At 32.8% G+C, this 230,686-nt stretch carries 200 protein-coding genes and 2 tRNA genes (1 of these 202 only partly in view); 90 read left to right on the top strand and 112 right to left on the bottom strand.

Going from position 1 to position 230,686, the window contains the following annotated elements; all coding sequences use genetic code 11:
- Positions 1 to 250: 250 nt before the first annotated feature.
- From DK441_RS18935 to DK441_RS18950, 4 genes are read left to right on the top strand one after another with little or no spacing between them, the layout of a single operon-like run.
- Positions 251 to 2,578: an outer membrane beta-barrel family protein gene (locus DK441_RS18935; RefSeq protein WP_109852069.1), complete on the top strand. Its 2,328-nt coding sequence runs from the start codon at positions 251 to 253 to the stop codon at positions 2,576 to 2,578.
- A 29-nt stretch (positions 2,579 to 2,607) separates the two neighbouring features.
- Positions 2,608 to 3,306: a hypothetical protein gene (locus DK441_RS18940; RefSeq protein WP_160112179.1), complete on the top strand. Its 699-nt coding sequence runs from the start codon at positions 2,608 to 2,610 to the stop codon at positions 3,304 to 3,306.
- Positions 3,307 to 3,341: 35 nt separating this feature from the next.
- Positions 3,342 to 4,379 carry a sensor histidine kinase gene (locus DK441_RS18945; RefSeq protein WP_160112180.1) on the top strand — a complete coding sequence of 346 codons (1,038 nt, stop codon included), beginning with the start codon at positions 3,342 to 3,344 and terminating at the stop codon, positions 4,377 to 4,379.
- Entirely contained in the window at positions 4,376 to 5,059 is a 684-nt protein-coding gene (locus DK441_RS18950) for a LytTR family DNA-binding domain-containing protein (protein ID WP_109852072.1), read from the top strand. Before DK441_RS18945 ends, DK441_RS18950 begins: the two co-directional genes overlap by 4 nt.
- 9 nt (positions 5,060 to 5,068) lie before the next feature.
- Here the strand turns inward: DK441_RS18950 and DK441_RS18955 are convergent, their stop codons facing one another.
- The 9 genes from DK441_RS18955 to DK441_RS18995 all read right to left on the bottom strand — a co-directional run bounded on the left by DK441_RS18955 (position 5,069) and on the right by DK441_RS18995 (position 14,916).
- The gene (locus DK441_RS18955) at positions 5,069 to 5,644 is read right to left on the bottom strand and encodes a Crp/Fnr family transcriptional regulator (protein ID WP_109852073.1); all 576 of its coding nucleotides are present in this window, start codon (positions 5,642 to 5,644) and stop codon (positions 5,069 to 5,071) included.
- 37 nt (positions 5,645 to 5,681) lie between these two features.
- Positions 5,682 to 6,386, bottom strand: coding sequence for a DUF4386 domain-containing protein (locus DK441_RS18960; protein WP_025666325.1), 705 nt, complete (start codon positions 6,384 to 6,386; stop codon positions 5,682 to 5,684).
- Between the two features lie 392 nt (positions 6,387 to 6,778).
- Positions 6,779 to 7,468, bottom strand: a complete 690-nt coding sequence (locus DK441_RS18965; protein WP_109852074.1) for a hypothetical protein — start codon at positions 7,466 to 7,468, stop codon at positions 6,779 to 6,781.
- A gap of 1 nt (position 7,469) precedes the next feature.
- Positions 7,470 to 7,964 (bottom strand): RNA polymerase sigma factor, encoded by a 495-nt coding sequence (locus DK441_RS18970; protein ID WP_109852075.1) that lies wholly within the window; start codon positions 7,962 to 7,964, stop codon positions 7,470 to 7,472.
- A 256-nt stretch (positions 7,965 to 8,220) separates the two neighbouring features.
- Positions 8,221 to 9,561: a DUF3526 domain-containing protein gene (locus DK441_RS18975; RefSeq protein ID WP_109852076.1), complete on the bottom strand. Its 1,341-nt coding sequence runs from the start codon at positions 9,559 to 9,561 to the stop codon at positions 8,221 to 8,223.
- Positions 9,562 to 9,563: 2 nt separating this feature from the next.
- Positions 9,564 to 11,003, bottom strand: coding sequence for a DUF3526 domain-containing protein (locus DK441_RS18980; protein ID WP_109852077.1), 1,440 nt, complete (start codon positions 11,001 to 11,003; stop codon positions 9,564 to 9,566).
- Between the two features lie 4 nt (positions 11,004 to 11,007).
- Positions 11,008 to 13,509, bottom strand: a complete 2,502-nt coding sequence (locus DK441_RS18985) for a TonB-dependent receptor (protein WP_109852078.1) — start codon at positions 13,507 to 13,509, stop codon at positions 11,008 to 11,010.
- A gap of 10 nt (positions 13,510 to 13,519) precedes the next feature.
- Positions 13,520 to 14,215: an ABC transporter ATP-binding protein gene (locus DK441_RS18990; protein ID WP_109852079.1), complete on the bottom strand. Its 696-nt coding sequence runs from the start codon at positions 14,213 to 14,215 to the stop codon at positions 13,520 to 13,522.
- A gap of 395 nt (positions 14,216 to 14,610) precedes the next feature.
- The gene (locus tag DK441_RS18995) at positions 14,611 to 14,916 is read right to left on the bottom strand and encodes a hypothetical protein (RefSeq protein WP_109852080.1); all 306 of its coding nucleotides are present in this window, start codon (positions 14,914 to 14,916) and stop codon (positions 14,611 to 14,613) included.
- A 474-nt stretch (positions 14,917 to 15,390) separates the two neighbouring features.
- Between DK441_RS18995 and DK441_RS19000 the strand changes: the two genes are divergently transcribed.
- The 4 genes from DK441_RS19000 (at position 15,391) to DK441_RS19015 (ending at position 19,261) form a co-directional block, all read left to right on the top strand.
- Entirely contained in the window at positions 15,391 to 16,275 is an 885-nt protein-coding gene (locus DK441_RS19000) for an alpha/beta fold hydrolase (protein WP_074407966.1), read from the top strand.
- Between the two features lie 118 nt (positions 16,276 to 16,393).
- Positions 16,394 to 17,665 (top strand): nuclear transport factor 2 family protein, encoded by a 1,272-nt coding sequence (locus tag DK441_RS19005; protein ID WP_109852081.1) that lies wholly within the window; start codon positions 16,394 to 16,396, stop codon positions 17,663 to 17,665.
- A gap of 113 nt (positions 17,666 to 17,778) precedes the next feature.
- Positions 17,779 to 18,183 carry a MarR family winged helix-turn-helix transcriptional regulator gene (locus DK441_RS19010; protein WP_132065845.1) on the top strand — a complete coding sequence of 135 codons (405 nt, stop codon included), beginning with the start codon at positions 17,779 to 17,781 and terminating at the stop codon, positions 18,181 to 18,183.
- 43 nt (positions 18,184 to 18,226) lie between these two features.
- Positions 18,227 to 19,261: an NmrA family NAD(P)-binding protein gene (locus tag DK441_RS19015; protein WP_109852082.1), complete on the top strand. Its 1,035-nt coding sequence runs from the start codon at positions 18,227 to 18,229 to the stop codon at positions 19,259 to 19,261.
- Between the two features lie 91 nt (positions 19,262 to 19,352).
- Here DK441_RS19015 and DK441_RS27285 read toward each other — a convergent pair whose 3' ends face one another.
- Together DK441_RS27285 and DK441_RS19025 are read right to left on the bottom strand one after the other, a co-directional pair.
- Positions 19,353 to 19,616: a helix-turn-helix domain-containing protein gene (locus tag DK441_RS27285; RefSeq protein ID WP_109852083.1), complete on the bottom strand. Its 264-nt coding sequence runs from the start codon at positions 19,614 to 19,616 to the stop codon at positions 19,353 to 19,355.
- A gap of 9 nt (positions 19,617 to 19,625) precedes the next feature.
- Positions 19,626 to 20,531 (bottom strand): sterol desaturase family protein, encoded by a 906-nt coding sequence (locus DK441_RS19025; RefSeq protein WP_109852084.1) that lies wholly within the window; start codon positions 20,529 to 20,531, stop codon positions 19,626 to 19,628.
- A 489-nt stretch (positions 20,532 to 21,020) separates the two neighbouring features.
- Between DK441_RS19025 and DK441_RS19030 the strand changes: the two genes are divergently transcribed.
- The 3 genes from DK441_RS19030 (at position 21,021) to DK441_RS19040 (ending at position 25,249) form a co-directional block, all read left to right on the top strand.
- Positions 21,021 to 23,390 (top strand): outer membrane beta-barrel family protein, encoded by a 2,370-nt coding sequence (locus tag DK441_RS19030; protein WP_109852085.1) that lies wholly within the window; start codon positions 21,021 to 21,023, stop codon positions 23,388 to 23,390.
- Between the two features lie 90 nt (positions 23,391 to 23,480).
- A complete protein-coding gene (locus DK441_RS19035) occupies positions 23,481 to 24,509 on the top strand; it encodes a sensor histidine kinase (protein WP_109852086.1) in 1,029 nt (342 codons plus the stop codon).
- Entirely contained in the window at positions 24,506 to 25,249 is a 744-nt protein-coding gene (locus tag DK441_RS19040) for a LytTR family DNA-binding domain-containing protein (RefSeq protein ID WP_109852087.1), read from the top strand. The genes DK441_RS19035 and DK441_RS19040 overlap by 4 nt, the downstream gene beginning before the upstream one ends.
- A gap of 381 nt (positions 25,250 to 25,630) precedes the next feature.
- Here the strand turns inward: DK441_RS19040 and DK441_RS19045 are convergent.
- Both DK441_RS19045 and DK441_RS19050 read right to left on the bottom strand, forming a co-directional pair.
- A tRNA-Pro gene (locus DK441_RS19045) sits at positions 25,631 to 25,705 on the bottom strand.
- Between the two features lie 167 nt (positions 25,706 to 25,872).
- On the bottom strand, positions 25,873 to 26,229 hold the full coding sequence (locus DK441_RS19050; protein ID WP_074407941.1) for a hypothetical protein: 357 nt from the start codon (positions 26,227 to 26,229) through the stop codon (positions 25,873 to 25,875).
- Between the two features lie 415 nt (positions 26,230 to 26,644).
- Between DK441_RS19050 and DK441_RS19055 the strand changes: the two genes are divergently transcribed.
- The 5 genes from DK441_RS19055 to DK441_RS19070 all read left to right on the top strand — a co-directional run bounded on the left by DK441_RS19055 (position 26,645) and on the right by DK441_RS19070 (position 29,880).
- Positions 26,645 to 27,946 (top strand): cytochrome ubiquinol oxidase subunit I, encoded by a 1,302-nt coding sequence (locus DK441_RS19055; RefSeq protein WP_109853570.1) that lies wholly within the window; start codon positions 26,645 to 26,647, stop codon positions 27,944 to 27,946.
- Positions 27,947 to 27,948: 2 nt separating this feature from the next.
- Complete coding sequence (locus DK441_RS19060) at positions 27,949 to 28,971, top strand: cytochrome d ubiquinol oxidase subunit II (protein WP_109852088.1); 1,023 nt, start codon at positions 27,949 to 27,951, stop codon at positions 28,969 to 28,971.
- 255 nt (positions 28,972 to 29,226) lie between these two features.
- On the top strand, positions 29,227 to 29,373 hold the full coding sequence (locus DK441_RS26715) for a hypothetical protein (RefSeq protein ID WP_159025531.1): 147 nt from the start codon (positions 29,227 to 29,229) through the stop codon (positions 29,371 to 29,373).
- Positions 29,374 to 29,406: 33 nt separating this feature from the next.
- Positions 29,407 to 29,610, top strand: a complete 204-nt coding sequence (locus DK441_RS19065; protein ID WP_109852089.1) for a hypothetical protein — start codon at positions 29,407 to 29,409, stop codon at positions 29,608 to 29,610.
- Positions 29,611 to 29,805: 195 nt separating this feature from the next.
- Positions 29,806 to 29,880: transfer RNA gene (locus tag DK441_RS19070), tRNA-Pro, on the top strand.
- Positions 29,881 to 29,919: 39 nt separating this feature from the next.
- Here DK441_RS19070 and DK441_RS19075 read toward each other — a convergent pair.
- Positions 29,920 to 32,013, bottom strand: coding sequence for a thioredoxin domain-containing protein (locus tag DK441_RS19075; protein WP_109852090.1), 2,094 nt, complete (start codon positions 32,011 to 32,013; stop codon positions 29,920 to 29,922).
- 236 nt (positions 32,014 to 32,249) lie between these two features.
- Between DK441_RS19075 and DK441_RS19080 the strand changes: the two genes are divergently transcribed.
- From DK441_RS19080 to DK441_RS19210, 27 genes are all read left to right on the top strand, one after another.
- Positions 32,250 to 35,546 carry a VCBS repeat-containing protein gene (locus DK441_RS19080; RefSeq protein ID WP_109852091.1) on the top strand — a complete coding sequence of 1,099 codons (3,297 nt, stop codon included), beginning with the start codon at positions 32,250 to 32,252 and terminating at the stop codon, positions 35,544 to 35,546.
- 191 nt (positions 35,547 to 35,737) lie between these two features.
- Positions 35,738 to 36,301, top strand: a complete 564-nt coding sequence (locus DK441_RS19085; RefSeq protein WP_109852092.1) for a GNAT family acetyltransferase — start codon at positions 35,738 to 35,740, stop codon at positions 36,299 to 36,301.
- Positions 36,302 to 36,316: 15 nt separating this feature from the next.
- The gene (locus DK441_RS19090) at positions 36,317 to 36,898 is read left to right on the top strand and encodes a Crp/Fnr family transcriptional regulator (protein ID WP_109852093.1); all 582 of its coding nucleotides are present in this window, start codon (positions 36,317 to 36,319) and stop codon (positions 36,896 to 36,898) included.
- A 79-nt stretch (positions 36,899 to 36,977) separates the two neighbouring features.
- Positions 36,978 to 37,508, top strand: coding sequence for an NADPH-dependent FMN reductase (locus DK441_RS19095; protein ID WP_109852094.1), 531 nt, complete (start codon positions 36,978 to 36,980; stop codon positions 37,506 to 37,508).
- Positions 37,509 to 37,534: 26 nt separating this feature from the next.
- Entirely contained in the window at positions 37,535 to 37,948 is a 414-nt protein-coding gene (locus DK441_RS19100) for a nuclear transport factor 2 family protein (protein ID WP_109852095.1), read from the top strand.
- 5 nt (positions 37,949 to 37,953) lie between these two features.
- Positions 37,954 to 38,688, top strand: coding sequence for a GNAT family N-acetyltransferase (locus tag DK441_RS19105; protein ID WP_109852096.1), 735 nt, complete (start codon positions 37,954 to 37,956; stop codon positions 38,686 to 38,688).
- A gap of 207 nt (positions 38,689 to 38,895) precedes the next feature.
- The gene (locus tag DK441_RS19110; protein WP_109852097.1) at positions 38,896 to 39,144 is read left to right on the top strand and encodes a GlsB/YeaQ/YmgE family stress response membrane protein; all 249 of its coding nucleotides are present in this window, start codon (positions 38,896 to 38,898) and stop codon (positions 39,142 to 39,144) included.
- A gap of 318 nt (positions 39,145 to 39,462) precedes the next feature.
- Positions 39,463 to 40,908, top strand: a complete 1,446-nt coding sequence (locus DK441_RS19115) for an ankyrin repeat domain-containing protein (RefSeq protein WP_109852098.1) — start codon at positions 39,463 to 39,465, stop codon at positions 40,906 to 40,908.
- A gap of 259 nt (positions 40,909 to 41,167) precedes the next feature.
- Positions 41,168 to 42,142, top strand: a complete 975-nt coding sequence (locus DK441_RS19120; RefSeq protein ID WP_160112181.1) for a leucine-rich repeat domain-containing protein — start codon at positions 41,168 to 41,170, stop codon at positions 42,140 to 42,142.
- A gap of 113 nt (positions 42,143 to 42,255) precedes the next feature.
- Positions 42,256 to 42,657 carry a hypothetical protein gene (locus tag DK441_RS19125; RefSeq protein WP_109852100.1) on the top strand — a complete coding sequence of 134 codons (402 nt, stop codon included), beginning with the start codon at positions 42,256 to 42,258 and terminating at the stop codon, positions 42,655 to 42,657.
- Between the two features lie 123 nt (positions 42,658 to 42,780).
- A complete protein-coding gene (locus DK441_RS19130; protein WP_109853571.1) occupies positions 42,781 to 43,620 on the top strand; it encodes an AraC family transcriptional regulator in 840 nt (279 codons plus the stop codon).
- An 89-nt stretch (positions 43,621 to 43,709) separates the two neighbouring features.
- Positions 43,710 to 44,267 carry a YbhB/YbcL family Raf kinase inhibitor-like protein gene (locus DK441_RS19135; protein WP_109852101.1) on the top strand — a complete coding sequence of 186 codons (558 nt, stop codon included), beginning with the start codon at positions 43,710 to 43,712 and terminating at the stop codon, positions 44,265 to 44,267.
- A 159-nt stretch (positions 44,268 to 44,426) separates the two neighbouring features.
- Positions 44,427 to 44,777: a DUF1801 domain-containing protein gene (locus tag DK441_RS19140; RefSeq protein ID WP_109852102.1), complete on the top strand. Its 351-nt coding sequence runs from the start codon at positions 44,427 to 44,429 to the stop codon at positions 44,775 to 44,777.
- Positions 44,778 to 44,838: 61 nt separating this feature from the next.
- Complete coding sequence (locus DK441_RS19145; RefSeq protein ID WP_109852103.1) at positions 44,839 to 45,750, top strand: TolB family protein; 912 nt, start codon at positions 44,839 to 44,841, stop codon at positions 45,748 to 45,750.
- A gap of 24 nt (positions 45,751 to 45,774) precedes the next feature.
- The gene (locus DK441_RS19150) at positions 45,775 to 46,308 is read left to right on the top strand and encodes a Crp/Fnr family transcriptional regulator (RefSeq protein ID WP_109852104.1); all 534 of its coding nucleotides are present in this window, start codon (positions 45,775 to 45,777) and stop codon (positions 46,306 to 46,308) included.
- A gap of 57 nt (positions 46,309 to 46,365) precedes the next feature.
- Positions 46,366 to 46,779 (top strand): hypothetical protein, encoded by a 414-nt coding sequence (locus DK441_RS19155; protein ID WP_109852105.1) that lies wholly within the window; start codon positions 46,366 to 46,368, stop codon positions 46,777 to 46,779.
- Between the two features lie 146 nt (positions 46,780 to 46,925).
- Positions 46,926 to 47,384 (top strand): hypothetical protein, encoded by a 459-nt coding sequence (locus DK441_RS19160; RefSeq protein WP_109852106.1) that lies wholly within the window; start codon positions 46,926 to 46,928, stop codon positions 47,382 to 47,384.
- A gap of 233 nt (positions 47,385 to 47,617) precedes the next feature.
- Complete coding sequence (locus DK441_RS19165) at positions 47,618 to 49,045, top strand: serine hydrolase (RefSeq protein WP_109852107.1); 1,428 nt, start codon at positions 47,618 to 47,620, stop codon at positions 49,043 to 49,045.
- Between the two features lie 275 nt (positions 49,046 to 49,320).
- A complete protein-coding gene (locus DK441_RS19170) occupies positions 49,321 to 49,857 on the top strand; it encodes a Crp/Fnr family transcriptional regulator (protein WP_109852108.1) in 537 nt (178 codons plus the stop codon).
- A gap of 54 nt (positions 49,858 to 49,911) precedes the next feature.
- Positions 49,912 to 50,463, top strand: coding sequence for a DinB family protein (locus DK441_RS19175; RefSeq protein ID WP_109852109.1), 552 nt, complete (start codon positions 49,912 to 49,914; stop codon positions 50,461 to 50,463).
- A gap of 201 nt (positions 50,464 to 50,664) precedes the next feature.
- On the top strand, positions 50,665 to 50,988 hold the full coding sequence (locus tag DK441_RS19180) for a helix-turn-helix domain-containing protein (protein ID WP_109852110.1): 324 nt from the start codon (positions 50,665 to 50,667) through the stop codon (positions 50,986 to 50,988).
- Positions 50,989 to 51,315: 327 nt separating this feature from the next.
- Positions 51,316 to 51,876: a hypothetical protein gene (locus DK441_RS19185; RefSeq protein ID WP_109852111.1), complete on the top strand. Its 561-nt coding sequence runs from the start codon at positions 51,316 to 51,318 to the stop codon at positions 51,874 to 51,876.
- Between the two features lie 263 nt (positions 51,877 to 52,139).
- Positions 52,140 to 53,210 carry an AraC family transcriptional regulator gene (locus tag DK441_RS19190; protein ID WP_109852112.1) on the top strand — a complete coding sequence of 357 codons (1,071 nt, stop codon included), beginning with the start codon at positions 52,140 to 52,142 and terminating at the stop codon, positions 53,208 to 53,210.
- A 111-nt stretch (positions 53,211 to 53,321) separates the two neighbouring features.
- Entirely contained in the window at positions 53,322 to 54,866 is a 1,545-nt protein-coding gene (locus DK441_RS19195) for an amidohydrolase family protein (protein WP_109852113.1), read from the top strand.
- Between the two features lie 160 nt (positions 54,867 to 55,026).
- Entirely contained in the window at positions 55,027 to 55,848 is an 822-nt protein-coding gene (locus DK441_RS19200; RefSeq protein WP_108808562.1) for a helix-turn-helix domain-containing protein, read from the top strand.
- Positions 55,849 to 56,092: 244 nt separating this feature from the next.
- Positions 56,093 to 56,470, top strand: a complete 378-nt coding sequence (locus DK441_RS19205; protein WP_109853572.1) for a VOC family protein — start codon at positions 56,093 to 56,095, stop codon at positions 56,468 to 56,470.
- Positions 56,471 to 56,538: 68 nt separating this feature from the next.
- A complete protein-coding gene (locus DK441_RS19210; RefSeq protein ID WP_109852114.1) occupies positions 56,539 to 57,300 on the top strand; it encodes a type 1 glutamine amidotransferase domain-containing protein in 762 nt (253 codons plus the stop codon).
- 78 nt (positions 57,301 to 57,378) lie between these two features.
- On the opposite strand, the gene DK441_RS19215 is transcribed toward DK441_RS19210, so the two are convergent.
- A complete protein-coding gene (locus tag DK441_RS19215) occupies positions 57,379 to 58,002 on the bottom strand; it encodes a TetR/AcrR family transcriptional regulator (RefSeq protein ID WP_109852115.1) in 624 nt (207 codons plus the stop codon).
- A gap of 85 nt (positions 58,003 to 58,087) precedes the next feature.
- Between DK441_RS19215 and DK441_RS19220 the strand changes: the two genes are divergently transcribed.
- Entirely contained in the window at positions 58,088 to 59,221 is a 1,134-nt protein-coding gene (locus DK441_RS19220) for an FAD-dependent monooxygenase (protein WP_109852116.1), read from the top strand.
- Between the two features lie 2 nt (positions 59,222 to 59,223).
- Positions 59,224 to 59,643: a DUF3995 domain-containing protein gene (locus DK441_RS19225; protein WP_109853573.1), complete on the top strand. Its 420-nt coding sequence runs from the start codon at positions 59,224 to 59,226 to the stop codon at positions 59,641 to 59,643.
- 73 nt (positions 59,644 to 59,716) lie between these two features.
- On the opposite strand, the gene DK441_RS19230 is transcribed toward DK441_RS19225, so the two are convergent.
- From DK441_RS19230 to DK441_RS19255, 6 genes are all read right to left on the bottom strand, one after another.
- The gene (locus DK441_RS19230) at positions 59,717 to 61,558 is read right to left on the bottom strand and encodes an Ig-like domain-containing protein (RefSeq protein ID WP_109852117.1); all 1,842 of its coding nucleotides are present in this window, start codon (positions 61,556 to 61,558) and stop codon (positions 59,717 to 59,719) included.
- Between the two features lie 47 nt (positions 61,559 to 61,605).
- Positions 61,606 to 63,909 carry a family 20 glycosylhydrolase gene (locus DK441_RS19235; protein ID WP_109852118.1) on the bottom strand — a complete coding sequence of 768 codons (2,304 nt, stop codon included), beginning with the start codon at positions 63,907 to 63,909 and terminating at the stop codon, positions 61,606 to 61,608.
- Positions 63,909 to 64,781, bottom strand: a complete 873-nt coding sequence (locus DK441_RS19240; protein WP_109852119.1) for an N-acetylglucosamine kinase — start codon at positions 64,779 to 64,781, stop codon at positions 63,909 to 63,911. Before DK441_RS19240 ends, DK441_RS19235 begins: the two co-directional genes overlap by 1 nt.
- Positions 64,782 to 64,925: 144 nt before the next feature.
- Complete coding sequence (gene nagB / locus DK441_RS19245; protein ID WP_109852120.1) at positions 64,926 to 66,842, bottom strand: glucosamine-6-phosphate deaminase; 1,917 nt, start codon at positions 66,840 to 66,842, stop codon at positions 64,926 to 64,928.
- Positions 66,843 to 66,967: 125 nt separating this feature from the next.
- Positions 66,968 to 68,578 (bottom strand): RagB/SusD family nutrient uptake outer membrane protein, encoded by a 1,611-nt coding sequence (locus DK441_RS19250; RefSeq protein ID WP_109852121.1) that lies wholly within the window; start codon positions 68,576 to 68,578, stop codon positions 66,968 to 66,970.
- Positions 68,579 to 68,597: 19 nt separating this feature from the next.
- On the bottom strand, positions 68,598 to 71,603 hold the full coding sequence (locus DK441_RS19255) for a carboxypeptidase-like regulatory domain-containing protein (protein ID WP_109852122.1): 3,006 nt from the start codon (positions 71,601 to 71,603) through the stop codon (positions 68,598 to 68,600).
- A gap of 448 nt (positions 71,604 to 72,051) precedes the next feature.
- On the opposite strand from DK441_RS19255, the gene DK441_RS19260 reads away from it, so the two are divergent.
- The 6 genes from DK441_RS19260 (at position 72,052) to DK441_RS19285 (ending at position 82,113) form a co-directional block, all read left to right on the top strand.
- Positions 72,052 to 72,870, top strand: coding sequence for a sensor histidine kinase (locus DK441_RS19260; RefSeq protein WP_235015791.1), 819 nt, complete (start codon positions 72,052 to 72,054; stop codon positions 72,868 to 72,870).
- Positions 72,870 to 73,595, top strand: coding sequence for a LytTR family DNA-binding domain-containing protein (locus tag DK441_RS19265; RefSeq protein ID WP_025666393.1), 726 nt, complete (start codon positions 72,870 to 72,872; stop codon positions 73,593 to 73,595). Before DK441_RS19260 ends, DK441_RS19265 begins: the two co-directional genes overlap by 1 nt.
- A 9-nt stretch (positions 73,596 to 73,604) precedes the next feature.
- A complete protein-coding gene (locus tag DK441_RS19270; RefSeq protein WP_109852124.1) occupies positions 73,605 to 75,425 on the top strand; it encodes a sodium:solute symporter family protein in 1,821 nt (606 codons plus the stop codon).
- Positions 75,422 to 76,516 (top strand): acyltransferase family protein, encoded by a 1,095-nt coding sequence (locus DK441_RS19275; protein WP_109852125.1) that lies wholly within the window; start codon positions 75,422 to 75,424, stop codon positions 76,514 to 76,516. Before DK441_RS19270 ends, DK441_RS19275 begins: the two co-directional genes overlap by 4 nt.
- Positions 76,517 to 76,731: 215 nt before the next feature.
- Positions 76,732 to 79,410: a glycoside hydrolase family 19 protein gene (locus tag DK441_RS19280; protein WP_160112183.1), complete on the top strand. Its 2,679-nt coding sequence runs from the start codon at positions 76,732 to 76,734 to the stop codon at positions 79,408 to 79,410.
- A 90-nt stretch (positions 79,411 to 79,500) separates the two neighbouring features.
- Complete coding sequence (locus DK441_RS19285) at positions 79,501 to 82,113, top strand: glycosyl hydrolase family 18 protein (protein WP_109852127.1); 2,613 nt, start codon at positions 79,501 to 79,503, stop codon at positions 82,111 to 82,113.
- 352 nt (positions 82,114 to 82,465) lie between these two features.
- On the opposite strand, the gene DK441_RS19290 is transcribed toward DK441_RS19285, so the two are convergent.
- A complete protein-coding gene (locus DK441_RS19290; RefSeq protein WP_109852128.1) occupies positions 82,466 to 83,176 on the bottom strand; it encodes a LytTR family DNA-binding domain-containing protein in 711 nt (236 codons plus the stop codon).
- A gap of 339 nt (positions 83,177 to 83,515) precedes the next feature.
- Here DK441_RS19290 and DK441_RS19295 point away from each other — a divergent pair, with 339 nt between their 5' ends.
- Both DK441_RS19295 and DK441_RS26930 read left to right on the top strand, forming a co-directional pair.
- A complete protein-coding gene (locus DK441_RS19295) occupies positions 83,516 to 86,887 on the top strand; it encodes an Ig-like domain-containing protein (RefSeq protein WP_109852129.1) in 3,372 nt (1,123 codons plus the stop codon).
- A 218-nt stretch (positions 86,888 to 87,105) separates the two neighbouring features.
- On the top strand, positions 87,106 to 90,594 hold the full coding sequence (locus DK441_RS26930; protein ID WP_109852130.1) for an Ig-like domain-containing protein: 3,489 nt from the start codon (positions 87,106 to 87,108) through the stop codon (positions 90,592 to 90,594).
- A gap of 88 nt (positions 90,595 to 90,682) precedes the next feature.
- Here the strand turns inward: DK441_RS26930 and DK441_RS19305 are convergent, their stop codons facing one another.
- From DK441_RS19305 to DK441_RS19335, 7 genes are all read right to left on the bottom strand, one after another.
- Complete coding sequence (locus tag DK441_RS19305) at positions 90,683 to 91,129, bottom strand: hypothetical protein (RefSeq protein WP_109852131.1); 447 nt, start codon at positions 91,127 to 91,129, stop codon at positions 90,683 to 90,685.
- A gap of 435 nt (positions 91,130 to 91,564) precedes the next feature.
- Positions 91,565 to 92,518 carry a bifunctional helix-turn-helix transcriptional regulator/GNAT family N-acetyltransferase gene (locus DK441_RS19310; protein WP_109852132.1) on the bottom strand — a complete coding sequence of 318 codons (954 nt, stop codon included), beginning with the start codon at positions 92,516 to 92,518 and terminating at the stop codon, positions 91,565 to 91,567.
- A gap of 218 nt (positions 92,519 to 92,736) precedes the next feature.
- Positions 92,737 to 93,561, bottom strand: a complete 825-nt coding sequence (locus tag DK441_RS19315; protein ID WP_109852133.1) for an OmpA family protein — start codon at positions 93,559 to 93,561, stop codon at positions 92,737 to 92,739.
- 69 nt (positions 93,562 to 93,630) lie between these two features.
- The gene (locus tag DK441_RS19320) at positions 93,631 to 94,065 is read right to left on the bottom strand and encodes a hypothetical protein (RefSeq protein WP_109852134.1); all 435 of its coding nucleotides are present in this window, start codon (positions 94,063 to 94,065) and stop codon (positions 93,631 to 93,633) included.
- A gap of 193 nt (positions 94,066 to 94,258) precedes the next feature.
- Positions 94,259 to 95,500, bottom strand: coding sequence for a PepSY domain-containing protein (locus tag DK441_RS19325; RefSeq protein ID WP_109852135.1), 1,242 nt, complete (start codon positions 95,498 to 95,500; stop codon positions 94,259 to 94,261).
- 53 nt (positions 95,501 to 95,553) lie between these two features.
- A complete protein-coding gene (locus DK441_RS19330; protein ID WP_109852136.1) occupies positions 95,554 to 97,887 on the bottom strand; it encodes a TonB-dependent receptor domain-containing protein in 2,334 nt (777 codons plus the stop codon).
- A 335-nt stretch (positions 97,888 to 98,222) separates the two neighbouring features.
- On the bottom strand, positions 98,223 to 98,555 hold the full coding sequence (locus tag DK441_RS19335; RefSeq protein ID WP_109852137.1) for a hypothetical protein: 333 nt from the start codon (positions 98,553 to 98,555) through the stop codon (positions 98,223 to 98,225).
- A gap of 729 nt (positions 98,556 to 99,284) precedes the next feature.
- On the opposite strand from DK441_RS19335, the gene DK441_RS19340 reads away from it, so the two are divergent.
- A complete protein-coding gene (locus DK441_RS19340) occupies positions 99,285 to 104,357 on the top strand; it encodes a GEVED domain-containing protein (protein WP_109852138.1) in 5,073 nt (1,690 codons plus the stop codon).
- Between the two features lie 81 nt (positions 104,358 to 104,438).
- On the opposite strand, the gene DK441_RS19345 is transcribed toward DK441_RS19340, so the two are convergent.
- Together DK441_RS19345 and DK441_RS19350 are read right to left on the bottom strand one after the other, a co-directional pair.
- On the bottom strand, positions 104,439 to 104,891 hold the full coding sequence (locus DK441_RS19345; protein WP_109852139.1) for a GNAT family N-acetyltransferase: 453 nt from the start codon (positions 104,889 to 104,891) through the stop codon (positions 104,439 to 104,441).
- Positions 104,892 to 104,954: 63 nt separating this feature from the next.
- Positions 104,955 to 105,776: an MBL fold metallo-hydrolase gene (locus DK441_RS19350; protein ID WP_109852140.1), complete on the bottom strand. Its 822-nt coding sequence runs from the start codon at positions 105,774 to 105,776 to the stop codon at positions 104,955 to 104,957.
- A 124-nt stretch (positions 105,777 to 105,900) separates the two neighbouring features.
- Between DK441_RS19350 and DK441_RS19355 the strand changes: the two genes are divergently transcribed.
- Positions 105,901 to 106,263 (top strand): helix-turn-helix domain-containing protein, encoded by a 363-nt coding sequence (locus tag DK441_RS19355; protein ID WP_234423406.1) that lies wholly within the window; start codon positions 105,901 to 105,903, stop codon positions 106,261 to 106,263.
- Positions 106,264 to 106,353: 90 nt separating this feature from the next.
- On the opposite strand, the gene DK441_RS19360 is transcribed toward DK441_RS19355, so the two are convergent.
- The 3 genes from DK441_RS19360 to DK441_RS19370 are packed head-to-tail and all read right to left on the bottom strand — an operon-like array spanning position 106,354 to position 108,198.
- Positions 106,354 to 107,010, bottom strand: a complete 657-nt coding sequence (locus DK441_RS19360; RefSeq protein WP_109852141.1) for a class I SAM-dependent methyltransferase — start codon at positions 107,008 to 107,010, stop codon at positions 106,354 to 106,356.
- 35 nt (positions 107,011 to 107,045) lie between these two features.
- A complete protein-coding gene (locus tag DK441_RS19365) occupies positions 107,046 to 107,516 on the bottom strand; it encodes a PaaI family thioesterase (RefSeq protein ID WP_109852142.1) in 471 nt (156 codons plus the stop codon).
- A 55-nt stretch (positions 107,517 to 107,571) separates the two neighbouring features.
- On the bottom strand, positions 107,572 to 108,198 hold the full coding sequence (locus tag DK441_RS19370; protein WP_109852143.1) for a trimeric intracellular cation channel family protein: 627 nt from the start codon (positions 108,196 to 108,198) through the stop codon (positions 107,572 to 107,574).
- Positions 108,199 to 108,384: 186 nt separating this feature from the next.
- On the opposite strand from DK441_RS19370, the gene DK441_RS19375 reads away from it, so the two are divergent.
- From DK441_RS19375 to trxB, 12 genes are all read left to right on the top strand, one after another.
- On the top strand, positions 108,385 to 109,305 hold the full coding sequence (locus tag DK441_RS19375; RefSeq protein WP_109852144.1) for a T9SS type A sorting domain-containing protein: 921 nt from the start codon (positions 108,385 to 108,387) through the stop codon (positions 109,303 to 109,305).
- A gap of 31 nt (positions 109,306 to 109,336) precedes the next feature.
- Positions 109,337 to 110,605 carry a hypothetical protein gene (locus DK441_RS19380; RefSeq protein WP_109852145.1) on the top strand — a complete coding sequence of 423 codons (1,269 nt, stop codon included), beginning with the start codon at positions 109,337 to 109,339 and terminating at the stop codon, positions 110,603 to 110,605.
- A gap of 81 nt (positions 110,606 to 110,686) precedes the next feature.
- A complete protein-coding gene (locus DK441_RS19385; RefSeq protein ID WP_109852146.1) occupies positions 110,687 to 111,430 on the top strand; it encodes a LytTR family DNA-binding domain-containing protein in 744 nt (247 codons plus the stop codon).
- Positions 111,431 to 111,435: 5 nt separating this feature from the next.
- The gene (locus tag DK441_RS19390; protein ID WP_109852147.1) at positions 111,436 to 112,722 is read left to right on the top strand and encodes a sensor histidine kinase; all 1,287 of its coding nucleotides are present in this window, start codon (positions 111,436 to 111,438) and stop codon (positions 112,720 to 112,722) included.
- 36 nt (positions 112,723 to 112,758) lie between these two features.
- On the top strand, positions 112,759 to 114,006 hold the full coding sequence (locus tag DK441_RS19395; RefSeq protein WP_109852148.1) for a sensor histidine kinase: 1,248 nt from the start codon (positions 112,759 to 112,761) through the stop codon (positions 114,004 to 114,006).
- A gap of 423 nt (positions 114,007 to 114,429) precedes the next feature.
- A complete protein-coding gene (locus DK441_RS19400) occupies positions 114,430 to 115,287 on the top strand; it encodes a sensor histidine kinase (protein ID WP_160112184.1) in 858 nt (285 codons plus the stop codon).
- Positions 115,288 to 115,379: 92 nt separating this feature from the next.
- Positions 115,380 to 117,233, top strand: coding sequence for a histidine kinase (locus DK441_RS19405; protein WP_160112185.1), 1,854 nt, complete (start codon positions 115,380 to 115,382; stop codon positions 117,231 to 117,233).
- 554 nt (positions 117,234 to 117,787) lie between these two features.
- Complete coding sequence (locus DK441_RS19410) at positions 117,788 to 119,449, top strand: cadherin domain-containing protein (RefSeq protein WP_160112186.1); 1,662 nt, start codon at positions 117,788 to 117,790, stop codon at positions 119,447 to 119,449.
- 9 nt (positions 119,450 to 119,458) lie between these two features.
- The gene (locus DK441_RS19415; RefSeq protein ID WP_109852152.1) at positions 119,459 to 121,375 is read left to right on the top strand and encodes an NHL repeat-containing protein; all 1,917 of its coding nucleotides are present in this window, start codon (positions 119,459 to 119,461) and stop codon (positions 121,373 to 121,375) included.
- Between the two features lie 71 nt (positions 121,376 to 121,446).
- Complete coding sequence (locus DK441_RS19420; RefSeq protein WP_109852153.1) at positions 121,447 to 123,108, top strand: cadherin domain-containing protein; 1,662 nt, start codon at positions 121,447 to 121,449, stop codon at positions 123,106 to 123,108.
- A gap of 100 nt (positions 123,109 to 123,208) precedes the next feature.
- Positions 123,209 to 124,222, top strand: a complete 1,014-nt coding sequence (locus tag DK441_RS19425; RefSeq protein WP_109852154.1) for a hypothetical protein — start codon at positions 123,209 to 123,211, stop codon at positions 124,220 to 124,222.
- A gap of 330 nt (positions 124,223 to 124,552) precedes the next feature.
- Positions 124,553 to 125,521, top strand: a complete 969-nt coding sequence (gene trxB / locus DK441_RS19430; RefSeq protein ID WP_109852155.1) for a thioredoxin-disulfide reductase — start codon at positions 124,553 to 124,555, stop codon at positions 125,519 to 125,521.
- A gap of 52 nt (positions 125,522 to 125,573) precedes the next feature.
- Here trxB and DK441_RS19435 read toward each other — a convergent pair whose 3' ends face one another.
- From DK441_RS19435 to DK441_RS19465, 7 genes are all read right to left on the bottom strand, one after another.
- A complete protein-coding gene (locus tag DK441_RS19435; protein ID WP_109852156.1) occupies positions 125,574 to 126,431 on the bottom strand; it encodes a GIN domain-containing protein in 858 nt (285 codons plus the stop codon).
- A gap of 227 nt (positions 126,432 to 126,658) precedes the next feature.
- Complete coding sequence (locus DK441_RS19440) at positions 126,659 to 127,426, bottom strand: hypothetical protein (protein WP_109852157.1); 768 nt, start codon at positions 127,424 to 127,426, stop codon at positions 126,659 to 126,661.
- Between the two features lie 256 nt (positions 127,427 to 127,682).
- Positions 127,683 to 128,402 carry a head GIN domain-containing protein gene (locus DK441_RS19445; protein ID WP_074407850.1) on the bottom strand — a complete coding sequence of 240 codons (720 nt, stop codon included), beginning with the start codon at positions 128,400 to 128,402 and terminating at the stop codon, positions 127,683 to 127,685.
- Between the two features lie 63 nt (positions 128,403 to 128,465).
- A complete protein-coding gene (locus tag DK441_RS19450; protein ID WP_109852158.1) occupies positions 128,466 to 130,217 on the bottom strand; it encodes a PspC domain-containing protein in 1,752 nt (583 codons plus the stop codon).
- 1 nt (position 130,218) lies between these two features.
- Entirely contained in the window at positions 130,219 to 130,554 is a 336-nt protein-coding gene (locus DK441_RS19455) for a PadR family transcriptional regulator (RefSeq protein ID WP_025664659.1), read from the bottom strand.
- A 66-nt stretch (positions 130,555 to 130,620) separates the two neighbouring features.
- Complete coding sequence (locus tag DK441_RS19460; RefSeq protein WP_109852159.1) at positions 130,621 to 131,154, bottom strand: hypothetical protein; 534 nt, start codon at positions 131,152 to 131,154, stop codon at positions 130,621 to 130,623.
- Positions 131,155 to 131,158: 4 nt separating this feature from the next.
- Positions 131,159 to 131,611: a DUF4870 domain-containing protein gene (locus tag DK441_RS19465; protein ID WP_109852160.1), complete on the bottom strand. Its 453-nt coding sequence runs from the start codon at positions 131,609 to 131,611 to the stop codon at positions 131,159 to 131,161.
- 153 nt (positions 131,612 to 131,764) lie between these two features.
- Between DK441_RS19465 and DK441_RS19470 the strand changes: the two genes are divergently transcribed.
- The 3 genes from DK441_RS19470 to DK441_RS19480 all read left to right on the top strand — a co-directional run bounded on the left by DK441_RS19470 (position 131,765) and on the right by DK441_RS19480 (position 133,462).
- Entirely contained in the window at positions 131,765 to 132,226 is a 462-nt protein-coding gene (locus DK441_RS19470; RefSeq protein WP_109852161.1) for a DUF4442 domain-containing protein, read from the top strand.
- Positions 132,227 to 132,328: 102 nt separating this feature from the next.
- Positions 132,329 to 133,129, top strand: a complete 801-nt coding sequence (locus DK441_RS19475; protein ID WP_109852162.1) for a TIGR00266 family protein — start codon at positions 132,329 to 132,331, stop codon at positions 133,127 to 133,129.
- A 135-nt stretch (positions 133,130 to 133,264) separates the two neighbouring features.
- Positions 133,265 to 133,462 (top strand): hypothetical protein, encoded by a 198-nt coding sequence (locus DK441_RS19480; RefSeq protein ID WP_025664664.1) that lies wholly within the window; start codon positions 133,265 to 133,267, stop codon positions 133,460 to 133,462.
- 15 nt (positions 133,463 to 133,477) lie between these two features.
- On the opposite strand, the gene DK441_RS19485 is transcribed toward DK441_RS19480, so the two are convergent.
- From DK441_RS19485 to DK441_RS19535, 11 genes are all read right to left on the bottom strand, one after another.
- A complete protein-coding gene (locus DK441_RS19485; protein ID WP_109852163.1) occupies positions 133,478 to 134,428 on the bottom strand; it encodes a LysR family transcriptional regulator in 951 nt (316 codons plus the stop codon).
- Positions 134,429 to 134,608: 180 nt separating this feature from the next.
- The gene (locus DK441_RS19490) at positions 134,609 to 135,031 is read right to left on the bottom strand and encodes a DUF2141 domain-containing protein (protein WP_109852164.1); all 423 of its coding nucleotides are present in this window, start codon (positions 135,029 to 135,031) and stop codon (positions 134,609 to 134,611) included.
- A gap of 201 nt (positions 135,032 to 135,232) precedes the next feature.
- Positions 135,233 to 135,853, bottom strand: coding sequence for a hypothetical protein (locus DK441_RS19495; protein ID WP_235015792.1), 621 nt, complete (start codon positions 135,851 to 135,853; stop codon positions 135,233 to 135,235).
- A 33-nt stretch (positions 135,854 to 135,886) separates the two neighbouring features.
- Positions 135,887 to 136,585: a HupE/UreJ family protein gene (locus DK441_RS19500; RefSeq protein ID WP_235015793.1), complete on the bottom strand. Its 699-nt coding sequence runs from the start codon at positions 136,583 to 136,585 to the stop codon at positions 135,887 to 135,889.
- 5 nt (positions 136,586 to 136,590) lie between these two features.
- A complete protein-coding gene (locus tag DK441_RS19505) occupies positions 136,591 to 136,782 on the bottom strand; it encodes a hypothetical protein (protein WP_160112187.1) in 192 nt (63 codons plus the stop codon).
- A gap of 289 nt (positions 136,783 to 137,071) precedes the next feature.
- Positions 137,072 to 138,403 (bottom strand): DUF58 domain-containing protein, encoded by a 1,332-nt coding sequence (locus tag DK441_RS19510; RefSeq protein WP_109853575.1) that lies wholly within the window; start codon positions 138,401 to 138,403, stop codon positions 137,072 to 137,074.
- 5 nt (positions 138,404 to 138,408) lie between these two features.
- Positions 138,409 to 139,449, bottom strand: a complete 1,041-nt coding sequence (locus DK441_RS19515; protein WP_109852167.1) for a MoxR family ATPase — start codon at positions 139,447 to 139,449, stop codon at positions 138,409 to 138,411.
- 29 nt (positions 139,450 to 139,478) lie between these two features.
- Positions 139,479 to 140,690 carry a DUF4350 domain-containing protein gene (locus DK441_RS19520; protein ID WP_109852168.1) on the bottom strand — a complete coding sequence of 404 codons (1,212 nt, stop codon included), beginning with the start codon at positions 140,688 to 140,690 and terminating at the stop codon, positions 139,479 to 139,481.
- 4 nt (positions 140,691 to 140,694) lie between these two features.
- A complete protein-coding gene (locus tag DK441_RS19525) occupies positions 140,695 to 141,444 on the bottom strand; it encodes a DUF4129 domain-containing protein (RefSeq protein WP_109852169.1) in 750 nt (249 codons plus the stop codon).
- Position 141,445: 1 nt separating this feature from the next.
- Positions 141,446 to 142,318: a hypothetical protein gene (locus DK441_RS19530; protein ID WP_109852170.1), complete on the bottom strand. Its 873-nt coding sequence runs from the start codon at positions 142,316 to 142,318 to the stop codon at positions 141,446 to 141,448.
- A complete protein-coding gene (locus tag DK441_RS19535) occupies positions 142,311 to 143,273 on the bottom strand; it encodes a stage II sporulation protein M (RefSeq protein ID WP_109852171.1) in 963 nt (320 codons plus the stop codon). The genes DK441_RS19530 and DK441_RS19535 overlap by 8 nt, the downstream gene beginning before the upstream one ends.
- A 36-nt stretch (positions 143,274 to 143,309) precedes the next feature.
- Between DK441_RS19535 and DK441_RS19540 the strand changes: the two genes are divergently transcribed.
- Positions 143,310 to 144,026 (top strand): RDD family protein, encoded by a 717-nt coding sequence (locus DK441_RS19540; RefSeq protein ID WP_109852172.1) that lies wholly within the window; start codon positions 143,310 to 143,312, stop codon positions 144,024 to 144,026.
- A 752-nt stretch (positions 144,027 to 144,778) separates the two neighbouring features.
- Positions 144,779 to 144,940: a hypothetical protein gene (locus DK441_RS26745; RefSeq protein ID WP_158237238.1), complete on the top strand. Its 162-nt coding sequence runs from the start codon at positions 144,779 to 144,781 to the stop codon at positions 144,938 to 144,940.
- 160 nt (positions 144,941 to 145,100) lie between these two features.
- Here DK441_RS26745 and DK441_RS19550 read toward each other — a convergent pair whose 3' ends face one another.
- Positions 145,101 to 145,859 (bottom strand): peptidylprolyl isomerase, encoded by a 759-nt coding sequence (locus DK441_RS19550; RefSeq protein ID WP_109852173.1) that lies wholly within the window; start codon positions 145,857 to 145,859, stop codon positions 145,101 to 145,103.
- Between DK441_RS19550 and DK441_RS19555 the strand changes: the two genes are divergently transcribed.
- Together DK441_RS19555 and DK441_RS19560 are read left to right on the top strand one after the other, a co-directional pair.
- A complete protein-coding gene (locus DK441_RS19555) occupies positions 145,853 to 146,497 on the top strand; it encodes a CoA pyrophosphatase (RefSeq protein WP_109853576.1) in 645 nt (214 codons plus the stop codon). The two genes, DK441_RS19550 and DK441_RS19555, sit on opposite strands and share 7 nt — an antisense overlap.
- A gap of 42 nt (positions 146,498 to 146,539) precedes the next feature.
- Positions 146,540 to 147,343 (top strand): 1-acyl-sn-glycerol-3-phosphate acyltransferase, encoded by an 804-nt coding sequence (locus DK441_RS19560; protein ID WP_074407826.1) that lies wholly within the window; start codon positions 146,540 to 146,542, stop codon positions 147,341 to 147,343.
- Positions 147,344 to 147,441: 98 nt separating this feature from the next.
- Here the strand turns inward: DK441_RS19560 and DK441_RS19565 are convergent, their stop codons facing one another.
- From DK441_RS19565 to DK441_RS19630, 16 genes are all read right to left on the bottom strand, one after another.
- Positions 147,442 to 147,624, bottom strand: a complete 183-nt coding sequence (locus DK441_RS19565; protein ID WP_160112188.1) for a hypothetical protein — start codon at positions 147,622 to 147,624, stop codon at positions 147,442 to 147,444.
- Positions 147,625 to 147,750: 126 nt separating this feature from the next.
- Positions 147,751 to 147,951, bottom strand: coding sequence for a hypothetical protein (locus DK441_RS19570; RefSeq protein WP_074407824.1), 201 nt, complete (start codon positions 147,949 to 147,951; stop codon positions 147,751 to 147,753).
- A gap of 66 nt (positions 147,952 to 148,017) precedes the next feature.
- Positions 148,018 to 148,170, bottom strand: a complete 153-nt coding sequence (locus tag DK441_RS26750) for a hypothetical protein (protein ID WP_159099283.1) — start codon at positions 148,168 to 148,170, stop codon at positions 148,018 to 148,020.
- 204 nt (positions 148,171 to 148,374) lie between these two features.
- Positions 148,375 to 148,536 carry a hypothetical protein gene (locus DK441_RS26755; protein ID WP_160112189.1) on the bottom strand — a complete coding sequence of 54 codons (162 nt, stop codon included), beginning with the start codon at positions 148,534 to 148,536 and terminating at the stop codon, positions 148,375 to 148,377.
- Positions 148,537 to 148,675: 139 nt separating this feature from the next.
- Positions 148,676 to 150,298 (bottom strand): helix-turn-helix domain-containing protein, encoded by a 1,623-nt coding sequence (locus DK441_RS19575; RefSeq protein WP_109852175.1) that lies wholly within the window; start codon positions 150,296 to 150,298, stop codon positions 148,676 to 148,678.
- A gap of 307 nt (positions 150,299 to 150,605) precedes the next feature.
- The gene (locus DK441_RS19580) at positions 150,606 to 151,361 is read right to left on the bottom strand and encodes a LytTR family DNA-binding domain-containing protein (protein WP_109852176.1); all 756 of its coding nucleotides are present in this window, start codon (positions 151,359 to 151,361) and stop codon (positions 150,606 to 150,608) included.
- A gap of 91 nt (positions 151,362 to 151,452) precedes the next feature.
- Positions 151,453 to 151,761, bottom strand: coding sequence for a 2TM domain-containing protein (locus DK441_RS19585; protein ID WP_109852177.1), 309 nt, complete (start codon positions 151,759 to 151,761; stop codon positions 151,453 to 151,455).
- A gap of 43 nt (positions 151,762 to 151,804) precedes the next feature.
- Positions 151,805 to 152,098 (bottom strand): 2TM domain-containing protein, encoded by a 294-nt coding sequence (locus tag DK441_RS19590; RefSeq protein WP_109852178.1) that lies wholly within the window; start codon positions 152,096 to 152,098, stop codon positions 151,805 to 151,807.
- A gap of 21 nt (positions 152,099 to 152,119) precedes the next feature.
- Entirely contained in the window at positions 152,120 to 152,407 is a 288-nt protein-coding gene (locus DK441_RS19595) for a 2TM domain-containing protein (protein ID WP_109852179.1), read from the bottom strand.
- Between the two features lie 39 nt (positions 152,408 to 152,446).
- Positions 152,447 to 152,800, bottom strand: a complete 354-nt coding sequence (locus tag DK441_RS19600; protein ID WP_235015794.1) for a 2TM domain-containing protein — start codon at positions 152,798 to 152,800, stop codon at positions 152,447 to 152,449.
- Positions 152,793 to 154,145: a 2TM domain-containing protein gene (locus DK441_RS19605; protein WP_109852180.1), complete on the bottom strand. Its 1,353-nt coding sequence runs from the start codon at positions 154,143 to 154,145 to the stop codon at positions 152,793 to 152,795. Before DK441_RS19605 ends, DK441_RS19600 begins: the two co-directional genes overlap by 8 nt.
- Positions 154,146 to 154,195: 50 nt before the next feature.
- Positions 154,196 to 154,819: a hypothetical protein gene (locus DK441_RS19610; RefSeq protein ID WP_109852181.1), complete on the bottom strand. Its 624-nt coding sequence runs from the start codon at positions 154,817 to 154,819 to the stop codon at positions 154,196 to 154,198.
- Positions 154,820 to 154,924: 105 nt separating this feature from the next.
- Complete coding sequence (locus DK441_RS19615; protein ID WP_109852182.1) at positions 154,925 to 155,347, bottom strand: DUF2141 domain-containing protein; 423 nt, start codon at positions 155,345 to 155,347, stop codon at positions 154,925 to 154,927.
- A gap of 29 nt (positions 155,348 to 155,376) precedes the next feature.
- Positions 155,377 to 157,530, bottom strand: a complete 2,154-nt coding sequence (locus tag DK441_RS19620) for a TonB-dependent receptor (protein WP_109852183.1) — start codon at positions 157,528 to 157,530, stop codon at positions 155,377 to 155,379.
- Between the two features lie 212 nt (positions 157,531 to 157,742).
- Positions 157,743 to 160,520, bottom strand: a complete 2,778-nt coding sequence (locus DK441_RS19625) for a S8 family serine peptidase (RefSeq protein ID WP_109852184.1) — start codon at positions 160,518 to 160,520, stop codon at positions 157,743 to 157,745.
- A gap of 476 nt (positions 160,521 to 160,996) precedes the next feature.
- Entirely contained in the window at positions 160,997 to 162,292 is a 1,296-nt protein-coding gene (locus tag DK441_RS19630) for an NAD(P)/FAD-dependent oxidoreductase (RefSeq protein WP_109852185.1), read from the bottom strand.
- 145 nt (positions 162,293 to 162,437) lie between these two features.
- On the opposite strand from DK441_RS19630, the gene DK441_RS19635 reads away from it, so the two are divergent.
- Together DK441_RS19635 and DK441_RS19640 are read left to right on the top strand one after the other, a co-directional pair.
- A complete protein-coding gene (locus DK441_RS19635) occupies positions 162,438 to 162,932 on the top strand; it encodes an RNA polymerase sigma factor (protein ID WP_034241766.1) in 495 nt (164 codons plus the stop codon).
- A gap of 4 nt (positions 162,933 to 162,936) precedes the next feature.
- Positions 162,937 to 163,560, top strand: a complete 624-nt coding sequence (locus DK441_RS19640; protein ID WP_109852186.1) for a hypothetical protein — start codon at positions 162,937 to 162,939, stop codon at positions 163,558 to 163,560.
- On the opposite strand, the gene DK441_RS19645 is transcribed toward DK441_RS19640, so the two are convergent.
- A complete protein-coding gene (locus tag DK441_RS19645; RefSeq protein ID WP_109852187.1) occupies positions 163,561 to 164,745 on the bottom strand; it encodes an LETM1-related biofilm-associated protein in 1,185 nt (394 codons plus the stop codon).
- Between the two features lie 303 nt (positions 164,746 to 165,048).
- Between DK441_RS19645 and DK441_RS19650 the strand changes: the two genes are divergently transcribed.
- Genes DK441_RS19650 through DK441_RS19660 form a run of 3 tightly spaced genes read left to right on the top strand, consistent with a single transcriptional unit; the run spans position 165,049 to position 166,606 of the window.
- Entirely contained in the window at positions 165,049 to 165,753 is a 705-nt protein-coding gene (locus DK441_RS19650) for a 2OG-Fe(II) oxygenase (RefSeq protein ID WP_200822868.1), read from the top strand.
- 3 nt (positions 165,754 to 165,756) lie between these two features.
- A complete protein-coding gene (locus DK441_RS19655; protein ID WP_109852189.1) occupies positions 165,757 to 166,002 on the top strand; it encodes an Ada metal-binding domain-containing protein in 246 nt (81 codons plus the stop codon).
- Positions 165,989 to 166,606: an alpha-ketoglutarate-dependent dioxygenase AlkB gene (locus DK441_RS19660; protein WP_109853578.1), complete on the top strand. Its 618-nt coding sequence runs from the start codon at positions 165,989 to 165,991 to the stop codon at positions 166,604 to 166,606. Before DK441_RS19655 ends, DK441_RS19660 begins: the two co-directional genes overlap by 14 nt.
- A gap of 53 nt (positions 166,607 to 166,659) precedes the next feature.
- Here the strand turns inward: DK441_RS19660 and DK441_RS19665 are convergent, their stop codons facing one another.
- Both DK441_RS19665 and DK441_RS19670 read right to left on the bottom strand, forming a co-directional pair.
- Positions 166,660 to 167,259 (bottom strand): superoxide dismutase family protein, encoded by a 600-nt coding sequence (locus tag DK441_RS19665; RefSeq protein WP_108808596.1) that lies wholly within the window; start codon positions 167,257 to 167,259, stop codon positions 166,660 to 166,662.
- 102 nt (positions 167,260 to 167,361) lie between these two features.
- Positions 167,362 to 167,844: a YdeI/OmpD-associated family protein gene (locus DK441_RS19670; protein WP_109852190.1), complete on the bottom strand. Its 483-nt coding sequence runs from the start codon at positions 167,842 to 167,844 to the stop codon at positions 167,362 to 167,364.
- Between the two features lie 413 nt (positions 167,845 to 168,257).
- Here DK441_RS19670 and DK441_RS19675 point away from each other — a divergent pair, with 413 nt between their 5' ends.
- Positions 168,258 to 171,527, top strand: a complete 3,270-nt coding sequence (locus tag DK441_RS19675) for a M36 family metallopeptidase (protein WP_109852191.1) — start codon at positions 168,258 to 168,260, stop codon at positions 171,525 to 171,527.
- Positions 171,528 to 171,545: 18 nt separating this feature from the next.
- Here DK441_RS19675 and DK441_RS19680 read toward each other — a convergent pair whose 3' ends face one another.
- Complete coding sequence (locus DK441_RS19680; RefSeq protein ID WP_109852192.1) at positions 171,546 to 172,433, bottom strand: hypothetical protein; 888 nt, start codon at positions 172,431 to 172,433, stop codon at positions 171,546 to 171,548.
- Between the two features lie 165 nt (positions 172,434 to 172,598).
- Between DK441_RS19680 and DK441_RS19685 the strand changes: the two genes are divergently transcribed.
- Positions 172,599 to 174,983 carry an Ig-like domain-containing protein gene (locus DK441_RS19685; RefSeq protein ID WP_109852193.1) on the top strand — a complete coding sequence of 795 codons (2,385 nt, stop codon included), beginning with the start codon at positions 172,599 to 172,601 and terminating at the stop codon, positions 174,981 to 174,983.
- 187 nt (positions 174,984 to 175,170) lie between these two features.
- Positions 175,171 to 178,239 carry a fibronectin type III domain-containing protein gene (locus DK441_RS19690; RefSeq protein WP_109852194.1) on the top strand — a complete coding sequence of 1,023 codons (3,069 nt, stop codon included), beginning with the start codon at positions 175,171 to 175,173 and terminating at the stop codon, positions 178,237 to 178,239.
- Between the two features lie 82 nt (positions 178,240 to 178,321).
- Here the strand turns inward: DK441_RS19690 and DK441_RS19695 are convergent, their stop codons facing one another.
- From DK441_RS19695 to DK441_RS19705, 3 genes are all read right to left on the bottom strand, one after another.
- On the bottom strand, positions 178,322 to 179,533 hold the full coding sequence (locus DK441_RS19695; protein WP_109852195.1) for a bifunctional alpha/beta hydrolase/OsmC family protein: 1,212 nt from the start codon (positions 179,531 to 179,533) through the stop codon (positions 178,322 to 178,324).
- A 117-nt stretch (positions 179,534 to 179,650) separates the two neighbouring features.
- A complete protein-coding gene (locus DK441_RS27290) occupies positions 179,651 to 180,520 on the bottom strand; it encodes a VOC family protein (RefSeq protein ID WP_370444332.1) in 870 nt (289 codons plus the stop codon).
- 17 nt (positions 180,521 to 180,537) lie between these two features.
- Complete coding sequence (locus tag DK441_RS19705) at positions 180,538 to 181,086, bottom strand: type II toxin-antitoxin system RatA family toxin (RefSeq protein ID WP_025664708.1); 549 nt, start codon at positions 181,084 to 181,086, stop codon at positions 180,538 to 180,540.
- A gap of 154 nt (positions 181,087 to 181,240) precedes the next feature.
- Between DK441_RS19705 and DK441_RS19710 the strand changes: the two genes are divergently transcribed.
- A complete protein-coding gene (locus DK441_RS19710; RefSeq protein ID WP_109852196.1) occupies positions 181,241 to 182,344 on the top strand; it encodes a helix-turn-helix domain-containing protein in 1,104 nt (367 codons plus the stop codon).
- Positions 182,345 to 182,408: 64 nt separating this feature from the next.
- Here the strand turns inward: DK441_RS19710 and DK441_RS19715 are convergent, their stop codons facing one another.
- The 6 genes from DK441_RS19715 to DK441_RS19740 form a co-directional block, all read right to left on the bottom strand.
- Entirely contained in the window at positions 182,409 to 183,398 is a 990-nt protein-coding gene (locus DK441_RS19715; protein WP_109852197.1) for a Gfo/Idh/MocA family protein, read from the bottom strand.
- Positions 183,391 to 183,687: a SemiSWEET family transporter gene (locus DK441_RS19720; protein ID WP_106793342.1), complete on the bottom strand. Its 297-nt coding sequence runs from the start codon at positions 183,685 to 183,687 to the stop codon at positions 183,391 to 183,393. Before DK441_RS19720 ends, DK441_RS19715 begins: the two co-directional genes overlap by 8 nt.
- A 1-nt stretch (position 183,688) precedes the next feature.
- Positions 183,689 to 184,258, bottom strand: a complete 570-nt coding sequence (locus DK441_RS19725; protein WP_109852198.1) for a sugar O-acetyltransferase — start codon at positions 184,256 to 184,258, stop codon at positions 183,689 to 183,691.
- Positions 184,259 to 184,326: 68 nt separating this feature from the next.
- On the bottom strand, positions 184,327 to 184,902 hold the full coding sequence (locus tag DK441_RS19730; RefSeq protein WP_025664713.1) for a Crp/Fnr family transcriptional regulator: 576 nt from the start codon (positions 184,900 to 184,902) through the stop codon (positions 184,327 to 184,329).
- Positions 184,903 to 185,078: 176 nt separating this feature from the next.
- Positions 185,079 to 185,765 (bottom strand): LytTR family DNA-binding domain-containing protein, encoded by a 687-nt coding sequence (locus tag DK441_RS19735; protein WP_109852199.1) that lies wholly within the window; start codon positions 185,763 to 185,765, stop codon positions 185,079 to 185,081.
- Positions 185,762 to 186,838: a sensor histidine kinase gene (locus tag DK441_RS19740; RefSeq protein ID WP_160112190.1), complete on the bottom strand. Its 1,077-nt coding sequence runs from the start codon at positions 186,836 to 186,838 to the stop codon at positions 185,762 to 185,764. The genes DK441_RS19735 and DK441_RS19740 overlap by 4 nt, the downstream gene beginning before the upstream one ends.
- Positions 186,839 to 187,047: 209 nt before the next feature.
- Between DK441_RS19740 and DK441_RS19745 the strand changes: the two genes are divergently transcribed.
- Entirely contained in the window at positions 187,048 to 188,487 is a 1,440-nt protein-coding gene (locus tag DK441_RS19745) for a serine hydrolase (RefSeq protein ID WP_109852201.1), read from the top strand.
- A 204-nt stretch (positions 188,488 to 188,691) separates the two neighbouring features.
- On the opposite strand, the gene DK441_RS19750 is transcribed toward DK441_RS19745, so the two are convergent.
- The 19 genes from DK441_RS19750 to DK441_RS19840 form a co-directional block, all read right to left on the bottom strand.
- Positions 188,692 to 190,068 carry a S41 family peptidase gene (locus DK441_RS19750; RefSeq protein ID WP_109852202.1) on the bottom strand — a complete coding sequence of 459 codons (1,377 nt, stop codon included), beginning with the start codon at positions 190,066 to 190,068 and terminating at the stop codon, positions 188,692 to 188,694.
- Between the two features lie 134 nt (positions 190,069 to 190,202).
- Positions 190,203 to 191,222 (bottom strand): AraC family transcriptional regulator, encoded by a 1,020-nt coding sequence (locus DK441_RS19755; RefSeq protein ID WP_160112191.1) that lies wholly within the window; start codon positions 191,220 to 191,222, stop codon positions 190,203 to 190,205.
- A gap of 343 nt (positions 191,223 to 191,565) precedes the next feature.
- On the bottom strand, positions 191,566 to 192,303 hold the full coding sequence (locus tag DK441_RS19760) for a class I SAM-dependent methyltransferase (protein WP_109852204.1): 738 nt from the start codon (positions 192,301 to 192,303) through the stop codon (positions 191,566 to 191,568).
- 194 nt (positions 192,304 to 192,497) lie between these two features.
- Positions 192,498 to 193,415 carry a cell division protein ZipA C-terminal FtsZ-binding domain-containing protein gene (locus DK441_RS19765; protein ID WP_160112192.1) on the bottom strand — a complete coding sequence of 306 codons (918 nt, stop codon included), beginning with the start codon at positions 193,413 to 193,415 and terminating at the stop codon, positions 192,498 to 192,500.
- Between the two features lie 286 nt (positions 193,416 to 193,701).
- Positions 193,702 to 194,343 (bottom strand): hypothetical protein, encoded by a 642-nt coding sequence (locus tag DK441_RS19770; RefSeq protein WP_109852206.1) that lies wholly within the window; start codon positions 194,341 to 194,343, stop codon positions 193,702 to 193,704.
- 277 nt (positions 194,344 to 194,620) lie between these two features.
- Positions 194,621 to 195,088: a cell division protein ZipA C-terminal FtsZ-binding domain-containing protein gene (locus DK441_RS19775; protein ID WP_074407793.1), complete on the bottom strand. Its 468-nt coding sequence runs from the start codon at positions 195,086 to 195,088 to the stop codon at positions 194,621 to 194,623.
- Between the two features lie 190 nt (positions 195,089 to 195,278).
- Positions 195,279 to 195,761, bottom strand: a complete 483-nt coding sequence (locus DK441_RS19780; RefSeq protein WP_109852207.1) for a hypothetical protein — start codon at positions 195,759 to 195,761, stop codon at positions 195,279 to 195,281.
- A gap of 216 nt (positions 195,762 to 195,977) precedes the next feature.
- A complete protein-coding gene (locus DK441_RS19785; RefSeq protein WP_109852208.1) occupies positions 195,978 to 196,919 on the bottom strand; it encodes a hypothetical protein in 942 nt (313 codons plus the stop codon).
- 271 nt (positions 196,920 to 197,190) lie between these two features.
- Positions 197,191 to 198,375, bottom strand: coding sequence for an FAD-dependent monooxygenase (locus tag DK441_RS19790; RefSeq protein ID WP_109852209.1), 1,185 nt, complete (start codon positions 198,373 to 198,375; stop codon positions 197,191 to 197,193).
- A gap of 170 nt (positions 198,376 to 198,545) precedes the next feature.
- Positions 198,546 to 199,448, bottom strand: coding sequence for a class A beta-lactamase, subclass A2 (bla, locus tag DK441_RS19795; RefSeq protein ID WP_109852210.1), 903 nt, complete (start codon positions 199,446 to 199,448; stop codon positions 198,546 to 198,548).
- Positions 199,449 to 199,744: 296 nt separating this feature from the next.
- Entirely contained in the window at positions 199,745 to 200,644 is a 900-nt protein-coding gene (locus DK441_RS19800; RefSeq protein ID WP_200822869.1) for a hypothetical protein, read from the bottom strand.
- A 103-nt stretch (positions 200,645 to 200,747) separates the two neighbouring features.
- Complete coding sequence (locus tag DK441_RS19805; protein ID WP_200822870.1) at positions 200,748 to 201,470, bottom strand: PD40 domain-containing protein; 723 nt, start codon at positions 201,468 to 201,470, stop codon at positions 200,748 to 200,750.
- Between the two features lie 162 nt (positions 201,471 to 201,632).
- Positions 201,633 to 202,526 carry a hypothetical protein gene (locus DK441_RS19810; RefSeq protein WP_109852213.1) on the bottom strand — a complete coding sequence of 298 codons (894 nt, stop codon included), beginning with the start codon at positions 202,524 to 202,526 and terminating at the stop codon, positions 201,633 to 201,635.
- A gap of 349 nt (positions 202,527 to 202,875) precedes the next feature.
- A complete protein-coding gene (locus tag DK441_RS19815; protein WP_109852214.1) occupies positions 202,876 to 203,790 on the bottom strand; it encodes a kelch repeat-containing protein in 915 nt (304 codons plus the stop codon).
- A gap of 22 nt (positions 203,791 to 203,812) precedes the next feature.
- Positions 203,813 to 205,066 carry a serine hydrolase gene (locus tag DK441_RS19820; protein WP_200822871.1) on the bottom strand — a complete coding sequence of 418 codons (1,254 nt, stop codon included), beginning with the start codon at positions 205,064 to 205,066 and terminating at the stop codon, positions 203,813 to 203,815.
- Positions 205,063 to 206,895 (bottom strand): serine hydrolase, encoded by a 1,833-nt coding sequence (locus tag DK441_RS19825; RefSeq protein WP_109852215.1) that lies wholly within the window; start codon positions 206,893 to 206,895, stop codon positions 205,063 to 205,065. Before DK441_RS19825 ends, DK441_RS19820 begins: the two co-directional genes overlap by 4 nt.
- Positions 206,896 to 207,109: 214 nt before the next feature.
- Positions 207,110 to 208,945 carry a serine hydrolase domain-containing protein gene (locus DK441_RS19830; protein WP_109852216.1) on the bottom strand — a complete coding sequence of 612 codons (1,836 nt, stop codon included), beginning with the start codon at positions 208,943 to 208,945 and terminating at the stop codon, positions 207,110 to 207,112.
- 137 nt (positions 208,946 to 209,082) lie between these two features.
- A complete protein-coding gene (locus tag DK441_RS19835; RefSeq protein WP_109852217.1) occupies positions 209,083 to 210,942 on the bottom strand; it encodes a serine hydrolase domain-containing protein in 1,860 nt (619 codons plus the stop codon).
- A 110-nt stretch (positions 210,943 to 211,052) separates the two neighbouring features.
- Entirely contained in the window at positions 211,053 to 212,183 is a 1,131-nt protein-coding gene (locus DK441_RS19840; RefSeq protein WP_109852218.1) for an alpha/beta hydrolase-fold protein, read from the bottom strand.
- Between the two features lie 185 nt (positions 212,184 to 212,368).
- Between DK441_RS19840 and DK441_RS19845 the strand changes: the two genes are divergently transcribed.
- Both DK441_RS19845 and DK441_RS19850 read left to right on the top strand, forming a co-directional pair.
- A complete protein-coding gene (locus DK441_RS19845; RefSeq protein WP_109852219.1) occupies positions 212,369 to 213,367 on the top strand; it encodes a sensor histidine kinase in 999 nt (332 codons plus the stop codon).
- Between the two features lie 3 nt (positions 213,368 to 213,370).
- Positions 213,371 to 214,066: a LytTR family DNA-binding domain-containing protein gene (locus DK441_RS19850; RefSeq protein ID WP_109852220.1), complete on the top strand. Its 696-nt coding sequence runs from the start codon at positions 213,371 to 213,373 to the stop codon at positions 214,064 to 214,066.
- A 131-nt stretch (positions 214,067 to 214,197) separates the two neighbouring features.
- On the opposite strand, the gene DK441_RS19855 is transcribed toward DK441_RS19850, so the two are convergent.
- The 9 genes from DK441_RS19855 to DK441_RS19895 form a co-directional block, all read right to left on the bottom strand.
- On the bottom strand, positions 214,198 to 214,692 hold the full coding sequence (locus tag DK441_RS19855) for a hypothetical protein (protein ID WP_160112193.1): 495 nt from the start codon (positions 214,690 to 214,692) through the stop codon (positions 214,198 to 214,200).
- Between the two features lie 95 nt (positions 214,693 to 214,787).
- Positions 214,788 to 215,441 carry a molybdopterin adenylyltransferase gene (gene mog / locus DK441_RS19860; protein WP_200822872.1) on the bottom strand — a complete coding sequence of 218 codons (654 nt, stop codon included), beginning with the start codon at positions 215,439 to 215,441 and terminating at the stop codon, positions 214,788 to 214,790.
- The gene (locus tag DK441_RS19865; protein WP_109852222.1) at positions 215,401 to 216,348 is read right to left on the bottom strand and encodes a GTP-binding protein; all 948 of its coding nucleotides are present in this window, start codon (positions 216,346 to 216,348) and stop codon (positions 215,401 to 215,403) included. The genes mog and DK441_RS19865 overlap by 41 nt, the downstream gene beginning before the upstream one ends.
- Positions 216,349 to 216,658: 310 nt before the next feature.
- Positions 216,659 to 217,114, bottom strand: a complete 456-nt coding sequence (locus DK441_RS19870) for a hypothetical protein (protein WP_109852223.1) — start codon at positions 217,112 to 217,114, stop codon at positions 216,659 to 216,661.
- Between the two features lie 318 nt (positions 217,115 to 217,432).
- On the bottom strand, positions 217,433 to 218,134 hold the full coding sequence (locus DK441_RS19875; protein WP_109852224.1) for a hypothetical protein: 702 nt from the start codon (positions 218,132 to 218,134) through the stop codon (positions 217,433 to 217,435).
- A 16-nt stretch (positions 218,135 to 218,150) separates the two neighbouring features.
- A complete protein-coding gene (locus DK441_RS19880) occupies positions 218,151 to 218,723 on the bottom strand; it encodes a cysteine hydrolase family protein (RefSeq protein ID WP_109852225.1) in 573 nt (190 codons plus the stop codon).
- Entirely contained in the window at positions 218,723 to 219,412 is a 690-nt protein-coding gene (locus tag DK441_RS19885) for a DUF2490 domain-containing protein (protein ID WP_109852226.1), read from the bottom strand. Before DK441_RS19885 ends, DK441_RS19880 begins: the two co-directional genes overlap by 1 nt.
- Before the next feature lie 106 nt (positions 219,413 to 219,518).
- Complete coding sequence (locus DK441_RS19890; protein ID WP_109852227.1) at positions 219,519 to 220,229, bottom strand: LytTR family DNA-binding domain-containing protein; 711 nt, start codon at positions 220,227 to 220,229, stop codon at positions 219,519 to 219,521.
- On the bottom strand, positions 220,226 to 221,269 hold the full coding sequence (locus DK441_RS19895) for a sensor histidine kinase (RefSeq protein WP_109852228.1): 1,044 nt from the start codon (positions 221,267 to 221,269) through the stop codon (positions 220,226 to 220,228). Before DK441_RS19895 ends, DK441_RS19890 begins: the two co-directional genes overlap by 4 nt.
- Positions 221,270 to 221,471: 202 nt before the next feature.
- On the opposite strand from DK441_RS19895, the gene DK441_RS19900 reads away from it, so the two are divergent.
- The 4 genes from DK441_RS19900 (at position 221,472) to DK441_RS19915 (ending at position 227,136) form a co-directional block, all read left to right on the top strand.
- The gene (locus DK441_RS19900; protein ID WP_109852229.1) at positions 221,472 to 222,767 is read left to right on the top strand and encodes a hypothetical protein; all 1,296 of its coding nucleotides are present in this window, start codon (positions 221,472 to 221,474) and stop codon (positions 222,765 to 222,767) included.
- Positions 222,768 to 222,808: 41 nt separating this feature from the next.
- The gene (locus tag DK441_RS19905; protein WP_109852230.1) at positions 222,809 to 223,645 is read left to right on the top strand and encodes a DUF5694 domain-containing protein; all 837 of its coding nucleotides are present in this window, start codon (positions 222,809 to 222,811) and stop codon (positions 223,643 to 223,645) included.
- 207 nt (positions 223,646 to 223,852) lie between these two features.
- Entirely contained in the window at positions 223,853 to 225,946 is a 2,094-nt protein-coding gene (locus DK441_RS19910) for a M12 family metallo-peptidase (protein ID WP_109852231.1), read from the top strand.
- Between the two features lie 275 nt (positions 225,947 to 226,221).
- Positions 226,222 to 227,136: a lipopolysaccharide assembly protein LapB gene (locus DK441_RS19915; protein ID WP_109852232.1), complete on the top strand. Its 915-nt coding sequence runs from the start codon at positions 226,222 to 226,224 to the stop codon at positions 227,134 to 227,136.
- 103 nt (positions 227,137 to 227,239) lie between these two features.
- On the opposite strand, the gene DK441_RS19920 is transcribed toward DK441_RS19915, so the two are convergent.
- Entirely contained in the window at positions 227,240 to 229,189 is a 1,950-nt protein-coding gene (locus DK441_RS19920) for a S9 family peptidase (protein WP_109852233.1), read from the bottom strand.
- Between the two features lie 11 nt (positions 229,190 to 229,200).
- Positions 229,201 to 230,686, bottom strand: partial view of a hypothetical protein gene (locus DK441_RS19925; protein ID WP_109852234.1) — the 3' portion only. Its footprint extends 1,748 nt past the window's final position; 1,486 of the gene's 3,234 nt are visible here — the last part of the coding sequence; the start codon falls outside the window, past its right edge; its stop codon occupies positions 229,201 to 229,203.

Below are 230,686 nucleotides of genomic sequence, written 5' to 3' on the forward strand. Positions count from 1 at the left end.
GATGTATTATGGTATTAAAATATCCAAAACACAAATCTTTAGGGTATGAGTGAAGGTTTAAAAGAGTTCAAAAAAATATTTTTGAAACCTTAATTTAAGCAAAAAATAAAAGTAATAGTATGATTTATAAAGATTTCTTGTTTTTGTAAACTTGTTTTTAAGCAGTTAACAGATGAACTGAGAACTTTCACAGATTAAAATTTTCTAAAAAAGATAGACGTATCATTTTTGAGATATCAAAATCGAAAGAATGATACGAACCATAAGTTTTATGCTATTTTTTTTTATAGGATTCTCAATTATGAGTGGTCAGGAAATAAAAATGTTGAAAGGAACGGTAAAAGATCAAACAACCCAAGAGATTATTCCTTATGCTACAGTAGCAGTTTATAACAATAAAGGAGAATTAGTTGATGGTATTTCGACTAATGATGAGGGGCAATTTCTACTAGAGACAGACAAAATATTTACATATTTTGAAGTTAGTTTTATTGGTTACCAGACTGCCTTGGTGCAATTTTCTGAAGTTGGTGATCCAACCAATATTTCAATTAGACTGCAATCGATGGCAAGCACTCTAGACGAAATTGTTATCGAGGCTGATCGAACTACCACACAGCTTAAAATTGATAGAAAAATTATCGATATAGGAGCAGATATTCAACAATCTGGCACCACAGCTCTCGAAGCTTTTGATCAAATAACAGATATACAAACTGATTTAGGAACTGGTAATATTTCATTAAGAGGTAGTGATAACGTGAAATTGTTAATCAATGGAAAGCCTTCTTCCTTAGACGCAGTAGAGTTATTAGAGCAAATCCCATCATCTTCTATAAAAACTGTAGAAATTATTACTTCTCCATCAGCAAAATATCAGGCAGATGGATTATCAGGGGTTATTAATGTAATCTTGAAAAGAAATATAAATAGAGGATTTAACCTTAATCTTAATAGTGCACTAGGAACAAAACGATATAGTTATGGTATTGATGGAAACTATAATCTCTCATTTATGAACTTAAGATTTAACGCCTCGCAATCTGGAAGAGAAATGGATAGCAAACAAACCATTAATAGATCTTTTATAAATGGTGATACTCAAAGTATTTTTACTCCCCACGATTTTAATGGGAAAATAAAAAGAGGAATAATCGGATTAGATTTTTTTATAGATGAACATAATGAATTTTCTCTGGGGTTTGATTATACCGATGATTATCACAGTTTCTACAATAATTCTCAATATTTTGATGTGACTAATCGTGATGATTTTATATATACCCGTAACTCAGCACATTCGCATTTTACTTCTGTTTTTAATGCTAATTATCGTAGAAGATTTAATAAAGAAGGACATTTTTTAGAGATTGACTATAATCTTAATGATAATAAAAATGAGTATCCAGCTTCTGATTTTGAAGATGATGTTTTTTTGTTTGATCAAATAATAGAAGAAGATAATACAATCCATGCGATATCATTAGACTATGCATTACCTGTTTCAGAAAAAATTACAATAGAAATAGGAGCATCCTGGAATAAGAGTGATACAAAAAACCAACAATTTTTTAGATCAAATAATACAGTATCTACATTAGATATATTTGATTATAAAGAAGAGCTGTTAGGGATCTACGGACTTACAAAATTTAGGCTTCAAAAGTTGGATTGGCAAGTTGGGTTGCGGTATGAATATTTCTCGTCGAAATCTCAAAATACATTAAATTTGTCGACAACAAATCTACATTTTTCTAATCTTTTTCCATCAATACATGTAACCTATACCTTTAGTGAAGATAATACACTGGGGTTGGGGTATAGTAAACGAATTTCTAGACCTAATTTACATCATATTAACCCATTTCAGCTAGGAAATCCCTTTTTTAGATTTGATGGTAATCCAGGGTTAAAACCAGAATCGAGTGATAATATTGAACTTAACTACCAAAATAATAAGAGAAAATTAAATTGGTCTGTTGCTACATTTTATCGTTACAGAAAAGATGTTATTCTTTGGGTGAATACTATAGAAGATAATAATGTACAGGTGATCTCATTTCAAAATATTGGGATAAATCATTCCTTAGGTATCGAAACAACTTTAAAATACAGGTTTGCAAAGTATTGGAATACAGTGCTTACAGGAAATTATTATTACACAATGACAGATCAGAACAATCTAGTTACCTGGGATGAGTTATACTCGTCTAATCTACAATTAAAAAATACATTTAAAATCACTAAAAAGGTGAGTACAGATATAACATATCGACATACACCCAAGAGACAAAATGCTTTTAATTATATAGAACCAAGACATAGAGTTGATTGGGCGGTAAGAGCAAAATTTTTGAATAATAAATTAACGGCCAACTTAAGAGTAATAGATGTATTAGATAATAATTTGATGAAACGAAATACACGTACCCCCGAGTTTAGCCAACGTACCGTTTGGAAGTTTCAATCACAAACACTGGGATTTCTATTTAGTCTAAAATATACACTCTTTAAAAGCGAGGATAGAGCAAGAAATAGAAAAGAGCGAGAATATAGACATAATCATTCTAGCAATTAAAAAAAGTAAAACAAATAAAACTATACGTAATGCAGATACATTCTTTTTTGTCAACAGTGATATTGATTTTTATTTTAACAATAACAGCTTGTAAACCAAATGATTTTGTTGAAGAGAAAATCTCATCTCAAGAACTTTCCGAATGGAAAACAATAGGAAAAGGTAAAACCTCGATTAAGGATCATGAATTTGTTTTCGAAGAAATTGATAGCTCTGATGGTTTCTTTTTGGTAAGTCCTAAAAGTTACCAGGGGGATATGGTAATACAGTATAAAATAAAGGCGTTGTCAAAAGCATCGGTATTAATAGTGTTATTTTCTGCTTCTGATACCAAAGAAACTATACAGTTAACCTTACCCGAAAAGAATGCTACTGCCGAAGATATTTGGGAATGGCGAAGAAAAATGAATCATTATAATGTAACGTTTAATAATAAGTCTCACGGTTATACTCCATTCTTTTACAAAAATGTTTCTTCCTTAGAGCGCGATTTTCATCTTCGGAAACAAGAAAACATAATGAATCACAACCAATGGGTTAGTGTAGAAATTGGTATAAAGGAAAATAAAGTGTGGTTTTCTCTTAATGATAGTATTATTTTCGAACGTGCAGATTATAACCCACTTCTGGGAGGGCATATCCTTTTCAGAATAAGTGGTGCTTCTACTCAAGAAGAAACCATTCTAGCAAAGGCATCTATAAAGGATTTGATGATTTATCATCAATAAAAGTAATACCTTAGTAAGGTTTAACAAAAGAACGTGTGAATAATAACACTATGTATTCAAAACTAAAAAAAGCAGAACCTGTATTGCATCTGCTTTTTTGGGGAATGGTACTTTTTTTTCCATATATAAAGTATCTGGGAAGAGAAGGAGGATACCCTATGAGTTTTATGCATGAGTTGGTTGCATTGGTATTTAATATGATACCCACATATATTATGTATCTGTGGTTTTTTCCTTTAAAAAATAAGAAGAAGTATGTTTTTTGGGTATTGTTTGTTTTTAGTAGCAACGCTTTAATCCACTATTATGCAGATAATTTTTTTCACATGGGAGCAGATCATAAAGATCATCAAGATCATCGCTGGAAATATGTAGTTTCTAGCTTCGTGACATATTTCTCCTTTAGCTTAGCTTTTTTTGCGTTGTATTCTATTAAAAAATTATATGCTAAACAGCTTGAATTAGATACTACAAAACAAGAAAAACAACAAGCAGAACTCAGTGCATTAAAAGCGCAAATAAATCCACACTTCTTATTTAATACACTAAATAATATTTATGCAAATGCTTTAAAAAAAGATGAAAAAACTCCGGATCTGATTTTAAAGCTATCCAGCAGTTTTAGATATGTATTACATGAAGGCCAAAAAGAAAAAGTAACCTTATCTCATGAGATTACTCATGTGAAAGATTATATTAGTTTACAAGAGGAACGATTATCTACCAAAATACAAGCTGATTTTTTTGAAGATATTGATAATCCAAAAACAGAAATAGCTCCGTTACTCTTAATTCCTTTTGTAGAAAATGCATTTAAATATACCAGTATCTTAAAAGGTAAAAACCATCAGATACGAATTAGGGCAGTATTAAAAAGAGATCAATTCTCTTTTTACTGTGAAAACCCGTATAATGAAAATAAAAAACCAGAGATTGATGCAAATTGGCAAGAAAGTGGTATTGGGATAAAAAACACTCAAAGGAGATTACAATTATTATATCCAGACCGATATCAATTACAGATTAAGAAAGAAAATAATGTATTTAAAGTAATACTCACCATCTCATTATGATAAATTGTTTGATTATAGAAGACGAACACGGTGCGCAAGAAGTATTGCAAAACTACATTGATAGAACTCCATTTGTGAACTGTTTAGGAGTATATGAAAGTGGATTGGATATTAGGTTTGAAGAGTTAAAAAAGGTAGATTTTATGTTTTTAGATATTCAGCTGCCTGAGTTAAATGGATTATCATTCTTAAAAACACTTATCAACCCTCCAAAAGTAATTGTAACTACCGCTTATCCTGATTATGCGGTAGATGCTTTTGAAGAAGATGTATTGGATTACCTGGTAAAACCATTTTCTTATGAACGTTTTTTTAAAGCAATTACCCGGGCTAGAAATCAAATACAGATTACAAATAACGAAGCCGAAAAACAGCTTTTTTTATATGCAGATAAAACCATTTATAAAATTATGATTGGTGATATTTTATATTTAAAAGCCGAAGTAGATTATGTAAAAGTGGTTACTCAAGAAAAATCTATTTTACTATTAGATAGTTTACATAATTGGGAAAAAAAACTACATGACCATAATTTTGTAAGAACTCACCGTTCTTATATTGTAAATTTTGAGAAAATAGAAAAAGTATCGGGGAATTTGGTGTATATCGCAGATGAAAAAATCCCTATCGGAAAAACATATAAAGAAGCATTCTTAAAAAAGATGAAATACATAAAGTAATTGCGATACCTATTTTTTAGCAAAATCCTTCCTAATACGACTTAAAGTACTATCTGTTATTCCTAAATAGGATGCAATATGTTTTAAGGGAGCATTCATAATAATTTCTGAATTTGATTGTAAAAGAGCCTTATATCGTTGTTCTGCTGTTTGATTTATCATCGAGATGGTTCTTTTTTTTGAAGCAATAAATTCTTTAACCAGGATAGCCCTTCCAAAATCTCTAAATGCTGGTTTGTTATGAAAAAGAGTGTTTAATTGTTGGTATGAAAATCGATATCCTTGGCAATCGGTAATTGCCTGTATATTCACTTGCGAAGGCACTCTTTGAAAAAAAGAAGTAACCTCAAAAACAATAGAATTAGAGGTGTAAAAATCGGTAGTAACCTCGTTACCTTCGATATCATATAGATACGTTCGTAATAGTCCTTTTTCAAAAAAGTAGTAATCATTACTAATTTTACCTTCTTGCACAATAAAATCTCCTTTTTTTAATTCTTTATATTCAAAAGATCGGGCTATATCTATAGCCTCTGCTTCGGTAGCGGGAATGATGTGCTGTATAAATGCTACTAAACTGTTCATGTTATAAAATCATTTATGATTAAAATTAATACTTACTTTAGTTTAAATCGTGTAGATTAACTTTTCTATTCTTAACTCCTATTATAACTAGCCAAAACATAAGTCCCAATTCTGCTATACCTACAACTGTATTTACGATTGGGTTAATAATAGAACCATAGTTTGGGAAAATAAATATCGTAACAAATTGTATGAGGTAGCATACCGACGCAGCTACTAACAAGATACCCAGAATTCTGGGAATAACTTTTGATTTATATACTAATAGCCCAAGAGGGAGTAACCATAACCCAAAAAATATCTGAGCAATAAGATAACCAGTACCATGAGCATCTAGAGAAATCATCATAAGTGCATGCAATTGATCGGGTTTAAAAGCATTAAGATAATCGACATCCCTTAATAATTCTAAGACAGTTGCATGATTAATCATGTTTATGGCCATCATTGGTACACTAATTAATGCCAGTATTACCATAAGTGTTGCATACTCTTTATTAACATGTTTTAATAATTTGTACAGGGCCAAAGGCACCAGTAAAAACAGAGTAGAACCCACTACATCACATACAAAACCTATACTGTATAACGATTTAGAATTAATGATGTTATTGGCTGTGGCAGCTGCGTCTTCCCATACAATAAGTTTAGAACGAACATACAACTCTGTAAACGCCATAGGAAATGTTGAAATTATATATAATAATCCAGCAATTCTTGCATTTTTTTTCTCGATACTCATTTTCTATCTTTTAAGTTTATCACTATAGTTTTTTTTGTTTGGCTTCGAATTCAATGAAATTCCTATGCTAAGAAAGGTACTACTAGTATAGACGTATGATATTAATGAATAGTTGCCTTTCTCTATTGCAATCTGCATGAGGAAAGGGCAGAGAACCATTATTGCAAATATTAGAATCGATAGTTTGGTGATTTTCTTCAAGATTTCTGATCTAATAATAGGTTTATCGACATATATTTTTCAACTATTGATTTTGGATTAGTGACCAATTTCAAACTTATTTTGTTTTGAATTCATTCTTCTTGACAAAAGGCAAGAAATCATTCATCTATCTTATAGCATTTCACCTTAAAATCAGCAGATAAAGTTATAGCACTTTATAAATGTATTACTTATTGCTTTTCAAAATTCTTTATTTCAACTAAAAAAGATAATGTTCTATTCAAAGAAGAATTTGCAGATTCATCGGTAAGTAAAGAGTTTTTACCTAAACGAGTCCAAAAAGTAGAGCTTTGCGCTAGAGCACCATATTTACTTAAGATCCAAAAAGATAATGGAAACCATAGTATAGAAAACCCAACATGTATAATAATAACAATAGCTGCTTTTTTCCAGATTTCTGGAATCAAAACTAATGGATTCATAGAAAAAAAGACAATCATTAATAACCAGAAATAGATATTAGAGAGAATAAAGATAAACTGATTGTGTTTTAGTCTTTCTAACTTAAGATGTTCAATAATTTTTTGAAGTTTTACAATAGGTTCGGTATACTTAATTTTCGACATCAAATTTAATTGAGATACATTTTTATAGAATACAACCTTAGACAGTAGTATTAATAATGCTGCCGAAACAGAAATACCAATACTTTTGAAGTGTATTACCAAAACAATCCAGGCATAAATGATGACTAACAAATTAAAAATCATATATAACACACTTTGTGTTTTCATTCGTTTTACATTAGAATCAATTTTTTTATACTTAGATTCTTTAAATAATTGAATCACTAAATTTTCACCTTCAATTGACGTGTTATAATGATTACCCCATTCTTCTTGTATGTTATCTAAATTCATTTTAGTTGTTATTAAATTTTTCTTTTAATTGTTTTTTTATCCTTGATATTTTGGTAGCAACATTAGTAGTAGATATACCCAGGGTTGTACCTATTTCTTCATAACTATATTTTTCTAAATAAAGAAGAATTAGTGCTTTGTTTAACTCGCTTAACTGAGCAATAAAATGGTAGAGTTGTTCTATGTTTTCTGTGCTATCAGAACTTTCTTTATGCACTGTAGAAACCAAATTTTCATTAAACGTGTCATATTTATTTCTTTGGTAATTGGATTTACGATAAAATGAAATTGCTACATTTAAGGCTATTCGATACATCCAGGTTGATACTTTATAGGTATCATCATATTTTGGCCATGCTTTCCATAATTGTATGATTATTTCCTGAATAAGATCTTCTCTGTCATTGACATTCTTACAATATGAATTTGCAACCTTATAGAGAATGCCTTTATTGCTTCTTAAGATTTTAGTAAATGTTTCTTCATTCAAAAGCATATTAACTGTTGTTTACTCTATTATTCGTTTAGAATTATAAAAAATCACAGATGATCTATTTTTTATGCTAATTAATATGGTTATTAGATATTTATATACACTAAGGTAAGTATAAGGTATTGGCTATTTATCTAAGTTTTTAGAAAATATAAATAAATAAAGAGGTTCAATCACATTTGTGATTGAACCTCTTTGCCCCCGAAGAAAAACTGATTACTATTATAGAGTCTTTATATGTACAATTCCTCTATATATATTAGATCTTTCTCAAATTAAAAAAGCTGATTAATGAAATAATTATTGTGATTAATACTAACGGAAGTATAGAATTGGTCCAATTAACGGTATGTGCAATAGACGCATATTTTGGTTTAAATTCCTTCCAATTTTCATTTCTAACTGGATAATTTTCGAATATTTTGGGATAGAAATACAGCCTTAATTCTTCATGATACTTATCTAGATGATCTAAAAAGAGTAGATGATTATTTAAGTCGGATTGCGCAATTTGATTAAAGGTTAATTGAGTATGCATAGTAGGTATTGCCAAAGATATTACTTCACTTACTTTTTCTCTTAATTTTATTTTTTCCTTCATTGTTTTACTGGATTCTAGAGATTCATCATCACCCATTTGTTGCATTCCGTAATACCAGAGCCAACTAAATTTATCTTTAGGAACAGGGTATTTTTTATACTGCGGATAATGAGCAAAAAATTTGTCCATAGTAACCTCTTTTGCCATATCCCATTTTTTATGATATCCATCTCGTTGTTCTACCATAGTTTTTAATGTTTCTGGTACAGGATATGTATTAACGACAAAATTGTTTACCGAAGCAGGAAGTAATATGGTTAGTACGATCCATAAAGAAAGTAATGTCAATGCATTAAAACTCGAATTTTTTCGAAAAGAAATAATGATAAAACATAAAGAAGTCCAAAAAGCCAAATACAAAACACTCACAGTTATAAAAGCCAGAAGAGCTTCATTAATTGGTAGTTGTAAAATAAGAATAGCCAATAAAAAAAGTATAGCTAGTACTATATATAAAAAAAATACTCTTATAGATAGCTTTTTAAATAAAAAGCTGAGAGGAGAGGAGGTTTGAGTGGCTATTAATCGCCAGGTTTTTCCTTCTTTTTCCTCAGAATACAAATTGAATGTTAGCGTAATAAGCACCAACGGAAACAAGTAAATGATTACAAATCCAAGATCTAAATTACCTGATAGTAAAAGGGATGGATTCTCAAAATCGGTATCATATTTTTGCCCTTCAAGACCACGTATAGTTACTGCTAATATCGAGGGATTTACATCTCGTTGACCAATAGAAAGCCCCGTTAAGCTATTTGATTCCTTAACTAGAGAAAAACGTAAATAATAAAGTAACAGACCCAAGTCATCATTATGATATTTTACATTTCGTTTGATACTCTCTTCTTGAAACGATTCGGCTTCAATAATTGCTTTTTCTTGCTTTATGTTAAACTGTTTTCCAATAAAAACACTTATTATACCTACTCCCAGAAGAAGTACAAGAGAAATAGCCGCTATTTTGGTTCTAATAAAAGATTTAAATAATATGGAATACATAGTTATAAGACTTTTGTTTTTTTAGATATTTTTTTTATGATTATAACTGAAAGAATACTCCAAAGAATTAAAGAGAAAATGGATAGCGCCTCGTTTTTCAGAATAGATAATACAGGTAAATGATCATATTTGAAATCAGGAAACGCTTCCCAATGACTCTTGTCTATAATACTTGGGGTATCTGTTTTTTTGTTTGGAATGAATTTCATTTGTAACGAATTCATTTCTTGCGCAAGTTGATAACGATAGCGTTCTGCCTGATGCTGGAAATTAATATAGGAAGCAAAATCAGTTCCCGAAAAAGCCATAGAAATATGTTTTATTGCTGTATATGGGTTGAGTAAAGCAGAGAACCTTTCGATGGCATTTTGTCTTTTATATGTAATCAATAAATTATTTAAATGCTGACTGTAAATTGAAGCACTAATTTTTTCACTTTGACTCATAATAAAACCTCCATAGTTAAAAGGTAATTGGTCTACAGATTCAACATTATTTGCCAGGAGTACAGAATCTTTAATAGCTTTATAATGAATATCATCTGGATTGTGACTATCTCCTTCTTTTATCAAATCATTTTCTACAATAGATTCGAATTCTATTTTTGAAGGAGTAGGGTAAAGGTAATGTCCAAAAGCTTGAAGTGTTTTAGGAAGTATAATGATAAAGAAGAGCCAGATTCCTAAGAGTTTTATCAAAGAATCTTTAGCAGTTTTACTCATCGCAGAAATTAGAATGGTAATACCACTAATAATACCAAAAAACAGTACATAACTCAATATCAATATAAAATACCGTAGTAATTCAGAAGATGTTATCGGATTGCCTTCTGCCAAAAACATGAATAACAGAGTAATTATAATTACAGGAATAAAGAAAAACATGGCAAGACTCATTAACCCAAGAGATTTACCAAAAAATATTTCTGACCAGGTTGCTCCTTGATTAATCATTATTTTTAGGGTATTATTTTCCCTTTCACTAGCTAAAGCTCCAAATCCTAAATAAAAAATAAGTAATGGAAAAATGATTTTTAACAACATAGCCAAACTTACTTCTCCAAAGCGAAGCAAGCCTGTAGAAAGGCTTGCTTCAGAGAAATTTATTGTATTTTGTTTATGAGCTTCTAAAAAAACAGCATTCCCTGTATAATTTTCCATTCCAAAATCAAACAGACTTAGTTTGTGTTTTAAACGAAAAGCAAAGGATCCGTAGTGCGCCATACGATGTGGGTGCTTATCTGGGTTACTCTCCCAGCTATGCCTGGCTTCTTCCTGATAAAAATTACGAATACGGTTTTGAGTATTGTAATTATCCCACCCGCTATAAGCAGCAAATGCAATTAAAACAATCACCAAAACCATAGTAATATGCAATACTTTGGATCTAAAGGTGGTTTGCCATAATTGTTTGGCGAATAATATGATTACTGACCTTCTCATAGATTTAAAATTTATAAGTTGTTGTAAGCGTTATATTTCTAGGAGCTCCAGGAAACAAACGCGTATATGTTTGTGCGCCCAACCAATATGTTTCATCGAATAAATTACCCACATTTACAGCTACCTGTAGATTACTTTTTGTAGGAGTATAATACAGTGCTGCATCAAAAATGGTAAAGGCAGGTACTTCAAAATCACGTGTAAACCAGGGTACTTTACTTCCTTGATGTTGTACGCCAAACCCAATGCCCAAATCTCTTAATATAGAACCATTGTTGAAGTTGTAACGTGTCCACAGATTTGCACTATGTTTTGGTACGTTCTCTTTTCTGGCACCGTTCAAAGTGGCATCAGCATCGGTTACGATAACGGCATCGATATAACTGTAAGAAGCATTTATTTGCCAATTGGGAAGTAAGTAGCCCGCCATATCCCATTCAAATCCTCTACTTCGGTCGGCTCCACGTTGTACCAACAAATCAGGTTGCGAAGGATCATTGGCACTCATTAGAATGTTTTCCTGATTAATTTCGTAGAAAGCCATGTTCATTGTTATCTTTTTATTAAATAAATCAGCTTTCATTCCTACTTCTTTTAAATCAGAAATCAAAGGCTTGAATCGTGAAGCCGATTCATCGGCCCAAAAAAACTGACCTGTACTTGGCAGTAGGGTAACAGTGTTAGATTGAGGTTGGAAACCCTCTAGATACGTCCCATATACGTTAATATTATCATTTACAGAATAGGTTATACCTATTCTAGGAAGAAGTCTTTGGTTTGTGAAAGAAGATTCATTGGTTGCTTTATAATGAGTTATGTCCTCAAACCACTCATTTCTTAAACTCAATAATAGAGAGAACTTATTCCATTTTAACTGCTCCTGAATATATACGGCATTACTCATGGTTAATGCAGAAGGAACCGCAATACGTGAGTTAATGGTATAATCTTGAATGTTTTGTATGGTGTATGAAGGATTTGCTAAGTCAAAATGATTGACATTGGGTTTGGGCAATGTATTCCCCCCAATAGTAATGGTTTGATAATCTGATGCATTTTCTAGTTCAAAAGACCTGGTAATACTACCATCATTCCGCACATAACCTCTTGCCGAGTTTTGACCACCTCCTTTAAGTTTTTTCCAGTAGTGCAAATCATACCCAACCAATAATTTGTGATCTATTGATCCTGTTTTGAAATCAAAATTGAAATAACTGTTCACATTATCAATACTCCAAAATTGCTTTCGTTGTACAAATCGCATAGCGACCAAACTAGGAATAGGCTCGTTCGCAATATCTACAGCAAATGTATTTGTAGTACGATGCTCCTGTAAATCTTCTGTCCAGGTTTGTTTCATATAAGAGGTGTTAAAAGTAATATTAGGACTAAATTTATGAGAAAGGTTCCCCATAATGATTACTTCTTTTGATTTGAAGAAATCGCTGGAAGCTCCTAAATTAAGGCTTATCGGTGTGCTATTAAGATTGGTTTGACCAGCTACAGCACCAAAAATAGGTTGGCCACGGTCTAGATTACCATTCATGTTATTGAAAATAAACTCTGCATTGATAGCAGTTTTTTTGTTAGGGATATAACTGAAGGATGGCGATATTAAGATAGATTTATTACTTACTAAATCACGGTAAGATTGCGCTGTTTGGTAGGCTCCGTTAATACGATATAGCAATGTTTTTGACTCGTTAAGTGGCCCGGTAAAATCTAAGGTCCCTCTCATAGTACTAAAACTACCCACACTCAAGCTCACTTCTTTTCTATCTACCGATAAAGGTTTTTTAGTAACCATATTAATACTTCCACCTGGGTCAACACTGGCAAAAGTTGCACTGGCAGGTCCTTTTATAACTTCTACTCTTTCTATGTTAGAAGTAAGTGGCTGTAAGAAATAATATTGCCGAGTACGCATACCATTAATGATCTGTCCCTCTTCGTTTTGGCTTATACCTCTTATATTGTACTGATTATAAAAACTAGATGGACTAACACCACTAACAACTTTTACGGCATCTGCTAAGTGAAAGGCCTGCCTGTCGGCAATTAACTCCTTGGTTACCGAAGCTATAGCCTGTGGTAGCTCTTTGTTTGCAATAGCCATTTTGGTCGCAGAAAAAGAATAGTCACTATTGTAATCTCGTTTTGTACGCCCTACTACTTCTACGGTTTGAAGTTGTAGTACATCTTCTTTTAGCGTTATTGTGCCAAGATCATACTCTTTGTTTTCTAGAAAATCATAGGTCTTGGTGATCGCATAAAAACCAACATAACTTATCTTAACTTCATAAGTTCCTGTTTTTTGCAAAATAAAGTTGAATTCTCCGTTTTCATTAGAAATAGTTCCTTCTTTTTTTTCTTCAATATCAAAGGAAATAGTAGCACCGGGAATGATATTTTGTTTTTCGTCAATAATTTTGCCTTTAATATTGATTTGAGAAAAACTTTGCTGACAAATAATGGCAAATAAAATAATTAAAACTTCTTTTTTCATGGGGTAATTTTTAAATGGTTTCTAAATAGAGTTCTTTTAGTTGGTTGGCATCAATACCACTTGTTTTAATCTGTTGAACAAGGGAACCTTCTTTCATGATTCCAATAGTAGTACCTACATGTACCGCGTTGAATATATCATGTGTGGCCATGAATATGGTTTTACCTTCTTTAGCGAGTTCTTTGCAAGTTGTAGTAAATTCGGCCGATGCTTTAGGATCAAGACCAGATGTGGGTTCGTCCATAAAAATTACATCAGCATTTTTGGCAATGGCAACCGCAATACCCACTTTTTGACGCATTCCTTTAGAATAAGTAGAGAGATGTTGTAGATGCGCTTCTTCCTGTAATCCAGCCTTAGCTAAAAATTCCTGTAGTTTTTCTTGTGGATATTTATACCCAGCCAAGCGACTGAAAAAATCTAAATTTTCTATTCCTGATAAGTTCCCATATAGCTGAACTGTCTCTGGGATATAGGCTGTTTTTTTCTTTATAGAAGTAGTATTGGATTCAATCTCTTCATTATCGATTAAAATTTGCCCACTATCGGGTTTTATAAAACCAAGAAATAGATTAATAGTTGTGGTTTTTCCTGCTCCATTTTGACCAAGGAGGCAGAATATAGAACCTTGTTCTACTTGAAAAGAAACATTGTTTACTGCTTTTTTTCCGTTATAGGTTTTTGACAAGTTTTTTGCTCTAAGCATTGTGTTTAAAGTATTATTGTATCTCTAAAAAGAGATCACATTAATTAATAGAGGTATAATTTTAAGTAGTAGTAATTAAACTGAGATTTTAAATAAGAGAATAACCATTCCTTATATCAAAATATTTATAACCTTGTGGTTATATGTGATTACAGCCTAAATTAGAGTACTTAAAATTGAAAGTCGTTAAGTTTTAGATCCTAAAAACATGAGTAACAGAAGAAAGTCAAAGCTTATGAAAACATAAACCGAATTATCTTTTAAGGCTATGAGAATTGGCATTTATAGGTAACGCCATTTCATTGATTTAAGAAAATTTCGCAAGCATAAAACCTGATGAGTAATCGCTTAAAAGAAAGAGTTTAATCGTTAAAAATGAAAATAGAGTATAATAACTATGCTAAAAAAGGAGGAGGTCTCGAAAATAGATTTGTAATACTTACATCACTACTATAAATGAAGTTGTAGTGACTTATTACATTTTTTTGAGTATAGAACTCAAAAGTGCTACTTACATAGTTTTGGTTGGTGTCATTAACAGCAGCCGGAGTAAAATTGGTTATTGAAACGAGATCACAAACTTCACAATGTTCTATACCATCATCATTATGAGTAAGTACATGCAAGCCTGCCACTTTCAGAGAAAGGAAAATGACAATAAAAATATAGGTAATGTAATTTTTTAAATCCCCAATTTTCATAACAGACAAACCTACCAAATAATATGTATATAAAATGTTAAAGAATTCTAAATTATTTGGAAGGTTAGAAATAGCACAATAGAGATCTGGTTCTAAAAATGAGTATAGTTACTTTACAAAACCATAAATAACTTCTTAAGATAAGCTCTTTATAACCTTTATTTGATTTAAAAATTTAATTGGATTATAGAACTGATAATTTTTTTATGGTATGCTAATACTTGTTCATAATAAAGTTAAAGAATTTATAATTAGATTTATTTTAATTGTATATACAAGTTGAATTTGTATATTCGTAAAAAGCATTATATCAATCTGATAAATATTTTTTGCTTCCCCCAATGGTATTTGTTGCTGCAAATAGAAGGTACATCATGTAAAAAGTACTCAGTTATTTTAAGCATTTAGAGAATAGAAATAGAATATCGATAAGTATCAAAAAAAGAGTTTAGAAGAATTTAGAAATTATAAGATATGGTTTTACCTGGGAACTTATCAAAATGGAAAAGTGAGGGAAATTATTTTACTTACAAAGGGAATAAAATCTTCTATAAGGATACCAAAGAGAGTGAAAAAGATGTAGTTCTATTGCTACATGGCTACCCGACATCTTCTTATGATTACCACAAAATTTGGGAACAACTTAGCTATAAGTATAGACTTATAAGTCCCGATTTTTTAGGATTTGGGTTTTCTGATAAACCTCGAAACTATGATTATAAAATTGCTGACCAAACCGAAATGATAAATTGCTTGTTAACAGAATTAGAAATAAAGAACATAAAGATGATTGCTCATAATTATGGAGCTATTGTAGGTCAAGAGGTATTGGTTCATGCAAATATGGGTATACTCGGTTTTACTGTAGAGAAAATTATTTGGTTAAATAGTGCTCTTTTTCCAGAACTTCATAAACCAACTTCAATTCAGAAAATATTAGTATCACCTCTTAGCGTGCTAGTACTTAGATTATTTAATGAGAAAAAGTTTGAAAAGAATTTTTCAATTCTTTTTGGTAAAAACACAAAACCTACTAAAGAAGAAATAAAAGAACTCTGGATATTAATTAATTACAATAATGGAAAACAAATTATGGGTAAACTTTTACATTATATTTCTGAGCGTAAACAGTATGGAAAGCATTGGGTCGATATGCTCGAAAAAACAATTATTCCACAAAAATTAATTAATGGCATTGCCGATCCTGTTTCTGGATTACCTGTAGTTAAAAAATATATAGAAAGAATACGTAATGCCAAAGTAGTTGAATTAGCGAACATTGGTCACTACCCTCAAATAGAAGCTCCCGATTTGGTCTATTGCTCAATTAAGGAGTTTTTTAATAAAGCACAACAATGATATACATCATCAATAGAAGCTTCAATTTTTGTCTAGAAATTTAATCATAAATTAAAATTGCATAAAAGGTAAATGTCTATCTTATAGTAAGATAAAAGATTTGTAAAACATAGAAATTATGAGATCAATAAATACATTATTATGCTTATTTGTCACCTTAACTGTTGTTGCTCAAAATGCGGTAACCGAAAAGTATTATAGGCAATTAAGGTACAATCATGTTTCGCCACATATCCCATATATGGGTATACATGAAATAAGTTCTGCCGAAGCAAAAAATACTGCTCATTACATTTTTAAGTATAATGATGCTAAACAACTTATAGAAATTATAAACCATGATTATAGTTTTCATGAAGATCATTTTTTAAACACCATAGGAGCCTATAAAACTATTTTTGAGTATGAAAACAATATGCAGACTTGTATCTATTTTGATAAAATCGGTAATCGCACAGTAAACGACAGAGATGTATATAAAGAAGTATTTCATTATAATAAAAATGGATTTAAATATGCACTTCATTTTTTCGATCTGAAAAACGAACCTATGGAATCAAATTGTAAAGTAACTAGATATTCTTGGGAAAAAAATGAAAAGTTAGTTATTGAAAAACGATATAATTTAAATGATTCATTGGTTAATATTGCTCCTTATTTTGATTTCGGAGTTACAGGTATTTTATATGATAACAACAATTTTCCAAATGAAACTTTTAATTTAGATGGTAACCTTATGGTTAAAGAAAACTCTTCTGGTATTGCATCATATAGAGATGCATACGATAAAAACGGAAACCATATAGAGTTCTCATACCATAATGCCAAAGGAGAATTGATCAACAATAGTTCTGATTTTGCGGTCGGAAAAAAAGAATACGACGAAAAAGGAAACTTAATCACTCTAAACGTATATGATAATGCCAATAAATCAATAGCTAAGATTAAATTTCCTTCTAGAGATGATATTAATTTAGCCGCCCCTGTAACTCAAAAAGATTCATTAGAAATCAAAAATATATCATTAGGCTATTTAATAGCATTGCAAGAACTAAAACCAAAACTGATGAAAAAGGTATTTCACCCTGATTTAGCTAAAAGAAGTTTTGGATTCAATTCAGAAAACAAAAAGGAAATCATACACGAGACTACTTATAAGCAAATGATCGAATTTGCCAAGTCCTGGAATAAATCAGGTACCAGATTTCCTCCAAAACCAAACAATAAAGCAATCATCCTGGATATCTATAACCAAATTGCAAACGTTAAATTGATTTCGGATAATTGGGTCGAATACCTTCATCTTGTAAAAACAAATAATGAATGGAATATTATTAATCTTTTATGGCAAAATAAGGACATAAGTGATTATGAAAATTACAAACAATAAACTTAATACATTTATCTACAGAAATTAGAGAATTCATGTATTCAAATTTAAAATATCAAGGCATAATTATTTTACAACTTGTATATACAATTCAAATTTATATATTTGTAGATATGAAGTACGAAATAGAACAATGCTTAGGAGCAAGAATAAATGGTCTTTCTCGAAGAATAGATAACATTTACCGTAAGCATTTAAAGGATAAGGGAGTTACACAAAGTCAGTTAAGTATAATGTTGGCATTGTATAAGATGGGAGAATCAGAACAACATGTAATTGCTGGTATATTAAATTTTGAGACTTCATCATTAACTCGAATTTTAGTCAGGCTAATGAATCAAAAATATGTTATAAAAACAGGAGCAGTAAACCGCCCATCAATCGCTTTAACAAAATTAGGAGTAAAAAAGGTGAAAGAAGTATTACCCAATTGGGAGAATGCTATGGATGAAGTACATGAAATGTTAGGAGAAAAATCTGTAAAAGCATTCTCTGCTTTTGAAAAAGGGTTTAAGTAATCCTTTTTTTTAATAATTAACTTGTATATACAACTTTAGGTAAATGAAAATATTAGTAACGGCCGCAAACGGCCACACGGGATTTACAACAGCAAAAGAAGTATTGAACTTAGGTGTCGAGGTTAGAGCATTTGTAAGAAATCCAAATAGTGAGAAAGTTCAAGAACTTAAAAAAATGGGAGCAGAAATCTTTGTCGGAGACATAGAAGATATAAGAGATGTTAGAAGAGCTTTGAGTGGAATTCGACGCGCATATTTTGTACCTACCTATCCTAATGTATTATTTCAAGGAGCCACATTTGCAACGGTTTTAGAAGAATTAGAAATCGAGCATGTAGTTCTTTTAACACAATGGACTTCATCAAATAGACATCCTTCAATCTATACCAAAGAACATTGGTTAGTAGATCAAATATTTGGCAGATTAAAACATACAAAATTAACAGTATTAAATCCTGGCTTGTTTGCTTTTGTGTATTTTATGACACCAGCTCCGCTTACTCAATTTGGTATGTTACCAGACTTTGGAGAAAATGCACCACCCTCTAATGAAGATATAGGTCTGGTCGCTGCACACATTCTCAAAGACCCCTCGGCGCATATAAATAAAACCTATCGAGTGACAGGAAAAGCAGTATTGAATGCTCAACAAATGGCAAATATTATCGGTACGGTAGTAGGTAGAAAGGTAAAAGCTATAAAGATGTCTAATACTATGATGTATAAAGTACTACGGGCTTACGGTTATCCACAGCGAGATGCTTCGCAAGTAGTTGCATATTATGTCGAAGAGGCACATAAAGGAACTTTTGGTTTTAATGCTCCCAATAGCATTGTCAAGAATATTACGGGTAAAGAAGCAGATGATTTTCTAACGATAGCACAAAAATACCTTTCGACCATGCCAGAAGCTAAACAGACTTTTAAGAACAAGTTAAAAGCGATACGATTTATGATCAAAGTAGTATTTACAAAAACCTGGGATATGAAAAAGTATGAGAAAGAACAAGGCTTTCCTAATTTTAAAAATACCTCATTCTGTATGGATTCTGAAGAGTGGAAACTAACGCATAAGTAAAATAACGAGTTTATCAAATATTTAAACAAACGTATATTTATTATAGGAACTGAAACACGCGATAAAGCTTTTATTTAGAATAGATAATAATTCAAGAATTTTTTATAATCTGTTCTTTATATTTTGTAGGTGACATGTTCATATTCTTTTTAAATATTCTATAAAATGTTGCCCGAGATTTAAATCCATTATCTTCTACCAAAAAAGTATGTGTATGAGTCTCATCTTGGTTAGACTGTAATTTGCTTAAAAAATGATTAATCCTATAATTGTAAATAATCTCAGAAAGAAGTATTCCCTTATTTTTTAAAACTTTATTAAATACTTGGCTATTAATGTTTAACTTTTTAGAAATACGAGAATATTAAATTTTGTGTTTTTTTATAGCTTCTTTTCTCAAATCTACTGCCATTTCTCCAGTGTCAAGATGGTTCCACCCTGGTGGCTTGTATAGATATTTGACCTTATCTATCCAGTTAGGAGCAGATTTCATATCATGATATAAATCAACCCACATTTTTAACTGCGTTGATACTAGATTTTGACTGTCAATATCTCTGTCCATAACACCATATACAGGTTTTTCTTGTGGGATTTCTTCTTGATAGGTTCTAAATAATCTATCCCAAAAAGAAAACATGTTTGAATAATTAGTGTCTAGATATAAATGATTTCTAGAATGATGCACTCTATGTAAATGTGGAGTAATAAATATTTTATCCATCAGTGGAGTATGTTTGAAGTATTTGTCATTGGCATGTGTAAATACTCCATATATCCTCGCAATCATGTCAACGATATAAATTAACAAAGGATGAAAACCGAAAACAGGCAACCAGATAATAATGTGTGGAGAGGAAATAAAATCAAAAAAAGATCCTCTAATCGATACACTCATATTCATATCTTCAGGAGTATGATGAACTCCGTGAATGCACCAAAAAAACCTTACATTATGACCCAGATAATGTATAAACCACCAAGATAAATCGTAAACGACAAATGCTAAGATGAATACGTACCAGGTATTAGGTAATTCCCAAATCCGAAGGTTTTCATATACCCAGAAGATGACTTTGAACTGTAGTACAAAAAAAATAGCAAAATAAGGAATCACTCCCAATAAGTAGTTTGCTACATTCATTGCACTTTCTTTTTTTCTTTTTGCTAGACCTTTAAAAAGTAAAAAAAGGAAGTCTATAATAATTATTGTAAAAAGGACAGGCATGTAGGACATTTCAAGTTTACCTACCAATGATGTTAAGTCCATAATGATTTTTTTTGTATTAAAAATGGTGTGATAATTGGGTAGATAAAATTACTATTTTTAGTTAGTATCACGGTACAATTTTACTTTTTGTTTTAGGGGGAAACAGTATACTTTTAGTGTTTTTTCAATAGTATTAATGAAGTGGTTTAAACTTTGCATTTTTCTTTATTTTTGAATTTTTAATTCATATAATCATACATGTTAGATAGTCAAGATCTTTCCAGTTATTAGTGGCTGTATCAAATCTATTAAATAGTGATAGGTTCTAAATCTCTTACTCCAGGGTGATACTTCTTCAGATCTATAGATCTTATTAATCTTGACTTTGGGTTTGTTATTTAACAAAATCAATCACTGGCTATTGACTACTTACCTTTTTTATTTCCCCTAATTCATTTCATTTTTTCCTCAATTCATTGCATAGCTATTTCAAAAACTGCATTCTCAAAATACTTTTGGGGTATTATTAATCTTGAAATATTATACCCTATGAAAATCATAACTACATTTTTAATCGCTTTTATTTGTTCAATTAGTTTTGGACAGACTTTTACAGGAAAAATAATCGACAAACAAAACCAACCTATTCTATTTGCCAATGTGGTTGCAAAAAGTGCAACTGATAATGCACTAATTAATGGGGTGATTTCTGATGAAAAAGGAGAGTTTTCTATCGAACCAAAGAAAGAAAATATATATATAGAAATTAGTTTTGTTGGATTTACCACTCGAAAAATAAGTCCTACTCAATCTAATATGGGAACAATCGTTTTAGAAGAAGAAGGACAACAACTACAAGAAGTCGTAGTTACAGCACGTAAAAAACTCATTCAACAAAAAGTAGATAGATTAGTTTTTAACGTAGAAAATACAGTTGCTGGTACTGGAGGAACCGCGCTTGATGCACTAAAAGCTACACCAAGTGTAAATGTAGATACTGATAAATTAGCCATTGTAGGGAAAGGAAATGTACGAGTAATGGTTAATGATAGAATTGTACAATTATCAGGTAATGAACTAACGGCTTATTTAAACAGCATTGCATCCGATGATATTAAAGATGTTGAAGTTATTACAACACCTCCATCGAAATATGATGCAGAAGGCAATAGTGGACTTATTAATATTGTTCTAAAAAAATCAAAAGAAAATAGCTGGAATAATCAACTAAGAACTTCTTACACCCAAGCAACATATCCGTTATTTAATTTTGGAAACACATTTAACTACAATAAAAACAAAGTAAGTTTAATTGCTTCGTTAAATGGAACTAAAGGACATACAGCACAATTTAATCAATTTGATATTATTTACCCATCTGCTTCAACCGTATCAAATCTTGATATGAAAAATAAAGAAAATATGATTTCAGGCAGGTTAGGTTTAGATTACAATTTAACAAATAACGCTACTGTCGGAATTTTATACACAAGTTCGTTTGACGATAAAGGTATAAACGATGGAGGAAGAACACTTACAAATGATGGTAATGGAACGTACACTATTAATGAAGGTAACGCCGAGACAACAAACAAAAACCACTCAATAAATGCTCATTACATTCAAAAATTAGATACGCTGGGTAGAAAATTATCTATTGATGTTGATTACTTTAATTTCAACAATTCTTCTAATAGGAGTTTTAGTAGTGAACAATTTATTACAAACCAAAGCTATTTTGAGGCGAAAAATAGCACCAATCAAAACATTAAAAACTATAGCGGAAGAATAGATGTTGAACACCCAAGCAAATGGGCTAATTTTTCTTACGGAGTTAAAACCACAATTACAAAAACAGACAGTGATGTAGCATTTTACAACAACACTACAGGTACCCCAATTTTTGATCCAACACAAAGTAATGAGTTTATGTATTCTGAAAATATTAATGCAATATATGCAGATATGTCTAAACCATTAGGCGAAAAATGGCAAGCAAAAATCGGACTTCGTTTTGAAAACACTCGAACAAAAGGAGTTTCAAAAACAAACAATCAAACCGATATCAATTCGTATAACAAACTATTTCCATCAGTATTTTTAGGGTATAATCCTAGTAGAAAAAATATGTTTAATTTGAGTTATAGTAGAAGAATTCAACGTCCTAGTTTTGAGCGTTTAAATCCGTTTCGTTTTTATATTAACCCTATTTCGTATCAAGAAGGAAACCCGTTTTTAAAACCACAAATTTCTGAAAATTTAGAATTAAAGCACATTTACAAAGGAAAACTGATCAGTAAAGCATTTGTAAGTTATGTAGATAATGGATATTTCAACATTATTAAAGCAGAAGATGGAGCGCAACAAAGAATAGTAGTAACATTTGACAATTTTTATACAGCCTATAATTATGGGTTAACTGAAACTTTTATATACAATCCAACAAAATGGTGGAATACAACAACCCAAGCAACCGTATCAAGAATGGATACACGCTACAAAGACGGATTTAATTTAGACGCTGAATTAGTAAGTGGATGGAATTTTCAATTGTATAACAGAAATACATTCCATTTAAACGAAGCAAAAACAATACAAGCAGAAACCACACTTATTTATGCCTCGCCACAAAAATTGATGTATTTTTCAATATCTGAAATGGTGAGTCTAGACCTGGGATTAAAATTTTCGTTACTAGACAAAAAACTAAATTGTACAGTAGCCGTAAACGATATTTTAAAGCGTAAGGCAACGAGTGTAAACACCAAAACTAACGGAATAGACCAAACATACTATAATTATTTCGATACCCGAAGTGTGAAGATTGGTCTAAACTATAGCTTTGGTAACAAAAAAATAAAAGTTAAGCAACGTAATTCTGGAAACGAAGAAGAACAAAACAGAGCAAAAACTAATTAATCGAAAATAAAGCTGTTTAAAGGATTAGACACTTTAAACAGCTTTTCTTTAAACTAAAAATGTATTTTGTACATCTAAAATTACAAAGAAGTGAAGGTTTTCAATCAAAAAATAAATCTAAAACAAGTTTTAATAGTCATTGCACTATTGTTACTAGGGAATGCTGGTAAAATTTATCTTTTACATAACGTGCGAACTAAAAGTGACATTGATTTTTATGACTATTTCGACCACGTTTCTGTTTTTCTATTCTCTGCAGTTTCGGTAATATCAGTACTAGTTTCTTGGAAAGTCATTAATAGAATAGACACGACAAATACAATTCTAAAATTTGTAAAGGTTTATATTTTGTCTTTTTTATTATTTGTTATCGCAGGTGTTATTATTGATTATGTTCTTTTGGGTATTATAATGAACCATAATAAATATGATTTTATGATTAGATTTATAAACACGATGTCAGTTGCTTTTATACTTGTTGATATTTTTGCGCTTACTTCAGCATTTTTATATTTTAGACAATCTCAAAAAACCACATTAGAATTAGAGCAAACCGAAAAAGAAAAAGCAACGTTACAATCGCAAATGCTACAAAAGAATTTAGAACCTCATTTTTTATTCAATAATTTGAGTGTTTTATCAGGATTAGCAAGAAAGCAACCGGAGCAAATAGAAAGTTTTATCGATGATTTTTCTGATGTATATCGCTACTATTTGAAACATGGAAAAAAACAATTGGTCGAGTTGAAAGATGAACTTTCATTCTTGAAAAATTATATGAATTTAATGGAAAAACGCTTCGGGAATGCCTATCAAATTGAAAATGGTATCGAAAATACTGATGGTTTTATCATTCCGTGTTCTCTACAACTATGCATAGAAAATGCGATAAAACACAATAAAGGGAGTGAAAAAAATCCGCTGTTAATTTCGCTTTCGCGGAAAGAGGATACAATTGTGATAAAAAACAAACTAAATAAAGTAGATTTTACACTCGGAACAGGAACGGGAAATGATTATTTAAAACGTCAATATCAAATCAATTTTAACAAAGCCGTTATTTTTACAGAAACTGATACTGAATTTATTGCTGAAATCCCGCTAATTTTTGAAATATGAAAGTACTAATCATAGAAGACGAAGCCATAAATATTGAAATCATTTCAGACCATATACTTCGATACAATGGCAACATCGAAATTGTAACTTCGTTACAAAGCAAAGAAGAAGTTGAAAAATGGTATCAAACCAATGAACAAGTAGATTTAGTGTTTTCTGATATTGAATTGTTAGACGGAAATGTGTTTTCTCTATTGAAAACCAACATTATAAAATCCCCAATTATTTTTACAACCGCCTACAACACTTTTTACCAAGATGCTTTCGATGTAAGCGGAATAGCTTATTTACTAAAACCCATTAGCTATACCAAGTTTTGTAAAGCAATGGGAAAGTTTGAAAGCCTACAAAAGAAAGAGATTGATTGGAAGAAAATATCAGAAACCATTCACGAATTAAACAACAATTACAAAGAACGCATCATCATAAAAACCAAAACAGAAATAAAAATTTTAAGCACAAAAAATACGGGAGCAATTTTATCTAATTCAGGAAAATGCATCGCGATTGATGAAAATGGAAAAGAAAATGAATTTCGTTCCAAATTATCTGATTTAATAAAAGAGTTAAACCCAAAAGAGTTTTTTCAAATTAATCGTGGTGAAATCGTAAATATCAATTTCATCGAAAAAATTGAGCCTTACTTTGGAGACAGATTGGCAATTTCAATCAAAAACTACAAACAGCATTTAATTACAAGCGCATCTGCAACAAGCGAATTTAGAAAATGGATTGGGTAAAAAAGCCATCAACTCCAGAGCTTGTCAATTCCTGAAAAGCAGGAAAACTCTTTAAGTAGAATAGAAAATTAAGAAAGTTAAAATTTTCAAAGCGAGCAAAAAACACTTCTTAAAGAGAGCTAAATAAAAAACAACCAAAAATCAACAACTTTATTCTCGGTTTTCTCTCAAGGAAAAATTTATACTGGAAGATGTTCTTTTATTTTTCTTTTTTTGACAAGCAAAAAAGAAAAATAAAATTAACAGAATCATTTGCTAAAAGTGTTCACCGAATTGCACACCTTTTATTTGATTTTAAATGAATTCAAATAAGACCAAAAAAGAAAAACCTGAAAATCATACGATTAACAGGTTTTTTTTATAGATTGATACTATAATTTGTCGGGGTGGCAGGATTCGAACCTGCGACCTCCGCGTCCCAAACGCGGCGCGATAACCGGGCTACGCTACACCCCGAGGTGTATATTTCCCTTTTGAGGGTGCAAATATAGACAAATCATTTAAAATAAAACCAAATTATAGTATAAAGTAAAGATTTTTTTATCATTGTTTTAAATACTAATAAAAGCCCTTTTTATGTCTAGATATAAAAAGGGCTTAGTGTAGGTGTGGGGGATACACTATTATGCGTGATAATATCGTTCTCTGTAAATTTTTCCATCTTTCCACTCTGTAACAACAGTCTGTTCCGAAAGCATGGTACTACCATCTTTTAATTTTAATTCCATTACAGCATCATAAAAAGAATGATTTCCATTAATGGCATAATTGTTAACATCATATCTAATAAACTCAGAAAGTTGATTATCTATAAAATCCTGCTCAAACTTAAGATTAAATGCTTTTCCTTTTTTTGGGGTATCATTGGCTTCCTTTAATTCTACATCATCATGTAAATAAGTATCCATAGCTTCAATAAAAGCTCCTTTTGACAATAATTCGTGAACGTGTTTAAGATTTTTTTCAATTGTATTTTCCATGTTTGCTTTATTTTTTTAGATTAATTATTGTTTATTATTTGATGGTGTAAAGATGCGATGATGATTGTTGTCTTAAAATGTAGTTTTTCCCTTAACTCTTGTCAATTTTTCCCGGGAAGAACATTTATGATGTAATCGAATTAGAAACGGTGATTACGTATCAAAATTTCTTAGAAAAAAATAGGGTATACATGTGTTGGTATTGGGGTGCTTTTATATGTGTGATTTTTTTATTTTTCATAAAAAAATAAAGACTTTATTTAATGATTAAATCAGAGCTAGATCGTATCTTTATAGGCCAAAATAAGCTTACGGGGAAATCATCTTTTTTTCATATTTGTAACTCGTGTTACAGACTATTATTATGCTGAAAAGTATCTTTGTAAAACTCAAAGATTTAAAAAAAACAGATCTTATGGAAAATCTTGATGCGGCAAGACTCCAAATGGCATTTACTCTAATATTTCATATTGTTTTTGCTTGTATTGGTATGGTCATGCCTTTTTTTATGGTGGTATCTCACTATAAGTGGCTTAAAACACGTGATCAGGTATATTTAACCTTAACCAAATCGTGGCAAAAAGGAGTGGCAATATTTTTTGTTACAGGTGCTGTTTCGGGCACAGCATTATCTTTTGAACTAGGATTACTTTGGCCCGAGTTTATGAAACATGCTGGACCCATTATCGGGATGCCTTTTTCATTAGAAGGAGCAGCCTTTTTTGTAGAAGCCATAGCCTTGGGTTTTTATTTATATGGATGGGGTAAACTACCAGAAAGATTTCATTGGATAACCGGAGTTATTATTGGTTTATCGGGAGTAGCATCAGGAATTTTGGTAGTTGCTGCTAATGGGTGGATGAATGCTCCAACGGGGTTTGACTACATAGATGGGAAATTTCTAAATATAGACCCGGTTCAGGCCATGTTAAACCCCGCCTGGTTTACACAAGCTTTACATATGACATTAGCAGCTTTTACAGCTACAGGTTTTGCTGTTGCAGGAGTTCATGCATACCAGGTATACCGAAAAAGGAAAGTAGAATTACATAAAAAAGCATTTAAAATAGCGATAACATTTGGAGCAATAGCAGCAATATTACAGCCGATTAGTGGTGACATTTCTGCTAAAGATATTGCAGAACGACAACCTGTAAAGCTTGCAGCGATGGAAGCACACTATAATACCGAAAAAGGAGCTCCTTTATATATCGGTGGAATAGTAGATACAGAAAAACAAGAAGTAAACTATAAAATAGCACTCCCGGGAATGTTATCATTTCTCGCTTTTTCTGATTTTGATGCCAAAGTTAAAGGGTTAAATGATTTTCCCAAAGATGAATGGCCTAATGTACCTATGGTGCATTATGCATTTCAGATCATGGTAGGAATTGGTACCCTTTTGCTTTTTGCAGGAATTCTATATTTTATATCATTAAAAAGGAAAAAATGGTTTGCTAATCATAAGTATTGGTTACTATTTGTGCTATTGGCCCCAATGGGATTTATTGCATTAGAAGCAGGGTGGATCGTTACAGAAGTAGGAAGACAACCTTGGATAATTCATAAAATCATGAGAACCAAAGATGCAGTAACTCCTATGCCGGGTATTGTGTTTAGCTTCTATACCTATGTTGTTGTATATCTTACCTTATCGATTGCTGTTACCTGGTTGATGCTTAGACAAATAAAAGTTTTAAATAATTCAAATCACTAAATATGCTGTATGTTGTATTATTCTTTTTGATTTTTTCCCTGTATCTCTATGTAGTTTTAGGTGGAGCAGATTATGGAGCTGGGATAGTAGAGCTTTTTTCATCAGAAGAAAATCAGAAGATTACCAAAAAAACTATTTATCGTGTCATGGGACCCGTTTGGGAAGCTAACCATATTTGGATTATTATTTTGATTGTGATTCTATGGATAGCATTTCCAGTGTATTATAATATCTTGGTAGTGAGTTTGCATATTCCACTTACCATAATATTATTAGGAGTTACACTAAGAGGAGTAGCTTTTGTATTTAGACATTATGATGCTATTATTGATAATTCTCAGAAGTTATATGATAATATGTTTAAAATCTCTAGTTTGATAACCCCCATATTTTTAGGAATGGTATTCGGGGCATTGATTAGTGGCGAAATACGTATAGTAGATGATATTAGTTCTTTAACATTTTATGAAGCATTTGTAAAGCCTTGGTTTAATGTATTTAGCATATTGGTTGGATTATTTTTTGCAGCACTTTGTGCATTTTTATCTTCAGTATTGCTAATAGGGGAGTCCAAAGAAGGAAGTGAAAATATCTATATTAGAAAATCGGCTATTGCTACAATTATTGTTTTTGTTGTAGGGCTGTTAACTTTTGGGTATGGATACATTGTCGAGAATGTATTTGTACAGGAATTTATGAAAAACCCTATTACAATAATTTCTGTTGTGCTATCTGCATTTCTGTTATTTCCGTTATGGAAAACTATTAAAAAAGGGAATACAGTGTGGAGTAGGTTTTTTGCAGGATTGCAGGTGTTTTTAATTTTATCGGCGGTTTTAATTTCTCATTATCCAGATATAATAATTACACAAACAGGAAGCGTTAGTTTAATAGAAAACATAGCTCCTGATAGCGTTATTAACGTCTTAGGGATATCTCTTATTATTGGTGGGACAGTTATTTTACCAGGATTATTTCATTTGTTAAAATCATTTAAAATGATCAAAATTCTCGAAAGAGATTAATACGTATATATAGTCCAACAATTTTTAGAAAAGTATTCTATCTAAATTACTTCTTGTATTTCTATACCGATTTCTTACCCTAAAATATAGGTTTTTCTTGGTATAATGAACCTAAAATAGGTTCGTGAATTCTAGCTTTTCAGGAATTATTTTTTGGCGTCTCATAATTTGAGATCATCACACATTAGTTTTACCAAAGTTTTCAAATAGGAAGCAACTCAAAAAAATAATGTTTAATTAAAATTCGATCAACAAATGAGAAATTTAACAGGTAAGGAATTAAGAGAAACTAACGGAGGAATAGATGGTTTAGCTGCGGCTTTGGCTGAGATAGCAAGACAAATGGAAGCGATTAAGAAATTGGGGACGTTAACGGGAACTACCGATGATATACATAACTAGTATTGTGTATACTTGGATCTAAAATTTTCGACTATGAAAGATTTACAAAAATTAGGAAAACCTTTGAGCAAGACTCAACAAAAGGAAATAAAAGGAGGAGCAGCAAGAATTCCAATTGGTAATATTGATGATTGCATATTTCCGTTAGCACCGCCACCACCAGGATGTAACTGGCATATTGATATGAAAGCATGTACGGCAAAACTTGTCTGTCTGGATCTCATTGAAATAAGATAATTTCACAAAGGCTATCAAAATAACTTGATAGCCTTTTTTATTTTTTTGTTACAAATATCCCTTTAAAAAGAGTTTAAGTATAAGATTAAATATGTTTGGAGGTAAAGTGAAATCGTCATAAAAAGTTTTGCATTTTAGTTTATAATCGATTCCCAAAAATTAGAATAAAAAGTTATATTTGCACTCTTAATTTTTCGGGATGTGGCGCAGTCCGGTTAGCGTACACGGCTGGGGGCCGTGTGGTCGCAGGTTCAAATCCTGTCATCCCGACACCAAAAGAGGTTCTGATAAAGGGTCTCTTTTTTTATGTTATAATTGTTTGAGAGCCTGCTCTATACTCTGAACAGGAAGTTTGCATGCTCCTTGTTGGCAGACATATATAAAAGTTGCATCTTCTATATATTTGTTTTTAAATACAGGCAGTGTGCTTTCTTGGGTACTCCCTACAACAATAGCATTTGGGATGTAATATGAATTAAAAGTATCTGCTATAGAATCTGCTTTTTCTCCTACGATTACGATCTCATAAAAAGGATAAACAGTGTGAAGCTGTAAAGCGCTCCATTTAGAAAAATCTTTTGCGTTATCGGTTAAATAATCTGCCATAGAAGATAACATTTGCTTCGATTTTTCTGTAAGCTGGTTATCATAATTTAGAATACCAAGTTTTTTTAGATTATGCCCCATAACAGCATTTGGTGATGGTATTACTCCATCATCAACTTTAATTAATGTAGAGATCAATTTACTTTCTTTGGTATACTTATACATCTTAGTCGCCGAATCTGTATAATGTGTTGTAGCGATAGCATGCAGAGCATTTGCACGATCCAGGTATTTTGTTTCCAGGGTCACACTATATAAATTGATGGTAGCATCAATAAGTAAAGCATAATCTTCTATAAAACCTTCTTGCTGCTTATCACCTTTTTTATAAGTATGAACCAGAAAATTGTTGTTGGTATTATGGGTATCAATAACATTGTAAAGTGCGATAGCTTTGGTAAGGTATTCTTTATTCCCAAAAGCTTTGTATGCATCAATAAATCCATTAATCAGTAGGGCATTCCATGAAGTAATCACTTTATCATCAATAGCAGGGGATACTCTTTTTTGTCTTTCATTAAAGAGCAATTCTTGCCATTTAGCTTTTAGGAGTACTAACTTCTCTGGTAAGATATCATTTTGAGCACCGAATATACTATCATTAGAAGATTGTTGTATACTAAAAGAAGCTTCTTTTTCCGAACCTTCAGAAGTTCCTAAATCATAATATGTAGAAAAAAGAGAATACTCTTCTTTTAAAGTATGTTGTAACTCTTCTTCTTTCCATTGATAATAACCCCCTTCTTTTCCTTCGCTATCAGCATCTATCGCCGAGTAATATCCTCCATTTTGACTTTTCATTTCACGTTCTAAAAAAGCAATAGTCTCTTCTACTATGGTTTTATACTGTACTTTTTTATAAACCTTATATGCTTTAGAATAGAGGCTAATTAGTTGTGCATTGGTGTAGAGCATTTTTTCAAAATGAGGAACTTTCCAATAGGGATCGGTACTATATCTAAAAAAACCTCCTCCAACATGATCATAAATGCCACCAGAAGCGATGTTGTCTAAAGAATTTTCAACATGTCTTTTAACAGTGTCATTATGTGTTAGTTTGGCATAATCCATAAGAAAATCCAAACTATGCGGTTTGATAAATTTTTGATTTCCGAGATCCCCTCCCCATTTAAGATCCCAATTTTTTTGCCAATTGTTCACACTTAGGTCAAGAGCATCTTTGGTTAAATGGGTATTATCATTTTTGGGTTCGATTACATTGGTCGCATGTATGCCCGACGAAATTTTATCGGCATAACCTGTTAGTTTTTGAGGATCAGTTTGATATAAATCGGTGATTTTATTCAGCACTTCTTTCCATTGTTCATTGGTATGATAGGTTCCGCCATATACTGGTTTCCCATTCGGAAGAAGAATAACATTAAGAGGCCATCCACCATTACCTTGCATTAATTGTACAGCAGTCATATAAACATGATCCAGATCCGGACGTTCTTCTCTATCTACTTTAATATTTATAAAACGCTCATTCATTATCCGAGCGATATTTTCATCTGCAAAGGTTTCTTTTTCCATGACATGACACCAATGGCAAGAAGAATACCCGATACTTACAATCAATAATTTATTGGTTTTTACAGCCTCTTCAAGAGCATTATCACTCCAGGGTTGCCAATCTACAGGATTATGTGCATGTTGTAATAAATAAGGACTTGTTTCATTAATCAAGCTATTGGTATATGCATGGTCACTTTTTGATGGAGTATCCTTACAACTAAAAATAACCAGTAGTACAATAAAAAAAATAAACTTTAGAATTCGAGAAGTATTTAACATTTCGTTACAAAAAGGTATATTTAAAGCAAAGTACAATAATTTGTATAATATCCCTAAATACGATGCTCAGAGGTTTATTTATACTAAGAAATGTATAGTGTAAGGCTGTTATTTGATAAATTAATTCAAGTCGTTTGTCTATAAAAACATGCTGTTTAGAGGATAAGTTTACAATAAAAAAAAATGTTCCTTATTTTCAAATTTCCTCAAAAAAGGAAGATCTAATTTTTTAGAATATGATGCAGAATATAGTTTACCTCATAGTACTGGTTTTGATTTTTTCGGGTTGTTCAAAAGATCAGAAAGAAAATAATACTGTAGTAGAAAAAAAACAGAATACAACACTATTTGAAAAAGTTTCAGAAACTCATAGTACTATAGATTTTAAGAATAAGATCGAAGAAACATTATATTTTAATTTTCTTAATTATTCATATATCTATAATGGTGGTGGAGTAGCTGTTGGTGATATCAATAATGATGGATTAGAAGACATATATTTTAGTTCTAATCAGGGAACTAATAAACTTTACCTTAATACAGGTAATTTTGTCTTTGATGATATTACAAAGAATGCAGGGGTTACCGATCAGGAAGGTTGGTCTACCGGAGTTTCTATGATAGATATTAATGCTGATGGCTGGTTAGATATTTATGTATGTAAATCGGGCGCATTGCAGCATAAAGAAAAGAGAAAGAACAAACTCTATATCAATCAGAAAAATGGAACTTTTATAGAGCAGGCCGATCAATATGGTTTGGCTTCCAGTGCTTTTTCGACTCAGGCTTATTATTTGGATTTTGATAAAGATGGAGACTTAGATATATACTTGTTAAATCATAGGCCAGATTTTAATAATAATGTAACGATAGATCCAAGAATTCAATTTAATTATCATCCCGAAAGTAGCGATCAGTTATTTGAAAATAACAACGGAAGATTTACCGATATTACTCAAAAATCAGGTTTGTTAAATAAAGCTTGGGGGCTTAGTGCATCTATTGGTGATTTTAATGAAGACGACTGGCCAGATATTTATGTAGCAAATGACTTTTTAGAATCTGATTTTCTTTATATCAATAACCACGATGGCACATTTACCAATACCATTCTTAGTACGTTTGATCATATCACTGCAAATAGTATGGGATCTGATTTTGCTGATATTAATAATGATCTAAAACCAGATCTGGTGGTTTTAGATATGTTGTCTGATGACCATAAGAGAGGTAAAGAAAATATGGCATCGATGAGCACCGAAAATTTCAATGAGTTGGTTAATGCGGGGTATCATCATCAATATATGTCTAATGCATTACAACTCAACCTGGGGAATGGCGTATTTAGTGAAATAGGGCAGCTGTCTGGGATTTCTAATACAGATTGGAGCTGGGCTCCAGTATTGGCAGATTTTGACAATGATGGATTTAATGACCTTTTTGTAACTAATGGTATCCTTCATGATTTGTCTAACCAGGATTTTAGAAATCGAATGAAGACCAATATTCGTAATCGAAAAAAAGTAACATTGGATGAAGCAATTGGTATGATGCCTTCTACCAAATTGAGTAACAAAATGTTTCTTAATAATAAGGATTTAACGTTTTTACCTGTTACCAAAGAATGGGGATTACAGGAAAAAGTGAATTCTAACGGAGTTGCCTATGCCGATCTTGATAATGATGGAGATCTCGATCTCATCCTTAACAATCAGATGGAAACTGCCAGTATCTATAAAAATAATCAGGATAATAATTATATATCGGTTGCACTTTCTGGTAGTGATAAAAACCCCAATGGTATTGGTGCAAAAGTTAATATCTATACCAAAGATCTGCAACAATCAAAAATACACTATCCCGTGAGAGGGTTTCAATCTTCTGTAAGTCAACGAATACATTTTGGATTAGGAGATATAACCATAGTAGATAGCATACAGGTACAATGGCCTCAAGGGACATCTACTACGCTTCAAAATATAAATGGCAATCAATTGCTCGCGATCAATCAAAAAGATACAGCGTTAACTGTAGAGAAATCTAAAAAGCAACCCGTACATGTCTCTGCTGTAATTGATGCTTCTCAATTTGGGATTCAGTATAAGAATATCGAGCGCAATTTTGATGATTATAAACTTCAACTATTATTACCGCAAAAACAAAGTGAAAAAGGGAGAGCCCTTACTGTTGGTGATGTAAATAATGATGGAAAAGAGGATTTCTTTGTTGGAAATGCCAAGGGAGCCCCTGCTGCTATGTATATTCAGAAAGAAGATGGAACTTTTAGAGCTTCTAGTATTTCTGTTTTTCAGAATGATAAAGAATTTGAAGACAATCAGGCATTATTTTTTGATATAGATAATGATGGAGATCAGGATTTATATGTAGCAAGTGGAAGTTATGAGGATCAGGAAAATAGCGATTGGCTTATCGATAGAATATATACAAATGATGGAAAAGGTAATTTTACCAGAGATACTACCTTTCCTAAGATCAAGTCGATATCTTCTGCCATAGCGGTATCCGATATTGATCAGGATGGGGATCTCGACCTTTTTATTGGCGGCGGAGTAATCCCGGGTAAATACCCTATGTCATCACCTTCATATATATTAAGAAATGATCGAGGAAATTTTGTGAAGGTAACCCATAAAATGATCAAAGGACAAGAACAGCTAAACATGGTAAATGGTGCTGTTTTTTCTGATTATGATAAGGATGGAGACGAAGATCTTTTGGTAATCGGAGAGTGGATGCCAATTACCATTTTTGATAATGATAAAGGAATATTGATTAAAAAAGATATAGACGAATTACAACATACTTCTGGATGGTATTTTACGATACACCCTACAGATATTGATAGTGATGGGGATGTAGATTATTTAATAGGAAATATGGGACAGAATACTAAGTTTCATCCTACAAAAAACAAACCGCTACACATTTACACCAAAGATTTTGATCAAAACCAAAGCCTGGATATTATATTGAGTAAAGAATCCAAAACAGGATTACTATTACCCGTAAGGGGGAAACAGTGCTCCTCTGAGCAATTACCCATGTTAAAGAATAAGTTTAAAACCTATGGAGAGTTTGCAAATGCATCACTGTCTGATATTTATGGAGATCAGGACTTGAAAGAAGCAACTCATTACATGGCTAAGGAGTTTACTACTGTAATCCTGATTAATGATGGACAAGGAAATTTTAACATAACATCATTACCAGTACAAGCTCAATTTGGACCAACTACAGATTTTGTCGTCGAAGATTTCAATAAGGACGGAGTAAATGACATTTTTGGAGTAGGCTCTTTATATGAAGCCGAAGTAGAAACGATACGCTATGATGCTAATAAAGGATATTTCTTGCATAGAAACCAGGAAAAAACTCTAAGTTTTTCTGCAACATTACCAGCACTCCACGGGCTAGAAATAAAAGCTGCAGAACGTATAAAGATCGGTGACAAAAAATATGTTCTTATGCAATGTAAAAATACAGGATTAAAATTATTACCGATAGATTTTTAAACTCTGATATCATACCAAACACTTACCATACCTGCAAAATTTGATGGAGTGATTTAGCATTCAAATCTAGATTCATTTTATGTTGTAAACATAAAAGATTACCTACCTTAGTTATCTGGATAAGAAATATACTTACCAAGGTAAGCATACCTAAATAATGATGTAGTATTCTTTAGTAAAATAGTATAGAAATGATGAGAACACGTATAGGGGCAGTAACCGATATCAAAGGAATTCTTTCCCTTCAGGAAAAGAACTTGTTTAGTAATTTAAACGAAAAAGAACGAGAAACAGGTTTTGTAACCACCCCATTTACCACTAATCAAATTGAAGAAATCATAAAACAAAACGGAATTTTTATTGCAGAAAATGATGATAATGTAGTTGTAGCGTATGCTTTTGCAGGAAATTGGAAATATTTTGAGCAGTGGGAGATTTTTAATGTGATGACCTCCCGTTTTCCGAAATTATCATTTGATAGACGTCAAATTTCAACAGAAAACAGCTTTCAATACGGGCCGGTTTGTATCGATAAGGAGTATCGAGGCAAAGGATTGTTAAATTTGATTTTTGAAGAAATGAGAGTCGAATTTGTGAAAAAATATCCGATTAGTATAACATTCATCAATAAAGTAAATGTTATTTCTGAAAAAGCACATACTAAGAAATTAGGTTGGAAAATAATAGACGAGTTCGAATTTAATAACAATACTTATATTGGGCTCGCTTTTGATATGAAAAAATCGGTGTTGTAAACCTATAGTGCAAACATGGATCCAATTGATACATTAATACAACATTTTAGAGAGCGTATTGTCCTCACAGATCACGATGCACGTTGCGTTGGTGAATGTTTTCATGTAGTAGCTTTAAAAAAGAAAGAAGTTCTATTGCATACAGGAGAGGTTTCTTTGCATATGAGATTTATTGCAGAGGGATGCCTAAGAAGTTACTATATGGATGAGGAAGCACGAGAACATATCATTCAGTTCGGAATAGAAGGTTGGTGGGTTAATGATCTGTATAGTTACCTTACCAAAACTCCGGCCAAACAATTTATTCAGGCATTAGAACATAGTGTAGTACTTCAGATTCATCGGGATACATTAAATCAATTATATGATCAGGTACCAGCAATAGAACGTTTTTTTAGGTTTAAGTTTGAAAATGCATATGTTGCTATACAAGATCGTACACTCAATACTTTAAGTAAAACGGCAGAAGAACGATATTTTGAGTTTCGTTCAAAATATAGAGATATCGAACAGCGTGTGCCACAATATATGATTGCTTCCTATTTAGGAATGACTCCCGAGTTTTTAAGCGCACTAAGAAAAAAAACGACAACATAAGTGTTTCTTAAGATACCTTAAGATTTTTAATATCAAATAGCAGTTAGTTTGTACCATAATAATTTTAAAAGTGGTACAAATGAAAAAAATCCTTGCTTTTTCAGGAAGTAACAATCCTAAGTCGATCAATCAACAATTATTGCTTGCTGCAATCAATAAAATCGATGAGCATAATGATGTACATCTCATACAATTATCAGAATATATAGCTCCTATATATAGCCCGGTTATTGAGGAGAAGGGCATTCCGAAAGCTATAAAAGAACTTTTTCAACTGTTTACAGAAGCAGATGGATTTATGATTGCTTCGCCAGAGCACAACGGGCTTCCTTCGTCCTTCTTTAAAAACATAATAGACTGGCTTTCGAGAATCGATCAACGATTTTTTGGAGACAAACCTGTAGTCTTAATGAGCACTTCTCCCGGAGTAACAGGAGGAGCATCTCATCTTCAGGTTTTAGAAAAACTCTTTCCAAGATGGGGTGGGAACATATGTGGCATGTATTCTCTGGGAGATTTTAATAACAAGTTTGATATAAGCAATTCGTCTATCCTGGACCCATCAGAGAACACAAAACTAGATAAAGCGATTACTACATTAATGCAATAAATATTCACTCTATAAAAACGAAAAAAATGAAAAATTCAGAAAACAGTAGTACAATAGTACACAATTATTTTAACGCCTTTCAAAATGGCAATATGGATAAAGTATTAGATTTGTTTCACGAAAATTGCCTGATCATAAGTGTACGTGACGAAGAACGTAAAAAAGATCAGCTTCATGGTACATACAGAACCAAAGAAGAAGCAAAGCAGTTTATTGCTAACATAGTTAATTCTTTTACAACCAAAGAGTTTAGTGTAGAAAGGGTAATCGCCGAAGGAAATGTCGTTTTTGCAAATGGAAAATTTTCACACGAAGTAAAAGCAACTGGTAAATTATTCATGAGCGACTGGGCTCAGGTAAGCATAATTGAAGATGGAAAAATTAAAGAATATAGATTTTATGAAGACTCGGCAGCTTTTGTAAAAACTTCACAAAACTAAATTTTATGAACAAGATCATAATAAACCACCTTTTCGAGTTCTGGGAATACATAGGAACACAAGGAGGCTTTTTTAATAGAGGAGAGGGGTATGTCTATACCAAGCCCGAAAAAAGCTCCTGGCCCAATAAAGTTTTTGAGATAGATCCAGAGATAGTAAACCTGGAGCAACTTTATGAACAAATGAAGAATGGAGCTTTACCAAAATCATTAGGAGTAACTGAAAACGAAAATGTAGAAAAACGACTACTACAGCACAATTTTGAGCAGCAATCAATGGTAAAAGCAATGTTTTTAGAGACCTCTAAAACTACGATGCCCGCAGATGATTTTTCTACGATAGTGCCCGTTGATAATGATAAAAAGGCGATAATATTTGCAAGAGTTTCATCAAACTCATTTGGATATCAAATACTCCCAGAGACCATAATTTCATTAGTCGAACACCAAAAAAATATACATCTTTTTTTAGGTAAACATAATGATGAATATGTAAGTTGTGGAATTATATATCATGATAAAAATGGATATTCTGGGATACATATGATAGGAACACTACCAAAATATAGAGGAATGGGATTAGGTAAGATTATGACCAATAAACTATTGTTTGAAGCTTACCAAAATCAAAGTGATATCGTTCTTTTGGTAGCATCTACATCTGGTGAGCGAATCTATTCTAAAATAGGGTTTATAACCGACAGAACACTAAAGAGCTATACTGTTAAGACACCTGCATAACTATAATTTTGTAGTGTTGCGAATCGTTTTTACGCCCCTAAGTTATTGATAATCTTTGATGTGAAAGGTAATGAAATGGTACATAGAACAAAGTGTGTCAATACGAAAAAGTCGACCATATGATAGTGTTGAAATGTTAACCACATCTTAATAAGTTCGTATTTTTTTAATATATTAACACTTTATTAATAATTTAAAACTAACAATATGGAAATAATTGTAACCATTATTATTGGAGCAGTAGCAGGTTGGCTTGGAGGTACCATTTACAAAGGTGGTGGCTTAGGTCTCATCGGAAATATTATAGTTGGAATCGTCGGGAGTTATGTAGGATACTGGCTTTTGGGAAGATTAGGAATTCACTTGGGTACCGGTTGGATCGGTGCAATACTTACTGGGGCTATCGGAGCGATAATCATTCTGTTCTTGCTCAATCTAATATTTAAAAAACGGTAATCAATATACTTTGATCATATAGATATTTTATCGATGTGAGAATAAGATTCTGATTCTTATCATAATACAAAAAGCTACCTATCTGGTAGCTTTTTGCTTTTATATCAATAAGAGTACGCTGTTGGATATATTATGAGTGAAATATATGTAATGCTTTTTGGGTAAATTAAGGTCGGTATAGTATTTTAGATTAAAAATAGTATATTAAGTATTTAATATACATCTATAAACAAAAGTATACATGGAGACATGACTTTTATATGATTATTGTTTCGCATTACAGTTGAATGAATTTTATTAATTATTATGAGTTAAAAAATGCTGAAAAAATTAAATCAGGCGATTTCACAGGACAACATTGAAGAAGTAATAAAAATAATAGGAAGTGGTGTTGAATTGAAACCAAAAGATGAATATTGGCAATCACCACTTTTTAAAGCTGCTAGAACTGGGAATATTGACATCGCAAAAACCCTCCTAGTAGAAGGAGTTGACCCTAATTATCAGGATTATGCCGGTATGACGGCATTATATTATGCTGTTTTTGGTGGGAACACGGCTATGGTGAGGCTATTATTAGATAATGGTGTAAAAATTGATGTTAGAGATGGATACGAAGATGAAACACCCTTGTGCGTTGCAGTTAACTCTAATAATTTTGAAATTATAGAACTATTACTGCATAGTGGTTCTGATCCATATCAAGATTTAATCACCAGGTTTCGTGATATAGCAGCAAGTATTAACAACACCGAATTAAGAGAATTAATTTATAAAGCCCGAGGACTAACTGATGATGAGTTTATCCTTTATGAGGCTGTTAGGTCTGGTAATGTAAGAAAATTAAGTACATTCAGTGAACAAGTTATCAATTCAATGGTTTGCCCCTGTTATAACCAAACGTTGCTACACATAGCTGCATCCCATGGGCATCTTGAAATTGTTAAAACTTTAATTACATTAAATTTTGAAATTAATGCTGAAGATTCGAGAGGTCATACTCCTTTAATAGAAGCATTAATAGGCAGTCATGACCGTCTGGCAGAATATTTAGTACATCAAGGAGCTGATGTAAATCTTATTTCGAATAAATATTCTACACTTTATTGGGCCATATTTAATGATATGGAAAATGTTGTAAAGCTGATATTGAAAAGTAACTTAGATTCTCAAATCCTTGAAAAGGAATTTCCACAGGCAATTAGAAAAGCCAATATAGAAATAGTTGAAGCATTTTTAGACACTGGTGTCGATACGACAATAGTGGATACGCAAGGTTATACTCCCTTAATAAATGCAATACAAGGAGGGAATTGTGATCTTGTAAAAAAAATGATCGAAATAGGCCTTGACATAAATGAATGTGACGATGAGGGTTGGCATCCTTTACTCCATGCAACAGAAAATTCTGAAATGGCAAAACTACTATACGAGCTTGATGCTGATCCCTGGATAAAAAATAATAAGGACATGTCTGTTTTTCACGGAGCTTGCATGAATGGTTTGGTCTGGTTAGTGAAAGATTTAATTCTAAAAAAACCTAATGTTGTTAATGAAAAAAGTAAAGATGGCTGGTCACCATTACATTATGCTGCATGGCATGGTAAGGTAGAGATCGCTAAAATTTTAATCAATAAAAACGCGAATATTAATGTCACAGATAACAGTGGAGAAACTCCACTTGAGATCGCAATAGATAAGGAACATAATGAATTAGTTGATTTTTTGAATGATTATCATAATGGTTTGAATAGGCATATATGATTTGATCATTTTCGAGATGGGTTATTTTATAGTATTGATGAAATGCTTATGGATAAAGTAGGTCAACTCCCTGAATGTTCCAAATAAATACCATTAAAGAGTTAGTTTATTTAAATTGTTGTTACATCATTATAAGCGAATGAAATTTGTAAATGGAAGTACTTAAAAACATTATTCAGGAAATAATTACGGCAACTCCATTTTAAACAAATAATCTTTTGGTATAAATGTACAATTGTATTTTACCTTATTTCTTGAAATGAACAAAATATTATTTATATTACTTTTCTTATCGGTAAGTAGTAAAACTGTTGGGCAAACATATAAAGACTATGAAAAGGCTATAGAAAATGCCGAGAAAGTCGAAAGTTTAAGTTTGGTTTTCAAAGATGATAGTTCTGATTGTATTGATAATAGAATTGTGAAACTAAAGAACTTAAAAGAATTAAGTATTCGTTTTGAAACTAATAGAGCAATACCCGAAGTAATCCTTAAACTCCCAAGTCTGCAATATGTATATCTGCATCTGGGAGATAGATCTAATTTTCCATTCAGGATATTTAGAATACAACAATTAAAACTACTCGATATTACCTCTGATAAATTAACATCAATACCTTTTGGAATTGGACAGCTACATCAACTGGAACGTTTAAGTATTCATTGTTCAAAATTAGAAGCTTTACCAAACGACCTAAATAAATTAAGTAACTTAAAGTATTTGAGTATTTCTAGTAGATACAATTTAGTTTTCCCAGATACATTAGACGGTTTGTGTAAACTTGAAGAGTTTAATTGGGGAGGAGCACCCGGATTTCCAAAAGAAATATTTGAGATACGCTCCCTTAAAAAATTGAGTTTTGGGTCTCCTTATTTTCAATCTTTACCCAGTGGCTTTAAAAACCTCACGAATTTAGAAGAATTAAGTATTAGTGGAGGTACTTTACATTTTTTTCCAGACGATATATGTAACTTAAAGTCATTAAGGATATTAGATTTACACTCAACAAAATTTGAGACAATACCGTTATGTGTTTCCGAAATGCCTTCGTTATTGTCGATAAACCTACAATTCAATACGCAGTTTAATGATTTTAACAGCTTGATAAAAATACTCAAAAAATCAAATTCAATTGATTGGGTACATATTGATGGAACACAGTATAATGAGAAAATCTTAAATACAATGAAAAAAGAATCTGTCAAAATTGATGTTATCCATTTGTATGAATAAGTACTCATAAAAAAGTTAGCATAAGATACAATGTACAATACAGAAGATCATAGCCATACATTAGATACAAACGCAACCTTTTCTTTAAAAAGGGATCTATTTAAAAAACGAAAATGGGAAAATATTTTTTATTGTTAATGGTAGCAATAGTGCTTTTAAGCTGTTCAAACGATGATGATTCCCAAAATAACGAATTTGTAGGAAAAACGTTTGACTATCTTTTTTTTGAAACCGAACAAGAATGCATAGATGCTCAAACTGATCCCAATTTTTTTATAAACTGCCATCAGGAATTAAGTTTTATCGATGATGAGAATGTCGAAATACTATTTACCGACATAAAATACTCTGCAAATTATAAAGTCGGAAATAATAAAATAATAATATATTCATCATCGCAGATAATAGAATTTCAAAATGATATTATTTTTGAAATCATAAACAGTTCTTCTCTAAAATTTGTAGACAATAATACCATATGGAAACTACGAACAGGAAATTCTATCTGGAATTAAAAAATAAGTAGACATCGTATGCATGTTCTGGTATAATAATGATCTGTTACATTAGAGCGTTTTTGACAAAAGTTAGAAAAAGTACCGCCCAGAACAATGGAATTTCTTAAATTAAGAACTCCTATGAAAACAATAACACTCCCTATTGAATTAACTCCTGATGAACATACATGTACTAACCTATACTATTATCAATCCACTAGAGAACACGATAAACAACAAATCAAACTCACAAAAAATGTCTTTAGCTTTTTGATTGATGGCCAAAAGGAAGTTTTTACAAATAATTCATCTTTCTTAATCGAGAATTCTAGTTTCCTATTAATGAAATCGGGGCATTGTTTAATGACAGAAAAACTCTCGCCTTTACATAAAAGTTATAAAAGTGTATTGTTGTTTTTCTCGAATGAAGAAATACTACAATTCATTCAGAAATTCGATATCAAAACGTCTAATAGTAGTGTGCCACAATCAGCATACTCATTTCAATATGATCAATTTATAAAAAACTACGTAAATAGTTTAGTTGATATTTCGAGACTGTCGCAGAGTATTCAAAAAAAGATGATTCAGACAAAATTTGAAGAGATTATGATCTATTTAGTAGAAACTAAAGGGACAGGTTTTATAAATTCAATGATGACTCATCAAAGCAACTCCTTTCAAAATTTCCTTAGTGTGGTCGAAAATAATAAACTAAGAAAAATGACATTGAAGGAGTTGGCCTTTTTATCAAATATGAGTGTATCCACGTTTAAACGAGAATTTGAAAAACACTTTCATCAATCACCCAGTAAATGGTTTTTAGATAAGAGGTTAGAACACTCGGCTTTTATGTTAAAGAATAATGCTAAGCGACCATCAGAAATCTATCAGGAAATTGGTTATGAAAACCTTTCGAATTTTATACACGCATTTAAAACAAAATTTGGTGTTACCCCAAAACAGTATCAACTAGATTGAACTTTTAGCACTACTTTTTGACCTAAATTAAATATAGTTTCTTCCTCAATAACTCATAATTTTGTATGCATAATTAAATATAAACCATTATGAAAAAATCAATTTTTATTTTAAGCATACTGCTTACCATATCAATATCTTCATTTGCGCAAAAGACGTTTACATTAATGAGTACTTCTATAGGTGGAGAAGCCACTATTAATGAAGAATTTAACGGATTTGGTTGTACCGGAAACAATGAATCTCCGCAGCTCTCGTGGAAGAATGCACCAAAAGGCACAAAAAGTTTTGCAATAACGATGTATGATCCAGATGCACCAACAGGTAGTGGATGGTGGCATTGGATTGTATTTGATATCCCCGAGAATATAAAAGAATTAGTATCGAATGCTGGTAATATAAAATCAAATTTGGTCCCAAAAGAAGCCATACAAAGTATTACAGATTTTGGAGTAGGGGGATATGGAGGACCTTGCCCTCCCGAAGGACACGGGATACATCAATATATTATTACCGTTTATGCTTTAAAAACAGATAAACTAGGGCTTAACGAAAACTCCAATCCTGCAGTTGTAGGGTATTATCTTTGGAATAATACTATAGCTAAAGCGAGTATAGTGATGTACTATCAAAGAACTAAAGAGTAAGGAACCCTGATCAAAATTTGATAGAATTAAGTAATTACGAATAAGATAATTACCAATCACATATAAAATAGTTGATGAAGCGCAAATCATAAAAGTTTGCGCTTTTTTAATACATTTATAGAATCTGATATAGGTGGTATAAGCTATTAAATAATTTGTATGAAGGCAATAGACAATTTTTATTATGATAAAGAAGAACCAATTAAAAGTTGCCTTTTGGTGTTAAAAACTATAATAACCGATTATAATTCGGAATTTGAATCGAGGTGGTATTACCGCCTACCTTGTTTTATGTATAAAAATCAAATTTTTTGTTATTTATGGGTAGATAAAAAAACACAATTCCCTTATATAGCAATTGGAAAAGGTGTAAAAATTAACCATCCAGACTTAATTCAGGGAAAAAGAACGTTTACAAAATTATTAATGATTGACCCGAATAAAGATATTCCGATAGAAAAGATTCATAGCATATTTGATATGGCAATGGAGCTTTATACTAAAAAATAAAGCTAGCGAATGGCAATATATATAAGAAAACATTACCTTCAATAAATAAACTTAAAAACATATGCGTTTACTAATTAATTGTTTTTTATGGTGTTTATTAACTCCGCTAATATGTAGCAGTCAGAAAATAGATGACCGTCTTAAATATCTTGAACAAAAACCTCCATCTGTAAACCCAGAGATATTCGCACCCGGTCTTATTTCTAAAAATACTGAATCAGAATTTGGTTCGGTTTTTAATACCGAAGCAACACAATTTTTCTATGGGGTAGATATAAACGGAAGAACCGAAATAAGATATTCAGAACTTATAGAAAACAAATGGAGCAAACCTAGAACTATTTTATCCCATGATAAGTACGGGTTTAATGATCCATTTCTTTCTCCAGATGAAAACAGATTATATTTTATCTCAGAAAGAACATTAGATGGTATGGGAGCCAAACAAGATCACGATATATGGTATGTAGAAAAAAAAGGTAGCGAGTGGTCAGAACCTATAAATGCCGGGCCCAATATCAACTCTAATAGAAATGAATATTATATTTCGTTTACAGCAACCGGAACGATGTATTTTTCATCCAACAAAATAACTGCAGAGAAAAAGCAAAGCGACTTTGATATATATGCCTCTAAAAGTATTAACGGAGAATTTCAGAAAGCGATTACACTGGGAGATTCGATTAATACCTCAAATTACGAAGCCGATGTTTTTGTTGACCCAAAAGAAACGTACATTATTTTTTGTGCAAGACGACCAGAAGGACTAGGTAGAGGAGATCTTTATATTAGTTTTAAGAATACCGATGGGACGTGGACAAAATCTATTAATATGGGAGAAAAAATCAATACAAAAAACCATGAACTTTGTCCTTTTGTATCAAAAGATGGTAAATATTTCTTCTATACAAGTAATCAAGATATTTACTGGGTAAGTACTAAAATTATCGATGAATTAAGAAAAAGCAAGTAACGCGGTGCGTAATTGAAACTCAAAATGTCTCAAAAGAAAACAATCAACGAGTCGATACACAAGACGATATCATTAGAAAAAGGTGATTTTTTTCTTCAATATGGCAAACCTTGTATAGAAATTGGTATGTTGATTAAAGGCGTAATGAGAGGATTTGTGTATGATAACGACGGCAATGAAATCACTACTCATTTTTATCAAGAAGGAGATATGATTATTGGTAGTTATATTCCCAATACAAATGTAGTCATGTCTGTTGAAGCTTTAGAGAAATGCGAAATTTCTGTAGCAAATTACTCAGAAGTGATGTCTTGGGTTAATAAAGACAAAAATATTACCGAAATAGTGACAAACGAGTTTCAAAAACTTAATAAACAGTTACAATCAAGATTAGTGTCTTTGTTAAATTTGAACTCTGTAGAAAAGTATACACTCTTTTTAAGAGAATATCCCAGTTTGATCAATCGAATTCCACATTATTACATTGCAAACTATTTAGGCATTACACCAACACAGTTAAGTAGAGCACGAAAACAATTTATCGACAAATGTAAATGAGAAAAAAATAACGTATTCGTTCCTTTGTATCAAGAAATAGTATAAAAGAGAAACAATATGGAAAAGCATTTTGAACTCACAGACAAAGTGTTTAAAAATCAATTTACACAGTGTACACTTAATCCCGAAATTTTTAGTCACGAAGCACATTTACGATTGGCGTGGATTATGATTAATGATCATGGTATTAAACAAGCCGAAAAAAAGATACATGCACAGCTACAGCATTTTGTAGAATTTGTAGGAGCAAAAGACAAATACAACAAAACACTAACTATTGTTGCAACCAAAGCGGTGAATCACTTCATGAATCAATCAAAATCTGATAATTTTAAAGATTTTATAGTTGAGTTTCCGCAGTTAAAAACCAATTTTAAGCAACTCATCGATAACCATTATAGTTTTGATATTTTTAATTCTGAAAAAGCAAAAACAGAATTTCTAGCCCCTGATATACTTACTTTTGATTAAAAGTAGTACGATGAGGTTAGATCCTGTGTTAAACTGAAAAATGAGATATTCTTTTAAAATAAATGCAGATTAATTCAGCAGACTAAGTAACATTTTATCATGTTAGGACATATACCTATAAATAGTAGACATAAGCACGTAATAATATGCAGAAATCATCTACATCTCTTTATAGAATTCGAAAAACAAGTTGGGGTATTTGGGTACAAATTTCGGCTGGTGTTAAAAATTGCAGTCAGGGAGACAAAATATCTGATAACCTGTATTTTGAATACAAAGCTAATACTACACATTTAACAGATGTTGAAATTGAACTATTAAAAGAAGGTCTTACCTGGGTAAGTACCATAATTGAAAAGAAAATTGATACGCCAACCACAATAACTCTAAATAAGATAGAGCTAAATCATTGTGACTATCAAGTTGAAGGCATGTTTTACGGAATAGCATTTTGGGCATCTGAGCATTTTGGATTTGACTTGCCAGAATATCAATTTAAGTATGATGTAAAAAAGAATAAGTATATGTTCCCTGATTTAGATGATAAATTAAAAAAACTGTTTACCACGTTATACATGAGATCAGAGCAATTTAGTTTCAAATAAACTTGTAGTATCACAAATTATAAAAATCAAAAAATATGATTATCGAATTGATACTTAGATAACTTAAGTTACTCGATAACGAACACTCTACACTAAAAACAAAAAGGCATAACAGGAGACAATCAATTCGTTGTTAATTGTTAGAGACATACGGCCCATTATGATCTAATAAAATAGATAGTTCAATGTAACCTTTTAAAAAAACGAAGGTCTTAAGTACAAAATATATCTATATGAACTTGTTTCGACCAAAAAGCTTTGTGCTCCTTAGTATTATAGTAGTGTCAATTTTATTTTTTATGGCATGTGCAACCGAAAGAAAACCCGATGCTCCAAAAACTAAAGAAAAAGCTACACTAAACCAGTTATTAGAGGAGAAAATTAATCTTCATTATCCGGCCGATGGAGCAGGAGCAGTGGTTTTAATCCGTAAAGGCGGAAAAACATTGCTCAAAAAAGCATTCGGAAACATAAATATAGAACACCAGGTAGCGGCCCAAACCGATATGAAATTCCGTATCGCCTCTATTACAAAACAATTTACTGCTGTTTGTATTTTAATGTTAGAAGAACAAGGGAAGTTATCTCTGGATAGTGATATTAAAGAGTATATCCCCGAATATAAACAATCACATGATCATAGCATTACGATTCGACAGTTATTAGGGCATACTGCAGGAATTCCAGAATACACAGATGTGAAACCTTCTTATGATCATCATGGTACAGATCGGGTAACGATGGACACTATTGTAAATGTAATCAATACTGTTTCACTTGATTTTAAACCGGGAACCGACTGGAAATATTCGAACTCTGGGTATGTTTTATTAGGCAAAATTGTTGAAAACGTTTCCAAACAGGAGTTTAGAGCTTATGTTCAAGAGCATATTTTTGATGCGTTAAACATGAAACAATCAAGTTTCTATGATTTTTATGAAATCGTTCCGCAATTGTCTAAGGGATACGAAATAGCTGAGGAAAAACCTCATAAAATTGTTCATGCAAAAGCTGTAAAACCAGGAACACTTGCAGATGGCGGCATTATTTCTACTATCGATGATATGACTATTTGGTACGACGCTTTAAAAAACAATACATTGATATCCGAGAAACAAAAACAGATTGCGTTCACTTCTCAAAGCCTGCAAGATGGTAGAAAAACTAAATATGGGTTAGGTTGGTGGACTACAACTTTAGGTGAGTATACTACGGTTGAGCATGGAGGAAACATACATGGTACCGAATGTTACTCGCTATGGATTCTTGAAGAGGACTTACAGATTATCGTGTTATCAAACCTAAATAGAAGTCATCCGGCAGGGCTTGCTGTACAGTTAGCTTCAGATGTTCTAGGGATTTCACCTAATCTAGAACAGGTTAAATCCTTTGATGAAAGTGTGTTAAAGAAATTTACGGGAGCCTATACTCATGAAGATGGAACCATTCGTAACATCACATTAGAAAACGGACAGCTTAATTCGCAGCGAGATCAGGGAAGAAAGTTTGTAATTGTACCGATTAGTGAACACAAATTTATTTTTAAATCCGATCCCGATTGGTGGATTGACTTTACCATAAATGAGGATAAAAAGATAGAGAGCCTTGCCGTTGGATCCAGAACGACTTTAGTATCAAATGGGAAACGAAATAAGGAATAAGTGCCTTGTGTCTAAAATAAGGGGTATAGCATAGATGTTTTGATGAGGTATCTTATATGAAATAGAAGAACTTGGCGGAGAAATATTTATAAACGGAAAAAAATATAAACCCGAATAGCACTACATAGATAGTTATAACATCTGATTTCTTTTTTAGAAATTCTCGATGCCAAACCATAAGTTTACTTCTTTTTGCTATTTTAGTATAAGATCAACAAAACCCTGTACTAAAAAGTGATTTTGTTGTATAAAGACGAACACCAGCACGCAAAAATATGAACCCAATTTCAACCCTATTAGAAGAGATAAACAGTCAAAATTTATGGGATAAAGAATTGAAACTGGATAGAAATGAATATTTAAAAGTAAAAGGAAGTATTGACACCAATGCCTACCTGGTTGTAGACGGTAGTTTAAGAATTTTTGTGATAGACGAGTTTGAAGAACATACCATTAGGTTTGGATATAAAAACAATTTTATTGCAGCTCTCGATTCATTTATAAACGAAAAACCATCTGATTTTTATATTCAAGCTTTAAAGAAAACAACTTTAAAAGTGATTAAAAAAGCAAATCTTATGAACTTTATATGGTCTTCTGCGGCGCACACTAAAACGTGGTATCTGATTTTTGAAAATTTTGTTTTACAACAAATGGAAAGAGAAAGAGATATTTTAACTACTTCTCCTGTAGAAAGGTATAACAGGGTTTTAAAACGTAGCCCTCAGCTATTTCAGGAAATACCCAATAAATATATTGCATCCTACCTGCGAATGACTCCCGAAACACTTTCGAGAATCAAAAAATCTTAATTTCGATCAATGTTTTAAAACTTCAAATCATAGAGTTTTGTATAAAAAAAACAAATGAAGATAGCATCAAAAGAATTACTACAGGATTTGGTAGAAAGAACACGAAAAAATATAAATGAAGCAGAAAAATATAATCAGTTGCCCATAGAACAACTGAATTGGAGAAATACACCAGAGAGTTGGAGTATTTTAGAGTGCCTGGAACACCTAAATTTGTATGGGGACTTTTATCTTCCCGAGATTGAAAATAGAATGCTAACATCAAAAAGAAAAAATGTACCTGTTTTCACATCAGGTCTTTTGGGAAATTATTTTGCAAAAATGATGCTTCCCAGAGAAAAACTGAATACCATGAAAACATTCAAAGATAAAAATCCGATTAACAGTGATCTGGATGAAAAATGTATTGACCGGTTTATTGCACAACAACACAAGACATTAGAATTATTAGATATAGCAAGAAATAAAGATCTAAGTAAAATTAAAACATCGATCAGTATTTCGAAATGGATAACATTAAAATTAGGAGATACGTTTAGGGTACTTATTTATCATAACCAGAGGCATATTGCACAATGTAATAAAATAGTGAATAGCTACTCATAATTACTTCGTAAGGGAAGAGTTCTTAATTTCTTAGGATTGCCTATTTTTAACCTTCTGTAGTAATCTGAGAGCTGAAGTATACATAATGAAATAAGGGGAGGAGAACTACAAACACAAGTGCTGCCTGGTAAAAGGACTATTTTTTATACTTTCGTTAACGATACACACTATGTTTATTTGTAATTTTAAGAAACATTATACATGGGAACCTACACTAGAAAAACACCGTTAAAAATTGATTGCCCGATGGAGAGAACATTACATGTTATTTCGGGAAAATGGAAACTCGCATTATTATGCGAACTTAATAGAGGAAGTTGTAGGCTTAAAGACTTAGAAAGATACAATCCAGAAGCTTCTAAAAGAGCATTAACCAAACAGCTGGGTGAATTGGTAGAGGATGGGGTCATTCAAAAAAAAGATTATGAAGTATATCCCAAAAAAGTAGAATACTCTCTAACAGAAAAAGGAAAAAAACTTATTTCTGTATTAGAAGTCCTTGATGAATTTGGCAAACAATTATAAAGTTGCTCTAAAACGGTGATTTTTAAACCAATAATTCTGTTAGTAATTGGACTGATAACAAATCACAAGGGGAGATCCGGGAGTCTCAGCTTTAATGTTTTTCAACCCTAAAGATGAAATAGGCAGAATTTTATTAGTAAATACAAATATTGAAGATCAAGAGGGCGTTAACGCATATTACGAGATTTTTAATAAACTAGGAGAATTTGGTGCAAAATTAAAATAAATACCAGTGTATAACATTGTACATAAAAAACTGTGACTTAGTAACATTTTACGCTGTTACGACACATACTTATAACGTTACAGAACCTTAAAAAACGACTAATGAAAAACACTTTTCTCATACTATTTCTTTTGTGTTTCTTAATAGGATGCAGCGATCAGAAATTAACTAATAAAGAGATTGTCACTAAATATTATAATGCCAGAAATACAGCCAACTACAATGAATTAAAAACATTTATAAATGATAGTATTACAATTACTGCAGGAGATTACATTATGCCTTATACCCATGATAGTTTTTATGAAGAATTTAAGTGGGACTCTATATTTAGAACATCATATAAAATAGTCGAATTAGTAGAAAAAAATGATCAGATTATTGCCTCTGTAACTTCAAATTCTATTCGTTTTGAGTTTTTAAAAAACAACCCTCTGGTATGCCAATATAAAATCTCTTTTACTTCTGGAAAAATCTCAAAAATTGAATCCTTAGAATGTATTGGTGCTAATTGGAAAATTTGGCAAAGAAAAGTAGATTCTTTGGTGAGTTGGGTTAACGCAAATCACCCTGAGTTAGATGGTTTTATTAATGATATGACAATGAACGGTGCTATAAATTATTTAAAAGCAATTGAGTTGTATAAAAAAAATAAAAAGTAGCTAACAAAATATAAAAACACATTTAATACAAACCGTTGTAAGTAATTGTTAATAGGCTATATTAAATGAAGGTAGATCATGAAACATTACCAAAATGCAGATTGGAAGAAAAGAAATTTTCTTGGGGTGAACCTTATTTAGAGGTAATTCCAATATTTGATACTTTGATATCACAAGAATTAAGTAACATTTTATGCTACTGCGATACATATAATAAACGTTGTAAACATTTGAACTGAAAAATAACTTAACGAATTAAAAGTTTGTATAAAGTAATTAATTTTATTATTTCTTTTGGTGCTCTGCAAGGTCTTATCATTGGGGTATTGTTTTTAATAAAAGGTTTCAGATCGAAACAAGAAAAATTTTATTTGGCTCTAATATTAATTGGTTTTGCTGCTATATTAGGAAGAGTTTTAATATTAGGTATTTATGAAAATCAAGCTTCATTTCTGGTTAATCTCAATTTCATTTTATTAATTTCTCCTGCATTCTATTTATATACTAAAGAATGCTCAAACACTACAAAAATTATAAGATTTAAAGGCAAGCATTTCCTGCCTTTTCTCATTATAAATTTTGGGTATATATTATTTTATTTTACGGTTAGAGACGCTGTTAATTATCAGAAGTATCTGCAAAATGTTATAAAAATAAACGAAAGTTTTAGCATCGTTTATTTCGTAATATATTTATACCTAACCTATAACTTACACAAGCAAAATAAGTCTTACTATTCTAAAATACTATACCAATTATTAAATCAACTAACGTTCATGTTTTTTGGTTTTTTTATTATTTGGATAGTTTATGTTTTAGCAGAATGGATTTACTTTGACTACAACATGCAACTCATATACTATTACCCAATAATGGTACTATTAGCTGTGATTCTTTATTATTTGAGTTTACAAATTGTTATCCATACACAATTTTTATTTGTCGGTAAGGAAACCCCAACAAGGAAAACTTTTATTTTAAAAGAGAGAGAAAGCAAGCATTTATTAGATAAGTTAACTCTTTTTATGAATGATAAAAAACCTTTTTTAGATGGTGATGTTTCTCTAATCACTCTTGCGAATTCACTAGATGTAAACCCAAAAGTCCTATCTTTTGTTATCAATGAACATAGTAATAAGAATTTTAATGATTATATTAATAATTGGAGAGTTGAAGAAGTAAAGAAAAGATTAGATGACAAAGCGTATAAGCATTATAAAATGTTAAGTATTGCTTTTGATTGTGGATTTAATTCTAAATCAACTTTTAATCTTGCATTCAAAAAAGCTACCGGATTATCTCCATCACAATATAAAAACTCTAATAACTACTAATCTTAAATCTTTCTTTTGAGACGACTACAAAAATATTTTGAGTCCTAAATCTTCTTTTAAGGCGACAACCCGTTTTCTCTATGATAGTTTTGTCTAAAACAAGATAAAAAAATGGATCTATCAAGAACAATCATTTTTAGCATATTACTAACTATTATAGGATGTAAAAATGATAACCCTACCTTCGATGTAGATAACGGATTATATATAGATAATGTTACTATAATATCTGCAAACAAAAACGGTATACTAAAAAAGTATATAGGAAATGTGTTGATCGATAATAAGACTATTCTTTTTTGCGGAAAGCAGAAACCAAATGTAAAAGGCGTTTATACAAAAATTGATGGAACCGGAAAGTACTTAACTCCTGGTTTAATAGATTCACATGTACATTTAAGCTCTATTGCAGGGATGAATTACAAACATGTAAGAGACCTGCCAGAATTGGCAAATAGCTATTATGAGCAGCTTCCAAATAGTTATTTATATTTTGGTTACACTACGCTAATTGATCCTAATAACTATAATCCTAGAATTATAAAACAAATCAAGGATAAGGAGATTAAACCCGACATTTATACATGTGGCGAACAAGTAAAAGTGATGAATGATTTTATGATGGCCGAGGATCATCCAAAAGATCGATATAAATTCTATCCAAACTTTTTACATGACAAATACAACAAAAATGTTAGTATACCAGATACAATAAATAGTAATGATCACTCTGTAAAAAAAGTAGTTTCCGATATCGTTAATAAACAAGGTGGAATCTGCATGAAAACTATTTATGAAGATGGATTTGGTGGTACCGAAGAGATGCTATGGGAATTACCCACATTAGATATTATGAAAGATTTGGTACATCAGGCACAAAGTGAAAACATTCCTGTATTGCTACATGCAAACTCATTTTCTGCGCAAAAATTCGGATCAGAAGCTAATGTTGATATTATTGCTCACGGAATGTGGCATTGGGGATTATTAAAAGAGTATTTAAATGTGAGTAAACTTCCAGAAACTCATAAAGAATTATTATCGACTATTGCTGATAAAAAGATTGGGTATCAGCCAACTTTTAGGGTAATTGCTGGGCAAAAAGATGTCTTTAATTCTAATTTTATAAATGATTCAAATTTAAAAAATGTATTGCCTCCTAATCTACTGAAATGGTTAAAAACCGACGAAGGATTATGGCAAAAAAAGAGAATTATGACCTATGGTGGAGATTATTTTGACTCAGAGACCCCAGATAGAGAAATAGCTGGTATGATGCAGTTAGTTTTAGATAAAATCAATATTAGTACGAACTATCTATCTGGTGAAAATGGTAATTTGTTATTTGGATCAGACACACCTGCTATGAACAATCATGCAAATCCTCCTGGATACAATGGTTTTTTAGAGATGAAACATTGGGTTGAAGCGGGAATCTCATTAGAAAAGATATTTATGGCTGCTACATTTAATAACGCAAATGCTTTTCATATAAATGACAAATATGGGACTATCGAAAAAGGTAAAACAGCAAATTTATTGCTATTGAATCAAGATCCGTTAGATAATATATCGGCATATAATGCGATAAATTCTGTTATTGTGCATGGTAAAAAATATGAGAGAAATACACTTTCTGCAAGGGTAGATGATTAGAATTGTCTAAAAAAAGCAAGAAATTTCTAAATAGTCACTAGAAAGTTACTACTTTTATTTCTGTACTTGTCACAGCCATATCGTTGCATGCAAGCTGACCAAAACACAAAATTAAATCATGAAAAAACTCATACTATTTTTATAGCCATGATTAAGTAATATGAATTTAACAAGACATATTCGAGGGCTGTTTCAACCCATTCAACCCACCATACAGCAAACTAAAGAAAATGTAAATTATATTGAGTTTTTACCAACAACAAAATTACAACCTTACATTTATTGCTACTGGCAATTAAAAACAACCGAAAAACTAAATGGCGCTTTTAGCTATAAAGTAGTTTCTGATGGTTGTATTGATATTCTATTTGAAATAAATAATCCTAAAGATAATTTTGTTGCTGGTTTTTGTAAAAAATACACAGAATACGTATTACAACCAGAATTCAACTACATTGGTGTTAGATTTTTACCAACGATATTTCCTCAGATCTTTAAGGTTAATGCAAGCGAACTAAGTAACAAGTTTCAAAATTTAGAAGATTTTGTACCGCAAACATCAAAATTTATAGCTAGTCATTTTCACCCTAAGCTAAATATTGAAGAGATTAAATTAAAATTTGACATTTACTTTACCAATATTTTAAATCATACTGTTTTTGATTATGACAACAGACTTTACAATGCCATAGATACAATTCTAAAAAATTATGGAGTATTAAATATAGAAAAAGATGTTGATGTAGGAATTAGTAATAGACAATTACGAAGGCTTTTTCAATTCTATATTGGTGACTCTCCCAAAACATTCAGTAAAGTTGTTCAGTTTCAAAATATATTAAAAGCAAAACCATCTAATCAAAGTCTTAAACAAAACAAACTTTTTTATGATATTGGCTATTATGACCAATCTCATTTCATTAAAGATTTTAAAAATTTTTATGGCGTCACTCCAAATAAAGCTTTTAAGAGAACTCAGTAATATGTCCGTTTTTTACAATATTTAATTGTGTTAACGCTATAGTTTTGAAGAGTAAATAAAAACTTAAAATGATGAAATGAGCCATAATAATTAGGTTAATACCAACCGATATGATCAATGGCGAATTCCATCTGACAATTAAAAAACAATAAAAAAAGAACAGATGAAACAAATTTTTAAAATTACATTTATTCTATTCGCTGCCACGCAAGTATTTTCTCAGACAAATCAAAATTTAAAAACTATGAAACTAAATGCAGGAATTATCACCGAAAAACTAACCGAAACTAAAGAGTTTTACACAAAAGTACTCGATTTTGGAGTTACATTTGAAAATGAATTTTATCTGTTAATGCACACTCCTAATCGTCAAGCTGAAATTAGTTTTTTACTACCTAATCATCCAACACAAAAACCTATATTTCAAAAACCCTTTGCTGGTAATGGTATGTATCTTACTATTGAAGTTGATGATGTAGATAAAATCTATACTGAAATTAAAAAGAAAGGTGTAAACATTGAAATTGACTTACGCAATGAACCATGGGGAGACAGACACTTTGCTATTGTAGATCCTAACGGAATAGGTATTGATTTAATTACATATACAAAACCAGAATAAAACTATGCGCAACACTGTAAAGAATAGTACTACAAGGCCTTGTATACTCATCATAAGCAAAAAATGAAATGAAAAAATATTGTACACTATTGCTATTCGTCTTTTTAATGATTTCTTGTAATAAGAGAGTAGAAAAAAACAAGATATTGTTTATAACCACTAGCGTTAACAAGATGGGAGGTAAACCAAATGGAACTTATTTGATTGAATTAGCAATTCCATTTAATGAATTTTCTAAAAAGCAGTATCAGATTGATATTATGTCGCCAAAAGGAGGTGAAATCCCAATGTATCATAGCGGAGATACAACTGAAATAGTAAAATCAATCATAAAATCAGATGTATTTAACGACAAGACCAAAAACAGCCTTAAGCCCAAAGACATTAATCCAGAAGAATATTTAGCTGTTTTTATTCCCGGAGGATATGGACAGTTTTGGGATACTCACAAAAATAAAGAAGTTCAGAAAATTATTGCCGAAATCTATGAATCAAATGGAGTAATCGGGACAATCGGTCACGGAACAGCAATGCTCATTGATGTAAAATTGAAATCAGGAGCATATTTGGTAAGCAACAAAACCATGACAAGTTTTCCTTCCTGGAATGAGAAAAATATTATGAAACAATCGAATTTTGGTGCTTTATTACCTTATGATATGGAAATTGAAATGCAAAAAAGAGGGGCTGATCTAAAAATATATGATCACGAAAAGAAAGTGAATTACGAAGTTGTTGATTCGAAAAACAGATTGATAACCGCATCATTTTCTACAAGTGGAAAATTTGTTGCAGAAGAAGTTTTAAAATTGCTTAATAAAAGCGAATGAAAACCATACACAGAAGAGTGCATAATATCTATGTACGATAAACACCACCACACTATATACAAGAAATGTTACTATCAATTAAACCAACTGATGCGGGAAAATAGTGCTATACTGTTTTTTTGCTTTATCAGTTAAATATGGATAAATACTTTGGCTGATCAATAATGAGTATTGCTCAATAGATTCCTTTGACAAAACATCGGCTTGAATCAAAATAGAAGAAAACCAAAAATTACTAATAACCTCTATCCTTTTAAATAAACTGTGATATTCATTTTTTAACAATTCTTCACGAAATACCCCATTTTTAATAAGAACATCCACAATGTTTATAAATTCTATTTCTCTTCGTTTTGAAAGCTCAGAATAATGCCTTTTTATCTTCTGATTTTTCCTTGTAATAGTTATAAAATCCAATAAAAAGAAATGATACTCGTAAAGTATGGTAAAAATTTCTATCGAGATGTTTAAAAATGATTGCAGTAAATCATCGGTTTTTATAAAAAGAATACTGTCGATTTTTTCAACTAACTGAAAATAGAGCGCTTCAATTATATCTTCTCTTTTTTTAAAATGATATTGCAGATTACCAACACTAATCCCTGCCTTATCAGCAATGGCTCTTAAGGATACATTTGAAATACCAGAATCATTAAAGAGATTCAGGGATTTTATTAAAATCTTTTGTTTTGTTGCATTCATCTATACAAAGATATCATTTTTTAGTACATACGTACTAGGTTGATTATTTTTAGTACATTTGTACTATATTAACAATTGTTTTTTTATGACTATAGATATTATTGGAGCAGGAATAGGAGGATTAACTACTGCAATTGCACTTCAACAGAAAGGTATTGAAACAAGAATTTTTGAGCAAGCTGAGAATATAAAACCTGTCGGAGCGGGGATTATTCTAGCCAATAATGCAATGCAAGTGTATGAAAAATTAGGATTAAGAAAAGTAATTGAAGATAATGGAAATTACATTTCTACAATGAACATTACTAAGACAAATCTAAATCCTATTTCTAAAGTTGATTTATCCTTTTTCGAGAAAAAACATAAAGTAAAGAATATTGCAATTCATCGAGGTACATTACAACAAATTTTAATTAATGAATTAAAATCTAATGATGTAAATTTAAATCATTGTCTAAAAAGGGTAAAATCAAATGATAATGGATATTCACTAACGTTTGAAAATGGAAAGCAAATTCAATCTGCTACACTCATTGGTGCAGACGGACTAAAATCAGTTGTGCGACAACATTTGTTTCCAGATACTATAATAAGAAATGCTAAGCAAATTTGCTGGAGAGGAGTAACAGACTTTAAACTTCCTAATACATACAAAAACGAACTAAATGAAGCTTGGGGAAAAACAGATCGATTCGGATTTGTTCAAATAGCAGAGCATAAAGTGTATTGGTATGCCTTGAAATCATTCAAAAATGACAAAAATGAATTTTCTGTACATGATATTGAAAAGTACTTTGATAAGTACAATTCGGTTATTAAAAGTATAATTTCTTCAACTAAAAAAGAACAAATAAATACAGCAGAAATATCAGATTTAAAACCGACTAGTTTTTGGTATAAGGAAAAGGTTTGTCTTATTGGTGATGCAGCGCATGCAATGACTCCAAATATGGGACAAGGAGCATGCCAGGCAATAGAAGATGCTTATATTCTATCAGAGTGTTTACATAAATATGAAGTGGATCAAGCTTTTGCAACCTTTCAAAAGTTAAGACTTCCTAAAGCACATCAAGTAGTAAAGGCAAGTTGGATGCTCGGGAAAATTGCACATTTATCAAATCCAATTTTAATCGGAATTCGAAACCAATTGATGAGAATGACACCTTCTTCATTCAATAGAAAACAATCTGAACACATCTTTCAAATCCCAAACTTATGATTATGATACTATCTATAATTTTGTGTTTAATCTTTATAGTACTAGGAGGCTTTCATTTCTACTGGCTTTTTGGAGGTGTATGGGGATTAAAAAAAGTTATTCCTACAAAAGACAATGAAAAAAATATGCTGGCGATTCCTAAATTTGCAACCTTACTAGTAGGACTTATATTAGTTTTATTTGGGGTGGCTTATCTGATAAAATCCGGACTTATAAATATTATGATCTCAAATTGGATAACAATTTATGGATACTGGTTTATTCCTTCTGTTTTTATCTTACGGGCCATAGGAGAGTTTAAGTATGTTGGCTTTTTCAAGAGAATAAAGAATACCGAATTCTCGAAAGCAGATTCAAAAATATTTTCTCCATTATGCCTGGTAATTGGAGTAATCGGGATATTAATTCAACTTATAAAATGAAAAATACAGATATAAAAAAGTCCTCCTTCACTGATCCAATGTGTCGGAGGACTTTAACAATCAAAAACTATTTTTAGTTACAGGTACCTATGGTTTTCCACCAGTGTTCTCCACTACCTGGGGTTACCCATATTGGTCCCGATTGAGCTTCGTATAATGTACCTTGATATACTACTTTGTCTCCCACATTATATACTGTTGGATATGCTTCCCAATTTGCAATACCACTACAAGAACCACCATTACCACCACCAGAAGAAGTAATCGTAATAGATACTGAAGCCGATGTAGTTGTTGCATTAGCATTATCTGTAGCAATAGCACTTAGGGTATAATTTCCTACAGAAGCATTATTCCAGGAATAGCTATAAGGGCTTGTTGTGTCTTCTCCGAGCTTAGTAGTTCCTTGAAAGAATTCAACCTTCGTAATTGTTCCATCAGTATCAGAAGCATTTGCTGTAATATTGATAGATTGTCCTTCGGTTACAGATTGATTATTTGTAGGAGATGTAATAGATACAGATGGAGATTGATTGTTTCCTCCCCCGTTACCATTACAATCCTGAACGAATTCCCATGGTAGTCCATCTCCTGCATTTGATGATGGATTATCATTTTTGGTCCACCATTTTGCACGATATAATTTATTGTTATAGACAACCTCCTGTCCCGTGTTATAAGTAGCAGAGGCATTCCAGGGAGCAGATTCACAGCCTGATCCACCGCCTCCGCCGCCATCGCCAGTGTATGGAGATTCTGGATAGTTTTCTGCATTTGCTATAGCCTGAGATTGTGATGTACCATTTAGTACCTGGCTTGCAACATGAAGATATCCATATGCCGATGAAGTCGTATTACCCAGTAATAATTGCCATATCATAACTCCATCATTAGAGGTATTATTTACAGCAATATGATTAGATAGTTCTGCTACGTTTTGATAAGTATATTCATAATACGGTCCCCAAGGCTCATTAGGATAATGAACTCCGGCTGCAATAGAAAACCCATACTGGCTTGAATAATGTTTATAGGCATCATACATGATTTTTCTGTTACTGGCAGCTCCTGTATTATATCCTTGATATGCAATAAGATCGATTTTATCACCAACAGCCTCCATTACAGGGATCATATGCCCGGTAGTAGCAAAACCAAATAAGCTAATGGCTTGATTAGGAGAAGTTGCATTAAATAGGTTGGTATCAGACTCTCCTGTTACTGTGTTTCTTTTACTATAAGCAAAAGGAGAGGAGGGATCATCATTATTTGCGCCACCTAAGGCTCCAACACCAGCAGGAGCACAAGCTAATAGGTATTGTCCTTTTGGCATAATGGCTCTCGAATTTGTAAAGAAATCGATAAAGCGTTGTACATTTATAGGATCACCTATAGTAGCAAAACTACCATTAGGTTCAAAATCCCAATCAATACCTTCGAATCCCATATCATCTACAAGATCTTTGATCTGTTGATAATTGATGTCATAGGCTGCATCTGTACCCCAGTACGTTTCTCCACCTACAGATAGAATAACTTTGATTCCTTTTGATTTTAGCGCTGCAACAGATTCTTTTAAAGTATCCCCTCCATAAGGAGTTTGAATACCTGTATTGGTAATATCTAAAGAACCTTTTTGATACCGAAGATTAGGCTTTGCAAAAGCCAAAAAAACGTGAGTGATGTGCTCTGGAATATCTCTTAGTTTAGATCCTTGCCCAGGCCCAGCCCAGCTTTCGGACCAGGAAGGGAAATACCCTAAGACAATAGGTTCTGTGAGTGCTGTTTTGTCTGTTAGATTTGCTTCAGAATTTTGAACCTCTGCGGCCCCTTCTTCTAAAAAATTTTCATTCGTACAGGAAAATAAGAATACCTGTATGAGTAAGACGACTGATAATCTTTTAAGTAATTTCATTGTGTATTAAATTAAGAGTTTGTGAATATTTAGAGGTTATTATACAGCTAATGAAAAATCATGTTTTCGTTTATTTCTTTATAATCAACCTCAGAAGCTTTTCTGTATTTAAGTTCTACAGTATTCCAATCTGTAGCCCAACCTTTTGCTATATTGTTTAGATACACTATTTTTAATTTATGCTTTCCCTTTTGTAATGCGATCGAACTTTCTTTAGGGTGTTTTTTTAATGGAGTTTTATAATCAATAACAAGTTGATTTCCTATCCAAACCTGATCCTGAGTACTAGAAAAATAATATACTCCGTCTTCTGGGATATCAACATAACCATCAAGAAAAACAGCTTTGAAGTTATTCTTATTCACTTCATGACCCCAATGGTAAGTGGTATTAGCATCTTTAATTTTTTGAACTACAGAAGTATGCACTTTTGTAGTATCCTTAATATCATTGATACTTTTAAAATCCCCTTTTATCTCTTTCATGATAAGCCCTTGAGATAGTTTTGCTGTATTAGAAGCAGCAATAGGATTTTCTTTTGTGATGTTCAATTTTCGAATACTACTCATTTTTCCATTTTTCAATATGGAGGCAATTCGTAGTTCTGCATTTTCCTTAAAATGCAAGGGTTCGGTATATGCTGTACTAGATGCATTTGGATCTGTTCCATCTGTAGTGTATACCATTTTAACCGGATGTGTGGTGGTAAAAGGAATGCTTACACTATCAATAAATGCAATTTTATTTGAAGTAGGCCCCTCAGGAAGAGGAATATGATAATTGGCATGATGATATTCTAGTACATCATAAACAGTATTCAATCTATTTAAGAAATCATCGAATTTTTTATTTTCTTTTTGCGACCATGTAGTTTCAGCCAATGCTATAATACGTGGGTATAACAGGTATTCAATTGTTTTGTCTTCATAAGCATATTCTGTCCATACATTTCCCTGTGCACCCAAAATATGTTTCTTTTTATCGTCTTTAATTTCTTTTGGTATTGGATCGTAGTGATATACTTTTTCTAGTGGGATATACCCCCCAAAGGCTAATGGTTCTGCTTTAAAGTCACCCTGATAAAAGTTAAAATAACAATATTTTGCAGGAGTCATGATGACATCATGTCCTTTGTTAGCAGCTTTGATTCCTCCTTCTTCTCCCTGCCATGACATAATATTGGTCGTAGGAGTAATGCCACCTTCCAGGATTTCATCCCAGCCAATCATTTTTTTATCAAATTTTGATAAGATTTTTTCTACACGAGCCATAAAATAGCTTTGGATCTCTTTTTCATCTTTTAAGCCTTCGCGTTTTTTCAACTCTCGGCATTCTAAAGAGTTTTTCCATTGATCTTTAGGCACTTCATCTCCTCCCATATGATAATATTCATAAGGAAAGAGGGTCGCTAGTTCCTGGATTACATCTTCTATAAAAGTGTAAGTTTCTTCTTTTCCTGCACAAAGAATACTGGATTCTACACCCCATAGATTTCTTACTTCATATTTTTCTTTACTACAAGAAAGTTCGGGGTATCCAGCTAAAATGGCTATAGCATGTCCCGGTGTGTCAAATTCTGGAATTACATCAATAAACCTTTCTTTGGCATATTGTACAACTTCTTTTATTTCTTCCTGGGTATAAAATCCTTGATGAAACGAACCATCTGCATTTTTTCTTTTAGAGCCAATCTCTGTAAGCTTAGGATATTTTTTGATTTCAATTCTCCACCCCTGATCATCAGTGAGATGCCAATGAAATTTGTTGATTTTGAAAAGTGATAATACATCAAGTTGTTTTTTGATAAAGTCGATAGAGAAAAAATGCCTTGAAACATCCAGATGCATCCCTCGCCAACCGAAACGAGGTTTGTCTTCTATATTTAGAGCCTGGATTTTAATAGGGAGGTGCATTTGATTTTTGAGATTAGCATCATATAACGGAAGAAGTTGCATAAAAGTCTGCATGCCATAATACAATCCTTGATCAGTTTTAGCTTTTATTTTTACTTCATCTTTTGATATAGATAAACGATATTCTTCTTCACCAAAATCTAGAGTACTTTCTTTGATTAATTGAATATTGTTTTTGGTGCTGCTCTCACTACGTATTGAAAAAGAATGACCTGTAAAAGCTTTGATTTTTTCGATAAAAAAACTGGCAATAACCTCTGAAGATGTGTCATTACATTGAAAAGTAGTTTTTTTGTTGATCTCGAAGTATCCTTGTTTTGTTTCTACTTTGAAAGGTATGGGGGTAATACTCAAAGATCGATTAACAGGAAATGATGAATCAGGACTTTTACAGGCCATGAAAATTAAAAAAAAGATGGGTATAATTCGTAAACTCATTACTGACTTGTTTTTTGAGAAATTCTTTGTGTGATCATGCGATTAACTAAATGGTCTATAGGCTTTTTTACAAAACCCTTAACCCGATAACCACGGTCATCTAATAATTTTTTTATAATGTCTTGCGAGTAGTAGGCTACCGAACCTACAAAGTGTATAGGGTATTTGGATAATTCTTCTTTATACTGGAAAAGGTAAGTACTTATAAATTTTGAAATACCATGATGTAAAATTTCTTCTAGATAAACATTTCCCCGATTTCTAAAAATGAACTTAGCATAAGAGGCTAAATACTTATTTGGGTGATCAGCACAATATAACTCATCAAGAATTTGATTAAGCTCGGTAGTATAATCATTCTTAAATAATGAGGCCGTATCTGATGGCATTTTGCCTAGAAAATAATCTTTAATTAATTTTTTTCCCAAATAGTTACCACTTCCTTCATCTGCTAACAGGTATCCTAAAGCAGGAGATTTTTGAATAACGTTTATTCCATCAAAATAGCAGCAATTTGCTCCTGTTCCCAAAATGCATACTACACTTGGTTTTTCTGTAGTAGCTTTTACAGCTCCAATAATATCTTCTTCTATAACAATAGATGTTGCATTTTTGAACATAGATTGTAGTACGAGAGCTATTTTTTTCTTAGCATCAGCCTCGCCGCACCCTGCTCCATAAAAGTAAATCTTATGAATAAGATCTCTTTTTTGTAGTATTGTATCTGCTTTTTGAACAATATTTATGATAGCATCGTCAGAAAGTAAAAGAGGGTTTATACCATCGGTTTTAGTTTTATGAACGAGTTCCCCATCATTTTTAACAAGAACCCAATCACATTTAGTAGAACCACTATCTGCAAATAATATCATTAGTCATTAGTTTATTTATCATTTATGTATTGTCTTATTGTTGGTGCATAGCGAAGAGATTCTTTTTAAAAGCAACTTTCCCTCAATACATGAGGGAAGGTTGTTTTTTTGCAAAAATTTATCTAACAAACAAAGCATTAATTTTTAAAATAAATATCTCTTAAAAGCTTCTATAGCCTCATAATCTGCGAGACCAAGCTTATCATATAATATCGCTGTATTTCTATTTCTTTCACGAGCTCTTAACCAAAACTCTCTAGAATCCTCTCCTTGAAACATCACCCTGTCTTTTTGAGATTGGTGATATAAAATGGCATTAGTTTTTTTGGATACTTCGTGTGGACTTAGAGGTACAGCCATTTCAATTTCAGAAACATCCCATTCTTGCCAGGCACCTCTATATAACCATACCCAACAATCATTCATGAAGCTTTTACTTTTTAGGTTGTCAACAGCCTCAAAAATAGCATCTAGACAAACTTTATGAGTTCCATGAGGATCGGCAAGATCACCTGCTGCATATATTTGATGCGGTTTTATTTTTTCGATAATATCTGCTGTAAGGGCTACATCTTTTTCTCCTAGAGGATTTTTTCTAATTCTTCCGGTTTCATAAAAAGGAAGATCGAGAAAATGAACTTTATCATCATCTAATCCAAAATAACGAGTAGCTCCCAAAGATTCCATTCTTCGAATTAATCCTTTAATTAAACGAACTTCTGGGATATCAATATCACCTTGATTTTTTGATTTAAGAAATGCAATAACCTTCCTAAAAGTATCTTCATCTTTACCAGGATGAACACTATTGGCTACCTCAGAAAATTTTAAGGCTTCATCATCTGTAACGGCTATATTACCCGAAGTCTGATAAGCAACATGTACATCATGCCCTTGATCGATTAATCTTAAGAATGTTCCTCCCATTGATATAACATCATCATCTGGGTGAGGGCTAAAAATTAAAACCCTCTTTTTTGCAGGTAGAGCTCTCTCGGGCCTGTTGGTATCATCTGCATTTGGTTTTCCTCCTGGCCAACCTGTAATGGTATGCTGAAGTTTATTAAAAATCTTAATGTTTAAATCATAAGACGACCCTTCGACTGCCAAAAGACCAGACATTCCATTATCATTATAATCTTTATCTGTAAGTTTTAAGACAGGTTTATTAAGTTCTTGACTCAACCAGGTTACCGCTTTAAACTTTAATTGTTCTTTCCAGATACATTGATCTACAAGCCATGGTGTTTTGATTCGTGTAAGTTCAGAAGCTGCTTCAGAATCAAGGATGATCGTAGTATTTTTATGTTCTTGTAAAAAAGATGCGGGGATGTTGGATGTTATTTCACCTTCTATGGTTTGTTTTACTACTGTAGCCTTTTTATGTCCCCAGGCTAATAGTAACACCCTTCTGGATTTCATTATGGTACTTATTCCCATAGTAACCGCTTTTTTAGGAACATTTTCTAAACCATTAAAATCAGAAGAAGCATCAGTTCTGGTGATGTGATCTAATGTAATGATTCGTGTTCCCGAATTGGGATGCGATCCAGGCTCGTTAAAGCCGATGTGTCCTGTTCTACCAATTCCTAAGAGTTGAAAATCTAATCCACCATACTTTTTGATCTTCATTTCATAATCAATGCAGTACTGATCCATTTCTGTAACAGGAATGGTGCCATCGGGGATATTGATGTTTTCTGGGTTAATATCTATATGATCAAATAAGTGTTGATGCATAAAATGATAATAACTTTGTTGGTGACCCGTATCCATAGGATAATATTCATCCAGATTAAAAGTAACTACATTTGAAAAGCTTAACTCTCCAGAACGATGTAGGCTCACCAATTCTTCATATACTTTTATAGGTGAAGAACCTGTAGCCAGACCGAGTACACAAGGTTTTCCTTCTTCTTGTTTTTGTTTAATTAGTGTTGCAATTTCGTGGGCAACAAGTTTTGAAGCTGTCGAAGAATCGGGGAATATTTCATTATGAATCTTCTCAAACTTCGTTTTTTCAAACTGTCCTACCTGTTTATATTCAATTTCCTGGATCATTTTTCCTCAAGAGTTTGATATTTTTATTGTTTTTATTTATTTCAAGGCTTTTGATGAAAAGAGATGGAGTCGAGAGAGTATACTCTATCCATCTCTTTCATCAGTAATTATTTGGCTAACTCAAATTAAAAATTTCCGCCAGGAACATCCCACCATAGTCGGGTTCCTCCATTATCAGGACCACTAAGAAGTGTTACTGCTTGCGCTACTCCTTGGGGGTTAGTACTTCGTTGACTATCTGGGAAAGGTAATCTTCTTACCTGAATATCAGTATCTACCGTACCTCCACTATTATTAGCTACCGAAGGGAATATTTTTGGATATCCTGTTCTTCTAAACTCACTCCATGCTTCTTGTCCATCAGGGAACATAGCGATCCATTTTTGAGTAATAATTCGCTCTAGTTTTTCTTCATTTGTTGCTCCGCCATCCCAGGCTATAGTAATCGTACTTAATGCAGGAGTACTATGAGAACCAACAGGGTCAACATAATCAATAGGTGTAGAGGCATTATCAGCAATGTAGGTCGATGCTCCAGCAGCGCCGTGTTGCTCAAAAGAAGTTGTGATTCCCATTTCATAATTTGATTGCGCATCACCGGCACCAGCCCATCCTCTTAAGGCAGCTTCTGCCTTTAAGAAATATGCTTCTGCAGCAGTCATTAATTGGATATCTGTAGTTGGAGTTTTATCAATTATATAAGAATTTCCTAATCTAGAAAAACCAACATAATCGTCTTTTTGATCAATATCATCTGTATATCCATCTAATAATGGTAATCCACTTCTTAATCCTTTTAGAGATCCAGGTGTTACAGTAGATTCTTCAAATAAAACAGGACCTCTGGCATCATTATAACCAACTAGTATAGACTCCATAGAAGCGTTCATACGAACGTCATTCCACTCAGAATTAAAAACAGTTAATGGATGTTTTGCTCCTCCTTTAATAATAAAATTATCAGCATTAGTTTCTAAAAGCCCTGCACCAAGCGCTAGTGATTTTTCTCCTTCAGTTTTTGCCTTAGCAGCATCTGCTTTCGAAATTCTAATAGCTAAACGTAATCGAAGTGTATTAGCAAATTTTATCCATTGTGCATAATTTCCACCATATACAAGATCAAAGTTAGTGAATTGTTCATTGGTTGGATCTGTAGATAAAGTGGCGATTGCTTCGTCAAGTTCGATAAAAAATTGGTTGTATACTTCTTGTTGAGTATCATATTCTGGAAAAGATGCTCCGGGTACTCCAAATTTTGAATATACAATCGGGCCATATACATCTGTTACTCTATGCATACCTTCAACTCTTAGTATTTTTGCAATAGCATAGATTAATGGAAATTTTTCTTCTCCACGTTCTTTAACTAACGAAGCATTTTGCATAACTCCTGTAGAAGAATATGGGATGTCCCAGGCCCATCGATCCCAAAAATCAATAAAACCATAATTCGTTGTGTTTACACCTCCTGCAAATGGTCTTGGTGGGGCCATATATCCACTAAAGGTATCTGCATTTAGATTATGTTGTAACTGTGTATGCCATGCAGGATCATACCTGTATAGGTTTAAAAAGATAGGATTAAATGGTCCACCTACATTAATAAAATCGGCTTCACTTTGTGCATCCGTTAATCCATTAGGATCTGTATTTAATGCTTCGAAATCGTCTGTACATGAGAGTACAAATACCGAGATAAAAGCAGTAATGATTATTTTTTTAAATATATTTTTCATGATATTCTATTCCTTTTAATTAAAATGATAAGCCAACATTCAAACCGATACTTCTGGTAGATGGCGATCCGAATACATCAACACCCTGAAGTCCGTTTCCTGTACTTAAAGATATATTGGGGTCATATGGAGCGTCTTTATAAAAGAAAAATAAATTTCTACCTACTAAAGAAGTATTGATCGAATTAAAGAAACTATTCTCTCCAAGATTAAAATTATATCCTATAGATAACTCTGCTAATCGGATATTAGTAGCATCATATAGATATTCACCACTAAATTTATCTCTTCCTCCAATTGCCTGATGGTATTCTGTAGCTGGTATTGTAGTTTCTGAACCAGTAGCTTCATCAAAAATTCGCACGCTACCTGTTCTGTCTAATGTTCCGAAACCATCAACGATAGCTTCAGTAAGACTCATTACTTCTCCACCAAATTTTCCATCAACTAAAAAGGATAATGTTACATTTTTATAAGTAAAAGAATTATTCCATCCTAAAGAAAAATCAGGGTTGGCATTTCCTAATAAATCAAAACCTCCTCTGGTGTTTGCATCGGGTGCCGCCTGAGTAAAGTTACCATCTGCATTTCGAATTGGCAATCCATTTGCATTTCTGTTAAGTCGTTTACCGTAAATGTCACCAAAAGATCCACCTTCTGCAATTAATAAAGCATAAGAGTTAACACTTATTGGAGTTAGTTCTAGAAAATCTCTATCTAATCTAGAGTCTAATTCCTTAATAGTATTTTTATTACTAGCTAGATTTACAGTTGTATTCCAGGAAAAATTCTCAGTTTGTATTGGGTCTGCAGTAATAGAAACTTCAATACCTTTATTTTCAAAATCTCCTGCGTTGATAGCAAATTGATCTGCTGTTTGACCATTAGCATTTGTTTGACCACTAGCAGACTGGATTGTCATAAATTGATCTATAGTATTGGTTTTGTAATATCCAATTTCAAACCCTAAACGGTTATTAAAGAATTGCCATTCTGTACCGATTTCAAAAGATCTTTGAGTTTCTGGTTTTAGCTCTGTAAGTGGTCTTACCGTAGGACGGTTTAACCCGCCAGGACCAGTACCAATAGTATTTATTGGATTATTGGCGAAACTTTGTATGTCATTACCTACCTCTGCATAAGAAGCTCTTACTTTTGCAAAAGAAATTACTTCAGGTAATTCAAACATTTCAGAAACAACTCCCGTAATACCAAAAGATGGATAGAAGAAAGAGTCTGAAACAGTTGAAGACCAGTCGTTTCTAGCTGTTACATCTAAGTATAACATATCTTTGAAACCTAGTGTAGTACTAGCAAATAGAGATTGTACTTCTTTTTGCTCTGCTTGAGTTTCTTTTAATATTGGATTAACTCCTACTGTACCAACTACAAAATTAGAAAGCGTAAAGATGTTTGGTATTTTTAAATTACCTCCTACACCAGAATCTAATAAGGTGCTTTCGCCTAAATCTGATTTTCTGATACTAGTACCGATATTAGCAGTTAAATTAAAACTGTCTGAAAGAGGAGTATTAATTGTAGCTATGATATCACTATAGATCTGAGTATCCTCTACATCATTTAATAAATAACGACCATTTGATGCAGATAACGTTCCATCGGTGGTTGCATGAATTCTTCTTTCAAATTTATAAAAGTTTTTATCATAACTTCCTCTGGTTTGAACAGTTAACCAATCATTAAACCTGTATTTTAAAGAAACAGATGCCAAAACTTTTTGATTTTGATCATCACTGGCATTTCTGTTGAGTATCCAATATGGGTTTTGTTCGATATCAGAAGTTCCTCTAAACCAACGTTGCGCCATTAAGTTTCTGTCTACATTAAATTCTTCAAAGACTCTATAGCTACTTAAAGTTTCTGTATCCGAATTAAATGCTGTTGCTCCTACTAATGGATTATAATATAAACCAGAAACAGGCTTATTGTGTATTTTTTGAGTTGAAAGCAAGATGTTTGCATCAACAGTTAACTTGTTATCAAATAGTTTAGCTGTTTCTCTAATATTAAGTGTATGCTTTTTTACATTATGAGTAGGAAGTACTCCTGAAGCTTGTGTATTTGCATAAGAGAAATAAGTTTGAGCAGTTTCTGTTCCTCCCGATACTGACAATGAATTAATTGCAGTTGTTCCTGTTTCTAAAAAGTCATCTATGTTTTTTTCTGTACGATCATTATAATCAAGTAAATAAGCAGCGTTATCTACTGTGAAACTAGAAGATACATTTGTTCTAAAGCTTCCTGATTTACCTTTCTTAGTCGTAATTAATATCACACCATTAGATCCCTGGCTACCATATAAAGCCGAAGCCGAAGCTCCTTTTAGAACACTAATACTTGCAATATCATCTGGATTGATCAAGGATAGAGCATCCCCACCATCTCTATTTCCTGCATTTTCTATATCACCAAATGTACTATTAGGTTGAATAGCAGAATTATTTAATAAAGGAATACCATCTACAACGTATAATGGTTGGTTATTTCTGGTAGAAGTATTACCTCGTAAAGTTACTTTTACCGATCCACCAACACCAGAAGCACTTCTGTTTACAACAAGACCAGATACTTTACCCGAAAGACTGTTGATAGGGTTGGCATCTTTGATTTTTGTTAGCTCATCAGATTTAATATCCTGAGCTGCATAAGTAAGTGATTTCCTGGTTTTCTGAATCCCCAGTGCAGTTACTACTACATCTTCTAATTGTTCAGCATCTTCTTGTAATTGAACATTTATTACTGTTTCACTACCTACAGTAATTTCTTTATCTGACATTCCTAAATAAGAAAATTGAATTACATCTCCTGTCGCTGCAGTGATTGTGTAATTTCCGTCAAAATCGGTCTGTACTCCATTTGTAGTTCCCTTTACAATAATATTAACTCCAGGTAGTGGTACACCATCTGAAGCTCCCGTTACTGTCCCCGTTATTTGGGTTCCCTGCCCAAAACTCAGAAAAGAAAAAAATAATAGAGTGGTTAGGGTTAAAATCTTTTGTTTCATATTAATATGTGTTTTTTGAATGATCTCAAAGTAGTATTTTAATTTTTTAACAAAATTTTTTTTAGACCAACGACATGGTTTTAATAACAATCGACATACATTGATAGATAACGGTTTTTTTGAAATTTGATATTCTCATTTTTTTTGCTTTTCTCTATAAATAGCCTTACATTTTTCAAAAATTTATGTTAAAAAAGTGATTTTAACGGGTATTATTTAGTGATTTTTTTAAAAAAGGAGGGATAACGTGCAAAGGACTATTAAACGAAAATACCATTTGTATTTTTGGATTATTTATTTTTTATTTAATGTAATTCGATGGGGGAGTTATTTTAATGATTATTGGTATTCATTAAAATCAAACCTTGTAGAATTTCCACTACACATCATATTAGTTTATTTTAATATATATTATTTGGTCCCTAAGTTCATATTCAAAAAAAAGTATGTGCATTATGTACTTTTCTTATGCATGTCTCTTGGAGTTCATTATATATTAAGATCAGGTTTAAACCTATTATTGGTTACCGAAGATATCTGGCCCGAAGTAGAAGGACGACTGGATCCATTTGGGTTTAATCATATTGTAGCAGTAGCTATAGGAGAATTGTATGTTGTAGGACTAACCTCTGCAATAAAGTATACGGTCGATTTTTTGATTATGCAAAATAAAAATAGAGACCTAAGTGAGTTGCAATATAAAACAGAGTTAAAATATTTAAAAGCACAGATACAACCTCATTTCTTTTTTAATACACTTAATAGTTTATATGCATTAACAATAAAAAAATCGGATTTAGCACCTAATCTTGTATTAAAACTATCTAACTTTATGAGATATGTGATTTATGATACCAGTAAAAAAAAACTCCCTCTTTTGCAAGAGATTGATCATATCGATAATTATATAGAACTCGAAAAAATGCGTTATGGTGATCGAGTTGATTCTAGAGTTGATATAAATGGTAATATCGATGATGTTAAAGTAGTTCCCATGCTGTTTTTGCCATTTATTGAGAATGCTTTTAAGCATGGACTTAGGAATAATGATAGAATGGAGTTATTAATCTCTTTTGAAAGATTTGAAAATGAACTGATATTTATATCCAAAAATAATTATGAAGATGAATCCGAAACTAAAAGACTTAATGGAATTGGAATAAAAAATGTAAAAAGAAGATTAGAAATACTTTACCCAAAAAAATATACATTAAACATAGCACAAAAAAATAATGAGTATTCGATTTTGCTTAAAATCCCTATATAATGATTATTAAATGTATCATAATTGATGATGAGCCCCTGGCAATTGAAGTTATTGAATCTTTTTTAAAAGAATTTAAGAACATTCAGATCGTTGATACTTTTAAAAATCCGATAGAGGCATTATCTATATTAGAACAAGGAGATATTGACGCTGTATTTTTAGATATTAACATGCCTAGAATGAATGGCTTAGAATTTTTAAAAAGCTTGCAGGAGTATCCCCAGATTATTATTACCACTGCATATAAAGAATATGCATTAGAAAGTTATGAGCTAGAAGTTCTCGATTATCTGGTAAAACCTATTTCTTTTAATCGATTTCTGAAATCTATAAATAAATTAACGGCAAGACTTATAGCCATAAAGAAACATGAACCTTCTATGGATTTGGTTCAACCAGCTCATATTTTCTTAAAAGTAGATAAGAAATTGGTGAAAATTTTATTAACCGATATCCTTTTTATAGAAAGTCTTAAAGATTATATCCGGGTAAGTACACTCGAAGATACGTTTATGTCTCATAAATCTTTAACAAGTATTAGTGAAGAACTTCCTTCAGAAAATTTTATAAGGATTCATAAATCGTATACCATAGCTATAGATAAAGTTAAATCTATAGAAGGAAACCTTGTCGAGGTGGGAGAAAAAAGAATTCCTATAGGGAGGAATTACGCGGCTCATGCCAAACAACGAATATTAAAAAACAAATCAAATTTATTAAAATAAAACTCAGGAATGGAACTTAGTACCTTAGATTATTCAATCATTATATTTTTCTTTTTAACTACTTTGCTTATTGGTATTATAGTTTCGAAAAGGTCTGGTAAAAGCGCATCAGAATATTTTTTATCAGGACGAAGCATGCCGTGGTGGCTATTAGGTTTTTCTATGGTTGCTACCACTTTTTCTACAGACACTCCTAATTTGGTAACCGATATTGTAAGACAAGACGGTGTTGCAGGAAATTGGGTATGGTGGGCTTTTTTATTAACAGGACTATTGACTGTATTTATCTATGCCAGATTATGGCGACGATCAAATGTAAATACAGATATGGAGTTCTATGAGCTTAGATACTCTGGTAAACCAGCGCGTTTTCTTAGAATATTTCGCTCGGTATATCTAGGTGTTATTTTTAATATTTTGGCAATGTCTGGAGTAACATTAGCGGCTATCAAAATCGGGCAGGTAATGCTTGGGTTGTCTGCTATAGAAACGGTAGGTTATGCTGCTGTGGTAACTGTTATTTTTAGTGCTTTAGGAGGATTTAAAGGAGTTGTTTATTCTGATTTTTTATTGTTTTTTGTAGCCATGGCCGGTGCAGTAGGTGCAGCCTATTATTGTGTTAATCTACCAGAAGTAAATGGGTTAGAAAACTTGGTTGCTCATCCCAATGTAAAAGATAAGCTTTCTTTGGTACCAGATTTTGATAATAAAGAAGCACTAATTTCTTTACTGGTTATTCCACTGGCGATACAATGGTGGAGTTCTTGGTATCCTGGTGCAGAACCAGGAGGAGGTGGATATATAGCCCAACGAATGCTCGCTTCAAAAAATGAAAATCATGCAATCGGTGCTACTTTCTTTTTTAATATAATGCATTATGCAATCAGACCATGGCCTTGGATCATTGTGGCGCTTGCATCTTTAGTTGTGTTTCCTGATCTTGCCAGCATTCAAGAGGCTTTTCCCGATGTTACTCAAGATAAATTAGGACATGACCTGGCGTATTCTGCAATGCTTACAAAATTACCCAGCGGACTTTTAGGAATTGTAGTGGCGTCTTTGATTTCGGCTTATATGTCTACGATTTCAACACATCTAAATTGGGGAGCATCCTATATAGTTAATGATGTATATAAACAATTTGTGAATAAAGATGCTACAGAAAAGGCCCAGGTTAATATGGGGCGAATTGCAACAGTTATACTGATGGCATTAAGTACTTTACTTGCCTTGGCACTTACCAATGCGGTTCAAATATTTAAATATATCTTAATGTTTGGAGCAGGAACTGGATTAATTTTTATTCTAAGATGGTTCTGGTGGAGAATCAATGCGTGGAGTGAAATTTCTGCTATGTTTTCTTCTGGTATCATTTCGATTCTAATTAGTGTTCCATATATAAATGGAGTTCTGTTTGGTTCTGATGCTGTAGATGGTATCTTTCCTTCATGGTTTCAGTTTCCATTAGTAGTATTAATAACTACGATCATATGGGTTGCTGTTACTTTCTTAACCAAACCAGATGATGACGATATTCTTTTTAAGTTTTATTCTAGAATTCAACCAGGTGGACCTGGGTGGAGGCACATATTGAAAAAAGCAAAAAAAGAAAACATTGAGATATCTGAAAAACAAGAAAAATGGATGGTACCTTCGGGAATACTGGCGATGCTACTCGGGTGTGCCTTGGTTTATGGTGTTTTGTTTTCTATGGGTAGTTGGATTTATGGAAACATAACACAGGCCATTATTCTTACTACTTTATCTATATTGGCAGGGTTTTTACTTGCAAAAGTCTGGAGACGACTAGGTAAAAATTTAGTTTCATGATAAAGAAACAAAGAGTACAATCTGTTGATTTTTTAAGAGGACTTACTATTATGCTTATGATTCTGGTAAATACACCAGGGGATTGGTCTTATGTGTATACACCATTGTTACATGCAGAATGGAATGGCCTTACCTTGGCAGATTTTGTGTTTCCTTTCTTCTTATTTATTGTAGGGATATCTATATCGTTTGTATACAAACATAAAAAAGCGGATAGCACTATATATAAAAAAATCTTAATACGTAGCCTAAAATTGATTGCACTAGGCCTATTTATCAATGTATTTTTGCCTTATTTTCCTTTCATAGAAACAGAATCTATACGTCTACCTGGAGTACTACAGCGAATAGGAATTATATTTTGCATAGCCTCGATATTGTATTTGAATTGTAATCGAAAACAACTGATTTTTATTGCAGTTACTATTCTTGTTGGGTATTGGATATGGTTGGCATACATTCCATTACCTGATGGGATTTCTCCTACACTAGAAAGGGGATCAAATAACTGGGCTAATTATCTGGATTACGTATTGCTTAAAGGGCATATTTGGAAACCAGATTATGATCCAGAAGGTATACTTAGTACATTACCGGCTATAGTGACAACAATTACCGGGATTTTTGTTGGAGAGGTTTTGGTAAGTACAGCAAAACGAAAACTTGTTTTGTTAGCTATAATGGGAGGAAGCTTTATGATCATAGGATATTTGTGGAATATCTTTTTTCCGATTAATAAAGTGTTGTGGAGCAGTAGTTTTGTATTGGTTACATCGGGCTATGCTACTATGTTTTTAGTACTGTTTCATTATTTTATGGATCATAAAAAACATGATTTTGGCAACCTTGTGAAATATGTAGGAGCCAATGCAATTATTATCTATTTTTCTTCTATGATACTTGCTAAATCTTTTTATTTGATTAAAATCGATTCTCAAACTTCGGTGCATCAGTTTCTTTTTGAAACATTTTTTGTACACCCATCGATTGATAAACCGTTGTCCTCTTTTTTTTATGCATTGGTTGTTGTTGGTTTCTACACTCTTCTGGCATATTTTTTATACAAGAAAAAAATATTTATTAAAGTTTAAATAACGATAATAAACTTTAACTACCCCGATTTGGTTTTTTAATACCAAATCGGGGTAATTTTATTTCACTTATTGTCAATATGATGGTTTTTGTGTGCTAAAAAGTGTCACTCGTATAATTTATTTCTCCAAGAGGACGCAAAAGTGGTATTTTGAGATCAGGGTTTTTAATAACTTTAAGATAACCAGCGACTTAACACAAAATTGTTTTAACAATGACACACAAACTCACTACTCCAAAAAACCAACAGGTTTTATGCAGGAAATCATGGATAATGATTTTTACTATATTACTTTTTACTATTCACCTAACCTTTTCTAACGATGATAATACATATCCCGGGATATCAAAAATAGTTGATTCTTTCTCTCTGGATAAGTCTTTACCTGTAAACCCACTATATCAAGTTAATGATTTGATAAATAAAGATTTATGGAACACTTTGTTTCCGTATCGTTTTGGTGCCAAAGACACAGGAGGTGGTGTTTGGGTACTAGACCCAAAAGATGATTTTTATACTTTCGAATCTTTTATCGAGGCCATTAATAGAATGAGCAAAATCGAAGTGACCTTTGAAAGAAGATGTGGTACGAACGCTTATAGAGTTACACGTACTGATAAGACTACAGGTGTATCAAAAGTGATTCGAACCGATGTAGATTTTGATGCACCAAGAAATGCTGATAAAGAAATTGTTACCAAAAAAGTAGATTATGGATCTTTTTTAGGTGAAGGAAGCCTTGAAACCAGAAAAAGAGAAATCACAGCTTTTTTTGCTAATATCTCTCATGAGACTACCGGAGGGTGGTCAACTGCTCCCGGAGGACAATTTTCTTGGGGGCTACACTTTCGTGAAGAGCCTACGAATGCTTCTTATGCTTCTCCGGACACAAATTATCCTCCAACTCCGGGAAAATCATATAAGGGAAGAGGCCCTATACAGTTATCTTACAATTATAATTACGGTCCTGCCAGTGAATTCATATTTGGAGACAAACAAATACTTTTGGATCATCCAGAAAAAGTAATAGAAGATGCTGCTTTGGCTTTTCAGACTGCTATTTGGTTTTGGATGACGCCTCAATACCCCAAACCATCTGCTCATGATGTAATGGTGAACAAATGGACTCCTAATGAGCTAGACAAAACCAAAAATAGAATTCCGGGACTTGGGATGACTGTAAATATCATTAATGGGGGCGTAGAATGTGGACAAGGTACAGAAAAGCCTCAGGTGTTAGATAGAATAGGGTACTATGAAAGATTTACAGACATCTATCAAATAGGAACAGATATGGATGGGGTTCATGATCTTTCTGATTGTGGATGTAAAGATATGGCTAGGTATGGTGGCGATGCTGCCGACCTTACAGCAGAACCTTGTGCACAAAAACCTCAGGTAACATTTACAACTCCCAGAAATAACCAAATGTTTGAGCAATCTACATTTTCTCCAATTTCCGTAAGCTTATCTATAGATGAAAAAAATACAAAACTAGTAAGTGTTACTACAACTGTAGGAAATCAAACTTTTGATGGAGTAACCTTCAGTTGGACACCGTCTAGCTATACGAATCATGTTTTAAGTGCTAATGCGGTATTCGAAAATGGTACTACGGCAACATCAGGAATTAAGGTTATTATTTGGGATGGAATAAATCTTGACTGCCAGGAAGTGCCCGAATGGAATGCATCGAGGATTTATAAAGACAAGAATAACTATGTAAAATATAATAATAACGTCTATAAAAACAAATGGTATGCAGATAGCAGTAATGTCCCTGGAAGTGATACCGTATGGGAATTTGTAAAAGAATGCGGTGTTTCTAATGGGAGTAGTCCTGTAATAACATGGGAATCACCAGATAATGGGCAGGTCATAGAACAAAAAGAGCTTGCCCCGATTACTTTAAAAGCCAGTGCTACCGATACCGATGGAACTGTTCAATCTTTTATTTTTAAGTATAATAATACTAGTATTACTCCTGCCTCTTCAGGAAGTAACTATACCGCTAGTTTTACGCCAACTGCGTTTGGAGAAATTACGATTACAGCATCTGCCACAGATGATCAAAATAATACCTCAGAAAAAGCAATTTCTTTTACTGTCAAAGAAAAAACAACAGGAGGAAATAATAAACCTCCCGTTGTTAGTATTACTTCTCCGGGAGATAATGCCTCTTTTGAAGAAGGCACTTCGATTCCTATCACGGTAAATGCATCTGATAGCGACGGCACCATCGCGAAAGTAGAATTCTTTAATAATAATAGTAAAATAGGAGAAAGTAGCGCTAGCCCTTTTAGTTATACATTCGAAAACGTTATAGTAGGAAATTACTCGTTAACGGCAAAAGCAACAGACAATAAAGGGGCATTTTCAACCTCTGCAGCAATAGCAATTACAGTAACTAGTGGTGGAGGAAATGGAAATTGTGCGAACATACAACAGTATGTTGCAGGTACTTCTTATGGATTAAATGATGAGGTAATAAATGAAGGAGAAAAATTTAGTTGTGATATTCCGGGATGGTGTTCATCTGCAGCAGCATGGGCATATGCCCCCGGTACAGGAGCGCATTGGCAAACAGCCTGGACAAAAATCGGAGCTTGTGGTAAAAGTGATTCTGAAATAACTTCAAATAACTACTCTGTTTTTCCTACTGTAACTCAGGATATTGTGAACTTTAGAATAAAAACAGATAATACATCATGGGTTAAGATCAACCTATATCATCTTTCTGGAAAATTGATAAGTACACAATCATTTAATGGAGTCCAGGCAAAGACACTAAAATCATTTACACACGATCTGTCAAATCTCAAAAATGGTCTTTATGTATTTAAAATATATATAAATGACGATGTTTATTTTGAGAAAATCCTTAAAAATTAACTGCTAAGGAACTATTTCGGGTAGTTTTTATTACTGATTTAACTACCCGATTATACATATAAAAACTCGAATTAATTAATCACACTAATCATGAAAAATTTTTATACATTTTTGTTTATGTTTTTTTGTGCGCTATTGATGCATGCACAATACAATTTTCCTACCTGCTCAGCAGAGTGGGATGCAAGTAAAGTCCCTTATAAACAAGGGCAAGAAGTTTCTTATAATAATATTAATTATAAGTGTAAATACTATACTAATGATGCTCCGGGAGCCGGCTCCTGGGAACTAATAGGACCATGTGGAGATGGTGGATTAGGCCCTGATTATTCTGGTAAACAACGAATCATAGGGTATTTGCCTACCTGGGTTGCTGATTATGATATCAAAAATAAATTTAATCCAGAGGTAGTAACACATCTTAATATTTCTTTTTTGATGTTTAAGCAAAATAATAACGATTATAATAGTTCAAACTTTGCTTCTATATCTTTTGATGAGTTTCAATCTAGAAAAGTAGATTCTGTTCTTAACGATTTGGGAGTTCTTCAAAAAGCTAAAGCCAAAGGAGTAAAAGTATCTGTTGCATTAGGAGGAGCTACCGATTATGCGTTCTTATGGTTAATGACCAAATATCAAAACAACGATAGTAAACTAGATGAAATTGCAACATTGATTGCTAATTATGTTACTCAGAATGATTTGGACGGTGTTGATTTGGATATGGAATGTTGGTGGGCAGATCCAGCCATTAGTGGGACTTCAGATCAGGGAGGAAGAGTGAGAGGAAGCAAATGGGGAGATGCAGATAAAGGCCCTCACCCTGCAGGTATTGGATTAACAAAATTAAGTCAGAAACTAAGAGCTAAAATACCTAATAAATTAATTACAGCAGCTGTATTCGGAACATCTTGGTATGGAAATAACTATGATGATGGTATGGCGGACCATATGGATTGGATTGGTCTTATGTCTTATGATTTTACAGGATCATGGGATAAATCTCCAGAAGGACCTCATTCTTCTCTTTATAAAGTAGAACCAGGGACTTATCAAGGACAAACAGCAGATAATCCAATTTATTCTGCGCAAGATGCATTAGAATATTGGATGGGATTTGCTCCACCAGCCTGGAATCATGCAGGAGGTTTTAATGTGCCAAAAGCCAAATTAGCTTTCGGACTACCTGTGTATGGTTACGATTTTTCTGAAAAGAAGCCTAATGGAGGAAATGGAGCCAAATTTGTTCCTTATAAGGATATCATAAAAGATTTTGCTAATGCAGCAACAAGTTATGACCCTAAGGATCCTAAAAAGTTAAGAGGATACGTAGGAGAAAATGGAAAAAAAATATATTATAACACACCAAAATTAGCTGGAGAAAAAATAAAATATTCTAAGCAGTATGGGCATCAGGGGTTAATTATATGGGAACTTACACAAGATACCGATTATAATTCGTCTTCAAGTATTCTTAAAGCAGTAAATGAGGCTGCAGGAAACACCGATCCTATAAACAATTCACCAACAGTAGTGTGGGAAGCTCCCACAAATGGACAAGTTATCGAATTAACAGAATTGTCTCCGATAGCATTGAAAGCCAGTGCTACAGATTCCGATGGCACCATTCAATCTTTTATGTTTAAGCATAATACGACTAACATTAGTGCTACAGCAAATGGAAGTAGCTATACAGCCAGTTTTACTCCTGCAGCATTTGGTGAAGTAACGCTCATTGCTTCTGCTACAGATAATAAAAATGCAACTTCAGAAAAGACAATTGTTTTCACAGTAAAAGAGAAATTAGTGGGAGGTAATACGCCTCCATCTATAACTCTAATCGAACCAAAAGATTCGGATGTTATAGAACAAACAGCATTGTCATCAATTCAGTTAAAAGCTACGGTGACAGATGATACCCAGGTAAGCTCTGTTAAATTTATTGTAAACAATATTGAAATTACTCCATCTGCAAATGGTACTCAATATACTACAGATTGGACTCCTGGTGCTTTTGGTGAAGTATCTTATAAAATTATGGCTACAGATAATGAAGGACTATCTACAGAGACGGTTGTTATGTTTACCGTGAAAGAAAAAGTAGTGGGAGGAAGTTGTGATGGAATAGCAGAATGGCAAGCTGATAAGATATATGCGACAGCAGGACAAAAAGTAAGTTATAACGGTAATCTCTATACCAATAAATGGTGGACGAAAGGAGAGACTCCGGGAAGTAGCTCTGTATGGGAATTTGTTTCTAGTTGTGATGGTGGTTCTGGTAGTGGAGATTTTTGTGGATACTCACAGTGGATAGCATCAATTGCTTATAATAGTGGAGATCAGGTATATCATAGCCAAAAAATCTATAAAGCCAAATGGTGGACAGAAGGTGAGACTCCTGGTAGTAGTTCTGTGTGGGAGTTTGTTTCAGACTGTGTTCAGAGTAATCCAAATATGTCTTCTGTTGCATTTCAAACATTGGTAGATGATGTTATAAAATATCAGATAACAGTTTCTGAAGTATCATGGGTAAAAATTGATGTGTATGATATCTATGGTAAATTAATGCATACAAAATCTTTAAGAGAATATACGGGAAGTAGAGATTTTACACAAGATTTATCGACTCTTAAAAGCGGAATTTATATCTATAAAATTAATATAGGTGGAGAAGTAATTACCAAAAAAGTAATTAAAAAATAAATCAAAAAAACGTTTAAAACTTTCAGAAATATATTGAATAATAGAAAATTGCCAAATAATGGGTCTAGGACGCATTGATTCGCTAACACAAGCTCAACGATTTTTTTATCAGTGTATTCTAAGACCCTGATTTGGCAGATTCATTGACAGTAATATAAACTCTACAATTTCATTGATATGAAAACAACAATTCGGTTTATTGCAGAATTGATAGGCAACAAAAATGAAGGTTTAGTTAGAAAATACGGTGCTAAACAATATACCGATTAAAATTTTGTTTGTTATGTTGTGAATAGATGCTAGTCATTTATACATACTAAAGATCCGGGATATACCCGGATCTTTTTTTGATTTAAACGGTAACCCCATTTATGATTTTACCTTTAACCTTTTTTATATAATTTCTTCCCATAGGAAGTAATTTATCATCGATTTCGATACAATTTTTATCAATTGCCTTAATTTTATTAATGGCGATAGTATATGATCTGTGGATTCTTATAAAAAGATACTCTGGTAGTAGCCTGGTAATTGCAGATAAATTGTAATGCGTTACATAATCTTTATGATCTGTTTTTATGATAACATAATCTTTAAGGCTTTTTATATATAAAATATCTTCAAAATATATTTTTATCATTTTTTTATCTACTTTAATAAAAATGTGATCTTCTAATGAAGATGTATATGGCAATCTGTTTACCGTATTTAATGTCCTGGATATTTTGTGTAAAGATTTTACGAGTCTCTTCAAAGAGATTGGTTTTATTAAATAATCTATAGCTCCTAACTCAAATCCTTGTACAGCATAATCTTCATCAGAAGAAATTATAATAATAAGAGGAGGGTTGTGTATGTTTTTAATAAATTCTAATCCATTAACCATAGGCGTATAAATATCTATAAAAACTAAATCAATCGAATTTTCACAAATAAAATTAAAAGCATCAACAGCATTATTACAAACAAAAACTACCTCGAAATGTTCAAAATGTGTCAAGTGTTTTTTTAAAGCACTGATAGCTAACGGGTCATTGTCTACAAGTAAACATCTTACTTTCATTCTATAGTCTTTTAGGGATTATTCTATAAATAAATAGTAGTTATTTACTCTTTTTTTTATGAATAAATCTTACTTCCTATCTGGGTATGTAACCAGATTTATTCTTTTTTATTGTTTTCTTTTTAAAAGGTTTTTTTAAGATAATCTCTTTTTCCTATAGAAATTATAGAATATGAGTAAAATGCATCTTATTCCTGTTTTTCTTCTGAAAATCTACAGTTTTAAGTCATTCAGCTAATTAGTTTTTTTAAACCCCGAGTTCTTTCTATTTTTTCATTGAAAACTACAACGTTTTCGTAAATAATAACACAAACCATTTATAACTTAAGGTAAAAAATTATGAAAAAATTAAACCAAACTTTTAAGGCTTGGTGTTTTCGAGATTTGTATCTGAAAACATCTTTGCTTTTCATTTTTATGTGCGTTTCAAGCATTGCTTTTGCACAAGTGAACACAGGAGGGAGCGCTACGACTTCTAATCATCAGAAACAAGTTATTGGCTATATAACTAACTGGGATGCATGGAAAACCACCACAGCAGGAGTTCCTGCTCCGGGAGCTTTAACTCATCTTAATATTGATTATTCTAAATACACTATTCTTAACTATTCATTTTTTGGAGTAGCCAGAGATGGTTCATTACATAGTGGAGATCACAGAAATAAAAATATTTATCAGGATGGAGTAACACAAGCACCAGCAGATCTGTTTTTTACAGATTTATATAGTAGTTGGGATTTACACCTCTTATTCGGGGAGTTAGAATATGTAAACTATGTAAATGCTGATATAAAAGCACGCGCAGAAGCTCAAGGCTTTCAAGTAGAAGTTGGGGCTAGTACCTGGACACATCCTGTCTGGGGATTAAGTGGCGGATTGCCATTACCTCTTAAAAAAGAAAATGGGGCATTAGGGTTATTAGATCTTGCCCACCAAAAAGGAGTAAAAGTAATGGCATCTATAGGTGGATGGAGTATGTGTAAACATTTCCCAGAAATGGCTGCAGATCCTGTAAAAAGAGCAAAATTTATTGAAGACTGTAAAAGATTAATCAATATTGGTTTCGACGGAATTGATTTAGACTGGGAATATCCTGGACCATTTTCAGGAATGAATTTTACAGGTAGTCAGGCAGATTTTGCAAATTTTGAATCTTTACTACAAGAAATTCGTAATGCTATAGGGCCTACAAAATTAATTACATCTGCTATGGCTGCAGATCCAAGAAAACTGGATGGATTTAATTGGTCTGGAGTAGCTGCTAATATGGATTATTTTAACATGATGACTTATGATTATAATGGTGGTTGGTCTAATAAAGCAGGACATAATGCACCAGTATATCCGTATACAGGAGCAGAAGTACCTTTCTTTAACTGGCAATCTACATTAGAAAAACTTGTTGAAGTAGGGGTTCCTAAAAACAAAATATGTTTTGGAGCTCCGTTCTACGGTAGAGGTGTAGTAACAGAAGGAACAGCTGATCTTAATGCAACAACAGTAAAACGATCAGAAACTGTACAACCCGATGGACCCATACAAACCGCTGCAGATTATACAAATTGGCCAAAAGAAGTGTATGATGGTACTCCTAATTACTTTTTTATCAAACAAAAAGCCTTATCTCCTAATAGTGGTTGGACCAGAAAATGGGATAACGAAGCTAAGGTTCCTTATTTGGTAAATGGTAAATACTTTTTAAGCTATGATGATGAAGAGTCTATTGCTATTAAAGCGCAATTTATTAATGATAATGGGCTTGCCGGAACTATAGTATGGACAGTTTATGGCGACTTGGAACTTGGAGGTACAGCTACTTCTTTTGGTAGAAAACTTAAAAGATGGTCGGATGTGAAATCTCCATTAGTTAACAAAATAAATGAAGTATTTGCCAATGGAGGTACAGGAGGAAATGTTTCCCCTACTGTTATTATTACAGCACCAGCAAATAATTCTACTTTTGCCGAAGGCGCAACAATAGCTATAACGGCTAATGCATCTGATAGTGATGGAACGATCTCTAAAGTTGAATTCTATAATGGTAGTACAAAATTAGGAGAAGACACAACATCACCATACGAATATTCGTGGTCGAGTGTTCCTGCAGGTAACTATACAATAACGGCCAAAGCAACAGATAATGGTAATGCCACCACGACTTCTTCTGCCGTTTCAGTATCAGTTGGTAATAGTACAAATACGCCACCAACGGTAAATATTACTTCTCCAAATAATAATGATTCTTTTACAGCTGGAGTGTCAATAGCTATAACAGCTAGTGCATCAGATAGTGATGGAACGATCTCTAAAGTCGAGTTTTATAACGGAACCACAAAATTAGGAGAAGATACCAGCAGCCCTTATGGGTATACAATTTCTAATGCATTAGCAGGTGATTATACATTAACTGCCAAAGCAACAGATAATGAGAATGCAACGACAACTTCTACTACTATTTCTATAACAGTTACTAGTGATACAGGTGGATGTACCAATATACCACAATATACTGCGGGTACTTCATATAGCAAAGATCAGGAAGTACAAAACGAAGGCGGAAAATTTAAATGTAATGTTCCGGGATGGTGTTCTTCTGCAGCAGCTTGGGCATATGCGCCTGGTACAGGAGCTCATTGGCAAGATGCATGGTCAAAAACAGGTGATTGTGGTGGCGGTACTCCTAATGCGAGTCCTACAGTAAGTATTACTTCACCAAGCGATAATAGCTCATTTCAAGAAGGAGCGTCTGTAACAATAACTGCTAATGCAGCAGATGCAGATGGTACAGTATCCAAAGTTGAATTCTATAACGGTAGTACAAAACTAGGAGAAGATACTTCTAGCCCTTACGAATATGTTTGGCAAAATGTTTCTGCAGGAAATTATGTGCTAACTACCAAAGCAACCGATAACCAAGGAGCATCGACCACATCTTCTGTAATAAACATTACAGTTAATGGGGTTAATAACACTCCTCCAACGGTTGCAATTACTTCTCCAAATAATAATGATTCTTTTGCTGAAGGGACTTCAATCTCTGTTACGGCAAATGCTTCTGATAGTGATGGAACTATTTCTAAAGTTGAATTTTATAATGGAGCTACAAAACTGGGAGAAGATACTAGTAGTCCTTATGCATATACAATTTCTAACGCATCTGTAGGAAATTATACGTTGACTGCCAAGGCTACTGATAATGGTGGAGCTACTTCAACTTCTTCTGCGATATCAATTTCGGTAACTGCAGTTGGAAATGGTAATTGTGGAGGATTACCACAATATACTGCGGGTACTTCATATAGCAAAGATCAGGAAGTACAAAATGAAGGCGAAAAGTTTAAATGTAATGTTCCAGGATGGTGCTCTTCAGCAGCAGGATGGGCTTATGCACCTGGTACAGGAGCTCATTGGCAATTAGCTTGGTCTAAAACAGGAGACTGTACAGTAAGAAATTCTGCGGTTAGCGTATTTCCGAATCCTACTGAAAATGGTATCATAAATGTGATGATAAATTCTGGAAAGTCTAACTCTAAATTTAGATTTGAAGTACATTCCCTTAGTGGAACTAAATTATTAGATTTTGAAAATAATGTGATGAATGGGAAGAATGGTAAGACATTTAATATTAGTTCTCTAAAAACTGGTTTGTACTTATATACGATTACTATAGGAAAAGAAAAGGAATATGGTAAGATGAAAGTATCAAATTAATTTAAAATAGTTTTTGTAACCATAAAAGGGTATTTCTTCTACTCTTTTATGGTTACTATTAAGAATCTTATTATATAAATTACGATTACAGATCTTTTGATGGGGTGAATAGAATACTATTTATCAACCCGTTGTGCGTATTGATGTTTTTGAATCTCAAAATTCGTCAATTCGAGTGCTTCTATATTTCGATATAACACTTAAATACCAGTAAAACCATGTTTAAAAAGAACACAAACTCAGTAAATTTTATTAGAATTAATTGCTCATGGCGGCAGTTAGTTTGTACGACCTTATTTCTAACAGTATTTCTATCTGTTTTCCCCCATGGCACAGTAACATATCCCCCAAGCCGTGTTTGGAATTGTTTTCAGGAAGATCCTGAAAGTCCAGATTCTGCAGCTTGTATTGCAGCAGTAGCCTCTCATGGCACACAGCCATTATATGATTGGAGTGAAATTAATCAAGCGAATGCTAATGGTAATCATCAGCAATATGTGATGGATGGAAATCTGGCTAGCGGTGGCAGGCCTGAAAAATATGGAGGCATGGATCAAGTTAGATCCGATTGGGTGTCGACAAAAGTTTCTCCAGGACCATTTACAGTAACTTGGACAAATCATGCTCCTCATGCAACTGCTTATTATGAAGTTTATATAACCAAAGCAAGCTGGACACCCGATCAGCCATTAACGTGGGATAGCCTTGAACGTTTAGTACGAACACCTCCAAGTGGAGCAGAAAGGATTGTTAATATTCCGGTAACACTTCCTGTTAGGACAGGTAAACATGTTATTTATAGTGTTTGGCAAAGATCAGACAGTCCAGAGGCATTTTATTCGACTAGTGACATCAATTTTGATGGAGGAGGTACTGATACACAGGCACCTTCTGTTCCTACTGGTCTAGGTGCATCAAATGCTACACAAACTACAGTAGATCTTGCCTGGAGTGCTGCTACCGATAATGTAGCTGTAACGGGATATGATATATACCAGGGAAATACTATTGTTGCTACCGCAACTGGTACTTCTCATCAAGTAACTGGATTAACAGCAAACACCTCGTATTCTTTTAGAATAAAAGCAAAGGATGCTGCAAATAATCAATCTGATTTTAGTAATACTACAACTACAACTACACTTCCTGATACCGGAGGAGGAAACTGTACAGGAATACCACAATATGTTGCAGGTACTTCATATAGTAAAGATCAGGAAGTACAAAACGAAGGAGAGAAATTTACATGTAATATTCCGGGATGGTGTTCTTCTGCTGCGGCTTGGGCATATGCACCTGGTACTGGCGCCCACTGGCAAGATGCATGGTCAAAAACAGGAGATTGTACCGGAGGTACTCCTAATATGAGTCCTACCGTAAGTATTACTTCTCCAAATAACAATAGTTCGTTTCAAGAAGGAGCATCTGTAACAATATCTGCTAATGCATCAGATGCAGATGGTACAGTATCTAAAGTTGAATTTTATAATGGTAATACAAAACTAGGAGAAGATGTTTCTAGTCCTTACGAATATGTTTGGCAAAATATCTCTGCAGGAAACTATGGAATAACTACCAAAGCAACCGATAACCAGGGAGCATCGACCACATCTTCTGTAATAAATATTACCGTTAATGGAGTTAATAATACTCCTCCAACAGTTACGATTACTTCGCCAAATAATAATGACTCTTTTAACGAAGGGACTTCAATCTCTGTTACTGCAAATGCTTCTGATAGTGATGGAACTATTACTAAAGTAGAGTTCTTTAATGGAGCCACAAAACTGGGAGAGGATACTAGTAGTCCTTATACATATACAATTTCTAACGCATCTGCAGGAAATTATACATTAACAGCTAAAGCTACTGATAATGGTGGAGCTACTTCAACTTCTTCTGCGAGATCAATTTCGGTGACTACAGTAGGAAGTGGTAATTGTGATGGATTACCACAATATGTTGCAGGAACTTCATATAGTAAAGATCAGGAGGTACAAAACGAAGGAGAGAAGTTTACATGTAATATTCCTGGGTGGTGTTCTTCTGCAGCAGCATGGGCATATGCACCAGGTACTGGAGCTCATTGGCAAGATGCTTGGTCAAAGACAGGTGATTGTGGAGGAGGAACAGGAGGTGCTCCTGTAGTAAATATCACATCTCCTTCAAATGGAGCAACATATACTGCTGGTAGTTCTGTTGTTGTTAATGCAACTGCAACCGATGACGGAACCGTTACTAAAGTAGAGTTCTTTAATGGTACTACAAAACTAGGAGAAGATACTACTAATCCGTATTCTTATACAATTACCAATGCACAATCTGGTAGCTATTCTTTAACTGCAGTAGCAACCGATAATGAGAATAATCAAACCACTTCTGATCCAGTTGTAATTAGAAGTAGTACAGGAGGAGGAAATAATAATTTACCAGGAAAAATATTGGTTGGGTACTGGCATAATTTTGATAATGGCTCTACTACTCCAAGACTGAGTGAAGTATCCAGAGATTGGGATGTGATTTGTGTTGCATTTGCAGAACCTAAAGCAGGAAGTACAGCCGATATGCAATTTAGTCCGTATAGTATTTATAATGGAAATACTCAGGCTTTTATAGATGATGTTGCTACTGTAAAGAGTAGAGGACAAAAGGTACTAATTTCTATCGGAGGAGCTAATGCAAGAGTAGAATTGAATAATGAAGCTGAAAAGAATTTATTTATAAGTTCTATGACCAATATTATCAATACATATGGCTTTAATGGATTGGATATAGATTTAGAAGGAAGCTCTCTTTCACTGGATAGCGGAGATTCTGATTTCAGGAATCCAACTACAGCAAAGATCAAAAATCTTATTGCTGCTACAAAAGCTATTAGAACCAATATAGGTGCAAATAGATTTATATTAAGTATGGCTCCGGAAACAGCGTATGTACAAGGAGCTTATGGAAATTATTCTGGAATTTTTGGAGCATATTTGCCTGTAATTCATGCATTACGTAATGAAATGGATTATATCCATGTTCAACATTATAATACAGGTTCTATGTTTGGTAGAGATGGGAAAATATACCAGCCAGCCACTGCAGATTTTCATGTGGCTATGGCAGAAATGTTAATTACTGGTTTCCCAGTTGCACAAACTGGACTTACATTTCCCGGACTTAGAGCAGATCAGGTTGCTATTGGATTACCTGCTACTACTCAAGCAGCAGGAAGCGGATATACTTCTGAAGCTGTTGTACAACAAGCACTGGATTATTTGATTAAAGGAACCTCTTATCCAGGAAGAACGTATACTACCAGTTCTACGTATCCTAGTTTTAGAGGTTTAATGACTTGGTCTATTAATTGGGATTTGGTAAATAATTCTACTTTTTCTTCAAGTCATAGGGCATATTTAGACGGATTAGGTGCCAGAGCTGCTAATGCACAAAATAGTATAGGAAAAGTATTTCCTAATCCTATTTCTGGAAATATAATTAATGTTGCCTTAGATAGCGCTATTTCTAAATCAGGTTCTGATTATTTCAGATTCCAGATATTTAACACTAATGGAATTGAAGTTTATAGTTTTGAAAATGACAGACTTCAAAGAGGAGAAAGTGTTAAGAGTTTTGATATCGGTGAACTAGAATCGGGAATGTATTTTTATACGATTTCAGTTTCCAAAAACAAGACAACAGGTAAAATAATTAGAGAGTAATTTATTTTAATTTTCTAAGTGTATTATTTAAAATGGAGTCCAGATATCTGGACTCCATTGTTTTTGACTTAATTTTCTTAAAAAGGATTTACTCAATTCTACTGTAGTTTTCGGCAAGTGTATATTGCCCGTTTTTATCGATATTAATTTGTTGATAAGAGTTAGAATCCATCATTAGTTCAAATCTAAAAACTTGAATAGTGTCTACGATTTTCATCATTGGCCCCGAAGCATATTCTAAGCGTTCTTCGAGCACACCATCTTTAATTGAGTAGGTGCCATAACCAAACCATTCGTTATTGTCTTTTGGATCAAAGCGGGTCCACATCACTTTTTCTTTGCTATACATTTTTACCTGGCGATATCCATTTTGATTTAAAATAGTATCACTTATTTGGTTATCTTCATAAAGAAATTGATGTTTAAGTTCCCAAACACCTTCAAGGTTATAAGGCTCAATATCGGTAGTTTTATTCTGCCGTGTAACAGTAGAAAAAAAGCACACCCCTAATAGAATCAGTACTAAGGTTTTCATGATTGAGAGGTTTAAAGTGAGTATCTTATTAAGTTACGAAAAAAAGGCGAGATAAAAAGAACTTGATTTGCTTTTGTAGTGTTGTTAAAATATTGATTTTAAGTAATCTATATATGATCAGGTAGTTGGTTTTATTTCTTTCGATATTTATGAAATACATTGGTTTTCCAAAGAAATTGACGTTTCTTTTTAGGAAAGAATAGTTTTGTAATTATTGTTTTTCTTACTTGTATTATGTATTCGGTTTATTCAAATCTTTAATTTCTGAATGAGAATATAGATTCAAATTATTATTTTTAAGACCTGAATTGAATATCCTAAAGAAATATCAGGCTATGATTCGGCGTGGAGGAGCTGAGGTAAAACATGTAAACAAATCCATTATGAAAGGATTTTAGATTCAACTCCTGCCAACGCCGAGATTATAGCCATATTTTAGTCTAATATCAATTCCATTTGGATATTACATCGCTCGTATGGAGTTGAGTGCCCCGCTACTTTATTAAACCCTAGTTTGTGATACAGGTTAATTGCAGGCTTTAGTACGGTATTACTTTCTAAATATATTTTTTGCGCATTTAATGATTGTGCTTTTTTAATTATAGCTTTTCCTAATAACCAACCTATACCTTTACCTTTTGCTTGTGGAGAAACAGCCATTTTGGCAAGCTCAAAATCGTAATGAGGATCATCCATTTTTATCAAGGCACATACACCAACAGGTTCTTTCTCGTATAATGCAACTAATATTTTACCCCCTTTATCCAAAATGTATTCTTTTGGCTGGTCCAGAGATTTACGATCCGTTTCTTCCATCTTAAAAAAGGTAGTGATCCATTCTTCATTGAGGTTCTTGAATGGGATTCTATATTTGTCTTCGTAAGGAACGATTTCAACTTTTTTTATTTCTCTAAGTTTCTTTTCTTCTTTTACGCGGTGAAACATTGATTTTTGATCCAAAAGAAATTCAAACTCTTCAATAGCATGCCACATATTGTGTCTGCTTTGATTTAAGGTAACTTCTACAGCTTTTTGTACATCGGTATATTGATCTTTAATATGATTTGCTATCTGCCGTCCTTTGGGAGCCAGTTCGATATTATTTTTTCTCCCGTCGTTTTTATCTTTCTTTTCGCATAAAATTTGTGCTTTAACCATTTCCCGAACAATTTTGCTTACAGAGGGATGAGAGTGACCAATTTCATTGGCTATTGCAGTAATAGATTTCTCACTATTCTGAGATAGAACATAAAACACAGGAAACCATTTTGGCTTTAAATCCACATCATACATTTCATAAATTTTCGTAGCATCTTCTGTCATCTTTTCGCTTAACATTCTAAGCCTGGTGCCAATTGCTATTATACCAATATTGTCAAAAAAATTCATTTGCATAATTAATTACGTAATCAGTTACGTAAATATAATAATTTACTTTCTTTTTTCAAAATGAATTCATTTTTCCGAAGATATTGTGATAGGGGTAAAGGACTACAAAGCAATTTGAAACCTTATATTTTGTTTGTAGTTTATGTGTTGGATTATTTCATAAAAGAACCCGGTCACATACATGAACCGGGTCTCTCTTTATAAAACAGTAATGTTTTTTACTTTTTGGATCCGTTTTTCATGTTTTCTTTAACAAGTCCATAGAACTCATCAAATTTTGGATCAATTATAATTCTGGTAGCAGTTTCTATACTTTGCGAACCATATTCGCTTTTTCCCAGAACATCCATTCTTTTTGGGTCCACTTTAAAATCATTTTGTAGAGTCCTTACTACCGATGCAGCTTGCTTTGTACTAAGATCCCAATTATCGCTAATACTTTTGTCTTTAAAATTAATTGCATTGCTATTTCCCTCGACAATGATTTTTAAATCGGGTTTCGCATTTAAAGCATTTGCTATTTTTTCCAAGACACCTTTTGCTTTATCTTCAATAACACAATTATTATCATCTTCACCAAACAGTAATGTATTGGCCAAAGTAATTAACACAGCGCCATTTTGTACGGCAATATTAGCATCACTACCAAGTGTATTTTTTAAAACTGTTAACGTTGCCAGTTTGGTAGAATCGGTTTTACCAATAGCATCGTTTATAGCCTTAATCTGTTTATCTTTTTCCTGAAGACTTTCAAGAGAAGTTTCTAAGTTTTTAGCTTTCTGATTAGATAATTGGGTAAAACTACTCATATTGGTCAAAAGAGAAGCATTGGTCTCTTTTAGATCTTTTACTTGTATCTCCATTGTTTCAACCTGAGTTAATGTTGCTTTTTCTTTTTTACGAGAATCATTTAACTCAGCTTCGGTAGTTTTTAATTCCTTTCTTAGCTTATTTATTTCTTCAAGAAGGTCCTTTTTTTTCTGTGCATGAATAGACAAAGTCGAAATAGACAATACACAAACAAATAAAATAATTTTTTTCATCGATCTTTAATATGATTTGTTGCAATTGCTAAAGTAAAACATTTTTATAAATAACATGGCAACTGGTCGTTATGACTTTTCTAATAGTTGCTTTGCATTTTTAATACTAGAATTGATTTGGTCCTTTAATAAATTTACTTTAACTTCTTCTTCCTTAAGCAGTTTTATTTGTGAAGATACTTTTTCAGGATCTGTTTTGCTGCCTTCTTCTTCATGAGGAAATTTATCACTAAAATCACTCATCCAGGTCATCATAAAATCATAGGCATCTTTTACTTCTTGTTGTGCTTGTGCATATGATTTCCCTTGAGCAGTGGTGTCAATTTTAGTTTCTAGATCTTTTATAAGGCTACTCATTTCGCCCATTTTTGGCATAACTTCATCATGCACGTCAATTACTTTTTGCATGAGAACATCAAATTCTTGTTCTTCTTTAGAAAGTTGATTACAGGATATAAATACTAATAGTAGTAGTGAAGTTGTGTATAAAAATGATAATTTCATAATTGTAATTTTTTAAGTTTTTGTTTTGTTGCTAGTCTAAACGTTTCAAAGATATTGTTTTTCCTTTTTCTTATGAAGTTTAGCCGCTTTGTATTGCTGTCCGATTTTATTCATTTTATGCATTTGCATAATAATCAAAAGGAGGCAAAATGAAATTGCTGTAATTAGAATGAAAGTTAACATATACATTAGATTAAGACTTTTTGATTTTATTTCTTAGATATTCTGTGCTAATGATCAAAAGAAGACTTATTCCGAATAGAGGAAATACAATGGCCAAAATTCCTATCGATATTATGATTCCATACCCGATTTTGAAGGTTACAGGTACTTTTGGGACTCCCCAATTTCCTTTACGTTTTCGTAATATATAAGAAACCAATGCCGAGATGCTCATTATAGTTAATGCTATCGCAGTTAGTAACATCAACCACCAGCTCCAGGCTCCAAACTCTCCTTGATGAAATGCCATAACCCACATTCGACCACGCATTAAAACCCCTACGTCATCCCAATTATTAGATAGAATTTGCTTGCCAGAATATTGATCAAAATGAACCTTTTTTTGAGTATTCAGATCCGATGGATTTGTATTAGACACGCTAAAAACACTTTTAGGGTCTTTTGGAAAATGAACGAATATTGTTCCAGGAAGGTGTAGTGCCTCTGCTTTGGCTGCCATCTGATCTAATGTTAACGCATCTCCTTTATCTTTTGATTGTAATTGATGTCCTTTCCATGTAATTGGGTAGCCTGTATTGGTTATTTTCTGAAGATTTTTAAAATTTTCACCAACTACATCTGTCCAGGGAAAACCACCGGCCAGAATAAGGAGTAATAATCCAGAAATCCAAAATCCTGTAATTGCATGTATATCTCTATAAAATGTTCTCTTTCCCTCGTTTGTTCTGGGTATAAAAACACCTTTTATTTTGCGACCGCGATCGGGCCACCAAACGTATAATCCGGTGAGTATTAGAACCACCATCCAACTAGCAATAAGTTCAACGATTTTGGTTCCAAATTTACCCACGAGCAATTCACCGTGCAGTTTTCTGATTTTAAACATGTTAGTGTCTCTGGTGATGATTTCTCCAGAAACATCTCCCGAATATGGATTTACATACAAACTGCTTTTACCACCAAAACGTCCTGATATAAACTCAGTGGCCTGGTTCGCAGTAGAAGTTAGAACCATTGTATTGGGTTTCTTTATAGCATTTTTGTTTGCGATTTCCCACTGTTTTTGAAGAGAAATAGGAGCCCCTTGTACAACGACTTCTTTAATGTCTTTATGTTTCGAAGCTTCATAATCTGCTTTAAATAAATATATTCCTCCAGTTATAGAAAGTATAATGATAAACGGAAGAGATATTAATCCAGCAATGAAGTGCCATTTCCAAAGCCATTGATTTAATTTTTGATTTTTTTTCATTTCTTAACTAAATTTAGTCCTCGCAGGTTTTTAAAATCTGCGAGGACTGGTTATTAGAAGGTATACTTCACTCCAAGGTGAAAAGCTCTTGGATTCCCAATCGTAAAACTATTTTCTCCTCTAAATCTATTAAATGAGGCTCTGGCTGCATACAACTCATCAAAAACATTAAGTGCATGACCCCATATTTCGAAACTTTTATAATGAATGGTAGCTCTAAGGTTAAAAACAGAATGTCCATCATAGGTTGCAGTATCAAAAGTGCCATCTTCGTTGTCTATCTGATTTTCAAAACTGGTATTGTATTTACCTACCAATTCGTGTTCTGCCGTTATACTAAATCCAAAATTGTTTTTGTAATTCTTACGATAGGTAATTAAAGAAGTTCCCAATAGATTGGGAGCTGTTTCTCTGTCGGTATCAGAATAGTCAATTCCTCTATCATAAAACTCTACATAACGATGCTGTGCATAACTACCATTATGAGTTATCGATAACCCTTCTATAGGGATCCAGGTTATACCGTACTCAATACCATATGATTGGGTTTTACCAGCATTGGTGCTAAAAAAGTTATCATCCTGATCTCTTAAGGTGATTAAGGTGTTTTGCCCTTCGAGAAGATAAATAGCAGCATCTAATTTTAATTTTGAAGGAATAGTAAAATAACCTCCAAGTTCGTAATTATGATAACGACTTGGTTTTATACCTAATAGTTCATTTCGATTGCGATACAATGTAGAAACCTGAGGAGGTGCAAATCCTTGTGAATAGTTTGCATACACCCCGGTTTTTGTATTAAAGTTATAATTGACACCTAACTTTGGAGTTAGATTATTAAAATTATCGACAGCATCATTTACGCCTACGGTTTCGACTTGATTGTCATAATCGTATTCAAAACCATCATAACGTAGTGCTGCAGTAACTTTTAAGGCTTCTACAGGTGATATCTCATATTGAAAAAAACCTGCATAATTAAAGATGTTAGCTTTATAATTAAGGATAAAATCTCTAGAATTAACAGCATACTCCAAGTTTCTTCCTGTTTCGGGATCCACAACGACTTGTATGGTCTCTGCTACATAATCTTGTGGTGAGTAATCTGCAGTAGTACCAATGATTAATGAAGAATTGGCAAAGTTGAAATCTAACTTATGCTGAATTAACCCTACAAAGCTTTTAAACTGATTAGAGTTTACTTCTCCCGAGCCTAATCCTGTTAATTGCCCCTGATTTCTAAATTGACGTATTCTATAGGAAGGAATTTGATCCATTCGATTATTTCTAACCATAAAATTGAATGAAGTCTTACTAGTATTGCTCCAAAATTTGTCTAGTGTAGCTCTGACTCTAAATGTAATTGCTTCTCTTTCAGTAAACGTTTGATCACTTTCATAATTTCCTTCATTGTAATCGGTTTCACTTAGAGAACCAGACATGTCAGATCGATAATCTACAAGATCAAAAACAGTTGTCCATCTCGCAGTTTCGGTAATATCATACACTGTTTTAAAAGTAACAGCCAACTTTTCATAATCGCTATGCTCTATAGGACCATCTTTTCGATTTACATGGTGGCTACCCAAATAAAAACCGAAGTTTTCACTGGTTTGATCAGAAATTTCAAACTCATATCGTGTTAGCCCTAAGTCATTAATTTGAAAACCAATACCGCCACTAAGTTTTTCTGTTGGGTTTTTGGTAATAAAATTAAAACTACCTCCGATAGCTTCGCTACCATAAATACTTGAAGCAGGACCTTTTAATACTTCAACACGACCAAAAGAGGTATTGTTCATCTCTAATAATGCGTTATGATTAAATACCGAAGTAGGTCGAATTTGCATACCATCTTCCAGATATAAGAACAACGCTTTTGTAGAAATAGGAGTACGAACAGCCATAAAATGTTGTTCATTACTTGCTGATCGTGAAGTAGACATAAATACTCCAGGCACCTGATTTACCAATTGATCGATGCCGAAGGCTTTGGTTTCGGCAATTGCCTGTGTATGTATTGAAGCAATAGATCCCGGTACTTCAGAACGTTTTTGAATTTCTCTACTGGCAGAGGTTACCAAAACTTCTTCTAAGGCTACATTATCTTCTGCTAATCTAATGGTATTAAATACATTTGTTAAATTTACTTTTTTGGGGATATATCCCAGAAAACTAATAGTGACTTCTGTAGAGTTTTCTAATGTAATTTTAAAAACTCCTTCCGAGTTACTCATTACTCCATTAGTGGAACTATTAGATTCAATAATAGTTGCCCCTGATAATGGATTGTTAGTATGATCTACTATTTTTCCTTTATATGATTGTTGTGTATAGCCGTATACTCCTAAACATAGGGTAACTGCATAAACTAATATGTTTTTCATTGTATATAATGAGTTGCAATGACGATTCTTTCCTAATTATTAGGATACCATTAAAAACACCACGCTTTTAGGCGTAGTAAGTCGAAAACAAATAGTCTGAACTCAAAAACCTTTTCATACAGAACCAAACAAAGAGCCTAACTTTTTCTTTGTCGAGGTACATAGGTCGATGATTTTTGAATTTTACTATGTGTTTATTCAACTAAAAATCTTAGTACTGATACCAGAAAGTATCGTCTTTTAAATATTAAAAAATGTTGAATTTTTTGTAATAGTAATGTTTGAATAAGAACAAACGATCTATTCAAAAATTAAATTCAAAATATGGTATGTAATTAAGAAAAGATATACTCGGGAGGGTGGTCAATATCTTTGGAAATCGTTTTTAGATAACAGTTTTTTAATTTCCAGTTCTGAGTATGTTCAGCAACAAACGGACTTGTGTTTTTTATTTGTATTGTGTTTTCCTGAAAAAATAACGGAATAAAAGCTTCCGTTATAATAGTAATGTCAGAATTTTCTTTTGATGATTGTGTTTTTGCCTTCATTTGACTCATCAAATAACATTTACCATTACAATTAAGACGAGGGCGTTCTTTATTTACACAATATTTTTCTACAATAATATCGATATTAAGTTGGTAGTAGAGTACAGTACTGATTTCCATAGCGGGGCGTATGGCAAAAGAAAAAAATAACAATATGGAGAATAGAATTCTCATCAGTATGCATAAAATTTCGTGCAAAAATACAAATTTGGATGGTTCTTTTATTCTAAAAAACAAATAAGCTGTTCTAAGCTCGTAAAATAAATGTTTTTCTTTGATCGAACTTCTCCTGATTATAAGCTTGTTTGATTTATGAAATACTATTTGCGCTATTAAAAAAGATAAACGATCAAATTAAGGTTAACATTAAATCAACTTTGGATAATATACTATTGATAATCATTTTTTAAATCAACTAATTTTATATCAACTAAGAAACACAAACTTTAAAACAATGAAAAACAATCAACTACATTCGTTTTCGGAACATAAGAACGAAATTATTCCTACACTTCAAGGTGTTTATGAAGATACTGGCTCAGCATAATTGTTTGGGCGTGATTTATTTTTAAACACACACACACTTTGGTTTTTGCATATAACAAAAAGGCAAAGATACATCTAGTAAACGGTAAATAGCATATCCGTTTATATTAGAGGTAGAAAGACTACTGATTTATGGTGTTGTATTATCTATAAACGACCTCATAAAGGGCTTATCATTTATTTTCGAGTATAAAGAATATCCTTTACTCTCGAGAAATACTTATTTATTTAAAACTTAACTTATATATCCTGATCGATAAACCTATATAAAAGATCGAGGGATATTTTATTTACACAAATCTTATGAAATCTTTACAGTATTCTCTATTTGAGAAAAAAACAATGTGGCTACTTTTTGGCCTTATAATGATAATCCAATTATCATTTGCTCAACACCACAAACCGATACCCAAGTCGTCAAATCATTCATCTGATCATTGCTCGAGAGTTTCGCATGAAAATGACGGCCATATTCCTAGTGTTAAAGCCAAAGACAATACTTTTGGAATCGCTAAAAAAGCAGCATGCCAATATAGTACCAATGCAGAATGGGGGAGTTTGTCTACTTCTGCACTAATTAGTGCTATGAGACAAACTCATGATTATGATTGTTACAGGGATTTATTTGACTATAGTTCCTATTCAGCTAGTATTTTTTCTAATGCCAAAGTAAAAGCTGTAGCTAATGAAGTAAGAGGTCTGGCATCCTCTTATAATGGAACCAATAGTACAGGGATATATGGATTAACAATTTACCTGCATATTGCTATTTATCTGGATTTTAATCAAACGTCGATTGATTTAACACCAGATACTTATAGTACAATACATGAGGCAATCGCCGGTTTGGGAAGTAACTCGTCACTTCTTAAGCATAGTGTATATGCTATGGATGTATTACAGGAAATACTTATAGTGGCAGGAGATTTAAAATCACGTCATAAAGCAGCTTCTATTAATCTTTTTGAAAGAGTGTTACGAGATTTTGCGGTTAACGAAACCTGGAAATCTATTACAGATCCAGATATAGAAAAAGCGTATACTAAAGGGATGAATACGGTTTATAATGCTTTTTACAATAGTGTAACTGATGATTTTGTAAACGGACTGGTTAGTGACAAACAATCTATTGACCTGTTAGGAAAGGCAGCAGTGAATAGTGCATTAATTAATAAAGGAGGAGATTTTCAATATTTATGGCAAAATGCGACCGGTGCATTGGCTATACTAGCAAAATCAGATAAACTTATTGGAGATATACAGGGGCACCTGGCTGCTATAACCAATTATTTCCCCAAATTATCTCCTAGTTGGGCAAAGGCAAAAATGGCTTTGAATCAATATGGAGATTGTAGTGCGTATAACCTTTGTCAACATCCATTATCTATACGGCAAGAAGTAGAAGAGTATTTGTTTCCAAAGACAGTATCTTATGATGATGATAAAATGATCATTCGTACTCCTCTTAGTGATGAAAAAATACAAAATCTGTATCATGCTGCTAAACAAGTACAAAGTCAGTTTTTTAGATTGGTACAAACAGATGAACCGGTTGCAGGAGATACCAATACTACCATTAACATGATTGTTTTTGGATCTAAACAACAATACGATGATTATGCGCCATTGTTATTTGGGATTCGTACCGATAACGGAGGAATGTATCTAGAAGGGATTGCGACTTTTTATACCTGGGATCGAACTGTGGGAGTAGAAAGCTCGTTATCTCTGGAATCGTTATTTAGACATGAATATTGTCATTATCTGCAAGGTAGATATTTGGTACCAGGTAATTGGGGATCATCAGATATATATAACAATAGTAGATTAGTTTGGTATGAAGAAGGTATGGCCGATTTTTTTGCTGGATCTACAGATACCAATGGAGTACAAATGTTAGCACAAAATACCAGAGCTATTATCAATAAAGGGTCGGGTTGGCCTTCTCTTAATACTGTTTTTAACTCGAGCTATACGAGTGGAAATTTTTATCATTACACCTACGGAAACGCGGCCTGGTACAATTGGTATCTTAACAATTTTGACTATTTAAAACGTTTTTTTGAGTATACTCGAAATAATGACATTTCTGGATTTGATAATTTTGTAAGTGAACTTAGAAATAATGGAGAAACTTCGTATAATAATTTCTTAAATAAGGTAAAAAATGAAGAAGTTACAGGATGGCAACCAACGACCAACTGGTCTGATGATAATCAAATTAGTATAGGAAACCCTTCTGCAATTCAAAATGAAATAGGAAACCTACCCAATACCAGTAATATTTCGGTTGCGATGGATGCCGAAAAATCGTATAGACGTTTTAAAATAGAAGGTAAAATAACGGGGTCTGGTGCAGGAGCAGCTCCTAAAGATATTGCTAAACAGCTAGACAATGTTATATTGAAGCTAAGAGAAAATGAACTTGTAAATAATTTTAAATATACTGTAGGGTATTTTAAAAATTTAAATTCATCAGGTAGCCGTTCTGCCGATTTTATAATCACAGGGCCACTTAAGGATGCCGATATTAGTGATAATCCGGTAGCAGAGTTTTCGGCTACAAATGTGACTACTATTGCAGGAGGGAAAATAGATTTTGTAAACGAATCTACGGGGCATATTACAGGTCTTGACTGGTCTTTTCCTTCTGGATCTCCTTCTAGTGTAACCGATCAACAAACGCCACAGATAACATATAATTCTCCAGGAGAGTATAATGTTACTTTAACGGCAAAAGGAACTGCAGGAAGCAGTGATACAAAGACGATTCAGAATTATATTAAAGTATACCCTTCTGGTACGAATACATATTGTAGCGCCACCAATAAAGAAGGAGGAGATGATGTACATATCACTAAAATTCAATTAGGTGATTTTGAGAATACTTCGGGATATACAACATCTTATGTAGATTATACCTCGTTGGCAGCAATAATACGAACCAATCAAAGTACTACATTAGATATTACAGTACAAAACGAACATTGGAGTTATAATGCATTAGGAGTGTGGATTGATTGGAATCAAGATGGAGATTTTGTAGATGCTGGAGAAGAAGTCTTTCATAAATATGCTGCGGGACCATATAATCAACAAATCACTCCTCCGTCTGGTGCAAAATTAGGCACAACCCGAATGAGGGTACGAATGAGTTATGGAGCAGAAGATAATATAACTCCTTGCGGAACGCAAAACAGTATTGGAGAAATTGAAGATTATTCAATTATAGTAACAAATGATCCAGCTCCTGTTAATACTCCTCCTACAATAACATTACTGAAACCTTCTAACGGACAGAATTTTGTTCAAAAAGAAAATATAGCTGTAGAAACTGTTATAAAAGATGATGAAAAAGTCGAAAAAGCAGAATTAAAAGTAGATGGAGAATTAATTTCTACAGATTATGTAGCTCCTTATCAATGGACTCATATCAATAAATTAAATTTTCTGTCTCCGGGACAACATGAATTAACGATCACAGCATATGATAATGATGGTGCAACAGATTCTAAATCGGTAACGATAAATATAGAAAAAGCTCCGATAACCTTTTGTGACGCATCTAATGAAGATAGTAAGTTACACATTACTCAGGTGATTTTTGGTGATATCAATAATAGTACAGCTCATAATCCCTATTCGGATCATACCAATTTATCTACAGTTGTTCAAAAAGGGGAGCAAATTGCATTAACAATAAAGACTATAAATGAACATTGGTCATATAATGCAATTGGGGCTTGGATCGATTGGAATCAGGATGGGGATTTTATAGATACAGATGAAGAAGTATTTTCTCTTTACGGCCCTGGACCCTATAATGGTACAGTAACGGTGCCTTCTTCTGCCTTAACAGGGACTCCATTACGAATGAGAGTGCGAATGGGGTATGGATCTAAAGATAAAATAAACCCTTGCGGAAATGATACGTATTTGGGTGAAGTAGAAGATTATACGGTGTATGTTGGAAATAGCACAGCACCCACTTGTAATGATGGTATCCAAAATGGAGATGAAACCGGTGTAGATTGTGGGGGTTCATGTACTCCTTGCCAGACAACACCTACCTGTAATGATGGTATTCAAAACGGAGATGAAACTGGTGTAGATTGTGGTGGTTCATGTACTCCTTGTGCTACTTTGACTTACTGTGCGGCTAATGGTAATGACCCATCTGCAGAACATATTGGTCGAGTTCAATTAGGAGCTATTGATAAAATTTCTGCAGCAGGAAGTGGAGGGTATAATGATTTTACTTCTGTATCTACAGCCTTGTCTAAAGGAACTGCACATACTATCACTATAACACCAAAATGGGCCAGTACAGTTTACTCTGAAGCGTATAGCGTATGGATTGATTATAATCAGGATGGGGATTTTGAAGACCCTAATGAACAAGTTTGGAGCAAAGCGGCATCAAAAGATACTTCTGTGAGTGGAAGTTTCACAATTCCTGATGGTGCAAAAAATGGAAATACCAGAATGAGAGTATCAATGAGATACAATGCAGCCCCATCACCATGTGGTTCCTTTGATTACGGAGAAGTTGAGGATTATACCATCTCTATAGGAACAGGTTCTACTCCTACTTGTAATGATGGTATCCAGAATGGAGATGAAACCGGAGTAGATTGTGGTGGTTCATGTACTCCTTGTACTACAGATACAGGAGTGGTCTATGTAGATATTAATGATATAACCGTTACCTCATCAAATACCTGGGAATTTTTTAGAATAGAAACTGGAGATAATAAAGATTATGGTGCCTGGTACACTAGTAATTCTGTGAGATTGGTTACTTATGATAAAGACCTTGTTTGTGTAGGTGCTAGTAAAAATGTGACATTAATAGGTGAGGGGGTAGGAATTGATAGTGCCAGTAATTTTAGAGCAGAATCTAATAGCTACATTATAAGTTCTTCAGATTATACCGATTGGAAGGGAAAATCTGGCTTTGTAGGGTTTACTTTTAAAATTAGCGGTAATACACATTATGGGTGGTTTCATATATCTGTAGCTAATGATGGCTTATCTTACACTATTTTGGATTATGCATATCAGACGAATCCAAATCAGACGATTACTACCAAAGTAATGGGAGTTAAAAATCGTAATGAGTATAGCTTAGGTAAAACCATCACTATTTCTCCTAATCCATTTACCGAGAATTTTGTGATCAATACATCAACATTGGATAAGAGGGATTTAGTAGTAAAAGTTTATGACCTACAAGGAAAATTGTTGATCGATAAAAAATATGGAAAAAATCCTGGACAAATAACTCTGGGTGAACAGATCAAAATGTCTGGAAGTTATTTTGTGAAAATAATGACAGATACAAAAATAGAAACATTACAAATCCTTAAATATTAGTTTAAGGTATAAATTAGGTTTGTTATTATAAAAGGCTGTCTGAAAAGGCAGCCTTTATTATAAGCTATATAGATATTAAACTTAAAAATGAAGTTTCATACCTTCATGAGAGGCTATAAATCCTAGTTTCTCATAAAATCGTATGGATTCGGGGCGCTTTTTATCTGTAGTAAGTTGTAGTACATGTGCTTTTTTTTGTTTTGCTCGCGCTATAGCCCACTCAAACATTTGTTGCCCTATTCCTTTACCTCTTTGATCTTCTCGAATTCGTACAGCCTCAATTTGTGCTCGTATTCCTCCTTGATACGTTAAGTATTGTATGAAAGATAATTGTAAGGTGCCAATAATTTCAAAATCATTATTCTCTACTACGATCAATTCCTGGTTTGGATCAGCATTAATAGCTGTAAAGGCTTCAAAATATTCTTTTGGGAGAGGAATTTGATAGTTTTCCCTGGTTTTTCCTAGTTCATCATTAGCAATCATTTGTACGATTAAAGGAACATCTTGTTGGGTTGCTTTTCTAAAATTCATAGTATGTGTATATGCTGAACACTCTGGCTCATATAATTATCCTTTTATAAAAGTAATACTATCTTATATTTTGGAAGTAAAACCTGTATTGTTTTTGAATAGATACTCTTGAAGATTTATAGTTTGCCCTTCACCAAATTCTATGATTCTATCATCATTCCATTTATATAGCTCTTCAATAGGTTCCTTAAATAGTGAGAATGATGTATGGTGTACAGGTAAAATAATAGTTGGTTTGGTGATTGTTACGGTATCTTTTAGAAGATTAGCAGTATATGAAAAAGGACCACCAAATTTATCTAAGCCGCCTCCACCCATATTAGGGATCAAGATATCTGCATTACGTCCTTTAATATGTTTTTTCATTTTAGAATGATTAATAGTGTCTCCTGTTACATAAATCTCTAACGATAGACCATCTTTCCTGATTTTTATCCAATAACCGTTTACTCCTCCACATAATATAGATGATATATAGTTAGATCCATGAACACAAGTTATTGCTTCAATTTCAATCTCATAACCTTTACTATCAGTATGTGTTTTATCTGCCCAGTTCATGAACGAAACATTTTCTAAAGACCTATTGGTAAACCAAGGCTTTATGTTTTTATGCGAATATACTTTTGAGCTCGACGATATTTTAGACATTCCCAATTCATCAATGTGATCTGAGTGATTATGAGTTAATAACCAAATATCAATATTCTCAAAATCCGAATTTACAAATTGAGGTTTTGTTCGTCTTTTAGCTTTAAAAAACTTCAAATCAATTATAGTATTTATGTCGCAAAGAATAGGGTCGCAAGCAATTTTTAGATCTCCAACTTTTAATATCCATGTCGAAGCGCCAATCCATTTAAAATCTATGTCTAAATTTTTCATATATTTACATTTTAAGTTACTTTAAGTAACCAAAAATAATTTAAAATACACTGATAAACAATAACTTACGGATTAGTAATTAAGTAACATTATGATAACTAATACTGATAAACAACAGGTTAGATTGAAGAAAAAAATTGAAAAATATTTTGTTTCTACTGCTCCATACTTAAAAGAAGGGTTTTGCCCGACAAAAAACCTGCTAGCAACTACCTTAGATAAGTGGAGCTTGTTATGTGTTTTTAATTTGGGGTATTATGAAGTTCTTAGGTTTAATGAATTAAAAAAAAATATAGATGGAATTTCCTCAAGAATGTTAGCCGTTACCTTGAAGAAATTAGAAGGATATGATATTGTAGAACGCAAAGTTTATCCAGAGATTCCTCCCAAAGTAGAATATTCTCTCACCAAATTTGGTTTTGAATTATCAGATAAAATCATTGACTTAAGTAATTGGTTTATGGATAATTCTAAATCTCTACGATAATTTATTTATTTTATTAAAAGAAACCTACTATTCCCAGATGTATTGCGATGAATAATTCTATGGATTGAATGATACTTATTATACTATTTATTAGTTTTTTTGAGCACAAATAATCAAGGTTTCCACTTTCATTGTTTTTCCATTAATTTCTTGTTCTGGTTCTTCTTTTTCAATATGTTCCGTAACTACGAAGTTATTATTGTGTAATAATTGGAAAACTTCTGATTTGTTAAACATATCAAACCCATATTTTACAAAGGGGTATGCTGCCATACTTGACTTTGGCCTTAAAGAAATGATCAGTTTTCCTTTAGGTTTTAAAACCCTTCTAATCTCCTTTAAAACACGTTTAGGGTCCTCCCAGAAATAAATAGTGTTAATGGTGAAAATTGTGTTAAACTCTGCGTCTTCACAAGGGATTTTATCAGCATTGGCTATAAAAAAATCAACCTTTTTCTCTTTTATTAGTTTTTCATTCAATGCGGTTGCCTTGCTCACCATTTCCTTAGAATAATCACAACCTTTATATTGAATTGTATTTTCTAGTTTAAAAATATCTTTCACAAAAAAACCATTTCCCATACCGATTTCTAATATAACATCATTTGCCTTTGGGTTCAATACATCAATGGTATGAAGGTTGATAAATTTATTACCGACATTCATCTTTTCTCCCATTTCTATTCCCCAATCTCCTTCGGGTTTTCGTAATTGTTGGGCTATGTTTTTGAGTTGTTCTTCTGTCATTTTTGGATTTAAAAAAAGAGGTATAACAATTTAATCTACTTCTTATCAGGATTACTACTTTTCTGATCACTACTATTTTTAAGCTCAATTAGTGTTAGTTGCGCTGCAGCACACAGTTTTTCTACACCATTTTTAATGATAAACACTTCAGATTTACAGATGGTTAATGTTCTTCCATTTTTTAATACGCTTGATTTTCCTATTAACAGTTCTCCGTCTCCGGGTGCCATTAAATTGATTTTAAACTCTACAGTTAGAACAGAGGAATTTTCTTCCATCAATGAAAATCCAGCATATCCAGCTGCATTATCGGCAATTGTACTAATGATGCCAGCATGAAAAAAACCATGTTGCTGTGTTAAACTCGAATGATAAGGTACATGAATCTCACAATATCCCGGTTGAACGTCTATCAATTGTGCATTGATTAGCTTCATGAACTGTTGACGTTCAAAGCTTTCTTTAACTTTTTTCTTATACGTATCTGATTTAGGCTCGAATTTCATTCTATGTGAAAAGTAACAAAATTATGCCTAATAAGAGACTAATTATCTAGAAAAATCAATTCGTAAGATCTTTGTTTGCTGTAGTGAATAATGGTAATGATATTTTATATTTTACGACCAGTAATCGAATTATAATGATTAACATGGCAGTAGAGATATATGTGATATTTTGATCCAAATCAAATGAATATAGTACCATAAAACAAACTCCACCAGCGATAGAAGCTGTAGCATATATTTCTTTTCTGAAGAGTACTGGTATTTCATTACATAAAATATCTCGTATTACACCTCCAAAACAACCTGTTGTAGCTCCCAGAGCAACCGAAACAATAGGCTCTAATCCTGCATTAATTCCTGTTTCGACCCCTATTATCGTAAAAACTCCCAATCCAATCGTGTCAAATAAAAAAATTGATCCTTTAAGATAATCGAGCTTATTTCTAAAAATGATAGAAAATACAGTAACTCCGCCTATCAAATACATGGTAGTCGTATTTTGCATCCAGGAAACTGGGGTATTACCTATAAGAATATCTCGAATAGTACCCCCACCAATAGAAGTGACAAATGCAATGATAAAAATCCCAAAGAGATCTAATTTTCGGTGCATTGCGCTTAATGAACCTGATATTACGAATGCAATGGTTCCTAAAATATCTAAGATATTAAAAATTGTCATCTCGTTTATTTTGTGGTTAAATGTAATATATCTTGTCTGATTTTAAAACATTAAAATTTTATGTTGTTTGAAAAGCGAGTAATTACCTAAACTCTTCACAAACTCAAATTACTCTTCACAAATCGTTTTATTGGTATGAAGTGTTAACTATTATTTTTATTAAACAAAACTTAAAACACGATAAAAATGAAAGAAAAATTACTTGCTCTAGTTCTATTTTTTATAGCATTAAATAATTACAGTCAAAGTATCAATTTTCCTGACTCTAACTTTAAAAATGATTTGATACATCATTCTCCTTCGATAGATACAAATAACGATGGAGAGATTGATGTTACAGAAGCACAAAATTATCATGGAGATCTTTTTATTGGTGGCGGACAGGATATATCTGATCTAAAAGGAATTGAATTTTTTGTAAATATATCCGGTCTGTTCATGAGAAGTAATTTAATAACCGAATTGGATCTAAGCAGTAACTTAAATATAAGAGTAGTTCAGGTAGATGATAATAGAATAAGTAAAATGAATTTAGGTAACAATATTGTTTTAGAAGCACTGTATTGTTCATTTAATGAGTTAGTCGATATAGATGTAAGTAAGTATCCTGTTTTAAGTTTAGTGGATTGTCGCAATAATCCAGATCTTAAAACATTGGATATAGCAAATGGAAATAATTACGGAAGTAACTTTTTTTGTTGGGCAGAAAACAATCCTAAACTAACCTGTATTAATATAGATCGAGGGTTTACACCTCCTACAAATTGGCATTGGAGAAAAGATGCAACGGCTGCTTATAGTGATATATGCGTACAAAGTAGCACAGGAGGATTGATAGATCTGGGGCCTCTTTCTGATGAGGTTCCAGAATCAGGTAAGAAAGTAAGTAATGATATCATCGTATATCCAAACCCGGCAAATAACTTTGTTAATATTCGATCTGAAGAAAAAATAAAGAAACTTACTTTGTATACGTTTGTTGGGGAGCAAGTTTTAGAGAAACAAAATACTCCTGAATTAGATATTTCTGAGATGAATAGAGGAATATATTGGCTTGTAATAGATACAAAAAGTAAAACATTAAGAAAAAAAATCATAAAAGAATAACATACTACATAGCTTATTTAAACTGTTTATTATGAAAATGAAAAACCACTTATACATATTAGTTTTGGTACTCAACCTTTCTTTTTTTAATCAGCTCTATGCGCAAGATCAAATGGTTCATTTATTAGAACCTTCGCGAGATGGGAAAAAGCAACAAATTTTGCAAATTGGAGAAAACAATGGGGAAAAGTTATTAGCAATGGCTTCTTGTAAACAATGTATACCAGCCGTTTATACTCATAATCCAGAGGCTAGTAAAGCATCGGGGAAAACTATTTATGGTACCTCGGGTATCTATGTGATACCTTATGATGATAATAGTTATGTATCTGTAGCTCCCAAAACGCCAGCGGTGGCTATAGGAGAAGGTATTTGGGAGACTTTTTTATACGCTAATTTTTTTAGCTCAGATAAGGCTAAAGTTGCTGGTATGACTAAAAATAAGGTAGAAGCTTGGGCGATAAACTTTTCAAAACAGATTATGACAGGAGGAGTTGGTGCACAAGCTGTGGATAGTGAAAGTAACCTTTATTATCCAGCTGCAAAAGAATTACACAATGCAGAGTCGTTTAATTCTGTTACTATAGACATTACAAAAGGAAAAGAGATACGTCTTAATTTCCCTAATGACCATGGTGAACGTTATAACTATATGGCAGAATTGAGTAAGGTTTTAGAAGTTGATATTTACGATGTTGGAGGTAATAGACGAGAGTATATGTTTGTAGAAAGTCCGCTTTCGGTTATATGGGCAAAATACAGTTCGGGAAATGATTTAGGGAAATCTACATGGGGTACCTATGAAAAATTCAACTATTTCCATAAAGATCAAAAAGCAATAAGAAACGTACTGGTTAGTAAAGAAATTCAGGATAAAATAGATGCAAAACTGGCAGATTGGTCATTAAAGGCAAAGGAATACACAGAAAAGACATATGCCGCAAAGGAAGCCGAAGCTATAAAAAACAGGCGTTTGCCTGCAAAAGGATTTAGCAACTCGGTATTAGAAAAACAAGCGACACTAGCAGCAAAATCCTGGGCAAATCAATATGGTTGGGAAGAAACTATTACCAAGGCATACTTTGCTGGTAACGACTGGAGTATTTACAGGAATACACTAACAGGCATGCAGCTTGGCAGACGAATATCGGGTGTTATTGTTATGAAACGTAAGGATGGTAAATGCAGTTTTCAGTATGCGACATTTGCGCAACAATATAATGGTAGTGGGTATCAAAAGGTTTTTACAGAAGGTATTGTTCGAGGACAGAATGTTTTAGAGTGTACCTATGTTAACTAAACTATATAAGACTTATAAACCCAAATTGTGATTCACAAACTGCTTTATGATCACTAATTCTAAACTACCTATTTTTGTTACATGAATGTAATTAAGGCAATACTGGTAGATGATGAGCAAAGAGCTAGAAATGTTTTATCTAATTTGATAAAGCGTTGTAATCTGAATATAGATATTCTTGCTCAGTGCAGTTGCCTTGAAGATGCTGTCGAAGAGATTAGAAAACTACAACCTGATGTTGTATTTTTAGATGTACAAATGCCTAACTATGCTGGATATGAGATCGCAAATTTCTTTGAAGAAATGAATTTTGATATCATTTTTGTAACTGCTTTTGATGAGTATGCTATAAAAGCTTTTGAGTTATCGGCTATAGATTACCTGGTAAAACCTATAGATAGAAAACGATTAATAGAAGCCGTAGAAAAACTACAAAGCAAAATAGAAAAACAAAAAAAGATAGAAGATTATCAAGTTTTACTAAACACCATAAAAGAAAAAGAGTTTAAACAAATTATACTTCCCGAATTAGGCAATAGACGTATTATCGCTATTAATACTATAATTGCTATTGAAGCAGATGGATCGTATAGCAAAATTTATACAACAGAAAACAAACCGGTAACTACGAGTAAGAATCTGAAATACTTTGAAAATCTATTACCCGAAGACACCTCTTTTTTTCGCTCTCACAGAACCTGGATGATAAATTTAAAGTATATTGAAGTTATTAATAAATCTAGCTTAACAATAACATTGGCACAAAATATAACTGCCAAAATATCAAGAACCCGTTTTAGTTCTTTTGAGAATACCATACGATAGACTTTATGAATATATTACTACAATTAATTAATCTTGGGATAACTGAAAATAGTACTCCATTAGAGATAAAACGTTCTAAAGTTCTTAATGTGAGCGTTCTAATTATATTGTTTAATGCACTGTTCTTTTTGTGTGTTGATACTATAACTCAGGATTTGACTTTCTATAGACTTATAGTTGTGATTACACAGGTATTAATTTACTGTGGAATATTGTACTTGCAAAAAATGAGGAAACTACTTCTTTCAAGAGGAGTTTTTATAACGGCGATAATGGCATTAATTTTTTTTAATGCTAACTATGCATTTCGAGGGTTTTATGGAGAGTATCAATATGTAATAATACCGATGCTATCTTTATTATTTTTTGACAAAAAACACATCAATTATACGGTACTGATACTTTCTATTATAGTGTTTTACCTCCCCAATTATTTTTATCACAATTACCCCGAAAAATATTTTGGTTACCTTAATTATGCATTTATTTTCATAGGAGTGTTTTTAATTGTAAATCTCTTTAAAAACCTAAACATAAAGAATGAACTAGCATTAAAAGAGAATAATAATAAATTACAGAAACAAAATAGTATTATAGAAACGCAAAAACTACTGTTAGAAAAGGCGTATTCAGAATTAGAAGTAAGCAAAAAGAATGAGTTGGCATTTTTACAGCTTAAGTCTTTAAAATCTCAAATGAACCCTCATTTTATCTTTAATTCGCTTAATTCTATTCAGGATTTAATTCTTCAACAAAATACAGATGCCTCTTATGATTATATCGTTTTATTCGCACAATTGGTTAGAAATACATTAAACTATTCTAATAAAGACTTTATTGCTATTGACAAAGAATTAGAATTTTTAGAAATATATCTTCAGTTAGAGAAATTAAGGTTCGAAGATGATTTTACATATACTATCGAACATACTAATACAGAAGGTTTGTCTGTTCCTTCACTAATCGTACAACCTTTTATAGAAAATGCTCTGATACATGGTTTACTACACAAAGCGGGTAAAAAGCAACTCACAATAGATTTTACATTTACCGATCATCTACTATGCACGGTTACCGATAATGGTATTGGTAGAAAAGAGGCAAAGAAAATTCAGGCGCGACAAGGGGGTAGCCATGAATCCTTTGCGTTAGAAGCTATACAACAGAGATTAGAAATCTTAAAAGAACAATATGGTAAAGCAGTAGGATACCAGGTATTTGATTTATATGATAATGGGTATGCTACAGGGACAAAAGTTGAAATCAGAATGCCTTTTCAGAAAAAATACTGATTAATAGGGATATTTGATTTTATAAAGGGATAAAGGATGATAAAAAGAATAACAGTCTGGTACAAAAAAATAATAGCTATTGGTATCCACGATGAATTTAGTGCGATACAAAATAAGCATACAAGACTGGTAAATATTTATATACTGATTGCTTTACATACCAGTATACTTTTTTATATAGGAGATTTAATTTTTATTCAAAAACCTCTAAGTTCGCATATCATAAGTTATATATCCCAATTTTATTTAATTTCTGTATTGATATGTAATAAGAAAGGTTTTTTTGGGTTCGCAAAAATGTTGTGGATTTTATATTTATTCATTTTTATAAATTTATCTACTATAATGGTTAACCCTGGGATTTATACAGAGTATTACTTCCTTCTAATTCCGGGAATTAGTTTATCGATTTATCAAAAAAAAACTTTACCAATAATATTTACATTGGTAAGTATAGCTTGTTTTTTTATTCCTTATTATTATCTTGATATATACTCTAAAGATCACCCGAACAGGATAAATGGTGTAGTGGTCATAATTTTATTTTATTGTATTTATGCAATAGTTAATTATTTTAAAAAACTTAATATCCGTAATGAGAAAAAGTTGGAGTTAGCTTATAAAGAATTAAAAGAGTCTAAAAAAACAGAATTGGCTCTACTACAATTAAAATCGCTAAGGTCGCAGATGAATCCTCATTTCATATTTAATTCTCTTAATTCTATTCAGGATTTAATCCTTCAGCAAAATACAGATTCATCATACGATTATGTAGTATTGTTCTCACAACTGGTTAGAAATACCTTAAACTACTCTAATAAAAACTTTATTGCTATTGATAAAGAATTAGAGTTTTTAGAAATATATCTTCAGTTAGAGAAATTAAGGTTCGAAGATGATTTTACATACACTATCCAACATACCAATACAGAAGGTTTATTGGTTCCTTCACTAATCGTACAACCTTTTATAGAAAATGCATTAATACACGGACTTTTACATAAAGAAGGTAAAAAACAACTTACTATAGATTTTACATTTACAGAGGATTTGTTATGTACGGTTACCGATAATGGTATAGGTAGAAAAGAAGTAAAGAAAATCCAGGAACGACAAGGAGATCGTCATGAATCTTTTGCGCTAGAAGCCATACAACAACGATTAGAAATCTTAAAAGAGCAATATGGTGCAGGGGTAGGATATCAGGTATTTGATTTATATGATAACGGACAAGCTACAGGTACAAAAGTAGAAATCAGAATGCCTTTTCAAAAGAGATATTGATGAGGTTTTATAATCATGTATAAATTGACTAAAATAAAAAAACTATATAAACAACTTATAAATACAGGTATCTATCAAGATAATAAGATAGAGCACAAAAGAATACGATTATTAAATGCTTTTTGTTTAACATGGTTTGTGTTTCTTATTTTTTTTACAGCTTTTGACTATTTTTTTGCAGAAACTTTAATAGAAGGATTAAAGGTGCGTTTCTTTTCTTTTATTACAATAGTAAGTATAGTTTTTTTGCAAAAGCATAAAAAACTTTTATTAGCACGTATCTTATTTATCTTGGTGCTCATTTTTGTCATATTCGTTTTTGCAAACTTTGTTGAGTCTTCTATTTTGATGGAGAATTTTTACTTCTTATGTCCCTTGATAGCCCTTGTGTTAATTGATAATAAGTGGATAACATTACTAATTATGGTACTTTGTTGGGGGTTATATTACGTCCCTTTTGTAATAACTACAGATCTGTATCCAGAGAAAACGATGAACCCTATTTTAATATTGTCCATTTTTGTTGCGAGTTATGTTATATTAAATTATTCGCAATCTTTAAATAGGAAAAAGGAAATTGAATTAAAAAAGAACAAACAAGACCTTGAAGCAGCTTATAAAGAATTAGAGCTAAGTAAAAAGAATGAGTTGGCATTTTTACAATTGAAGTCTTTAAAATCTCAAATGAATCCTCATTTCATATTTAATTCGCTTAATTCTATTCAGGATTTAATCCTGCAACAAAATACAGATTCTTCTTATGATTATGTGGTATTGTTCTCACAACTGGTTAGAAATACTTTAAACTACTCTAATAAAAACTTTATTGCTATTGATAAAGAACTCGAATTCTTAGAAATATATCTTCAATTAGAGAAATTAAGATTCGAAGATGATTTTACATACACTATTCAACATACCAATACAGGAGGTTTATTGGTTCCTTCACTAATCGTACAACCTTTTATAGAAAATGCATTAATACACGGACTTTTACATAAAGAAGGTAAAAAACAACTTACCATAGATTTTATATTTACAGATCATCTTTTATGTATTATAACCGATAATGGTATTGGTAGAAAAGAAGCAAAGAAAATCCAGGAGCGACAAGGAGGACATCATGAATCTTTTGCCCTGGAAGCTATACAACAACGATTAGAAATCTTAAAAGAGCAATATGGTACGGAGGTAGGATACCATGTACAAGATTTATATGATAATAAGCTCGCTACAGGTACAAAAGTTGAAATCAGAATGCCATACAAAAAGAAATATTAATCCTGTTCACAAACCCAAATTGAGTTTCACAAACTCATTTGTACTCTTCTATATAGTCATCTGTATTCTTGTTGATGATTATTCATCCAACAATGCTCAAAAAAAATAGCTTCCTTCTGGCGATCCTAATTTCGTTCAATATTTTTTCTCAAGAAAAATCGATTGATAGCCTCATTACCGTTCTAAATAATAACGTTAATCAAGATACTATACGGGTCAATTCTTTGATCAAAATAGCCTATTATTATATAGATAGAGATATGGAGAAAGTGCCGCCTTATCTTCAGGAAGCTCTTACAATATCTAAGGCTATAGATGCCAAATATCATAGAGTAAGCATACAAAATGAAATGGCCCGATATTATAGAGCTAAGGGAATATGGGATGATGCGATGAAACAAGCTATTATCGCTAAAAAAGATGCAGATACTTTTGGTACAAAACAGCAAAAACTAGTAGCAAACAGTGGTTTGCAAATTGTATATGCAAATTCTGGAGATGATAAAAAAAGTGTAGAATTAGCTTTAGAAAATTTAACATTAACCGAGAAAGATCCTCCTTCTCCTGCAAGAGCCAGAACATATTTTGATATTGGGAATCTCTATTTAAAACTTAAAAAATTAGATCTAACCGAGCAATATTATACCAAAGGTATTCTAATGTGCAGTGAAGTAGGGTTCAAACCTGGGGGAATGGTAATGAAAATGTCTTTAAGTAACTTATATAAAAGGCAAAAAAGATATGAGAAGGCTTTGGAGTTTATTAATGAACCCTTAGCATATTATATAAAAACAAAACAGACTGTACGTATAGGTAGTGCTTATATGCAGATGGCACAAATCAAATCTTTGCAAGGAAAACATGAAGAATCTGTACCTATATATTTAAAAGCACTACAAAATTATGAAGATTCGGGAGCTAGTTTACACTTTAAAAAGCAAATCTTTCAAAATTTATTTATAGCCTATAGTATATTACAAGATCAGGAAAAGGCTACAGAGTTTAATAGGGCATATAAGAAATTAAAAGATTCTATAGATTCCAATGAACGTAAAGAACTTACCGAAAAACTAAAGGTAGCTTACGAAACAGATAAAATAGCAGCCCAAAAAGATGCTGCAGAAGCCAAAACCAAACTTGCTGAAGCTACATCAAGACAAAATGAAAATTACTTTATTGGAGCCATTATTATTGCAATTTTAATACTAATGAGCGCAGTGTTTTTAATAGGGAGGTTACGTGCCAGAAAGAAAACAGAATTAATAACCTTAGAATTTCAAGAAACTCAAAAAAGACTAGAGATAGAAAAGCAGTATAAAGAAAGCGAATTAAAAGCTTTGAAATCTCAAATGAATCCTCATTTTATATTTAATTCACTCAATTCTATTCAGGATTTAATCCTTCAGCAAAATACAGATTCTTCTTATGATTATATCGTTTTGTTTGCGCAGTTGGTTAGAAACACCTTAAACTATTCTAGTAAAAATTTTATAGCAATAGAAAAAGAACTAGAGTTCTTAGATGTATATCTTCAACTAGAGAAATTGAGATTCGAAGATGATTTTACATACACTATACAAAGCATAAATACAGAGGGCTTATCTGTACTCTCTTTAATAGTACAGCCCTTTATAGAAAATGCATTACTACACGGCTTGCTACATAAAGCAGGTAAAAAACAACTTACTATAGATTTTACTTTTACAGATCACTTGTTATGTACTATTATCGATAATGGTATTGGTAGAAAAGAAGCAAAGAAAATCCAGAAGCGACAAGGTAATCACCATGAATCTTTTGCACTAAATGCTATAGAACAGCGATTAGAAATCCTAAAAGATCAGTATGGTACAGATGTGGGGTACCAGATATTTGATTTATATAATGATCAATTGGCTATGGGTACCAGAGTAGAAATCAGAATGCCATATCAAAAAGAGTATTAGTGCTATTTTATGTAAAGAGAGATTATAGAGTAATCTAGTTGCATAAAGATGATAACTGCAAATTATTACATATCGTAAAAGAGATATTACAGAAGAGATTAATCAGATAGTAGACTATAAACTCGCCTTTATAATTTTTGATGGACTTCTCAGTAATATAAATAATTAGGGTATTCGATGTGATATTTTACATCTCATGTTATCAGTAGATTACCTCGTTTTACAATAGATTATTTCCATTCACAAACTCAAATAGCGTTTCACAAACTCATTTGTTTGCTTCTGCATAGTTGTCTGTATTCTTGCCAATGATTAGTAATTCAAAAAATTAAAATATGGTAAAACAACTACTCCTATTTAAATATTTATATCAGAATGTATTGCATTTTTCTAAACCAAAACATAGCTATATCGCTGTTTTAGTAATTGGTAACTATCTAGAAACAAAACATTCTTAAAAAACAATTAGAAGGAATCCCTTCCTTTTCTAACACTCTCAAGTATACATCGAAAACAAAAATCAAAAAAAGTAACCCATAATGAGAAACTGTACTATGAAAACAATTAAACTACTTTTACTTTTTGGAGCAATACTGGCACTATCATGTAGTAAAGATGATGATGCTACACCACCAGTTAATAAAGCGCCAGAGATCAAGGCGCAATCCTTTACCGTATCAGAATCAGCGACAGATACAGATGTATTTGGTACCGTAAAAGCAACCGATACAGACAAAGATGCATTAAGCTATAGTATTACCGCAAACAGTGATGATCTATTCGAGATCACAAAAGCAGGAGCACTAAGTTTGGTAGCAGGAAAAACATTAGATTTTGAAACTAAAACTACACATGAAATCACTGTAGAAGTAACTGATGGTAAAGCCAAAGCATCTGCAAAAATAACAATTACCGTGACAGATGTAAACGAAAATCAATCACCAGTAATTGATGATCAAACATTTACAGTAGCCGAAGATGTTACAAATTCTGTTATTGATGTCGTAACAGCAACAGATCCAGAAGGAGATACATTAACCTATAGAATTAAAGATAATGATGATAACCTATTTGATGTTGCAGGAGATGGGATACTAAGTCTTGCTCCTAATAAAGTTTTGGATTACGAATCAAGGACTAACTATGCAATTACGATAACAGTTTCTGATGGAAATGGAGGAGAAAGTTCGGCTAGAATATATATTAATATAACCGATGTTTTAGAGTCTGGGGATGAAGCATTTAGAGTTCGTACTCTAGCAGGTAATGGCACGTTTGGTTTTACAAACGGTACAGGTACATCAGCACAGTTTTCAACTCCAATAGGAGTAGATATAGATAGTAATGGTAATATCTATGTAGCAGATCGAAACAATAATGTTATTCGCAAAATTACTCCGGCAGGGGTAGTGAGCACTTTTGCAGGAAGTACTTTTGGATACGCAGATGGCACGGGTACTGCTGCAAAGTTTCATGCTCCATATGGTATTGCTATAGATGCAAATGATAACATATATGTAGGAGATTATATAAATCATCGCATTCGTAAAATTACTCCAGCAGGTGTGGTGACTACACTTGCAGGTTCTGGTGTTGTAGGTTCTGCTGATGGTACGGGTACAGCTGCACAGTTTAATGAGCCTTATGGACTAGATGTAGATAGTAATGGTAATGTTTATGTAGCAGACTATGGAAATAATCGTATTCGTAAAATTACTCCCGCTGGTGTAGTGACTACCCTTGCAGGAAGCTCTAGCGGCTTTGCAGATGGCACAGGTACCGCAGCCATGTTTAAAGCTCCACATGATGTTGCAGTAGATAATAATGATAACGTATATGTAACAGATGGTTTTAATCACCGTATTCGTAAAATCACTCCGGCAGGTGTAGTTACTACGTTTGCAGGAACTAATCAAGGTTTTGCAGACGGTACAGGTACGCAAGCGAGATTTAATACTCCAGAAGGTATAGCTATTGATAATTCAGGAAATCTATATGTAACCGATAGAAGTAATCACTGTATCCGTAAGATTACATCTACTGGTGTTGTAAGTATTCTTGCTGGATCGAATGATTTTGGTTTTGTAAATGGTACCGGAGCAACAGCGCGATTCAGACAACCCGCAGGGATTACAGTAAATGCATCCGGAGTTTTTTATGTAACAGATGAATCAAATCACAGTGTTCGTAAAATAGAACCTTTTTCAAATAATTAAAAACAGAGTATGAAAACAATAAAACTACTGTTGCTTTTTGTAGCAATATTGGCACTATCATGTAGCAAAGATGATGAGGCAACAACTCCTGTAGAGCCTCCCAAAAATATCGCTCCAGAAATTAAAGCACAATCCTTTAACGTATCAGAAACTGCAGCCAATACAGATGTATTTGGTATGGTAAGAGCTACCGATGCAGACAAAGATGAGTTAAGTTATAGTATTACTGCAAATAGCGATGACTTATTTGAAATTACTAAAGCAGGAGCACTAAGCCTGGTAGCAGGAAAAACATTGGATTTTGAAACCAAAACTACTCATGAAATTACGGTAGAAGTAACCGATGGTAAAGCCAAAGCATCTGCAAAAATAACGATTACTGTTATTGATGTAGACGAAAACATGCCACCGGTAATTGCGGCACAAAGTTTTACCATTGCAGAGAATAGCTCTTTTAATACAATTGTAGGTAGTGTAGTGGCTAGTGATCCTGATAATGATAACCTTACATATACCATGACTAATCTTGCAGGTGCTGTAGCCGAATTTGAAATGACGGGCAATGAGATCAAACTAAAATCAGGATTCTTGGATTATGAAACGCTTACCAGTCATACCGCAACAGTTACAGTAAACGATGGTACATTTACAACATCTGCGCAGGTTACTATTACAGTTACAAATGTAAATGAAGCGCCTGTTTTTGGGAATAGCTCTACTACATTTACTGCTGCCGAAAATATAGCAGAAACTGTTGTTATAGGTACTTTGAGTGCAACAGATCCAGAGGCTGATGCGGTTAGCTATAGGTTGGCTAATAATGTACACAGTGATAATTTTGAAATTGATGTGAATACTGGTGAAATAAGCCTAAAATCCAGAGGGAGTTTAGATTTTGAAACCAGAACAAGTTACTCGTTTCAAGCTCATGTAAGTGACGGAACGTTAAGCGCGACCCCCGTTACAGTAACCATAAATATTACTAACGTTTCTGATGTAAATGTAGGGAGCATTTTAGCTCTTAATAAACTGCAAACGGGAATAGTGGTAGATGCTTCGGGAAATATATATGTAGCAGACACTAGAAAACACCGTATTCTTAAATATCTTTCTTCTGGAGGAACTACGACTATTGCAGGATCAGGAGTTGCCGGGTTTGCAGATGGTAGCGGTATAACCGCTCAGTTTGATAACCCTAATGGTTTGACAATAGATACAGCAGGAAACATTTATGTTGCTGATACTGGTAATCATCGAATTAGAAAAATTACTCCTACCGGAGTAGTATCTACTATTGCAGGGTCGGGTATTAGCGGTTTTGTAAATGGTACAGGTACCGCGGCTCAGTTTGATTCTCCGTATGGGATAGATGTGCATGCAAATGGTGATCTATATGTAGCAGATACAGGCAATCATAGTATTCGACATATTACTCCTGCCGGTGTAGTATCTACGTATGCAGGTACTGGTATCAGTGGTTTGATTAATGGGAACACTACCACAGCCCAGTTTAATGAACCTATTGATGTAGTTATTGGTCTATCCACAAACCTATATATAGCAGATGCTTCGAATCATGTAATTCGCCAGATTACCGATACGGGATCAGTGCTCACTCTTGCAGGGTCTTCACAGGGGTATGCAGATGGTGCTGGTGCGACAGCGCAGTTTAGTTCTCCGTATGGAGTTACCCGAGATACCAGCGGTAATATATATGTAGCAGATAAAGATAATCATCGTATTCGTAAAATTACTCCAGCAGGAGTCGTGTCTACCTATGCGGGTTCTGGTACTATAGACTTTGCCAATGGTAATGCTAATGTTGCTCAATTTAATGAGCCGATTAATCTGTGTATAGATGGTTCGGGAACTATTTATGTCACCGATTATCAAAATGATTATATCCGAAAAATATTTGTTCAATAAATAATAACACAAATAGGGTTTACTGTAAAAGTTTTACAGTAAACCCTATTCAACTTAAATAAGATGATATTATGAAAACTATAAAACTACTGTTGCTATGTACAGCAATAATACTACTATCGTGTAGTAAAGATGATGACCCTGCTATTACACCGGTTAATAATGCCCCAGAGATCAAAGCACAATCTTTTAATGCTTCAGAGTCGGTAACAGATACAGATGTATTAGGTACTGTAGAAGCTACCGATGCAGATAAAGAGGAGTTAAGCTATAGCATTACTGCAAATAGTGATGGTTTATTCGAGATCACTAAAACAGGAGCACTAAGCCTAGTAGCTGGAAAAGCACTAGATTTTGAAACGAAAACTACGCATGAAATTACTGTTGAGGTAACCGATGGAAAGGCCAAAGCAGCTGCAAAAATAACGATTACTGTTGTTGATGTAGATGAAAATATGCCACCTGTTATTGCAGATCAAACATTTAGTGTGGCAGAAAATATAAATGGAACAGATGTAATAGGTACTATTGTAGCAACTGATCCAGATGGCGATAATTTGACTTATACACTTACTAACCCAGATAATCCTACAACGGCATTTATTATTGAAGATGATAAGATAAAACTATCCCAAGGAGAGTCGTTAGATTTTGAAACTACAACTAGTCATGTTGTAACCATTACCGCAAGTGATGGAACACTTACAGCATCTGCACAGATTACTATTAATGTTACTGATGTAGTAGAAACAAGTACCGTAACAGTGAGTACTTTTGCTGGGAGCTTTTCTGGGTATGTAGATGCTACAGGTACCGCGGCAAGATTTGCTCTTCCTTCGGGGTGTGCAATAGATAGTCATGGTAATCTCTTTGTCGCAGATGTATCTAATCAACGTATTCGTAAAATTACCCCAGCAGGAGTCGTTACTACCTTTGCAGGGAGTACTTTTGGATATGCCGATGGTACAGGTGCTGCAGCAAAATTTAATGCTCCATATGATATTGCTATAGATGCAAATGATAACCTTTATATTGCAGATTCTAATAATAATCGTATTCGCAAAATTACTCCGGCTGGAGTAGTAACCACGCTTGCAGGTTCTGGGATATCCGGTTCAGCAAATGGTACAGGTACAGCAGCAAGATTTAATGGCCCTAGAGGGGTTGCAGTTGACGCTTCAGGAAATGTCTATGTTTCAGACTATGGTAATCATCGTATTCGTAAAGTTACTCCAACGGGAGTAGTAACAAATCTTGCAGGAGGGTCTCCAGGTTTTGCAGATGGTACAGGACTTAATGCAAGGTTTAATCACCCATCTGGATTAACAGTAAACAGTAACGGAGATATATACGTATGTGATAATGCTAATCATCGCGTTCGTAAAATTACTCCAGCAGGAACAGTAGCTACTATTGTAGGGAATGGTACCGCAGGTTTTCTTGATAATACAGGTACTTCTGCAAGATTTAGCTACCCTAGAGATATCACCGTAGATGCCAATGATAATTTGTATGTGACAGATTTTGGTAATCGTAGAGTTCGTAAAATTACTCCTGCTAAAGTAGTTACTACTATTGCAGGTAATGGATCTACAGGTTCTACAGATGGTGATGGGACAGTTGCAACATTTAATTCAGCATATGGGATCGCTTCTGCCGGTTCAGGAATTTTTTATGTAACCGATAATGGAAGTAGCCGTATTCGTAAAATTGTTATTTCTAATAATCGTTAAAAATAGATGAATCAAGCACCATCTCAAGTTCTAAGATTTGGGATGGTGTTACTATGTTACCTATAATTTTTAATACAGTAATTACTATAAAAAAACTAAAATGAAAAAAATCACAATCTTAGGATTATGCATATTATTTTTTAGCTATAACCTAAATGCGCAAGGAGAGATAAAACATCAAACCCAACAATTAGAATCTATACAGGCAGGAAATTATACCGCGTATTTAACACAGCAAAGCAGTAGTGGTACCTATGAAGGAGGCTTGGATGTATTGCTATATAAAATTACCAATTTTAAAGAGTATACAGTTCAACCTGGTGTTCATAAGGAGGTATATATGTTGTTCGGAGAAGATCCTGATCGTCCTGATGATCATAAAGAAACCATGTTTTTACCAGATAATGAAGCATTTCCGATAACCTATGTTCAAAAAGTTTATGAAGGAAGCCCGGCAATGCAAAAAGAGATAGGATATTCTCCTAGAATTAATAGACTGTCTGATGGAAATCGAATAGTTTTTATTGATGGTAAAATCTTTATGATTGAAGATTGGGTTGATAAGGATAATTATGAGCTTAAAGCTGTATTAGAGTATCAAGCTAAAAAAATGGGAGGATTAAAAAAGATGAAGGAAGTGATGAAATCTCCTAAAAAAATGAAGGCAATGCAACCTCATAAAACCCTTCAGGAATATTTGGATAATGCATATAATAAACAACAAGAAGTATATGCAAAATGGATACAGACTCCTAAAAATGCAGCACTTATTGAAAATATAGATCAGATTAGAAAATTTATAATAGGAGCGATTAATAAGCAAAGAGATGACTGGTATAATTCTGTAGAGTATAAGCGTATTAAAGAAAGAAATGCATCTGCAAGACAAAGCAGTCTCGAAAGCGAAGTGACTATTAGCAATAATACAGGAAAGGACATTTATATTTATGCAGAAGGCTCTAGCAATGGATCACGAGTTTCAGCAAATGGAAGAGGTACTTTTAATTGTAAGAAAAACCAATACTATAGTTTTGATGGGAATTCATCTGCAAGTAACGGGACTTTGATTGTTACAGCAAATCAAAGTTGTGGTACAACGGTAAATGTAAATTAAAGATAACTGTAATGGTTTTTATAATTGATAATCCTACCCTGATTTGAATTTGTTTTTAGAAGATAAAACTTTTTCTAGAGCGATTGAAATGGATAACCAGAGGCAGACGTAATAATCGTCTGCCTCTTTGTTGTTTATAATGAAAATATTTATGCTTTTTATGTTGATATAATAATGTAAAAGTAATAGTTGTAATTGGTAACTGTAATAAATTCAATATATATAGTATATAGATATAAGATGTCTATATAGATATAACAATTCTTAATAACTTTACTGTAAGGTTTATGATCAAATTGCTACTTTTACATCATATAAAATGATGAGAATATGTCTGATACAATAGAAAGAATAAAGTGTCTTATTATAGGTTCGGGTCCTGCAGGATATACTGCAGCAATATATGCAGCAAGAGCAGATCTTAAACCCATTATGTACACCGGTATGGAACCAGGTGGGCAATTAACAACTACAACAGAAGTAGATAATTTCCCCGGATACCCAGAAGGAATAGATGGGCCAACAATGATGGTACAATTACAACAACAAGCAGAGCGTTTTGGTACAGAAGTACGTATTGGGATGGTAACTGCTGTTGATTTTAGTAAAGAAGTTGGAGGAATCCATAAAGTAACTGTAGATAACTCAACGCAAATTGAAGCAGAAACCGTTATTATCTCTACGGGAGCTACGGCAAAATACCTGGGACTACCTAGTGAACAAAAATTACGTGGCGGTGGAGTATCGGCATGTGCGGTATGCGATGGGTTCTTTTACAAAGGGCAAGATGTAGCAATTGTAGGAGCAGGGGATACTGCTGCAGAAGAAGCTACCTATCTGGCTAATATATGTTCTAATGTAACGATGTTGGTTCGTAAAGATCACATGAGAGCTTCTAAAGCAATGCAACATCGAGTAAATAACACATCCAATATTAAGGTGATGTATAATACCGAAGTTGATGAGGTATTAGGAGATCAGGTGGTAGAAGGATTACGAATGGTAAATAATCAGACAGGTAATAAAGAAGAGATCGAGATTACTGGTTTGTTTATAGCTATTGGTCATAAACCAAATACTGATATCTTTAAAGGACAATTGGATATGGATGACACAGGGTATTTGATTACCGAAGGTAAATCTACAAAGACAAATATCCCGGGAGTATTTGCCTCAGGAGATGTTCAGGATAAAGAGTACAGACAAGCTGTTACTGCTGCAGGAACAGGATGTATGGCAGCATTAGATGCAGAGCGATATCTGGCAACAGTAGAAACAAATAATGAAGTTTCAGCTTAAGCCGAAAAAAATATAGCATTAAAAAAACATCTCGCTTAGCGAGATGTTTTTTTTAATTTAACCTAAACCTACTAGGAACATAATCTATATTTTTTTTATACAAAATAGCTTCATTGGCAAAGGTGTTCATAATTACCTTTGGTTCACCAAGTAAGTAAATTTCAGTTTTATCCTTAGCTTCAATACTAATTTCTTCATTAGTTAAAATATAACAATCACTGGCACCTTCTGCGATTAGTGTAGTCTTGGCAACACTTAATTTTTCACCATAAAAATCAGTGTCATTATCTGCTCTAACCAGCATTGATTTTGCTTCCCCTTCAAGTTTAGCATATCCTTTTTGGTATAAATCTACTTTAAGACTATCGGTTGTAAGAATTCCTTTTACTTCTGAATTTTCATTTATTTGATAAGTAACTTCTCGAGCAGTAACATGTAACTCTACTACCGATTTTCCATTGGTTATGCAATCTACTTGATTGGCATCTGCGGTAAGAAATACTTCGGCATTATCATTTGCATTTACGATCAGTTTAGTAGTGTTTATAGGGGACAATGATTTAATATTTACCTTGTCATATAGTATAATTTTCTTTAATTCTGAAGCATAAGAAATATCAAGATTTAATGCTTTTGCACGTCGCATATCCCGATCAGACTTGATTGTTAAAATACTATCTACAACTTCTACTTGTATAACTTCTTGCAGATTACTATCTGCTTCGATCTTTACTTGATTATCACTACTTTCATCTAGTGTAACTTCGAAGCCTTCATAAATTTCAATGGTATGGAAGTCTTCAACGTCTAGTTGTTCTGTACTAACAATTTTATTGCCTTTAATTTTTTCTTTTTGTCCATAGGTGTTTCCCAATACCAGAAGTGCCAATACTAACAATAGTGCTCTCATATTTGTGTGAAATTTATATACTAATAAACAGTTTTTTTTGCCTTTAAGTATAGTTCTGTATAAAACTTGTTACAAATATAAATAGAGAATTGGTTTAAATTATTTCAGATTAAAAAATAATAGAGCGTCATTCTTTGGTATTATATGTTTATGAAATATTTTGTTATTACTAAAAAAGGTTGCTATATAGCAACCTTTTAAAATATCTGATTTTTTACCCGAAGTAATTAATTATGAACATCGGTATACCCTTTCCAATGTTCTCCAAAAGGAGCGGCGCGATATGAACCTCTTCTTTTTCCAAAGGTACTTGATGCTCCTTTTACTGCCCACCATCCCGGTTGTATAGTATGTTCTTTGTGTTTATGCTTATTTTTACCCCAGGTAAGGTGGGCGGTTACAGCCCCATTACTATTATGAAAAACCGATGTATACATTTGTATATATTTCCATGTAGCAGAGGATTGATAACGTCTACTGGTCTTTTGACTATTATAACATTGTTCTGCACCTGGAAAATTATGACAGAAGGCTTTGGTCTCTAAATTAGGATTTGTAGTCATTAACTTTGTAGGGAATTTTGTAATAGAAAAAACCGAGTGATCTAATTTTTCTACTACTGGTCTATCGCTTGATAGTTTTGCTTTTTCATCAGCATTAGCAAAATCTATTAGTGCTTTAGGGACAGGAGTACCTTCGGGAGTAAGAGATAAGTATACCTTGAGCATAGAGTTATTTTTAAAATCAATAAACATCTTGGTGTCATTAGGACCAGATTCTAAAGTAGCGATATATGGGTCTGATTCTTCATATCCTTTACTCATGGTTAAACTAATTCCGTTAGAGAAATTGAAGGTTGCCAAATCAATTTCTTCAATTTCTGAGATTTCATTTGTTATAGTATCCTCTTGGATATCCATATCTTCTTGACAGGAAACAATAACAAGTGTGAAACATACAATAAGTATGATTTTTGTAACATTTAAATGCTTCATTTTTGTGATTTTTAAGTTTGTTAATATTGGAAGCAAACTTAATACTGTCAAATTATGAAGTGTCCTGATTTTTTGAAAATCAAAAAATCAGGACACTTTCTTGTATTTTTATACTCTATAAGAAGAGAGGAAGTATTTTTAACTAGATTTAAAAGAAACAGAGGGCATAAAAAAACTGCCTGAAAAGCATTGGTTGGTTAGTGTTGCTTTCTCAGACAGCTTAGTTTTGGTTGATTATTGATTGGGTTGTTAGCTCTTAATGGCCTCTAACATCTCCGCCAGAGTTATCTGTTTCAGATACTTTTTCTGGATTTCCGTAGTAAACAACATCTGCACCACTTGTTGCTTTCCCGGTAAACTCATTTTTTGCATGAATTTTAATAGAAGCACCACTTGTTGCTTTTGCTTCGGATACTAAACTTAACAAATCTTCTGCGCGAATATCTGCACCACTGGTAGCATTTGCTTTATGATTGTTTACTTTTCCGGTTAAATTCATCATGGCTCCACTGGTAACAGAAGTCGTTATTGTTTCTGCTTTTACTTTTAATTTAATGTCTGCACCACTAGTAGCACTAAGATCAAGTTCTTTTTGAACTACAGGTTCACTAGAAGAGACACTCGCACCACTATTAACATGAACTTTATTGATCTTGTCATAAGACACAAATACATTTTTTTCGTCAGCAAAGTATATGTTTTCATCAGAAGTAACGTATAGCGTATTGCCTTCTACATATACTTCGATATGATCGTGTAAGTTTTTATTGGCTTCTACGATTACTTTTTGATCAGAATCGTCTACAAGAATAACATCTAAACCTCTACTTGCTTTTATTGCGTTAAAGTCTTCGTTGATGGTTCTTTCTTTTCTAATTACTTCTCCCTGGCCTTTAACCCCGTTAAAGACAACATTACAAGAGCAGCATAAAGCTGATAAGCAAAAGGTTATGATAATTTTGGCTAGTGTGGTCATAATTGTTTGTTTTGATATGTTTAACTGTTCGTTTTTTGATTAGTCTGCCAGAAGCAGATTGATTTAATTTTCGGTTTTTATTTCTATTCCGTTCTCGTCTATTTTTACTTTTACGGGTTCATTATTTAATTCTACCCCATCTTCTCCTATTTTTAGTTTAAAGTCTTTATCTTCAGAATTTATATTTATGTTTACTCCATCATCATCATTCCATTCGTTATATTCCCAATCGTTCTCGTTTTCTGGGCATTCTTCACATTCGAATTTTCCATCAACTAATTTGATATATTCTCCTTCTTTACCATCAATAGAGATATAATCATCATATTTCCATGAGTTATTAAATCCAGAAGTGTTATCATTTGCATATACAGTAATTCCTTCTGGTAATGTTAGAGTTACTTTTATTTCCTGATCTCTGTATTTGTTGGCATAATCAGTAATTGCGTATCCGTCTAATAAGAGTGTATTGCCATGTACTTCATACCCATATTTGAGTTCTTCGGCTCTTTTAGAAGCTTCTTCATACGATCTTCCTTCTGCATTTTTTTCTATAGTAATTCGTACTGTCGAATCTCTTTTAGAAGCTTTTAAATATACTTCTATATCCTGGATAACGATTACTCGATTTCCTTGGTCATCTCTTTTTATTTTATAATCATTTCTATGATATAGATGTTTGGTATATCTGTTATTTCCTTCCATTTTTATGGTTAGCGTATCGTTGCTTGTGATAGGAAGTACTTTTTGTTCCATAATCACTTCTGCGTCATATGCTTCGAGTGTAGCTTGTCTAACTCCAAGAATTCCTAATCCGATAAGAGAAAATATCCATACACCCAATAAACCTAATTTGGCTGGTGTTCCGATAGATTTTAGGTTTTTTATCAGAATTTTTAGGCCAAGAATGAACAGGAAGAAAAAAGGTATTCCTACGGCAAAAAATGTTACTAATGATACTAACCATAGTGGAACTTCGGGATGACTGCCTACTTCAATATATTCTACCCAGGGAGCATCCATAAATCCAAATGTTCCTATCGTAAACAGACCAACAAATAAACTAATAAGAGTAACTCCGGCCACTATAATAAGAATCACACCTATAAATTTCACAAAAATCTTTAAGAAGAATAGTAATACATCACCTAAAGCTTCAAAAAAAGTAGTAGAACTGCTTTTTACTTTGCTGCTATATTTTTGATAATCTACATTTTTTACAGTATCGGCTACACCATCAAATCCTTCTTTAATTTTCTTTTCTATGTTACTAATATTAACGGCTTCACCTTTCATTGCCAAAAAATCAGCTGTTGTTTTTGCTTCTGGTACAAAAATCCAAAATGCGATATAGATTAGAACAAATGCTCCACTAGAAAAAATAGTAAACAATACCCAGGCTAATCTAATCCAAATTGGTTCAATCCCCAGATAGTGACTTAAGCCAGAGCTTACTCCTCCAACATAAGAGCTTGTAGTATCTCTAAATAACTGTCTTGATGTTTTCGTTTTTTGATATGATGTGTTTGGTTCATCCTCAAAGATTTCTTCATCTAATCTATAATCTTCTGGTTGCCCCATTACAGCAATTACTTCTTCTACTTCTTTGTTTCCGATAACCTGTCGTTCATCCTTTATTTTTTCACTGAACAATTCTGCTATTCTGGCTTCTATATCAGATATAATCTCATCTCTCCCTTGCGAATCGGTAAATGAGCGTTTTATAGCGCTGAGATAGCGTTGCAGTTTTAAGTAAGCGTTTTCGTCTATATGAAAAAATATGCCTGCTAAATTTATATTAACTGTCTTATTCATTTTACTTCTTTTTTTGTTTGGTTACCAGATTTACAGCATTCCGTAATTCGTCCCAAGTGGTATTTAATTCGCTAAGAAACAATTTTCCTGTTTCTGTGAGTCCGTAATATTTTCGTGGTGGCCCCGATGTAGATTCTTCCCAGCGATAACTCAGTAATCCAGCGTTTTTGAGTCTAGTTAATAGGGGATATATCGTGCCTTCTACCACAAGCATCTTTGCGTCTTTAAGGGTCTCTAAAATTTCAGCTACATAGGCATCATCGTCCTTAAGGATAGAAAGTATGCAATATTCCAGAACACCTTTGCGCATTTGCGCTTTTGTGTTTTCGATCTTCATAAAACTAATTTTTAAAAGTTAAACTGTTCATTTTTTGATTGATGTTTGGTATTTGATGATTGATGATTATTTTAAAAAATATTGATCAGATAGTACTACACCGGTAATAAAAACAGAGGTTAAAATATAATTGATTAGGTTAAATTTTAAACTATATCCCTGTTCTTTTGACGTTTTTATAACAAGAAAAAATAAAGTAAAACATACAATTAACGGTAATATCCATTGCCCAAGTCCAAGCCATTGGCTTATTCTAGCTTCATCATTAGGGTTAAAAATTGATACAATCATGGCCATTAACCTGAATGAAAATGCAAAGAATAAAAATGGATACCAATATGTGTTTTTTGTATTTCTGATCACATAAAAAAACACAAATGCTGTTAGTATAGTAAAAATAGGTCCTGCTGCGCTTACCAAATATTCGTGCCATACCGATGTATATTCTCCTTCTGCTAAGAAAGCCGAATTAAGTGTCATCTTCATTGGATATCCTAATAACTTTCCTGTAAGTAAATGTGCCAATTCATGAAAAAAGAAGGACAACAGAACAGCAAGAGCGGTTATCAAAATATATTTTATGTTAATTGTTTGTTTCATTATATTATTTTATAAATCGTATAGATAATGGGTATCTGTAACTTTCGCCTTTATTCGCTTTTAAAGCGGCAGTGATAACAAAAATTATTTCCAGAAAAAAACCGATTAGTGCTATAATTCCAATAAATGATGCTCCTATAAGAGTTCTAAATCCTCCTGCATCAGAAAAGTTGATTGATATATCATTAAAATGAAACAAATCTGTAATTGTAGCATCTCCAAAGACATGAAAAATGAAAAATGGAAAAGAAAATATTCCTAATATTACAGTATATAATAGAATACTTAATTGAAAATTGATGGCTTCCTTACCATGATCATCTATAAAATCTGACTTATCCTTATTGGTAGACCATAATAATATTGGAACTATGTAATTTCCAAAAGGAATAAAGTATTTTGAGAACGCACCTAGATGCATAAACGTTGCGATATTTTTGTGATTTTTGATTGACATTGTAAAAGTATATAATAGTTTCTTATGCAAATATATGGTTAAAAAAAGGTATTATGCAAAACATAGTACCATATTTTAACATAAATTTAAGATTTAAGACCCTTTTCTTGACTATTTCTTTTGCCTATATTGTGAGAACTAAAAATAAAACTCATGGATATTACTCCTAGAAAACTTAATGCATTCTTACTATTTAAGTTACCCTCTGCCTGGTTATGTGGTGTAAGGGTTAAAAATATAGATAGAATAAGCTGTACTGTTAGTGTAAAACATCGATGGATAAACCAAAACCCTTTTAAATCTATGTTTTGGGCAGTGCAAGGAATGGCGGCAGAATTAACTACTGGGGCCTTGGTAACAGGATATATAAGAGACAGTGGAAAAAAGATATCAATGCTGGTGGCAAGCAATAATGCAACATATACCAAAAAGGCTGTTGGTAGAATTACTTTTGTGTGTACCGAAGGAGATTTGGTAGCTGATGCCATTAGAAAAACTATTGAAACCGGTGAAGGACAAACGGTATGGATGAAATCAATAGGAACTAATCAAGATGGGATTGAAGTTTCTACATTTAATTTTGAATGGACAGTTAAAGTGAAGAATGAAAAGTAAAATAGTATAGCGAAAAAAATAAGTAGACTGTAACACTTTATGAAATTCGTTTACTTATAAAGAAACTATTCATTAATCAATATATTATAAACATTAAAAAATATGACAGCACACGAAATCGACTACGAAATTATTGGTGAAGAAATGCAATATGTAGAGATAGAGTTAGATCCACAAGAAGGGGTGATTGCAGAAGCAGGAAGTTTTATGATGATGGATGATGGCATAAAGATGGACACGATTTTTGGTGATGGTTCTGCAAAAGATACTGGAGTTCTGGGCAAAATATTTGGAGCTGGTAAACGATTACTAACAGGGGAAAGCTTGTTTATGACCGCTTTTTATAATCAGGTAGGAGGAAAGAAGAAGGTAAGTTTTGCCTCTCCATACCCGGGAAAGATTATACCTGTAGATCTAACTAATTATGGAGGAAAATTTATTTGTCAAAAAGATGCGTTTTTATGTGCGGCCAAAGGAGTTTCTGTAGGAATAGAGTTTTCCAGAAAATTAGGTAGAGGACTATTTGGTGGCGAAGGTTTTATTATGCAAAAATTAGAGGGTGATGGTATGGCCTTTGTTCATGCAGGTGGGACTACATCTAGAAAAGAACTACAGTCTGGCGAAAAACTAAAAGTAGATACAGGTTGTATTATTGGATTTTCTAAGGGAATACAATATGATATAGAATTTGTAGGAGGGATTAAGAATACTATTTTTGGAGGAGAAGGATTGTTTTTTGCTACATTAACTGGTCCTGGAGTTGTGTATATACAATCTTTACCATTTAGCAGACTTGCTAATAGAGTATTAGCATTGGCCCCCAGAGGGGGAGGGAAAAGTAAAGGCGAAGGTAGTATTCTAGGTGGTTTGGGAGATCTTTTAGATGGCGATAACAGTTTTTAACAGTGTTAAATAAGCGCTAAAAGACTGTTTTTTTAGTTTTATTTACATATATTAGCTAGAACAACTTTAAAAACTATAAGATTATTCCTACAATTACTTGTTTAAACCTAACATTTTTTAAACCCCTATTAATTTATGGCTAGAGCAATGTTTGATTACACAAAAACTGTGCTTAAAAAAGTAAGTTTTGATGTTAATCTTTTTACTAAGGAAGTTTTAAAAGCACTAAACAGACTACTTCCTCACGAGATTGAAGAATTAAAAATCTGGATTCAATCATTAACAGTGAAACAACCAGAATTACAATCTTGTTTAATCTATTTAAAATCATAAAAAAAAAGCGACTTTCTAGTCGCTTTTTATTTTTGCCATAGGGCTAATGATTTTTACGTTTTGAAAAGTAATAGCTCCTTTTACAACACCAGCAATAGTAGAATGCAAAGCATCAATAATTTGCATTTTTAGTTCACTTTTATTAAAAATTAAACTTACTTCTCTTGCAGGAGAAGGCTCGTTAAAGTAATGAAGATTACTTTTTTCACCATTCTTTATATCTAAAGTATGTAAATAGGGTAGAAGTGTCATTCCCAGACCTTCGTTAGCCAGCTTTATAAGAGTCTCAAAACTACCGCTTTCTAACTGAAAATGATCTTCTTCATAACTTTTCTTAGTCTTACAGAGGTTAACAATTCCATCTCTAAAACAATGACCGTCCTCAAGAAGAAGCATATCATCGATATCAAGGTCAGTAATATCAATTTTTTTCTTCTGATTAAGTCTATGAGTAGAAGGAATATATCCTACAAATGGTTCGTAGTATAAAACACGTTCTTTTATGTTTTCGTTTTCTAAAGGAGTTGCTGCAATAGCAGCATCCAGATGACCATCGAGAAGGCGTTCAATTATAGCTTCTGTATGCAACTCCTCTATTTTTAATTTTACCTTTGGATATTTTTTTATAAAATTGTTTAAAAACATAGGTAAAAGAGTAGGCATTACAGTAGGAATAACCCCTAATTTGAATTCACCACCAATGAAGCCTTTTTGTTGATCTACAATATCCTGAATTCGTTCACTTTCATTTACAATATTTTTTGCTTGTTGAACAAGCTTGTTGCCAACTTCTGTAAGTTCTATAGGTTTTTTACTACGATCAAAGATGAGAATATCTAACTCTTCTTCAAGCTTTTGAATTTGCATACTTAGTGTAGGTTGAGTCACAAAAGTTTTTTCTGCAGCCTTCGTAAAGTTTTTGTGTTCTGCTACCGCTAAAACATATTTTAATTGTGTAATGGTCATGGTCTGTGTTTTGGGGAACAAAAATATAAAAGCTATTGATATTATTTATTAAATAATTATTAAAAATTTGTTTTATCTATTGTGTTTAGAATGAAAAAAGGAACTACCTATAAAATGCAGTTCCTTTTTTGGTTTACCAGTTGGTCAGATGTTGATTGATTGATGAATATAGATTTTTAATTACATTCTGATTTCTAGTTCCAGGTTTTCTGAGTTTACTTCGAATTTGGCTTCACCCCATAATGGCGGACCATAACTCATGTTGTTATTAGACACACCATAATCTTCTTTTGGCATTCCACCAGGTTCAAAATCCATTCGATTATTTCCATTTATATCATGAAAACATGTAATGGCAAATACTCCTTCGGGAACATTAGAAAAAGTAATTTTTGCTACACCATCTACAATTGTACTTTTTTCACCTTTGATTGGGGCAGCTTTCATAAAAGTATTTTCATCATAAAGCCCAAAAATAACTTCTCCTTCAGAACTTGTTATATTGGGAACGGTTACTGTAATGGTTACTCCTTCTGTATTATCTTGAGCATGAAGAAGAAAGCTAGAAACTAAAAGGGCGGCTAATAATGCTAGAGTTTTCATATAATAAAGTTTTATAGTTATTTGTTTTGATGAGTCAAAAATCTATAAATCTTTGTTTGAGTACAATAAGAAATTTCTCAGTTGTCATTTTTATAGGATGAAATGTAGTTTTAAAATAACTATGTGGGATAAAGAGTTGTGAAGTTATATACTTTGTGGGTTGAAGCTGATAGTTAGGAATCCGAAATTTTATATGGAGTTTTACTTATTAAATAGTTTGTATTGCCCTTTTAATCGTATTGTTATGGTAATGTCTTCTTTGTTGTTGTTTCTGAAATACCAACCGTGTTTACCTTCAAAAGGAGCCGTAAATGTTCCTGCCATATTGTTAGAATATGCCAAAGTATAACTCTCATAAAATACATTTTTGGGAGGTTTTTCTTGTTTTACTTCTCCATGAAAATCTATATAAACAATAGCATCATTAGCAGTGCTCCATTCATATTTTATACTCCCATACTTTAATGCTTTAAACTTGTATTCTATACCTTTTCCTGCAGGAACAGTCACATTAATAGTATCATTTTGTTCTGTAAATTGTTCTGATGGTGGTGGATTGTTTGCTTCTATGGGTTTGGGTACGTTTGGCGCAGAACCTAATTTTTCTAATTTCAATTTCTTGAAATTTAATTGAGATACTGATTCTGTATCGATTGTCTCTATTTTTTCAGTATCGTCTACATACAATCTACTAAAACCAAAAAGCTTTCCCGTACCTAATGGGTCTATGTTGTATTCTGCAGGTAAAACTGCGGTTATAAGCACGGTAAGACCAATAAGCAAGGCTATAAAAATTGATTTTATAAGTTGTTTTTTATTCATTATGTGGGTATTGCTTGTTGTCATAATTTAGTGTTATGTCATAAAATATCCTGTCATTTGAAATCCAAACAATAAAAAACCTGCAGCCATGAGAATTATATTGGTAAGATTAGAGAATTTAACGTAGCTGTTATATCTTCTCCAAACCCCTAAGAGTATAAGAACTAGCCCTAAAGCTAAAAACTGTCCTATTTCTACCCCAATATTAAAACCGATTAGATTTACAAATAATCCTTCTTTATCAAACTTAAATTCTTGTAATTTGGTTGCTAGTCCAAAACCATGAAACAATCCAAAAATTAATACTGCTATTTTGGTATTGGGTTGTTTCTTAAAAAATTGTTTAAACCCTCCCAGGTTATCAAACCCCTTATATACAATCGATAACGCGATAATAGCATCTATTAAAAAAGCATTTACATTAATATCTGCCATTACACCAAGTAATAGGGTAAGACTATGACCGATCGTAAAAAAACTTACATATAATAGTATTTCTTTTGTTCTATACAAAAAGAAAATGACCCCTACCAGAAAAAGTAGGTGGTCATATCCTGTTATCATATGTTTTGCGCCAATGTATAGAAACGGACCAAAAGCAATTCCTTTATTTCCTAATAAGAAAGACTGCGTCTCATCATCGACACCATGCGCCGCGTTTGCGGTTATTGAAACCAGTACAAAGGCGAGAAATATAAAGAATGTTGTAGTGTTTTTAAACATCTTTGCCATATAGATTAATGTGCGTGTCCGTGTTCTTTTACTTGTCGGATACTATCTAATCTTGCTTTTTCAGCTTCATCAATCTTAACTTCTGGTGTTGATTCTTGAGTAGCTTCTACTTTAGCAGGATCTGTATTTTCTTCTTTTTTCTCCTTTTTCTCTGTACAAGCTCCTAAGATTGCTAAAGCCAAAACGGCTGTGATCATTGATTTTTTAATTGTCATGTTTGTGTTTTTTAGATGAGTTAATTCTAATAAGTTTCTTTTAAATTTTTGAAGTTACACTATTTAATTCACTTAATTTTTAAAACAAAAAATCATCATTTTTAGTATGTGTGATTTAACAAGTAAAATAGTGTTGCTTACATGGTAAATATAGTTTTTTTTCTAAGATTGTCACAAAGAATGTATATCTCTTAGTGGTATGAATATTCTATAAAAATAGAAAACAGAAAATAGTGATTTTATGGAAACAAAAGTTGTAAACAAGTTTTACTCACAAAAGCCCTCGCGCTTTGATCTCAAGGTATTTATTAATAGTGTTAACCGTAAGGTTTTCTGGGGTAGTTAATACCGTTTGTATCCCATGTTTTTGTAACTCTTTTACCATTACTTTTTTGTCATATGCAAATTGCTGTGCAATAGTTTGATCATAAATGGTTTGTAGATCCTCTGCATTTTGTTGAATAAGATGATCAAGTTCTGTATTCTGAAAGAAGATCACTACCAATACATGTTTTTTGGCTAAAGCCCGTAAATACGGAAGTTGCCTTTTTAAAGATGATAGATGTTCAAAATTAGTATATAATAGGAGTAAACTTCTGTGGTTTATTTGTCGTTTAACATGCGTATATAGCAATCCATAATCAGAATCAAGAAATTGGGTCTTAACATTATAAAGTGTTTCAGAAATCGTATTAATGTATGTTTTTTTTCCGCTAGACGGCAAAAAATCATTTACTGTATTAGAAAAAGATAGCATCCCGACTTTATCATGTTTTTTTAAGGCAATATTAGAAAAAGCCAGTGTACTATTAACAGCATAATCCAGAAGACTTAATTCTTTAAAAGGCATTTTCATAACACGACTAGCATCAATGATAGAATATATAGGTTGAGATTTTTCATCCTGAAATTGATTAATCATTAAGTTACCGTGTTTTGCAGAAGCTTTCCAGTTAATAGTACGAACATCATCACCGATTACATATTCTTTGATTTGCTCAAACTCCATCGTATGCCCAATACGTCGTATTTTTTTAAGTCCAATTTGAGTTAACTTATTATCAATAGCCAAAAAATCATATTTTTTCATCTGGATAAAAGAAGGATATACTTTTACCATTGCAGCTTTATCAAAACTATAACGACGTTTTGCAAAACCTATTCTGGTCATGGCATACACATATAGGTTTCCAAAAACATACTCTCCTCGTTTTACAGGGCGTAATGAGTATTCAAAATCTAAAATAGACTTAGGAGAAATACTTCCTTTTTTTAGGAAATCACGTTTTTGAAATTGCACAGGGATCTCATCGATAACCTCTACATGGGTCGTAAATTTATAATTACTTTTTATTCGTACGGGAACAGCATTAAAATCACTATTAGAAAATTTATTTGGTAAAATCCTATTGGCATGAATTCCATTTCTAGTATTATATAAAGCCACAATATCAAACAGAAAAACAATTATTAATCCCCATACCAATAACCAGACAATTGGATATATTGGAGTAAACCAGTATGATAATAAAAACAATACTGATATTAGCGTGAGTATATAAAATACTCTGGAACTTAGATATAGTGATTTTAAAAATTGAATCAAAACTAGCGTGGTATTTCTACAGATTGCAGGATCATTTCTATAACATTTTCTGTTGTCATCCCTTCCATTTCACGCTCTGGCGATAAGATCAAACGATGACGTAACACAGGGAAAAGAGATTTTTTTATATCCTCTGGGGTAACAAAATCTCTCCCGTTAATTGCAGCAAAAGCTTTTGAGGCATTCATAACAGCAATTGATGCCCGTGGGGAACCTCCTAAATATAAATGCGGATGAGTTCTGGTTTTGGTTACAATTTCGGCAATATATCCCAGGATTTTTTCTTCGATGATTACATCTTGTGTTTTTGCTTTAAATTCTAGTAATTGCTTCGGAGTAATTACCGGATCAACCATCTCTAAAGGCTTTGCTGTTTTTCTCTCATGATGAGTTTTTAAGATATTTACCTCGTCTTCAAAAGTAGGGTAATCTACCTTGATTTTAAATAAAAATCGATCTAATTGTGCTTCTGGTAAGGCATAAGTTCCTTCTTGTTCTACGGGGTTTTGAGTTGCTAATACCATAAAAGGAGGATCCATAGGATATCGAATACCATCTATAGTTACTTGTCTTTCTTCCATTACTTCAAACAAAGCTGCCTGGGTTTTGGCGGGAGCACGATTAATTTCATCAATAAGAACCATATTAGAAAAAATAGGCCCTTTTTTAAATTCAAAGTCACTTGTTTTCATATTAAGTACAGAAGTTCCTAATACATCGCTTGGCATAAGATCTGGAGTGAATTGAATTCGATTAAAATCAGTTTTTAATGTTTTTGCAAATAATTTGGCAGTTACCGTTTTTGCAACCCCAGGTACTCCTTCGATTAAAACATGACCATTAGATAACAGGGATACAATTAATAACTCGATAAAATCCTGCTGTCCCACAATTACCTTTGCTAATTCTACCTTTAGTTTTTCTACAGATTGTTGTAATTCACTAAGATCTATCCTGTTCTGAAAACTTAGGTTTTGCTCTTGAGAGGCTGTCTCAGGAGCTTGCTCCGGGTTTGTGTTGTTTTTAATTTCTTCGTTTTCCATTTATGATTCGTTTAAATGATATATCGTTTTTAAGATCGACTTTTGAATATGCTTATTAACTCATAAAGCTTTAATACATCTTCTTTTTCGATTTTCACTTTTTTATTCAGTTCATCAAAATATTTAAATAATATTTTGGTATCCTCTATACTATTATTGCTTCTGGCAGCAATATCTATTATTGTTTTTTCATTGAGTTCATTTGTCGGGATTCTAAGCACGTTACGTACATAATCCAAAAATAACAGGTTTTGCTTAGCAGCAATTTCTTTATGTTTCCTTTTTTCAAAATACATTCCGCTAATCGTCTTTGTAAAAGATAAAGTCTGATTTTTTAAAGGTTCTATAATCGGAATACTACGTTGTTTTCGTTTTCCTTCAAAAATTATAAAAAGGACTACTCCAATAAGCACAAAGTAGTATGCCCATTTGAGGTAGCGATTATTTAAAAGCAAGAAAAGTGGAGAGGTATAAAATGTTTTTCCCGATTTATAATAATTATCCCACAGTATTTTTTGATTGGGATTTATATAGGCCAAAAGGTTTTGAGTATATTGATAATTCTTGTCTGTTAGCATAAAATAATTCCCAAAGGCCTCGGGAAAAGTATGTAATAAGATTTTCCCTTTACCAAAAGATTGTTGTATATAGTTTACTTTTGGGTCTTTGACCTTTAATGTATCATTATATAATTGTGTAACTCCTAAAATAGTAGCATTTATCGTATCTAATTCATTAAAATACGGATTATAAATATCTTTATCATATAAAAAAGGAGACGGTGTTTTAAGGTTTTTATTAACCAACTCAACAAGAGGCTTAGTAGATATGTTATCTATAGATATAAGATTATCGGTCTCAATATTAAGAGTGTCTAATAATCGATTTTCTATAGTTTTTGCCGATACAAATAATGTGTTTCCGTTTTCAACCCATTTTAATAGGGTATTTAGCTCATTTTTATCAAAGTTGATCGATCCATTAACAAAAAAGTAGGTTCCGGATATAGAATCATTATCATTAAGAAACTCATAAGGAGGTTGGTTTATATCTTGTAACCCTTGGATATCAAAAGATTCCTTTATTAAATTATAGGATACAAAGGAACCCAAAGGAATTTTATCTGTCTTTGCATAACTGGGATACCAGTTTACAGGTTCGGGTTCACTAGCTTCAATATAGGTGAGTAAACCAATGGCTCCTATAATGATGATGATTAATATTTTAGAACTTTTGGTCATCACATTAACGTTGGATAAGATGGGTTATTGAAGTAAACTCTTTTTCAGCTTTCAGGTATAATTTTTCATTAACTTCAAAGCTGCCGTACCAGATAAAATCGTATAATTTGGTAATAGATTTAAATTGGAGTTGTACCGAATCGTCTGCTAACTCCTTGATATAATCCGTATTAGTTTTTTGAGCTTCCCATTGAATTAGTTCTACATCAGATAACTTTTTTAGTACGAACAGGTAATAATACCGAATTGCCAATCTATAATTTTTATGCTGTAGGGCCTGATCAATCAATTGTTGAATATCTTGATTTTGAATAATATCTTCATCTTCTGTAAGTTTTATCTGCGGAGGAAGTTGTTTTTCAAGAAGCATATCCGATGGATTTACTTTCATAAACAACCAACCTAATAAGAACAACACACCTATAATTAAAAGGTAGGGGAGTAGTCTAAAAACTACTGCCCAGAATCCGGTTACTTCTTTTGTACCGAACAACCACGAGATAAATCGATTCCAGAGTTGAGTTACCCAGTTTTTAAATTGTGTCCACCAATTATCAGGCTCTTGATATTCAGTATAATCAAAATCATCTTGTGTTTTAAACTCCTCTATTTTTTGATGATCAAACTGTGGTGCTTTTTGCTGAGAGTCGAGATCATAAACTAACTCCTGGGAATCAGATATAGCAGTACTATCCTGAACTCTTGCTGATAAGAAGAGCGGTACAAAAAATAGGACGTAGTAAAGAATTTTCAATTTATTCTGATTTACCTAAAAGATCAATTTGTTCTAAAGCGCCTGTAGCGTGTTTTCTTTCATTTAAATTATAATATATAAATGCAGTAGAAATTGCGGTGATAATATATAGTATATATTGAGCTGCTGATGATAAGGTGTTTAAGGCGATAAAAACCCAATCAACCATAGTAGATGGATCAGCCAAAGATCCTTCTGAAGCTGCAGTAAATGTTTTTGTAAAGGTATAGATTAATGCTGGAATAGAAAATACAAAGCCTATTACTCCTATAATGATAGCAATAACAAAAAGTGTGGCAAAGGTAATCCACCATTCGTTTTTTATGAGTAGGAAACTATCATTGATCGCATCAGAAATACTAGTACCCCGAAATACCAGAATTGAAAAAACCAAGCTCATAGGGACATACAAATAGATACCAGGAATAAGGCAAAGCATGAAACCAAAAAAGGTAATTAATCCCGAAAGAATTCCTAATCCGATAATATTTCCAAAATCTTTTTTTACGCCATGCAATACAACTTCAAGGTCGACATTACCTTTGTTATCTATATAGTTTTTAATATAGTGTAAAACAGTACCAAATAGTAATGCATAAAATACGAGTAAGGTTGCCAACATTGCAAAAAGAGCAATAATAAGGGTTCCCGAATTATACATCCCACCATTTCTAATACTCACCGGATCAAAAATATTCGCAGAAGAATGCGTATAATAAGCAGAAGCAAGCAAGAGTAATATAAAAGGGATTCCCGAAGTTTTTAACAAAACAGATAGTAATGATTTACCATTTTGTCGTATAAAAGCAAAAGTATCTGTTAGGATATCTCCTAATTCTCTTTTTTTCTTAAATTCTATGTAGTCGTTATTCATTTTTTAGTCTGTTATAAAGTTGTCTGGGGTAAATTACATAATAAAACAAGATTAGAGCTAGCGACCCAGATATGATTAAAATAGCCAGCCAATCAGGCATTTCTGTATGTCTGGTGACAAAGCCTTCTAAAAACCCTGCTAATATAAAAAAGGGAACTGTGCTAATCACAATTTTTAACCCAGCTTTAATTCCTTTAACAAAAGAAGTAAGTCGAGTATACGTTTTTGGAAACAAAATAGAGTTTCCTACAACCAGACCTGCACATCCTGCAATAATAATCACAGAGATTTCAATCGTACCATGAATCCATATGGTGCGAGCACTTTCCCAAAGCAATCCTTTCTCGTAGAAAAAATACTGAAAAGAGCCTAGCATTATAAAATTTTGCATAAGCATATATACGGTACCTATCCCAAACATCACTCCTAAAATAAAGCAATTAAGAGCTACTCTAATATTATTTATGGTGATACCTAAAAACATATTGGTTTCTCCCATTTGTTTGTATACTGCCATGGGGTCTTCGTTAGCAATATTTTCTAGTGTCATATTTACATAAGCATCACCTAAAATCGACCTTACAAATGCCCCGTCCGTCGCAGAAGAATATGCTCCAATAGCCGTAAATAAAGCAGAAATGAGAAATGCGATAAGTAAGTGCTTTTGATATTGATAGAATTCTAAAGGAAATTCTTTAACCCAAAAAGAATACAATCGATTTTTTTTCTCTTTTTTTGTTTTATAGATTTTTTGGTGAGCACTAGATGCCAAACCATTTAAATAATTAAGAGTTTGACTATTAGGATAAAATGTCTGAGCATAACTAAGGTGATCAGTTATCTCTATATATAAATTAGAAAGCTCATCTGGAGTTATTTGAGCATTATTAACCAGAACACTTTCAAATTTTAACCATTTATCTTTATTTTGCCTCACAAAAGCCGCCTCACGCATGTATCGAAGATTAAGAGGCTCAAAGAAACATAATTAATGGATAATTTTCAAATAGAAACTGCTCAAAATGTTAGTATACAGCAAAATGCTGCCGGAATAGGAGAGCGTATTCTAGCGTATCTCATTGATCTTTTGATTATCATAGCTTATTTTATCATAACTATATTTATGATTGGGGCATTGAGTCTCGATTTTGGAGACGAGTGGGCTTTCTGGTTAATTTTAAGTTTACCACCGTTTTTATACTTTATATTATGGGAAACATTTTGGGATGGTAAAACTCCCGGTAAAGCAACGATGAAAATAAAAGTGGCCCGTATGGATGGAGCAAGACCTGCTTTTTCGAATTACCTGGTGCGATGGCTACTTCGTTTATTAGATATTACTTTGGCATTTGGCGGTGTTGCGGTTGTTTCTATTTTATTAAACGGCAAAGGACAACGCCTGGGAGATATGGCAGCAGGTACTACTGTGATTAGTGAGCGGCAACGTGTACGATTTAACCAAACCATATTAGTCGATATTCCCGAAGACTATGTGGCCGTGTATCCCCAGGTTACTGTTTTTAGTGATGCAGAGATGCGTAAAATAAAAACTATTTATACCGAAGCAAGACGAGATGCAGATCATAATATCATTCTCGAACTTTCTAAAAAAGTAAGTGCTTTAATGGATGTTACTCCGCAAGAAAAACCATTACAATTCGTAGATCGGGTAATCGCAGATTATAATTATTATACGCAGAAGTTGTAGTTTTTGGTAGTAGATATAAGCAATAAAACTTTTAGAGTATATTGTACTAGTTCTTTATCCTTCAATTTTTGCCTTGAATTACCAATAAGAATGTAATAAAAATAGAAGTTAAGATTTATAAATTGATAAGTTAAGATTTATAAATGCTTAGTACCACACCTTTCAATACAGTATACCATTACCTTATCTTTATGACAAATAACATGTTATGATATTATAAAATATTTTCGCGAAAATAGTCGTAAAAGTTGTAAGCGACTTTAAAAAACTACCAACAAATTAATTCTTAAAACAATAATCATGTTAAAATCTATTTTAGAAATTAATGGTGTCAAATCACTAACTAGAGGTAGCCTAAAAAATATATCAGGTGGAAGAATGAGAACAGATTGTAGTATAATATTTGGTGCGTGCGATGAACAACATCCTACGAATGATGAGAAGTTTGTAAAATGCCTGAATTATAGTGGCTGTGGCCCTGCTTTCTAAGATGATAATGCCAACGGCTATAATCATAAGAGAAGTATTTAAAATTTACTTTAAAAAGCCCTTTCAAAGGGCTTTTTTCTTTTCAATAACAAGAAATAGATGTAGATAAATCTTATAGGTTTTAAATAATCCTAAATACAGCAAAACCACTTTCTTCTTTGTTTTATTCCTTCTCTTCGGTTTTTATAAAAATAGTTTCTTTTTTTGGGTAACAATTTTTTTCCTTGTTGATATGATGGTATAAATCATAAAACTTTTATAACATGAAAAAAATGAATTTTAAAAAATTAGAATTAAACAAGAAAACTATTGCACAGGTAAAAGGTGGGTTGGCACATCCTATGGGGCCGTATAAGGAACGTGTAAAGTGGGCCGTGGGAACACATAACACATGTCAATGCGAAACTATTGCTGCACCGTGCTAAATTTTTAAAAGCGGACTTAGGTCCGCTTTTTTCTTTTTGTATTGAAGTGGTTTAGACTTTTTTGATTCTGGCGAAAAATAGTAATTTTTTGATCAATTCAAGTGTTTTTTGTGCTTCATAGCAGCGCTACGAAGTAAGAACTTCATTGCTAGTATACTATTTACTTAATCACTTCAGCTTTTATAAAAATATTTTCTTTTGGCCATTCGCTGCCATCTGTAGGAACATTAGAGATTTTATCGGCCACATCCATTCCTTTTACAACTTTTCCGAAAATCGTATGCTCTCCATCCAGATGAAAAGCTCCATTTTTGGCAATTACAATAAAGAATTCGAATGGAGTTGAACGATTTGATGGATTATCTACCCATTGTTTGGATAAAGCAACGACTCCTCTGGTGTGTCTTAAACCTTTTACAGGTTCCTGCGGAATGGTATAGTCTCCAATTTCATGACGTTTGTTTGCCATTTGTTGGCGATCACTATTACCTCCCTGGATCACAAAACCTTTGGCAACACGATAGAAAAAAGTTTCATCAAAATATTTCTGTTTTACCAGGTAAATAAAATTTGCTCTATGAATAGGCGTCTTTTTGTATAATTTGATATGAATATCTCCATGTATAGTTTTTATATTAACTAATGTCTCTGGATTTTCTTTACCATAAGTAGTCAGGAATTCCTCTAGATTATTATTAGTGAGTCTAAATGGCTCTTCTTCAGTATCTTTATTTTCGTTATTAGATTTCTTTTCATTCTGCGCTGCTGTGGTATCTTCTTTTCCCTTTTTGTCATTTACAGAAATTGAATCTGTATTTGTTTTTACATCCTGTTTATTTTTCTTAGAATGTGTATCTTCACAACTAGAGAATATGAAAATAGATACGCAAAAGCATAAAATTGATTTGGTAAATGACATTTGAAACATTTAAGAATTTAATCCCAAAAATAGAAAAAATGTCAGTACCGGGAGAATCTTCCCATTTTATTATGGCTCCAGAAGCTCGTATGAAAGCATTGAATCATCTTAAAATTGAAGAGAGAAGCCCTAGAAATGCAGCGGTGATGATGTTTTTTTATCCAAAGGATAGCATAACTCATCTTGTACTGATTTTACGACCCGAATACGAAGGAGTACATTCGGGACAGATTGCATTACCAGGAGGAAAAGTAGAGATGTATGATATAAATTATACAGAGACAGCACTACGAGAAACTCATGAAGAGGTAGGAGTACAGCCTAATACTGTTACTATTATTAAATCCCTCACCAAAGTATATATCCCTCCTTCTAATTTTTGGGTACATCCGTTTTTAGGGTTTTCTGAGAGAAGACCCAATTTTATTCGCCAGAAAGAAGAAGTTGCAAAAGTTATCGAGGTTCCGCTAACAGAACTTCTTAACGAAGATAATGTTGTTTTTAAAAAATTAACTACTTCTTATGCACAGAATATAGAGGTACCTTCCTTTGAACTAAATGGTTACGTAGTTTGGGGAGCAACTGCAATGATGTTAAGTGAGCTTAAAATGCTTTTAAAGACGTCAATAGCATTATGATTTTGTATATTTGGCATTCCTAATACAACCGGTTTTCTACATATGGGATTATTTAAAAGAAATCCATTTGGACATATATTATTTTTTAAAAAATGGCTTATCCGTATTATGGGTGGGTTAACGCATAGTCGTTATAGAGGTTTTAATGAATTACAAATTGAAGGAAGCGAAATTTTTAAAAACCTTCCTGATAATAATGTGTTATTTGTTTCTAATCATCAAACTTATTTTGCTGATGTAGTAGCAATGTTTCATGTTTTTAATGCAAGTCTAAGTGGTCGTACAGACTCTATTAAGAATGTAGGGTATTTATGGCAACCTAAGCTTAATCTTTATTATGTAGCTGCAAAAGAAACGATGAGAGCCGGATTATTAGCAAGAATTCTTGCGTATGCCGGAGCTATAACTGTAGAGCGTACCTGGAGAGAGAAAGGAAAAGATGTGAATCGCCAGGTAAAAATGAGTGACATTACTAATATTTCTAGAGCATTAGATGATGGGTGGGTGATTACATTTCCGCAGGGAACTACAAAACCTTTTAAGCCTATTCGTAAAGGAACTGCTCATATTATTCGGAAATATAAACCCATAGTAATTCCTATTGTAATAGACGGTTTTAGAAGATCTTTTGATAAAAAAGGTATTCGTATTAAAAAACGAGGAATATTACAATCTATGGTGATAAAAAAACCACTGGATATTGATTATGAAAATGATTCTATCGATGATATCGTAAGTAAATTAGAGTTTGCTATAGAACAACATCCATCTTTTCTTAAAGTAATTCCGAAGGAAGAATTAGAAGCCGAGGAAGAACTTAATAAGAAAAGACAGTGGGAATACTAATCTTTTTAGTAGTTTATTACGTTCCTTGCCTCAAAAAAAGCCAAGAGATCATTCGACCTTTTGACTTTTTGTTAATTCAATATGTATGAAGAAATCTACTAGGCTATTTGGCACATTCCCCAAAAACAAAAGAATTCTTCGTGCTCAAAACCAGGTATCGAATTTAAAACATTACAGTCAGCATGATTATAACAACGCATACCTGTGTTACCTCCATTAATAGATTTTTGCTCTTTTTTATTTAAAACTTGAGCCCCTTTTAATTGCATTATTTTTTTCATTTTATTAAAAATTAGTTGTTTTATAGTAGCAAACATTTTAAGACAGTTGCAGTTTTCTGTCTATTATCCTGATAACTTCTTGTTTTTTTAATCTTTACTGGTTGTTCAAAAAATAGAACCAGATATTTAGGTAAATGAACATATAGAAAGTGTAACTATGTTTCCGTTTATTATTCTTTCTACTCCACAACTTCCTGAACAGCAATCACTATCCTCTGTACATTTTCTTGCTACATTTTGACATCCAGAAGTACCACCATGAATCGATTTCTGATGCTGTTTTTTAAGTATCGTAACTCCGTTTACTTTTAAAATTTTAAGAATCATTTTTAGTGTTTTAAATTAGAAATACAACAAAAAAACCCTAAGGATTAACCTTAGGGGAAGTGATATTTAGTCTAACTGCTCAAAACAACGTCCAAAAGAACAATGACCACTACAAAGTCTAAGACATTGATCGCCATAGTATGTACCAGCTTTGATTGTTTGTTGTTCGTTTTTGCTTAATTGAGTTGCTCCTTTTAAATCTAAAATGTTATTAAACATGATGATAAGTTTTAATTACCTACTCTGTTAGATAAGGTTTTCGGCTGCCCCTTTATCAAAATTAATCACTGCGGATATTTTGATTCTGAAACTAAAGTATGTAGCAATTAGGGGTATTAAAAATGAAGTATGGCCATTTTAAACAAAATAGCCATAAAAAAACCTGCACATTGGCTGGGTAATACATATTTTGAAAAATACTATTTACTTTTCGTGATAACAATAATCGATAATCACTCCGTTTACTTCTGCAATCTCACTTGTTAAAACACTAGTTCCACCTTCTATTTTTTTCATAGAATCTACAGAGATCCTTGCTATTGTTAACTTTTTGAGATTGATTTTTTGTGTTTTGTCTTTTTTCATTTTTAAGATGATTTGGTTAGTTATAAGCTTTTTTCTTAAGTATATAAGAGTTAAGAAAAATGTATTTCGTTAGAAATATATTTTATTCTAAGGGTTTATAACAATTACTTATGGCTAAATTGTTTAAAATAGCCATGAGTTATATACTAATTTCTGGGTCTAAATACTGTTTATCCAAACTCTTAATATAATAGGACGGATTGATCCCTGTTTTTGCTTTAAAATGTTTCACCAGCGAGTAACTACTTTTATATCCAATTTCTGCAGCAATGGATTGAATAGAAAATGACCTGAATTTTTTATCATCTTTTAATCTTTTTAGCACATATTCAATTCTAAGGTCATTGATGTAATCGGTAAAGTTTTTTTCTTTGTGAATGTTTATTATTTTGGATAAATATGTGGTATTGGTTTTTAACTTTTTTGCCATGGACCGTAAATTACATTCTAACTTTAAAAAGTATTCTTGAACTTCTAATTTTTCTAGGCCTTTAATGATCTCATTGATTTTCTGATCGTCAATAATGATTTCTTTAGACGACTCTTTCCTGTTAACTGTAGTTTGTTTATTAGATTCTAGATCATTAATTTCTTTCATTAATTTATTAAACAAAACTTTATTGGATCGTTGTTTTTTGATATATATAAAAACGATACAAGTTAGCGTCGTTAACGTGATTAAAAGAATCCAGAATATTAGGTTTTTCGCTTGCTTATCTTTGGTTTGCTTTGCCTTAAGAGTTGCTATTTCTTTTTGAAGTCTATTCGTTTCTTTTTCGTGAATAATATCTACCGTTTGATCCTTATCTTTTTGATAAGATTCATTTAGCTTAACATATTTGTTACTCCACAGATTTGCTTTTTCATGTTCTTTTTTTTCATTGTAACAATGAGCTAGTAGTAAATGAGATCTAATCGCGGGAGGTTTTAGGGAATCATTTTCTGCAAAGTTGTTTATACTATTCGTTAATACGCTAATTGCTTTATCATAAAATTCTTGCTGATAATAACAACTTGCAATGAAATAATTGGTATTGATTATGGGATAGGTCTTGTTGTTAATTTCTTGTTGAGATAGAATATCTTTTGCTTTAAATAAAAAATCTAAGGATGTATCATATTTTTTTTGGTAATAATATACCATTCCTTTTTTTATGTATAAGTCTAAAATGGCTTCTTTATATCCCAGTTCTTTGCTTATATCTAGCCCTTTTTCTATATAATATAATGTAGAATCATATTGTTCTCTATCTAGATACACCTCACTTGTAAGAATCAAAATACTAGCGTGAGCTCCTTTTTTATGAAGATTAGTATTCGGAATTAACTTGAGTGAGTGACGGGCAATTTTTAAAGCTTTGTCTAATCTATTCATTCTTTTGAGAATAACAATGAGCCCCGAATTAGCCTTAATTTCAATTTCTTTATGCCCTGTTAATTCTGTAATATCTAATGCTTTTGAATAGGCATCAAGTGCATCTTTGTTTTTTCCATCTCTAAGATGTATATGACCTTTTCTAGCATATATAATAGATAATAAAGAATCGTGATGTGATTTTTTAGCTATTTGTTCGGCCTTGTCATAATAAAACATGCTTTTTCCATAATCTTCGTTGTCGTAAAGTAACCCAGCTTGTTTAATATATGCTATAGCATCTTGACTATCATTTTCTTGAGCAGAAATACTAAAGGAGTTGAATACAAGAATATATAAAGGTAAAATAAGGTATTTGCCTAATAAAGGTTTATAGTGGATTGTCATTATGATAGAATGTGTGTTATCAAAAGTAAGTAATACTTTTATTTTTCCAGAATATTTATATCACATGCTCATAATGGTGAAAAATGAAAAGGAGATATAGAATATATTGCAGTTGCTTCTTCAATCGACCAAGAAATAGTTTAGAGGATTGCCTTTTATTTTATAAAATACTTAAAAGTGAAGTGTTCTCCTGGTGAAACAGATATGGATAGGGATACCTTTGCCAGAACAAATTAATGGATCAATTTGTGAGTTTCTGATGACAAACAATAGTTAAACCAAGAGTAAATACTACTCTTAGTCTCTATCATTCTAACCACAATTTAAAATCCTTTACTCGCTCTCTCGCTACAATAATTTCTTGTTCGTTAAAATGATTAAGTTTGATTTGTAATCTCGAATTGGTATACGATATAATATCTTGTATCGCATTTATATTGATGTAAAACTTTCTGCTTGCTCTAAAAAATTGCTGTGGATTTAATTCGTCTTCAAGAGATTCTAGAGTTGTATCGATCAGATAATTTCTATTATCTGTTGTATGCAGATATGTTCCTTTATTTTCAGAATAAAAGCATTCGATATCTTCTACCGAAAATATTTTTAAATGCTGTCCAACCTTGGTGGTAAATCGCTTTTTATACGTGCGATCCATAGGATTTATGAGCAGTTTTTTAATATCTTCAAAATCTATCTGAAGCTGTTGTTTTTGTGGTAATTGTTCCTTGTATTTTTGTACAGCAACTTCTAACTCTTCATCATCTATTGGTTTTAACAGGTAATCGATACTATTTAGCTTAAAAGCTTTGAGTGCATATTCATCATAAGCAGTCGTAAATATGATGGAACTTTTTATGGTAATTGCATCAAATATTTCAAAAGATAACCCATCACTAAGTTGAATATCCAGAAAAATTAGATCGGGATGTTCATTTGTACTAAACCACTCTATAGATTCTCGCACAGAATGTAACATGGTATGTACTTTTATATTTAGTTCACCAAGCATTCTGTTTAGACGTCTGGCAGCAGGTTTTTCATCTTCAATAATTATAATGTTCATTCTTTTATAGTTAGTTAGTTAGTTTTAAAGAGGTAAAGAATGTATCCTTAGTGTATAGCACTCCTAATTTCACACTTTGATAGTATGATTTTTATTCCCAACGTTGTTGTTCCTGATTTTGTTCCTCGTCCATGTATTCTCTAATCTTACGTTCTTCCCAGTCTTTATCAAACATAGGATTTATTCTATAGGCTTTGACTGCATGAAAAGCTAAACCAATTCCCCAACCGAATGCAGCCCATAAAAACCAAGCATAATGCCATTCATTTTGATAATAATTTAATCCGGCTAAAAATCCAATAACGATAACATAAGAGAATAGATTATTATAGAATTTTTTTAATTCTTCTACTCGTTCTTTTGCTCGTTCATATCTTTTTTCTTTATTGAAATCTTTCATAATGTATTCGTTTTATAGTTTGATACCATATTTTTTAACCTTCCTAATCATCATTTTTACCTAAAAGCAGAGATTCACCAAGAATTAGCAATCCATGAAGCAGTAAAATTATCCCCCAAAGTACTGGGATGATAAGCATGATCCTATCAAACCAACTTTTTATGATTTCTTGATTCTCTGTAGTAACCGTACTACTAAAAACCAGATATTCTCCTTTTAAGAATAATAGTGCGATATTAACAACTACAAAAATCGATAGATGATAATAAAACCTTTTCTCTTTTTGTGCCTTTATTTTGGCTAGATTAAATATGTTTTGTCTTTCAAAATCTTTCATGATGGTTTTATTTAAAAAGATTTAAAAATTCTCATTATGCATAAACTCTTTGATCTTACGTTCTTCCCAATCTTTATTATATAAAGGGTTTATTCCGTATGTTTTTATAGCATGAATGATTAAACCGATTCCCCAACCAAATGCTACCCATAAAAACCACGCATGTCTCCATTCATTTTCGTAATAATTTAATCCTGCTAGAAAACTTATGACGATGATGTAAACGGATAGTTTGGTATAGAACTTTTTTAATCCTTCTACTCGTTCTTTTGCTCGTTCATATCTTTTTACTTTTTCAAAATCTTTCATAATCACTAATTTTAAAGTTCTTGATGTTTTTTTAAAGAATTAAAATTTATCCTTGTCCATAAATTCTTTGATTTTACGTTCTTCCCAATCTTTGCTGAAAATAGATTTTTTAAAGAATTTTTTTAGAAAGAACCTTTCTCTAAATACCCATAATCCATGACCTAGTAATACAACTCCCCATACTACAGGAGTTAAAAAGGTATTCCAGAATCTCCAGTTTTTAAAACCAGAATCATTAGGATCTGCTCCAATAAATACTGTTAGTTTAGACATAAAAAACAGTAGAGCAATATTGATTACAATATACACGGCAAGGTGAGAATAGAAACCTTTTTCTTCTTCAAGTCTTTTCTTTGCTTTTTCGTAAGCTTTTTCTTCGTTATAATCATTCATGATAGCTGTCATTTGATTCGTTCATATATTTTCTGATTTTTTTCTCCTCCCAATCCTTTCCTAATACAGGGTGATATCCATAAGCTTCTGAATAATGAAAGATGAGTCCGATACCCCAACCCACAATAGGAAATATAACCCAGGGAATACCAAATCCTGTTGTTTTGTAATTTAGTACAGCCAGGCAAGGGATAACGATTACATAAGAAATCAGATTACCATAAAATTCTTTGATCTTTTGTACACGTTCTTTTGCTCTTTTATATTTTATGCTTTTTGTGTGTTCTATATTTTCTGAAATTGTCATATCTGCTGATTTTATTTGTTTTGTTAATATTGGAAGCTCTGCAATAAATGCATCTTCCGTTTTATACACCGAAAATTTTCTTTTCGTTAATAGCGCGTATCGTTGTTGTACATTTCCTAAGCCTACGCCACTGCTTTGTTTTATGACTTCTTTAGGTTGAAGATTATTTTCAACGATTAGAAAATTATCTTTTTCGTATATTTTAATATGCAGAGGGTTCTCTGGCATCACTATATTATGCTTTACAGTATTCTCAAGTAAGATTTGTAATGATAATGGTACTACTCTGGCTTCAGGGTTTAATGCTTGCTCAGGAATCTCAAAAATAATACTGTCTTCAAAGCGTAATTGTATTAAGGTCATATACGTTCGAGCAAATTTTAATTCTTCATCCACAGTGACTAATTCTTTATCTTTTTGCTCTAAAACATATCGATATACTTTTGATAATGATGTTGTAAATTTTTGTGCCATTTTTGGATTTTCCTCAATTAGAGAGGTTAATACATTAAGGCTGTTAAACAAAAAATGAGGATCTAATTGATTCTTTAATGCTGCAAATTTTGCAGAAACAGTTCCTGCTATAATCTTTTGCTCGGTAACTTTATTCTCTTGTAATGCTTTATAGAAATATACCGTATGAAAGAATAGAGAAATGATAACTGTTAGTAATAATGGAAACAGGTAATCTTTAAAAGACTGATCAATAATAAATTCTGAGCTTGTTTGGGTTTTAAGTATGACTACAGCAACAACAAACTGGCATATTGCATATCCCACCATTGTTATAATGATAGAACCTCCGGCTCCAATTAGAACCCTTTGTAACCCCTTGTTTTTCCATTCGAATTTATTATTTAAAATGCTAAAATAAAGAGAGTTTAGATAGGTTAGAATGAAACAATACATATAGGCAATGGTCCACCATTTTACAGTAAGGATTCGGTCAAAATTAAATCCATTTACTAATAAAGTTACTAATGCAACTATTGCAGAAACTACTAGTGAAACAATGGCTATTTTTTTTAAATCATTCATATACCTCTTTTTATTTTAATATGATCAAGGGCTAATTTTTGATTTTAAAATTATCCTTTACAGTTTTCCTGAACACGTTTTACCTGATCTTTGCCCCATTTTGGGTAAAATGGAATATCATGTGATTCGTTTTCAAAATACAAGATAGCTTTTTCTATCTCAGGACAAAAGACTTTTGGGTCTTTACCGAAGAATTTTGCACCTCCCATTTTCCATTCGGCATGGTATAAAGTTGCTCTGGGATTTTTGGGTTCTAATACCTTTGCTTTTTGATATAATTGTTCAACTTTGGCAGACAATGTCATCCCATATACCGAAGGATTATATGCAACATATGCTGTGTTAAGTAATGCTTCCATGATTAATATTTCGGCATTGTCACTCGCATATGTTTTTGCTTCATTAAGATAATCCTGGGCTTTTTTTAATCTGGATTCTATAGCTTCTGCATCTTTTATAGTAAAAGTTGTAATAATATGAACTTGGGCAGCATAGTAATACGGTAGCCAGTTTTCTTTTTCAGCTTTCGCAATACGTTCAAAAAGGTTAATAGCCTCGTCTGGGTTTTTATCTCCCCATAATTCAAAAGCTTTAGTCATTCCTTTTTCATATGATGATTGGGCATTGGTTGCAGTAATGGTAAAAAAAGCAAGTATAATAACTATTGTTTTCATGATGGTTTAATTTTTAATTTATAGTGTAAAGATCATTAGTAAACTGATCTTTTTAAAGTAATTATGACCGAAGTGTATTTTTTAATGGATGAAATGTAGATACCATTACAATTTGATAGATTGTACGATTGCTTTATCAGAAATTAAGAACTTAGCATCTTCCCATTGTGGCGGTCCAAACTTTCCTTTTGCATTATTACTGGTCCCATATGGTTCTGTGGGGATGCTAAGAAAAGTATTAAGTTTCTGGTTATTATCAGTATCATGATATAATGAAATTGCGTATTCGCCTTTAGGGACATTTTTGAAAACAACTTCAACACTTCCGGTTTTGGCTTTAGTACTGATAGATTGGTATGTTTTATTCAGGAAATTATCTTTAGAATTATAGAGCCCTACCTGTATCGTACCCTGGTTAGATTCGATATTAGTGACAATAACAGTAAGAGAATGTTCTGATTCTTGAGCAATATTTGTTTTTGTACATAACATAAGCAATAGAATAACGGTAAATTTTAAAGTTTTCATAATAGTATAGAGTATAGTTTTACCAAGTTTTAAAGATTATCTAATTGATTATCGGTTTTATTATCACTGATGGTCCAGAAAAAACCAACGATAAAAAAGCGATCTGCATTAGGTCTTATAGCACGTCTGGAGAAGTTTCCATCGACATTGGGTGTATTTGCATACTGATAGTTAAAAACATTATCAAACCCCAATACATTAGAAACCGAGAAGTATAGGATCTTTTGTTGACTAATAAGGTATGCCCAACTCAAATTGATTGAATTATAAGTTTTTGTCTTTTCATTTTGAAATACAGATTGATTAGGATCGTTATAGGGTCTGCCAGAAGCAAAATTATAGGTAGCACTCATTAATGACTTCCAATCTTCAATCCAATATTTTGTAACCAGAGAAAGGTTGTGTTTTGCTGCAAAATTTGGAGTCGCTTTATTAGGATAATTTCTGTAATCTCTTTTAGTATCGAGATAAGAGTAACTGGCCCAATACTCGAGATTCTTGATAGATTTGTTATCTCGCCAGAAGATATCTAGTCCAGCAGCATAACCACTTCCATTGTTAGTATACAAACTGGTAAACTCTGGGCGATCTGTGTCAAATTTAACGAGTTCTTCATAAGATTTGTAATAGGCTTCGGCTCTAAAAGTTCTTCGATTATTTTGATATAGGTAATTAAAAATATAATGTGATGATTTTTCGGGCTCCAGGGTTTCATTATATTTTAAAACATCTTGTTGTGGTGCCTGATAAAAATCACCATATGCTAATGATATCTGAGATTTTGATGACGTTTTATACGCTAAAGAAGCTCTAGGTGAGATCTTGGTATAATCTAATAAAGTATTATGAACTCCGCGAACTCCTATTTGCATTGCTAGTTTTTTACTGAAAAACACATTAGCTTCGGTAAAAGCTGCAGTACTATTATTATCAAATGAACTTTTAAAAGTGTCGGCATCAGGAACAGAAACATTTTCTGAAAATGTAGTTACATATTGTTCTGCACCAAAATTTAATTTAAAACGATTGCTAAATCTCTTTCTTAATTTCAATTTAAAATGAAAGCTATTCTCATTATTATCAACATTGGTATTTACAATTTTAATATCGTTATGATCATTTGCAAAACTAGTACCAGTTGTGATAGTCCAATCGTTACCCAAGCTTCCTTTATACGAGGTATTGAGGTATAAATTCCTGTTTTTAAGCCCAAAATTAACTCCTTCTGGTGTATTGATATCTTCCTGAACAAGATCAAATTCGGCATAGTTTAAACCTCCGTATACTTTTAAAAGTCCTTTTTCAAATGTATGGCGGTATACTGCTTCTCCTGATAACGATTCGTATGGTTTTTTCCAATCTACTCGTTGTGATATAATTTCCTGATAGGGTTTTAGGTTGAGGTAAAAAGCATTAATACTTAGCGAGTTCTTTTTCCACTTTTGTGTATTTCCTACACCAAGACCAACACTAATAAATGATAAGTCTGTTTTTTCCTGATCGGGTTCATCGATAGTATTTAATAATAAAACACTTGATAAAGCATCGCCATATTCTGCAGAATATCCTCCGGTAGAAAAGTTAGTACCTTTAAAAAGAAAAGGCGAAAACCTCCCACGAGTAGGAATATTATTTGTGGTTGCAGCAAAGGGCTGAAAAACTCTAAGCCCATCGATATAGATATTAGTTTCATTAGCATCTCCACCACGTACAAAAAGTCTACCGTCTTCGGCAACTGTAGATGTTCCTGGTAATGTCTGAAAAGCACCAATGTAATCCCCTGCAGCACCTGCTGTAGTAACAATGTCTAAAGGAGAGAGTACAGAAGCCTTACTGTTATCCCCGGCAGAAAATGTTCCAGCATTAAGAACGACGCTACCTAGAGAATTTACATCTTCTCTTAGTGTAATTTTTAAGTTGTTCATTGCAGAGACATCGGTTAATATCGTATATGTCTCAAAAGAAAGAAAAGAAACGAGTAAGGTTTGAGGCCCTGTTTCTGAAGTGGAGAAAGAAAAAGCTCCGTTTGTATCAGAGGATCCTCCATCATAAGTTCCGTCTAGATAGACATTTGCTCCTTCGATCGGAATTCCTGATGCGTCAGTCACATTTCCTGTAATAGTAGTTTGGGCGTTTGTTGATAATAGAATTGTGATAAAGGCAAAGGTTAGTGCTAATTTCATGTATATAATAATTTTTTGATTGTGAGGTCAAAAATGGGCTATCTATATAAAAACTGAAATTGAATTTTACCGAACTGTAGAAAAATGATGATAAACTGATAAATATAGAGAAAGTACTAAGGAATTGATTAGGCTTATAGAAAGAATAAGGGCCGTTTGTAACAAACAGCCCTTAATTTTTTAATTAATTTAGAGAATAAAAACTCCTCTCATTAAAATATCATTACTTGTTTTGTAATACTTTTATCTTTACTATCGGTAATGATCAAGTGATATAAACCTTGTGGTAAATTGCTAGTATCAAACTCTTTCAGTAATTTACCTTTATTAGTATTTATTTGACTTTTTGTTACTATGTAACCCATATTATTGATTAGCTTAATGGTATAACTTCCTTTTTCTGGAATATTAATTTCTGCCTTGAACATACCATGTGCAGGGTTTGGAAAATTAACAACACTAAGAAGATCATTACCTGTAGGAGTTTGAATATTCTCATTAGCTATAGTAGAAATACGATTACCTTTAATATGTACCTTATAGTCTTCTACTTCTCCAAAAAATGGAGGAGTACATGGATCTGGATAAGTAAAACCACCAAATACATGAGATACTCTCAGTCCTGTAATTCCATTTTTTACATTGGTAGGTACGGTAAAGGATTGTGATATAGGAGCATTGCCATTAGTTATTCCTTCTAGAACGATTTCGTTATCAGAGAAGTTGCCATCTTGGTTGAAATCTATCCAGGCTCTGAGCCTGTTGTTACTTCCACCAAAAAATCCACCACCTGTGGCTGCATTAATAGTATAGGTGCTTCCTTTTTGAACATCGGTGGAAAGATGGGTATAATCCCCATATCCACCATCACTGCCAGAAGTGTTATTGATACTTCCTAGTTTTACTAAACTCGTATGGCTAAATGCAGTATTACTTCCTGTAGGATCACAATATAAAATATCTGGAGTAGTAACCGAAAATATAGCGCTATAACTAGTCTCACTTATTGGGTTTCTGGCTTTTATCCTAAATTCATAATCAGTTAATTGAGAAGTTGCTGTTTCAAACTCATTACTTTTAATGCCAGTGGTGGTGTTCCAATCTTTTCCTTTTTCTCTGACCTGTACATCATATTCTTTGGATCCATATACATGATCCCAAGTGAATTTGATAAGATTAAAACGTAAAATAGGAGCCTTGATATTTTCTGGAGCAGTTGATAAGTTAGGCCAATCTTGGGTAGTAACCCTGATAGGTGTTGTGTAATCGCTTTCTCCGGCAAAATTTTCTGCTTTGATACGAATCTCATACTCTGTAGTGGCATCTGCTTCTACTGTTATAGTCGTCTTAGTGGAGTTTTCATAAGTCGTCCAGTCGCCATTAATTTTTCTAATTTGTACGTCGTAATATACAGCAGTATTTACTTTGTCCCATACTAGAGTGATTCTGGCAGGTTCTATATTAGAAGCTTTGAAATTTTGTGGAGCCGGAGGCGGCTCATTAGAGGCCGCTGATACTGCTTTTAATGCGTTGATAGTACCTGTGCCTAGTTTACCTTCATAGCCAGGGTTGAGTTGATCTATAGGATCAGTAGCTTGCGTGAGCAAGGTTCTTAGATCTTCGTTGGTAAGGATACCATAGGCCCGTGATAATACTAGAGCAGCTACTCCTGAAACATGGGGACAAGCCATCGAGGTACCTGACAAGTGGCCGTATTTATTATTAGGAAGAGTACTTAGTACACCTGGCGAACCTCCTCCTCCAGGAGCAGAAACATCTATCCAGCTGCCAAAGTTAGAATAAGAAGCTCTCTTATTATTTTTGTCAAGTGCAGAAACAGCCAAACAACGTTCGTATTTTCCAGGGTAAAAATCACCATCTTTATTAGCATTACCAGAGGCAAAGATTGCTAGTCCACCTTGCATAGCAGACCCAGTACCTCCAGCTTTGTCTGTAAAATAATCAATGGCATCTTTGAAATCTGCAGGAAAACTTGAACCATCTAATCCCCAACTGTTTTGAGAAATGACAGCACCATTATCTGCAGCGTATACAAATGCTTCTGGGTTAACTTCTCCTATATTGGATAATAATACTTGGCAAACCATTAGTTTTACACCATCTCCTTTTCCACTACCTCCAGCTACACCAGAGACACCTATGTTATTATTGGTTTCTGCTCCTACAGTACCAGCTACGTGGGTACCATGCTCACCAGGAGAAATTTCACCTTTGTCCTGATTGAAATTGTATCCATAGTAGTCATCTACATAACCATTATTATCATCATCTATATTATTACCACGAATTTCGCCTTCATTAATCCACATATTGTTTTTTAGATCCTCATGGTTATAATCAACACCTAAGTCAGTGATCGCTACAACTACATTGGGGTTTCCTGTTACCAGTTCCCATGCATCGGGTAGTTTTATGTCTGCTCCCGAAGTACCACCATTCTGGCCAGTGTTATTATAATGCCATTGCTCCCCAAACTTAGGGTCATTAGGAGTGAATTTTTTTTTGTCTCCATCTCCATTTTTTGTTGAAGACGACCCAGATAAAGTTGCTTTATGGATATAGGAAGTTGTATTAATTTCGGATAAAGAAGAAACCTTCTTCACTAAACCCTCTAAGTCGGTATTTTTATTAAATTCTACTTCATACCAGAGATGTAATCCATATTTTTGATGTTTGGCTTCATGTTTTCCTCCATGACGAAAGACTCTTCTCATTTTTGTAGCCCCGAATTTCTTACATATCTCATCAAAACTGGTAATTCCTGTTGGAACGATACCTTCGAATCCTGGATTATTGATACGTAACTGTTTAACTGACTTAGTGTGCTTTTCAAGGGTGTTTTGTTGATTTTTATCGAATTTTACTCGAATACTTCCTTTTTTTATACCGGCTTTCGAAAATGAATTTTGACCATAAGAAAGATACATTGTGAGCAATCCAAATAGGACTACTAAAACTTTAGTTTTCATAATTATTAGGTTTTAAGATTATGTGTTGTGATAATATTATATAGGTTTAGGTTAATATTATATCTATACAGTATTACCGTTTATTTAATATAGATATTTTTTAAAGAGTGTATGTGCTGTACTGTGTTTGTACATTAGAAGTTATAACATTTTATGCTTGAATAAAGGTAAGAATTATGCTACTTATTTATTTGGTATTTGTTGACAGTAGAAAATTATAGAAGAATATAAAAACACTAGAAAAATACTATGAGTCTATCTCGTTTATCAAAATTTTAATTTTTGCAAAGAGTTATATTGGTTGTGGTGTAAATTAAAATGTATTCTTAAGTACTATTTGATAATAGGTCTTGATCTGTCACAAGGTTTAATATGATGATTTCATATGAGTTCGAAACCAGAAAAAAGGGAGGGTTATCTGTAATAAAAACTTTAGATTTAAATCAAAACCTTGAAAAAAGTGATTTCATTATAGATTACACTCGTTCTATAGTATTTTCCTTATTCTTAAAAGGTCTAACAATTAATCGTGCTGCCTTATCATAATTAATATAATTATATACCCAATTAAAAAAAGTAACAAATCGATTTCTAAAACCTACCAGGAACCATAAATGAATAAACATCCATATAAACCAGGCAAAGAACCCTCCGAATTTAAATTTTCCGATGTCGACTACAGCTTTATTACGACCAATAGTAGCCATAGATCCTTTATCAAAATATTTAAAAGGGACCATGTCTTTACCTCTAAGGTAGCGTTTTAAGTTTTTGGCAAGATGGCTTCCTTGCTGTATTGCCGGTTGTGCAACCATGGGATGCCCTTTGGGATATTTTTTAGTTTCCATTACAGAGATATCACCGATAGCAAAAATATTTTCATACCCATCGATCTGATTAAATTCATTTACTTTATATCGATTGGCTCTTGGTATTAGAGATTTTGCATCTATTCCAGATACAGGAGCCCCAGTCACACCAGCAGACCATATAAAAGTAGCAGTTTTAAGAGATAAATCAGTATTAGTACTTACTATATTATTTTCATAATGTTGTACCTGTGTGTTGGTATGAATATGTACTCCTAGTTTTTTTAAGAATTTAGCTGCTTTTTCCGATGCATGTTCGCTCATAGGAGGGAGTACACGAGGGGCACCTTCTATTAAATGAATTTCCATATCATCAAAATTCATATCGGGATAATCTCTGGGAAGCACATTTAATTTTAATTCTGCAATTCCTCCCGCTAGTTCAACACCTGTTGGACCAGCACCTGCAAGAACAAAGCGCAGCAATTCTTTCCTTTCTTCTGGATCTGTGGTAATTACTGCCTGCTCAAGATTCTCAAGCATTAAACTACGTAAATTTAATGCTTGCGGTAGATTTTTCATTCGCATCGCATTATTTTCTATAGTAGTATTTCCAAAAAAATTGGTTCGCGCACCGGTAGCAATAACAAGGTAATCATAAGAAATGCTACCGATATTGGTATGTATATTTTGAATATCCGGATCAATAGTTGTTACTTCGGCCATTCTAAAAAAAGTATTTTTACCTCTTTTTACAATTTTACGAAGCGGATATGCAATAGAATCTGGTTCTAATGATGATGTAGATACTTGATAAAGAAGCGGTTGGAAAGTGTGGTAATTATGTCTGTCTAATAAGACCAGTTGTACATCTTCTTTAACCATTTTTCTTGCTAGTGCAACTCCGGCAAAACCCCCGCCAATTACGACTAATCTGGGTAAATTGGTATGTGGAATATTCATAAGATATATGTTGTATCACAAAGATAAAGTGATAAAATTATATACCCTACAGAATACTTGTATTTATGACTAAAATTATCATACTTTTATTTTTATTTGTAACATAAACGTTTTCTTGACTACATATAAGAAGTAACCGACCAAAGTGAATAAAGAATTAGAACATAGTTTTGTAACCAATCTTGAGCAAAATCAGAATATTGTGCACAAGGTATGTAGAATATATACCAGTGATCCAGATTCGCATAATGACTTGTTTCAGGAAATAACGATTCAGCTATGGAAAGCATATCCTAAGTTTAGAGGAGATGCAAAATTTAGTACCTGGATGTATAGAGTTGCATTAAATACTGCAATTACATTATACAGAAGATCTAAAAGAAGTATTAAGACCGCAGATCTTGATACGATGAATTTTAAGATAAAAGCTGAAGAATATGATGACGAGGTAGAGCAACAACTTAAACTAATGTATGCAGCAGTAAAACAATTAAATGATATAGAGAAAGCTTTGGTTTTCTTATATCTTGAAGATAAATCATATAAAGAAATAGCTGATACCATGGGTATTAGCGAGGTAAATGCCCGAGTAAAGATGAATAGAGTAAAAACGAAGTTGAAAAAAATATTAAATCCGTAACCCCATGGATGAATTAGAGCTATTAAAGAAAGACTGGAAGAAGCAAGAAGATGTGCTTCCCAGATTGTCTTATACAGAAATATATAAAATGATCCTAAAGAAATCTTCTTCTATTGTAAGATGGATTTTTATCATTAGTATTTTAGAATTTCTATTATGGGCTTCTTTGGATGTCATATTTAGACTAAACGGAATGTATTCGAAGGTAGAAAAGGTAGATATGGGGTCATTCTCCCTAATAGCTTCGATTGTTTCTTACGGTATTTTGTTATACTTTATTACTCGTTTTTATATCAACTATAAGAAAATAAAGGTTACCGATTCTGCTAAAGTATTAATGGAAAATATTATAAAAACCAGAAGAACGGTAAAACGATATATCTGGGTAAATATTAGCTTTTTTGCATTAGCAATGATTGCTACTATGAGTTATGCGCTTATATTCACAGAAACATTTCAGAATAGCTCTGCCGAAAACCAATTGCCAGTATGGTTAATTGTAGTAGTTACTTTATTAGTTACTTCAGTATTTATAGGAATAATAGCATTATTCTATAGAGTTATTTATGGGATTTTTACCCGAAGGTTGAAAAGGAATTATGGAGAACTTAAAAAACTTGAGATATAGTTATTTATTCTCATTAAATGCAGAAGGTAACAGCTGAGGAATAAACTTGACTAGTAAGGGCAATAATAAACTTCCACCTGGTAAAATAAAAATAGCCAAAGAAGGTATCGTTTTACAGATATCAAGGAGTTGTTTTTTTACTTGTTGTTTTTCTTCCTTAGATAAATCTCGCATAGTAGATTGCCCTAATAAAATCATTAGATCTTTACTTTCTGAGATTTCTTTAATAAGCCTTTTTTTATTCCTTAATATCAATATACTTACTGTTCGAGAGGTCTGCTGGTAAAAATGTAATGCAGGATTCGAGTAATTAAAAAATGAAATATCTTCTTTATGTTCATTAATAAACGATTGTACCAAATTAATCGATTCTGCTATTACCGTACGAGGTAGCTCAAGCTCTGTCCCTAGAGCGAGCATAAAACTCTGTTCTCCTGTATCTACTTCTCTGTCATTCCAAACAGCTAAACTGGTAAGATCCAGGATATATTTTTTTTCAATTTCATCGGTATATGGATCTAATTCTATATAATCAAAACTAGCTTCTTCTTCTGTAGAAATATTAGTATATCGTACAGAAGATGAAAATAACTTAACTAAAAGTTTGTCGTATTCGTCCTGCTCTTTTTTAGAATTTAGCGCAAGAAAAACAGTATTTGTTAGAGTTTCTTCTAGTTTGGCAGCATACCCAAAAGGATCCTTATCATGTATAAGAAAATACTCAAAAGCTAACACATCAATAAATAATAATGCATTTGTTAATAGATGACTAAAGTTTTTCTTAAAAACAGACTCATTGGTTTGTATACGGGCATGTATAATTTTTTCGAGTTTTTCATTTTTATTCCCAGGAAGTATATTCCCCAAAGAAAAAATAGATTTTTTGGTATCTAAAAAATCATAGAACTGCACAAGTGCATCAACACAATCATTTTTATCGGCATTTTCGATTGTATCATAGTAGGTAATTACTAATGCAGCGAATAAATTGATCTTTGTCTTTTCTTCTTCAGAATAAACAATATCAGAATCATTAACTATAATAGTATCTATAGAGGTACCATAGATAAAACCTATTCGTCTTAAATCGAGATACAGCTCATCAAATGACCATTGAGGTAAATTAGGGTCACTATCGAGATCTCGTAAAAATTTTTCTATCCAACCCGAAGTTGAAGGATTCATTGATTAATGATTTGTTACAAAGTTAATTTTATTTTGATGAAATGCTATTTTGAAAAGTCATTAAAATGTATAAAGAAAAATGAAATTTCTATAATGCTATAATGGTACAGGAACAAGTCTTATGTAGCATATCAAAAGATAGTAAAATTGTATTAGAATACAAGATTATTAAGTTACAGCAGAACATTTATATTAATAACAACGCAAGAAACGGGTTTTAAGAACCTGATAATTATAGGAGTTTTACGATTTCAGAGAAAAGTATGAATAAAAACATGTAGAGGCACAAAAACGGTGAAAGAAATGCAACGTAAAATAGAAACTATAGATTGGCAAATAATAACCGATGAAATGCATAAAAAAGGATATGCCATTATCCCAGAATTTCTTTCAGAAAATCAATGCAGTGAAATGATAGACCTATACGATAATCCGAAAGGTTATCGTAAAACAGTAGTGATGGAACGATACAGATTTGGTTTGGGAGAGTACAAATATTTTGCTTACCCATTACCAGAACTCGTACAGGCTATAAGAGAAAATATATATCCAAAGCTTGCTCCAATTGCTAATTTATGGATGAAAGTATTAAAAATAGATAAGATCTTTCCTAAAACACTTCGGGAATTACGGGCATTATGCCATTCGAATGATCAGGTAAAACCGACTCCGTTGATTTTGAAATATGGAATAGGAGGATTTAATACGCTACATCAGGATATGTATGGAGACGTGTATTTTCCTCTCCAAACTGTTTTGTTTTTAAACGAACCAGATGAAGATTATACAGGGGGAGAATTTGTAATAACACAACAAACTCCAAGAGCCCAGTCTAAAGCTATTGTTTTAAAACCTAAAAAAGGAGATATGCTTATTTTTACAACTAATTTTAGACCTGTAAAAGGAACAAAAGGGTATTATAGGGTAAATATGAAACATGGAGTGAGCGAGTTACATAGTGGTAAGAGGTATACCTTAGGAGTAATTTTTCATGATGCTGTTAGTTAGAAAATGATACAACACAAGGAAATAGGGAGTATAGACTTACGAAAAAAAATAAAGCAAAAAGAAATTTGCTTTGGCGGTAACCGAAAACTTAAAATTTATGGAACTTTGAAATGCCGATCGGGAAAGAGAATGAAACGAGAAAACCGAGTGTTTTTTGGGTCAGAAAATGAAGCAAAGAGCCATGGATACAGACCCTGCGGACATTGTATGAAAAATGAATATAAAAAATGGAAGAATGGATTTATTTAGTCATATTATAGATCATGAAAAAAATATATTGCCTTATGATGGAATTGTAAATTATTATGGGAAATTGATGTCATCACAGCAAGCCTATCATTATTTTAATCGCTTACTAGAAAATATAGAATGGAAAAATGATGAGGCTATTATTTATGGTAAACGAATCATAACCAAACGTAAAGTGGCCTGGTATGGAGAAAAACCATTTGAATATACATACTCAAATACTACAAAATTGGCATTACCCTGGATATCAGAATTGTTAGAGTTAAAAGAGCTTATCGAACAAAAAACTAATGAAACATTTAATTCTTGTTTGCTTAATTTGTATCATACAGGTAGCGAAGGAATGGCTTGGCATAGTGATGCCGAAAAGGATCTTAAAAAGAATGGAGCAATTGCATCATTAAGTTTTGGAGCAGAACGAAAATTTGCCTTTAAGCATAAAATTACAAAAGAAAAAAGAGCATTGGTTTTAGAAAATGGGAGCTTGTTAATAATGAAAGATACAACACAGACTAATTGGCTGCATCGTTTGCCCCCAACAAAAATGATAAGCACCCCACGGATTAATTTAACTTTTAGAACCATAATTGAAAAAGATATATAAAACAAAAAGAGGCTATTACATAATAGCCTCTTTTTGTTTTATAAGATAAAATTTTATTGGATAATACCTCCACAACTCACTCTGCTACCAGCAGCACCAGAAGGTTGAGAAGTAAAATCATCTATACCTTGATGTACGATAATTGCTTTACCCACAATATTCTTTTTATCATCATCACAACCAATACACCATTCATTAGTAGCAAAAGTGATATTACCATTACCACTTGCATCAGCTTTAAAATTTCCTATATCTCCCTTATGGTATCCTTCTTTTGCACCCCATTTTCCATGTGATTCCATAGTTGGATTCCAATGTCCTCCTGTAGATTTACCATCAGCCGATGTACAATCTGCTTTTTCATGAATATGGATAGCATGCTCTCCTTCATCTAGCCCCGTTAATTCTGCTACCATATTTACCATACCTTCAGATTCGGTAAAAATAACTTTACCCGAAACCTTACTATCACTTTTTGGTTCTAGAGCAAACTCTATAGTCTTTGTGATATTCTCTTCTTCTTTTTCCTGGTCCGTAATAGTATCTACATTTTCTTTAGTATTCTCCTGATCTGTAGCTTCTTTCTTTTCTCCTTTACAACCAAATACAGCTATTGATAAGAAAGCTAAGACTACCAATTTTAAAGTTTTCATAATTTTATGATTTGTATGTCGTTTACAAACGTAATATAATGCAGTTTTAGTTTATGACAAAAAAATAAATAAGAAATCCCCTAGCATTATAAAATAAGTAAATTATATTCTTTTTACGAGTTCTTTATTATCGCGTATACCTCGTTTTAGATTTTCGGTAATAATTAGAGCTTTATCAATTCGGGATTGAGAGTTTTTTATTTTTAGAATATAGTAAATTAAGCTTCGCTTTTTTCCATCGGTTAAAGATTCGAAGATCTCAAAAGCTTCCAGGTCACTTTGTAAAACAGCATCAAATTCTTCTGGCATTTCTACTCCGTATTTGGTAGTGTCTTCGTGCAATGTAACTTCAAAAAAATCTGTAGGAAAAACTCCCGTTTTTTTTTGATTTTGTTTGTTAAAAGTAATATGGTAATTATTTTTCCATTTTTGTAAAGCCGCATGATATCGTACCGACACCGTATTAAAAGTAATTTCTACAATCACCCTTTTATGCCCTTCTTCTATAAGGTATTGTGCAATTTTATTGGGTATAATAATGCTATGACTAGAATAGAGTGAAGTTTTAAAAATATGAGTTTTCATTGCTTTTAAATTTACCAAAAAAATAAAACAAAATTTGTTTTATTTTAAGAATATCTTGTTTAATGTTTTTGTAATAGTGTTAATCAAATTTGATATTTAGTAAAGATAACTAACGTTAGTTTTAGAAAAAAATGATACTAAATTCGACGCTTTTTCCGTAATACCGAAAAGGGATTCATGTCCTTCTCTTTTTTTAGGTAATTTTTCTGGTAAAAAATATTTTAATCATAGAACGTGTATTTATAATAGCTAAGCAAAGTATTATGAATAGCAAAAAGTACTATACTATAGATGTTAAACATATTTCAATATAATTGTTAAATTTTGGGTGTTTGATGAGGTATTCTCATTTGTTTTTATAGATGCTTTAATTTTTGTTAATTTTATAGGACACAAACTCAAAATTTTATTTTATGAAAAAAGGTTACTCGTTTGTCATTCTATTATTATTAATAGGACAAACAATTCTTGCACAGAACTCGAATGCTCTCGTTCGAAATCACTTTAGTGATATTGCTAAAAATGAATCTTCAAAAACATTCAATACTGATTTTTCAGAATGGAGAATAACAGATGAGGTTCCTTCATTAAAACCAGGTATTACACATGTATATGTTAATCAACTTTATAATGGGATTCCTATTGTAGATGGAGCATATAAGTTAACGGTTAATAATGGTAAAATTACTTATGAAATTGATCAATTTATTAAAGGAGTAAAATCAAAAGTAACTTCTACCAAAGCATCTTCTACAGAAATTTCGGCAATACATGCGGTTATACGAGCACATAACCTACCTTCTGCCAAAAGATTATCTAAGACCGTAAGTAAATCTAACGGAAATGATGTCTCACAGTTCACAGATTCTGGAATTACAGCGGATAATGAACCTATAAAAGTTAGCAAAGTCTATAAACTACACAATAATGAATTACGCCTTTGCTGGAATGTGAATTTATATGAAAAAAATGGCCATAACTGGTGGAGTAGTTATGTAGATACTAAAACAGGCGAAATTATTTATGAAGATAACTGGGTAGTAAAATGTACTTTCGAAGGAGCTGATCATAAATCACATAATGATGAATCTGTACTTTTTGAAACTAAACCACTAGTAACAGCTGCAGAAGCACCAACGGCAGCTTTGGCACCGGATTCATATAATGTACTTGCAATGCCGGTAGAAAGTCCAATACATGGTAGTCGTTCTATAGTTACAAATCCGGCAAATGCTACAGCATCTCCTTTCGGATGGCATGATACTAACGGAAGTAATGGAGCCGAACACACCATTACAAGAGGTAATAATGTATGGGCACAGGATGATATTAACGGAAATAATGGTACAGGTTCTTCTCCTAATGGAGGATCAAGTCTTGACTTTGATTTTCCATTAAATCTTAATCAGGATCCAAGTAATTATAGAGATGCAGCTATAACCAATTTATTTTACTGGAATAATATCATACATGATGTATTTTACCAATATGGTTTTAATGAAGCTAGTGGAAATTTTCAGGAAAATAACTATGGTAAAGGAGGAGCAGGAAGCGATTCTGTAAATGCCGATGCTCAAGATGGTAGTGTTACTTGTAATGATCCAAGAACTAATTGTATCAATAATGCAAATTTTGGTACTCCACCAGATGGAAGTAACCCAAGAATGCAAATGTTCTTGTGGAATAAAACAAACCCTAAGAGAGATGGAGATTTTGATAACGGGATTATAGCTCATGAGTATGGACATGGTATTTCTACTCGATTGGTAGGAGGACCTTCTTCTAATGTTTTAGGAGGATCTGAACAAATGGGTGAAGGATGGTCTGACTTTTTTGGGTTAATATTGACCATGAAAGCAGGTGATGTAGGGACAGATGGAAGAGGTGTTGGGACTTATGCGCTGGGTCAACCAACTTCTGGAAACGGAATTCGACCAACCCGATATTCTACAGATACATCTATTAATAGTACAGACTATGGAGATATAAATAATCTTCGAGTACCTCATGGAGTTGGTTATGCATTTGCAACAATTCTTTGGGATATGACCTGGGCTTTAATTGATCAGGAAGGCTTTGATGCCGATTTTTATAATGGAACTGGTGGGAATAATATTGCTATGGCCCTTGTTATTGAAGGATTAAAGAATACAGCTAATAACCCAGGATTTGTTTCGGGTAGAGATGGAATTCTTCAGGCAGATAAAGATCTGTATAACGAAAAATATAAGTGTTTGATTTGGAAAGCATTTGCAGCACGTGGAGTAGGGCAAGATGCTAACGAAAATAATAACGGTGGTTCTAATACTAATTCAGATCAAACGGTTTCTTTTGTGAATCCTTGTGATGACCCAGGTCCAGGGCCTGGTAATTGTTCTGGTGATGTGACTTCATTCCCGTTCTCAGAAAGTTTCGAAACTAATTTAGGAGAATGGGCACAGGCAACATCTGGAGATGACTTAAACTGGACAAGAAATTCTGGAACTACTCCTTCTACAGGAACAGGACCAAGTAGTGCTGCAGATGGTACATTCTACCTGTATGTTGAAGCCTCTGGAAACGGAACAGGATATCCTAATAAAAGAGCTATTTTAAATTCTCCTTGTTTAAACTTTAGTAGTTTAACAACTCCTAAACTTGCATTCCAATACCATATGGTAGGAAGCGCCATAAATACTTTGGTAGTCGAAGCGAGAACCAATAATACAGGAAACTGGACAAGTGTATTCTCTAAGACAGGTGCTCAGGGTACGGGTTGGAATACAGCAGATGTAGACCTATCGGCATATGCAGGTAACGCAAGTGTACAATTACGATTTAATGTAGTTACAGGTAGTGGTACTAGTGGTTGGCAAAGTGATATTGCGATAGATGCTGTGAGTATTCAAAATGGTACAACAAATCCTCCAGTGTGTGATGCATTGAATTTTAATGATTTTACAATTACAGCATTCTCTAATCAAGATAGTGCAGGTAATTTCTCAATCGTAAGTGGTGGAGCTGGATTATCGATGCAGAATAATACCTGGAAATATATTAGCCTTAACTATACTGTTACAGCAAATACAGTAATAGAGTTTGATTTTAGCAGTACTTCTCAAGGTGAAATCCACGCAGTTGGTTTTGAAAATGATAATTCATTAACGTCTTCTAGGTATTTTAAAGTTCATGGTACTCAAAATTATGGAGTAACTAACTTTGATAATTATGCTAGCGGAACCAAAAAATATGTTATTCCTGTGGGTGATTTTTATACAGGTAGTATGGATCGTTTAGTATTTATCAATGATAATGACGCAGGAAGCGGAAATAACTCAATATTCTCTAATGTGAAGATTTACGAAGGATCTTGTGGTGGATCGCTAGTAGCAGAAACACTTGCAGCATTTGGAAGTATGACTCCAATTTTAGGTGATGAAGATGAAGGTGATGTATCAACCATTAGAATCGCACCAAACCCATTGAAGAAAGGAAACTTACTTCGAGTGTTTGTTCCTAGTAAAGAAATATCAAATACATCGTATTCTGTTATAAATATTATGGGACAAGTAGTTGGAGAAGGAAGGCTTAATAATAATGGTTTTATCAATCTTGATCGCTTGGGCGCTGGTATGTATATACTTAGAATCCAAAATTCTGAAAAGAAAGAAAAAGATACAATAAAGCGTTTTATTATTGAATAACTGATTTGTAGAGTAATACTAAAGACCGTTCGAAAGAACGGTCTTTTTTGTTAGAGATGTATTAAATATTGTTTTGTCTTTTAAAACTAATATGGTAATAAATGGCACTATACCATGAGGAAGACGATATAATACTTCATAAAGGTTTTGATGAACAGATTGCAAAGGAAAATCAATATAAAAATTAGCGATAATTCTGGCAAATGCGGTAGCCAAACCCCATATTAGTGCATACCACAAAGTATATATAGCCGTTTTTGGAACAAAAATTAAAGCAGCAATTACAAAATCCAGAATACCGGCGATGTATAAAAAGGTGATAGCCGCAGATTCTGAGCACCCAATAATTTGAATAACCATATCTACAAATTTTCCGGGAACAGGATAAAACCCAAAAGCGTATAGTCCATGCGAAAAAAAAGTAACTGCAATTAATATTTTTAGAGTAAGGATAAACCTTTTAGAAGTAAAATTATCAGTATAGGTATAGAGTAAAACAAAAGGTAAACCAAATTGGATGCTATGTTCAAAAAATTGAGCCGTATGATAAAACTTTTCTTTAGTGAGAAGAACGGCCAGAATTGTTAAAGAAACTCCTCCTGCCAGTATAGGAAAACGCACCCATTTTTTATTACTTATAGTAAAACCTAATGTGCAAAATGCAGCTATTAGATAGAGTATACCATTACTTCTAATAATAGCTTGAATTGTATTATCTGTCGTGCTACTTGTCACATAATCTTTCCATGAAATATTAAAAAAACCCTCGATCACAGGTTTTAAAAGAGCTTCATCCCAAAAGAAAGACCGATATGGAGCATCCCAGAACAAATGCTGCCATGTTCTGCCAATGAAAATCAGAAAAACTGATATTTTAAGAATACGTAATGCTTTAGGATTTTTCATGATACAAATTAATAGTAATCAATGTTAATAGGATCTAAACTCATTGTTATGTTTTGTGAAAGCTTTTGTTACCTGATTTAATTCTTAATTAAGATTAAAGCAGGTTTAATTTGCAGCTTATCATTAGTTTAATTTTGTAATTCATTAACCAAATATTACACAGCCATGAAAAAAATCTATCTACTTATTGTAGCCCTTATTGGGCTGCAGACTTATGCTTCTAATGATAAATATCGTTTAACCCTACGCGATAACCCAGCCACTTCTATAGTTATTGGGTGGGATCAGATTTCAGGAAATAACCCTATGGTATATTTTGATACAGTAGACCACGGTACCAATTATACCAATTATAACTATTCGAAATCTCCAGATCGTATGGTTTATTATCGTGGGATGAATAATCATTTTGTTCGTTTATCAGGATTAACTCCAGATACAGCATACTATTTTGTGATTAAAGATAGTGAAGGAGTGAGTAAACGATTTTGGTTTAAAACCGCTCCACAAGAGAATAGCAGATTTTCCTTTATTGCTGGCGGAGATTCTAGAAATAATAGAACTCCCAGATTAAACGCAAACCGTCTGGTAGCAAAACTAAAACCGCATGCGGTACTTTTTGGGGGAGATATGACCGATAATGATAGTGATTCGCAGTGGAGAACGTGGTTTGATGATTGGCAGTTAACTATTGCCAACGATGGAAGAATGTTTCCTATTCTTGCAGCTAGAGGAAATCATGAAAAAAGTAATAGTACGATTATTAATCTATTCGATGTACCTTCTTCTGGAGTACATTACGCAATTACTTTTGGGCGTAACCTGGTACGCACCTATACATTAAATTCTCTTACAGCCATTTCTGGAGATCAAACAAACTGGTTAAAGAATGATCTTAATGCCAATCAGGATATTATCTGGAAAATTGCACAGTATCATTTTCCGATGCTTCCTCATGTATCTTCTAAGATTGATAACCTTATAGAATATGCAAATTGGGCTCAGTTATTTTATGATAAAGATGTAAAATTGGTAATAGAATGTGATGCACATACAGTAAAAAGCACATGGCCATTACGGCCTTCTACGAATTCTGGTAATGAAGGTGGATTTGTAAGAGATGAGGATGGGACAGTCTATGTAGGAGAAGGAGGTTGGGGAGCACCATTACGAGATAATGATGATATCAAAAGTTGGACAAGAGATTCTGGTAAATTTAATCAATTTAAATGGATTTTTATTGATGAAGCAAAAATTGAAACACGAACTATAAAAGTTGATAACGCAATACAAGTAGGAGAAGTTTCTAACCATGATGTATTCGAAATCCCCGATAATCTTGATATATGGAATCCCTCAAACGGAAGTGTAATTAAGATTATAAATAAAGCATTTAACGCACCTCAAATTTCTTTTACTACATTACAAGAGGGGCAGCATATTCCTGTGGGAAATACAACGATCGAAGTAAATGCAATAGATAGTGATGGAGAAATTGATAGAGTAGAATTTTATATAGATGAAAATTTGGCTGATGTGGATACTACTGCTCCGTATAGCATCCTGAAAAATTTAACTAATGGCATTCATAATATTAAAGCAATAGCATATGATGATCATGATCTATGTAGTGAAAAGGAAATAACAGTCAATGTCGGGCAGTTTTCAGGAAATCTTACTGTACCCGTATCAGATGGATATGATGATGTAGAAGAAAATTTTGTGGGTCAGCTTTATATAGATAGCAGTGATCTAGAATTGGTATATGACGCTACAAATCTTATAAGTTTTCAAAAAGTAGGTATTCGCTTTCAGAATATTGTAATACCACGAGGTGCAACTATTAATAGTGCATATATCCAGTTCACAGCCGATGAAAGTCATCATAAACAAGCAGAACTAGAGTTTTCCTTACATAATAGTGATAATTCACCTCTGTTTTCTAATGAAAATAATGTATCAGGTAGAAATGTTGTATCTCATAAAGTACGATGGAAACCTAACCCATGGATTGCTGGGCAAAGTGGTAGTGCTCAACGAACTCCAAACCTTAAAGGGATGGTACAACAAATAGTAGATAAAGGAGGATGGAATCTCGGTAATAATATGAGTTTTATTATTCGTGGAAAAGGAAAAAGCTCCTGGAGAACTCAATATAAAAGAGTAGCAAGCGCTTATGAAAGTGGTTCGGATAAAGCGGCTAAATTGATAGTGAATTATACTTTTGGCAGAAATTCGAGAGTCGCAGAGCGTAAAGAAGATAAAATTAGCACTATAACTACGACATCATTAGATACCGAATTACATAAAATTAAAGTATATCCTAATCCATTTGATGAAGCGTTAAATATCACGATTCCTATAGCACAAGATGTAATATATATTGAAATTTATAGTACTCATGGAAAACTTGTATTTTCTAAGAAAACACAAATCAAAAATAATACAGTAAGTATTCGTCCCGAAATTCTGGATAAAGGAATATATGTTATTCAGGTGATAGATAAAAACGGATATTCTTTAATGACTAAAAGGGTAGTCAAAAAATAGTATACATATAGAAAATGAAGGTGACGCTTAGTTACCTATGTTAATTAACCTCTTCTTGTTTGTTATGATTTTTTAAAGTTTATGTTACCAAATTTAATTCTCAATTAATAGTAAATCATGATGTGTTTAACGTATTCATAATAAAGTACTTTTGATTTCTTAATACACTAACCCTAACACACAAATAATGAAAAAACTTATTTTTCTTATTGTAATTCTTTTGGGATTACAAACTCAAGCTTCTAATGGGAAATACCGCCTAACTTTACGGGATAATCCGGCCACTTCAATAGTAATTGGGTGGGATCAGACATCGGGAAATAGTCCTGTTGTTTATTATGGAACTACTGATTATGGAACAAATTATAGTAGTTACCCAAATTCACAAGCTCCAGACAGAACAGTTTCTTATAAAGGAATGAATAATAATTTTGCTCGTCTTACAGGATTATCTCCTAACACAGCATATTATTTTGTAATTAGAGATAGCCAGGGAACCAGTGAGCGTTTTTGGTTTAAAACTGCTCCGGCAGATAATAGTCGATTATCTTTCATTGCCGGAGGTGATTCTCGTAACAATCGTACGCCAAGAAAAAATGCAAATCGCTTAGTCGCAAAACTAAAACCCCATGCAGTATTATTTGGTGGAGACATGACTAATGGAGATAGTAATTCTGAATGGATTGATTGGTTTAATGACTGGCAACTAACAATTGCGAATGATAACAGAATGTTTCCTATTATAGCTACTCGAGGAAATCATGAAGATAGTAACAACAGTATTTATAATCTTTTTGATGTACCGTCATCAAGCGTATATTATGCGCTAACTTTTGGGAATAATTTGGTAAGAACATATACACTTAATACAGAAATTTCTATTTCAGGAAGCCAAACCACATGGTTGCAAAGTGATCTAAATGCCAATCCCAATGTAATCTGGAAAATGGCACAATATCATAAACCCATGCGACCTCACGTTTCTTCTAAAAGAGAAGGAAATAGCCAATACAGTAACTGGGCACAACTTTTTTATGATAAAGGTGTAAAATTAGTGGTAGAATGTGATGCTCACACCGTAAAAACTACCTGGCCCGTTCGCCCATCTACCGGATCTGGTAATGACGAAGGATTTGTAAGAGATGATCAAAACGGAACTGTATACGCAGGAGAAGGTTGTTGGGGAGCTCCGTTACGTTCTAATAATGATAACAAAACCTGGACTCGTAATTCTGCAATGTTTAATCAATTTAAATGGATCTTTGTAGACGAAAATAAAATTGAAACAAGAACAATTAAGGTGGATAATGCGTCTCAAGTTGGAGAAGTTTCAAACAATAATGTATTTCAAATACCTTCAAATCTAGACATATGGAATCCTTCTAATGGCTCTGTGATAACTATAAACAATACAAATGTACCAGATAATGAGGCACCTTCAGCACCAACAAACTTAACATCATCTAATATAACTGCAACTTCGGTATCTTTAAGCTGGAACGCATCAACCGATAATATAGCGGTTTCAGGATACGATGTATATCAAAATAATACTGTAATAGCTACTACAGCCTCTACAGGATATGCTGTAAACGGATTATCTCCAAATTCTACTTACTCTTTCAAAATTAAAGCAAAAGATGCAGCAGGAAATGTTTCAGGATTTAGTACAACAAAAAGTATTACTACATTAGATGGATCTGCTACACTTTATACACTAGGGATAACAACTATTGGAACCAGTGATTCAAAACATGCTACCCGAAGAGCTATGCCATATACAATGAGTGAAGATGGTATTTTGCAAAGTATTACAATGCATATTGCAGGTGGAACCGGAGATGTGCAATTAGGTGTATATGCAGATAACAATGGAGTACCTGGCAATAAGCTGGGGCAAACCAATGTTACTGTAGTAAGGTCAACCAAGGGGTGGCAAACCGTTTCTTTACAAAGCCCGGTTACTGTAAATAATGGAGATACGATATGGTTGGCCTGGATATTCTCTAACAATCCTGGTATCGCTTATGTATCTGGAAGCCCGGGAAGATATCAGGCTACTGGATCAAGTTGGTCTGCAAACGGTAACAATATGCCATCAAGTTATGGTAGTGGATCTCAAAGTAATTACAGATACTCGGTGTATGCAAACTATATGCGTAATCAATCTTCTACGACCTATACCTTAACTACAAGTACAGTAGGACAAGGCACTATAAGTGGAGGAGGAAATTATAATGATGGGAGTTTGGCTACTGTTACTGCAACTGCAGCATCTGGATGGCAGTTTGATGGATGGAGTGGAGCACTTGCAGGAAACACAAACCCTGCCACCATTACTATGAATGCTAATAAAAATATTACTGCTACTTTTAGCGAAACCTCTACAGGAGGGACGCAAACTATAGAAGTTGCTATTAGCAACGGTAGTGATGATGTAGAAGAGGACAAAAACGGAAGTTTATATACAAATAGTAGTGATTTAGAATTGGTTTATGATAGCAGTAATAATTCTAGTTACCAGGTTATTGGGTTACGATTCAGATCGATAGGAATACCCAAAAATGCAACCATAACCAATGCTTATCTACAGTTTACGGCAGACGAAAGTCATAGTGCGGGAGCTACATTAGAAATATCACTTCATGATAGTAGTAATTCACCCGCATTTTCATCATCTAATAATGTTTCAGGAAGAGTAGTGTTTTCAAATAAAGTTACCTGGAGTCCACAATCCTGGTCCCGTAATCAAAGTGGAAATGCGCAGCGTTCTCCTGACCTGAAAAATATGGTGCAAAGTTTGGTCAATAAAAACAATTGGTCATCTGGTAACAATGTAAGCTTTATCATTAGAGGGAAGGGAAGTAGTTTAACCAGTACATCAGCAAAGAGAGTAGCAGATTCATATGAAGGAGGTGCTGCCAAAGCAGCTAGATTAATAGTAGAATATACAACTGTTAGTGCCAGATCTTCTGAAGCTATTGTAATTGCACAAAAAGAATCTTTTATGGTGCATCCTAACCCCTTTACTACAACAATTAATATTTCTACATCTTTACCAGAAAAGAATACATCTTATACAGCTGTCATTTATAACCTGGAAGGAAAAATAATTTACAAGGAGAAAATTTTAACAACAGCATCAAATAAAACGATAACAATAACTCCAAAGAGCATTGATTCTGGGATTTACCTACTTTCAATAAAGAATCAAAACAGTGAGATTGTAAAAACACAACGATTAATAAAACAATGATATAATCTAAAAAAAGATTAAATATATATTGATAAGAGTCACTAATTTCATAATAAATTAGTGGCTCTTTCTGTTGTAGTTTTTAAATCAAAGTGGTAATGACCTGTGTTTCGCTATGCAATGTCTTATGAATCGGGCATTTATCTGCGATTTGTAAGATTCTGGTAATTTGTTTTTCGTCAAGATTTCCTTCTATCTTTATTTCTCTTTCGAAAGTATCGATTTTTGCTGTTGGATCTTCACAGTTTTCACAGTCTGCTATATGAGATTTACTATAGCTGGTATGAACTTCTACATGTTGCAAATCCCATCCTTTTCTGGCAACATACATTTTTATAGTCATAGCTGTACAAGCCGATAATCCGGCTGATACATACTCATAGGGTGATGGTCCAAAATCATGGCCTCCTACACTTTCTGGCTCATCTGCAATCATATAATGATTACCCACTTTCATTTGTGTAGTATATCCTTCAGCATTTCCTAAACTGGCAACTACATGATGTTGGCTTTTAAGTTTTGGTTCTTCAGGAATCTCAATGTATCGTGATGACCATTCGGCAATAACATTTCCTGCATATACAGAATCTTCTTTTCGCATCAGTAAGTGATCTGCTCCATCTAGTGTTACAAAACTTTTTGGATGTCTTGCTGCATGATAAATTTCTTCGGCATTTTTTATGCTTACTGTAGTATCCTGCGGAGAATGCATAACCAAAAGGGCTTTATTTAAATTCTTCGCAACATTAGGAAGCGATTTGGTTTCCAGGTCATCCAAAAATTGTTTTTTTATTGTGAAATCTCTTCCGCTTAGATTAATTGTGGCTTTTCCGTTTATTTGAATTTCTTCTAAACCGCTTTTTAATAGATGGGCGACATGCTTTGGGTTAGAAGGAGCGCCAATAGTTGTTACCGCTTTGATACTATCTATTTTTGCTGCTGCAAATATTGAAGCGGCACCACCAAGAGAATGCCCGACAAGCAGGGAAGGAGCTTTATACTCTTTTGCTAAAAAATGTGCTGCAGCTACAAGATCTTCAACATTACCAGAAAAGTTAGTATCCTCAAAATCACCTTCGCTTTCTCCAAGTCCGGTAAAATCAAATCTCAATACACCAAACCCTTTAGAAGTAAGTCCTCGACTTATATTTCGTACCGCACCCAAGTTTTTATTACAAGTAAAACAATGCGCAAATAGCGCAAAATTATGGGGATGTTGATCTGCAGGAAGTTCTAAACGCCCAGATAGTACTTGACCTTCGGGATTGGTAAAAGTAACTTTAGAAAGACTCATATTAATGATAGTTTGTACTAAAGGTCGAACTTTTTGCTTTAAAATAACATTTTAAGTACTAATAATTTAAACCTGTCAGGAATTCGTAGACTGACAGGCTTTTTGATTTATACTTTTTTAATGTTGATCAACTAAAATAGGATTTCCATCAGGGTCGGTAATCATAAAAGATGCAGGTCCCTCGTTCTTATCTGTACCATTAGGCATTGTAACTGTAATTCCTTCTCCATTTACCTTTTTATGAATGTCACGAGCATTTTCTGAATTAAAAGTAAGCGTGTTTTTAGGAAACATTCCCTGAAACAAACCAATTTTCGATGCTCCGTTTTTAAGGATAGCCCATTTTTGATCCAAATTGCCATCGATCATTGTAAAGCCCAGTTTTTCATAAAAGTCTTTAGAAATTTTAATATCCTTTACTGCTAATGAAATTGAAAAAATACCGAGATCCATGATTTTTTTGTTTTTGGTTATATGCCAAATGTACGATCTTCTTTTTTTCCATGTTTTGTTGGGTTGAATGTCGAATGAGGTGGTGATAAGTTCACCTTCTCTCAAACTGGAAAGATGCTTGTGAATATTTTTATTACCATTAGGATTTGTAAATTCCTGAATCATTTCGGTTTGATTTTCTTCTTTTAGAGTCATAGGGCCGATTCCTACTGTACCATCACTTCCATATTGAACAACAATACCCTGGTTTTTGGTAAAATCCCAATATTGACGAAACTCCCAAAAAGTTCCTTGTTTTTTTCCTTTAATTAATCCGTAGAGTTTACCTGTGATACTTTGTTTTCCGATTCCCCATTTCCAATCCATACCGAATTGATCAAAGGGTTCATTTTTACTTTTATATGTTTTATTATCTGTAACCCAGCTACCAATTGATTGTTCCATATTTTCAAGAAACCAATCAGGGATTTTTTGTTGAGAAAATATCGTGTGTGTAGAGATTAAAAATATAAGTATTGTTATATATGTTTTCATCATATTGCTTTTTGATTTTATTTTTCAGCTAATTTCTGCCAGTTGTTTAATAAAAATTCGGTGTCTTTTTCGGCTTGCTCTGTTCCCATTGATAAAAAATACCCACTTAGAAAAGGGCTTTTGAATTCGTAGGCAAAATCCAGAAAAAGACGGGTTTGCTTAGAACTTATAGCTTCTAATTTCCAGGAACCGGATAATGATTTTAGAGGAAAAGGGTAATCTTCTTTTTGAGTATTCACAACAAACTGAAACTCTTTACCAGGATTCCATAATGTACAGGTTTCTTCCCAACTACTTCCATCGGGTGCACTACAAACACGTTTCATCCCTAAACCTTCTCCTTCAACAATCTCTACATGATTAATATTAGGAGCCGTTACTTCGTGGTAGTTACCTACATCAGAAATTATTTCCCAAACTTGATCTTTGGGAGCGTTAATGACTCGCTCGGCAGTAAAGTGCTGTACACCTTTGGCCTTTGGATATTGAACAAAACCATATACCAGTATAATAACAATATCAAGTACCAGAAATAAAGCTATTCCTTTTAAAATTTTACGTATCATATCTATTTTTTTAATTGTTTTTGCACTTTAAAAGTACCTAAGAAAATCATGGAAAGCCTTGAAAATAGGGTGCACTCAATTAATTGAAACTCATTCGTTATATATTCTGCGTGATTCGGTTTTTCATTTAATTAAGTAGTACTATTTTTATACTATGAATAGTATTGAGTCTTTTGCATTTATGGTTACTTTTCTGCTAGGAGGGGTTATTGTCGTTGGTGGTTTTGTTATTTTGGTAATTCTAAAAAGTACATCACTTAAACAATCGAGATATTTTCTGGCCATAACTCTTTTTGGTCTCATACAGCACTTATTTACTTACTTATTGTTTACTACTCAATTGATCAGGCAATGGCCACATATGTTAGGGGTTGGATATCCATTGTTATTTTTGGTAGGCCCCTGTTTTTATCTATTTGTGAAGAGTTATGCAGATTCTTCTTTTAAGCTAAAGAAAATAGACGTGATTCATATTTTACCTTTTTTAATAATGTTGATACTTCTTTTCCCCAGGTATTTAGGAAGTTCAGAAGAAAAACAGGAAATCATACAATATTATTACGATATTTTACCTGGTGGTGCAGTAGCCTTTTCTGATTGGTTGCAGGCAAGTTTACATTTGATTTTATTGTTGATATATTCGGTAGTAACCTTAGTAATGATATATAAAAAGGACAAAAAGAATAGTATTTTACTAAAACGATTTGGTGTATTGCTGGCGATTTTAGCTTTTACCGAAATCATATTACAAACGGGTTTTTTACTTACAGGTGCTTCTGCAATAATGGCAGAGATTATTCTTTCTGGACTAATGTCGATAACCATATTATTATTAGGGTATTGGATCGTGGATATAAAGCAAATTCTTCCGGTATTGGAAGGAAAAAAATATAAAACATCACCATTGTCTGAAATGCGATCACAGGAAATACAACAACAAATACAGGCTTTTTTTGAAAATGAAGACTGGTATGTAATACCTAACTTCAAAATTGCAGATTTGTCAAAGACTATTGATGTACCATCTCACCATATCTCACAAGTATTGAGTGAGAAAATGAATTCTAATTTTTATGAAATTATCAATCATCATCGCATTAAAAAGGCTAAAAAAATGTTGCAATCGGGGGCACTACAGAAAATATCAGTTCAAGCTATTGGAGAAGAGTGCGGATTTAGTAGTAAAACCAGTTTTTACAGAGCGTTTAAAAAAGTAACTTCGATGACGCCAACGGAATACCTAGATAAAGATTTTTAAATAAAATACTGCTATAAGTTAATTATTAGTGATTTCAGAAAAGTAAAAGAGAATATAAATACCACTAGGGTACCATGCTTTTTACTACCACCCAGTTTCCTGTATCTTTAGATTCTTCAGAAGCCATTCCTATGGCTTGTAATTCTGCAACCAGATGTGCATTAGCAAAACTTGGATTTCCACTTTCTACTGCGTCTAAAAAATGAGTAATCGATTCTCTCATTCCGGGCCAGTCTGCATATGGTTGCAGTGCAGGGAAATGTTCTGTTAAAGATTTTTCTTTAGTTCTTAATTTCAATTCACCTGTTAAAATATCGATTAGAATCTCTCCTTTACTGCCAATAACCTCTACAGTAATGACCAGCTCATCTACACTATCTATATTAACTTTTAGTTCACCCCAAATACCGTTATAATCAAAAAAACCAGAACTTCGGCTTTGTCTTCGTCCACTAGTTCCATGACCATCCATAATGAGAACCCGGTCTGGAGTGGCATTTAGTAATATGTTAAGGACATGAACATACCAGAGTGATAAACGATTGATATTTGTTGTATCCTGATCAGGTTCTGGTCCCCAATTAGATCTTAAATCAATAGTTGCAGTTTGGATTTTTCCAATAGTTTCATTTTTTATGAGTTCTGCAGCTTTTGTTATAACTGGAATAAGCCCTAGTTCTAAATCGGCATGTGTGATTTGTGAAGCATTTACTAACTTTTTCAACACTTTAGGTATCAAATCTCTGGTATGACCAATAGGAGGTTCATAAAAGATAGCTTTGCCAGAATCTAGTGCTTCCATTACAATTTTACCATGCAAGGCATCCGGTACAGCAATCATTACAGCATCAATCGAAGGTGAATGTAGTAAATCCTCGTAATTATTATATATATCTATGGTATTTCCAAATTGTGATTTGATAGCCGCGATGGTAGCATCACTTTTTGCAGAGATAGCAACAATATCAACCCTGCCATCATATGTAAGAGCGGGTATATAAGCATCTTTAACCCAGTTGCCGTAGCCTATGATTCCTATCTTTATTTTAGACATACTTATTTTTTTTATTTTTCTTAAAAACTATGATACATAAACCTATTTGTAGGAATAATGCAAGACTATTGGTTGTCCATAAAGCGATTGCTTCAAACCGAAGTCCATAGATAGCCCAAAAGGAATACACAAATAACCAACCCATAACATAACCAGGTGAAAGACTACTAGATTGTTTTGATTTATATTCTTTAATGATTTGAATAGCAGTTATAACGCAAACAAAAAAACCAATAGAAAAACCGATAATTTCAAATATTGATTCTGGTATAGATTGCAAAAAGTTCATTTTATATGGTTTTTATAATTGCACAAGGGTTTCCGAAAGCTAAGGTGTTATCAGGAATGTCTTTGGTTACTACAGAACCTGCTCCTATGGTAACATTATTACCGATAGTAACTCCGGGTAATATAACACTGTTTCCACCTATCCATACATTATCTCCTATATGTACAGGGCTTGTTAATGTTGTAAAGGGAGCATTACCCGATTTTTGTACTCTGTCAGAGGCTTTTACAGGATGCTTTGCTGTATATATCTGAACAAAAGGCGCAATTAATCCATTTTTTCCAATGGTTATTGTATTATCATCGATAAACATGCAATTGGTATTTATTACTGTGTTTTCTCCCACAGAAATATGTACTCCATAATCACAAAAAAAAGGGGGTTCGATCCATGCACCATCTCCAATACGGCCTAATAAATCTGATAGCGTTTGTTTTTTACCTTCAATATCTGTAGAATCCAGAGTATTATATACCTGCATTAATTTTCTAGCTTTATGATACATTTTGATTAATTCGGGATCCCTGGTATCATAGGACTCACCAGCCAGCATTTTTTCTTTTTCGGTCATATGCGTGTTTTCTTAAATTAAATAACGACCGTACAAAATTAGCTTTGTTTAGGAAGAATATTTTTTACCTATGTTAAAAAATGTTGTTTAGCTCTTAATCTACTTAAAGTAACTTGAGTAACTCCCAAAAAAGAAGCGATATAGCCTAGCTTTACTCGTTTAAATAAATCAAATTTCTCTTTGGTAAAAGTATCATAACGTTCTTTGGCAGACTGTGTAGCCAATGCAATATGACGTAACTCGAGATCAAGAAATGCTTTTTGATGTGCTATTCTGGACCAATTCGCAATTTCAATATTGGTTTTGTATAATAAGTTTAATTCATGTACTGGAATAGCATATATAATAGAATCTTCTAATAAATCCACACATTCGAATCCCGGTTTATTTTCGTAACAACTTAACATAGAAAAGGCTAATTCTCCTTCTTTACTAAACCAGGTAGTAGCCTCTTCTCCATCAATAATACAATAAGAACGAGTCAACCCTTTTTCTATGAAATAGTAATTCTTGTCTACAACCCCGCTTTTAATGAGTACATGCTTTTTAGGAAGATGTAGTTCTGTCATCTTACTGGTTAAAGATGCTATAGAAGCATCGCTTACTGCATACATACTTTTTATACTAGATATAATTTTTTCCACGTCTTTAGGGTATAGTTCTTATGTTCAAAAGTAAGAATTTAGCGGTATCTCTTATCTTATTTTATATAATAAAGAAATTCTATATCTCTTTTATAGTTTTAAACTAAAGAAACTTCTATCAAAGATCTTGAATTATTAAAAAGAGAAATGAAGCAATATCAATGATGATTATATATCTAAGTAGACTTTATATAGTTTTGAAAGGCTACTTTATAGGATTGTCCGATTGATAATTTAGTACCATTAATTGTTACCGAATTAGAATCAAAAGCGGAAATATGACTTACATTAATAATAGTTGATTTATGAATCTGTATAAACCCTTTCCCTAGTTCATCCAGAGCATTTTTAATCGATTGCCTGGCTAGAATATTTTTATCTTTAGTAATGTAACTTATATAATTACCATCTTTTTGAAGATATAAAATATCATCGATATTAGTTTTAAATTGTTGTTGACCACTTTTTATATAGATGATACCATTGGCTACTTCTTCTGATTTTGGTTCTTCAATAGTATCTTTAATTTTAAGTATGGCTTTCAGAAAACGTTCAAACGAAATGGGTTTTAATAAATAATCAGCAACCTGATATTCATAACTCTCTACTGCATATTCAGAATATGCTGTTGTTAATATAATTTTAGGAGGGTTTTCTAATGTTTTTATAAAAGATATGCCCGATAATTGAGGCATATTGATATCTAGAAATATTAAATCTACATCACATTCTTTTAAAAACACCAATGCTTCGATAGGATTTCTAAAACTACGAATGCATTCTACAAAAGATAACTTTTTGATATAACCTTGTAATAGCTCTATAGCATTAGGCTCATCATCTATAATTACAGTGGTAATCATATAGTAAGATTAATTTTTAATAGTACATAAAAGATATGCTCATCTTCTTTGATATCCAAATTATATTGATTTGGATAGATTAGGTTCAAGCGTTTTTTTACATTTTCTAAGCCGATACCGGAGTATTTTTTTTCGAATTCGGTCTTTTTAAGGTGATGTTTTGAGTTTTTAACTTCAAAATGTAGTAGGTTATCTTTAAACTCGAGTTTGATATGAATAAAAGATTTGGTCTGGATATCAAGACCATGTTTAAACGCATTCTCGACAAATGGAATTAATAATGTAGGTGCGATTTTTGGATCTTCATCATTTGTTGCTGTAATCAATGAAATTTCAAAAGGATCTTCTGTACTATATTTTAATTTTTGAAGAGCAATGTAGTTTTCTATAAATTCAATTTCTTTAGAAAGTGATACTTGTTCTGCTTGAGTATCATAAATCATAAATCGCAACAGATCCGACAGTTTTGTTATCCCCGAAGAAGTTTCTGCATTTTCTGACCGTTCTGATATCGCTAATAAATTGTTTAATGCATTAAACATAAAGTGTGGATTGATCTGTGATTGCATCAATTGTAATTCGGCACTTATCTTTTCTTTTTCTAAAGCTTGTTGATGCGTTTCCATTTTTAGTTGATGTCTTATCATTCCATAAACCACTGCAGCAATAATAAAAAAGAGGTTATAAAATATAAAAAATCGTATTATGATAGGATGAAACGTCGTATTTTGAAGATATACAACTCCCAACTCAATTAACAGAAGATCGGCTAAACCTAAAAGGAGTAAGCCAGAAAAAATCAAATACTTTTTAGACGAATAGTATCTTGGAGTTAAGTAAAAAGTAACGATATAAAAGAAAGGAATAATACTTATCATTCCTATAAAATTTGGAAGAATAAAGATCCCCATTTCTATGGTTTCCTGTATAACGACTCCATCTATATCTTCTACGGTGTTTTCAACTATTCCTACCTCGGTTGTCAATAGTAAAATAGCAATAGAGGCAATCCAAAATAGAATATTCAGGAAGACCTCGATCCATCGTTGTAAAGTTATTTGTCGTATGCTCACAATTCAAAAGTATAGATAATTGTTGAACCAATTCTGTAAAAGTGATATACTCTTAATTTATGGTACAAAACAAAAAAATAAGGTAGGAATACGTTTGATAACCTGAGTTTTGATATATATAACTTAGTTTTTACCTAGGTAACATTTTGTTGTAAACCGCTGATAACCCTTTTAATATTGTCATTCAAAATCATAAAAAAAAGGAACAGATGAAACATGTATTTAAGATGATAGTACTGATAAGTTTTCTACTATCTTGTAAACAAGAACCAACAGTAGCACAGGAGGTAGTTAGTAGTGCTACTGTAACCAATAAAGATAAATTATCAGACTATCTTAATGAATTAGAAAAATCAGGATTTTCTGGAAGTGTTTTGGTTGCTCAGAAAGGAAAAGTACTGCTGGAACAAGGATATGGGTATTCTAATCGAGAAAGCAAAATCAAAAGTACCCCCGAAACAGTTTTCGATATTGGTTCGATCACTAAGCAATTTACGGGAGCTGCTATTTTAAAATTAGAAATGCAGGGTAAACTTTCTGTAGAAGATAACCTTTCTAAATATATAGCTAACGTACCCGATGATAAAAAAGATATCACTTTACATCATCTACTTACGCATTCTTCTGGATTTCAATCAGCAATAGGAGATGATTATGAAGATATTTCTACTCAAGAGTTTATTGAAGAAGCTTTTAAAAGAAAATTAGTATTCAGACCAGGAACAAAGTTTACATATTCTAATGTGGGATACAGTTTCTTAGGTATTATTATAGAAAAAGTTTCAGGAATGTCTTATGAAGAGTATTTGATGAAACATCTGTGGAAACCCTCTGGGATGTATCAAACCGGGTATAGAAAACCTTTGTTTAAAGATATAGCAGTTGGATATCGCAAGAATAAACATTGGGGAAAGCCTACAGATAAAAAATGGGGCGTAGATGGGCCATACTGGCACTTAAAAGCAAATGGAGGAGTACTATCTACCACACAAGATATGTATAAATGGCACCAGGCATTGCTAGGAGATAAAATTCTGGACGCTACAGCAAAAACCAAGTACTATGGTAAACATATTGAAGAAGGAGAGGGGGCAGGGTCATATTACGGATATGGATGGGCTATTTTCCCTACACCTCGTAATACCGAATTGATTGCTCATAATGGAGGTAATGGAATTTTCTTTGCCGATATGTGGCGTTATCTCGATGAGGAGATTACTATTATTATAATGACCAATGCGGTAGACCGAAAATTCGAAAATATTACTTCTCAAATAGCAGGAATACTTTTAAAACCTGATTTCAAACCTACTGTTAATGAACAATCAAAGGGAATGATAATCGGAGAAATGGCAGATCAATTAGTATATGAATTTATGAAGATAATGAATCAAAATAACCAAAATATCTGGAAAACTTTTATAGAAAACAGAATGACTCCAATGTTTAAAAATTCTTTTTCTATAGAGAAACATGTAGCAATGTTTAAACAATTGCATGAAGATCTTAAAGGAGGAAAGATCGTGCAAGTCATGGTAAAAGAAAATGAAGTAGCTCTTGGTGTTAAAACCAAGAATGGAGTAGAACAGATTCTATTTGATGTTGTCCCTAATGCAAAAGGAGAATTAAGAATAGAAGGAATACGATAAGAATGTAATATTCTTTTCTAGCCACCTTTTTTGTCATACCAAGCCTGTCGAAGATTTTTAAATGTCTTTGATAGGTTTGGATTGATAATTAATAGCTTAACAGTTCTATAAATAAAATGTAATGTATAAAAAGATAAAATTTCGATTAAATACTAATCCCTTCAATTACTATAAATAATGTTACCTTTTGATTTCTTCTTTGTTTTAATTTTTATCGATTATTTTTAACAATTCTTCTAATATTTCGTCTTCTTCATCCAATAAATGGTCTTTAATTTTGATTTCTGGTATCACCCCTTGGTCTTTATTTTCGCCATTAACACGTTCAATTCGACCTTTGGATACATCTACTTTTATACCGGTTTTAGGTAGTTTATAACTAAAAATTGAGGCGTAGAGATTAGCATATTCTCCTGTTTCTTCACCTACAATTGTTCCAAAGCCATAATCTTGTATTTGAGCGGCTGTAACGGTAGATTGCGAATAGGATTGCCGATTTACTAACACATAAATATTACCCTTAAACCTTTTTGACTTAGGTTGAGGCTCATATAGATCAAAATCATAATCGTAAATTTCACCATTTTTGTGTTGAAACACCGATTTCCAAAAAGCTTTAGTGGTGTCTTTGGTCTGTTGCACGTGTTCTTTTAGTAATTTACTGGTTTTAAGCTGAAAGCGAGAAGACCATTTGAAAGGTTTGTCTGCAATATAGGACACCAAATAGTCACTAAATGAATCATCTCCACCTGGGTTGTTTCTTAAATCTATAATGAGATTTTTAGATTGCTTTGCATTGATTTCAACAAAGGCCGAATCGATAAACCGACGATATTTGTCTTCATTGCCACCAAAGTTTCCCGGATTGATATAAGAAACATTAGGCATGAATCTAAACGACCTTTTGCGGATTATGATGTCTTCTCTTTTCATCTCAAAATCATCAATGGTTTTTATGGATTTAAGTGTATGATTTTCAATACGGCCATTTTGACGAATTTTGATTTCAAATTTATCGACTTCCCCAAAAACTCGCCAATAGTACCTGGGTAATGTAAAGAATTCAATTTGAGCGTTTTTAAAATAAGATCGCTCTGCCGAAATTTGTGGATAAATCTTTTCTAATACCTCTTCTATTTTAAGACCATTAATACTTAATAACTCTGCACCAATTTTAATAGTTTTATTTACTGACCAATTTTTTCTAACTAATGTCCTTCCATTTTCAAAAGCGATTTCAAGAGGAAAAATTGTTCCGCCGGATTTAGCATGTTCCATATATGATTGAACCGGAAATGGTATTCTTGTATGTCCGTTATTGATTTTTGAAACAACTTGTTGAAACAAATTTGTAACTTCTAAAAAGTTTAAAGAGTCTTTCTTAATTTTGTTCTTAACATTGTTATATGTTACCTCAAAATCTTTTTTAGTTGTGTAAGCATATAGGTTAAAATGGGTGCCTTCTAAAGATTTTTTTAATACTCTTAGATCTTCTACAACTTGATTTTTCGAGAATTTAGTTTGACCAAAAACAGTAAAAGAGTACAGCGAAAAAAGAACGATTAGATAAATTGATTTCATTTAGTTTTGTATTTAAAAGCTTTTTAGAAAGATTTTAAATTTCTCCTTGTATGGGAGGAATCAAAAATCTTAATTTTACGAATGTATTACTAATTCAAGCTACAAAACTAAGGCTCAAAAAAACTCTAATCGTCCTAATGCTTCTTTTCGGACTCATTTTTTAATTTTTTAAAATATTGACTTGGAGTTAGTTGAGTTGTTTTCTTGAAAACAAGGTTAAAAGTAGATTTTGAATTAAAACCACATTCATAAGCAAGTCCTAATAACGATAGTTTATTTTGATCTGAAGATTTTAAACGTTCTTTAAATGCAGCAATACGATAAGAGTTAACCAAATCGTAAAAATTTTGAGAACAGTTTTGATTAATTTTTAATGAAACTTGCTTGGGTTTCATTTGTAACAATTCAGAGAGCTTAGCTAAATTTAAGTCAGGATTTAAATAAGGTTTTTCATGTTGCATTAACTCCTCTAGTTTTTGTATAAACTGTTGGTCTTTTTCAACTAATTGTTTATTTGGTATTTTTTTTATTACTTCTAAATCCAAAGAAGATTTATATTTTCTTAAATACCCCTTAAAACCTATCCAGCTACATATTATTGCTAATCCTACAAATGTGGGAAGAAAGTAATACTCTCTTAAATTTCTATCAAAAATAAATCGATCTATTTCTGTAATTATATTCCATAAAATAAAAAAGGAAGCATAAATAATTATTGGAGTTTTTAACCAATTGTGTGAACGCTTATCTAGCTTAGAATAATATTCCTTTAGTAAATTTTGATGTTTATAAAGTAATCTTAAAGAGATAATACTGTAACTAATAATAGAAATGACTCCTATCCATTGCTCTGTCAAATATGCATAACTAACAGTTGGCATAGGAGTAGAATACAATCCATCTGCGCCATTTCTGTATATAGATGTTCTATAAAAGATAAATTCTAATATAAGTGGTAGAAAATGAATAGCATCTTTTCTAGAGAATTTAAAAGATGGGGTAGTTACGCTTTTAGTGTAAAAATATAGAGCAGGACCAATGCCGTATAGCATTTCTAGTTGAATATACCTAAAAAAACCGAGCATGTCATTATCTTTTAAAATGTTTACCAGAACTATGTTTAACGCCATTATAGCGTAGAAAAAAGTTAACATTGCTAAAAACTTGTGGGCTAAAGTTCTGGGACGTTTTATAAAAATGAGCACACTTAATACTATGGCCTGAAGAGCAAAAACAGATATAATGGTAAATAAAATGGAATTCGAAGTAATCATCTACAGCATTATTTTTTTCTTTATTTGATTCTTTAATTAAATTAAATTAAAATATTTCTTGTCACACTAAGCCTGTCGAAGTACTTCTATTGTATTTTTAAATTTCTTCGATGGGTTTAATGTTGATAATTAGGATGATACATTCTATGGGTGTAGTTACACTATTCTATTCAACATTTTGTTGCCTGTAATTCTTTTTTGAAAGGAAAATAAATAGGAAACTCTATTTTTTATGAGCAATAATAGCATAAGTCGGAAAAGCATATGATTTTTTCTTAATAATTTTTCTGATTTCAAAATTATTTATTTGAAGAAATATTTCAATTTCATTTATGGTAAAAGTTCGTATTATCGAATTGTCTTTTCCGATTTTAATTAATTTCTTTCCTTCTTTTTTATAATAATTTGATTCCCAAATAAAATCCATTCCTTGTTTTAAATTTAGGTTCCATTTACTTTTTCGAAAATAGTGTATGTTATCATAACTTGCTTCGTGTGTTATTTCTTTTCCTTCAGAAATTTCTGGTATGAATTTATTAGCATCAATGAAATCAAAACAAAATACCCCTCCTTTTTCTAAATTATTATGAATGCTTTTTAAGGTAGAATCTACATCTTGATTGCTGAGTAGATAACTAATAGTCCTTCCTGTCATTATTATGCTTTCCACTGGTTTTTCAAGTTTAAAAGAACGCATATCTCCTTTTATATATATACAATCAGGGTTTTTTATTTTGGCTATCTCCAGCATTTCTTCATTTAAATCAAAGCCCAAATATTCAAATCCATTTTTTTTAAAATATGTTGTCAGGTTCCCAGTTCCGCTACCTATTTCTAAAAGGCTTTTTTTGTTATATTTCTTAAGTACTTCACTATAAAACTCATATTCACCTTTATAATCAATAAAAGTAGCATACATTGCTTCATAAACTTTAGCTAAATCAGAATACAGGCTGTTCATTTATGTTGAAATTGTTTATGAGTTATTTTGGTATTATATTCATTTTTAAAGCTCACTTAAAGACTGGAACCACAAAATTGAATCAGTTATACATTAAAAACTTTACGAACTGCATAAAGTTAAGGGAATTCTCGATTAAGCACAAGATTTTGTATTAATTATAGGGCACTGTGTTGTGTGCAGTACTTATTTCCTTAATACAGCGTTAGTGAATTGTCAGAACCCGGAATTATTCCGTTATCAGTCATTTTTTTTATTAATTCAGCCAATTGTATTAATTCTAATTGTTCATTAAAAGGTTCTCCGTTTCTATTTATGATTTGTCCACCTAATCTTGTTTGACAGTATTTTATTGAATTAATTAAAACTCTATAAACATTCATTGGGTCAGCACTTCTCGGAATAGAAAAACCAAATACTAAATTAGTAGGATTCATCTTTCCGTTTTTTATTTGTTCAGGAAGGAAGTAACCAGGTTCGGTTGAAGTCCAAACGCTAAAGTGTTGATCAGACGCATATTCTGAACTATTATTCCAGTGAAATAAGTCTCCATCTCCCCAATTAAGACCTAAACTTTGTAAAACATCCCAAACTTCTCTACCATCATACGTGCTTTGGTTTTGCAGTCCAATAAGAATGTCTTTGTCAAATAAACCATTTAGTTTTATTAATTGCTTACTTTTTTCAATTGCTGATTCTTTGGATTCTGTTTCCTTAATCTCAAAATCCAATGAGTGCTTTTCAAGTCTTTTCTTTAATTCATGAACATATTTTTCTAATTTTTTATGGTTGTAATTCGGGTTTTCTTCATTGAAAACGTCAAGAAGACTAATTGCGATTTGAATTTGGTCATATGTTTCTGGTGTTCCTCCTGCAAGAGCATAAGTCCATCTGTTATCTTCTGGAGAATGTCCGAATATTGTTGAAGAAAAATTTGTTCGCCATTCTAAATCAAATAACTCATATAATTTCTCCTGTTTGATTATTTTTCCACTTGGTATTACTAGGTCAATAATCCATTCTCTACTCGAATCAGCTTTATACTCGACTTCCTCTTCTTTATTTTCAATTTCAGGAATTTGAAGTTGTTTTTCGTCCAATATGTGAGACATATCTTCAGAAGATTTATTAAGACCTAGCTTTTCAATTCTGTCTGCACTTTGAGATGCAGTAGATATGAAGAATTCATCTTGATTTGGTTCAGATTTTGTTTTTCTTGTCAAGAAGAAAATCACTCCGATTACTATAATTCCAATGATTAAGTATGTCATTTTATTCATTTTGTTCGAGAGTTTCTCGTATTGCACACAACGTGTTTGTGTATGGTTAGTTGCGGGGGTTTTGCTCGTAAGTAGTCTATAATCAAGTAATTATTTTGGACACTTTGTTATGTGCTTTTTATTTATTTTTAGATAATCTTAATGAGTCATATTTTTCCAGATAGTTATTCCAATCAAAATCAGAAAATAATTGAGACATATGAGATTTAAAATCCTTAATCAAATCACTTTCAAAACTTTCATCTTGAATATCCAGTAAAATCAATGGCCAGTTTTTGTAGGCTCTTGATTCATATAACATTGTGATATATCCCTCAAAATTTATATCCAAACTTTTGGTTGATCGTTCTCCCCAAGTATGGGTATAAATTGACTCCCAAGTTCCTGTTTCATTGTCAATAATGAATCCACAACTAAATTCAGGTGAAACATTGTCAAATGGATGATAAAACTCCAAGAGCTCATTAAATTCTAAATCGTCTCGTTCAAAGACTTGTCCTTCCCAACTTCCGACAATAGTTTCAAAATCAATAAATTCAAGATTTCCATAAGCTTGTTCAATATTATTGGCTTTCCAGTTTATTTCTAAACCATTAGTTTCATTATACATTTCCTGAAAACTTTTATCAAACATAGATAATCGGCTAAGAAGAGATTTCTTTTCCATTGGGATCATATATCTGAAACCAAGTTCTAAGAGATTGTTCTTTTTTGCTTTGTAGAGTTTAATTTCTAGATTTTCATAAAATTTAAGAGCCATATTATTCTGTTATATCTAATTATTTTACCTTAAAACTTCAAGTTTATTTAAAAGTAGATAAAATGTTCTTACTTATTCTAATTGATTCTGACTAGCGTCAATTTTTGATGTTGAAAATTAGCTATTTATTTTTTTGTTTTCCACTCATTTTTCTCAATCTACGTTAGCATAGTACTAAAGGGTTTTGAGAGCTATGAGGGTGCACATAACGTTTGGCTAAACTGTGTTTTAATGCTGTTTAGGTTTTGTTAGCATGCGTTATTTTATCTTTTCAAAGTCAATGTTCTCCAAAGACCCTTCTTAAGAGAATTTCATTGTGTATCGTTTTAGTCTTTTCCATTTCCTTTAGCAAGTCAATTTTTTGCCCATTTAAGTTTAAGGGTTCCACATTGAGCTGTTTGGCTATTTTTTGAGCTGCTTCATACATTATTTTTAATATTTCCATAGGGTTTTTAAAATCAGAAATTCTAAAATGTAATGAAACGTCTGGAAGTGTGTCATTTTCATTATTCCAGTCTAAAGGATGGAAATACCCTAATTGACTAAATGGTTCAGCGCAAAATAATTCATCTGACATCTCCTCTAATTGTGTTAAGCCATCCGAATACATCCAAAATAAATCTCCATCACCATGCCTTAATCCAGCAATTTTAAATGCCTGAACTAGTTCTTTTATTGAAAATTCTTTTTTAGAATCTGATCGTATTAAGATATACTGCTCAATTTTAAATGGGTTTTCCGTCATATTATTTATGTATGCTGCGTTTAATATATGTGTCGTAGCAGAGCAAAATGTTACTGAACCTTGGACACTTCTGCGCAGATTTTATACATTATCCATATTTAAAATCACTGCGCCATTATAAATATACAAGAACCGATCGATTAATTACTAATCGGCTATGATCACATATATCGTGTTGTATACTGGCTTTTTATTCAATTTTTTTCAAACGGACTTCATTTAAAAACTCTATTTCAAATCCGATAATTTTTCTTTTTATATGAGCTGAAGTCCAACCAAGTCCACATTGAAAAGAAAGTTCATTACCTTTCGTTCCATAATCAAGATCATAATTTCCGTTTTTACAGAGATTAATTCCAGAGGTTTCTGTGAATTCGAAAGTTCCATCTTCTTTTAAATTTAGAGTATGCTTATCAAATTCAGATTTAGGAATTCCATTTTTGGCACTCACAATTTTATAAATACCAATCAATTCTTTTTCAGTTGGTTTTTTAGTCAGAACGTTTGGAAATAAACTATATAAAACAATAATTATTGGGATTCCTATAAAAGGAATACTCCAATATTTTAACTTGTTGTCTTTTTTGACTATCCCTTTAATTGAAATATATAGTCCAAATATATTTATGGTGATCAGAATTATAAATAAAAATAGATATTTGAATCCTTCCATAATATTTTTTAGCTTGTGTACAACGTCTCGGCTATAATTAGTGCGGGAATTAAAAGTATTGAACTTTCGATTAAGCACTTAGCCAAAACTTTTTATTTTGTTTTATCTTTTCATTTATAAAGCCAAATCAAAAAGATTTGGCGGACTTGGTTAAAAGCTTTAAACTTTGGATTTAGTACAAAACCCCGTATTAATTATAGCCATTGTTAGCGTGCGTTATTTTTTATAATATTCATACTCATAACTTATGGAAAACACTAAATTATCTTCTTCATAAACATCAGCTCGTTCCAATAATCCATTGTCAAGATAAAAGTGCTTGTACAGGTAGTGATTATCTAGACTCATACAAGGGTCACTGAAATAAGTATATTTATCTTTTATAGAACCATTCTTATTATATGTGATTCTTGTTAATAATTCCGTAATATCTGAACGACTACCAAATTTCATACTATTAATACTTTCGATTCTCGAAATGTTTTTATCTCTTTTTTCTGTTAACCTATTTGACGAATCATAATTATAAACAATTGTGTTTGTTTCAACATCATCTTGATAATGAATTTCTTTAGATAAATTATTGCTTGTATCATATTCGTATTCTTTACAATATACATTTAGTTTTTCATATTCTGTTGGTTTCGTATTCTCAATTATTTCAGTTTTGATTATTTCAGTTTTTATCTTTCCAGAACTTGTCCAATCTATTGTTTTAGTTTTTCGAACTATATTTTCTTCATTGTTTTTACTTTCACTTAATTGTTTTATTAGTTGCTCTTTTGAGTTGTAAATATTTTTAAAAGTTTCTGTGCCATCTTGAATTAATTGATTGTTTTTATCATACACATAAGGAATAGTATCTATTTCAGTTGTATCTATTTTGTCAACCCAAAGAGTGAAGATTTTGTTATCATTTTTGTCATAAACGTTTCTGTAAATGGTTCCCAATCGTCCCATATTCCATTCAATGGAATTTCCATTTCTATCATACTTTTCCCAAATAGCCGAACAGCTAGAGTTTGAACCTGTAAAACAATGCTTTTCAAAAGATTCCTTTACTTTGTTTTTGACAATCAAGTCTTTTTCATTTCCGATTTGTGCAGAAATGGATTGGATAATACCAATTAAAAAAAATATTGTTATTTGAATTCTCATTGTTTCTTCTAATGCACGCTAACAATGTTATATACGCAATAGTGCATATATACCCATTTGTACTTATTTATAAACGTTTGTAAATATTTGTTTTAGTGTGATGCTATACAATAAAGATACCGCCAAATATGCAGAATAAAAATATATGCGTCATGATATACCTCTGGTTTGTGACGAATAGCTATAAAAAAGTGATGATTTTAATGGGGTAGAGCTATAAAATTATGATCAGAGCGTGTAGTAATGCTATCGGTGTACTTCTATTGTATTTTTAAATCTCTTCGATAGATTTGGTATTGCATGTGGCAATATGCTCTAATGTATTTAAATATTCAATGTTAATTATGCGATTAAATCTTTTTTGATATTGCTTTTTGGGAAGAAATCTCAATAATAAAAGGAGTAGTTTTTTTTGAAAACTAGTATTTGTCATTGACATTTTACCAATTTTCCAGGATTGCTTCACAATGTATTTAACTTTTTTAGACCTTATGTTTTGATATTCAGAAAAAGCATTATCGGTATTGTTTTTTAAACAAAGTCCCAAAGTGTATGCATCTTCGATAGCTTGGCAAGCTCCCTGTGCAAGATTAGGTGTAGTAGCATGAATAGCATCACCAATAAAAACAGTATTGTTTTTAAACCAATCTTTATAACTAGGATTTATATCTGCCAGTTCATTTTGAAGGATATCACTTTCGGTTGTTTTATTTAACATATCCAACACTATAGGAGCAAAATTTTGATAGGCTTCTAGTAAGTATGATTTTAAAGATGTCGACACATCCTTATTGAAATTCTTTTTTTCCTGTACAGCTAACCAGAATATTTTGGTATCGTTTAACGGTAAGAATAAGAACCGTAATGTTCCTTCAAAAAGCTCATAATACGTGTGTTTTAGATCAGAGTTAATATCAAACTCAGTAATTCCTCTCCAAATTATTTGATGAGTATGTCTTATTCTAATTTCGGGAAAAATAGACTTTCTAACGGTAGAGTTAATTCCATCAGAAGCAATTAAAGTATCAAATTCTCTAACCGTATGATCGTTAAACGTAATTTTTACACTTTCTTCGTTTTCAATACTTTTAACTTCTTTACCTAACTCATACGAGTTTTTATCTAATTTGCTAGAAATAACATCTATGATTGAAGCTCTATGAATGCAATAAACCTCTTCTGGGAAAGGAACCGTTTTTAGAATTTTTAATTTTTCGGTAGCAAGTATTGTTCTTTTTAGTAAGTGCCCTTTTGTTCTTAATTCTTCACCTATATTAAGTTTGTCAAATATTTTTAAGGCATTAGAAGCGAGTCCGATACCAGCTCCAACTTCTTTAAATTCATTAGATTTCTCAAAGAGTTTAAAATCCTGGTTATTCTTTTTTAAAGTCAGAGCCATTGTTAAGCCTCCGATTCCTCCACCAATAATTGCAATCTTATCTGTTGTTTTTTTCATTTTATTGTATTGCTGCTATGATCACATATATGATGTTGCGTGGGTTAACACTTAATTTTACAAGTATACACCAAACCGAAAATCCTTGAGAATTTTTCAGAAGTAGGGGAGAGCAAGCTATTATTTATTTGCGTGCATTGCTACAAATATTCGATTAAGGTAATCTATAGTTATTTGTTTATAAAATAATCCCAGGTTACTTTCGAAATATCGGATATCATTTTCTCATTAGTTTCAAAACTTTCTACCGATTCTGTGATAAAAACACTTATGGTAAAGTATTTTCCATTAGGTAGAAAAACAATTCCGATGTTGTTTACTGCGGCGGTTATCCCTGTTTCTTTATGTGCTCCCGACCAGCCTGTTTTATGCGCTACTATGGTTTCTTTAGGCAATTGCCCTCTTAACCTGTTCTTACCTGTTTTGGTTCCTTTCATTACACTCCACACAAATTCGTGACTTTCTTTGGAAAGCAAACCGTTACTGTTTTTATAAAATGTTGCTAAAATCTTGTTAGTTTCTTTTGGAGTTGTCCAATTTAAAAACTGTAGATCCCAATTATTTTGCATGGTTTCTTCATTTATTTTAACAGAAAAATCTTTAAAACCCAGGTTAGAAAAATAATTTTCAACAGTTTGAGGTTCTCCAAGAAGTTTTAGGAGTACATCACAACCTACATTATCACTTAAAGCAACTGTATATTTCATAATTTCTGCTACGGTAAGTGTACCTCCTTCTGGATATTTTTTTCGTATAGGACTCCATAGCCCAGGCAATAACTCACTTTTTTTGATGTCAATTTTTTGCTCAAGAGAAAGATTGCCTTTATCTATTTCAGATAAAATAGTCAATGCAATAGGAAACTTGAATACGCTTTGCATAGGAAAGTGCCTTTGTCCATTGATACTCAACGTGTCTGTAGTTTCCATGCCATTGATTGCAACTCCTACAACTGCGTTTTTGGAATTTATAATGTTCTCAATTTCCTGCCTTAAGGTTTCAATCTCTTGCGAATATCCTTGCGTGAAAATGATTAAAAAGATTAAGAATGTTATAGGTCTTTTTTTTACCATATTTTTTTTGCTTGTTGCTAACGTTAGATATATGTGTCGTAGCAGAGCAAAATGTTACTTTGCCATCAACAAATCTTTGTGCCATAGCAAATATACAAGAACCTTTGAGTTATCGCTTAACTGTTGTGATCATATAAATGGTGTTGTCGCACGTTTTTTTTTGTTTTTATACAGTTCATATAGTTCATATAGTTTCCCGGTCATAGTCTCTTTGATGGGAATCACCTGTATTCGAGGCAATTTTAAATAAGAGTTTTCTACCCTTTGTGTATCATCTTTTCTTCTTTTATTATGGGTTACTCTTTGGGTCTAAAATTCTCAATAACCTGAGTAGATACCCAATGTTTTTTACCCACATAATAAGTTCTTCCATCTTCCTTTTCTATCCATTCTCCTCTAGTAAAAAATAAGTATTTCCCATCTTGTGTCACCATGGGTGAGCTTTCTTGCATTTCACTATTAATCGCTTGCCCCATATTTATTGGAGGTAACCAAGAGTCCTCTTTATCTTTTTGTTTAAAACTGATATAGAGATCTGCTTGCCCATATCCACCTTCTCGTCTAACATCCCAAATTAAATAAGATTCGTCTGGCGCAATAAAGGGATGAGCTATGTATTCCCCTGTATTAATATCGGCATTCATTCTTACTGGATTTTCATACTTGCCGTCTACAAATGGACAATAATAAAGAGAGCCGTTTATGTTCATGTCTTCTTTTTTATAAACAGCATAATAATAAGTTCCATTGGATGAAATAGACCAACCATGTGCTTGGTCTTTTAAAAATTCGCCTGTACTTTTGGGCTCTGACCAACCAGTGTCTGTCCATTTTCTATACTCCTTACCAACGTACATCGTATTGCCATCCTCAGAGAATCTTGGCCATTTTATATTGGTCTCAGATTCCTGACCCCAACTATTATTTTCATATCGAATAACAAAAAATGTGCGTTTTTCATATTTCCCATTTTTCCTAGTGAAATAGAATTCTCTCATATCTTGCGAAAACCTACCCCCTTCAAAACTTCCTTCTGGAGAAAGAATATCAGGAGCAAAAAGTTCAGGAATTAAACCTGGTGGCTTTTGTCCAAAATAACGATCTTCAAATACCGGAAAGCTAGAAACGTTTTCCTTATTACCTTGAGCAAAGGCAGTATGAAGCGATATAACTAATGTTAATATTAATAATTGCATTGTTTTCATGTTTTCTTTCTTTGTGTTTGTTATTTATAATTTCAACCCGCCAGTTGGCTCGTTCACTAAAAAGGTCTACTAGACCTTTTCTATACGTTCCGCCCTATTTAGGTCTAAGGTTTTCAATAACCTGAGCATCTACCCAGAATATGTTCCCATCTGAGTCTGCTTTATTAAAGAAAAAATATTTTCCGTCCGGAGTTACGTATCCTCCAGATTCCCAAGAACTAGTATTAATTTTATCTCCCATATTAATGGCAACACCCCATGAACCGTCTTGCTGTCGAAAACTGATATACAGGTCAGAATCACCATATCCATTGTCTTTTTCACTATCCCAGATTAAATAGGACTCATCTGGCGCAATGAAGGGATGGGCAGTCCATTTACCTATGTTAATCTCCTTACCGAGAAGTTTGGGTTCTTCACGCTTACCATCCTTAATTGTCGACATACGGATTACATCGTTACTTTTATAATCGTCAAAAACATAGGTGCCTTTGGTGGATGCCGACAAGCGCATAATACCCCAGTCTTCCCTGTCAAACATGGGGCCAAGACTTTTTATCTCTGACCAACCAGTCTCGGTACGTTCCATATATTTGCTACCCAAGTGCATGGTTTTGCCATCGGGAGCAAAGATGGGTCGACCTACCCTGGGGCCCACCACAGACTCGTGCCATCGGTTATTTTTGGATTTAAAAACAATTAACGACCATTTTTTACTTTTGATATCTTTCCTAGTAAAATAAAACTCTTTCATGTCGGGTGTGAAGAAAGCACTAAGGTCACGATGCTCTGTCGAAACAATTCCAGGAGCAAACACTTCAGGTGTTAAACCAGGTGGCTTTTGCCCAAGATAGGGCCCCTCTAAGAGTGGACTAGGATCGTTTTCCATATTTTCTTGAGCAAATGCAGTATGAAGCGATATAGCCAATGCCAGTATTAATAATTTCATTGTTTTCATATTTTCTTTTTTTCTTATGGATCATTCTTTGGGTCTAAGATTCTCAATAACCTGAGCACCTACCCAATATCTTTTACTTACCCAATACGTACTTCCATCTTCTCTAACCTTTTCTTCTGACCTCCCAAAAAATAAATATTTCCCATCAGATGTCACCATTGCGCCATTCTCCCAGAGTGCAGTGTTTATCTTATCTCCCATGTTGATTGCTACTCCCCAAGAACCATCTTTCTGTCGAAAACTAATATAGATGTCAGCACCACCATGTCCATCTTCTCTCTCACTATCCCAAATTAAATAGGACTCATCTGCCGCGATAAAAGGGTGAGCTGTCCATTTGCCTGTGTTGATCTCCTTCCCGAGAAGTTTGGGTTTTTCACGCTTACCATCCTTAATTTTCGACATGCGGATGACGTCATTGTTTTTATAATCGTCAAAAACAAAGGTACCCTTGGCAGATGCCGACAATCGCATAATACCCCAGTCTTCCCTGTCAAACATGGGGCCAAGGCTTTTTATCTCTGACCAACCAGAGTTGGTTTTTTCTATATATTTCTCTTCGTCGTAAAGAATATTACTGTCTCCGCTCAACGCCGAGTGGAAATTGTGTTTCTCCCAGGTATTTCCTTCCTTACGGAAGACGATAACGGTGGGGTCAAAAGGTGTATTTGCAGAGTTGACGAAATAAAACTCACCTGTGTCTTCGGCAAACCCGCCGCCAAGCTCCCAGCCATTTTTGGAGAGGGAATTGGGAATAAAAATTTCAGGTGTTAAACCAGGTGTTTTATAACCAAAATAGGAATCTTCTACAAGGGGTTGTGTATCATTGTCTTTTGCTTTCTGATTTTTGGTATTACAAGCATTTAAAAATAAAGCAAATACAAGTATTAAAAGTATAGAGTTGTAATTTCTCATTGTTTAGATTTTTATCATGTTTGCTAAGGCCTAGATATTTCATGTACTATCTCCTTTGTAGGTCATTTCACTCAAGATCAAACAGTCCAAATTTGGAAAACTGTCGAGAAATGACATTAAGTTGATTCCTTTGAAAATCAGTATTGGCAGTACCGTAAAATGCAATAATCAAATCTTTCGTAGGTGATATATAAAGGCCTTACTCTTACTCCATGTGTATCTTTATAAAAATCGCCATCATCGTATACTGCACCCCATTGATAACTGCTATATTTTCAAATTCTTTTATTTAATTGATTATCAAAATTTCATCTATTTTTTAACAGAGTTCTTTGTCAGTTGCTGGCTCTTAATCGGCCAATGTTCCTTCATATACGGTATCATATTTGTTAAAATCAGTATCATTCCCTCCAATCATATATATCTTACCATTGAGTGTAGCAATACCTCCTATCTGTATTGGTTTGGGTAAATTGGTTGATTTAATCCATGTATCGTTTGTTGTATCATAAATATATACACTTGAAACGGCTTTTTCGTCTTTGTTTTGCCCACCAGGAAAAATAATTTTATCATTTATTACCGCACTACCAAGCAAAATAGAAATCCAAACAGGGCAATTCTTTTTCGTTTCCCATGTATCAGAAAGTGTATCATACTTCCATAAAATATCACCACAAAGCACATAAATATTGTTCCCGACAGCAGAAATTATTGGATCCCCACAAGGCGTAGGTAGAGGGGATAAGGTTTGCCATGAATTTGAGTTTGGATTATAAACTTCGTTATTTTCGGTTTTTACGATTTTATTTGTCCTGCTAGACTTAGCTATTCCACCCATAACATAGATTTTATCATTAACTACGCATGAAGTGTTGTGTTGTCTTCCTGTTGGCATTGGCGCCAATACATTCCACGTATTGTTTAAAGGATTATAGGCTTCTAGTCTGTCTAGAGGTTTTCCTGCTCCTCCTGCTCCTCCAATAGCATAAATTAATCCATCTATTTCTACTAAATTTACATTCCATCCCCGAGTAATCATATTTGTTGTTTTCTTCCATGTATCCTCAACGACATTATATTCATAAACTCCTGAAACTTTAGAATGTGCCTCCATAAAATAGATATTATTATTGCAGCTTACTGCTGCTCCTCTCATAGGTTGTGGAAGCTTTGCTTTTTCCTTCCATTCTATTTTTTGAGCATATACTCCTGAAAAAATAAATCCTATTAGTAGAAATACAATAATCCTTCTTTTTCTCATTGTTTAGATTTTTATCATGTTACTATTTTTTAATAAAAGCTGGTAAAACTCTTGCCGCTGTTAGTGATACTGAGCTATCAACAGGACGATGAGTAGTAGTCACGACAACCAGATCAAGCGCTTCGATTACATAGATATTTTGTCCACTGCCGCCCCTAGCTGATTTACTGAGGTAGCTTTTATCGCCTGTGGAAAAATCGGCCTGCCACCAGAAATAGCCATAAGCCGTGCCTGAAACACCTTTGGCGTTGTCGTCATATTCTTCTCTTTGATCCACAATTTTACTAGTTGCTTTGGCAACGAAGGCTGCTGGTACGAGCTGCTCGTTATTCCATTTACCCTTGTTGATGGCCAAGGTGCCCCATTTGACCATATCGCGCGATGTCATGCTCGAGCGACTTCCCGAGCTTGGCAGGCCACTAACATCGGTCTTCCAGTCATAATTCGTGATGCCCATTTTATCGAGAAGTTCATTTTTGATAAAATCTTTAGCAGTGCCTGGTACTACGGCGTCAATGACTTGCATCACCAATATTGGATCGAATTGATATTTAAAACTTTGAGACTCTACAGTAATAGGCGCACTATGCTCGAGGTAAGCCTGAATTTGCCCCTGGCCTTTTAACAGAGCGGGGGTTTTCTCGAATTCCTCTCTCTGTTCTTTACTGATGCGGATACCGGAACGCATAGTCAATGCCTTGTGCAGCGTGATTTTTTCTGCACCCTCAACAAAATTTGTTGGGTCCAGGTCTTTTAGAAAGCCAACCAATGGTTTGTCTAAATCGGCCATGGACAGATACCCCAACTGGATAGCACGACCGAGCGCCAAACTGGTGTAGGCTTTAGTCGCTGATGCTTGTGGGTGCGGTAGATTGATACGACCACGTGAATAATAGGATTCAAAGAGGAGTTTACCTTTATGGGCAATAAGAAAGCTGTCGAAGTTACCATATTTGTTGTCAGCTATCTCCTGCGCCAACTTAAGAACCATTGCTTTATTGCCACCATCGATACCTAATTCGCCTACGAGGATACCGTCTTTTCTATCGGTTGGCGTTACATCGATAAAGGCTTTTTTGAGTTCAGGAATATCTCTGAATGAGAGCGTGGCTTCTGCTGCTGTAGCCTCTGGTGCTTGACTATCAATTTGTTGAGTAAAGCTATTTTGTGTTAATACAAGAAGAATTAAAAGTAGTAGCCCTGTTGTTTTTTTTATAGCTTTTACTTGTTTCAAAGTATTAGTTTTCATTTTTCCCTTCCTTTTTAATAGTTTCATTCACTTTTTTGTAGTTCATTAAGCTTATGCCGGGCATGGTTATTTTGAGGATTTAATTCAAGTGATTTCGTGTAATTTAAAATTGCCAGATCAATTTCTCCAATTTTCACACAGGCTTCTGCATAACTATCGTATACTTTATAACTATCTGGATAGAGCATCATATTCACTTTGAAAACATCTTGTGATAATTTCATTCTATCCTCATGGAAAAAATCATAGCCTAGATCATTTAGATAGTCTTCAGTAACGGTAAGATAAGTTGAGTCATGTTCTTTTAAGGCCTTATATGCATTAAGTGCTTTGTCAAAGTCACCTTCAAGAAGGAATTCTATAGGTTCTTTTTTATCAGTATTCATCTTAACAAAAGTTGAAGCTATTGTTCCATCGTTTCTATTCAGGTAAAGTAAATTGAGCGTTTCGTTTTCAGAATTTGGCTTGAATTGCATAAGTCGGCTAGAATTTCTTCTAACAAAACTACTATCCGAGACTTTAACTAGTTCTTCTGCTTCTACGTCAAGGATATTTTTATAGAGCAGTTGATTGTCCTTTTGAAAAACTTCAACAATCCTACCATTGGCGATATATCTACCAGTAATTTCATCGACTAAAGACTGTTCAACTTCTATTTTTTTATGTATTGGAACAAACTTATCCCACTCATAAGCCATAGCAACAGCGCGAATCACTTCGGCATTAAAAGCTGGAAACGTGGAATTGGTCATCACAACCACACCATAACCTTTGTCTCTATGAGCCATTATTTCAGCATAGAATCCTGTATTCCATCCGTGATGCCTTAAGTAGATTTCATCATTTCTATTAAAAAGCTGAAAACCTAAGCCTAGTGTAAATGACCAACCAGAATTATTACTCACCCCATATGGTGTGCCCATTAATGCTGTCAGACCTTTTGATAATCCTTTAGTACTCTTACCGTTTAGGGTTTGCTGTACGTTGGCTATAAATTTTGCATAGTCCTCGGCAGTTGTCCATAATCCAGTTGAAGCCAATACAGGATCAATCTTTCTTCCTCCTTTTACCTTAGAACCATCTTTTAAATAACCTGTTGCTACCTTAGTTAATTGCTCCGTAGTAAGTGATAAGTTAAATGTACTGTTGTTCATTTCTAAGGGCTGCAACACGAGTTCATTCATAATCTCTGGGAATGTTTTCCTCTCTACATCCAGCATCATTTGTTGAATAGGCACATAGCTAGCGTATGCAAAACGGACACTTTCACTAGGCTCTTTATTGACGGTAATTGGCTCGTTAGTAGCTGGAGAAGTTCCATTTAATGTCTCTATAAGTGTTGGGATTTTTTCATCTATACTATATGATCCTGTTCCGCGAGGATGTATTCCGGCAGAGTGATTTAAAAGGTTTTTTATAGTAACTTTCTTGTCTTTGGTAAATTCATTTTCTGGTACTTTCCAGGATTTTAAATAACTGTTAACATCTTCATCTAAGTCTAATTTATTTTCTTCTACAAGACGTAATGCACCATAGGCTGTTACTGGCATACTAGTTGCCGCTGCCTGGAAAAGTGTTTGTGTCGTTACTGGGGTTTGACTTTCTTTATCCACGACACCGTACCCTTTTGCCCAAGCAATTTCACCATTATGTATGACCGCAATACTCACACCTGGTATTCCATAGTGTTTCATTCGTTCTTCTATAGACCATGTTGAATCGCCGGCTATGTGTACCCAAGTTGTGAGACCAGTTTCTACCTTTTTAATTACATCAATTGTAGTATTATTATTTGATTCTTCTGCACAGGATTGAAAAAGAATTATGGTTAAAAGAACCGAGATCATATTTTTCATATAATGATTTTTTTATTGAATGATTGATTATTAAAAGGCTTTACTTTAATTATATGTTGAATAAAAATATAGCATAATCCATGTTTAACACCTTAAATTGGATAAACACAACAATTAAATGATAAAACCGTTTCGTCATTGATATACCGCTTTTGTACAAAAATTATGAAGATTTGTAGGTGTAGATAGTATATGTATTAAATTAAAGTTGGCTTCATTCACTTTTTTGTAGTTCATTAAGCTTATGCCGGGCATGGTTATTTTGAGGATTTAATTCAAGTGATTTCGTGTAATTTAAAATTGCCAGATCAATTTCTCCAATTTTCACACAGGCTTCTGCATAACTATCGTATACTTTATGACTATCGGGATAGAGCATCATATTCACTTTGAAAACATCTTGTGATAATTTCATTCTATCCTCATGGAAAAAATCATAGCCTAGATCATTTAAATAGTCTTCAGTAACTGTAGGATAAGTTGGGTCATGTTCTTTTAAGGTCATATATGCATTAAGTGCTTTGTCAAAGTCACCTTCAAGAAGGAATTCTACGGGTTCTTTTTTATCAGTATCCATCTTAACAAAAGTTGAAGCTATGGTTCCATCATTACTATTAATATAAAGTAAATTGAGCGTTTCGTTTTCAGAATTTGGCTTGAATTGCATAAGTCGACTAGAATTTCTTTTAATAAAACTACTATCCGAGATTTTGACTAGTTCTTCTGCTTCTACGTCAAGGATATTTTTATAGAAAAGTTGATTATCCTTTTGAAAAACTTCTACAATCCTGCCATTGGCTAGATATCTACCAGTAATTTTATCAGCTAAAGATTGTTCAATTTCTATTTTTTTATGTACCGGAACATAATTATCCCAATCATACGCCAGGGCTACAGAGCGAATCACTTCAGCATTAAACGCTGGAAAGGTGGAATTAGTGAACACTACCACGCCATAACCTTTGTCTCTATGAGCCACTATCTCAGCATAAAAACCCCTATTCCATCCGTGATGCCTTAAGTAGATTTCATCGTTTTTATTAAGAAGTTGAAACCCTAACCCCCATGTAAATGACCAACCAGAATTAAGCACTCCATATGGTGTCCCCATTAATGCTGTCAGTTCTTTTGATAATCCTTTAGTATTCTTACCTTTTAGGGTTTGCTGTATGTTGGTTATAAATTTTGCATAGTCCTCGGGAGTTGTCAATAATCCAAATGAAGCCATTGCAGGATAGATATTTCTTCTACCTTTTACCATAGAACCATCTTGCAAATAACCTGTTGCTACCTTCGTTAACTGCTCTGTGGTAAGCGATTGGTTAAACGTACTGTTTTTCATTTCTAAGGGCTGTAACACGAGTTCATGCATGATCTCTGGGAATGTTTTCCTCTCAACATCCAGCATCATTTGTTGAATAGGCACATAGTGTTCATATTCAAAACGAATACTTTCACCAGGCTCTTTATTTACGGTAATTGGCTCGTTTTTAGCTGGATAAATTCCATTTAGTATCTCTACAAGTGTTGGGATTTTTTCATTTATACTATATCTATGTCCTCCTATTCTACGAGGATATATTCCCGCAGAATGATTTAAAAGATTTCTTATTGTTACTTTCTTTTCTTTAGTAAATTCATTTTCCGGTACTTTCCAGGATTTTAAGTAGCTGTTAATGTTCTCATCTAATGTTACTTTGTCTTGTTCTACAAGACGTAATACGCCATATGCCGTTACAGGAATACTCAATGCTGATGCTTGGAAAAGTGTTTGTGTCGTTACCGGGGTTTGACTTTCCTTATCCATCACACCGTACCCTTTTGTCCATGCAATTTCACCATTATGTATGATTGCAATACTCACACCCGGAATGCCATAGTGTTCCATACGTTCTTCTATAAACCATGTTGAATCACCGGCTATATATACCCGAGTTGTGAGACCAGTTTCTACCTTTTTAATTACATCAATGGTAGTATCAGTATTTGATTCTTCTGCACATGATTGAAAAAGAATTAGTATGAAGAGAACTGAGATACTGTTTTTCATATTAATAATTTTTTTATTGAAAGATTGATTACTAAGTGGCTTTTGGCTTTACATAAATCAAATGTTGGATAAAACTATAGCATAATCCATGTTTAACACCAGCCGTAAATCACTATTAAATTAGATTAAAGTTGGTTTCATTCACTTTTTTGTAATTCGTTAAGCTTATGTCTGGTACCGTTATTTTGAGGGTTTAATTCAAGTGATTTAGTATAATTTAAAATTGCCAGATCAATTTCTCCAATTTTCACACAGGCTTCTGCATAACTTTCGTATACTTTGAAACTATCTGGGTAGAGCATCATATTCATTTTGAAAACATCTTGTGATAATTTCATTCTATCCTCACGTAAAAAACTATATCCCAGATCATTTAAATAGTCTTCGGTAGCTGTAGGGTAAATAGAGTCATGTTCTTTTAAGGTTCTATATGCATTAAGTGCTTTGTCAAAGTCACCTTCAAGAAGGAATTCTACCGGTTCCTTTTTATCAGTATCCATCTTAACAAAAGTTGAAGCTATTGTTCCATCATTACTATTAATATAAAGTAAATTGAGCGTTTCATTTTCAGAATTTGGCTTGAATTGCATAAGACGACTAGAATTTCTTCTAACAAAACTACTATCTGAGACTTTGACTAGTTCTTCTGCTTCTAAGTCAAGGATATTTTTATAGAGCAGTTGATTGTCCTTTTGAAAAACTTCTACAATCCTGCCATTGGCCAGATATCTACCAGTAATTTTATCAACTAAAGACTGTTCAATTTCTATTTTTTTATGTACCGGGAAATAATTATCCCATTCATAAGCAAGAGCAACAGAACGAAACACTTCAAAAACAAAAGATGGAAGAGGGGTATTGGTTAACACAACCACACCATAGCCTTTGTCTCTATGAGCCGTCATTCTACTATAAAACCCTGTACTCCATCCGTGGTGTTCAAAGTAGACTTCATCTTTCTTATTATAAATTGAAAACCCTAGCCCATATTGTCCATAACGATTTTTTGAAGATGGTGTAAGCATTAATTCCGTCATATCTTTCGATAATCCTTTGTTACTCTTATCTTTTAGGGTTTGTTGTATGTTGATTACAAATTTTGCAAGATCCTCTGCAGTTGCCCATAATCCGTTTGAAGCCAATTCTGGATAAATATGTCTTTTACCTTTTACCATAGAACCATCTCGTAAATAACCAGTTGCTGCTGTCTTTAATTGCTCTGTTGTAAGCGATTGATTAAACCTACTGTTGTTCATTTCTAGAGGTTGGAGCACTAATTCGTTCATTAGCTCTGGGAATTTTTTACCTTCAATATCCATCATCATTTGTTGAATGATCGTATAGCCACCAGCTGAAATCCAAAGATTTTCATTAATTGCTTTATCTACGATGATTGGATTCGAATTGGCGGGAGAGGTTCCATTTAATATCTCTATAAGCGTGGGTACAGGTACATCTGTACTATATCCTTGAAAATCGTGCACATTTATTCCAGCAGAATGGCTCAAAAGGTTTTTTATAGTGACTTTTTTTTCTTTGGTAAATTCACTATCAGGCAATTTCCAGGATTTTAAATAACTGTTAATGTCTTCACTTAAAGTTACTTTATTTTGGTCTACAAGACGTAATGCACCATACGCAGTTAAAGACATACCAATTGTTGATACTTGGAAAAGTGTTTTATCAGTCACAGGAACTTTACTTTTGGTATCCATTACACCATATCCTTTTGCCCAGGCAACTTTACCATTATGTATTACTGCAATACTCACACCCGGAATGCCATAGTGTTTCATGCGTTCTTCTATAGACCATGTTGAATCACCAGCTATGTGTACCCGAGTTGTGAGACCAGTTTCTACTTTTTTAATTAAATCAATGGTAGTATCAGTATTTGATTTTTCCGTACATGATTGAAAAAGAATGATGAGTAGGAAGATTGTGACATTTTTTTTTATTACTAATACTTTTTTAAGAAATTCTTCTTTTGATTTCATTTATGTTCAGTCGTTAAGGAGTTTGATGCTTCTATAGATATTCTTCGGATCTTAGGTGCTCAAAAATCTGAGTGCTCACCCGGTAGATCTTTGATAAGTAAAGCCAGATTTCATTTCTCGACTCTTTTTAGCCACCTTTTAGCAAGTGAAAAATCAGGGTCAATTGTCAATGCTTTTTCGAACATGACCTTAGCACTTTCTAGCTGACCTTGATTTCTTCGTACAATACCCATTCCGACATATAATAGCTTACCTTCAGGATACACTTCTAAAGAATATTGATATATTTCTTCTGCGACAACTAAATTCTTACTTATTATCATGTCAAAACCAAGGTCCATTAAGACCGATATAGGTGGCAGGATTTCATACCCGTATCGTTTTGATAACATATCGAAATGTTGTACTACTTTATCCAGTGTGTCCAGGTTTTCGAGGGGATTAAAGTCTGAGTATAGCGCTAGAAGAAACATTGTGAAATCTACCGCAGGCACATGACCCTGGTTTACCAATTCATCCACTTTATAGGTAAAACTTTCTGGTTTATGATCCTCTATAACACGAGTGAATTCAGAAACAATATCTGTTAACCCCTCATCATCGCTATAAATGATGTGTAGAGATCTGTTTTCCGCAAGCTTTTTTAACGGACCAGTTTTTATTTTTTGTTGAAGCATTGTTGGTATGTGCATAAGGGATGGACTGCTTGCGAAGTAGGCATTAAACAGATGGGGCTTATTGAGCAGCGTGTAAACAGTGAAAAAACCACTGTTAGAACCGCCAAAAAGGACTTTGAACGGAGCAGTCCGGTAGTTATTATCAACGTGCGGTATCAGCTCTGTCTCAAAAAAGTTAATATAATTATCCGGAATTTTTGTGTCTTGATTTTTCCTTGTTGGCAACAAAATACTATTTCCTTCGGGTAAATCTATTCCAATAAGTATCATCTCAGGAATTTGTCCCTCGCCCATGTAGTCTAGTGTAGAAGCTAACATAGCGAACCGAGCTCGGTAATCTGAACCCAACATATACAGCACGGGATAGGTTTTCCTGGAGCTATCGTAGTTCTCAGGTAAATGGATTGATAGTGGAATGGTTTTGTTTAACACTTTTGACTGAAGTGAAGATATTTCGCCTAAGGTAACTACTGGTTTATCAGGATCGTTTTCTGCCTTTTCTTGAGCAAAGACAGTATTTAACGCTATAGTACATATTAATATTAATAATTTAGTAATTTTCATATTTGCTTTATTTTTATTACTTGCTATACTAAATTATCGTATAACTTATGTTTAACAACATAAATATGATAAACGCAAAAGTTAAATGACAAAATCATTTCATCATTGATATATAGCTTTTGTAAGAAATTATAGTAACTGCTAGGTATAGATAGTATCTTTATACCCATTTAAGAAAAACATATATGTTTAATAGATCCATAAAGAATACCATACTCATTAATATAGGAGCTTTCTTGCTGGTTTTTATGCTTGAAACATTGAGTAATTTGTTTTTTAAGGATAATTTTGAGACTAGTTATTTATTTTACACACATGGACTTAATTATACTTTTATGATTATGGGTTTCATTTGGGTAAATCATTTTATTCTTATTCCTTTTTTCCTAGATAAGAAAAGATATTTTATATATGGAATACTACTAATAGGGAGTTTACTTATTTTTTCCTACTTAAGAACAAATAGTTGGTCTGGCACTTCTAAAATATTCTTCTTTCTTCTTTATACAACAGGAGCTGGTATGGCTGTTTTTTTCTTAAGAAGAAACACGATCATCCAAAAAGAAAATGAGGAGAAAGAAAAATTGCAAAAAGAAATGGAGCTTACCTATTTAAAAGAGCAGGTAAATCCTCATTTTTTGTTTAACTCCCTAAATAGTATTTATTCACTAGCTAGACAGCAATCGCCTGAAACTCCTGATGTTGTAATGCAGCTTTCAGAATTAATGAGGTATCAATTAGAAAGTTCTAAAAAAAACACCGTTTTATTAAAAGAAGAGTTGGAGTTTATAGAAAATTATTTGTTACTTGAAGAAAAAAGACTAAGTAAACGTTGTACTATTGAATTTTTAATTAGCGGAAATTTATTAGAGTTAAGGATTGCTCCAATGCTACTCATCCCATTTGTTGAAAATGCGGTGAAACATGGCGCACAAAGTACGAATGAACAGAGTACAATTGATGTTTCTGTCTCTATAAAAAACACCACCCTCTATTTTTGTGTAGTTAATTCAAAGCCTCGTATGGTTCCTGCATCCAAAAGAGAAGGAATGGGTCTTGAAAATGTGAGAAGACGTTTAAATCTATTATATCCTAATTCTCATGCATTAGAAATTAATGATATGGAAAAACTATATCGTGTAAATTTATCTATTGATTTAACAGCTTCAATAGTAAAAAAATAGTTAATGATTAAAATTGGTATCATAGATGATGAAATACTTGCACGTAAAGTGTTAGAAGATTATTGTGCTAAAATTGATAATTTTGAATTAGTATTAAGTACAGGAAATCCACTTGAATTTGTCAATTTCACTCAGCAAAATGAAGTTGATCTCATTTTTCTTGATATAGAAATGCCAGAACTTAATGGCATGGAAATTTTGCGTTCTATGATAAACCCACCAAAAGTTATTTTAACTACTGCTTATTCTGAGTATGCGTTAGAAAGTTATAATTATGGTGTTGTTGATTACTTATTGAAACCTGTAAAAATTGAACGCTTTTTGAAAGCAATAAACAAAGTTTCAGCTTCAAAAATAATACAACCTAAAAAAAATAGTGGAAGTGAAGAACTTCAAATAAAACATGATGGAATGCCTGTTAATATTTCATTTAAATCAATTCTGTACATTCAAAGTTTTGGAAATTATTTGAAAATCTTTACAGATTCAAGAATGTACCTGATCTCTGAAACACTTACTAATATCACTACCTTATTATCTGAGAATTTCCAACGCACACATAAATCATATATTTCTAATTTGGATAGAGTTACAAAGGCAACCAGAACATATTTATTAATTGAAAATAATAAAGTCCCTGTGAGTGCTACGTATAAGGTTATTGTTTTTGAAAAATTGAAAATTTCATCAAAATTATAATATAGTTTATTCTAGTTCTAAGGTATAATTCTTAGTCATCGGGTTGTAATAGGATTGCGTTGTTATACATGGATAGCACGGATTTGCAATCCGTGCTTTTAAAATTCAAAATAAATGTAAAACAACAATCACTAAATATGCTGTTGTAGATTTATGTATGCTAAATATGAATGGTACGTATGAATTGAAGCAAAAAGTATAGATGCTAAAATATAAATCAAACTTATCTTTGGAATAGGAATAATTGATTGTGTACCAATCATTGCAATTCCAATAAAAATAAAGATGGTTGTATATGCAGGAGCCATAAATCCTATTAAACTTCTACTCCATAAACTGTCACTAAAGTAAATCTGTAAAATCCAAGATAAAAAATAAATTAGAAGAGCACCTAAGTAAACTACTAATCCTGTTTTTTGAGTTTTAGTTTGAAAAGAAAGTACCATTAATAGTGGGAGAAGGAAGATAATTATTCTTAGAATATTTTCAGTTATATTTAGCCAAAATGGAATATCATCCCAAATATCTTTAGATGTATAGCCTTTAGGTAGATATTTATAAAGAGCTATATTCCATATAAATAAGGGCAATACAAGTAAAAAGCAATTAAGTAAGTACTTTGACATTTTTTTTAGGTTTAACTTCAGTTTATTTTGTCAACTTTTGAATCACTTTAAAAATAACCTTTCCTTAAAACACTAAAAAGGCATTGCGTTTAGTGTTAGCTGTTGGTTTTTATCTTATTCTTTGGTCTAAATGGCTTTATAATATCTTCATTACATTCTAAAAATGGTCCATCCATTAAATCTATACAATATGGAATAGCTGGAAAAACGGCACTCAAACACTCTCTTATTGATTTTGGTTTTCCAGGAAGATTAATTATTAAACTTGATTTTCTTAGGCCGGCAGTTTGTCTTGAGAGGATAGCAGTAGGTACATATTTTAATGATTCTGATCTCATAAGCTCTCCAAATCCAGGCATCATACGATCACATACGGCTTCAGTAGCTTCTGGTGTGACATCTCTTTTAGAAGGACCTGTACCTCCTGTCGTAATTACTAAACAGCAATTTTGATTATCAACCATATCAATGATTGTTTTTTCTATCAAATCTTGTTCATCCGGAATAATTTCGTGCAAATCTGTCCATTCAGAACTCAAATATTCATTTAGAGTATCTATAATTGCTTTTCCACTCTCATCTTCATAAACCCCAGCACTAGCTCTATCGCTAACTGTTATAATTCCTATTTTGGTTTTCAACATATCTTTACTATAAGCTTCTTTGTTTATAATTATTGGTAAAGCTAACGACTTGTATAAACCTTTTTTAATAGGGTTTATATTTTGTTGTAGCGTGTTTAAATTCATTTTCATTTTGTTGTAATAGGCTCATTTTGATTGCTTTTTCAAGCAGTTTAGGTTCACTCCTGGGGCCTATAGTTAGAAGTTTTGATCCTGTTATTGGTACTCCATTAAACGGTCTAACATGTACCTCACCATTTGGAGTTCGTTCAAAATAAGTATACCCTTCTTCATTTCCAATTTGAGTACAGCCTTTCACACGTAGGACACTCTTTGGAAGTGCATTACAAATATCATAAATGCAATTTGAATTCGGTAAACTGGGCAGATCAGTAGAGCAGGAAGACCAATGCGTTTTAAGATGTTCAAACTTTTGAGCATTGTTTTTAGATGGGGAGAGTTTAGGAATAAGTGAAACATCAATCTTATCCATGTTTATGATTTCTGCTAATGGGTTGAGTTTATGTAATTCTTTAACTACAAAGGTTAACCTGTCTAATGGTATATTTTCAATATGCGTTAATACAATCAAAGAAGATACCTGAATCTGATTTGCTTCAAGTTCATTATGTTCTCCTCTTTTTTGCCAATTTTTAACATCAACAACCGATATTTGAACAGGTGGTAGAAACCGATCGTTGAGACCAACTCCAAGAAAGCTCATGAGTGAACAGGCATCAGAAGTACCGTTAGCTTCAATAAGCGTAATTCCATTAGTTCGCTTAGGAATTCTATTGACAAAATCTCTAAGTTCATTTATACCACTACAACAAATACAACTGCCACTAAGTGCCTTGACTTGTTTGGGCTCTATTTGCTCGATAAATTGTTGGGCATCAAGATTTGCATTTTCATAATCATTAAGAATAATAAAAGGCTTCCAACCTTTGTCAATATAACCGATCATCAAGTGTTTTAATAATGTGGTTTTTCCTGCTCCCAAAAAACCAACAACTGTAATAATAGCTTCCATGTCTTTTCAGTACGTGTTTTTATTATTTTTTGTGTACACTATACAACTATTTCTATTCCGATAGCACAGATTTGCAATCTATGCGATTAAAACTTTAAAATAAATTTAAAACAACAATTTCTAATTCATGATCTAAATCTGAATAATTTCTAGCAGAACTAAAAATATAATCCTTTGGATTTAAAACAATCGTATCTATAACTCGATTGTTGTGAATGTACTACAACAAAAAAACAGCCTCATATAAGTGACTGTTTTGATATTTTGGTATGTTTCACGGATTTGCAATCCGTGCTATCGGATTAATAAATTAGTTTAATGATGAAACACTAAATCTCCCCTCAGATATAGAAAATGCTACACTATTTAAAGTTCCAGTGAATGAAAACGTACCTACAATTTTGTTTTCCGTTACATTCGAAAGAGTTATTGTTCCAGATTCATTTTCTGAAGTAAAACTATTAATATTATCTATTAAATTTACAGTATAATTATCAGCTTCTCCACTAATAACTGTGTAAGTACCTGCTGTTAATTCAACTGGAAGCCATAATCTAATTGAATTATTTATGTTCTTTATCTCAATTAGTGTAATTGAGTTGTTAAAAAATAAAGATATATTTGAATCCTCTATTAAAGTGCTATTTAATTTATAGTCAACATAGCTACTTGTATTTTCAATAGGTTCATCATTGTTAGAACTATAAGATTGTAGTGTTATACTCATAACGATTATTGTTATTAATATTGTTTTTACTTTTTTCATGATTATTGTTTTTTTGTGATTAATCAAATACATTTAAAACAACTAAATGTAATGGCAATAAAATTTTATTAATACAATTCAATAAATTCATCAAGAATTATACGTTTTCCATGTTAAATAGGTTTACTACATGTTATATACACCATAGATCATTTTATAATCACCGACATGTATTTAATGAAAATTACATAATATTTTGTAATCACCATAATGTTGGTTTTTGTATCCTGTATGGTGGTCATTTATTTATATATGGTGGCTCCAAAATGTATTATGGGGATTATTATATAAAGCGCGGGGACCTATAATAATAGCATGTTAAGATTTTCTGTATGTGCTAATGTACCCTTTAAATCGATTTGGATTGTTTTTAAAAATATACTTGCCGGCATTACGTATTTCGTCTACAGCTTCTTTTAAATGCGTATACGACTGGTTCCTTGTTTTTACAACCTCACCACTCTGTTTTATGGCACTATTTACTTGGGCGAGTAGTTGTGCCATCTCTTTAGAAAGCTGTTCGGCATGATCTAATTTCTGTAGATCAAAATTTATGTTTTTTAGTTTAGCGACATTAGATTTTCCCAAAACACTAAGACTACTAAGGTCCTGTATCAAATCTGCATAGCTTTTTCCTTTAGCAATATCTCTAATAGCACTTATAAGTTCTTTATGATTACGAAATGCATACCTAAAATCGGCTAATAGCTCTTTACGTAACTCATATGCGATCGGGAGCTTTTGTTTCCATTCTGTCTGAGATTCTTCCTGGCCGTTTTTTCTTCTTATCCATAAAGATTGTGCATATCGTAACGCCCCTGTACGTTTTGTGAGATCATCTACATAACGTTGCCAATCAAAGTTGATGTTAAGAAAATCCTTTTTATCCTCCTGTACCCATAGATATAGATCTTCGGCTTCCTGAAGGTACACATCTATGGGGATATTGGCAATCTTAATGTTTGCAGACGGGATTGCCTGTAGTATTGCAAGCTTATTTTCATAATTGTATTTAGACATCACCCAGGTTTTTGGCTTAACTTAGAGTATTAAGAAGTGTTTCTGTAGATACAATTGTAGCAAATTCATCTTTTAGACTTGCTATTGCCGTATCATGTATTAATTGCGCACTATACTCTTGCCCATTAGCACCTATCTTATTAAAAGTAGCAACAGCATCTTCTATCAAATAGGTTTTAAATCCAAAATTACCAGCCATTCTGGTAGTGGTAGATACACAATGATCTGTAGTTAACCCTATAATAACCAGAGCATCTATATTTTTATGTTCTAATTGTTCTTTAAGATCAGTTCCTATAAAAGCACTATTCACATCCTTTTCGATAATAGGTTCATGGGTTAGCGGAGTATTAAAATCCATAAATTCATTACCTACATTACCTTTGGTCAGGGGAGAAGCAGGAGTAGTAGAGCAGTGTTTTATGTGAAATACAGGAAGATTATGTGTTCTCCAAAATACCAGTAGCTTTTCCATATTGGTTTCGGCATCAAGGTTGTTACGCTCTCCACCCCAATAAGCGATGTCTTCAAATCCTTTCTGAATATCGATTAATAATAATGCCGGAGTATTATCTTTTGAAATCTGCATTAGTTTTTTTCCTTTTTTCTAAAGTCAGTATTATAGATTACTCCTAACTGTAATCGATCATAATTAACGCCGGTAAAATGATTTTTGAGATATCCCAGCTGTATACTAAAATTAGATTTCACATTATATCCTACAGCACCGTATAATCTATTTTGACCAAAAATGGGCTCTTGTAGATTGATAAATACTTCGTCATAAACATTTAGAAACCATTTTTGATTAATTGGATAAGTGAGTTGTAAACGATATCGTGCTCTATGCTCGGTAAAATCATCATTCTGTGTGCTTATAAATCGTTGCTCTAGGCGGTATCGATGTTCGAATTTAAATTTCCCTACAGTATTCTTCAAAATAAACTGTTCGAAGATTCGATGTTCATTTGTGTTTTCTTCACCAGGAGTATCTTCAAATGTACCATCGGTGCTAATAAAACCGTATCCCAGAGTGGCTATTGCTTTATCGCTCATATGGTAATTTAATCCTGTTCTTAGTAGTAATTGATTAAAACTTGAAGCAACTTCATAAAATCGAAACTGCGCTTCAGAATGAATACTAAGTTTATCACTTACACGATTTGTCCCAAAATACATGTACCAGGCTCCCAACTCATTTTCGCCATTGTCCTGGGCATTAGAAAAATTAAATGTTGCAAATACTAATAGAAAGAGAAATAAGGTCTTTGTGTTCATAATGTAGAATACGTTTTTGAGTTTTTTCCAAAATTAATAAAGTAATTCTGTTGAAAATCTAATTTAATGTGAAAACTGGCACAAATTTAAAATAAACTATTATCCTTTATAACTTTCTTTTGCTAATCATTTCAAAAAAAGCTTTGCGATAGGTATCACTTATCGGTAATGTTTTATTATGAATATAAACATGAAGAGAATCTGTCTTGATAATGTGATTAATCGAAACGATGTAGGATTTATGTACCTTAATAAAGGTAGTAGAAGGGAGGGTGCTTTCTATATGTTTTAAAGTGCTATAGGTAATAATTTGATTATTTAATAAATGAATTGCTACATAGTTTTTTAACCCTTCTATATATAGGATGTCGTCTAGATACACCTTTTCATAATTGTTTTTACCGTCTGTTTTGATAAATACATATTCTTTTGTAGCTGTAGTAGTATGAGAAAACTCTTCTTTTTGTTTCACCTTAAGAACGGCCTGGTAAAAACGATCAAATTCGAAAGGTTTTAATAAATAATCCACGGCATTTAAGTCATAGCCTTCTACAGCAAATTGCGGATAGGCCGTAGTAAAAATAATCTGTACTTTATCTTTGATGATTTTTGATAATTGAATACCAGATAAATCTGGCATCTGAATGTCTAGAAAAACTAAATCAATAGCATCACTTTCGATATGTTTTAGTACCTCGAGAGCTTTTGTAGTACTAGCAATACACTCTAAAAAAGATACTTTTTCTACATAATTCTCTAACAAACGTATCGCAGGCGGTTCATCATCTACAATAAGGCAACGTAATGATGTATTCATAATGGTATTTTTAAATAGGCCTCAAAATAAGGCTTTTCTTCTTTACGGTATACTATGAAATCATTTTTGAAAAGAGCAGTTAACCTCTTATGAATACTTGCATATCCTATTCCTTGGGCTACATATTTTTCTGAAGTAGCAATTTTGTTTTTAGTACTGATTTCAATAGCATTAGGATGAATGGTAATGGTAATATTTGCCCTGGCAGAGGTATCATTAACAATCCCGTGTTTAAAAACATTCTCAATAAAATGAATCAATAACATGGCAGGTATTTCTTGATCTGTTATAGTACCATTTACCTGGTAATCTACTGCCAGATTATCTTCATAACGCTTTTGAAAAAAATAAATATAATCTGCAATAAACTTAAGATCCTTTTTCAATAGTATTTTATCCTGTTGGGTCTCATAGGTCACAAATCGTAACAAATCTGAAAGTCTGTGAATATCTGCTGCAATTTTTGGTTGACTTTCTATCAGTAATTCTGAGTAAAAGCTGTTGAGTGTATTAAAAAGGAAATGCGGCCCTAATTGCGATTTAAGTAACCTTAACTCGGCCTTTTTGTTTTCGATTTTTAATCGATGGATTGCTTCTTTATGATCTACAAATCGAAAGAAAAGGTATATAGCCGTACTAAACAACAAACTTTTTGAGGCATAGTATGAGTTGTCAAATACATAATACCCAAAGTGACGAAAGTTGTCTCCATAATTATGTAATCCCGTAATAGAATAGAGTATCACTTCTTCTAACAAATAACGAATGCCTGCATATAGAAACACCAGTAGAACAACGCCAAGGCAGTATTGTACAATACGTTTTCGCGAAAGCATAAGCGGGCATAATACTTTATAATTAATCACATAAATGCTAAAAAAAGTAATGTACATTGTGATGCCGAATAAGAATATGGGATATTCAAAATAGTCTGCCCAACTCGTTTTCTGCTTGTAGATATAATCTCCATAGATATCCATTATAATAATTAGTATGCCAAGCAGCATATGGTATCTCCAACGGTATTTAAATACGATCATGATTCAAAAATAGTATTTTGAATAGGTAATCTATACGTTTCTGGTTACAATGGCCTTTTTCTTTATACAAAACCGGTAAACCATACAACCAAATATTAAATAGTTCTGTTATCCCGCTTTTGTCCGGTAGATATCCAGAGAAGTGTAAACCTGTGATCTGTTATGTCAGTATCGTCTTTTTTTGCTTTAAAATCGAAGAACAATGAAATCACTTATTACACTTGGTACTATTATACTATTACTATTTTTTTCTTGTAAAGAGGAGCCAGAGGATGCTGTTGCGATCAAAGTAGAGAAAATAAGTCCGGCACCCGTTATAGATGCATCGTATATCGCTACAAAGACAGCGTATTTTACAGTTGCAGATACTGCTATTGTAGGAGAAGGCCGTGCAATGCTAGAGCGTATTATTTCTAAATCACAGTTTGTGATGTTTGGAGAACGCCACGGATCAAAAGCTACCTCGCAATTGATTACAAAACTCATCCCAATGTTACACGAAGCGGGATTTAATCATACCGCTTTCGAAGTAGGTCCGTACTCGGCAAAAAAACTAGTAACTCTTAGTACACCACCATCGGCTACAGTAGAAAACCTTAAACAGTTTACCACACAATATGCTCTCGAAGAAGATCATGAGATTCCGATTCCTTTCTTTGATGGTCTCGAAGATGCTTATTTTCTTCAGGCAATTCGCGAGCGTAATATGAACATCTGGGGGCTTGATCAGGAGTACTTTTCATCTACATTATATTTTATGGATGAGCTACTCACTTTTGTTACCGATACTCCAGACTATGCCATCATCAAATCAGAAAAAGAACAAGCTTTTAAAATCATTGCCTCCTGGTATGCAAAAGATAATGTACCAGGTGCAGAAATTAAGCTTTTTGAGGAAATTCAAAAAGAACCTGCTGTGCAACAGTATTTAAATCGCTTTCGTGGAAATGAGAACACCAAAAAGATAATTAAAGACTTAGAAATTAGTTGGGATATTTATACCCGTTGGAGAGAAGATTCGCATGCAGATCGAATAAGCTATATGCGTAATAACTTTTTAACACATTATAAAAAAGCATTACAAGCAGAATCAAATCCTAAAGTATTCCTGAAATTCGGAAATCTGCACGCTTCAAAAATTTTAACCAATGGTTGTTATGACCTGGGAAGTCTAGTTACTCAACTTGCCAAAGAACGAGGTAGTAAAGCCACTATCATAAACACATGGCACCGTTATTACAATAATGAAAAAGGAGAAGAAATTGATTACTTAGAAAAATACGCTTCTTACTATAAACGTCTACGAGATTTTATGAGCTTGGCAAAACGGGATCAATGGACTATCATTGATTTAGAAGCTATACGTAGTGACATCCAAGAAGGGCGAATAACGCTACCAGTAAACGGTGATTATCATAAGATGAAGAGTTTGATTGATGGCTATGATTATCAACTCATTCTGCCTATCGACAAAAGAGTAACCCCAAACAAAAACTAGTACAACACACCTATTCAATAATTTAAAAAAACGATACTATTATGCGTAACCTCATTTTGATTTTTATTACTGTATTCACTTTATGTTTATCCTGTAAAGCTCAGGATCAAAAACCTGTTATTAGTGTTTTGGGTATGATGCATTTGCATAACCCGGGAGCCGATGAAGTAAATATGGATATAGGTAATATTCATTCTGATAAAAGACAAGCAGAATTAAAACAACTCATTGATTTAGTGGTCAGGTTTAAACCCACCAAAATTGCTATCGAAGCAACATTGGGTGATACCTTGTGGAGCGAGACCTATTATACCAAGTATCTAAATGGAGTATTAGAAAAAGAAATAAGTGAAGAAGATAAGTGGAGAATGTCTAGCGAAACTGTTCAGGTATCTTACCCTTTGGCAAAACAAATGGGGCATGATAAACTATATCCCATAGATGCACATACAGAATTTGATACAGCCCCTGTTTATGCTTACGCAAAACAAAATAATCAGAATGTACAATTAGCAGAGTTTAAAGAGTTGATTAGTAGTATGCAAAATGATATGAAATCCATATCCGAAGGTTCTGTTTTAGATATTATAAAGTTTGCAAATTCTGATGAATTTGATAAAAATTACAATCAAACATTTTATCTGAAGCATCTGGTTTCTTTTGGTAAAGAAGGTAATTATATAGGTACCGATGTGGTTGCAAAATGGTACTTTAGAAATTTAAAGATCTTTACTAATCTTAATAGAATTGTTACTCCTAAGGATAGAGTTTTAGTCATTTATGGTGCAGGCCATAAAGATATCCTGGTTGACCTTATTAAAGATAGAGCAGATTGGGAGTATTATGATATCAATACATTACTGTATTTTAAAAAATAATATACTGTGCAAAGGCTTTACCATAAGCAAAGAAGGTATAAAATATAATATGTTAACGCAATTTGTAAATAATGCTTCGTAACCTTTTTGGGGTGGTTTTAAGTTTGTAACTTAGTGACACACAAACTATTTTGAATTTTTGCTGAGGACGGTTTATGGGGCCAGAATCATAACTAAGTAAAGGTTCAAAATCTTAAAACCAAAAAAATGAAACGTATATTAACAATCGCCATTGCCTTTTTTACGGTAATGAGCTTTGCACAAACTCAACCACAAAAACCCAGTGAACTAGTAGCCCAGCAAAAATCATCGGGCTCAAATTTTGAAACCACCGAACTTTTTACCGCAACTGCTAAAAAAAGTAATTTACAAATTCCGAAACAACTTAAGGATTATGTATTGCTTTCTTTAGATCAAAGTAAGATGAAATCTTTACAAGGTAATTTCCCGAATACGATGAACTTAAGTATTCCGGGGCAGAAATCAGCAATGTCACTCGACCTTGTTAAAGTGAGCATTAGAACCGATGACTTTTCGGCTATAGATATGCCTTCGGGTAAGGTGCTTTCTCGTGATAACATAGCGCACTACAGAGGTGTAGTAAAAGGCCAGACTAACTCTCTGGTGGCTATTAGCTTTTATGAAGATAAAGTATCTGGTTTTATTAGTATCGATGGCCAGGACGGTAATATGGTAGTTGGACCAGTGAAGAATAGTAAGAGTCATATTCTCTATAAGGATAAGGAAATTAGTTATTTATATGATTATTCCTGCCAGGTAGAGGACGATATCGAAAAAGGAGGATACACTATTGAAGAATTAGCTGATAACCCACAAAGTAAAGCAGCAGCAAAGTGCGTAAAAATATTCTTTGATATATGTACAGATATTGTAAGTGATAAAGGAGGAGCTCAAGCAGCTTCTAATTATATCGAAGCTGTATTTAATCAAGTAGCTGCGCTATATGCCAATGATCAGATATCTCTTAAATTATCGGGAACCAAAGCCTGGACTTCTAATCAACCGTTTACCAACAATAGTCTTGATAGTTATATCAGCTATAAAAACCAAAATGGTATTAATGGAGATTTAGCGCATATGGTGAATTATAGTTTTGGAGGCGGACTAGCAGGAGGAATCGGAACACTGTGTAACTCATCAAGAAAAGCTGCAGTTTCTGGTATCAAAGGTAGTTATCAAAATATACCTACCTATTCTTTTGATGTATTCTTAATATCTCATGAGGTAGGACATAATGTAGGATCACGACATACACATGCATGTGTATGGAATGGTAATAATACCGCAATAGATGGTTGTGCAGGTTTTACAGAAGGAAGTTGCTCGATACCCGGAAATCCTTCGGGAGGAGGAACCATTATGAGCTATTGCCCTAATACTAGTGTCGGGGTAAATTTCAACAAAGGATTTGGATCACAGCCAGCAAATGTAATCCGTAATTATATTGCAGGATCAAGTTGTTTACAAACTTGTGATGGTACCGGATGTAATACAGGAGATGCAGCATCTGTTACATTTACCAATAATACAGATTGTACCTTACAGTATTTCCAGAACAATTCTTTGCAGGGATCTGCTAATGCCGGAGGCTCGTATAATGCAAATACTACTATAGGAAGTGCATGGCAAGCCAAAAAAGCTTCGGGAGATGTAGTGGATAACTTTACAATTGCTTGTGGTCAAACGACCTATAATTCTTCAGGAAATTGTAGTAGTGGTGGCGGTAATTGTGATGGCGTAGCGCCTTGGTCTCCAAATGTTAACTATAGTGTTGGGGATCGAGTAACCTATAATGGATCTTTGTATGAAAGAACAGCTACAGGATGGACTAATTTAGGACCATGTACTACAACAACCGATCCTTGTGCAGGAGTAGCACCATATTCTTCTGGTACTGTATATAATGTGGGTGACCGTGTAACGTATAACGGGTATTTATATGAAAGAACCGCTACAGGATGGACCAACTTAGGTGCTTGTGGAGGATCATTTAGTTCTGCTTTCAAAGGAGAAGGACCAGCAGGAGGATTGCAATTAAAAGCATTCCCTAATCCAGCAAAAGATCTTTTAAATCTTGAAATTAGTAATGTGAAATCTTCTTCTCAAATCAGTATCAAGGATATAAACGGAAGAACATTAGAGATGATGGATCTTAAAACACCTCCGGGAGGAAATGTAGTAAGAAAAACAGTAGATATAAGTAAGTTATCTACCGGTATCTATTTTGTGCAGGTTACTACTAGTAGTAGAACGCTTACTCAAAAGATTTTTGTGAAATAATTTTTAAATAGTAATAAAAAATTGGCCCTAATTAAAGGCTGCCTATATGGGCAGCCTTTTTTTGTGATTTATTTTCGAGAAATAATATGATACTAAAAATAATTATAAAATACCCCTGAAAAACGGGTAGTGATAAACATCAAAAACCAATAGGTTTGTTGATGACTATTCAATTGTAAAAGTAGAAGGATTAACAGGAACTCCAGATTGGTAAAAAATAATTTGCAATACAAGTATATAAAGTAATATCATTTAACCTTAAAATAAACTATAAAATGAAAACGATACGTGAGCATATTGGGGCACATCAGATTAACCTTTCGGGTTGCAATGTTTCTTCAAAATTAGAAGGAGAGATTCCAATTTTTGTTTTTGATTACCTGTCTATGAGTAAAACGCTGAGGTATCAGTTATCTACTCACACCTGCGAACTTTGTGGATATAATCCAGGTTCATTAGATATTATCTGGGTAGATGGGCAAGATGAACTTCTTAAAGAAGATGTGTCTTCATTCTGGTTTTGGGATGATAATGGATTAATTCCGTTTGCGTATATCGGAAAAGGAGCAGAAAAAGGCCCTTTTGGCGAACACGAAGGTGTTTTGTTTTTGAATACAACGAATACCAAAGAATTTGATCAGATGTCGATTGTAGTACTCAATGTAGAAAAAGATAATGTTAAACTTACCACAATTGCCGATAATTTTGAAGCTTTAGAGATTATCAAAAGTGAAACTAATCGTCAACTTTCAGAACAATTAAAACAAGAAGGGAATAGCTTTTTTGGTGAAGGTAACTTTGATGCAGCTGTCCAAAATTTTTGTAAGGCAATACAAGCAGATTATACAAACCCTAACCCTTACAATAATATAGGAATGATTTCGCAGGCAACCAACAACTATTTAGATAGGGGTGAAGCTTTTTTTCAATTATCTTATCTAGTAGATCCAGAATATACTAACGGAATGCGAGGATATAGTGGTATACTTGCTAGTAGAGGGAACCTGGAAAAAGCAATAGAAATTATGAAGGATTGTATCCAAATAGAAGAATCGGTAGTAAACTTTGCTATTTTGAGCCGTTATTACTTAGATAACGGTGATAGAGAAAATGCAGAAAAGTTTTATTTGAAAGGAATAGAGATCGATCAAAATCATCCAGAGTTACAAAAGATAAAAGATAGTTTATAACGCTATTGTTACCATGACTATCAAGAATAATAAAAGAGGCTGAATGTTAAGTTTTTAACTTAGGATTCAGCCTCTTTATGATATAAAATTTTAAACTCTTTTTTTAGGACTCAGAATCAATCTTGGTAGATTCGGTTTTACCGTCATTAATCATTTCGGTACCTGCGCTTTTTAAATATTTATCTAAGAACTTCAAAATTCTACCATAGGCTTCGATTTGATTTTCTTTTTTTACAAATCCATGTCCTTCATCTTCAAATAATACATATTCTACAGGAACACCACTTTTCTTAACTCCTTCTACAATTTCATCAGATTCTACTTTTAAAACTCTGGGATCTTTGGCTCCTTGAAGAACAATCAATGGTTTTGTAACTTTTTCAGTGTGAAAAAGTGGAGAAATTTGTCGTAAACGAACAGAATCAGCAGTATTTGGATCTCCCATTTCTGTGTACAACGCTTCTTTAAAAGATTCCCACCATGGCGGAATACTTTTTAATGTTCTTAACCAATTTGTAACTCCAAAAATATTTACACCAACCTTAAACTCTTCTGGAGTATAAGTAAGGGCTGCCATAGTCATATACCCTCCATAAGAACCACCAATGATTCCTATTTTATCGGCGTCTACGATATCTTGTTTTGCCAGCCAGTCTTTTCCTGCAACACAATCTTTTAAATCCTTATCCCCGTGATTTCGGTCATCCATTTTGTAAAAAGTTTTACCATAACCACTACTACCTCTGTTATTAACAGCTAATACGGCATATCCGTGATTTACGAGGTATTGAATTACAGAACTAAACCCTTGTCTCGATTGTCCTCCAGGGCCACCATGAACCCAAACTAATGCAGGAACTTTATGATCAACAGTTGCTTGTTTAGGCTTATAATATATAGCAGGAATATCTAATCCATCAAAAGATTTAAAACGAACTACTTCTGAAGTAACCAAATGATCTGGATTGATATCTTTATTTAAAACATCTGTTAGCTTATGATATTTTTTGGTTGCAAGATCATAAGAGTATGAATTGGTAGGCGTATTTGACCCTCCAACACTAAGTAAAGCCATAGATTCATCTCTCGAAAAACGTGCACTATTAATTTGTTGGTTTTCAATAGAAGGGAAATCAACAATAGTACCTGTTGCTACTTCTTTTACCTCCATAACCGTCTTAGCATCTTCATTGGTAAACATTACCTGGTATTTTCCGTTTTGGGTGAAGTAAAAACCAGAAATATCCCAGTTTTTTTCTAAAACCTTTTCTTTACTACCATCTTCAAGATTATACTTCATTAAGTAACTAAATTCTGCATTATCATCGGTAGTATAATAGAATGATTTACCATCTGGAGAAAAATCCTCTGGTGAGTTTCCACTTAAGTTATCGTTAATCTTAACTTTTTCTTTGGTTTCGGTATTCAATAGATAAAGATCATTATCATTAGTATTGATAGACTTAGAAAGTGCTATATACTTTCTATCTTCAGACATTCCGCCAAAATCCATCCCATCGGTATTCTGATAAATTAACTTGGATGTAAAATCAGCAATATCCATCTCATAGTGATCCATATATTTAGGATCTCGCTCGTTAGTGGCATAAAAGAAACTTTTGCCATCTTTGGCCCATCCTCTAAACGAGGCTCTTACATTCTTTTCGGGAGTCAGACGTTTGATACCCGAACTGTCTTTGATAAAGAGTTTATGTATTTCATCACCATTACCATCCATTCTGAATAAGATTCTATCATCCTCGGGGAAATATGATAACCCAAAAATCGATGCACTATCAGATTTGGTTACAGGCATAAGTTTGCCACCATTGGTAGCAACCGTATACATATTATAAATCCCAGAACGGTTACTGGTCATAAGCACCTTGGATTTATCTGCAGAAAATCCATTCGAAAATGCATTTTCATTATCCATAAATTGTTCTATCGAATACTGGTCGATTTTGATAGGCTGAGCGATTTCCTCTTTTTTTTCTTGCTTACAAGAGTAGAAGAGGAGTAGACCCATACTAAGTGTGAGTAGTTTTTTCATGAGTGTTTTATTTATCTGTTATTATTCTCTAAACTAAAATTCTTTATTTCTTTAAAAGGAGAGGCTTCTAACTTCTCAATAGCTTCGCGATAGGGTTTCCAATCGTTTATAAAAAATTCGTTGGTCTTTACCAGTGCATCTTGTAACGCATCTTTAGCTTGTTTTACCAAGGTGTTTTCTGTAGAAGTTAGTCCGTTTTGGCGGCTACCCACGTACCATCCTGCTGTGCCCATACGTTGCATCACCGTTACTTCTGGATTACGAGTAATTCCTTGACGCTTATCTTCCTTACCAAGATAGATAGCAATTACACTATCGATTTTTTTAGAAATATCTTTAGATAATTTAATCTGATCTTTATATTTCTTTTTATCTAACTTTTTAAGCTCTTTCTGGTATTTTGAGGCTATATCCTTACTCTCTACCAATTGTTTTACAGCATCTGCTGCAGACTGCCTCATTTTTTCCATGTTTTTTGAAGCCGCATAAATTTCATTGATATTCTTCTGAGATACTTGCAATCTGGGATCAGATTTAACCTCGATTATGGTTTCAGATTTTTGATCACCATATTCTAGTACCAGTTTATATGTACCAGGTTTTACACTAACACCACCAGGTTCTTTATCTTGTTTTTGGATTTTTCGCGAGGGTCGATCAACACCTTTTTCATTCATAAACCATTTTGTTTTATGAAACCCTGTAGAATCCGGGGTCTTTTCTTTTAAAGTCCTAATCAAACGATCGCCATCATAGATTTTAAGATGAATAGAATCCCACTTTACCTTGGCTTCTTCTTTCTCATTATCAGACTTATCTTCGTCACTTTCCTTTTTATCTTCTTCTTTGCTAGGTTCTTCTTTTTTCTTTTCTTCTACTTTAAGATAATATGAAATAAGAGCTCCATAGTCACGATTCTCACCATTATATAAGGCATCTCCTCCAAAACGACTACCTGTAGGTTGTTGATAAGCGGCCTGATATGCGATTGGAGGCTCAAAAAGATGTAATTTCTGACTTAAAATAGTACTGTTTTTTGCCAATGCTCTTAGTGGTCGTATATCATCTAATACCCACGCAGCTCTACCAAAAGTACCAATAACCAAATCATGTTCTCTGGGTTGTATTACCAAATCTTTTACCGATACGGTAGGAAAACCTTTGGTCCATTTTGTCCAACTGTTTCCTGCATTAAGAGAAATGTACAACCCATCATCTGTACCCAGGAATAATAGATTTTTTTCTATAGGATCTTCAACAATACTAAGCGTATAGCTTTTTACGTTATTCTGATTAACAATACGTTTCCAGGTCTTACCATAATCAGTGGTTCTAAATGCGTATGGTGTATAGTTAAATCTTCTGTAATCATTAGCGACCAAAAGGGCTTCTCCTTTCTTTTTGTTTGAAGCCTTGATTTGTACAATCCAGCTTCCTTTCGGTAATTCTTTTATGTTACTAGATACATCGGTCCAGTTGGTTCCTCCGTTTTGAGTG

Source organism: Aquimarina sp. AU58 (genome assembly GCF_900312745.1).
In the GTDB taxonomy this organism is placed as follows: domain Bacteria; phylum Bacteroidota; class Bacteroidia; order Flavobacteriales; family Flavobacteriaceae; genus Aquimarina; species Aquimarina spinulae.

What these genes read in the sequence shown, in the direction of transcription:
- DK441_RS18935 (WP_109852069.1), top strand. Translation starts at nt 251, where the DNA reads ATGATACGAACCATAAGTTTTATGCTATTTTTTTTTATAGGATTCTCA.
- DK441_RS18940 (WP_160112179.1), top strand. Translation starts at nt 2,608, where the DNA reads ATGCAGATACATTCTTTTTTGTCAACAGTGATATTGATTTTTATTTTA.
- DK441_RS18950 (WP_109852072.1), top strand. Translation starts at nt 4,376, where the DNA reads ATGATAAATTGTTTGATTATAGAAGACGAACACGGTGCGCAAGAAGTA.
- DK441_RS18955 (WP_109852073.1), bottom strand. Translation starts at nt 5,644, where the DNA reads ATGAACAGTTTAGTAGCATTTATACAGCACATCATTCCCGCTACCGAA.
- DK441_RS18960 (WP_025666325.1), bottom strand. Translation starts at nt 6,386, where the DNA reads ATGAGTATCGAGAAAAAAAATGCAAGAATTGCTGGATTATTATATATA.
- DK441_RS18965 (WP_109852074.1), bottom strand. Translation starts at nt 7,468, where the DNA reads ATGAATTTAGATAACATACAAGAAGAATGGGGTAATCATTATAACACG.
- DK441_RS18970 (WP_109852075.1), bottom strand. Translation starts at nt 7,964, where the DNA reads ATGCTTTTGAATGAAGAAACATTTACTAAAATCTTAAGAAGCAATAAA.
- DK441_RS18975 (WP_109852076.1), bottom strand. Translation starts at nt 9,561, where the DNA reads ATGTATTCCATATTATTTAAATCTTTTATTAGAACCAAAATAGCGGCT.
- DK441_RS18980 (WP_109852077.1), bottom strand. Translation starts at nt 11,003, where the DNA reads ATGAGAAGGTCAGTAATCATATTATTCGCCAAACAATTATGGCAAACC.
- DK441_RS18985 (WP_109852078.1), bottom strand. Translation starts at nt 13,509, where the DNA reads ATGAAAAAAGAAGTTTTAATTATTTTATTTGCCATTATTTGTCAGCAA.
- DK441_RS18990 (WP_109852079.1), bottom strand. Translation starts at nt 14,215, where the DNA reads ATGCTTAGAGCAAAAAACTTGTCAAAAACCTATAACGGAAAAAAAGCA.
- DK441_RS18995 (WP_109852080.1), bottom strand. Translation starts at nt 14,916, where the DNA reads ATGAAAATTGGGGATTTAAAAAATTACATTACCTATATTTTTATTGTC.
- DK441_RS19000 (WP_074407966.1), top strand. Translation starts at nt 15,391, where the DNA reads ATGGTTTTACCTGGGAACTTATCAAAATGGAAAAGTGAGGGAAATTAT.
- DK441_RS19005 (WP_109852081.1), top strand. Translation starts at nt 16,394, where the DNA reads ATGAGATCAATAAATACATTATTATGCTTATTTGTCACCTTAACTGTT.
- DK441_RS19010 (WP_132065845.1), top strand. Translation starts at nt 17,779, where the DNA reads ATGAAGTACGAAATAGAACAATGCTTAGGAGCAAGAATAAATGGTCTT.
- DK441_RS19015 (WP_109852082.1), top strand. Translation starts at nt 18,227, where the DNA reads ATGAAAATATTAGTAACGGCCGCAAACGGCCACACGGGATTTACAACA.
- DK441_RS19025 (WP_109852084.1), bottom strand. Translation starts at nt 20,531, where the DNA reads ATGGACTTAACATCATTGGTAGGTAAACTTGAAATGTCCTACATGCCT.
- DK441_RS19030 (WP_109852085.1), top strand. Translation starts at nt 21,021, where the DNA reads ATGAAAATCATAACTACATTTTTAATCGCTTTTATTTGTTCAATTAGT.
- DK441_RS19040 (WP_109852087.1), top strand. Translation starts at nt 24,506, where the DNA reads ATGAAAGTACTAATCATAGAAGACGAAGCCATAAATATTGAAATCATT.
- DK441_RS19050 (WP_074407941.1), bottom strand. Translation starts at nt 26,229, where the DNA reads ATGGAAAATACAATTGAAAAAAATCTTAAACACGTTCACGAATTATTG.
- DK441_RS19055 (WP_109853570.1), top strand. Translation starts at nt 26,645, where the DNA reads ATGGAAAATCTTGATGCGGCAAGACTCCAAATGGCATTTACTCTAATA.
- DK441_RS19060 (WP_109852088.1), top strand. Translation starts at nt 27,949, where the DNA reads ATGCTGTATGTTGTATTATTCTTTTTGATTTTTTCCCTGTATCTCTAT.
- DK441_RS26715 (WP_159025531.1), top strand. Translation starts at nt 29,227, where the DNA reads ATGAGAAATTTAACAGGTAAGGAATTAAGAGAAACTAACGGAGGAATA.
- DK441_RS19065 (WP_109852089.1), top strand. Translation starts at nt 29,407, where the DNA reads ATGAAAGATTTACAAAAATTAGGAAAACCTTTGAGCAAGACTCAACAA.
- DK441_RS19075 (WP_109852090.1), bottom strand. Translation starts at nt 32,013, where the DNA reads ATGTTAAATACTTCTCGAATTCTAAAGTTTATTTTTTTTATTGTACTA.
- DK441_RS19080 (WP_109852091.1), top strand. Translation starts at nt 32,250, where the DNA reads ATGATGCAGAATATAGTTTACCTCATAGTACTGGTTTTGATTTTTTCG.
- DK441_RS19085 (WP_109852092.1), top strand. Translation starts at nt 35,738, where the DNA reads ATGATGAGAACACGTATAGGGGCAGTAACCGATATCAAAGGAATTCTT.
- DK441_RS19090 (WP_109852093.1), top strand. Translation starts at nt 36,317, where the DNA reads ATGGATCCAATTGATACATTAATACAACATTTTAGAGAGCGTATTGTC.
- DK441_RS19095 (WP_109852094.1), top strand. Translation starts at nt 36,978, where the DNA reads ATGAAAAAAATCCTTGCTTTTTCAGGAAGTAACAATCCTAAGTCGATC.
- DK441_RS19100 (WP_109852095.1), top strand. Translation starts at nt 37,535, where the DNA reads ATGAAAAATTCAGAAAACAGTAGTACAATAGTACACAATTATTTTAAC.
- DK441_RS19105 (WP_109852096.1), top strand. Translation starts at nt 37,954, where the DNA reads ATGAACAAGATCATAATAAACCACCTTTTCGAGTTCTGGGAATACATA.
- DK441_RS19110 (WP_109852097.1), top strand. Translation starts at nt 38,896, where the DNA reads ATGGAAATAATTGTAACCATTATTATTGGAGCAGTAGCAGGTTGGCTT.
- DK441_RS19115 (WP_109852098.1), top strand. Translation starts at nt 39,463, where the DNA reads ATGCTGAAAAAATTAAATCAGGCGATTTCACAGGACAACATTGAAGAA.
- DK441_RS19120 (WP_160112181.1), top strand. Translation starts at nt 41,168, where the DNA reads ATGAACAAAATATTATTTATATTACTTTTCTTATCGGTAAGTAGTAAA.
- DK441_RS19125 (WP_109852100.1), top strand. Translation starts at nt 42,256, where the DNA reads ATGGGAAAATATTTTTTATTGTTAATGGTAGCAATAGTGCTTTTAAGC.
- DK441_RS19130 (WP_109853571.1), top strand. Translation starts at nt 42,781, where the DNA reads ATGAAAACAATAACACTCCCTATTGAATTAACTCCTGATGAACATACA.
- DK441_RS19135 (WP_109852101.1), top strand. Translation starts at nt 43,710, where the DNA reads ATGAAAAAATCAATTTTTATTTTAAGCATACTGCTTACCATATCAATA.
- DK441_RS19140 (WP_109852102.1), top strand. Translation starts at nt 44,427, where the DNA reads ATGAAGGCAATAGACAATTTTTATTATGATAAAGAAGAACCAATTAAA.
- DK441_RS19145 (WP_109852103.1), top strand. Translation starts at nt 44,839, where the DNA reads ATGCGTTTACTAATTAATTGTTTTTTATGGTGTTTATTAACTCCGCTA.
- DK441_RS19150 (WP_109852104.1), top strand. Translation starts at nt 45,775, where the DNA reads ATGTCTCAAAAGAAAACAATCAACGAGTCGATACACAAGACGATATCA.
- DK441_RS19155 (WP_109852105.1), top strand. Translation starts at nt 46,366, where the DNA reads ATGGAAAAGCATTTTGAACTCACAGACAAAGTGTTTAAAAATCAATTT.
- DK441_RS19160 (WP_109852106.1), top strand. Translation starts at nt 46,926, where the DNA reads ATGCAGAAATCATCTACATCTCTTTATAGAATTCGAAAAACAAGTTGG.
- DK441_RS19165 (WP_109852107.1), top strand. Translation starts at nt 47,618, where the DNA reads ATGAACTTGTTTCGACCAAAAAGCTTTGTGCTCCTTAGTATTATAGTA.
- DK441_RS19170 (WP_109852108.1), top strand. Translation starts at nt 49,321, where the DNA reads ATGAACCCAATTTCAACCCTATTAGAAGAGATAAACAGTCAAAATTTA.
- DK441_RS19175 (WP_109852109.1), top strand. Translation starts at nt 49,912, where the DNA reads ATGAAGATAGCATCAAAAGAATTACTACAGGATTTGGTAGAAAGAACA.
- DK441_RS19180 (WP_109852110.1), top strand. Translation starts at nt 50,665, where the DNA reads ATGGGAACCTACACTAGAAAAACACCGTTAAAAATTGATTGCCCGATG.
- DK441_RS19185 (WP_109852111.1), top strand. Translation starts at nt 51,316, where the DNA reads ATGAAAAACACTTTTCTCATACTATTTCTTTTGTGTTTCTTAATAGGA.
- DK441_RS19195 (WP_109852113.1), top strand. Translation starts at nt 53,322, where the DNA reads ATGGATCTATCAAGAACAATCATTTTTAGCATATTACTAACTATTATA.
- DK441_RS19200 (WP_108808562.1), top strand. Translation starts at nt 55,027, where the DNA reads ATGAATTTAACAAGACATATTCGAGGGCTGTTTCAACCCATTCAACCC.
- DK441_RS19205 (WP_109853572.1), top strand. Translation starts at nt 56,093, where the DNA reads ATGAAACTAAATGCAGGAATTATCACCGAAAAACTAACCGAAACTAAA.
- DK441_RS19210 (WP_109852114.1), top strand. Translation starts at nt 56,539, where the DNA reads ATGAAAAAATATTGTACACTATTGCTATTCGTCTTTTTAATGATTTCT.
- DK441_RS19215 (WP_109852115.1), bottom strand. Translation starts at nt 58,002, where the DNA reads ATGAATGCAACAAAACAAAAGATTTTAATAAAATCCCTGAATCTCTTT.
- DK441_RS19220 (WP_109852116.1), top strand. Translation starts at nt 58,088, where the DNA reads ATGACTATAGATATTATTGGAGCAGGAATAGGAGGATTAACTACTGCA.
- DK441_RS19225 (WP_109853573.1), top strand. Translation starts at nt 59,224, where the DNA reads ATGATACTATCTATAATTTTGTGTTTAATCTTTATAGTACTAGGAGGC.
- DK441_RS19230 (WP_109852117.1), bottom strand. Translation starts at nt 61,558, where the DNA reads ATGAAATTACTTAAAAGATTATCAGTCGTCTTACTCATACAGGTATTC.
- DK441_RS19235 (WP_109852118.1), bottom strand. Translation starts at nt 63,909, where the DNA reads ATGAGTTTACGAATTATACCCATCTTTTTTTTAATTTTCATGGCCTGT.
- DK441_RS19240 (WP_109852119.1), bottom strand. Translation starts at nt 64,781, where the DNA reads ATGATATTATTTGCAGATAGTGGTTCTACTAAATGTGATTGGGTTCTT.
- nagB (WP_109852120.1), bottom strand. Translation starts at nt 66,842, where the DNA reads ATGATCCAGGAAATTGAATATAAACAGGTAGGACAGTTTGAAAAAACG.
- DK441_RS19250 (WP_109852121.1), bottom strand. Translation starts at nt 68,578, where the DNA reads ATGAAAAATATATTTAAAAAAATAATCATTACTGCTTTTATCTCGGTA.
- DK441_RS19255 (WP_109852122.1), bottom strand. Translation starts at nt 71,603, where the DNA reads ATGAAACAAAAGATTTTAACCCTAACCACTCTATTATTTTTTTCTTTT.
- DK441_RS19265 (WP_025666393.1), top strand. Translation starts at nt 72,870, where the DNA reads ATGATTATTAAATGTATCATAATTGATGATGAGCCCCTGGCAATTGAA.
- DK441_RS19270 (WP_109852124.1), top strand. Translation starts at nt 73,605, where the DNA reads ATGGAACTTAGTACCTTAGATTATTCAATCATTATATTTTTCTTTTTA.
- DK441_RS19275 (WP_109852125.1), top strand. Translation starts at nt 75,422, where the DNA reads ATGATAAAGAAACAAAGAGTACAATCTGTTGATTTTTTAAGAGGACTT.
- DK441_RS19280 (WP_160112183.1), top strand. Translation starts at nt 76,732, where the DNA reads ATGACACACAAACTCACTACTCCAAAAAACCAACAGGTTTTATGCAGG.
- DK441_RS19285 (WP_109852127.1), top strand. Translation starts at nt 79,501, where the DNA reads ATGAAAAATTTTTATACATTTTTGTTTATGTTTTTTTGTGCGCTATTG.
- DK441_RS19290 (WP_109852128.1), bottom strand. Translation starts at nt 83,176, where the DNA reads ATGAAAGTAAGATGTTTACTTGTAGACAATGACCCGTTAGCTATCAGT.
- DK441_RS19295 (WP_109852129.1), top strand. Translation starts at nt 83,516, where the DNA reads ATGAAAAAATTAAACCAAACTTTTAAGGCTTGGTGTTTTCGAGATTTG.
- DK441_RS26930 (WP_109852130.1), top strand. Translation starts at nt 87,106, where the DNA reads ATGTTTAAAAAGAACACAAACTCAGTAAATTTTATTAGAATTAATTGC.
- DK441_RS19305 (WP_109852131.1), bottom strand. Translation starts at nt 91,129, where the DNA reads ATGAAAACCTTAGTACTGATTCTATTAGGGGTGTGCTTTTTTTCTACT.
- DK441_RS19310 (WP_109852132.1), bottom strand. Translation starts at nt 92,518, where the DNA reads ATGAATTTTTTTGACAATATTGGTATAATAGCAATTGGCACCAGGCTT.
- DK441_RS19315 (WP_109852133.1), bottom strand. Translation starts at nt 93,561, where the DNA reads ATGAAAAAAATTATTTTATTTGTTTGTGTATTGTCTATTTCGACTTTG.
- DK441_RS19320 (WP_109852134.1), bottom strand. Translation starts at nt 94,065, where the DNA reads ATGAAATTATCATTTTTATACACAACTTCACTACTACTATTAGTATTT.
- DK441_RS19325 (WP_109852135.1), bottom strand. Translation starts at nt 95,500, where the DNA reads ATGAAAAAAAATCAAAAATTAAATCAATGGCTTTGGAAATGGCACTTC.
- DK441_RS19330 (WP_109852136.1), bottom strand. Translation starts at nt 97,887, where the DNA reads ATGAAAAACATATTAGTTTATGCAGTTACCCTATGTTTAGGAGTATAC.
- DK441_RS19335 (WP_109852137.1), bottom strand. Translation starts at nt 98,555, where the DNA reads ATGGAAATCAGTACTGTACTCTACTACCAACTTAATATCGATATTATT.
- DK441_RS19340 (WP_109852138.1), top strand. Translation starts at nt 99,285, where the DNA reads ATGAAATCTTTACAGTATTCTCTATTTGAGAAAAAAACAATGTGGCTA.
- DK441_RS19345 (WP_109852139.1), bottom strand. Translation starts at nt 104,891, where the DNA reads ATGAATTTTAGAAAAGCAACCCAACAAGATGTTCCTTTAATCGTACAA.
- DK441_RS19350 (WP_109852140.1), bottom strand. Translation starts at nt 105,776, where the DNA reads ATGAAAAATTTAGACATAGATTTTAAATGGATTGGCGCTTCGACATGG.
- DK441_RS19360 (WP_109852141.1), bottom strand. Translation starts at nt 107,010, where the DNA reads ATGACAGAAGAACAACTCAAAAACATAGCCCAACAATTACGAAAACCC.
- DK441_RS19365 (WP_109852142.1), bottom strand. Translation starts at nt 107,516, where the DNA reads ATGAAATTCGAGCCTAAATCAGATACGTATAAGAAAAAAGTTAAAGAA.
- DK441_RS19370 (WP_109852143.1), bottom strand. Translation starts at nt 108,198, where the DNA reads ATGACAATTTTTAATATCTTAGATATTTTAGGAACCATTGCATTCGTA.
- DK441_RS19375 (WP_109852144.1), top strand. Translation starts at nt 108,385, where the DNA reads ATGAAAGAAAAATTACTTGCTCTAGTTCTATTTTTTATAGCATTAAAT.
- DK441_RS19380 (WP_109852145.1), top strand. Translation starts at nt 109,337, where the DNA reads ATGAAAATGAAAAACCACTTATACATATTAGTTTTGGTACTCAACCTT.
- DK441_RS19385 (WP_109852146.1), top strand. Translation starts at nt 110,687, where the DNA reads ATGAATGTAATTAAGGCAATACTGGTAGATGATGAGCAAAGAGCTAGA.
- DK441_RS19390 (WP_109852147.1), top strand. Translation starts at nt 111,436, where the DNA reads ATGAATATATTACTACAATTAATTAATCTTGGGATAACTGAAAATAGT.
- DK441_RS19395 (WP_109852148.1), top strand. Translation starts at nt 112,759, where the DNA reads ATGATAAAAAGAATAACAGTCTGGTACAAAAAAATAATAGCTATTGGT.
- DK441_RS19400 (WP_160112184.1), top strand. Translation starts at nt 114,430, where the DNA reads ATGGTACTTTGTTGGGGGTTATATTACGTCCCTTTTGTAATAACTACA.
- DK441_RS19405 (WP_160112185.1), top strand. Translation starts at nt 115,380, where the DNA reads ATGCTCAAAAAAAATAGCTTCCTTCTGGCGATCCTAATTTCGTTCAAT.
- DK441_RS19410 (WP_160112186.1), top strand. Translation starts at nt 117,788, where the DNA reads ATGAAAACAATTAAACTACTTTTACTTTTTGGAGCAATACTGGCACTA.
- DK441_RS19415 (WP_109852152.1), top strand. Translation starts at nt 119,459, where the DNA reads ATGAAAACAATAAAACTACTGTTGCTTTTTGTAGCAATATTGGCACTA.
- DK441_RS19420 (WP_109852153.1), top strand. Translation starts at nt 121,447, where the DNA reads ATGAAAACTATAAAACTACTGTTGCTATGTACAGCAATAATACTACTA.
- DK441_RS19425 (WP_109852154.1), top strand. Translation starts at nt 123,209, where the DNA reads ATGAAAAAAATCACAATCTTAGGATTATGCATATTATTTTTTAGCTAT.
- trxB (WP_109852155.1), top strand. Translation starts at nt 124,553, where the DNA reads ATGTCTGATACAATAGAAAGAATAAAGTGTCTTATTATAGGTTCGGGT.
- DK441_RS19435 (WP_109852156.1), bottom strand. Translation starts at nt 126,431, where the DNA reads ATGAGAGCACTATTGTTAGTATTGGCACTTCTGGTATTGGGAAACACC.
- DK441_RS19440 (WP_109852157.1), bottom strand. Translation starts at nt 127,426, where the DNA reads ATGAAGCATTTAAATGTTACAAAAATCATACTTATTGTATGTTTCACA.
- DK441_RS19445 (WP_074407850.1), bottom strand. Translation starts at nt 128,402, where the DNA reads ATGACCACACTAGCCAAAATTATCATAACCTTTTGCTTATCAGCTTTA.
- DK441_RS19450 (WP_109852158.1), bottom strand. Translation starts at nt 130,217, where the DNA reads ATGAATAAGACAGTTAATATAAATTTAGCAGGCATATTTTTTCATATA.
- DK441_RS19455 (WP_025664659.1), bottom strand. Translation starts at nt 130,554, where the DNA reads ATGAAGATCGAAAACACAAAAGCGCAAATGCGCAAAGGTGTTCTGGAA.
- DK441_RS19460 (WP_109852159.1), bottom strand. Translation starts at nt 131,154, where the DNA reads ATGAAACAAACAATTAACATAAAATATATTTTGATAACCGCTCTTGCT.
- DK441_RS19465 (WP_109852160.1), bottom strand. Translation starts at nt 131,611, where the DNA reads ATGTCAATCAAAAATCACAAAAATATCGCAACGTTTATGCATCTAGGT.
- DK441_RS19470 (WP_109852161.1), top strand. Translation starts at nt 131,765, where the DNA reads ATGGATATTACTCCTAGAAAACTTAATGCATTCTTACTATTTAAGTTA.
- DK441_RS19475 (WP_109852162.1), top strand. Translation starts at nt 132,329, where the DNA reads ATGACAGCACACGAAATCGACTACGAAATTATTGGTGAAGAAATGCAA.
- DK441_RS19480 (WP_025664664.1), top strand. Translation starts at nt 133,265, where the DNA reads ATGGCTAGAGCAATGTTTGATTACACAAAAACTGTGCTTAAAAAAGTA.
- DK441_RS19485 (WP_109852163.1), bottom strand. Translation starts at nt 134,428, where the DNA reads ATGACCATTACACAATTAAAATATGTTTTAGCGGTAGCAGAACACAAA.
- DK441_RS19490 (WP_109852164.1), bottom strand. Translation starts at nt 135,031, where the DNA reads ATGAAAACTCTAGCATTATTAGCCGCCCTTTTAGTTTCTAGCTTTCTT.
- DK441_RS19495 (WP_235015792.1), bottom strand. Translation starts at nt 135,853, where the DNA reads ATGAATAAAAAACAACTTATAAAATCAATTTTTATAGCCTTGCTTATT.
- DK441_RS19500 (WP_235015793.1), bottom strand. Translation starts at nt 136,585, where the DNA reads ATGGCAAAGATGTTTAAAAACACTACAACATTCTTTATATTTCTCGCC.
- DK441_RS19505 (WP_160112187.1), bottom strand. Translation starts at nt 136,782, where the DNA reads ATGATCACAGCCGTTTTGGCTTTAGCAATCTTAGGAGCTTGTACAGAG.
- DK441_RS19515 (WP_109852167.1), bottom strand. Translation starts at nt 139,449, where the DNA reads ATGGAAAACGAAGAAATTAAAAACAACACAAACCCGGAGCAAGCTCCT.
- DK441_RS19520 (WP_109852168.1), bottom strand. Translation starts at nt 140,690, where the DNA reads ATGACCAAAAGTTCTAAAATATTAATCATCATCATTATAGGAGCCATT.
- DK441_RS19530 (WP_109852170.1), bottom strand. Translation starts at nt 142,318, where the DNA reads ATGAATAACGACTACATAGAATTTAAGAAAAAAAGAGAATTAGGAGAT.
- DK441_RS19535 (WP_109852171.1), bottom strand. Translation starts at nt 143,273, where the DNA reads ATGCGTGAGGCGGCTTTTGTGAGGCAAAATAAAGATAAATGGTTAAAA.
- DK441_RS19540 (WP_109852172.1), top strand. Translation starts at nt 143,310, where the DNA reads ATGGATAATTTTCAAATAGAAACTGCTCAAAATGTTAGTATACAGCAA.
- DK441_RS26745 (WP_158237238.1), top strand. Translation starts at nt 144,779, where the DNA reads ATGAAAAAAATGAATTTTAAAAAATTAGAATTAAACAAGAAAACTATT.
- DK441_RS19555 (WP_109853576.1), top strand. Translation starts at nt 145,853, where the DNA reads ATGACATTTGAAACATTTAAGAATTTAATCCCAAAAATAGAAAAAATG.
- DK441_RS19550 (WP_109852173.1), bottom strand. Translation starts at nt 145,859, where the DNA reads ATGTCATTTACCAAATCAATTTTATGCTTTTGCGTATCTATTTTCATA.
- DK441_RS19560 (WP_074407826.1), top strand. Translation starts at nt 146,540, where the DNA reads ATGGGATTATTTAAAAGAAATCCATTTGGACATATATTATTTTTTAAA.
- DK441_RS19565 (WP_160112188.1), bottom strand. Translation starts at nt 147,624, where the DNA reads ATGAAAAAAATAATGCAATTAAAAGGGGCTCAAGTTTTAAATAAAAAA.
- DK441_RS19570 (WP_074407824.1), bottom strand. Translation starts at nt 147,951, where the DNA reads ATGATTCTTAAAATTTTAAAAGTAAACGGAGTTACGATACTTAAAAAA.
- DK441_RS26750 (WP_159099283.1), bottom strand. Translation starts at nt 148,170, where the DNA reads ATGTTTAATAACATTTTAGATTTAAAAGGAGCAACTCAATTAAGCAAA.
- DK441_RS26755 (WP_160112189.1), bottom strand. Translation starts at nt 148,536, where the DNA reads ATGAAAAAAGACAAAACACAAAAAATCAATCTCAAAAAGTTAACAATA.
- DK441_RS19575 (WP_109852175.1), bottom strand. Translation starts at nt 150,298, where the DNA reads ATGACAATCCACTATAAACCTTTATTAGGCAAATACCTTATTTTACCT.
- DK441_RS19580 (WP_109852176.1), bottom strand. Translation starts at nt 151,361, where the DNA reads ATGAACATTATAATTATTGAAGATGAAAAACCTGCTGCCAGACGTCTA.
- DK441_RS19585 (WP_109852177.1), bottom strand. Translation starts at nt 151,761, where the DNA reads ATGAAAGATTTCAATAAAGAAAAAAGATATGAACGAGCAAAAGAACGA.
- DK441_RS19590 (WP_109852178.1), bottom strand. Translation starts at nt 152,098, where the DNA reads ATGAAAGATTTTGAAAGACAAAACATATTTAATCTAGCCAAAATAAAG.
- DK441_RS19595 (WP_109852179.1), bottom strand. Translation starts at nt 152,407, where the DNA reads ATGAAAGATTTTGAAAAAGTAAAAAGATATGAACGAGCAAAAGAACGA.
- DK441_RS19600 (WP_235015794.1), bottom strand. Translation starts at nt 152,800, where the DNA reads ATGAATGATTATAACGAAGAAAAAGCTTACGAAAAAGCAAAGAAAAGA.
- DK441_RS19605 (WP_109852180.1), bottom strand. Translation starts at nt 154,145, where the DNA reads ATGAATGATTTAAAAAAAATAGCCATTGTTTCACTAGTAGTTTCTGCA.
- DK441_RS19610 (WP_109852181.1), bottom strand. Translation starts at nt 154,819, where the DNA reads ATGAAAACAATAGTTATTATACTTGCTTTTTTTACCATTACTGCAACC.
- DK441_RS19615 (WP_109852182.1), bottom strand. Translation starts at nt 155,347, where the DNA reads ATGAAAACTTTAAAATTTACCGTTATTCTATTGCTTATGTTATGTACA.
- DK441_RS19620 (WP_109852183.1), bottom strand. Translation starts at nt 157,530, where the DNA reads ATGAAATTAGCACTAACCTTTGCCTTTATCACAATTCTATTATCAACA.
- DK441_RS19625 (WP_109852184.1), bottom strand. Translation starts at nt 160,520, where the DNA reads ATGAAAACTAAAGTTTTAGTAGTCCTATTTGGATTGCTCACAATGTAT.
- DK441_RS19630 (WP_109852185.1), bottom strand. Translation starts at nt 162,292, where the DNA reads ATGAATATTCCACATACCAATTTACCCAGATTAGTCGTAATTGGCGGG.
- DK441_RS19640 (WP_109852186.1), top strand. Translation starts at nt 162,937, where the DNA reads ATGGATGAATTAGAGCTATTAAAGAAAGACTGGAAGAAGCAAGAAGAT.
- DK441_RS19645 (WP_109852187.1), bottom strand. Translation starts at nt 164,745, where the DNA reads ATGAATCCTTCAACTTCGGGTTGGATAGAAAAATTTTTACGAGATCTC.
- DK441_RS19650 (WP_200822868.1), top strand. Translation starts at nt 165,049, where the DNA reads ATGCAACGTAAAATAGAAACTATAGATTGGCAAATAATAACCGATGAA.
- DK441_RS19655 (WP_109852189.1), top strand. Translation starts at nt 165,757, where the DNA reads ATGATACAACACAAGGAAATAGGGAGTATAGACTTACGAAAAAAAATA.
- DK441_RS19660 (WP_109853578.1), top strand. Translation starts at nt 165,989, where the DNA reads ATGGATTTATTTAGTCATATTATAGATCATGAAAAAAATATATTGCCT.
- DK441_RS19665 (WP_108808596.1), bottom strand. Translation starts at nt 167,259, where the DNA reads ATGAAAACTTTAAAATTGGTAGTCTTAGCTTTCTTATCAATAGCTGTA.
- DK441_RS19670 (WP_109852190.1), bottom strand. Translation starts at nt 167,844, where the DNA reads ATGAAAACTCATATTTTTAAAACTTCACTCTATTCTAGTCATAGCATT.
- DK441_RS19675 (WP_109852191.1), top strand. Translation starts at nt 168,258, where the DNA reads ATGAAAAAAGGTTACTCGTTTGTCATTCTATTATTATTAATAGGACAA.
- DK441_RS19680 (WP_109852192.1), bottom strand. Translation starts at nt 172,433, where the DNA reads ATGAAAAATCCTAAAGCATTACGTATTCTTAAAATATCAGTTTTTCTG.
- DK441_RS19685 (WP_109852193.1), top strand. Translation starts at nt 172,599, where the DNA reads ATGAAAAAAATCTATCTACTTATTGTAGCCCTTATTGGGCTGCAGACT.
- DK441_RS19690 (WP_109852194.1), top strand. Translation starts at nt 175,171, where the DNA reads ATGAAAAAACTTATTTTTCTTATTGTAATTCTTTTGGGATTACAAACT.
- DK441_RS19695 (WP_109852195.1), bottom strand. Translation starts at nt 179,533, where the DNA reads ATGAGTCTTTCTAAAGTTACTTTTACCAATCCCGAAGGTCAAGTACTA.
- DK441_RS27290 (WP_370444332.1), bottom strand. Translation starts at nt 180,520, where the DNA reads ATGAAAACATATATAACAATACTTATATTTTTAATCTCTACACACACG.
- DK441_RS19705 (WP_025664708.1), bottom strand. Translation starts at nt 181,086, where the DNA reads ATGATACGTAAAATTTTAAAAGGAATAGCTTTATTTCTGGTACTTGAT.
- DK441_RS19710 (WP_109852196.1), top strand. Translation starts at nt 181,241, where the DNA reads ATGAATAGTATTGAGTCTTTTGCATTTATGGTTACTTTTCTGCTAGGA.
- DK441_RS19715 (WP_109852197.1), bottom strand. Translation starts at nt 183,398, where the DNA reads ATGTCTAAAATAAAGATAGGAATCATAGGCTACGGCAACTGGGTTAAA.
- DK441_RS19720 (WP_106793342.1), bottom strand. Translation starts at nt 183,687, where the DNA reads ATGAACTTTTTGCAATCTATACCAGAATCAATATTTGAAATTATCGGT.
- DK441_RS19725 (WP_109852198.1), bottom strand. Translation starts at nt 184,258, where the DNA reads ATGACCGAAAAAGAAAAAATGCTGGCTGGTGAGTCCTATGATACCAGG.
- DK441_RS19735 (WP_109852199.1), bottom strand. Translation starts at nt 185,765, where the DNA reads ATGATTACCACTGTAATTATAGATGATGAGCCTAATGCTATAGAGCTA.
- DK441_RS19745 (WP_109852201.1), top strand. Translation starts at nt 187,048, where the DNA reads ATGAAACATGTATTTAAGATGATAGTACTGATAAGTTTTCTACTATCT.
- DK441_RS19750 (WP_109852202.1), bottom strand. Translation starts at nt 190,068, where the DNA reads ATGAAATCAATTTATCTAATCGTTCTTTTTTCGCTGTACTCTTTTACT.
- DK441_RS19755 (WP_160112191.1), bottom strand. Translation starts at nt 191,222, where the DNA reads ATGTTAACTTTTTTCTACGCTATAATGGCGTTAAACATAGTTCTGGTA.
- DK441_RS19760 (WP_109852204.1), bottom strand. Translation starts at nt 192,303, where the DNA reads ATGAACAGCCTGTATTCTGATTTAGCTAAAGTTTATGAAGCAATGTAT.
- DK441_RS19765 (WP_160112192.1), bottom strand. Translation starts at nt 193,415, where the DNA reads ATGTCTCACATATTGGACGAAAAACAACTTCAAATTCCTGAAATTGAA.
- DK441_RS19770 (WP_109852206.1), bottom strand. Translation starts at nt 194,343, where the DNA reads ATGGCTCTTAAATTTTATGAAAATCTAGAAATTAAACTCTACAAAGCA.
- DK441_RS19775 (WP_074407793.1), bottom strand. Translation starts at nt 195,088, where the DNA reads ATGACGGAAAACCCATTTAAAATTGAGCAGTATATCTTAATACGATCA.
- DK441_RS19780 (WP_109852207.1), bottom strand. Translation starts at nt 195,761, where the DNA reads ATGGAAGGATTCAAATATCTATTTTTATTTATAATTCTGATCACCATA.
- DK441_RS19785 (WP_109852208.1), bottom strand. Translation starts at nt 196,919, where the DNA reads ATGAGAATTCAAATAACAATATTTTTTTTAATTGGTATTATCCAATCC.
- DK441_RS19790 (WP_109852209.1), bottom strand. Translation starts at nt 198,375, where the DNA reads ATGAAAAAAACAACAGATAAGATTGCAATTATTGGTGGAGGAATCGGA.
- bla (WP_109852210.1), bottom strand. Translation starts at nt 199,448, where the DNA reads ATGGTAAAAAAAAGACCTATAACATTCTTAATCTTTTTAATCATTTTC.
- DK441_RS19800 (WP_200822869.1), bottom strand. Translation starts at nt 200,644, where the DNA reads ATGCAATTATTAATATTAACATTAGTTATATCGCTTCATACTGCCTTT.
- DK441_RS19810 (WP_109852213.1), bottom strand. Translation starts at nt 202,526, where the DNA reads ATGAGAAATTACAACTCTATACTTTTAATACTTGTATTTGCTTTATTT.
- DK441_RS19815 (WP_109852214.1), bottom strand. Translation starts at nt 203,790, where the DNA reads ATGAGAAAAAGAAGGATTATTGTATTTCTACTAATAGGATTTATTTTT.
- DK441_RS19820 (WP_200822871.1), bottom strand. Translation starts at nt 205,066, where the DNA reads ATGAAACTATTAAAAAGGAAGGGAAAAATGAAAACTAATACTTTGAAA.
- DK441_RS19825 (WP_109852215.1), bottom strand. Translation starts at nt 206,895, where the DNA reads ATGAAAAATATGATCTCGGTTCTTTTAACCATAATTCTTTTTCAATCC.
- DK441_RS19830 (WP_109852216.1), bottom strand. Translation starts at nt 208,945, where the DNA reads ATGAAAAACAGTATCTCAGTTCTCTTCATACTAATTCTTTTTCAATCA.
- DK441_RS19835 (WP_109852217.1), bottom strand. Translation starts at nt 210,942, where the DNA reads ATGAAATCAAAAGAAGAATTTCTTAAAAAAGTATTAGTAATAAAAAAA.
- DK441_RS19840 (WP_109852218.1), bottom strand. Translation starts at nt 212,183, where the DNA reads ATGAAAATTACTAAATTATTAATATTAATATGTACTATAGCGTTAAAT.
- DK441_RS19845 (WP_109852219.1), top strand. Translation starts at nt 212,369, where the DNA reads ATGTTTAATAGATCCATAAAGAATACCATACTCATTAATATAGGAGCT.
- DK441_RS19850 (WP_109852220.1), top strand. Translation starts at nt 213,371, where the DNA reads ATGATTAAAATTGGTATCATAGATGATGAAATACTTGCACGTAAAGTG.
- DK441_RS19855 (WP_160112193.1), bottom strand. Translation starts at nt 214,692, where the DNA reads ATGTCAAAGTACTTACTTAATTGCTTTTTACTTGTATTGCCCTTATTT.
- mog (WP_200822872.1), bottom strand. Translation starts at nt 215,441, where the DNA reads ATGAATTTAAACACGCTACAACAAAATATAAACCCTATTAAAAAAGGT.
- DK441_RS19865 (WP_109852222.1), bottom strand. Translation starts at nt 216,348, where the DNA reads ATGGAAGCTATTATTACAGTTGTTGGTTTTTTGGGAGCAGGAAAAACC.
- DK441_RS19870 (WP_109852223.1), bottom strand. Translation starts at nt 217,114, where the DNA reads ATGAAAAAAGTAAAAACAATATTAATAACAATAATCGTTATGAGTATA.
- DK441_RS19875 (WP_109852224.1), bottom strand. Translation starts at nt 218,134, where the DNA reads ATGTCTAAATACAATTATGAAAATAAGCTTGCAATACTACAGGCAATC.
- DK441_RS19880 (WP_109852225.1), bottom strand. Translation starts at nt 218,723, where the DNA reads ATGCAGATTTCAAAAGATAATACTCCGGCATTATTATTAATCGATATT.
- DK441_RS19885 (WP_109852226.1), bottom strand. Translation starts at nt 219,412, where the DNA reads ATGAACACAAAGACCTTATTTCTCTTTCTATTAGTATTTGCAACATTT.
- DK441_RS19890 (WP_109852227.1), bottom strand. Translation starts at nt 220,229, where the DNA reads ATGAATACATCATTACGTTGCCTTATTGTAGATGATGAACCGCCTGCG.
- DK441_RS19895 (WP_109852228.1), bottom strand. Translation starts at nt 221,269, where the DNA reads ATGATCGTATTTAAATACCGTTGGAGATACCATATGCTGCTTGGCATA.
- DK441_RS19900 (WP_109852229.1), top strand. Translation starts at nt 221,472, where the DNA reads ATGAAATCACTTATTACACTTGGTACTATTATACTATTACTATTTTTT.
- DK441_RS19905 (WP_109852230.1), top strand. Translation starts at nt 222,809, where the DNA reads ATGCGTAACCTCATTTTGATTTTTATTACTGTATTCACTTTATGTTTA.
- DK441_RS19910 (WP_109852231.1), top strand. Translation starts at nt 223,853, where the DNA reads ATGAAACGTATATTAACAATCGCCATTGCCTTTTTTACGGTAATGAGC.
- DK441_RS19915 (WP_109852232.1), top strand. Translation starts at nt 226,222, where the DNA reads ATGAAAACGATACGTGAGCATATTGGGGCACATCAGATTAACCTTTCG.
- DK441_RS19920 (WP_109852233.1), bottom strand. Translation starts at nt 229,189, where the DNA reads ATGAAAAAACTACTCACACTTAGTATGGGTCTACTCCTCTTCTACTCT.